General features: G+C 73.6%; 221 protein-coding genes and 2 pseudogenes (2 of these 223 running past the window's edge). 115 read left to right on the top strand and 108 right to left on the bottom strand.

The features are described 5' to 3' along the window. A protein-coding gene (locus tag PSED_RS26915; RefSeq protein ID WP_013677397.1) for a WhiB family transcriptional regulator crosses the window boundary here: on the bottom strand, window positions 1–261 show its 5' portion. 54 nt of this gene lie to the left of the window's left edge; the window shows 261 of its 315 coding nt (coding positions 1–261); its start codon is at window positions 259–261; its stop codon lies beyond the left edge, outside the window. A 141-nt stretch (window positions 262–402) separates the two neighbouring features. Between PSED_RS26915 and PSED_RS26910 the strand changes: the two genes are divergently transcribed. The 5 genes from PSED_RS26910 to PSED_RS26890 all read left to right on the top strand — a co-directional run bounded on the left by PSED_RS26910 (window position 403) and on the right by PSED_RS26890 (window position 6,405). Further along, window positions 403–1,500: a MerR family transcriptional regulator gene (locus PSED_RS26910; protein WP_013677396.1), complete on the top strand. Its 1,098-nt coding sequence runs from the start codon at window positions 403–405 to the stop codon at window positions 1,498–1,500. A gap of 2 nt (window positions 1,501–1,502) precedes the next feature. Further along, on the top strand, window positions 1,503–2,690 hold the full coding sequence (locus tag PSED_RS26905; RefSeq protein ID WP_013677395.1) for a hypothetical protein: 1,188 nt from the start codon (window positions 1,503–1,505) through the stop codon (window positions 2,688–2,690). 166 nt (window positions 2,691–2,856) lie between these two features. Beyond that, window positions 2,857–3,453 carry a response regulator transcription factor gene (locus PSED_RS26900; RefSeq protein WP_013677394.1) on the top strand — a complete coding sequence of 199 codons (597 nt, stop codon included), beginning with the start codon at window positions 2,857–2,859 and terminating at the stop codon, window positions 3,451–3,453. A gap of 1,131 nt (window positions 3,454–4,584) precedes the next feature. After that, window positions 4,585–5,157 (top strand): sigma-70 family RNA polymerase sigma factor, encoded by a 573-nt coding sequence (locus PSED_RS26895; RefSeq protein WP_013677393.1) that lies wholly within the window; start codon window positions 4,585–4,587, stop codon window positions 5,155–5,157. Continuing rightward, window positions 5,158–6,405 carry an anti-sigma-D factor RsdA gene (locus PSED_RS26890; RefSeq protein WP_013677392.1) on the top strand — a complete coding sequence of 416 codons (1,248 nt, stop codon included), beginning with the start codon at window positions 5,158–5,160 and terminating at the stop codon, window positions 6,403–6,405. A 279-nt stretch (window positions 6,406–6,684) separates the two neighbouring features. Here the strand turns inward: PSED_RS26890 and PSED_RS26885 are convergent, their stop codons facing one another. Then, window positions 6,685–7,044, bottom strand: a complete 360-nt coding sequence (locus tag PSED_RS26885) for a DUF5319 domain-containing protein (RefSeq protein ID WP_041762514.1) — start codon at window positions 7,042–7,044, stop codon at window positions 6,685–6,687. Between the two features lie 201 nt (window positions 7,045–7,245). Here PSED_RS26885 and guaB point away from each other — a divergent pair, with 201 nt between their 5' ends. From guaB to PSED_RS26865, 4 genes are all read left to right on the top strand, one after another. Then, window positions 7,246–8,751 carry an IMP dehydrogenase gene (gene guaB, locus PSED_RS26880; RefSeq protein WP_013677390.1) on the top strand — a complete coding sequence of 502 codons (1,506 nt, stop codon included), beginning with the start codon at window positions 7,246–7,248 and terminating at the stop codon, window positions 8,749–8,751. A gap of 106 nt (window positions 8,752–8,857) precedes the next feature. Further along, on the top strand, window positions 8,858–9,982 hold the full coding sequence (locus tag PSED_RS26875) for a GuaB3 family IMP dehydrogenase-related protein (RefSeq protein WP_013677389.1): 1,125 nt from the start codon (window positions 8,858–8,860) through the stop codon (window positions 9,980–9,982). Window positions 9,983–10,023: 41 nt separating this feature from the next. Next, window positions 10,024–10,230, top strand: a complete 207-nt coding sequence (locus PSED_RS26870; protein ID WP_013677388.1) for a ribbon-helix-helix protein, CopG family — start codon at window positions 10,024–10,026, stop codon at window positions 10,228–10,230. A 13-nt stretch (window positions 10,231–10,243) separates the two neighbouring features. After that, window positions 10,244–10,624 (top strand): type II toxin-antitoxin system death-on-curing family toxin, encoded by a 381-nt coding sequence (locus tag PSED_RS26865; protein ID WP_013677387.1) that lies wholly within the window; start codon window positions 10,244–10,246, stop codon window positions 10,622–10,624. Between the two features lie 52 nt (window positions 10,625–10,676). On the opposite strand, the gene PSED_RS26860 is transcribed toward PSED_RS26865, so the two are convergent. Then, on the bottom strand, window positions 10,677–11,135 hold the full coding sequence (locus tag PSED_RS26860) for an SRPBCC domain-containing protein (RefSeq protein ID WP_013677386.1): 459 nt from the start codon (window positions 11,133–11,135) through the stop codon (window positions 10,677–10,679). A 241-nt stretch (window positions 11,136–11,376) separates the two neighbouring features. Between PSED_RS26860 and guaA the strand changes: the two genes are divergently transcribed. Both guaA and PSED_RS26850 read left to right on the top strand, forming a co-directional pair. Then, window positions 11,377–12,927: a glutamine-hydrolyzing GMP synthase gene (guaA, locus tag PSED_RS26855; protein WP_041760028.1), complete on the top strand. Its 1,551-nt coding sequence runs from the start codon at window positions 11,377–11,379 to the stop codon at window positions 12,925–12,927. A 48-nt stretch (window positions 12,928–12,975) separates the two neighbouring features. Then, on the top strand, window positions 12,976–13,899 hold the full coding sequence (locus PSED_RS26850) for a methylenetetrahydrofolate reductase (protein ID WP_233899174.1): 924 nt from the start codon (window positions 12,976–12,978) through the stop codon (window positions 13,897–13,899). 132 nt (window positions 13,900–14,031) lie between these two features. On the opposite strand, the gene PSED_RS26845 is transcribed toward PSED_RS26850, so the two are convergent. Together PSED_RS26845 and PSED_RS26840 are read right to left on the bottom strand one after the other, a co-directional pair. Continuing rightward, window positions 14,032–14,265 carry a hypothetical protein gene (locus PSED_RS26845; protein ID WP_013677383.1) on the bottom strand — a complete coding sequence of 78 codons (234 nt, stop codon included), beginning with the start codon at window positions 14,263–14,265 and terminating at the stop codon, window positions 14,032–14,034. Beyond that, on the bottom strand, window positions 14,258–15,586 hold the full coding sequence (locus tag PSED_RS26840) for a PspC domain-containing protein (protein WP_013677382.1): 1,329 nt from the start codon (window positions 15,584–15,586) through the stop codon (window positions 14,258–14,260). The genes PSED_RS26845 and PSED_RS26840 overlap by 8 nt, the downstream gene beginning before the upstream one ends. A gap of 159 nt (window positions 15,587–15,745) precedes the next feature. Between PSED_RS26840 and PSED_RS26835 the strand changes: the two genes are divergently transcribed. Both PSED_RS26835 and PSED_RS26830 read left to right on the top strand, forming a co-directional pair. After that, window positions 15,746–17,134, top strand: a complete 1,389-nt coding sequence (locus PSED_RS26835) for an ATP-binding protein (RefSeq protein ID WP_013677381.1) — start codon at window positions 15,746–15,748, stop codon at window positions 17,132–17,134. Further along, window positions 17,131–17,814, top strand: coding sequence for a response regulator (locus PSED_RS26830; RefSeq protein ID WP_013677380.1), 684 nt, complete (start codon window positions 17,131–17,133; stop codon window positions 17,812–17,814). The genes PSED_RS26835 and PSED_RS26830 overlap by 4 nt, the downstream gene beginning before the upstream one ends. A gap of 668 nt (window positions 17,815–18,482) precedes the next feature. Here the strand turns inward: PSED_RS26830 and istB are convergent. The 5 genes from istB to PSED_RS26805 form a co-directional block, all read right to left on the bottom strand. Then, window positions 18,483–19,274, bottom strand: a complete 792-nt coding sequence (gene istB, locus PSED_RS26825; RefSeq protein ID WP_013672251.1) for an IS21-like element helper ATPase IstB — start codon at window positions 19,272–19,274, stop codon at window positions 18,483–18,485. Beyond that, window positions 19,271–20,917: an IS21 family transposase gene (gene istA, locus PSED_RS26820; protein WP_013677379.1), complete on the bottom strand. Its 1,647-nt coding sequence runs from the start codon at window positions 20,915–20,917 to the stop codon at window positions 19,271–19,273. Before istA ends, istB begins: the two co-directional genes overlap by 4 nt. 467 nt (window positions 20,918–21,384) lie before the next feature. After that, entirely contained in the window at window positions 21,385–22,440 is a 1,056-nt protein-coding gene (locus PSED_RS26815; RefSeq protein WP_041760027.1) for a hypothetical protein, read from the bottom strand. 735 nt (window positions 22,441–23,175) lie between these two features. Continuing rightward, entirely contained in the window at window positions 23,176–23,499 is a 324-nt protein-coding gene (locus PSED_RS26810; RefSeq protein WP_013677377.1) for a hypothetical protein, read from the bottom strand. A 57-nt stretch (window positions 23,500–23,556) separates the two neighbouring features. Beyond that, the gene (locus PSED_RS26805; protein WP_013677376.1) at window positions 23,557–23,841 is read right to left on the bottom strand and encodes a chorismate mutase; all 285 of its coding nucleotides are present in this window, start codon (window positions 23,839–23,841) and stop codon (window positions 23,557–23,559) included. A 219-nt stretch (window positions 23,842–24,060) separates the two neighbouring features. On the opposite strand from PSED_RS26805, the gene PSED_RS26800 reads away from it, so the two are divergent. Next, window positions 24,061–26,463: a UvrD-helicase domain-containing protein gene (locus tag PSED_RS26800; RefSeq protein WP_013677375.1), complete on the top strand. Its 2,403-nt coding sequence runs from the start codon at window positions 24,061–24,063 to the stop codon at window positions 26,461–26,463. 24 nt (window positions 26,464–26,487) lie between these two features. On the opposite strand, the gene PSED_RS26795 is transcribed toward PSED_RS26800, so the two are convergent. Together PSED_RS26795 and PSED_RS26790 are read right to left on the bottom strand one after the other, a co-directional pair. Next, the gene (locus tag PSED_RS26795) at window positions 26,488–27,240 is read right to left on the bottom strand and encodes a M23 family metallopeptidase (protein ID WP_013677374.1); all 753 of its coding nucleotides are present in this window, start codon (window positions 27,238–27,240) and stop codon (window positions 26,488–26,490) included. Window positions 27,241–27,607: 367 nt separating this feature from the next. Next, a complete protein-coding gene (locus PSED_RS26790) occupies window positions 27,608–28,564 on the bottom strand; it encodes an esterase/lipase family protein (protein WP_013677373.1) in 957 nt (318 codons plus the stop codon). Between the two features lie 246 nt (window positions 28,565–28,810). Here PSED_RS26790 and sucC point away from each other — a divergent pair, with 246 nt between their 5' ends. The 6 genes from sucC (at window position 28,811) to purH (ending at window position 36,309) form a co-directional block, all read left to right on the top strand. Next, entirely contained in the window at window positions 28,811–29,983 is a 1,173-nt protein-coding gene (sucC, locus tag PSED_RS26785; protein ID WP_013677372.1) for an ADP-forming succinate--CoA ligase subunit beta, read from the top strand. 2 nt (window positions 29,984–29,985) lie between these two features. Then, on the top strand, window positions 29,986–30,873 hold the full coding sequence (sucD, locus tag PSED_RS26780) for a succinate--CoA ligase subunit alpha (RefSeq protein ID WP_013677371.1): 888 nt from the start codon (window positions 29,986–29,988) through the stop codon (window positions 30,871–30,873). A gap of 116 nt (window positions 30,874–30,989) precedes the next feature. After that, a complete protein-coding gene (locus PSED_RS26775) occupies window positions 30,990–31,778 on the top strand; it encodes a DUF5336 domain-containing protein (RefSeq protein WP_013677370.1) in 789 nt (262 codons plus the stop codon). Window positions 31,779–31,856: 78 nt separating this feature from the next. After that, complete coding sequence (locus PSED_RS26770) at window positions 31,857–33,989, top strand: cell division protein PerM (RefSeq protein WP_013677369.1); 2,133 nt, start codon at window positions 31,857–31,859, stop codon at window positions 33,987–33,989. A 122-nt stretch (window positions 33,990–34,111) separates the two neighbouring features. Further along, on the top strand, window positions 34,112–34,753 hold the full coding sequence (gene purN / locus PSED_RS26765) for a phosphoribosylglycinamide formyltransferase (protein WP_013677368.1): 642 nt from the start codon (window positions 34,112–34,114) through the stop codon (window positions 34,751–34,753). Further along, window positions 34,750–36,309, top strand: coding sequence for a bifunctional phosphoribosylaminoimidazolecarboxamide formyltransferase/IMP cyclohydrolase (gene purH, locus PSED_RS26760; protein WP_013677367.1), 1,560 nt, complete (start codon window positions 34,750–34,752; stop codon window positions 36,307–36,309). The genes purN and purH overlap by 4 nt, the downstream gene beginning before the upstream one ends. 28 nt (window positions 36,310–36,337) lie before the next feature. On the opposite strand, the gene PSED_RS26755 is transcribed toward purH, so the two are convergent. Both PSED_RS26755 and PSED_RS26750 read right to left on the bottom strand, forming a co-directional pair. Continuing rightward, complete coding sequence (locus tag PSED_RS26755; RefSeq protein ID WP_013677366.1) at window positions 36,338–36,520, bottom strand: hypothetical protein; 183 nt, start codon at window positions 36,518–36,520, stop codon at window positions 36,338–36,340. Window positions 36,521–36,524: 4 nt separating this feature from the next. Further along, complete coding sequence (locus PSED_RS26750) at window positions 36,525–37,688, bottom strand: glycosyltransferase family 2 protein (protein ID WP_013677365.1); 1,164 nt, start codon at window positions 37,686–37,688, stop codon at window positions 36,525–36,527. A 277-nt stretch (window positions 37,689–37,965) separates the two neighbouring features. On the opposite strand from PSED_RS26750, the gene PSED_RS26745 reads away from it, so the two are divergent. From PSED_RS26745 to trxA, 5 genes and pseudogenes are all read left to right on the top strand, one after another. Further along, entirely contained in the window at window positions 37,966–38,655 is a 690-nt protein-coding gene (locus PSED_RS26745; protein ID WP_049803765.1) for a hypothetical protein, read from the top strand. Window positions 38,656–38,723: 68 nt separating this feature from the next. Continuing rightward, window positions 38,724–39,974, top strand: a pseudogene (locus PSED_RS26740) (DNA polymerase Y family protein); the annotation flags it as partial. Between the two features lie 975 nt (window positions 39,975–40,949). After that, complete coding sequence (locus tag PSED_RS26735; RefSeq protein WP_013677362.1) at window positions 40,950–42,197, top strand: alpha-hydroxy acid oxidase; 1,248 nt, start codon at window positions 40,950–40,952, stop codon at window positions 42,195–42,197. Window positions 42,198–42,278: 81 nt separating this feature from the next. After that, window positions 42,279–42,659 (top strand): MerR family transcriptional regulator, encoded by a 381-nt coding sequence (locus PSED_RS26730; RefSeq protein WP_013677361.1) that lies wholly within the window; start codon window positions 42,279–42,281, stop codon window positions 42,657–42,659. An 83-nt stretch (window positions 42,660–42,742) separates the two neighbouring features. Then, entirely contained in the window at window positions 42,743–43,093 is a 351-nt protein-coding gene (gene trxA / locus PSED_RS26725) for a thioredoxin (protein WP_013677360.1), read from the top strand. Window positions 43,094–43,112: 19 nt separating this feature from the next. On the opposite strand, the gene PSED_RS26720 is transcribed toward trxA, so the two are convergent. Then, window positions 43,113–43,694 carry a TetR/AcrR family transcriptional regulator gene (locus PSED_RS26720; RefSeq protein ID WP_013677359.1) on the bottom strand — a complete coding sequence of 194 codons (582 nt, stop codon included), beginning with the start codon at window positions 43,692–43,694 and terminating at the stop codon, window positions 43,113–43,115. Window positions 43,695–43,950: 256 nt separating this feature from the next. Between PSED_RS26720 and PSED_RS26715 the strand changes: the two genes are divergently transcribed. Both PSED_RS26715 and PSED_RS26710 read left to right on the top strand, forming a co-directional pair. Beyond that, the gene (locus PSED_RS26715; RefSeq protein WP_233899170.1) at window positions 43,951–45,333 is read left to right on the top strand and encodes an MFS transporter; all 1,383 of its coding nucleotides are present in this window, start codon (window positions 43,951–43,953) and stop codon (window positions 45,331–45,333) included. A gap of 52 nt (window positions 45,334–45,385) precedes the next feature. After that, the gene (locus tag PSED_RS26710) at window positions 45,386–48,814 is read left to right on the top strand and encodes an error-prone DNA polymerase (RefSeq protein WP_013677357.1); all 3,429 of its coding nucleotides are present in this window, start codon (window positions 45,386–45,388) and stop codon (window positions 48,812–48,814) included. Between the two features lie 86 nt (window positions 48,815–48,900). Here the strand turns inward: PSED_RS26710 and PSED_RS26705 are convergent, their stop codons facing one another. Then, entirely contained in the window at window positions 48,901–49,542 is a 642-nt protein-coding gene (locus tag PSED_RS26705) for an acetate uptake transporter family protein (protein ID WP_013677356.1), read from the bottom strand. A gap of 226 nt (window positions 49,543–49,768) precedes the next feature. Between PSED_RS26705 and PSED_RS26700 the strand changes: the two genes are divergently transcribed. The 10 genes from PSED_RS26700 to PSED_RS26655 all read left to right on the top strand — a co-directional run bounded on the left by PSED_RS26700 (window position 49,769) and on the right by PSED_RS26655 (window position 59,536). Next, window positions 49,769–50,386, top strand: coding sequence for a pentapeptide repeat-containing protein (locus PSED_RS26700; RefSeq protein ID WP_013677355.1), 618 nt, complete (start codon window positions 49,769–49,771; stop codon window positions 50,384–50,386). A 185-nt stretch (window positions 50,387–50,571) separates the two neighbouring features. Further along, window positions 50,572–51,429 carry a bifunctional methylenetetrahydrofolate dehydrogenase/methenyltetrahydrofolate cyclohydrolase gene (locus PSED_RS26695; RefSeq protein ID WP_041762488.1) on the top strand — a complete coding sequence of 286 codons (858 nt, stop codon included), beginning with the start codon at window positions 50,572–50,574 and terminating at the stop codon, window positions 51,427–51,429. 8 nt (window positions 51,430–51,437) lie between these two features. Next, window positions 51,438–51,734 carry a DUF3017 domain-containing protein gene (locus PSED_RS26690; RefSeq protein WP_013677353.1) on the top strand — a complete coding sequence of 99 codons (297 nt, stop codon included), beginning with the start codon at window positions 51,438–51,440 and terminating at the stop codon, window positions 51,732–51,734. Between the two features lie 99 nt (window positions 51,735–51,833). Further along, window positions 51,834–53,048: an NADP-dependent isocitrate dehydrogenase gene (locus tag PSED_RS26685; RefSeq protein ID WP_013677352.1), complete on the top strand. Its 1,215-nt coding sequence runs from the start codon at window positions 51,834–51,836 to the stop codon at window positions 53,046–53,048. Between the two features lie 143 nt (window positions 53,049–53,191). Continuing rightward, entirely contained in the window at window positions 53,192–53,533 is a 342-nt protein-coding gene (locus PSED_RS26680; RefSeq protein ID WP_013677351.1) for a hypothetical protein, read from the top strand. 43 nt (window positions 53,534–53,576) lie between these two features. Further along, the gene (locus PSED_RS26675) at window positions 53,577–54,383 is read left to right on the top strand and encodes an exodeoxyribonuclease III (RefSeq protein ID WP_013677350.1); all 807 of its coding nucleotides are present in this window, start codon (window positions 53,577–53,579) and stop codon (window positions 54,381–54,383) included. Then, window positions 54,380–55,801, top strand: coding sequence for a serine/threonine-protein kinase (locus tag PSED_RS26670; protein WP_013677349.1), 1,422 nt, complete (start codon window positions 54,380–54,382; stop codon window positions 55,799–55,801). Before PSED_RS26675 ends, PSED_RS26670 begins: the two co-directional genes overlap by 4 nt. Window positions 55,802–55,818: 17 nt before the next feature. After that, window positions 55,819–56,322 carry a YbaK/EbsC family protein gene (locus PSED_RS26665; RefSeq protein WP_013677348.1) on the top strand — a complete coding sequence of 168 codons (504 nt, stop codon included), beginning with the start codon at window positions 55,819–55,821 and terminating at the stop codon, window positions 56,320–56,322. 365 nt (window positions 56,323–56,687) lie between these two features. Continuing rightward, window positions 56,688–59,288, top strand: a complete 2,601-nt coding sequence (locus PSED_RS26660) for a bifunctional FO biosynthesis protein CofGH (RefSeq protein WP_013677347.1) — start codon at window positions 56,688–56,690, stop codon at window positions 59,286–59,288. Between the two features lie 53 nt (window positions 59,289–59,341). Then, the gene (locus PSED_RS26655) at window positions 59,342–59,536 is read left to right on the top strand and encodes a hypothetical protein (RefSeq protein WP_013677346.1); all 195 of its coding nucleotides are present in this window, start codon (window positions 59,342–59,344) and stop codon (window positions 59,534–59,536) included. A 73-nt stretch (window positions 59,537–59,609) separates the two neighbouring features. On the opposite strand, the gene PSED_RS26650 is transcribed toward PSED_RS26655, so the two are convergent. From PSED_RS26650 to PSED_RS26640, 3 genes are read right to left on the bottom strand one after another with little or no spacing between them, the layout of a single operon-like run. Then, window positions 59,610–60,572, bottom strand: a complete 963-nt coding sequence (locus PSED_RS26650; protein WP_013677345.1) for an LLM class F420-dependent oxidoreductase — start codon at window positions 60,570–60,572, stop codon at window positions 59,610–59,612. Further along, on the bottom strand, window positions 60,569–62,200 hold the full coding sequence (locus PSED_RS26645; RefSeq protein WP_013677344.1) for a class I adenylate-forming enzyme family protein: 1,632 nt from the start codon (window positions 62,198–62,200) through the stop codon (window positions 60,569–60,571). The genes PSED_RS26650 and PSED_RS26645 overlap by 4 nt, the downstream gene beginning before the upstream one ends. 40 nt (window positions 62,201–62,240) lie before the next feature. Further along, on the bottom strand, window positions 62,241–63,692 hold the full coding sequence (locus tag PSED_RS26640) for a carotenoid oxygenase family protein (RefSeq protein ID WP_013677343.1): 1,452 nt from the start codon (window positions 63,690–63,692) through the stop codon (window positions 62,241–62,243). 102 nt (window positions 63,693–63,794) lie between these two features. On the opposite strand from PSED_RS26640, the gene trpS reads away from it, so the two are divergent. Both trpS and yhjD read left to right on the top strand, forming a co-directional pair. Continuing rightward, a complete protein-coding gene (gene trpS / locus PSED_RS26635) occupies window positions 63,795–64,820 on the top strand; it encodes a tryptophan--tRNA ligase (protein WP_013677342.1) in 1,026 nt (341 codons plus the stop codon). Between the two features lie 10 nt (window positions 64,821–64,830). Continuing rightward, entirely contained in the window at window positions 64,831–65,898 is a 1,068-nt protein-coding gene (gene yhjD / locus PSED_RS26630; protein WP_013677341.1) for an inner membrane protein YhjD, read from the top strand. 6 nt (window positions 65,899–65,904) lie between these two features. On the opposite strand, the gene PSED_RS26625 is transcribed toward yhjD, so the two are convergent. Then, complete coding sequence (locus tag PSED_RS26625) at window positions 65,905–67,173, bottom strand: D-alanyl-D-alanine carboxypeptidase family protein (RefSeq protein WP_193788429.1); 1,269 nt, start codon at window positions 67,171–67,173, stop codon at window positions 65,905–65,907. Between the two features lie 9 nt (window positions 67,174–67,182). Next, on the bottom strand, window positions 67,183–67,668 hold the full coding sequence (locus tag PSED_RS26620) for an SRPBCC family protein (RefSeq protein WP_013677339.1): 486 nt from the start codon (window positions 67,666–67,668) through the stop codon (window positions 67,183–67,185). Between the two features lie 1,366 nt (window positions 67,669–69,034). On the opposite strand from PSED_RS26620, the gene murJ reads away from it, so the two are divergent. Further along, entirely contained in the window at window positions 69,035–71,134 is a 2,100-nt protein-coding gene (gene murJ / locus PSED_RS26615) for a murein biosynthesis integral membrane protein MurJ (protein WP_233899168.1), read from the top strand. A gap of 248 nt (window positions 71,135–71,382) precedes the next feature. Here the strand turns inward: murJ and PSED_RS26610 are convergent, their stop codons facing one another. Further along, window positions 71,383–72,459, bottom strand: coding sequence for a hypothetical protein (locus PSED_RS26610; RefSeq protein ID WP_013677337.1), 1,077 nt, complete (start codon window positions 72,457–72,459; stop codon window positions 71,383–71,385). A 148-nt stretch (window positions 72,460–72,607) separates the two neighbouring features. Between PSED_RS26610 and PSED_RS26605 the strand changes: the two genes are divergently transcribed. Further along, window positions 72,608–73,696, top strand: a complete 1,089-nt coding sequence (locus PSED_RS26605; protein WP_041762478.1) for an adenosine deaminase — start codon at window positions 72,608–72,610, stop codon at window positions 73,694–73,696. A gap of 30 nt (window positions 73,697–73,726) precedes the next feature. On the opposite strand, the gene PSED_RS26600 is transcribed toward PSED_RS26605, so the two are convergent. From PSED_RS26600 to PSED_RS26590, 3 genes are all read right to left on the bottom strand, one after another. Continuing rightward, window positions 73,727–75,049 (bottom strand): hypothetical protein, encoded by a 1,323-nt coding sequence (locus PSED_RS26600; protein WP_013677335.1) that lies wholly within the window; start codon window positions 75,047–75,049, stop codon window positions 73,727–73,729. Between the two features lie 53 nt (window positions 75,050–75,102). Continuing rightward, on the bottom strand, window positions 75,103–76,053 hold the full coding sequence (locus tag PSED_RS26595) for an alpha/beta hydrolase (RefSeq protein ID WP_049803513.1): 951 nt from the start codon (window positions 76,051–76,053) through the stop codon (window positions 75,103–75,105). A 300-nt stretch (window positions 76,054–76,353) separates the two neighbouring features. Then, a complete protein-coding gene (locus tag PSED_RS26590; RefSeq protein ID WP_013677333.1) occupies window positions 76,354–76,590 on the bottom strand; it encodes a hypothetical protein in 237 nt (78 codons plus the stop codon). A gap of 386 nt (window positions 76,591–76,976) precedes the next feature. Here PSED_RS26590 and PSED_RS26585 point away from each other — a divergent pair, with 386 nt between their 5' ends. Both PSED_RS26585 and upp read left to right on the top strand, forming a co-directional pair. Next, window positions 76,977–77,906, top strand: coding sequence for a haloalkane dehalogenase (locus PSED_RS26585; protein WP_013677332.1), 930 nt, complete (start codon window positions 76,977–76,979; stop codon window positions 77,904–77,906). Window positions 77,907–77,917: 11 nt separating this feature from the next. Beyond that, on the top strand, window positions 77,918–78,541 hold the full coding sequence (gene upp, locus PSED_RS26580; protein WP_013677331.1) for a uracil phosphoribosyltransferase: 624 nt from the start codon (window positions 77,918–77,920) through the stop codon (window positions 78,539–78,541). 12 nt (window positions 78,542–78,553) lie between these two features. Here the strand turns inward: upp and PSED_RS26575 are convergent, their stop codons facing one another. After that, a complete protein-coding gene (locus PSED_RS26575) occupies window positions 78,554–79,144 on the bottom strand; it encodes a TetR/AcrR family transcriptional regulator (RefSeq protein ID WP_013677330.1) in 591 nt (196 codons plus the stop codon). 181 nt (window positions 79,145–79,325) lie between these two features. Between PSED_RS26575 and PSED_RS26570 the strand changes: the two genes are divergently transcribed. Beyond that, window positions 79,326–80,057, top strand: coding sequence for an SGNH/GDSL hydrolase family protein (locus PSED_RS26570; protein WP_013677329.1), 732 nt, complete (start codon window positions 79,326–79,328; stop codon window positions 80,055–80,057). A gap of 9 nt (window positions 80,058–80,066) precedes the next feature. Here PSED_RS26570 and PSED_RS26565 read toward each other — a convergent pair whose 3' ends face one another. The 3 genes from PSED_RS26565 to PSED_RS26555 are packed head-to-tail and all read right to left on the bottom strand — an operon-like array spanning window position 80,067 to window position 84,306. After that, window positions 80,067–81,659: a phospho-sugar mutase gene (locus PSED_RS26565; RefSeq protein WP_013677328.1), complete on the bottom strand. Its 1,593-nt coding sequence runs from the start codon at window positions 81,657–81,659 to the stop codon at window positions 80,067–80,069. Continuing rightward, window positions 81,656–82,462, bottom strand: coding sequence for a purine-nucleoside phosphorylase (locus PSED_RS26560; protein ID WP_013677327.1), 807 nt, complete (start codon window positions 82,460–82,462; stop codon window positions 81,656–81,658). The genes PSED_RS26565 and PSED_RS26560 overlap by 4 nt, the downstream gene beginning before the upstream one ends. A 35-nt stretch (window positions 82,463–82,497) precedes the next feature. Further along, a complete protein-coding gene (locus PSED_RS26555) occupies window positions 82,498–84,306 on the bottom strand; it encodes a serine/threonine-protein kinase (protein ID WP_013677326.1) in 1,809 nt (602 codons plus the stop codon). A 419-nt stretch (window positions 84,307–84,725) separates the two neighbouring features. Here PSED_RS26555 and PSED_RS26550 point away from each other — a divergent pair, with 419 nt between their 5' ends. After that, window positions 84,726–85,973, top strand: coding sequence for an amidohydrolase (locus tag PSED_RS26550; RefSeq protein ID WP_013677325.1), 1,248 nt, complete (start codon window positions 84,726–84,728; stop codon window positions 85,971–85,973). 79 nt (window positions 85,974–86,052) lie between these two features. On the opposite strand, the gene PSED_RS26545 is transcribed toward PSED_RS26550, so the two are convergent. Together PSED_RS26545 and PSED_RS26540 are read right to left on the bottom strand one after the other, a co-directional pair. Next, entirely contained in the window at window positions 86,053–86,871 is an 819-nt protein-coding gene (locus PSED_RS26545; protein WP_013677324.1) for an alpha/beta fold hydrolase, read from the bottom strand. 239 nt (window positions 86,872–87,110) lie between these two features. Further along, the gene (locus PSED_RS26540; protein ID WP_013677323.1) at window positions 87,111–87,719 is read right to left on the bottom strand and encodes a TetR/AcrR family transcriptional regulator; all 609 of its coding nucleotides are present in this window, start codon (window positions 87,717–87,719) and stop codon (window positions 87,111–87,113) included. Window positions 87,720–87,924: 205 nt separating this feature from the next. Here PSED_RS26540 and PSED_RS26535 point away from each other — a divergent pair, with 205 nt between their 5' ends. From PSED_RS26535 to PSED_RS26500, 8 genes are read left to right on the top strand one after another with little or no spacing between them, the layout of a single operon-like run. Beyond that, window positions 87,925–89,268: an MFS transporter gene (locus PSED_RS26535; RefSeq protein ID WP_013677322.1), complete on the top strand. Its 1,344-nt coding sequence runs from the start codon at window positions 87,925–87,927 to the stop codon at window positions 89,266–89,268. A 7-nt stretch (window positions 89,269–89,275) separates the two neighbouring features. Continuing rightward, the gene (locus PSED_RS26530; RefSeq protein WP_013677321.1) at window positions 89,276–89,719 is read left to right on the top strand and encodes a MaoC/PaaZ C-terminal domain-containing protein; all 444 of its coding nucleotides are present in this window, start codon (window positions 89,276–89,278) and stop codon (window positions 89,717–89,719) included. A 5-nt stretch (window positions 89,720–89,724) separates the two neighbouring features. Continuing rightward, window positions 89,725–91,335 carry an AMP-binding protein gene (locus tag PSED_RS26525; protein ID WP_013677320.1) on the top strand — a complete coding sequence of 537 codons (1,611 nt, stop codon included), beginning with the start codon at window positions 89,725–89,727 and terminating at the stop codon, window positions 91,333–91,335. After that, on the top strand, window positions 91,332–92,117 hold the full coding sequence (locus PSED_RS26520; RefSeq protein ID WP_013677319.1) for an enoyl-CoA hydratase/isomerase family protein: 786 nt from the start codon (window positions 91,332–91,334) through the stop codon (window positions 92,115–92,117). Before PSED_RS26525 ends, PSED_RS26520 begins: the two co-directional genes overlap by 4 nt. Further along, a complete protein-coding gene (locus PSED_RS26515) occupies window positions 92,118–92,618 on the top strand; it encodes a MaoC family dehydratase (protein WP_233899166.1) in 501 nt (166 codons plus the stop codon). After that, window positions 92,615–94,141, top strand: coding sequence for an acyl-CoA carboxylase subunit beta (locus PSED_RS26510; RefSeq protein ID WP_013677317.1), 1,527 nt, complete (start codon window positions 92,615–92,617; stop codon window positions 94,139–94,141). The genes PSED_RS26515 and PSED_RS26510 overlap by 4 nt, the downstream gene beginning before the upstream one ends. After that, on the top strand, window positions 94,138–94,938 hold the full coding sequence (locus tag PSED_RS26505) for an HpcH/HpaI aldolase/citrate lyase family protein (RefSeq protein ID WP_013677316.1): 801 nt from the start codon (window positions 94,138–94,140) through the stop codon (window positions 94,936–94,938). Before PSED_RS26510 ends, PSED_RS26505 begins: the two co-directional genes overlap by 4 nt. Next, the gene (locus PSED_RS26500) at window positions 94,935–96,686 is read left to right on the top strand and encodes an acetyl/propionyl/methylcrotonyl-CoA carboxylase subunit alpha (protein WP_013677315.1); all 1,752 of its coding nucleotides are present in this window, start codon (window positions 94,935–94,937) and stop codon (window positions 96,684–96,686) included. The genes PSED_RS26505 and PSED_RS26500 overlap by 4 nt, the downstream gene beginning before the upstream one ends. Before the next feature lie 100 nt (window positions 96,687–96,786). Here the strand turns inward: PSED_RS26500 and PSED_RS26495 are convergent, their stop codons facing one another. Then, window positions 96,787–97,236, bottom strand: coding sequence for a gamma-glutamylcyclotransferase family protein (locus PSED_RS26495; protein ID WP_013677314.1), 450 nt, complete (start codon window positions 97,234–97,236; stop codon window positions 96,787–96,789). A 123-nt stretch (window positions 97,237–97,359) separates the two neighbouring features. Between PSED_RS26495 and PSED_RS26490 the strand changes: the two genes are divergently transcribed. Then, window positions 97,360–98,763 (top strand): NAD(P)H-quinone dehydrogenase, encoded by a 1,404-nt coding sequence (locus PSED_RS26490; protein ID WP_013677313.1) that lies wholly within the window; start codon window positions 97,360–97,362, stop codon window positions 98,761–98,763. A 100-nt stretch (window positions 98,764–98,863) separates the two neighbouring features. Then, window positions 98,864–99,220: a hypothetical protein gene (locus PSED_RS26485; protein WP_041760024.1), complete on the top strand. Its 357-nt coding sequence runs from the start codon at window positions 98,864–98,866 to the stop codon at window positions 99,218–99,220. A 59-nt stretch (window positions 99,221–99,279) separates the two neighbouring features. On the opposite strand, the gene PSED_RS26480 is transcribed toward PSED_RS26485, so the two are convergent. From PSED_RS26480 to PSED_RS26430, 11 genes are all read right to left on the bottom strand, one after another. After that, window positions 99,280–99,756 carry a hypothetical protein gene (locus PSED_RS26480; protein ID WP_013677311.1) on the bottom strand — a complete coding sequence of 159 codons (477 nt, stop codon included), beginning with the start codon at window positions 99,754–99,756 and terminating at the stop codon, window positions 99,280–99,282. A gap of 229 nt (window positions 99,757–99,985) precedes the next feature. Next, window positions 99,986–100,237 (bottom strand): hypothetical protein, encoded by a 252-nt coding sequence (locus PSED_RS26475; protein WP_013677310.1) that lies wholly within the window; start codon window positions 100,235–100,237, stop codon window positions 99,986–99,988. A gap of 191 nt (window positions 100,238–100,428) precedes the next feature. Next, on the bottom strand, window positions 100,429–102,198 hold the full coding sequence (locus tag PSED_RS26470) for an acetyl/propionyl/methylcrotonyl-CoA carboxylase subunit alpha (protein ID WP_013677309.1): 1,770 nt from the start codon (window positions 102,196–102,198) through the stop codon (window positions 100,429–100,431). A 171-nt stretch (window positions 102,199–102,369) separates the two neighbouring features. Continuing rightward, window positions 102,370–102,816 carry an SCO6045 C-terminal-like domain-containing protein gene (locus tag PSED_RS26465; RefSeq protein ID WP_013677308.1) on the bottom strand — a complete coding sequence of 149 codons (447 nt, stop codon included), beginning with the start codon at window positions 102,814–102,816 and terminating at the stop codon, window positions 102,370–102,372. Then, complete coding sequence (locus PSED_RS26460; RefSeq protein WP_143770635.1) at window positions 102,813–103,739, bottom strand: MbnB/TglH/ChrH family RiPP precursor modification enzyme; 927 nt, start codon at window positions 103,737–103,739, stop codon at window positions 102,813–102,815. Before PSED_RS26460 ends, PSED_RS26465 begins: the two co-directional genes overlap by 4 nt. Then, window positions 103,732–104,685: a TIGR04222 domain-containing membrane protein gene (locus PSED_RS26455; RefSeq protein WP_013677306.1), complete on the bottom strand. Its 954-nt coding sequence runs from the start codon at window positions 104,683–104,685 to the stop codon at window positions 103,732–103,734. The genes PSED_RS26460 and PSED_RS26455 overlap by 8 nt, the downstream gene beginning before the upstream one ends. A 107-nt stretch (window positions 104,686–104,792) precedes the next feature. Continuing rightward, complete coding sequence (locus PSED_RS26450; RefSeq protein WP_013677305.1) at window positions 104,793–105,239, bottom strand: SufE family protein; 447 nt, start codon at window positions 105,237–105,239, stop codon at window positions 104,793–104,795. Next, window positions 105,232–106,134 carry a sulfurtransferase gene (locus tag PSED_RS26445; protein ID WP_013677304.1) on the bottom strand — a complete coding sequence of 301 codons (903 nt, stop codon included), beginning with the start codon at window positions 106,132–106,134 and terminating at the stop codon, window positions 105,232–105,234. Before PSED_RS26445 ends, PSED_RS26450 begins: the two co-directional genes overlap by 8 nt. Window positions 106,135–106,177: 43 nt before the next feature. Continuing rightward, on the bottom strand, window positions 106,178–106,807 hold the full coding sequence (locus tag PSED_RS26440) for a Maf family protein (protein ID WP_013677303.1): 630 nt from the start codon (window positions 106,805–106,807) through the stop codon (window positions 106,178–106,180). A 235-nt stretch (window positions 106,808–107,042) separates the two neighbouring features. Then, window positions 107,043–107,300: an acyl-CoA carboxylase subunit epsilon gene (locus PSED_RS26435; protein WP_233899164.1), complete on the bottom strand. Its 258-nt coding sequence runs from the start codon at window positions 107,298–107,300 to the stop codon at window positions 107,043–107,045. Then, on the bottom strand, window positions 107,297–108,958 hold the full coding sequence (locus PSED_RS26430; protein WP_013677301.1) for an acyl-CoA carboxylase subunit beta: 1,662 nt from the start codon (window positions 108,956–108,958) through the stop codon (window positions 107,297–107,299). The genes PSED_RS26435 and PSED_RS26430 overlap by 4 nt, the downstream gene beginning before the upstream one ends. 178 nt (window positions 108,959–109,136) lie before the next feature. On the opposite strand from PSED_RS26430, the gene PSED_RS26425 reads away from it, so the two are divergent. The 3 genes from PSED_RS26425 to PSED_RS26415 are packed head-to-tail and all read left to right on the top strand — an operon-like array spanning window position 109,137 to window position 111,495. Continuing rightward, window positions 109,137–109,976: a biotin--[acetyl-CoA-carboxylase] ligase gene (locus PSED_RS26425; protein ID WP_013677300.1), complete on the top strand. Its 840-nt coding sequence runs from the start codon at window positions 109,137–109,139 to the stop codon at window positions 109,974–109,976. A 23-nt stretch (window positions 109,977–109,999) separates the two neighbouring features. Then, window positions 110,000–110,563, top strand: a complete 564-nt coding sequence (locus PSED_RS26420) for a PH domain-containing protein (RefSeq protein ID WP_083845296.1) — start codon at window positions 110,000–110,002, stop codon at window positions 110,561–110,563. Continuing rightward, entirely contained in the window at window positions 110,560–111,495 is a 936-nt protein-coding gene (locus PSED_RS26415; protein WP_013677298.1) for a hydroxymethylglutaryl-CoA lyase, read from the top strand. The genes PSED_RS26420 and PSED_RS26415 overlap by 4 nt, the downstream gene beginning before the upstream one ends. A 92-nt stretch (window positions 111,496–111,587) precedes the next feature. Here PSED_RS26415 and PSED_RS26410 read toward each other — a convergent pair whose 3' ends face one another. The 6 genes and pseudogenes from PSED_RS26410 to PSED_RS26385 form a co-directional block, all read right to left on the bottom strand. Continuing rightward, the gene (locus PSED_RS26410) at window positions 111,588–112,919 is read right to left on the bottom strand and encodes an acyl-CoA dehydrogenase family protein (RefSeq protein WP_013677297.1); all 1,332 of its coding nucleotides are present in this window, start codon (window positions 112,917–112,919) and stop codon (window positions 111,588–111,590) included. A 215-nt stretch (window positions 112,920–113,134) separates the two neighbouring features. After that, entirely contained in the window at window positions 113,135–114,541 is a 1,407-nt protein-coding gene (locus tag PSED_RS26405) for a DNA-binding protein (RefSeq protein WP_013677296.1), read from the bottom strand. 43 nt (window positions 114,542–114,584) lie between these two features. Further along, entirely contained in the window at window positions 114,585–115,922 is a 1,338-nt protein-coding gene (locus PSED_RS26400; protein WP_013677295.1) for an acyl-CoA dehydrogenase family protein, read from the bottom strand. A 71-nt stretch (window positions 115,923–115,993) separates the two neighbouring features. Continuing rightward, window positions 115,994–116,440: an RrF2 family transcriptional regulator gene (locus tag PSED_RS26395; RefSeq protein WP_013677294.1), complete on the bottom strand. Its 447-nt coding sequence runs from the start codon at window positions 116,438–116,440 to the stop codon at window positions 115,994–115,996. 185 nt (window positions 116,441–116,625) lie between these two features. Beyond that, a complete protein-coding gene (locus tag PSED_RS26390) occupies window positions 116,626–116,745 on the bottom strand; it encodes an SDR family oxidoreductase (RefSeq protein WP_267939139.1) in 120 nt (39 codons plus the stop codon). A gap of 115 nt (window positions 116,746–116,860) precedes the next feature. Next, window positions 116,861–117,094, bottom strand: a pseudogene (locus PSED_RS26385) (hypothetical protein); the annotation flags it as partial. Between the two features lie 7 nt (window positions 117,095–117,101). Here PSED_RS26385 and PSED_RS26380 point away from each other — a divergent pair. Beyond that, window positions 117,102–117,722 (top strand): CGNR zinc finger domain-containing protein, encoded by a 621-nt coding sequence (locus tag PSED_RS26380; protein ID WP_041762455.1) that lies wholly within the window; start codon window positions 117,102–117,104, stop codon window positions 117,720–117,722. A 36-nt stretch (window positions 117,723–117,758) separates the two neighbouring features. Here the strand turns inward: PSED_RS26380 and PSED_RS26375 are convergent, their stop codons facing one another. The 5 genes from PSED_RS26375 to PSED_RS26355 form a co-directional block, all read right to left on the bottom strand. Then, window positions 117,759–118,577 carry an MFS transporter gene (locus PSED_RS26375; RefSeq protein WP_013677292.1) on the bottom strand — a complete coding sequence of 273 codons (819 nt, stop codon included), beginning with the start codon at window positions 118,575–118,577 and terminating at the stop codon, window positions 117,759–117,761. Between the two features lie 74 nt (window positions 118,578–118,651). Continuing rightward, window positions 118,652–119,569 carry an NADP-dependent oxidoreductase gene (locus PSED_RS26370; protein ID WP_013677291.1) on the bottom strand — a complete coding sequence of 306 codons (918 nt, stop codon included), beginning with the start codon at window positions 119,567–119,569 and terminating at the stop codon, window positions 118,652–118,654. Window positions 119,570–119,613: 44 nt separating this feature from the next. Further along, window positions 119,614–120,261 (bottom strand): nitroreductase family protein, encoded by a 648-nt coding sequence (locus tag PSED_RS26365; protein WP_013677290.1) that lies wholly within the window; start codon window positions 120,259–120,261, stop codon window positions 119,614–119,616. Between the two features lie 56 nt (window positions 120,262–120,317). Then, window positions 120,318–121,142 carry an isocitrate lyase/PEP mutase family protein gene (locus PSED_RS26360; RefSeq protein ID WP_013677289.1) on the bottom strand — a complete coding sequence of 275 codons (825 nt, stop codon included), beginning with the start codon at window positions 121,140–121,142 and terminating at the stop codon, window positions 120,318–120,320. 96 nt (window positions 121,143–121,238) lie between these two features. After that, a complete protein-coding gene (locus PSED_RS26355) occupies window positions 121,239–121,787 on the bottom strand; it encodes a carboxymuconolactone decarboxylase family protein (RefSeq protein ID WP_013677288.1) in 549 nt (182 codons plus the stop codon). 129 nt (window positions 121,788–121,916) lie between these two features. On the opposite strand from PSED_RS26355, the gene PSED_RS26350 reads away from it, so the two are divergent. After that, the gene (locus PSED_RS26350) at window positions 121,917–122,555 is read left to right on the top strand and encodes a TetR/AcrR family transcriptional regulator (protein ID WP_041760023.1); all 639 of its coding nucleotides are present in this window, start codon (window positions 121,917–121,919) and stop codon (window positions 122,553–122,555) included. A gap of 371 nt (window positions 122,556–122,926) precedes the next feature. Here the strand turns inward: PSED_RS26350 and PSED_RS26345 are convergent, their stop codons facing one another. Both PSED_RS26345 and hisN read right to left on the bottom strand, forming a co-directional pair. Continuing rightward, window positions 122,927–123,373 (bottom strand): MaoC family dehydratase, encoded by a 447-nt coding sequence (locus tag PSED_RS26345; RefSeq protein ID WP_013677286.1) that lies wholly within the window; start codon window positions 123,371–123,373, stop codon window positions 122,927–122,929. A gap of 52 nt (window positions 123,374–123,425) precedes the next feature. After that, window positions 123,426–124,205: a histidinol-phosphatase gene (hisN, locus tag PSED_RS26340; RefSeq protein WP_013677285.1), complete on the bottom strand. Its 780-nt coding sequence runs from the start codon at window positions 124,203–124,205 to the stop codon at window positions 123,426–123,428. Window positions 124,206–124,287: 82 nt separating this feature from the next. Here hisN and PSED_RS26335 point away from each other — a divergent pair, with 82 nt between their 5' ends. Both PSED_RS26335 and PSED_RS26330 read left to right on the top strand, forming a co-directional pair. Next, entirely contained in the window at window positions 124,288–124,944 is a 657-nt protein-coding gene (locus PSED_RS26335) for a response regulator transcription factor (protein WP_013677284.1), read from the top strand. 17 nt (window positions 124,945–124,961) lie between these two features. Further along, on the top strand, window positions 124,962–126,233 hold the full coding sequence (locus PSED_RS26330) for an ATP-binding protein (protein WP_013677283.1): 1,272 nt from the start codon (window positions 124,962–124,964) through the stop codon (window positions 126,231–126,233). Window positions 126,234–126,293: 60 nt separating this feature from the next. On the opposite strand, the gene PSED_RS26325 is transcribed toward PSED_RS26330, so the two are convergent. After that, window positions 126,294–126,815: a GtrA family protein gene (locus tag PSED_RS26325; protein WP_041760021.1), complete on the bottom strand. Its 522-nt coding sequence runs from the start codon at window positions 126,813–126,815 to the stop codon at window positions 126,294–126,296. A gap of 298 nt (window positions 126,816–127,113) precedes the next feature. On the opposite strand from PSED_RS26325, the gene PSED_RS26320 reads away from it, so the two are divergent. Next, complete coding sequence (locus PSED_RS26320) at window positions 127,114–128,319, top strand: 5-(carboxyamino)imidazole ribonucleotide synthase (RefSeq protein ID WP_013677281.1); 1,206 nt, start codon at window positions 127,114–127,116, stop codon at window positions 128,317–128,319. Next, window positions 128,316–128,822, top strand: a complete 507-nt coding sequence (gene purE, locus PSED_RS26315; RefSeq protein WP_013677280.1) for a 5-(carboxyamino)imidazole ribonucleotide mutase — start codon at window positions 128,316–128,318, stop codon at window positions 128,820–128,822. The genes PSED_RS26320 and purE overlap by 4 nt, the downstream gene beginning before the upstream one ends. A 162-nt stretch (window positions 128,823–128,984) precedes the next feature. Here the strand turns inward: purE and PSED_RS26310 are convergent, their stop codons facing one another. Together PSED_RS26310 and PSED_RS26305 are read right to left on the bottom strand one after the other, a co-directional pair. Beyond that, the gene (locus PSED_RS26310) at window positions 128,985–129,536 is read right to left on the bottom strand and encodes a DUF1801 domain-containing protein (protein WP_063821914.1); all 552 of its coding nucleotides are present in this window, start codon (window positions 129,534–129,536) and stop codon (window positions 128,985–128,987) included. Between the two features lie 54 nt (window positions 129,537–129,590). Continuing rightward, window positions 129,591–130,217: a TetR family transcriptional regulator gene (locus tag PSED_RS26305; RefSeq protein WP_233899160.1), complete on the bottom strand. Its 627-nt coding sequence runs from the start codon at window positions 130,215–130,217 to the stop codon at window positions 129,591–129,593. Between the two features lie 186 nt (window positions 130,218–130,403). Here PSED_RS26305 and PSED_RS26300 point away from each other — a divergent pair, with 186 nt between their 5' ends. Then, complete coding sequence (locus PSED_RS26300) at window positions 130,404–131,555, top strand: acyl-CoA dehydrogenase family protein (RefSeq protein ID WP_013677277.1); 1,152 nt, start codon at window positions 130,404–130,406, stop codon at window positions 131,553–131,555. 47 nt (window positions 131,556–131,602) lie between these two features. On the opposite strand, the gene PSED_RS26295 is transcribed toward PSED_RS26300, so the two are convergent. From PSED_RS26295 to PSED_RS26245, 11 genes are all read right to left on the bottom strand, one after another. Continuing rightward, window positions 131,603–132,829: a tyrosine-type recombinase/integrase gene (locus tag PSED_RS26295; RefSeq protein ID WP_013677276.1), complete on the bottom strand. Its 1,227-nt coding sequence runs from the start codon at window positions 132,827–132,829 to the stop codon at window positions 131,603–131,605. 3 nt (window positions 132,830–132,832) lie between these two features. Then, complete coding sequence (locus tag PSED_RS26290) at window positions 132,833–133,012, bottom strand: helix-turn-helix domain-containing protein (RefSeq protein WP_013677275.1); 180 nt, start codon at window positions 133,010–133,012, stop codon at window positions 132,833–132,835. A 28-nt stretch (window positions 133,013–133,040) separates the two neighbouring features. Further along, entirely contained in the window at window positions 133,041–134,555 is a 1,515-nt protein-coding gene (locus PSED_RS26285) for a replication initiator (protein ID WP_143770633.1), read from the bottom strand. Between the two features lie 2 nt (window positions 134,556–134,557). Further along, window positions 134,558–134,902: a hypothetical protein gene (locus tag PSED_RS26280; protein WP_013677273.1), complete on the bottom strand. Its 345-nt coding sequence runs from the start codon at window positions 134,900–134,902 to the stop codon at window positions 134,558–134,560. An 80-nt stretch (window positions 134,903–134,982) separates the two neighbouring features. Continuing rightward, window positions 134,983–135,351, bottom strand: a complete 369-nt coding sequence (locus PSED_RS26275; protein WP_013677272.1) for a hypothetical protein — start codon at window positions 135,349–135,351, stop codon at window positions 134,983–134,985. Next, window positions 135,348–135,689, bottom strand: coding sequence for a hypothetical protein (locus PSED_RS26270; protein WP_013677271.1), 342 nt, complete (start codon window positions 135,687–135,689; stop codon window positions 135,348–135,350). The genes PSED_RS26275 and PSED_RS26270 overlap by 4 nt, the downstream gene beginning before the upstream one ends. After that, the gene (locus PSED_RS26265) at window positions 135,686–135,871 is read right to left on the bottom strand and encodes a hypothetical protein (RefSeq protein ID WP_013677270.1); all 186 of its coding nucleotides are present in this window, start codon (window positions 135,869–135,871) and stop codon (window positions 135,686–135,688) included. Before PSED_RS26265 ends, PSED_RS26270 begins: the two co-directional genes overlap by 4 nt. 68 nt (window positions 135,872–135,939) lie before the next feature. Then, window positions 135,940–136,779, bottom strand: coding sequence for an FtsK/SpoIIIE domain-containing protein (locus PSED_RS26260; RefSeq protein ID WP_013677269.1), 840 nt, complete (start codon window positions 136,777–136,779; stop codon window positions 135,940–135,942). 43 nt (window positions 136,780–136,822) lie between these two features. After that, a complete protein-coding gene (locus tag PSED_RS26255) occupies window positions 136,823–137,566 on the bottom strand; it encodes a hypothetical protein (RefSeq protein WP_013677268.1) in 744 nt (247 codons plus the stop codon). Window positions 137,567–137,743: 177 nt separating this feature from the next. Beyond that, window positions 137,744–138,070 carry a hypothetical protein gene (locus PSED_RS26250; RefSeq protein ID WP_013677267.1) on the bottom strand — a complete coding sequence of 109 codons (327 nt, stop codon included), beginning with the start codon at window positions 138,068–138,070 and terminating at the stop codon, window positions 137,744–137,746. A 15-nt stretch (window positions 138,071–138,085) separates the two neighbouring features. Next, the gene (locus PSED_RS26245) at window positions 138,086–138,412 is read right to left on the bottom strand and encodes a hypothetical protein (RefSeq protein WP_013677266.1); all 327 of its coding nucleotides are present in this window, start codon (window positions 138,410–138,412) and stop codon (window positions 138,086–138,088) included. A 202-nt stretch (window positions 138,413–138,614) separates the two neighbouring features. Between PSED_RS26245 and PSED_RS26240 the strand changes: the two genes are divergently transcribed. Together PSED_RS26240 and PSED_RS26235 are read left to right on the top strand one after the other, a co-directional pair. Continuing rightward, complete coding sequence (locus tag PSED_RS26240) at window positions 138,615–139,772, top strand: helix-turn-helix transcriptional regulator (RefSeq protein WP_013677265.1); 1,158 nt, start codon at window positions 138,615–138,617, stop codon at window positions 139,770–139,772. 20 nt (window positions 139,773–139,792) lie between these two features. Then, window positions 139,793–140,500: a creatininase family protein gene (locus PSED_RS26235; RefSeq protein ID WP_013677264.1), complete on the top strand. Its 708-nt coding sequence runs from the start codon at window positions 139,793–139,795 to the stop codon at window positions 140,498–140,500. A 435-nt stretch (window positions 140,501–140,935) separates the two neighbouring features. On the opposite strand, the gene PSED_RS26230 is transcribed toward PSED_RS26235, so the two are convergent. Continuing rightward, complete coding sequence (locus tag PSED_RS26230) at window positions 140,936–142,411, bottom strand: hypothetical protein (RefSeq protein WP_013677263.1); 1,476 nt, start codon at window positions 142,409–142,411, stop codon at window positions 140,936–140,938. Between the two features lie 514 nt (window positions 142,412–142,925). On the opposite strand from PSED_RS26230, the gene PSED_RS26225 reads away from it, so the two are divergent. Together PSED_RS26225 and PSED_RS26220 are read left to right on the top strand one after the other, a co-directional pair. Beyond that, complete coding sequence (locus tag PSED_RS26225; RefSeq protein WP_083845294.1) at window positions 142,926–144,077, top strand: AI-2E family transporter; 1,152 nt, start codon at window positions 142,926–142,928, stop codon at window positions 144,075–144,077. Continuing rightward, on the top strand, window positions 144,077–144,952 hold the full coding sequence (locus PSED_RS26220; RefSeq protein WP_013677261.1) for a YhjD/YihY/BrkB family envelope integrity protein: 876 nt from the start codon (window positions 144,077–144,079) through the stop codon (window positions 144,950–144,952). The genes PSED_RS26225 and PSED_RS26220 overlap by 1 nt, the downstream gene beginning before the upstream one ends. Before the next feature lie 40 nt (window positions 144,953–144,992). Here the strand turns inward: PSED_RS26220 and ilvA are convergent, their stop codons facing one another. The 3 genes from ilvA to PSED_RS26205 all read right to left on the bottom strand — a co-directional run bounded on the left by ilvA (window position 144,993) and on the right by PSED_RS26205 (window position 148,672). Then, window positions 144,993–146,228 carry a threonine ammonia-lyase IlvA gene (ilvA, locus tag PSED_RS26215; RefSeq protein ID WP_013677260.1) on the bottom strand — a complete coding sequence of 412 codons (1,236 nt, stop codon included), beginning with the start codon at window positions 146,226–146,228 and terminating at the stop codon, window positions 144,993–144,995. 73 nt (window positions 146,229–146,301) lie between these two features. Beyond that, complete coding sequence (locus PSED_RS26210; protein ID WP_013677259.1) at window positions 146,302–147,018, bottom strand: TIGR03089 family protein; 717 nt, start codon at window positions 147,016–147,018, stop codon at window positions 146,302–146,304. A 28-nt stretch (window positions 147,019–147,046) separates the two neighbouring features. Continuing rightward, window positions 147,047–148,672, bottom strand: coding sequence for an LCP family protein (locus PSED_RS26205; protein ID WP_013677258.1), 1,626 nt, complete (start codon window positions 148,670–148,672; stop codon window positions 147,047–147,049). Window positions 148,673–148,868: 196 nt separating this feature from the next. Between PSED_RS26205 and PSED_RS26200 the strand changes: the two genes are divergently transcribed. The 9 genes from PSED_RS26200 (at window position 148,869) to PSED_RS26160 (ending at window position 158,200) form a co-directional block, all read left to right on the top strand. Further along, window positions 148,869–149,708, top strand: coding sequence for a glycosyltransferase (locus PSED_RS26200; RefSeq protein ID WP_041760017.1), 840 nt, complete (start codon window positions 148,869–148,871; stop codon window positions 149,706–149,708). An 83-nt stretch (window positions 149,709–149,791) separates the two neighbouring features. Continuing rightward, window positions 149,792–151,441 (top strand): tetratricopeptide repeat protein, encoded by a 1,650-nt coding sequence (locus PSED_RS26195; RefSeq protein ID WP_013677256.1) that lies wholly within the window; start codon window positions 149,792–149,794, stop codon window positions 151,439–151,441. Between the two features lie 389 nt (window positions 151,442–151,830). Further along, window positions 151,831–152,586 (top strand): glycosyltransferase family 2 protein, encoded by a 756-nt coding sequence (locus tag PSED_RS26190; RefSeq protein WP_013677255.1) that lies wholly within the window; start codon window positions 151,831–151,833, stop codon window positions 152,584–152,586. 44 nt (window positions 152,587–152,630) lie between these two features. Next, on the top strand, window positions 152,631–153,701 hold the full coding sequence (gene manB / locus PSED_RS26185; protein ID WP_233899486.1) for a mannose-1-phosphate guanylyltransferase: 1,071 nt from the start codon (window positions 152,631–152,633) through the stop codon (window positions 153,699–153,701). Between the two features lie 3 nt (window positions 153,702–153,704). Then, on the top strand, window positions 153,705–154,622 hold the full coding sequence (locus PSED_RS26180) for a DNA-3-methyladenine glycosylase family protein (RefSeq protein WP_013677253.1): 918 nt from the start codon (window positions 153,705–153,707) through the stop codon (window positions 154,620–154,622). Between the two features lie 118 nt (window positions 154,623–154,740). Beyond that, window positions 154,741–155,226 carry a glutathione peroxidase gene (locus PSED_RS26175; RefSeq protein WP_041760016.1) on the top strand — a complete coding sequence of 162 codons (486 nt, stop codon included), beginning with the start codon at window positions 154,741–154,743 and terminating at the stop codon, window positions 155,224–155,226. Between the two features lie 55 nt (window positions 155,227–155,281). Next, the gene (gene cofD / locus PSED_RS26170) at window positions 155,282–156,289 is read left to right on the top strand and encodes a 2-phospho-L-lactate transferase (protein WP_013677251.1); all 1,008 of its coding nucleotides are present in this window, start codon (window positions 155,282–155,284) and stop codon (window positions 156,287–156,289) included. Beyond that, window positions 156,282–157,646: a coenzyme F420-0:L-glutamate ligase gene (locus PSED_RS26165; protein ID WP_013677250.1), complete on the top strand. Its 1,365-nt coding sequence runs from the start codon at window positions 156,282–156,284 to the stop codon at window positions 157,644–157,646. The genes cofD and PSED_RS26165 overlap by 8 nt, the downstream gene beginning before the upstream one ends. Continuing rightward, window positions 157,640–158,200 carry an NUDIX hydrolase gene (locus PSED_RS26160; protein ID WP_013677249.1) on the top strand — a complete coding sequence of 187 codons (561 nt, stop codon included), beginning with the start codon at window positions 157,640–157,642 and terminating at the stop codon, window positions 158,198–158,200. The genes PSED_RS26165 and PSED_RS26160 overlap by 7 nt, the downstream gene beginning before the upstream one ends. Here the strand turns inward: PSED_RS26160 and PSED_RS26155 are convergent. Continuing rightward, the gene (locus PSED_RS26155; protein ID WP_013677248.1) at window positions 158,173–158,925 is read right to left on the bottom strand and encodes a site-2 protease family protein; all 753 of its coding nucleotides are present in this window, start codon (window positions 158,923–158,925) and stop codon (window positions 158,173–158,175) included. The genes PSED_RS26160 and PSED_RS26155 overlap by 28 nt on opposite strands. A gap of 241 nt (window positions 158,926–159,166) precedes the next feature. Here PSED_RS26155 and PSED_RS26150 point away from each other — a divergent pair, with 241 nt between their 5' ends. Further along, window positions 159,167–159,418: a WhiB family transcriptional regulator gene (locus PSED_RS26150; protein ID WP_041762434.1), complete on the top strand. Its 252-nt coding sequence runs from the start codon at window positions 159,167–159,169 to the stop codon at window positions 159,416–159,418. A 324-nt stretch (window positions 159,419–159,742) separates the two neighbouring features. Here PSED_RS26150 and PSED_RS26145 read toward each other — a convergent pair whose 3' ends face one another. Continuing rightward, window positions 159,743–160,222, bottom strand: coding sequence for a metallopeptidase family protein (locus PSED_RS26145; RefSeq protein WP_013677246.1), 480 nt, complete (start codon window positions 160,220–160,222; stop codon window positions 159,743–159,745). 88 nt (window positions 160,223–160,310) lie between these two features. Here PSED_RS26145 and PSED_RS26140 point away from each other — a divergent pair, with 88 nt between their 5' ends. The 6 genes from PSED_RS26140 to PSED_RS26115 all read left to right on the top strand — a co-directional run bounded on the left by PSED_RS26140 (window position 160,311) and on the right by PSED_RS26115 (window position 165,880). Then, on the top strand, window positions 160,311–160,673 hold the full coding sequence (locus PSED_RS26140; RefSeq protein WP_013677245.1) for a DUF3499 domain-containing protein: 363 nt from the start codon (window positions 160,311–160,313) through the stop codon (window positions 160,671–160,673). Between the two features lie 83 nt (window positions 160,674–160,756). After that, complete coding sequence (locus PSED_RS26135; protein ID WP_013677244.1) at window positions 160,757–162,112, top strand: phosphomannomutase/phosphoglucomutase; 1,356 nt, start codon at window positions 160,757–160,759, stop codon at window positions 162,110–162,112. Between the two features lie 174 nt (window positions 162,113–162,286). Then, on the top strand, window positions 162,287–162,502 hold the full coding sequence (locus PSED_RS26130; RefSeq protein WP_013677243.1) for a Trm112 family protein: 216 nt from the start codon (window positions 162,287–162,289) through the stop codon (window positions 162,500–162,502). A gap of 4 nt (window positions 162,503–162,506) precedes the next feature. Further along, the gene (locus tag PSED_RS26125) at window positions 162,507–163,595 is read left to right on the top strand and encodes an SIS domain-containing protein (protein WP_041762432.1); all 1,089 of its coding nucleotides are present in this window, start codon (window positions 162,507–162,509) and stop codon (window positions 163,593–163,595) included. Between the two features lie 49 nt (window positions 163,596–163,644). Further along, on the top strand, window positions 163,645–164,862 hold the full coding sequence (gene manA, locus PSED_RS26120; protein WP_013677241.1) for a mannose-6-phosphate isomerase, class I: 1,218 nt from the start codon (window positions 163,645–163,647) through the stop codon (window positions 164,860–164,862). 88 nt (window positions 164,863–164,950) lie between these two features. Then, window positions 164,951–165,880 carry a cation diffusion facilitator family transporter gene (locus PSED_RS26115; RefSeq protein ID WP_013677240.1) on the top strand — a complete coding sequence of 310 codons (930 nt, stop codon included), beginning with the start codon at window positions 164,951–164,953 and terminating at the stop codon, window positions 165,878–165,880. 12 nt (window positions 165,881–165,892) lie between these two features. On the opposite strand, the gene PSED_RS26110 is transcribed toward PSED_RS26115, so the two are convergent. Then, window positions 165,893–166,348 carry an Lrp/AsnC family transcriptional regulator gene (locus tag PSED_RS26110; RefSeq protein ID WP_233899158.1) on the bottom strand — a complete coding sequence of 152 codons (456 nt, stop codon included), beginning with the start codon at window positions 166,346–166,348 and terminating at the stop codon, window positions 165,893–165,895. A 151-nt stretch (window positions 166,349–166,499) separates the two neighbouring features. On the opposite strand from PSED_RS26110, the gene ald reads away from it, so the two are divergent. Next, a complete protein-coding gene (gene ald, locus PSED_RS26105) occupies window positions 166,500–167,615 on the top strand; it encodes an alanine dehydrogenase (RefSeq protein WP_013677238.1) in 1,116 nt (371 codons plus the stop codon). 925 nt (window positions 167,616–168,540) lie between these two features. Then, a complete protein-coding gene (locus PSED_RS26100; protein WP_013677236.1) occupies window positions 168,541–170,070 on the top strand; it encodes an amino acid permease in 1,530 nt (509 codons plus the stop codon). Window positions 170,071–170,079: 9 nt separating this feature from the next. Here the strand turns inward: PSED_RS26100 and PSED_RS26095 are convergent, their stop codons facing one another. From PSED_RS26095 to PSED_RS26080, 4 genes are all read right to left on the bottom strand, one after another. Beyond that, complete coding sequence (locus PSED_RS26095) at window positions 170,080–171,150, bottom strand: YeiH family protein (RefSeq protein ID WP_013677235.1); 1,071 nt, start codon at window positions 171,148–171,150, stop codon at window positions 170,080–170,082. Window positions 171,151–171,300: 150 nt separating this feature from the next. Then, complete coding sequence (locus PSED_RS26090; RefSeq protein WP_013677234.1) at window positions 171,301–172,572, bottom strand: glycosyltransferase; 1,272 nt, start codon at window positions 172,570–172,572, stop codon at window positions 171,301–171,303. Next, a complete protein-coding gene (locus PSED_RS26085; RefSeq protein WP_013677233.1) occupies window positions 172,569–173,183 on the bottom strand; it encodes a TetR/AcrR family transcriptional regulator in 615 nt (204 codons plus the stop codon). The genes PSED_RS26090 and PSED_RS26085 overlap by 4 nt, the downstream gene beginning before the upstream one ends. Window positions 173,184–173,301: 118 nt before the next feature. Continuing rightward, window positions 173,302–174,945, bottom strand: coding sequence for a long-chain fatty acid--CoA ligase (locus tag PSED_RS26080; RefSeq protein ID WP_013677232.1), 1,644 nt, complete (start codon window positions 174,943–174,945; stop codon window positions 173,302–173,304). A 152-nt stretch (window positions 174,946–175,097) separates the two neighbouring features. Here PSED_RS26080 and PSED_RS26075 point away from each other — a divergent pair, with 152 nt between their 5' ends. From PSED_RS26075 to secA, 10 genes are all read left to right on the top strand, one after another. Further along, a complete protein-coding gene (locus PSED_RS26075) occupies window positions 175,098–176,390 on the top strand; it encodes a glutamate mutase L (RefSeq protein WP_013677231.1) in 1,293 nt (430 codons plus the stop codon). 438 nt (window positions 176,391–176,828) lie between these two features. Continuing rightward, on the top strand, window positions 176,829–178,340 hold the full coding sequence (gene ahcY, locus PSED_RS26070; RefSeq protein ID WP_013677230.1) for an adenosylhomocysteinase: 1,512 nt from the start codon (window positions 176,829–176,831) through the stop codon (window positions 178,338–178,340). A 13-nt stretch (window positions 178,341–178,353) separates the two neighbouring features. Beyond that, window positions 178,354–178,839, top strand: a complete 486-nt coding sequence (locus PSED_RS26065; RefSeq protein WP_013677229.1) for an NUDIX domain-containing protein — start codon at window positions 178,354–178,356, stop codon at window positions 178,837–178,839. Window positions 178,840–178,850: 11 nt separating this feature from the next. Next, window positions 178,851–179,495: a dTMP kinase gene (locus PSED_RS26060; RefSeq protein ID WP_013677228.1), complete on the top strand. Its 645-nt coding sequence runs from the start codon at window positions 178,851–178,853 to the stop codon at window positions 179,493–179,495. 49 nt (window positions 179,496–179,544) lie between these two features. Further along, complete coding sequence (gene mtrA / locus PSED_RS26055) at window positions 179,545–180,222, top strand: MtrAB system response regulator MtrA (protein ID WP_013677227.1); 678 nt, start codon at window positions 179,545–179,547, stop codon at window positions 180,220–180,222. Window positions 180,223–180,571: 349 nt separating this feature from the next. Continuing rightward, window positions 180,572–182,362, top strand: coding sequence for an MtrAB system histidine kinase MtrB (gene mtrB / locus PSED_RS26050; protein ID WP_013677226.1), 1,791 nt, complete (start codon window positions 180,572–180,574; stop codon window positions 182,360–182,362). A gap of 350 nt (window positions 182,363–182,712) precedes the next feature. Next, on the top strand, window positions 182,713–184,425 hold the full coding sequence (locus PSED_RS26045) for an LpqB family beta-propeller domain-containing protein (RefSeq protein ID WP_013677225.1): 1,713 nt from the start codon (window positions 182,713–182,715) through the stop codon (window positions 184,423–184,425). Window positions 184,426–184,607: 182 nt separating this feature from the next. Beyond that, window positions 184,608–185,342: a ComF family protein gene (locus tag PSED_RS26040; protein WP_063822005.1), complete on the top strand. Its 735-nt coding sequence runs from the start codon at window positions 184,608–184,610 to the stop codon at window positions 185,340–185,342. A gap of 328 nt (window positions 185,343–185,670) precedes the next feature. Further along, the gene (hpf, locus tag PSED_RS26035; RefSeq protein WP_013677223.1) at window positions 185,671–186,369 is read left to right on the top strand and encodes a ribosome hibernation-promoting factor, HPF/YfiA family; all 699 of its coding nucleotides are present in this window, start codon (window positions 185,671–185,673) and stop codon (window positions 186,367–186,369) included. Window positions 186,370–186,575: 206 nt separating this feature from the next. Further along, entirely contained in the window at window positions 186,576–189,434 is a 2,859-nt protein-coding gene (gene secA / locus PSED_RS26030; RefSeq protein ID WP_013677222.1) for a preprotein translocase subunit SecA, read from the top strand. A 254-nt stretch (window positions 189,435–189,688) separates the two neighbouring features. Here secA and PSED_RS26025 read toward each other — a convergent pair whose 3' ends face one another. Next, on the bottom strand, window positions 189,689–190,483 hold the full coding sequence (locus PSED_RS26025; protein WP_013677221.1) for an Rv3235 family protein: 795 nt from the start codon (window positions 190,481–190,483) through the stop codon (window positions 189,689–189,691). A gap of 115 nt (window positions 190,484–190,598) precedes the next feature. Here PSED_RS26025 and PSED_RS26020 point away from each other — a divergent pair, with 115 nt between their 5' ends. Then, the gene (locus tag PSED_RS26020) at window positions 190,599–191,498 is read left to right on the top strand and encodes an HAD-IA family hydrolase (RefSeq protein ID WP_049803510.1); all 900 of its coding nucleotides are present in this window, start codon (window positions 190,599–190,601) and stop codon (window positions 191,496–191,498) included. 12 nt (window positions 191,499–191,510) lie between these two features. Here PSED_RS26020 and PSED_RS26015 read toward each other — a convergent pair whose 3' ends face one another. The 4 genes from PSED_RS26015 to PSED_RS26000 form a co-directional block, all read right to left on the bottom strand. Then, window positions 191,511–191,726 carry an antitoxin gene (locus PSED_RS26015; protein ID WP_041760013.1) on the bottom strand — a complete coding sequence of 72 codons (216 nt, stop codon included), beginning with the start codon at window positions 191,724–191,726 and terminating at the stop codon, window positions 191,511–191,513. Window positions 191,727–191,770: 44 nt separating this feature from the next. Beyond that, window positions 191,771–192,991 carry an alpha-hydroxy acid oxidase gene (locus PSED_RS26010; protein WP_013677218.1) on the bottom strand — a complete coding sequence of 407 codons (1,221 nt, stop codon included), beginning with the start codon at window positions 192,989–192,991 and terminating at the stop codon, window positions 191,771–191,773. A gap of 9 nt (window positions 192,992–193,000) precedes the next feature. After that, window positions 193,001–194,545: a glycan biosynthesis hexose transferase WsfD gene (gene wsfD / locus PSED_RS26005; protein ID WP_049803509.1), complete on the bottom strand. Its 1,545-nt coding sequence runs from the start codon at window positions 194,543–194,545 to the stop codon at window positions 193,001–193,003. Window positions 194,546–194,627: 82 nt separating this feature from the next. After that, a complete protein-coding gene (locus PSED_RS26000) occupies window positions 194,628–195,398 on the bottom strand; it encodes a TrmH family RNA methyltransferase (protein ID WP_013677216.1) in 771 nt (256 codons plus the stop codon). A 36-nt stretch (window positions 195,399–195,434) separates the two neighbouring features. Here PSED_RS26000 and PSED_RS25995 point away from each other — a divergent pair, with 36 nt between their 5' ends. Together PSED_RS25995 and PSED_RS25990 are read left to right on the top strand one after the other, a co-directional pair. Next, window positions 195,435–196,844, top strand: coding sequence for a WS/DGAT/MGAT family O-acyltransferase (locus tag PSED_RS25995; RefSeq protein ID WP_013677215.1), 1,410 nt, complete (start codon window positions 195,435–195,437; stop codon window positions 196,842–196,844). Window positions 196,845–196,868: 24 nt separating this feature from the next. Continuing rightward, on the top strand, window positions 196,869–197,375 hold the full coding sequence (locus tag PSED_RS25990) for a DUF6912 family protein (protein ID WP_013677214.1): 507 nt from the start codon (window positions 196,869–196,871) through the stop codon (window positions 197,373–197,375). A gap of 31 nt (window positions 197,376–197,406) precedes the next feature. Here PSED_RS25990 and PSED_RS25985 read toward each other — a convergent pair whose 3' ends face one another. Further along, window positions 197,407–198,225: a formate/nitrite transporter family protein gene (locus tag PSED_RS25985; RefSeq protein WP_013677213.1), complete on the bottom strand. Its 819-nt coding sequence runs from the start codon at window positions 198,223–198,225 to the stop codon at window positions 197,407–197,409. 113 nt (window positions 198,226–198,338) lie between these two features. On the opposite strand from PSED_RS25985, the gene PSED_RS25980 reads away from it, so the two are divergent. After that, window positions 198,339–199,211 carry an enoyl-CoA hydratase-related protein gene (locus PSED_RS25980; protein WP_013677212.1) on the top strand — a complete coding sequence of 291 codons (873 nt, stop codon included), beginning with the start codon at window positions 198,339–198,341 and terminating at the stop codon, window positions 199,209–199,211. 6 nt (window positions 199,212–199,217) lie between these two features. On the opposite strand, the gene PSED_RS25975 is transcribed toward PSED_RS25980, so the two are convergent. Continuing rightward, window positions 199,218–199,811 carry a DUF1707 SHOCT-like domain-containing protein gene (locus tag PSED_RS25975; protein ID WP_013677211.1) on the bottom strand — a complete coding sequence of 198 codons (594 nt, stop codon included), beginning with the start codon at window positions 199,809–199,811 and terminating at the stop codon, window positions 199,218–199,220. Between the two features lie 93 nt (window positions 199,812–199,904). Between PSED_RS25975 and pruA the strand changes: the two genes are divergently transcribed. After that, window positions 199,905–201,539, top strand: a complete 1,635-nt coding sequence (gene pruA / locus PSED_RS25970) for an L-glutamate gamma-semialdehyde dehydrogenase (RefSeq protein WP_086002819.1) — start codon at window positions 199,905–199,907, stop codon at window positions 201,537–201,539. Window positions 201,540–201,564: 25 nt separating this feature from the next. Here pruA and PSED_RS25965 read toward each other — a convergent pair whose 3' ends face one another. Next, window positions 201,565–201,942 carry a DUF4267 domain-containing protein gene (locus PSED_RS25965; RefSeq protein ID WP_013677209.1) on the bottom strand — a complete coding sequence of 126 codons (378 nt, stop codon included), beginning with the start codon at window positions 201,940–201,942 and terminating at the stop codon, window positions 201,565–201,567. Window positions 201,943–202,038: 96 nt separating this feature from the next. Here PSED_RS25965 and PSED_RS25960 point away from each other — a divergent pair, with 96 nt between their 5' ends. Further along, the gene (locus PSED_RS25960) at window positions 202,039–202,611 is read left to right on the top strand and encodes a TetR/AcrR family transcriptional regulator (protein ID WP_013677208.1); all 573 of its coding nucleotides are present in this window, start codon (window positions 202,039–202,041) and stop codon (window positions 202,609–202,611) included. Between the two features lie 4 nt (window positions 202,612–202,615). On the opposite strand, the gene PSED_RS25955 is transcribed toward PSED_RS25960, so the two are convergent. The 4 genes from PSED_RS25955 to aroA are packed head-to-tail and all read right to left on the bottom strand — an operon-like array spanning window position 202,616 to window position 207,152. Further along, window positions 202,616–204,046 (bottom strand): serine/threonine-protein kinase, encoded by a 1,431-nt coding sequence (locus PSED_RS25955; RefSeq protein WP_013677207.1) that lies wholly within the window; start codon window positions 204,044–204,046, stop codon window positions 202,616–202,618. Continuing rightward, on the bottom strand, window positions 204,043–204,852 hold the full coding sequence (locus tag PSED_RS25950; RefSeq protein ID WP_013677206.1) for an SCO4651 family lipoprotein: 810 nt from the start codon (window positions 204,850–204,852) through the stop codon (window positions 204,043–204,045). Before PSED_RS25950 ends, PSED_RS25955 begins: the two co-directional genes overlap by 4 nt. A 25-nt stretch (window positions 204,853–204,877) precedes the next feature. Beyond that, a complete protein-coding gene (gene rsgA / locus PSED_RS25945) occupies window positions 204,878–205,879 on the bottom strand; it encodes a ribosome small subunit-dependent GTPase A (protein WP_013677205.1) in 1,002 nt (333 codons plus the stop codon). A 7-nt stretch (window positions 205,880–205,886) separates the two neighbouring features. Next, on the bottom strand, window positions 205,887–207,152 hold the full coding sequence (gene aroA / locus PSED_RS25940) for a 3-phosphoshikimate 1-carboxyvinyltransferase (protein WP_173400068.1): 1,266 nt from the start codon (window positions 207,150–207,152) through the stop codon (window positions 205,887–205,889). A gap of 41 nt (window positions 207,153–207,193) precedes the next feature. On the opposite strand from aroA, the gene PSED_RS25935 reads away from it, so the two are divergent. Genes PSED_RS25935 through PSED_RS25925 form a run of 3 tightly spaced genes read left to right on the top strand, consistent with a single transcriptional unit; the run spans window position 207,194 to window position 208,995 of the window. Further along, window positions 207,194–208,006 carry an SOS response-associated peptidase gene (locus tag PSED_RS25935; protein ID WP_013677203.1) on the top strand — a complete coding sequence of 271 codons (813 nt, stop codon included), beginning with the start codon at window positions 207,194–207,196 and terminating at the stop codon, window positions 208,004–208,006. After that, window positions 208,003–208,638, top strand: a complete 636-nt coding sequence (locus tag PSED_RS25930; protein ID WP_013677202.1) for an alpha/beta hydrolase family protein — start codon at window positions 208,003–208,005, stop codon at window positions 208,636–208,638. Before PSED_RS25935 ends, PSED_RS25930 begins: the two co-directional genes overlap by 4 nt. Before the next feature lie 42 nt (window positions 208,639–208,680). After that, complete coding sequence (locus PSED_RS25925; RefSeq protein ID WP_013677201.1) at window positions 208,681–208,995, top strand: YbjQ family protein; 315 nt, start codon at window positions 208,681–208,683, stop codon at window positions 208,993–208,995. A 38-nt stretch (window positions 208,996–209,033) separates the two neighbouring features. Here PSED_RS25925 and ybaK read toward each other — a convergent pair whose 3' ends face one another. Further along, entirely contained in the window at window positions 209,034–209,510 is a 477-nt protein-coding gene (ybaK, locus tag PSED_RS25920; RefSeq protein WP_041760012.1) for a Cys-tRNA(Pro) deacylase, read from the bottom strand. A gap of 192 nt (window positions 209,511–209,702) precedes the next feature. Between ybaK and PSED_RS25915 the strand changes: the two genes are divergently transcribed. Beyond that, a complete protein-coding gene (locus tag PSED_RS25915; protein ID WP_041762412.1) occupies window positions 209,703–210,383 on the top strand; it encodes a sigma-70 family RNA polymerase sigma factor in 681 nt (226 codons plus the stop codon). Then, on the top strand, window positions 210,380–210,724 hold the full coding sequence (gene rsrA / locus PSED_RS25910; RefSeq protein WP_013677198.1) for a mycothiol system anti-sigma-R factor: 345 nt from the start codon (window positions 210,380–210,382) through the stop codon (window positions 210,722–210,724). The genes PSED_RS25915 and rsrA overlap by 4 nt, the downstream gene beginning before the upstream one ends. A gap of 76 nt (window positions 210,725–210,800) precedes the next feature. Here the strand turns inward: rsrA and PSED_RS35755 are convergent, their stop codons facing one another. After that, window positions 210,801–210,875, bottom strand: coding sequence for a 50S ribosomal protein bL37 (locus tag PSED_RS35755; protein ID WP_103380071.1), 75 nt, complete (start codon window positions 210,873–210,875; stop codon window positions 210,801–210,803). A gap of 105 nt (window positions 210,876–210,980) precedes the next feature. Here PSED_RS35755 and PSED_RS25905 point away from each other — a divergent pair, with 105 nt between their 5' ends. Next, window positions 210,981–212,480, top strand: a complete 1,500-nt coding sequence (locus tag PSED_RS25905; protein WP_013677197.1) for a sensor histidine kinase — start codon at window positions 210,981–210,983, stop codon at window positions 212,478–212,480. A 236-nt stretch (window positions 212,481–212,716) separates the two neighbouring features. On the opposite strand, the gene PSED_RS25900 is transcribed toward PSED_RS25905, so the two are convergent. Further along, entirely contained in the window at window positions 212,717–212,968 is a 252-nt protein-coding gene (locus PSED_RS25900) for a WhiB family transcriptional regulator (protein WP_013677196.1), read from the bottom strand. Between the two features lie 416 nt (window positions 212,969–213,384). Beyond that, the gene (locus tag PSED_RS25895; RefSeq protein WP_013677195.1) at window positions 213,385–214,314 is read right to left on the bottom strand and encodes a diacylglycerol/lipid kinase family protein; all 930 of its coding nucleotides are present in this window, start codon (window positions 214,312–214,314) and stop codon (window positions 213,385–213,387) included. A 33-nt stretch (window positions 214,315–214,347) separates the two neighbouring features. Between PSED_RS25895 and PSED_RS25890 the strand changes: the two genes are divergently transcribed. After that, entirely contained in the window at window positions 214,348–214,788 is a 441-nt protein-coding gene (locus PSED_RS25890; protein WP_013677194.1) for a hypothetical protein, read from the top strand. Here the strand turns inward: PSED_RS25890 and PSED_RS25885 are convergent. Beyond that, window positions 214,733–215,281 (bottom strand): GNAT family N-acetyltransferase, encoded by a 549-nt coding sequence (locus tag PSED_RS25885; RefSeq protein ID WP_013677193.1) that lies wholly within the window; start codon window positions 215,279–215,281, stop codon window positions 214,733–214,735. The genes PSED_RS25890 and PSED_RS25885 overlap by 56 nt on opposite strands. A 121-nt stretch (window positions 215,282–215,402) precedes the next feature. Between PSED_RS25885 and PSED_RS25880 the strand changes: the two genes are divergently transcribed. After that, window positions 215,403–215,933, top strand: a complete 531-nt coding sequence (locus tag PSED_RS25880) for a L,D-transpeptidase (RefSeq protein WP_013677192.1) — start codon at window positions 215,403–215,405, stop codon at window positions 215,931–215,933. Between the two features lie 15 nt (window positions 215,934–215,948). Here PSED_RS25880 and PSED_RS25875 read toward each other — a convergent pair whose 3' ends face one another. The 5 genes from PSED_RS25875 to sodN form a co-directional block, all read right to left on the bottom strand. Beyond that, window positions 215,949–216,557 (bottom strand): acid phosphatase, encoded by a 609-nt coding sequence (locus PSED_RS25875; protein ID WP_013677191.1) that lies wholly within the window; start codon window positions 216,555–216,557, stop codon window positions 215,949–215,951. Window positions 216,558–216,584: 27 nt separating this feature from the next. Next, complete coding sequence (locus PSED_RS25870; protein ID WP_013677190.1) at window positions 216,585–217,259, bottom strand: SAM-dependent methyltransferase; 675 nt, start codon at window positions 217,257–217,259, stop codon at window positions 216,585–216,587. Window positions 217,260–217,318: 59 nt separating this feature from the next. After that, complete coding sequence (locus PSED_RS25865) at window positions 217,319–217,810, bottom strand: pyridoxamine 5'-phosphate oxidase family protein (protein ID WP_013677189.1); 492 nt, start codon at window positions 217,808–217,810, stop codon at window positions 217,319–217,321. Between the two features lie 90 nt (window positions 217,811–217,900). Further along, window positions 217,901–218,659, bottom strand: coding sequence for an RluA family pseudouridine synthase (locus PSED_RS25860; RefSeq protein WP_013677188.1), 759 nt, complete (start codon window positions 218,657–218,659; stop codon window positions 217,901–217,903). 1,021 nt (window positions 218,660–219,680) lie between these two features. Next, a complete protein-coding gene (gene sodN / locus PSED_RS25855; protein WP_013677187.1) occupies window positions 219,681–220,094 on the bottom strand; it encodes a superoxide dismutase, Ni in 414 nt (137 codons plus the stop codon). A 98-nt stretch (window positions 220,095–220,192) separates the two neighbouring features. On the opposite strand from sodN, the gene PSED_RS25850 reads away from it, so the two are divergent. Next, window positions 220,193–220,522, top strand: a complete 330-nt coding sequence (locus tag PSED_RS25850; RefSeq protein ID WP_013677186.1) for a S26 family signal peptidase — start codon at window positions 220,193–220,195, stop codon at window positions 220,520–220,522. Here PSED_RS25850 and PSED_RS25845 read toward each other — a convergent pair. The 4 genes from PSED_RS25845 to PSED_RS25830 all read right to left on the bottom strand — a co-directional run bounded on the left by PSED_RS25845 (window position 220,497) and on the right by PSED_RS25830 (window position 223,513). Further along, a complete protein-coding gene (locus PSED_RS25845; RefSeq protein WP_013677185.1) occupies window positions 220,497–221,975 on the bottom strand; it encodes a HAMP domain-containing sensor histidine kinase in 1,479 nt (492 codons plus the stop codon). The genes PSED_RS25850 and PSED_RS25845 overlap by 26 nt on opposite strands. 221 nt (window positions 221,976–222,196) lie before the next feature. Continuing rightward, on the bottom strand, window positions 222,197–222,871 hold the full coding sequence (locus PSED_RS25840; protein WP_013677184.1) for a response regulator: 675 nt from the start codon (window positions 222,869–222,871) through the stop codon (window positions 222,197–222,199). Window positions 222,872–222,950: 79 nt separating this feature from the next. After that, complete coding sequence (locus tag PSED_RS25835; RefSeq protein WP_013677183.1) at window positions 222,951–223,124, bottom strand: hypothetical protein; 174 nt, start codon at window positions 223,122–223,124, stop codon at window positions 222,951–222,953. Next, window positions 223,121–223,513, bottom strand: a complete 393-nt coding sequence (locus tag PSED_RS25830) for a hypothetical protein (protein WP_013677182.1) — start codon at window positions 223,511–223,513, stop codon at window positions 223,121–223,123. Before PSED_RS25830 ends, PSED_RS25835 begins: the two co-directional genes overlap by 4 nt. A 185-nt stretch (window positions 223,514–223,698) precedes the next feature. On the opposite strand from PSED_RS25830, the gene PSED_RS25825 reads away from it, so the two are divergent. After that, a complete protein-coding gene (locus tag PSED_RS25825; protein WP_013677181.1) occupies window positions 223,699–224,043 on the top strand; it encodes a putative quinol monooxygenase in 345 nt (114 codons plus the stop codon). 4 nt (window positions 224,044–224,047) lie between these two features. Here the strand turns inward: PSED_RS25825 and PSED_RS25820 are convergent, their stop codons facing one another. Then, window positions 224,048–224,422: a VOC family protein gene (locus tag PSED_RS25820; RefSeq protein WP_013677180.1), complete on the bottom strand. Its 375-nt coding sequence runs from the start codon at window positions 224,420–224,422 to the stop codon at window positions 224,048–224,050. Between the two features lie 94 nt (window positions 224,423–224,516). Between PSED_RS25820 and PSED_RS25815 the strand changes: the two genes are divergently transcribed. After that, window positions 224,517–225,305, top strand: coding sequence for an alpha/beta fold hydrolase (locus tag PSED_RS25815; protein WP_013677179.1), 789 nt, complete (start codon window positions 224,517–224,519; stop codon window positions 225,303–225,305). Between the two features lie 240 nt (window positions 225,306–225,545). Beyond that, a protein-coding gene (locus PSED_RS25810) for an NAD(P)-dependent malic enzyme (RefSeq protein WP_013677178.1) crosses the window boundary here: on the top strand, window positions 225,546–226,644 show its 5' portion. It continues 65 nt past the right edge of the window; 1,099 of the gene's 1,164 nt are visible here — the first part of the coding sequence; it begins with the start codon at window positions 225,546–225,548; its stop codon lies off the right edge, out of view.

Genomic DNA, 226,644 nt, shown 5'->3' with positions numbered 1-226,644 from the left:
CACGTCCAGCCGGTCGGCTTCGGACAGCCCGCCCCACACGCCGTAGGGCTCCTGCACCGCGAGCGCGTGCCGGCGGCACTCCTCGACGACGGGGCACGTCCGGCACACCGCCTTCGCCCGCGCCTCCCTGTTGACCTTCGCCGGCCCGCGCTCGCCCTCGGGATGGAAGAAGAACGCGCTGTCCATGCCGCGGCACGCGCCGCGCATCTGCCAGTCCCACGTCTCCGACACGGGGACGGGAAGCCGTCGGATATCCGCCACGACCCTCACCAGCCTGTCTGCTCGAACTTCGCCATCGCAGGCGACATACCCTCAGTCAATCGCGTCAAACCTGGTTCAACAAGAGAATTCGATGAGCGTCTCGGCTTGACCGGCGACCGGTCGCGCGGCGACGATTGCCCGATGTACGGCGACGCGGGGCCCGCGTCCGCCCATCCGGCGGGCCCGTCCCCAGGGGCGGCGACCGACGAGTTGTCCCTGCCCGTGGCCGCCGTCGCCCGCAGGCTCGGCGTCGCGCCGGCCACGCTGCGCACCTGGGCCCGCCGGTACGGGCTGGAACCGTCCGGGCACGTACCCGGGAGCCACCGCCGCTACACGACGACCGACCTCGCCCGCCTGCAGGTCATGCACCGCGCGCTCACCCACGGCAGCGGTCCGGCCGAGGCCGCGAGGCTGGCGCTGACGACACCCCTCGAGGCCCTCCCGACGGTGCCCGCGCCCCGCCCTGCGATGGCGCCCCGTCTCGACCTCGCGCCCGACCCGCACGTCCCGGCGAGGTCGTGGCCCGCCGCGACGGGGCTGCGGGAGGACACCGTCGCCGCCGAGCTCGACGACGACCGGCCGGGTCCGGCGGCGGGCCGGGGTGGCCGGGTGCTGCGGCTGCCGGGCGCGACACCCAGGGCGCGCGGGCTGGCCCGCGCGGCGTCGGCGATGGACGCCGAGGGGATCCGTGCGGTCCTCCTGGACTCCGTGACCGCCGACGGCCTCGTCGTGTCCTGGGACCAGGTCGCCCGCCCGGTGCTCGTCGCGGTCGCGCAGCGCTGGGAGTCGACCGGCCGCGGCGTCGAGATCGAACACCTGGTCAGCGACTGCGTCACGGCGGTGTTCAACGCCCGCGCCGTCCTCGCGCCGGCCCGGGCCGGGCTGCGCCCCGTGCTGCTGGCCGGCATGCCCCGCGAGCAGCACGTCCTGCCGCTGACGGTCCTCGCGGCCGTCCTGGCCGAGCGCGGGATCCCCTGCCGCCCGCTCGGCGCCGACCTCCCCGCCGATGCGCTCGCCGACGCGGTGCGCCGCACCGCCCCTGCGGCCGTCGTGCTGTGGTCGCAGGTCCCGGAGACAGCGGACGCGGACGTCGTGACCGGGCTGCCGCGCACCCGGCCCCGGCACCGCCTGCTCGTCGGCGGCGTCGGCTGGGACGAGACCCTGCTGCCGCCCGCGATCACCCGGCTGTCGACGCTGGTCGACGCGGCCGACCTGCTGACCCGGGTGGCGACGAGCTGACGGTGCCTGCCGCGCCGGCGGACGGTCCGTGGGAGATCGCGTTCGGTCCCCGTCCCGGCGCGACCGTCAGGGTCCCGTCCGACGCCGGTGCCGCCGACCGGTGGGCGGCCGCCGTCGCCCTGGGCGGGCAGGGCCGCTACGCCGCCGCGGCCATGTTGCTCGACGGGCTGCGCCGCGACCCCGCCGTCGCGCCCGTCGTGGCGGCGCACGCCGCGGTGACGCTCGCGTCGCACCGTCGCCAGCTCGGCGGGCACGCCGCGGCCCGGCGGCTCGACGCCGAGGCGCTCGCCCGGGCGGCCGCGGGGCCGCCGTCGGTCGTGGTGCCCGGAGGTCTGCTGACGGCCGCTGCTGCTCACGTCGACGCACTCGTCGGGCTGGCGGCCGACGCGCTGGGCACCGGAGACCTCGCAGGTGCCCGACGGCTCCTCGACCGGGCCGACGCCGAACTGTCCCGACGCCGGTGCCGGGAGGACGCCGCCGCCTGGCGGCTGCCGGTGCGCCTCGGCTGGGTCGCCGCGGAGCTGGCACTGGCGGGCGGCGACCCCGCTGCGGCGGTGCGGGCCGCGGCGGACGCCGATCGGCGGGCGAGCGGAGGCCGCTCGTCGCGTCACCGGGTGAAGTCGGCGATCGTGGCCGGCGTGTCGCGCGCGTCGTGGGAGCCCTCGACGGCGCCGGCGGCGTTGGTCGAGCTGGACGCCCTCGCGGCCGAGGCGACCCGCCTGGGACTGCTCCCGCTGCACTGGCCCGCGGCCCTCGCCGCCGCCGACCTCGCCGACCGCCCGGGGGTCGCGCAGGCCGCGTACGGCGCCCCGGAGGGAGGCCCCGAGGGGCCCCGCATCTGGGCCGATGCGCAGGGACCCGCGAGCCACGGTCGGGTTGCCTCACATCCCCCGGACGGCGGCGAACACCCCTCGACCCGCCGATCGTCGGGCTCTCCGGACGCCACTCGAACGGCCCTGCCGTCCGACCCGCCACGACAACCGCCGGTCGACCGTGACGCGGCCCGGAACGCAAACGATCGACATCGGAATCGTTCCTCCGATGCGCCGAACGGCACGGTGAGCGACGCGGCGCGCCGACGACACGCCGCGGCTCGCACGCTGAGCGTCCTCTACTCCCGATCGGACCCTACCGGCAGGCGCCTGATGGGGGAGTCGGCGTGGATTCCGGGGTGGCACGCGGTAACCTGATTACTCCGTTCGGACGTTCGTCACCCACATGACGAGTGCCACTCGGCGAAACGCGCTCGAATGGAGGGCACAAACTCGCCCTGATCGTGTCAAGGTGAGGCTGTCACCCGCCGATGCGGAGGGTGACACATCACCCGGCTGCAGGAAGCTGCAGGAAGGAATCGTCGTGACGACGGTACTCATCTGCGACGATCGTCGCAGCGTCCGCGAAGGTCTGACCCGCGTGATGTCCGCGGTGCCGGGGGTGCACCGGATCGACTGTGTGGCCCATGGCGACGAGCTGCTGGCCCGGTTCTCCCGGCAGCCCGTGGACGTCGTACTGGTCGGGACCCAGCGTGCGGTTCCCACCGGCGTGGAGGCGACGCGACGGCTCGTCGCGGCCCACCCGCAGGCCAACGTGATCGTCTTCGGCGCCCCCGACGACGCGGGCAGCATCGCTGCCGCCATCGCGGGCGGTGCGCGCGGCTACCTCCGCTGGGACGCATCGCGCCCCGAGCTGGTGGCCGCGCTCGCCCACACGCTCGCCAGCACCGCGGTGCCGACGCCGCGTACCCCGGCCGACCCGGGGGTGCAGCTCACCGAGCGCGAGCTCCAGGTGCTGCGCGGCATGAGCCAGGGCAAGAGCAACGGCCAGATCGGCCGCGAGCTCTACCTGTCGGAGGACACGGTCAAGACGCACGCGCGGCGGCTGTTCCGCAAGCTCGGCGTCCGCGACCGTGCCCAGGCCGTCGCCCACGGCTTCCGCCGCGGTCTGGTGTCCTGAACCCTCGTCGCCCGACGGCGACCGCCCGGCTCCCCCTTGCCGGGCACGGGTCGAGTGCCGCCCCGAACCGGCACCCGGCCTCGCACGCCCCCGTCCCGCACGGGTTGCTCCCCGACGACGTCCCGCGCCCGGCCCGAGCTCCTGCCCCAGAGGGCTCGACCCGGCGCGGCAGGCGTCCCCCGGTTCGTCCTGGCGCCGGCCCGCTCCCCGCTTGCCGGCGCCTCCGGATCTGGCACCCGGCCTCGCACGCCCCCGTCCCGCACGGGTTGCTTCCCGACGACGTCCCGCGCCCGCCCCGAGCTCCCGTCCCAGAGGGCCCGACGCGGTGCGGTAGGCGTCCCGCGGTTCGTGCCGGGCACCGGCCCGCTCCCGCTCCCCGGAGCCGTCGACGACCGTCTCCCGGTGCCGCCGCCCGCTCGGACGTCCGCTGCCCGCTGCGGCCGCCGCCCGCGCGCGACCGGGGCCCGCGCCCGCTCTGTCGGCGACGCGCCGCCGCGGGCCCGGTACCTCGACCGTCGGTCCGTCGGGTCGGCGCGCGCGACCGGTTGCCGAGGTCGCTGCGACGTCACTTCCTCGTTCCGGTCGCGCGCCGCGCACCCGGCCCGTCCGGGCGCCCCGCGCGACCGGGGTCGACGCCGGTGCCGCGCCGCTCGCTCGGCGACGGGCGCGGCATGTGTCCTCGGCGTCCCGAGCGGCTCGCGCGCGAATCGAGGTCACCGCCGGCTCGCTCGGTGACGCGCCGTCGCGGCCCGCGTGCCTCGGCCGCCGGCCCTCCCGCGTCCGACGGGCACGGCGTTCCCGGCTGCGCCGCCCGTCCCGCCGCGTCCGGCCTGCCGCCGCGGTGCCCACTGCTCAGGACCTGCCCCGGCCGTCGACGGGCTCTCACGATGGGTCGTTCGGCCGATCCCGTACCGGCGTCCGGCTCAGCTCGGCCGTCCGGGTCCTTCCCGTTCTGATGCGTGACCTCTACCCGCGGTCACTCGTTCCCACGATCGAGGCCTTGTCCGCGCCCGCGGCCCGGCCTTCGCTACCGTGTTCGGTGTCGAGGACTGATTGCGACACTCTCCGTAGTCGTTCTTGCCGAACGGATGATGTCGACCATGTTGCGTAACACCCGGAGCACGGCCTGCGATGAGTGAACCGACAGACGTTCTCGACGAACTCGTGGCATCTGCGATGGCAGGTGACCGGCGAGCAGTCGAGCGTGTGCTGGCCATCATCCGGCCGCTGGTCGTCCGGTACTGCCGGGCGCGGCTCGGTCGGGTGGACCGATCGTCCGTCTCGGCGGACGACGTCGCGCAGGAGGTGTGTCTGGCCGTGCTGACGGCCTTGCCCGGCTACCGGGTCCAAGGGCGGCCCTTCCTCGCCTTCGTCTACGGCATCGCGTCACACAAGGTGATCGACGCCCACAGAGCCGCCACCCGCAACCGATCCGAACCCGTCGCCGACGTGCCCGACGCGGTCGAGGTCGCCGACGGCCCGGAGCAGCGCGCGCTGCGCGTCGAGCTCTCGGGCGAGATGGGCAGGCTGCTCGAACAGCTGCCCGAGAAACAACGGGAGATCCTCGTGCTGAGGGTCGTCGTCGGGTTGTCCGCGGAGGAGACGGCCGAGGCCGTCGGATCCACACCGGGCGCCGTCCGCGTCGCCCAACACCGTGCACTCGCCAGACTGCGCAAGTCGATGCCCGAGGAGGAGGTGGTCTAGATGAGCGATCGTGAGGAGAACGGTCCCGACGAGGCCCCCCGCCGAGGGCGTCACCGCCGGCCCGAGGGCGCCGGGCCCGACGGCCCCAACCCGTGGTTCGTCCCGCAGGACGCCTGGAACCCGGGCCCGCCCCCGTCCGGCTGGCAGCAGCCGCCGCCCGGCGGACGGCCCGTGAACGGTCGGCCCCAGGGCGTCGGTCCCGTCGACGGGCCACGCGCCGACGGCCGCCCGCCGAACGGCCGCTCGCTCGACGCCCACGCCGGGGACGGCCACCGGGTCAACGGTCACGAGATCAACGGCCAGCACGTCAACGGCCGTGAGTTCGACGACCACCAGCAGGTCAACGGTCAGCAGGTCAACGGCCGGCAGGTCAACGGCACGCCGGGTGAGAGCGGTGCGGCACCCCTGGTGCCGCCGAGGTTGCTGCGGCCGGCCGCGGCGATCCCGACCGGCGCGGCGGGCGAGGACGCCCCGGACCTGCTCGCCGTCCAGTCCGACGACGCCCTGCTCGACGCGCTGGCGCGTGGTCACTCCGGCGGCGGCGGTGGCGGGGACGACGACCGCATCGCGGAGATGCTCGCCGCCTGGAAGGCCGAGGTCGACGCGGAGCCGATCCCCGAGCTCGTCGACGTCGACACCGCGCTCGCGACGATCATGGCTGTCACCGGCGGCCCGGTCGACGTGCCGACGACGCAGTTCGAGGCGGTCCGGCCCGAGCCCGCCGCAGGCACCGACGACGGTGGCGAGGGCGTCGTCACCCCGATGCGGGGCCGCAGGCGCTCCGGCAAGCGTGCACGTCATCTCGCCCCGCTCGCGGGCGCCGCGGCGCTGATCATCGTCGCCGTCACCGGCGTCTCGATCGGGGCGGGCGACGCGCAGCCCGGCGACACGCTCTTCGGGGTCACGCAGGTCCTCTACAAGGAGACCGCGCAGTCGCGGCAGGCGGCCGTCGACGCGCAGGCCGGCCTCGTCCAGGTCAAGCAGGCCCTCGCCCAGGGCGACACGAGCGCCGCCGCGCAGCAGCTGACCCAGGTCGAGCAGCTGATGGCCAAGGTCAAGCCCGAGGACGGCGCACCGTCGCTGGAGGCCAACCAGAAGTTCCTGTCGGCCAAGCTGCAGGAGACCCCCGCCGGCCAGAAGGCCGACCCGGAGGCCCCGCTGCGCGACGGCACCCCGGCCCCGCGCCGCCGACGATCCCGGGGAAGCCCAGCCAGCCGACGGAACCGTCGGCGCCCGCCGGTTCCGTGACGCCGACCCCGACGCCGCCCCCGACCTCGACGACGACCCAGCCGCCCGAGACGACGTCGTCGCCGACCTCGTCATCCGCGCCGACGTCCGGCACTCCCAAGCCGACGTCGGAGGGCAAGCCCGATCCGTCGTCCACCACCTCGGGCATGGGGACGACGACCACCGGCTCCGAGCCGGTGACGCAACCGAGCTGAGCGCGCGGCGCGCACACGACCCGCCGAGAACGCCGCGGGCCCCGTCCGACATCCGGACGGGGCCCGCGGCGCGTCGGGGAACCGCTCAGCCGTCGCCGATCACGGCGTCGGCGTAGCCGCGGCAGTACTCCCAGGTCACGTAGTCGGCCGGGTCGGGGTCGAAGGCGGGCTCGTGCGGGCGCATCTGGCCCTCCTCGAGCAGCTGCTGCAGGCTGGCGCGCAGCAGGCTCCACTCGTGGAAGTGCTGCTCGCCGCAGTCGCCGCAGTCGACGACGATGCCGCGCACCCCGCGACCCTCGAGCAGGGCCTGGTAGACGGCCAGATCGGCCAGGTCCGCCACGACCTCCTCGCGCTCCTCGTCGCTCAGGTCGTCGCGCTCGTCGGCCGGCCCGTCCAACGACAGGGCGGGATCGTGCGGATCGCCCGCGAAGGGATCCGGTGGCATCGCCTCGGCCGACACGCCCACACCGTACCCTTCCGCGACCCGCCGCGTGTCGTCGGTGGAGCAGCGTCACGACGTGCGTGACCTGTGTGGGTGTGGGCCCGGACTCGCCGGCTCGGCCCGGTCGACGGCCACGGATACCATGGGGGAGGGCGGCGCCCGGGCCGTCCGCCGAGCTGACCGGTGAGGGGCTGAAGGCCTGCGATGACCACTGAGACCACCGGACTGCCGCCGAAGTTCGCGATGCTGGGTCTCACGTTCGACGACGTGTTGCTGCTGCCCGCGGAGTCCGACGTGATCCCGAGCTCTGCCGACACGAGCACCCAGGTGACCAGGCGTGTCCGGATCCAGGTGCCCGTCGTGTCGTCGCCGATGGACACCGTGACCGAGTCGCGGATGGCGATCGCGATGGCCCGCGCAGGCGGGCTGGGGGTGCTGCATCGCAACCTGTCGCCCGACGAGCAGGCCGCACAGGTCGAGGTCGTGAAGCGGTCGGAGGCGGGGATGGTCACCGACCCCGTCACCTGCTCGCCCGACGCCACCCTCGCCGAGGTCGACGCCCTCTGCGCGAAGTACCGCATCTCGGGCGTGCCCGTCGCCGACGCCGACGGCAAGCTCGTCGGCATCATCACCAACCGCGACATGCGCTTCGAGGTCGACCACGGCAGGCCCGTCCACGAGGTGATGACGCCGGCCCCGCTGGTCACCGCCCGCGTCGGCGTCACCGCGGAGGCGGCGCTGGGCCTGCTGCGCCGGCACAAGCTGGAGAAGCTGCCGATCATCGACGGCGACGGCATCCTGCGCGGCCTCATCACGATCAAGGACTTCAACAAGACCGAGAAGTACCCGCTCGCGACGAAGGACCCCGACGGCAGGCTCGTCGTCGCGGCGGCCGTCGGCGTGGGTGAGGACGCGTACGCCCGTGCGATGCAGCTGGTCGAGGCGGGTGTCGACGTGCTGATGGTCGACACCGCGCACGGCCATTCGCGGCGAGTGCTCGAGACCGTCGCCAAGCTCCGCGCCGAGGTGGGCGAGGGGGTCGACGTCGTCGGGGGCAACGTCGCGACCCGCGCCGGTGCGCAGGCGCTCGTCGAGGCCGGTGCCGACGCGGTCAAGGTCGGCGTCGGGCCGGGCTCGATCTGCACGACGCGCGTGGTCGCGGGCGTCGGCGCCCCCCAGATCACGGCCATCTACGAGGCCGCGCAGGCCTGCGCCGCCGCGGGCGTCCCCGTGATCGGCGACGGCGGCATCCAGTACTCCGGCGACATCGCCAAGGCGATCGCCGCCGGCGCGTCGAGCGTCATGCTGGGCAGCCTGCTGGCCGGTACCGCGGAGTCCCCCGGCGAGCTGATCCTCGTCGGCGGCAAGCAGTACAAGACCTACCGCGGCATGGGCTCGCTGGGTGCGATGCAGTCGCGCGGCCCGGCCAAGTCGTACTCGAAGGACCGCTACGCGCAGGACGACGTGCTGAGTGAGGACAAGCTCGTCCCCGAGGGCATCGAGGGCCGCATCCCGTTCCGCGGGCCGCTGTCGCTCGTGGTGCACCAGCTCGTCGGCGGACTGCGGTCCGGGATGGGCTACGCGGGTGCGCAGACGATTCCCGAGCTCCAGCAGGCCCAGCTCGTCCGGATCACCGCGGCCGGCCTCAAGGAGAGCCACCCGCACGACATCACGATGACGGTCGAGGCGCCGAACTACGCGTCGAGGTAGCACGAGGGGTCTCCGCCGGCGATCGCGGCTCCGACCGGCCGCGCGCCGGCCCGATCACCGAGCCCATCGACGGCGCCCTCTCGCACACCCCCTACGCTGGTCACCCGTGCGTGACCTCGTGGAGATCGGGATGGGCCGGACGGCCCGTCGCAGCTACGACCTGCAGCAGATCGAGATCGTCCCGTCGCGGCGGACGCGGAGCTCGAAGGAGGTCTCGCTCGGCTGGCAGCTCGACGCGTACCGCTTCGACATCCCGCTCGTGACGCATCCGACCGACGCGGTCGTCTCGCCCGCCAGCGCGGTGCGGATCGGGCAGCTCGGCGGCCTGCCGGTGCTCAACTCCGAGGGCCTGTGGGCCCGGCACGGCGACGCGGAGGCCGCGCTCGCCCGCATCGTCGACGTCGCCGACAGCGGCGACGAGGCCGCCGTGATCCGGTTGCTGCAGGAGCTGCACGCCGCCCCGATCCAGCCCGACCTGCTCACCGACGCGCTCAAGACCATCCGCGAGGCGGGCGTGACGGTCGCCGTCCGGGTGAGCCCGCAGCGCGCCCGGGAGATCACGCCGACGCTCCTGGCCGGCGGGGTGGAGATCCTGGTCGTGCAGGGCACGATCATCTCCGCCGAGCACGTCTCCCAGGGCGAACCGCTCAACCTCGGCGACTTCATCAAGGGCCTCGACGTCCCCGTCGTCGCCGGCGGCGTGGGCGACTACCGCACCGCGATGCACCTGATGCGCACCGGCGCGGCGGGCGTGATCGTCGGGTACGGCGAGTCCGCCGGGACGACCACCGACTCGGTGCTGGGCATCGGCGTCCCCATGGCGACGGCGATCGTCGACGCCGCCGCGGCCCGCCGGGACTACCTCGACGAGACCGGCGGCCGCTACGTCCACGTCATCGCCGACGGCGGGATGGTGGGCTCGGGCGACATGGCGAAGGCCATCGCCTGCGGCGCCGACGCCGTCATGCTCGGCGAGTCGCTCGCGGCCTCGGTCGAGTCGCCCGCGGGCGGGCTGTACTGGACCTCGGCCGCCGCGCACCCCTCCCTGCCGCGCTCGGAGATCACCGCGCAGGACACCGGGGACCGCACGCTCGAGCAGGTGCTGTTCGGCCCGTCCGACAGCCCCTACGGCGACGTCGCGCTGTTCACCGCACTGCGCCGGGCCATGGCCAAGACCGGCTACTCCGACCTCAAGGAGTTCCAGAAGGCGGGCCTGACGGTCCGCGGCTGAATCGGCAGGTCCGTCGGTACTATTCTGGTACCGTTGAGGCTGTGGCGATCAACGTGCGGTTCACGGACGACGAGCTCGCGGCGCTGCGTGCCCAGGCCGAGGTCGAGCAGCGTTCGATGGACGCCGTCGCCCGGGACGCCGTCCGCCAGTACATCGAGCGGCGGGCTCATCACGACTCGGTCGCTGAGGCTCTCGCGGTCCTCGGCCCGCGTCGCCGTGATCTGATGCGTCGGCTCGGCAGCGCGTGACGAGCGTAGATGCATGACGCAGTACCTGACGCTGGAGTCGTTGCTCCAGGTCGCCGCTGAGGCGGTCGAGGGCGGCGTCGAGGTGCGCGACTACGGACTCCTGGAGTCCTCCCTGGCTCGTCCGCGCAGCACCGTGTTCGGCGCGGACGCCTACCCGGACGTGTGGGACAAGGCGGCCGCCCTGCTGCACTCGCTCGGCGGCAACCACGGCCTCGGCGACGGGAACAAGCGCCTGGGCTGGCTTGCGACGGAGACGTTCCTGTGGATCAACGGATGGGCCGTGACGGCCGCCGACGATCCGGTGTTCGACCTCGTGATCGAGATCGCGGACGGCACTGTCGACACGGTCGCCGAGATCGCCGAACGGCTGCGTCGGATGACCGCACCACGCTGACGGCCTGGGATCGGGTGCCTACGGCGACGATCGCGTCGCTGCAGGCACCGGATCAGGAGCCCTCGACCAGGGCGGCGAGGTTGGCCAGGGCCATCCGGGTCCCGGCCTCGTCGTCGGCGGGGGAGACGGCGTCGGGCATGCCCTCGTGGACGATCGTGACCTCGGTGCCGCCGTCGGCGTCGGCGAGCGTCGTCGTCTGCGTCAGCGTGCCGGCCAGGGCCGGGTCGTCGGACTCGAACTCCAGCGTCTCGACGATCTCCTGCTCGGCGCGCAGCGTCGTGAAGACGCCGTGGTAGGTGTCGGTGTGCGCGCTGGTCTTGCCGAGGGCGTCGGGGTCGGAGTAGGTCAGCGAGACCCGGAACCGGCCGCCCTCGCGCGCGTCGAACTCGTGCACCTCGCAGCGCATCCCGTCGGGGACGCGCCACCGCGCGATGGCGTCGGCGTCGACGAGCGCCTGCCACACGACGGCTCGCGGGGCCCGGACCAGCAACGACACGCGCGTCGAGTACATGGGCCCGACTCTAGGGGCCCGACTCTGGGGGCCAGACCCCAGAGGCCGGGGTCGGCGACCCGGCCCCGCGCTCCCGGCCGTGCGGGGACCGGACGGCCCGCAGCCGTCAGCACGTGATCCGGGCCGGGGCGGCGGGCGACGACCTCGTCGAGCGGCACTGCCGCCGGCACCGGTCGTCGGGCACCCCGCGCCGCGGGTCGCCGCCCCCAGGGTGGTCGGGGCCACGAACTATCCTCGAGACGTGCAGCAGCCGACCGTCCTCGTCGTCGACTACGGGGCGCAGTACGCCCAACTCATCGCCCGCCGGGTGCGTGAGGCGCAGGTGTACTCCGAGATCGTGCCCTCCGACACGCCGGTCGCCGAGATCGTCGCCCGCAAGCCCGTCGCGCTGATCCTGTCCGGCGGGCCCGCGAGCGTGTACGCCGACGGTGCGCCGGAGATCGACCCCGCGTTGTTCGCCGCGGGCATCCCGGTGCTCGGGCTCTGCTACGGCTTCCAGGCGATGGCCAAGGCGCTGGGCGGGGAGGTCGCACCCGACGGCACCCGCGAGTACGGCCGCACCGAGCTGTGCCTGACGTCGACGGCCGGTGCGTTGCACGACGGTCTGCCCGCGCGGCACCCGGTGTGGATGAGCCACGGCGACTCGGTGGTGCGTGCGCCGGAGGGCTTCACGGTGACGGCGTCGTCGGACCGGGTCGCGGTCGCGGCGTTCGAGGACACCGAGCGCCGGCTGGCCGGCGTGCAGTACCACCCGGAGGTCGGGCACAGCCCGCACGGCCAGGAGGTGTTGCGGCGCTTCCTGCACCAGGTCGCGGGGCTGACCCCGAGCTGGACGACGTCGTCGATCATCGACGACTCGGTCGCCGCGATCCGCGCCCAGGTGGGCGACGGGCACGCGGTGTGCGGGCTGTCGGGCGGGGTCGACTCCGCGGTCGCGGCGGCGTTGGTGCAGCGCGCGATCGGCGACCGGCTGACGTGTGTGTTCGTCGACCACGGGCTGCTGCGGGCGGGCGAGCGAGAGCAGGTCGAGCGCGACTTCGTGGCGGCCACCGGCGCGAAGCTGCACACCGTCGACGCGGCCGACCGCTTCCTCGGCGCCCTCGCGGGCGTCAGCGAGCCCGAGCAGAAGCGCAAGATCATCGGGCGGGAGTTCATCCGGGTCTTCGAGGCCGCGACGGCGGAGGTCGCCGAGGCCGAGCACGTCGGGTTCCTGGTGCAGGGCACGCTCTACCCGGACGTCGTCGAGTCCGGCGGCGGGACCGGGACGGCGACGATCAAGAGTCACCACAACGTCGGCGGCCTGCCCGACGACATCGAGTTCGCGCTGGTCGAGCCGCTGCGCACGTTGTTCAAGGACGAGGTGCGCAAGGTCGGCGCCGAGCTCGGGCTGCCGGAGACGATCGTCGGCCGCCAGCCGTTCCCGGGGCCGGGGCTGGGCATCCGGATCATCGGGGAGGTCACGGCCGACCGGCTGGCCACGCTGCGCGCCGCCGACGCCATCGCCCGCGAGGAGCTCACCGCCGCCGGGCTCGACAAGGAGATCTGGCAGTGCCCGGTCGTCCTGCTGGCCGACGTGCGCAGCGTCGGCGTCCAGGGCGACGGGCGCACCTACGGCCACCCGATCGTGCTGCGGCCGGTGTCGTCGGAGGACGCCATGACGGCCGACTGGACGCGCCTGCCCTACGACGTGCTCGAACGGATCTCCACCCGCATCACCAACGAGGTGGCCGAGGTCAACCGCGTCGTCCTCGACGTGACGAGCAAGCCGCCGGGCACGATCGAGTGGGAGTGACCCGCGGGGCCCGGCGCGCCCGGCCGGGGCGGACTGCATGATGTGGGCGTGAGCACCCCCACGGCACTCTCGCCGGAGATCCCCGGCCGGCTCGCGGACGCGTTGCGTTCGGGCCGGTTCGCCGTCACCGCGGAGGTCGCACCCCCGCGCGGGGCCGATCTCGGCCCCGTCCGCCGGGCCGCCGACCACCTCCGGGGCTGGGTCGACGCGGTCAACGTCACCGACAACGCCGGCGCCAACGTCCGCGTCTCCAGCCTCGCCGGCAGCCTCGCGTTGCTCGAGGCGGGCGTGGAGCCCGTCATGCAGATGACCTGCCGCGACCGCAACCGGATCGCGCTGCAGTCCGACCTGCTCGCGGCCTCCGCGCTCGGCGTCCCGAACCTCGTGCTGATGACCGGGGATCGCCCGGAGCAGGGCGACCATCCCGACGCGGCCGCGGTGTTCGACCTCGACTCGGGTGGGCTGATGGCCGCGGCCCGGTCGTTGCGCGACGAGGGCGTGCTGCTGTCGGGCCGGTCGGTCGATCCCGCGCCGCGCTGGCTGCTGGGTGCCGTCGACAGCCCGGGGCCGTCGGCCGACCGGTTCGCCCAGAAGGTCGACGGCGGCGCCCAGTTCGTGCAGACGCAGTTCGTGTTCGACGTCGACGCGTTCTCGGGCTGGCTGAGCCAGGTCCGCGACCGCGGCCTCGACGCCCGCTGCGGCGTCCTGGCCGGGGTGGGCCCGATCCGGTCGCTGCGGGCGCTGGAGTTCCTGTCGTCGATCCCCGGGGTGTCGGTGCCGGAGCAGCTCGAGCGTCGGCTGCGCGGCGTGCCGTCGGACAAGGTGGCCGCGGAGGGGGTCGCGGCGTGCGTCGACACGGTGCGCGAGCTGCGCGAGCTGCCCGGGGTCGCGGGGGTGCACGTGATGGTCGTGGGCGACGAGCGCGGGGTCCCGGAGATCCTCGAGGCGGCCGGGATGGCCCGGACGTCGTGAGTGGCGATGGTCGCCATGGCGACCATCGCCACTCACGGGCGGTCGTCCGTCCCCTTGTGATCCCACCGTCCCCCGAGGGCCGGATCACCCGGACGACCGGTCGGCGGCGCTCCCCAGCTCCGCCGTGGTCTCTCAGCTGCGGTTGCGCAGGCTGCCCGCGAGGAGCAGCACCCCGAGCAGGACGGCCGCGCCGGCGAGGAGCCAGCGGGCGTCGAACCCGGTGAACCAGAGGCTGTTCCCGGTCAGCGCGCTCCCCGCGACGCCGAGGCTCAGCAGCCCGACGACCAGGCACAGCAGGTCGGGGAACCGCCGCGCCGGGGTGCGGGTGGGGCGGCCGGTGGTCGTCCCCGTCGTCTCGTCAGCCACGATGCACCTCCACGTTGCCCAGACCCGCGTGCAGGTCGAGGACGATCGGCCGGCCGGACCGGATGCCGTCGGCACCCAGGTCGTCGACGACGTCGATGCGGGCGCTGCTGCCTCCGCTCTCGCGGTTGCCGAACTGCACGTGCCCGACGCCCGCATCGGCGTGGACGGTGACGTCGGCGTTCGCGGGCACCCACACCTCGAGGTTGCCCATGCCCACGTCGACCCGGGTCTCGACGGGCGGGACCGGTGGAGCCGGCGGGGCGGGCGGCGCCGGGACACCCGGGTCCTGCGGCAGCGCGGTGGCGCCGACGCCAGCGGGGACGGACAGGTCCAGCCCCCGCAGGTCGAGCTCGATGTTGCCCGCGGCCCGTTCGTAGGACGGCGCGAGCATGTCGACCGATACCGGTCGCACCTCGGTGTTGCCCACCCCGCCGCGCAGCGAGTCCGTCGGGACCTGCATGGCGCCCCACGTCAGCAGGCACATGATCAGGGCGAACGGGATGATGCCGCGACCGGCGCGGACGAACGCCCCGACGACCAGACCGGCGCCCAGGATGCCCAGGACGATCGCGAGGAGCGTCGGGAGCGACATCAGGTTCGTGCCGCCCAGCAGCAGGGCGCCCAGCACACCGCCGGTGACGAGCGCGACGGCCAGGGTGACGGCCGTGACCGGCGGTCGGCGTCGCGGCGCAGGCGGCTCGGGAGCAGGCTCCGGTGCCGGCTCTGGCAGGTCCCACGCGAACGGCGCGGCGCCCAGCGGGTCCCACGACGGCGGCGTCGGCTTCGGCTCGCCCGTCACCGGGTCGAGCTCGGTGGTCTCCTGCTCGGCGGTCGTGCCCTCCTTGCGGAGGTTCACCGTCTGCGGGTCGTGGGCCGCCGGGGCCGGTGCGTGCGGGCCCGCCACGCCGCGGCCGCCGCGCGAGCGGTGCAGCAGGAACAGCAGGCCGAGCGCGATGATCGCCGGCCAGATGATCCCGCCGTCGTGGCCGAAGATCGCGCCGGTCCCGACGACCGCTGCCACGATCAGGGCGATCAGGAGCCCGGGATGCGGGCGCTTGCCCGGCTTGGTGGCCGCGGCGGCGCCGTCGGTCGGGTCGTTCTCGTCGGCCTCCGGGAGCAGCACCCAGCCCGCGATGTAGAGGGCCGCGCCGATCCCGTACAGGGCCGCCACCACGAACCCGACACGCACGAGCACCGGGTCGATGTCGTAACGCCGGGCGATGGCCGCCGCCACCCCTGCGACCTTGCGGTCGTGGCGAGGCCGCGCAGGGCGCGTCTCCCACATCTCCCGCAGCGTCGACTGCACATCCGTCCCGTTCATCGCTCTCCCTCGCCCCGCGGTCCCGGCGTGTCACGTGGACGCTGCGCCGGTCCGCTCGCAAGCTCGCTCATGGCTTCCCCCTCCATGGGCACCAGCCTCCCGCGTGGCGGGCGCGCGCCCATCCGGGACGACCCTGAGGTCCCCCGGAGGTCGTCCCCGATGCCCCGGGGCCGTCCTGCGTGTGACCATGGTGTCGTGAGTCAGCCAGCTGCGACCAGCGGCGCGCCCGCCGTCCCGGCGCGGGGCCCGTTGGAGCGACGCCGCTCGGGCCGGCTCGTCGCCGGTGTCGCGGGCGGCGTGGCCGACCACCTGGGCATCGACGTCATCTGGGTCCGGGCCGCCTTCGTCGTGCTCGCCGCCATCAACGGTGCGGGCGTCGTGGGTTACGGCCTGCTGTGGGTGTTCGTGCGCCAGGAGAGCGCCGACGTCCAGCGCGTCACGACCAGGCGGGAGCGCCAGCAGGCCATCGGCCTGGCCGCGCTGGGGCTGGGCGTCGGTCTGGTCGCGGCCGCGCTGGGGAACTCGGTGATCGGCTGGATCGTCGGACCCCTGGGCGTGGCCGCGCTGGGTGCGGCCGTCGTCTGGCGCGAGGCCGACGAGGCGCAGCGCCGCCGGTGGGCCGCGGGCGCGCGGTCGGGCGTGACCGGCGCGGCGGGCGGCGGCCGGACCGCCCTGATCCGGGTCGTCTCGGGCGCGCTGTTCGTCGCGCTGGGCATCGCGGTCTTCCTGATCGGCAACATCAACCTCGGCCAGGTGCAGTTCGGGCTGCTGGCCGTCGTCGCGACGATCGTCGGGGTCGCCGTGCTGACCGTCCCGTGGTGGGTGCGGCTGGCCCGCGACCTGGGCGAGGAGCGCCGGCAGCGCATCGTCGAGGCCGAGCGCGCCGAGATCGCCGCCCACCTGCACGACTCGGTGCTCCAGACCCTGGCGCTCATCCAGCGGCAGGCCGAGGAGCCGCGCGAGGTCCTGCGGCTGGCCCGCGGCCAGGAGCGCGAGCTGCGGCACTGGCTCTACGGCCCGCAGGGCTACGGGCGGGGCAGCAGCGGCGGCGGGGTCAAGGCGCCCGCACTCGACGAGGGGCTCGCCGAGGCGCTCACCAAGACGGCGGCCGAGGTCGAGGACACCTACGCCCTCACCGTCAGCCCCGTGCTCGTCGGTGCCGACCGGCCCCTCGACCCGGACCTGCGCGCGCTCGTCCTCGCCGCGCGCGAGGCCATGGTGAACGCCGCCAAGCACGCAGGCGTCGACGAGATCAGCGTCTTCGTCGAGATCGAGCCCGACGAGGTCAACGTCTTCGTCCGCGACCGCGGCAAAGGCTTCGACCCCGACGACGTCCCCGCCGACCGGCACGGCGTCGCCGACTCGATCAAGGCGAGGATGGCCCGGCACGGCGGACGCGTACGGTTGCGCAGCACCCTCGGCGAGGGCACCGAGGTGCACCTCGCGATGGATCTGGCGACCGACCCGGCGACCGGCACGACGACAGGTGACGACGACGCTCCCGCGCCCGACGCGGCGCGGGAGGACGAGCAGGAGGCCCAGCCGTGAGCGACCCGCAGGACGCGGCCACCCCCGACGGCACGATCTCGGTGTTCCTCGTCGACGACCACGGGCTGTTCCGGGCCGGTGTGCGCGCGGAGCTCGACCGGGGCGTCCCCGACGTCGAGGTCGTCGGGGAGGCGGGGTCGGTCGACGAGGCCGTCGCCGCGATCCGGCACCTGCGGCCCGACGTCGTGCTGCTCGACGTGCACATGCCCGACGGCGGTGGCGCCGAGGTCCTGCGCCGGATCCGTCCGGAGTGCCCCGACGTCGTGTTCCTCGCGCTCAGCGTGTCCGACGCGGCGGAGGACGTCATCGCGGTCATCCGCGCAGGTGCGCGCGGGTACGTGACGAAGACGATCTCGGGCCGCGACCTCGCCGACGCCGTCCGCCGGGTCCACGGTGGCGACGCCGTCTTCTCCCCGCGGCTGGCCGGCTTCGTGCTCGACGTCTTCTCCGACCGGCCCGGCGCCGCCCCTCCCGGCGACCCGGAGCTCGACCTGCTCACCCGTCGTGAACGCGACGTCCTGCGGCTGCTGGCGCGCGGGTACGCCTACAAGGAGATCGCGGGCGAGCTGTTCATCTCGGTGAAGACCGTCGAGACCCACGTCTCCAGCGTGCTGCGCAAGACCCAGCTCTCCAACCGCTACGAGCTCTCCCGCTGGGCCTCGGACCGCAGGCTGGTCTGACCGACCCTGGCTGCTCCGGGGCCCGGCCGGCCTCGTGCGGTGCCACTCGCAAGGCGACCCGGGGCCGCCCCGGCTGGCGGTGGGTGATCATCGAAACCGGGACGTGGACGCGGTCGGTGGCGCTCATGTCCCGAGGATGGCGATCACTGCGTGGGCGGGTGTGTGGCAGAGGGTTCGTGCTGTCGTGCTGAGCCAGGTCGCGGTGATCGTCGAAAGCGGGATCAGAGCGCAGTCGGTGGCGTTCATGTCCCGGAGACGGCGATCCCCCTTGGGCGGAGGCAGGCGGGTGCAGGGGATTTGCCGGGTCAGGCCGTCCGGGCGGAGTGATCATCGAATAGGGGCCTGAGCGCGATCGGCGGCGCCCATGTCCCGGAGACGGCGATCATGACATGGGCGGGGCTATTGCGGGGGCAGGCGCTGGCGAGGCCGCCGGATCGCCGTGATCATCGAAGCAGGGACCTGAGCGCAGTCAACGGCGCTCATGTCGGAGATGGCGATCAGTGCATGGGCTTCGTGATCGGCCGGGCAGCCGGGCTGCAGTGATCATTGACGCAGGGTGTCAACGGCCAGCTTGATCTCCCCGCTGGCGGCCAGTAGTTCTCCCCACTGGTGGCCAGATACTTCTCCCCGACGGCGGCCAGATATTTCCCCGCCTCGGTCGTGCGTGGTCAGCTCAACGGGCTCACCCCCTTGCCGGCGGTGGCTTGTGCGAGCCGGTAGCTGTCACCGTCGGTGACGACGATGTGGGCGTGGTGCAGGAGCCGGTCGACCGTGGCGGTGGCCAGGGTCTTGGGCATGATCTCGTCGAATCCTGACGGGTGCAGGTTGCTGGAGATGGCCAGGGAGCGGCGTTCGTAGGCGGCATCGACGAGCCGGTAGAACCCTTCCGCGGCGTCCGGGCTGACCGGCAGGAGCCCGATGTCGTCGACGATGATCAGGTCCGTGCGGATCAGTCTCGCGAGTGCGCGGGTGATCGAGTCGTCGGCGCGGTGACGACGCACGAGGGCGCCGAGGTCTTCGATGGTGAACCAGGCCACGGTCATCCCCGTCTCGACCGCGGCCTGACCGAGGGCTTCGCAGAAGTGGGACTTCCCGGTCCCGGACGGCCCGCAGACGCAGAGGTTCTCCCGCCGGCTGACCCACTCCAGCGAGGTGAGGGCGTCTTGGGTGGGGCGCGGGATGCAGGACGCGCCCGCGTCCCAGTCGTGCAACGTCTTGCCGGCGGGGAACCCAGCTCGTTGGCGGCGGGTGCGCAGGTTCGTCGCGTCGCGGCCGGCGGCTTCCTCGGCCAGCAGCACCCGGACGAGCTCGGCATGGTCCCAGCGTTGTGCTCGCGCGGTGGGCACGAGTTCGACGAGGTGGCGGCGGATGTGGGGCAGCTTCAACCGCCGCGTCAGCGCGACGGCCTCGGCGAGCGGGTCCCCGCCCGATGCCGGCACTGATCCGGTGGCCGCGTTCATGACGGCCCTGCCGGGTCGAGCCCTGCCGGGTCGAGCCCTGCCGGGTCGAGCCCTGCCGGGTCGAGCCCTGCCGGGTCGAGCCCTGCCGGGTCGAGCCCTGACGGGTCGGTTTCGGGTGGTGGGGTGATGCCGAAGCCGGACCAGGCGGAAGTGCCGGGTTGCAAGCTGTGGTCCTCGCTGGCGCGGATGGTGGGCTTGTTGACGTTGCGGCCGGCTTGGTGGGCGAGGATGCGCAGGACGTCGTTCTCGGCGAACCGGCCCGCGACCGCGGCCGTGCCCAGCGCGCGGTCGACCTCGCCGGGTGGGTGCAGCTTCGCCAGCGCGACCGCTTCGGCCATCTTCCGGCGCACCCCGCGCGCACCCGCCCCGGCCGCCTCGACCAGCCAGGACGCTGCGCCCGGGCCGAGCGCCAGGAACTCGGCCTCCGCGGCACTGCCCGCGCGTGGGGTGCGTTCTCCGGCGGCGTTCGCGGCCGTGGTGGGTGGCGGGTAATGCTCGTCGCGGATCGAGGGCGTGCCCGGCGTCGAGCGGGCATGGCGGGCGACCTCTGTGGGGCCGCTGCCGGGTCCGTGCCCCTCCAACGGGGCATCGACGGCGGTGATGACCAGGTCGTCGCCGTGGAACCGGACCCAGACTCGAGTGTCGACCAGCTGATGCGGCACCGAGTAGCGCACCCCGTCGACCGAGACGGTGGCGTCCCAGTTCACCCGCCGGGTCGTGCCGAACGCGACGGTGAACGGCCGATCGGGCAACGGATGCAGCCGGGTGCGTTCCTCGGCCAACGCCTCGACCGGCGGGCGGCGGGTCTCCCGATGCGGCCGCGCGTTGACCTGCTCGCAGAAGCTTCGACACGCCGTCTCAAGCTGAGCGAAGGTGCGGTACTCCTCGAGCAGGTTCGCCGCGGTCGGGACGAGGTCGGCCTTGGAGATCCGCACCGTCGCTTCGGACCCGCCCTTGGACTGCGGGTCCGCCGGCACGCAGGTGCGGATCGTCATCCCGTAGTGCCGCCCGACCGCGACGATCTCCGGGTGGCGCACCGCGATCCCCGCGACATGATCGACCGACACGGTGCGTTCGTTGTCGGTCAGCGCGTAGGTCGGCACCCCGCCCAGCCGGCGCAGCGTGGTGTCGATGCAGGCCACGATCGTGGGCAGGGTGCGGTCGAAGACCGCGAGCACGACCCGGAACCGCGACCAGGCCAGCCACGCGCACCACAGATTCGTGCGGCGCCCGGCAACGCGGGGGCCCTCGCCCCAGTCCCACTGCAGCCACAGCCCCGGCTCGACCACCCACGGCCGAAACACCCGCCGCTGCCCGGCCCGCAGCCGGGCCTTCACCTGCGCGACGGTGCGGCGGGTGGTGCGCTCCCCGCCGGTGAAGCCCATCGCGAGCAGCCGCTCGTGCACCACGTCGGCGCGCACCCGCCCGTCGGAGCGCACCACCAGTTCTTCGATCTTGTCCAGGTACTCATCGATCGGTCGTGCCCGGTGCTCGCGAGCGACCGGGGGTTGACCGGCCTCCCGCAGCGCCACATAGCGGGCGACGGTGTGGTGATCACAACCGGCCAACTCCGCGGCGGCGCGGTAACTGCCCGTGAGGTCGAACGCCTCCAGGATCTCCATGATCTCCTCGTCTCGCTTCACCGGCAGACCCTCACCACCGGCATCGGATGCTTGATCACCGGGGAGATATCTGGCCGCCAGCGGGGAGATCGCTGGCCATCAGTGGGGCGGTAAATGGCCGCCTACGGGGAGTTTGGACTGGCCGCTGTCAACAGGGACCTGGGCGCAGTCTGCTGCGCCCATGTCCCTGGAACCGCGATCACCGCATGTTCGGGCGTCTCGGCAGGGCCACGCGATCAGCCCGGCCGCCCGGCCGCGTGATCATCGAAACCGGGACGTGAGCGCAGCAGGTGGCGCCCATGTCCCGGAGACGGCGATCACCGCACAGGGAGGGCGGGTGGCCGGGCCCCGCGGAACCGGGCCGAGCACCGGGGATCGGCGGAACAGGGATGAGCGCAGTCGGTGCGCTCACTCCCTCCCTCGGCGATCACCGGGCGGGACACCGATCAGGTACAGGTCGCCGAGCAGGCGACCCGAGGTTCAGGGGGTCATCGACGACCGGTCAGGCCGCCGAGAAGCCCGCCGACGGTCTCACCAGCTCCCTCGACGACGCCCTGCGCGCCGCGCCCGACGGTCTCGACGACGGACTGCTGCGTGCCGCCCGCAGGTGCGGGGTTGGACGGCTTGAGCGCCGCGACGACGGGTGCGACCGGCGGCAGGACCTTCGTGACGGTGTCGGTGACCGGGGCGGCGAGCTCGAGGACGGGCTTGGTGACCGGCTCCGCTGCCTTCGTGACCAGGCCGCCCGCCGCGCCGACCGTCTTGCCGAGGCCCTTGCCCGCGCCGTCGACCGCGCCGGCGACGCGGTCGGTGACCGGCTTGAGCGGGGTCTGGCCGCCCACCTGCTCCACCACCTGGGAGACGGGGTGGGTGACGCTGTCGACCGTCTGCTCCAGGACCGGGTTGTTCTGCGGCGTGGTGACGTCGCTGGGTCGCGTCGAGCTGTTCCCGCCCGGGCCGCCCGTACCGCCGCCAACGCCGGGCGTGGTGGCGCCACCGGCACCCGGGGCGACGCCACCCGGGGCGCCCGTGCCGCCGCTGCCGAACAGGAGGCCGCCGGTGCCCCCGGCGCTGCCGCCCGTACCGCCACCGAACGCGGCGGCCTGCGGCGAGCCCGAGGGCAGTGAGGACGGGAACGCCACGTTCATCCATGACGTCGGAGCGCCGACACCCGCGTTCAGCGCGTTGCCTCCGCCGGAGGACGGCAGCGCCGCGGCGGCCCCGTCACCGGGGATGCCGCGGCCGGGGAAGCTGCCGTCGAGCTGGTCCTGAGCGGCCGAGGAGTTGGAGGCCGCGTCGGTGAGGACGGCGGCGCCGAGGACGCCGCCGATCGTGAGCATGGCGGCGGCTGCGGCCGTCGTCTTGCGCCGCCCGGCGGCGCGCTTCGCGGCGAGCTCGTCCGCGGACTTCTCCGCGCGGCTCGCCCGGGGCTTCAGGGGGCGGTCGAAGGAATGCGGGGCGCGGCCTTCGCGGCGGAGCAGGCTGCCGACGGAGACGTATTCGGGCTCGCGCGGTTCGGGAACGGCGGCCGGATCGGTGGTCACGTCGTCGTTGTCGGCGTCAGCCGCAGGAATGTTGCGCCGCAACAGCTCTCCGACAGAGACGAAGCTCGGCTCCTGACGAGAGCCACGACGCTGAGCGAACGCGACCACGATCTGTCGTCCTCCTTCGGGTGAAGTGACCCGACCACAATTACCGGACGCACAGAATGTTCACCAAGTGCTACTCGCCCGCTCATCGACAAGGCGCTGAAAGCGCGATTTCCGCTCACCGACTCCCGGCGACCGTTGAGCCGTTGGTCGCAGTCCGCAGTCGATCACTCACGCGCCCGGCGGTCGCTGCGAACGGCCAGGCAGTGGCGGACTCTGGACCGTTCGTCCCGCCGCCCCCTGGGTCGATCGGCACGATTCGCCGAGCGGTGCCTCCGAACGGCCGCCGTCGAGGGCGCCGAAAGGACCTTCCGCCCGAGGACCACCCGGTCGGGGGAGATCACGCGTCGCGACCGCTCGGACGGCCTGCGTGACCGTCGGTCTACTGCGAACGGCGCAACCGAGCGCGCGTGACGCCGCGCGCCCGATCCTGCGTGGCCGATCCCCTGCGGCCGATCCAGCGCAGCCGATCCCCCGGCCTGGCCGACCAGGGGCGGCCAATCCTGCTGAGTCGATCCCCGTGCGGCCGACCCCGTGCGGCCGCCGAACCCGTGCGGCCGCCGAACCCGTGCGGCCGCCGAACCCGTGCGGCCGCCGAACCCGTGCGGCCGACCCCGTGCGGCGGGCCGGTCAGCGCGGCAACTGGCCGCGGAACTCGCGTCGCGTCGCGTCGAGCGCGCCCTTCGCCGCGACGCCCGCGCCGCCGGCGAGCAGGATGCCGATGATGTCCGGCACGACCCCACCCGTCGTGAAGAGCAGGCCGATCAGCGCGACGAGCGCGGTGCCGCCGGCGACCTTCCACCGGCTGTTGACGTAGTCGCTGGTGGCGCCGCCGGACAGGCCGCGCTCCTTCGCACTCTTGTTGAGCATCGCGAGGTATCCGACGTGGCCGAGCGCCACGAGCGTTCCCACGAGCGCGATGACGAAAGCGACGATGCCGAAGACGGTCCCCATGACTCCACTGTGCCACCGCAGAGGCCGCCGGTGGCGGGATTTCGGGTGGTCCGGGCGTCAGCGTCCGCCGAGGCGTCCGCGGCCGAGGCGCAGCAGGAGCATCGCGAGCTCGCGGCCCTCCTCGCCCAGCTCGCGGAACCGGGCGAGCACGTGGATCTCGCGGCTGTAGACGATGCGCGGGCCGCCGCCCGCCATCCGGACGGCACCGATGCGCCGGGAGACGTCGGTGCGCTCCTTGACCAGGCGCAGGATCTCGGCGTCGAGCCGGTCGATCTCGCGGCGGAGCGCGTCGATGTCGGTGGCGTCGTCGGTGTCGGCGGCGGGCTCGGTGTTCACGGACATGTTCTCCTCCTGGGTGCGCGGTCCACCGGCCCGTGACATGCAAGCGCCCCGGGTCCGATGGACTCCGGGGCGTCGGGGCTCTGTTGCGTCAGGCGGCGACGGGGACCGGAATCCGGTACCCGTAGAAAAATCGCGAGGCGCTGACCGACACGCCGACGAGTTTGCCACACGCACGCCGCGGCACGCACCGTCGTCCCTCGCCGGTACCGTGTTCGAACGATGAGCGCGCTGTTCGAACTGCCGTCCGAGAACCCGGCCCGTCCGACGACGGAGCGGGGTGCCGCGTTGCTCGAGGGCCTCAACCCCCGCCAGGTCGAGGCCGTCACGCACGCGGGCTCACCGCTGTTGATCGTCGCGGGGGCGGGCTCGGGCAAGACGCGGGTGCTCACCCACCGGATCGCCTGGCTGCTGGCCGAACGGCACGTGCACCCCGGCGAGATCATGTCGATCACGTTCACCAACAAGGCCGCGGCCGAGATGAAGGAACGCGTCGACGCGCTGGTGGGCAGGCGGGCCAACGCCATGTGGGTGTCGACGTTCCACTCCATGTGCGTGCGCATCCTGCGCCGGGAGGCCAAGCACCTCGGCGTGCGCAGCGCGTTCTCGGTCTATGACGCCGACGACTCGCGCAGGCTCGTCGGCATCGTCGCGCGCGACCTGGAGCTCGACCCGAAGAAGTTCTCCGCCCGCGGGCTGGCGGCCCAGATCTCCAACCTCAAGAACGAGCTGCTGTCCGCCGACGACGCCACCGAGCGCGCCGGGAACGACTTCGAGCGCCGGGTGGCGGAGGTCTACGTCGGCTACCAGTCGCGGCTGCGGCAGGCCAACGCGTTCGACTTCGACGACCTGATCATGGAGACGGTGTCGCTGCTGGCGCGGCTGCCCGCCGTCGCGGAGTACTACCGGCGCCGGTTCCGGCACGTGCTCGTCGACGAGTACCAGGACACCAACAAGGCGCAGTACGAGCTGGTCCGCCAGCTGGTCGAGCCGGCGAGCCCGGGCGCGGAGCCCGCCGAGCTGTGCGTCGTCGGCGACTCCGACCAGTCGATCTACGCGTTCCGCGGCGCGAGCATCCGCAACATCGTCGAGTTCGAGCAGGACTTCCCGAACGCCCGGACGATCCTGCTGGAGCAGAACTACCGCTCGACGCAGACGATCCTCTCGGCGGCGAACGCCGTCATCGCGCGCAACGCCAACCGTCGCGACAAGAGGCTGTGGTCCGACCAGGGCGACGGGGAGAAGGTCGTCGGCTACGTCGCCGACAACGAGCACGACGAGGCCTCGTTCGTCGCCGGGGAGATCGACCGGCTGGTCGACTCGGGGGAGTTCCGCAACTGCGACGTCGCGGTCTTCTACCGGACCAACGCACAGTCGCGGGTGTTCGAGGACGTGTTCCTGCGGGTCGGGCTGCCGTACAAGGTCGTCGGCGGGGTGCGGTTCTACGAGCGGCGCGAGATCCGCGACGCGCTGGCCTACCTGCGGGTGCTGTCCAACCCGGAGGACACGGTCAGCCTGCGGCGCATCCTCAACGTCCCGAAGCGGGGCATCGGTGACCGCGCCGAGTCGCTGGTCGCCGAGTACGCCGAGCGGCACCGCACGTCGTTCTCGCGGGCGTTGCGGATCGCCGCCGAGCAGCCGGAGGAGCTGCCGGCCTTGGCCACCCGGTCGCAGCGCAACATCGCCGAGTTCCAGCGGATGCTCGACGACCTGCGCGAGCTGGTCGACCGCGGCGACGACACGGCCGAGATCCTGGAGGCCGTCTACGGCCGCACGGGCTACGTCGCGGAGCTCGAGGCGAGCGACGACCCGCAGGACGGCTCCCGGCTGGAGAACCTCGCGGAGCTGGTGACGGTCGCGCGCGAGTTCGCGGGCGACGCCGCGGTCGCCGATCTCCTCGACGGCGGCGCCTCCGACCCCGACGGCACCGTCATCGGGTCGGGCGAGACCGCGCTCGACACCGACGACACCAACGCCGGCGCGCCCGCGCCCGGCTCGCTGGCGGCGTTCCTGGAGCGGGTCGCCCTGGTCGCCGACGCCGACTCCATCCCCGACGACGACTCCGGCATGGTCACGCTGATGACCCTGCACACGGCCAAGGGCCTGGAGTTCCCGGTCGTGTTCCTCACCGGCTGGGAGGACGGGGTGTTCCCGCACATGCGCGCGCTGGGGGACCCGGCGGAGCTGGCGGAGGAGCGGCGGCTGGCCTACGTCGGCATCACCAGGGCCCAGCAGCGGCTGTACCTGTCGCGGGCGATCGTGCGCACGGCGTTCGGGCAGCCGAGCGTCAACCCCGCGTCGCGGTTCCTCGACGAGGTGCCCGCCGAGCTGGTCGACTGGCGTCGCGAGGAGACCCGGCGGCCCGCGGCCCCGGTGGGGCGCTTCGGGTTCGGTCGCCGTCCGGGCGCGACCGACCGCGGCGACTGGCGGGTCCCCGAACGCACGCTGCAGCAGTCGACGATCAGCCTCGACGTCGGCGACCGGGTCAACCACGACAAGTACGGCCTGGGCACGGTCGTGGCGTCCGACGGCGCGGGCGCCCGCGCGACGGTGACGATCGACTTCGGCAGCTCCGGGACGGTGCGGCTGATGCTGATCGGCGGGGTCCCGCTGCAGAAGCTCTGAGCGGCGGCGGGACCGCGCGGACGGTCAGTCGTGCGTCGGCCCGTCGTTGCCCGAGCCGGTGACGCTGATGCCGCGGGCGGCGAGCCACGGCACCGGGTTGATCTTCGTGCCGTTGGGCGCCCAGATCTCGAAGTGCAGGTGCGGGCCGGTCGACTGGCCGCGGTTGCCCATCTCGGCGATCTCCTGGCCGGCGGTGACCTTCTGGCCGACCGTGACCAGGCTGCGGTTGATGTGGCCGTACACGCTGTGCGAGCCGTCCGGGTGCCTGAGCACGACCCACAGGCCGAAGCCGCTGGCCGGTCCGGACTCCTCGACGACGCCGTCGGTGACCGCGTAGATCGGGGTGCCGATGCTGTTGGCGAGGTCGATTCCGTAGTGCGTGACGCCCCAGCGGGCGCCGAAGCCGGACGTGAAGCGGCCGACGGTCGGCAGCACGTAGGCGGCGCCGTTCCACAGCACGCCCTCGGGCGCGCCGGCGGCGAGCGCCCGCTTGAGCAGGTTCGCCTGCTGGGCGATCTTCGCGCCGATGTCGACGGCCTTGGTGAGGTTGGCGACGTCGACGTCCTCGCCGGGGTCGAGCGACTCGCCCGGGGCCACGGACGCGAGCTGGGCGGCACCGATCGCGGGCAGTGCGCGGGGCGCGCCTGCGCTGGTCGCGGGGGCGGCGGGCGTGACGGTCTCCACCGGGATCATCGCGTTGGTCGAGAGGGTCGCGTAGGGCGCGTCGACCGGGTGTGCGGCGCTCCACAGCGACGCCAACGACTGTCCCGCGGCCACGACCGCGCCGGCCGCCGCGAAGGCGACCGTCGCCCGCCCACGGATGGACGGCGACGGAGGCGCCGGTAACCGGTGTCCTCCTGCAACCGCACGAGCGCCCGCGGGCGGGTGTGCGTGGAGGTCCTGGTCGGCGCCGCGTGGGGAGCGGTGGCGCGACAAGAACTGCCCTTCTCGATACCGATGAGGCAGCCCGTTGCACGGTCGGGGCGGGCAGGTCGGGTTGGGGAGACCCTCGGCGGAACCGGTTCGGGGCCGGCTCCGTCACCTGTCGTGACCCGTCCGTGACACGGACGTCGCGAAACTAGCGGGCTCCGCGGTGCCGGGGCAAATCCCCCAGGGGCGTGTGCGCAGGTGCACCCGAACGGGTTCAGGCGGGTGAGGATCGGTCACGCATCGTGGCATTCGTCGCCCGTCGGGAGCGCGACCTGCGAGTGAAGTGATCAGTGCGGGCGTCGCTGCGGGCGAGCGCCGTGGCCACCCAGTGCACCGTTCGCGGGTCGATCGGTAGTGAAAGGTGACCCACGTCACGCAGTTCGAGCTCCTCGACCCACAGGTCCGGGTGGGTCAGCCGCGCGTTGCCCTGCGGGACGACCATCTCGTCGAGGCGGCTCCACACGACGAGGAACCGGGTCCGGCACCGCGAGGCGGGCCCGGCCAGCTCGGTCAGTACCTCCGAGCCCGGACGCAGCTGGCGGGCGAGCGGCGTGGGCATCAGGTAGGCCGTCGCCGTCCCGGTGTGCGGGCTGCCCAGCGTCACCAGCGTGTCGACGGCCTCGTCGCCCCCCATCCGCTGCACGTAGTAGCGCGCGATCATGCCGCCGAGCGAGTGGCCGACGATGTGCACCTTCTCCGCGCCCGTCGACGCACGGACGTCCTCGACGGCCCTGCGCAGCTCGCGCGCCGCGTCGCGCAGGTCTCCGGTGAGAACGCCGTAGTTGACCGCGTGCACACGCCCGAAGCCCCGGCGGCGCAGCGCCCGGCCGAACACGCTGAACACCGAGCGGTTGTCCATGATCCCGTGCACCAGGATGATCGGCGTCCCCGCGGCCGCCACGTCGGACACGACGAGGCTGCGCATGCGGGGCGGGAGCACGTCGGTGCGGTAGTGGTCCGGGTCCTGCATCGTCTCGGCGATGAGGCCCAGCGGGTAGGACGCGACGTGCGCCACGAGCCAGGCGCTCTCGACCGCCATCCCGCGCAGCCCGCCCGGCGAGCCGAAGGTCCGGGCCGCGTAGCCGGCGGCGCGAGCGGCCTCCCGGGCGAGCGTCCGCGCCCCGCCGGCCGCGGTGGCCAGGCGGGCTCGCGCGCTGGGCGCCGACGCCATGGGGAGACGGTAGGTCAGAAACGCCCGTCCTGCCCATCGCGGACACCTCCCCGAACGGCGGCATCACGCGGTGTGAGCAGCCCCACCGGCAAGGTGACTGGTCTCACCGGCCCAGGTCAGGGACGGTGCGCTCCGCATGGCTAGGGTCCTGGGGCGAGAACACGGTCGAGTCCGATGGTCGGCGGCGGCGACGCGTTCGATCACGCGCCGGCCGCCTGCACACCGGAGTGATCAGGAGAGAGCCGAGTGGACCTGTACGAGTACCAGGCGAAGGAACTCTTCGCCGCACACGGAGTCCCGGTGCTGCCGGGCCGGACCGTCGAGACCGCGGACGACGCGGCCGCGGCCGCCGCCGAGCTGGGCACCGCGGTCGTCGTGAAGGCGCAGGTGAAGACGGGCGGCCGTGGCAAGGCGGGCGGTGTCAAGCTCGCCGAGAACGCGGACGAGGCCAAGGAGAAGGCCGGGGCCATCCTCGGCATGGACATCAAGGGCCACACCGTCCACCGCGTCCTGGTGACGACCGCCAGTGACATCGCCGAGGAGTACTACTTCTCGTTCCTGCTCGACCGCTCCAACCGCACCTTCCTGGCCATGTGCTCGGCCGAGGGCGGCATGGAGATCGAGCAGCTGGCCGTCGAGCGCCCCGACGCGCTCGCGCGCATCCCCGTCGACGCCATCGCCGGCGTCGACAAGGCGAAGGCCGACGAGATCGTCGCCGCCGGGAAGATCCCCGCCGCGGTCGCCGAGGAGGCCGCGCAGGTCATCGTCAAGCTGTGGGAGACCTTCGTCTCCGAGGACGCGACGCTGGTCGAGGTCAACCCGCTCGTGCGCGACCCGCAGGACAAGGTCATCGCGCTCGACGGCAAGGTCACCCTGGACGAGAACGCCGACTTCCGCCACCCCGACCACGCCGGTCTGGTCGACGAGCGCACCGAGAACGCGCTCGAGGCCAAGGCGAAGGCCAAGGGCCTCAACTACGTCAAGCTCGACGACGGCCAGGTCGGGATCATCGGCAACGGCGCGGGCCTGGTCATGTCGACCCTCGACGTCGTCGCGTACGCCGGCGAGAAGCACGGCGGGGTCAAGCCGGCCAACTTCCTCGACATCGGCGGCGGCGCGTCGGCCCAGGTCATGGCCGACGGCCTCGACGTCATCCTCGGCGACCCCGACGTCAAGAGCGTGTTCGTCAACGTCTTCGGCGGCATCACCGCGTGCGACGCGGTCGCCACCGGCATCGTCGAGGCCCTGAAGATCCTGGGCGACGCGGCCACCAAGCCGCTGGTCGTGCGGCTCGACGGCAACAACGTCATCGAGGGGCGCCGGATCCTCGACGAGGCCAACCACCCGCTGGTCACGCAGGTGGACACGATGGACAACGCGGCCGACAAGGCCGCCCAGCTCGCGGCTGCGGGGGCCTGATCATGTCGATCTTCCTCAACGAGAACAGCAAGGTCATCGTCCAGGGCATCACCGGCGGCGAGGGCACCAAGCACGCCACCAAGATGCTGGCGGCGGGCACGAACATCGTCGGCGGCGTGAACGCCCGCAAGGCGGGCACCACCGTCACCATCGGCGGCAAGGACCTCACGGTCTTCGGCACCGTCGAGGAGGCCATCAAGGAGACCGGCGCCGACGTCAGCGTCGTCTTCGTGCCGCCGAAGTTCGCCAAGGACGCCGTCATCGAGGCGATCGACGCGGAGATCCCGCTGGCCGTCGTCATCACCGAGGGCATCCCGGTGCACGACTCGGCCTACTTCTGGGCGCACGCCGTCGCGAAGGGCAACAAGACCCGGATCATCGGCCCGAACTGCCCCGGCATCATCAGCCCCGGCAAGTCCAACGCCGGCATCATCCCGGCCGACATCGCGGGCCCCGGCAAGATCGGGCTGGTGTCGAAGTCGGGCACGCTGACCTACCAGATGATGTACGAGCTGCGCGAGATCGGCTTCTCGACGGCCATCGGCATCGGCGGCGACCCGGTCATCGGCACGACCCACATCGACGCCCTCGAGGCGTTCGAGGCCGACCCCGAGACCGCCGCGATCGTCATGATCGGCGAGATCGGCGGCGACGCCGAGGAGCGGGCGGCGGCCTTCATCCAGGCCAACGTCAGCAAGCCGGTCGTCGGCTACGTCGCGGGCTTCACCGCCCCCGAGGGCAAGACGATGGGCCACGCCGGCGCCATCGTCTCCGGCTCGGCCGGCACCGCGCAGGCCAAGAAGGAGGCCCTCGAGGCCGCCGGGGTCAAGGTCGGCAAGACGCCGAGCGAGACCGCCGCGCTGATGCGGGAGATCATCGCGGGGCTCTGAGCGCCACCGCGTCGCGGCGCGGCGGCCCGCCGACGGTGGGTCCGCCGCGCCGGGTACCGTCGAAATCGATGTAGCAACGACGAGCGCGCGCAACGGGTGCGCCGAGGGGGACGTCGATGACTCAGCAGACCGAGCAGCCCGCGAACGCGGGTCTGGCCGGACCGGCCCGGCTCGCCGCGCTGGGCGTCGGCGCTCTCGGGATCGTCGTCTACCTGTGCTCCTTCTCCTCGGCGTTCCTGCTCTACCTCGTGCAGGGCCAGCAGCTGCTGATGATCGGTGGGCTGCTCGTCGCGGCCGCCGCGATCCGCCGCGGGCTGCTCATCCCCGGTGCGGTCGTCACGGTCGTCGGGGCGCTCGCTGTGCTGCAGGCCGTGCTGTTCGGCAACTCCGTCGCGGGCCTGCTCGGGTCGTTCGGCGGGTCGGCCGGTGCCTCGCTGCCCGCGATCATGATCGTCGTGCTCGTGCTGGCGCTCCTTCAGGCGGCGGGCGCCGTCCTGGTCGTGCTGTTCGACCTCGGCATCGTCAAGCCCCCGGCGCCCAGGCCGGCCACACCGCAGGGCTACGGCCCGCCGCCCGGCTACGGCCAGCCGGGGCAGCCCGGACCGCAGCCCTATGGCGGCTACCAGGGCGGATACGTCCAGCAGCAGCCGCCCGGGTACGCGCCGCCGCCGCCCTACGCCCCGCAGCAGCCCGCCGGCGGCTTCGGCCAGCCGCCTGCCCCGTCGACGTACGGGGCGCACGGCTGGGGTGGCAGCCAGCAGCCCACGGGCCCTCAGGCCACCCCGCCGGCCCCGCCGCCCGGCCAGTCCCCGACGGGGTCGCAGCCCGCCGGGTCGCCCCCTGCCGAGGCGACGCAGACCCTCTCCACCGGCGAGAACCGTCCGCAGACACCGCCGCAGCAGTAGGTGACCTGCACCAAGCCCGACGCGCCCGCCCGGCGTGCCTGACCGCCGACGACGCGCCGCGCTGAGAGTCTGGACCGCGTGAGCCGCCGAACCGCCCCGTCCCGAGGCCGGCCGGCCGAGGTCTCCGCCGGTGCTCGCAGGGCTCGGAGTGCCGACGTCGCCGGTGCGCGGACCCGCGGGCCCGACGGCCGCCGCGCCGACCTGCCCGGCGACGACGCTCCCGGGGCGGACGTGCTCGCCGCCGCCGCGGAGTCGCCGTCCGACGGTCTCGATCGGCTCCGGGTCCTGCTCGCCGCCGCGATGGGCACTGTGCTCGTCAGCTACGCCTTGCTCGTCCCGGCCGCCGCACTCGTCGTCCTCACGTCCGGATCAGGGATGTCCGTCGACGGCGCCTTCGCCGCCGCCATCCCGCTGTGGCTCGCCGCGCACCAGATCCCGCTGCAGGTCCAGGGCGCGCCGCTGAGCGTCCTGCCGCTGCTCCCGACGATCGTGCTGGTCCTCGTGATCGCCGGTGGGGCCCGCTGGGCGGTCCGGCGCCTCGGTGGCCGGCTGCGTACCGACGGCGGTGCCGTCCTCGCCGCACACGCCGGTGCCCACGCGGCGGTCGCGGTCCTGGCCAGTGCGCTCCTCCCGGCTGCGGCGGCCGTGTCCGTCGCGCCGTGGGCGGCGATGGTCGGGGCCGGTCTGCTCGCCGCGCTCGCCACCGGCGCGGGACTGCTGCGCGCCTGCGGGCTGCCCGCCGAGTGGCGCGCCCGCATCCCGTCGTGGGGTGGCGCGGCGCTGCACGGCGCCGCCGTCGGACTGGTCGCGCTCGTCGCGGCGGGTGCCGCGGTCCTCACCGTGGACATGGTCGTCCGGGCGGGCGAGATCCAGCGCGCCTTCGTCACGCTCGGGCCGGGATTCGGCGCTGCGCTCGGCACCTTCCTGCTCTCACTGGCCTACCTGCCCAACGCCGTCCTCGCGGGCGCGTCCTGGCTGTTGGGGCCGGGGGTCGTCGTCGGGACGGCGTCGGCGTCGCCGTTCGCGGTCAGCGCCGGCCCGCGGATGCCGTTCCCGCTGCTCGCGGCCATGCCGGACACCGCGCCCCCGGCGTGGGCGATCGTCGTCCTGCTCGTCCCGGTGGCCGTCGGCGTCACGGTCGGCGCGGTCTGCCGACGGGCCCTGGCCGACACCCCCGACGTCCGGACCCGGCTGCGGGCCACCGCCGTCGCCGCGGTCCTGCTCGTGCTGGTCGTCGTGGTCCTCGCGGTGTTCGCGGGCGGACGCCTGGCCGCCGGCCCCTTCGATCCGATCCGGTTGCGTCCCGAGCTGCTGGCGCCCGCGGTGCTGCTGTGGATCGGGGGGCCGGCGCTGCTGATCGCGACGTTCCAGCGGTCGGCCCCCGGAGCCGCCCTCGCCCGGCGGACCGGGAACGTCGACCTCGAGGAGATCGAGGACGACGACGAGCCGGGCGGCGAGGAATACGAGCCCGCCGGGTCCGCGACCGGCGACGGCGACGCGGTCCCGCAGATCGGGTCCGAGGATCTCGATCGCGACTCCGACGACTCCGACGACTTCGAGGACTCCGACGACTTCGAGGACGGCTCGGAAGGCGTCGAGCTCGAGTCCGGGAACGATGAGGTGGGCGAGGGGCAGGGCGCGCGCGGCGTCGACGGTGTCGACGGCGATCCCGGGGACGGCGATCCCGAGGACGACGATCCCGAGGACGACGATCCCGGGGACGACGATCCCGACGGCCGGTCCGACGCGGACGGGTCCGCGGCCGCCGCGGCGGGGGACGAGGACGGTGGCGAGGACGGTGGCGAGGACGGTGGCGAGGACCACGACGAGCCCGGCCGCCGCGCGATCGACGACGATCCGGTGCCGGCGGCCGGCGCCGCCGCCGTTGCCCCGGATTCACCCGTGGCCTCCACTGTCGCCGTTCCCGGTGATGACGCTGCCGGTGATGACGCTGCCGGTGATGACGGGCCCGGTGGCGAGGGGCCGGACGCCGAGGGGCCGGAGGTCGAGGCGCCCGGCAGGGGCCGTCGTGGGGTGATCCGCGGCAGGCTGCTGCGCCGTAGATCCGGCGACGACGACGCCCCCAGGGCGGCCGACCCGGACGTCGATGACGTGGCGGACGGCGAGGATGCCGACGAGCCCGCCGCCGCGCCGCGCACTGTCGCCGAGCTGGTCGCGCTCCGGGAGGCCCAGCGCCGCAACGGGTCCTGAGCGTCGGCCGGGACCTTCGCGCGGTTGCGACACCCGTCCGGGACGGGGCGGCGACGGTGTGACGCCCGCCGCCGCCTACTCTCGACACAGACGTCCGCTTGTCTTTTCTGCCGAGGAGTGGTGTGCCCGCGTCGTCCGGCAGTGCCCTGCGCGGTGCGCGCCCGGTCCGCAGCCGGATCGTGGTCCTCGCGTCGGGGACGGGCACCCTCCTGCAGGCCCTGATCGACGCGACGGCCGATCCCGGCTACCCGGCGGAGATCGTCGCCGTCGGGAGCGACCGGCCCGGCTGCGGTGCCCTCGACCGCGCGGACGCGGCCGGCATCCCGGGGTTCGCCGTCCCGCTCGGCGCGCACCCGGACCGCGCGGCCTGGGACGTCGCGCTCACCGAGGCCGTCGTCGCACACCGCCCGGAGCTCGTCGTCAGCGCCGGTTTCATGCGCATCCTCGGCCCGGCCTTCCTCGCCGGCGTGCCGTGCCCGATGATCAACACCCATCCCGCGCTGCTGCCCGCGTTCCCCGGGGCGCACCCGGTCCGCGACGCGCTGGCTCACGGGGTCAAGGTCAGCGGCGCGACGGTGCACCTGGTCGACAGCGGCGTCGACACCGGACCGATCCTGGCGCAGGAGGCGGTCCCGGTGCTGCCCGGCGACACCGAGGCCGAACTGCACGAACGCATCAAGATCACAGAGCGGCGGTTGCTGGTGGGCACCGTCGCCGCGCTCGTCCGCGACGGGCGCGACCGGACGAGAGGTGACCTTCCGTGAGCGAGCGCAGACCCGTCCGCCGGGCCCTGATCAGCGTGTACGACAAGGCGGGACTGCTCGACCTCGCGACCGGGCTGCACGCGCTGGGCGTCGAGATCGTCTCGACGGGCTCCACCGCGCAGCGCATCGCCGACGCCGGCGTCCCGGTGACCCCGGTCGAGGAGCTGACGGGCTTCCCCGAGTGCCTCGACGGCCGGGTCAAGACGCTGCACCCGCGCGTGCACGCCGGGCTGCTTGCCGACACCCGCAAGCCCGAGCACCTCGCGCAGCTCGAGCAGCTGGGGATCGCGCCGTTCGACATGCTCGTGTCGAACCTGTACCCGTTCACCGAGACCGTCGCGTCGGGAGCCACGCCGGCCGAGTGCGTCGAGCAGATCGACATCGGCGGCCCGGCGATGGTCCGGGCGTCGGCGAAGAACCACGACAGCGTCGCCGTCGTCGTCGATCCCGAGCGGTACGCCTGGGTGCTCGAGCAGGTCAAGGAGGGCGGTTTCGAGCTGTCCGACCGTCGGCGCCTCGCCGCCGACGCGTTCCGGCACACCGCGACCTACGACGTCGCCGTCGCCTCCTGGATGGGCAGCGTCCTCGCGGCCGACCCCGAGGGCGGCCCGTTCCCGGAGTGGGTGGGCGCCACCTGGCAGCGCTCGGCGACGCTGCGCTACGGCGAGAACCCGCACCAGGCCGCCGCGCTCTACGCCGACGGGCGGGGCGGGCTCGCGGGCGCGGAGCAGTTGCACGGCAAGGAGATGTCGTACAACAACTACGTGGACGCCGACGCCGCCTGGCGCGCCGCGCACGACCACGGCGAGCAGCCGACCGTCGCGATCATCAAGCACGCCAACCCCTGCGGCATCGCCGTGGGTGCCGACGTCGCCGAGGCGCACCGCAAGGCCCACGCCACCGACCCGTTGAGCGCGTTCGGCGGGGTCATCGCCGTCAACGCCGAGGTCAGCGCGGAGATGGCCACCCAGGTGGCCGAGATCTTCACCGAGGTCGTGCTCGCCCCGTCGTACGCGCCGGAGGCGCTGGAGATCCTGTCGCGCAAGAAGAACGTCCGGCTGCTGCGCATCGACGGCGTCGTCCGGCGCACCGGCGTCGAGCAGCGCGCGATCTCCGGCGGGCTGCTCCTGCAGCAGCGCGACGCCATCGACGCACCGGGTGACGACCCGTCGTCGTGGACCCTCGCGGCCGGCGAGCCGGTGTCCGAGGACGTGCTCGCCGACCTGCGCTTCGCCTGGCGGGCCTGCCGCTCGGTCAAGTCCAACGCGATCCTGCTGGCGTCGGGCGGCGCGGCCGTCGGCGTCGGGATGGGGCAGGTCAACCGGGTCGACTCGGCGCGGCTCGCCGTGGCCCGGGCAGGCGAGCGCGCCCGTGGGTCCGTCGCCGCGTCCGATGCCTTCTTCCCGTTCCCGGACGGCCTGGAGATCCTGCTCGAGGCGGGTGTTGCGGCCGTCGTGCACCCGGGCGGCTCGATCCGCGACGACGTCGTCACCGCCGCCGCGGCGGCGGCCGGGGTCCCGCTCTACCTGACGGGCACGCGGCACTTCGCGCACTGAGTTGAGCTGAGCTGAGCGCGTGCCGCGCTCACCCGCGGCCCCGCCCTCTCGGGAGCATCCGGCGCAGGGCGAGGGCCGCGGCGAGCAGGGTCGTCACGGCGACGACGTGCCAGAGCAGGGCCAGCGGCCACGGCAGGTCCGGTACCGCGTAGCCGGCCAGCCCGAGTGGCACCGCGATGCCGCCGGTGGCCGCGCAGACCTTGGCGTACAACCCCTCACGCCCCGCTCGGTGCGAGGTGGTGCCAGTCGGCGCGGTCGCCGCGCAGTGCGTCGGCCGCGGCGCGCAGGAAGACGGCCTGCTGGAACAGGTCGTAGCCGAACTCGACGACCATCGGCAGCGCCAGCGCCATCCCGCGCCAGCCGCGGGCCCGCACCGTCCACACCCGTTCGACGACGAACACCGCGGTCACCGCGATCCACAACCCGGTGGGCGGGCCGAGCAGGCCCGCCGTCGCGAACAGGGCCGTGGCCAGCAGGAACAGCCCGACCGCGACGATGCCCGCGTACATCCCGGCCTGCCGGGCGAGGTACGGCGCGGTGACGACGTTGAGGCCGTACCCGCGCAGGTTCTCCAGGGCCCCGCGCTGCCAGCGCAGCCGTTGCCGCCACAGGTCGGCCCAGGTCGGCATGATCTCGGTGAGGACGCCGCAACCCGGCGGGGAGACCGTCCGCCATCCGAGCGTGCGGACGGCGAGGGTGATCTCGTTGTCCTCGGTGAGTGCGGCGGGGTCGTAGACGCGACCGGCGGGCCCTGGTAGCCGGGTGCCACGTGCGGCGGCGACCTCGCGCAGCACGCCGACCCGGAACAGCGTCGCGGTCCCGGTGAGCACCGTGGCGCGATCGGCACGCCGCGCGATCTCGCGGGCGTAACGGGCGTACTCGTTGCGCTGCAACGCCCCCACGAGCCCGGACCCCGCCTCGCCGTGGAACACCCCGCCGACGGCGCCGACGGTGTGGTCGTCGCGCAGCGTGCGCAGCGCCGTCTCGACGAACCCGGTGACGAGCATCGAGTCCGCGTCCGCGACGAGCAGCAGGTCGTCGTCGGCCAGCGCCGGGAGCAGGGCGTCGAGCGCCTGGCCGAGGGCACCCGCCTTGCGGTCGGTGTTGCCGACGGTCTCGAGTACCTCCGCGCCGTGACGGCGCGCCACCGGCACGGTGTCGTCGGTGCAGTTGTCGGCGACGACGACGATCCGGTCGGGCGCGGTCGTCTGGTCGCGCAGCGACGCGAGCGCCTCGGGCAGGGCGCGCTGCTCGTCGTGTGCGGGGATGAGGGCGACGATCCGGGGCCTGGTTCCGGTGGGAGCATCGTCGAGGGGCGCCGGTGGGAGGTCCAGCGTGAGGGCGGCGAGCTGGCTCCGGCGTTTCTGACCCCGCGTCACGTCTGTCGCTCCAACGAGTCGAAGTCGGCCGCCGGGCGGGGTTCGCGCCGGCCGGTTATTCGTACAGTGACCGCGACCTGTGACGGCATTCCTCGATCGAGTGAGTGTCGGTGACGGGTAGTCGGAGTTGTCCACAGGCCGGGTTGAGGCGGCCGGGAGACGCCCCTATTATTCGAACATCAGTTCGAACAGGGGGTGTGTGGTGGCGCCTGGGGCAGTTCCCGCCGGGGTGGACGCGGCGAGCCGGCTGGAGGTCGCACGGGGCCTCTTGCGGCGGATGGAGCGACCGGCCCGGTCGGAGGGGGCGCGCGCGTCGCCCACCCCGGGCGACGACGGGCGGGTCCTGCCCGTCGCGGCCCCGCTGGCGCGGGTCCTGCCCGCCGGCGGGCTGCGCCGGGGGTCGACGGTCGCGGTCGGCGCCGGCCCGGGGTCGACGTCGTTGCTGTTCGCGCTGCTGTCCGCGGCATCCGCGAGCGGGGCGTGGGCCGGGGTGGTCGGCCGTCCCGACCTGGGGCTGCTCGCCGCGGCCGAGGCCGGTGTCCGGCTGGATCGGCTGGCGCTCGTGCCCCGGCCGGGGCGGGATCTCGTCGCCGTGGTCGCCGCGCTGGTCGACGGGCTCGACCTGGTGGCGGTGGCGGGCCACGAGCGGGCCGGGGTCCGTGCGGCCGACCGGCAGCGGCTGGCCGCGCGGGTCCGGCAGCGGGGTGCGGTGCTGGTCGCGCTCGGGGTGTGGCCGGGAGCGGATCTGGAGCTGAGCTGCACGCGCGCCGCGTGGCAGGGGCTGGTGGGTGCGGGCGCGGGACGGCTGCGGGCGCGGCACGTGCAGGTCCGGGTCCGTGGACGCGGGATCGCTCCCGACGGTCGGACCGCGGGGATGCAACTGCCCGGCGGGTCCGGGGCCGTGGAGCCGCCGGCGAACGACGCCGTGTCCGTCCCGCTGCAGGCCGCCGCGAGGGCGGCGGTGTGAGCGCGCCCCGGGGGAGCGCGTCCCTGCCCAGCGGGTCGGAGCCGGTGAGCGGGGAGCGGCCCGTCCGGGTGCTCGCCCTCTGGTCGCCCGACTGGCCGGTCACGGCCGCGGCACTGGCCGAGGGCGTGCCGTCGCACCGGCCGGCCGCGGTGGTCGTGGCCAACCGGGTGCTGGCCTGCTCGGCCACCGCCCGCGCGCAGGGGGTGCGACGGGGGCTGCGGCGCCGGGAGGCCCAGGCCCGCTGCCCGGAGCTCGCGGTGCTGGGACGGGACCCGGAGCGCGACGCCCGGCTGTTCGAACCCGTCGTCGTCGCGGTGGAGGAGCTGGCGCCGGGCGTCGAGGTCGTCCGCCCGGGGCTGGTGGCGCTGCCGGCCCGCGGGCCCGCGGGATTCTTCGGCGGGGAGCTGGCCGCTGCCGAGCGGCTGGTCGACCAGGTGGCGGCCCGGACCGGGGTGGAGTGCCAGATCGGGGTGGCCGACGGGTTGTTCGCCGCGGTGCTCGCCGCCCGTCGTGGGGTCTCGGTCGAGGCCGGTGCCACCCGGGCGTTCCTCGCGCCGATGGGGGTCGAGGAGCTCGACCGGGAGCCGGAGGTCGACCGTTCCGAGCTGGTCGGGCTGCTGCGCCGGCTCGGGCTGCGCAGCCTCGGCGCCTTCGGCTCGCTCGAGGCGGCCGACGTCGCCTCCCGGTTCGGCGCCGACGCGGTGCTGGCCCACCGGCTCGCCCGCGGGCTCGATCCCCGCCCGCCCGTGCGCAGGCACCCGCCAGAGGAGCTGGCCGTCGAGCTGGAGCTCGACCCACCGGTCGACCGGGTCGACGCGGCCGCCTTCGCGGCCCGCGGGCTGGCCGAGTCGCTGCACCGGGTCCTCGCGGGCCACGGCCTGTCCTGCACCCGGCTCGGCGTCGCGGCGACGACGGCGTCGGGGGAGGAGCTGCTGCGCGTCTGGCGGTGTGCCGAGCCGCTCACCCCGGCGGGAACGGTCGACCGGGTGCGCTGGCAGCTCGACGCCTGGCTGACCCGCGGTGGATCGGGCGCGGTCGTGCGGCTGCGGCTGACCCCGGAGGAGACCGTCACGGCGGGGGCACTGCAGCTCGGGCTGTGGGGAGAGGTCGGGGTGGCCGACGAGCGGGCCGGGCGCGCGCTCGTCCGGGCCCAGGCGCTGCTCGGGCCCGCGGGGGTGGTCACCGCCGTGCTCACCGGAGGGCGCGACCCCGCCGAGCGGGTTCGGTTGGTGCCGTGGGGCGACGCACGCGGGACCCTCGACGGAATCTCCGACGACCGCGCCGGTCCGCTCGTCCCGGCACCCGGGCCACCGGTGGTCGACGGGGTGGCCGGTGGGCCGCAGGACCCGGTTCCCGACCTCCCGGAGGACGACCCTGCCGACGCTCTCGCCGACGTCCTGGCCGACGCCCTCGAAGACGGCCCCGACCGCGATCTCGACGGCTACCCGGCAGCGGGGTGTCTCGCAGGGGGCCCGGGTTCGTCGGGCCCGGGTTCGTCGGGTTCGGCTCCGGGTGGTTCTCCAGATGGTTCGGCTCCGGATGGTTCGGCTCGTGATGGTTCGGGCGTGGAGGGCTCGGCTCGTGATGGCAGGGGCGCGGCGCCGGGTGCGGGGGAGGCCGGGGGCCGGGAGGGCGGGGCCTGGGAGCCGCGCCGGGAGCGGCCCGAGATCTCCCGGGACGGGTCGGGACCGCGGCGTGATGGGCGGGGCGCGGGGCGCTCCGGGCGCCCGGGCGGATCGGGACGCGGGCGTTCCCGGGAACCGGGGCCGGGGATCGCGCCGGCACTCTCGCCCAGCGGCCCCCCGCGGCGCAACGCCCGCCGCGGTACCCGCCGTACCCGTCCCGTCCGGTCCGCCCGGCCGGCCCTGCTGGCGCCGCCGCCGGTCTGGCCCGGGCGGCTGCCCGCGCCGTCGCCCGCGACGGTGCCGGTCGACCCGCCCGCCGTCGACCTGCTCGACGCCGCGGGCGATCCCGTCGGGCTGCGGGAGATCGACCTGCTCGCAGGGGTGCCCGTCCGGGTGCGGGTGGCCGACGGCCCGTCGGGGGAGGTCGTGGCGTGGGCCGGGCCCTGGCCGGTGCAGCAGCGCTGGTGGGTGCCCGGGGCGGCCGGCTCGACCCGGCTGCAGGTCGTGCTCGACGACGGCACGGCCCTGCTGCTGACGGCCACCCGCGGGAGGTGGTGGCTCACGGGCGTCTACGACTGACCAGCACGCGCCCGGCGACCCCGAACGGTCGCACGGTACGGCTCGAAGTACGTTGAGCCGCGCACACCGCCCGTCGGGGAAGGAACCGTCATGAGGTCGGGAAGACTTGCGCATGTCCACAACGTCGAGGACATGCGCCGCCTGGCGCGTCGGCGTCTGCCCAGGGCCGTCTTCGACATCGTCGACGGTGGCGCCGGCGACGAGGTGACGTTGCGCCGCAACCGGGAGTCGCTCGACCGCATCGCGCTCAAGCCCCGTGCGCTGGCCGACGTGGCGAAGGTCGACACCTCCACGACGATCCTCGGCGACCCGGTGTCGGTGCCGTTCATGCTCGCACCCTGCAGCTCCGCCCGGATGTGCCACAGCGCGTCCGAGCCCGCGGTCGCCCGTGCGGCGGGCAGGTTGGGAACGGCGTTCGCGGTGGCGGGCGGGGCGAGTGAGAAGCCCGAGGTGATCGCGAGGGCCGCGACGGGCCCGCTCTGGTACCAGCTCTACATGAAGCCCGAGCAGCAGGCGAACGTCGAGCTCGTCGACCGTGTCGAAGCGGCCGGCTACCGGGTGCTGTGCGTGACCGTCGACAGCGCGATCAAGCCGTACCGCGAGAAGGACCTGCGCAACCGGGTCGGGATCCCGCTCAAGATCTCCCCGCAGCTGGTGCTCGCCGGAGCGTCGCGGCCGTTCTGGGCGCGCGACTACCTCCTCGGGCAGTCGGGCGGCGGCCTCGGCCGCATCGCCGCCCGGGCGGCGCGGGTCAACCCGCTGGCCAAGGGCGCCTCCGCGCGGTCCGCGCCCGCCGAGCCCGCGGTCGAGCCCGCCGGCCCCGCGCTCGACGTCATGGCGGCCAAACGGGCCTACGACAACCTCGCCGACGCGATCAGCCACGTGAAGTCCGTGACGGTCGACGACATCCGCTGGCTGCGGGAGCGCTGGGCGGGCCCGCTGGTCGTCAAGGGCATCCTGCGCGGCGACGAGGTTCCGCAGCTCGTCGACCTCGGCGTCGACGGCATCGTCGTGTCCAACCACGGCGGCCGGAACATGGACGGTGCGCCGGCGACGATCGACGTCCTCGGTGAGGTCGTCGACGCCGCCGCCGGGCGGGCCGAGGTGTTCCTCGACAGCGGGGTGCGCCGCGGTGCCGACGTCGTGCGGGCGCTGGCCCTGGGGGCGCAGGCCGTCCTGGTCGGCAGGCCCTACATGTTCGCGCTGGCCGCGGCCGGCGAGGCGGGCGTCGACAGGGTGCTCGAGCTGCTGCGCAACGAGGTCGTCCGGGTCATGTCGCAGCTCGGCGCGGCCACGGTCGACGAGATCGACGCGTCACTGGTCGACCTCGGGCGCTGACGCGTCGGGAGATCCTCACCGCGGGCTGGCGTTGACGTCGGCGTCAAGGTCTAGCGTCGTCATCGAGGGGGAGGGATGGCGATGCGGATCGGTGAGCTGGCCGACCGGGTGGGCGTGAGCACCCGGACGCTGCGGCACTACGAGTCGCTCGGTCTGCTGCCGGGGCGGCGCGGGTCCAACGGCTACCGCGTCTACGACGACGCCGACGTGCGTGCGGTCCGTGAGATCCGCATGCTCGTCGGGCTGGGTTTCGCCCTGGAGGAGACGCGCCCGTTCGTCGACTGTCTGCGCGCGGGGCACGAGCGGGCGGGCAGCTGCCCCGACTCGCTCGCGGTGCTGCGTCGCAAGATCGCCGAGGTCGACGAGTCGGTCGACCGGCTCCGTCGGGTCCGCGCCGAGCTCGGCGACCAGCTCGTCGAGGCCACGCACGCCCGGTGCGAGTTCTCCCTGTTCTCGCCCTGACGGGCCCCTGAGGCCCCGTGACGGGGTGCACGTCGCCGGCCGGATCCGGTCGGTCCACACGTTCGACGTCCCTGGGAGGACGCATGTCCGGAAACGGTTCGCTGCCCGCGGTCACCGATGCGACGTTCGCCGCCGAGGTCCTCGAGTCACCGGTGCCGGTGCTGGTCGACTTCTGGGCGACCTGGTGTCCGCCGTGTCGCATGGTCGCGCCGGTGCTCGCGCAGATCGCCGCCGAGCGGGCGGGCCGGCTTCGCGTCGTGTCGATCGACGCCGACCTGAACCCGCAGGTCAGCCGGGACAGTGAAGTGATGTCGATGCCGACGATCGACCTCTACGTGGGGGGCCGGCGCGTCGCGCGCGTCATCGGCGCACGGGCCAAGTCGGCGCTCGACCGGCTCCTCGACGAGCACCTGCCGGCGCCCGCACCGGCCTGATCACCTGGCCCGAGGCGGGTCAGGCCGCGGCGCGCGCGGCGTCGACGAGCTCCTCCGCGAAGGTCACGGCCGCCGGACCGAGCTCGGCGCGGCGGGGGTCGTGCGCGCTCGCGTAGAGACCCTCGACGAGGAGCGCGAGGCGGTCGGTGAGCACATCGGGCTCGGCCACTCCCAGACGCGCGACGAGCCGCGCGAGGCGCTCGCGCGAGTCGGCGAGGAAGCGCCGGGCGATCGTGTCCCCGTCGCCCCCGACGTCGGGGGACTCGGTGAGGAAGTTGCGCAGCGGGCAGCCCCGGAAGCCCGGACGGGCGACCCGCTCGCCACTCTCCCTGACGAGCGCGAGGAGCTGCGCGCGGGGGTCGTCGCCGGCAGCGGTCACGGCGGCATCCATCGCGGCGTCGCGCTCGCGGCGGAACCGCTCGAGATGCGCCGCGACGAGGTCGCCCTTGCTCGGGAAGTGGGTGTAGAGCAGGTTCTTTCCGCAGCCCGCGTCGTGGACGACCTCGGCCATCCCGACCGCCCCGATCCCACGGGACGCGAACAGCGCGGACGCGACGTCGAGAATCCTGTCGCGTGCGTCGGGATCGGCCCTGCGAGCCACGTCCGCCTCCTCGGTCCACGTGCCGCCGGTCCGGAACGGCGGGCTTCGCCGTCCATTGTGACGGACCGATCAGTCCCTCAACTATTGACGCCGACCGATGCATGGCGCAACCTCGGGCGAGTGAATCGGACCGATCGGTCCGTAATCTCGAGGAGCCGCCGTGAGTCCGGATGTCGACGACCCCGCCGTCCCATCCAGGACGGGGCCCCGGCCGGACGCGCCCGCGCGGAGCCGGCCAGGTCTCACCCTGCTGGTCGTGGGCTCGTCGGCGTTCCTCGCCTCGCTCGACCTGTTCATCGTCAACATCGCGTTCCCGGTGCTGCGGGTCGACTTCGGCGCGAACCTCGTCGGACTGTCCTGGGTGCTGAGCGGCTACACGGTCGTCTTCGCGGCGTGCCTCGCCCCGGCGGGCCGGCTGGCCGACCGCGTGGGGCGCAAGCGGTTGTTCGTCATCGGTGTCGCCCTGTTCGCGGTGGGTTCGGCGGCGTGCGCGGCCGCGCCGTCGGTCGGGATGCTGGTCGCGGCACGTGTGGTGCAGGCGATCGGCGCCGCGCTCGTGACGCCGACGGGCCTGGCCCTGCTGCTGACGGCCTTCCCGGCGCAGCGGCGCGCCTTCGCGGTGGGGGTGTGGGCCGCGCTCGGCGCGGCCGCCGGGGCGCTCGGGCCGCCGCTGGGCGGGCTGCTCGTCGTCGCGTCGTGGCGGTGGGTGTTCCTGGTCAACCTGCCGGTCTGTGTGGTGGTGCTGGTCGTCGCGCCCCGGTTGCTGCGGGAGTCGCGTGACGCGTCCGGCGCGCTGCCCGACCTGCTCGGTGCGCTCGCCCTGCTGGGTGGCGTCGGTGCGCTCGCCTACGCGCTGGTCGAGGCGCCGACCGCCGGCTGGACGGACGGCCCGGTCCTGGCGGCGTTCGTCGTGGCGGCGGCGCTGTTCGTCGTGCTCGCGGCGCGGTCGCGACGGCATCCCGCGGCGATCGTCGACCCGACGATGCTGCGCATCCCCACGCTGTCGCTCTCGAGCGTCGCGATGCTCGTGTTCTCCGCGGCCTTCGCCGCGATGGTGTTCGGCAACGTCATGTTCCTGACGGGGCTGTGGCACGACTCGACGGTCGTCGCCGGGCTGGAGATGGCCCCGGGTCCTGCAATGGTGGTCGTGGTCGCGATGCTCGGGTCGCGGCTGGTGCAGCGGATCGGCCCCGGGCCGACGGCCGTCATGGGCGCGCTGTCCTACGCCACGGGGATCACGGTGTGGGTGCTGCGGATGACCGCGGAACCGGACTTCGCGACGACGATGCTGCCGGGCCAGCTGCTCACCGGCCTCGGCATCGGGCTGGCGATGCCCGCGCTGACCGGCGTCGTCGGCGCCGTCCTGCCGCCCGACCGGTGGGGCGCGGGGTCGTCGATGGTCAACACGACCCGGCAGATCGGGATGGTGCTGGGTACGGCGGTGATCGTGGCGATCTACGACGCGTCCGGCGGTCCGACGACGTTGACCGCGTTCCGGCACGGCTGGACCTTCCTGCTCTGCTGCGCCGGGCTCACGATCGTCTGCGGGCTGGCGGTCGCGCGGCGGGCGGGCCGCGACCACGATGCCGCCGCGCAGCGGTTCACCGGGCCCGTCGCCGCCGCTCCCGGGCGGGCGTGACCCTGTGGACAACCGGACCTGATCGAACGGGTGTTCGAGTAGACTTCGGGGCGTGGGTTTCAACAATCCCGACGTCAGCTGGTCGGAGCTGGAGTCGGTGCTCTCGGGCCGGCCGCGCGACGGCGCGTCCCTCACCGGCGGCCCCCCGGAGGGCGACGGTGGGGACAGCCCCGCGTGGTCGCGCAAGCGCGAGCCCTACCGGGCGCCGACGTTCGACGCCGCGGCGGGCACCCGGGTGCCCTACGCCGAGCTGCACTGCCACTCCAACTTCAGTTTCCTCGACGGGGCGAGCCATCCCGAGGAGCTGGTCGAGCAGGCCGCCCGGCTGGGGCTCGACGCTCTCGCGCTCACCGACCACGACGGGATGTACGGCGTGGTCCGCTTCGCCGAGGCGGCGGCCGAGCTGGGGGTCGCCACGATCTTCGGCGCGGAGCTGAGCCTGGGGCTGTCGGCCCCGCAGAACGGCGTCCCCGATCCCGAGGGCAGCCACCTGCTGTTGCTCGCCCGGGATCCCGACGGCTACCGGGCGCTGTGCCGGGTGATCAGCGCGGCGCAGCTGCGGGGGCGGGAGAAGGGCCGGCCGGTCTACCGCGTCGACGAGATCGTGGAGCAGACGGCCGGGCACGTCGTGGCGCTCACCGGTTGCCGCAAGGGTGCGGTCCGGCAGGCGCTGGCCGCGGGCGGTCCCGTGGCGGCCGAGGAGGCGCTGGGCTGGCTGGTCGAGCGGTTCGGTCGCGAGGGTGTGGCGGTCGAGCTGACCCATCAGGCCCTGCCCGGCGACACCGAGCGCAACGACGCGCTGGCCGCCCTCGCGGCCCGCGCCGGGCTGCCGACGGTGGCGACCACCGGTGCGCACTACGCCGAGCCGGGCCGCTACCCGTTGGCCGCTGCGATGGCCGCGGTCCGGTCCCGGCGCAGCCTCGACGAGGCCGACGGCTGGCTCCCGCCCGCGGGCACGGCCAGGCTGCGGTCCGGGGCCGAGATGGCCGCCCGCTTCGAGGACCGGTACCCGGGGGCGGTGGCCCGGGCCGCGGCGCTCGGCCGGGAGTGTGCCTTCACCATCGACCTCGTCGCGCCCGACCTGCCGCCGTTCGAGGTCCCCGACGGTCGCGACGAGGCGTCGTTGCTGTGGGAGCGGGTGCGCAAGGGGGCGATGTGCCGCTACGGCAGCCAGGCGGAGAACCCCGAGGCGGCCGAGACGATCGAGCGCGAGATGGAGATCATCGTCGCGAAGAAGTTCCCCGGCTACTTCCTGATCGTCCACGACATCGTCGAGTTCTGCCGCCGCAACGACATCCTCTGCCAGGGCCGGGGATCGGCGGCCAACTCGGCGGTCTGCTTCGCGCTCGGCATCACCAACGTCGACGCCGTGGCCTGTGGGCTGCTGTTCGAGCGTTTCCTGTCCCCGGCGCGCGACGGCTACCCCGACATCGACCTCGACATCGAGTCCGGCCGGCGTGAGGAGGTCATCCAGTACGTCTACGGCCGCTACGGCCGGGGCTGTGCGGCGCAGGTCGCCAACGTCATCACCTACCGGCCGCGGTCCGCGGTCCGCGACATGGCAAGGGCGCTGGGCTTCTCGCCCGGCCAGCAGGACGCCTGGAGCAAGCAGATCGAGCGCTGGCACGGCATCGGCGGTTCCGACGGGCCACCCGTGCCCGAGGGGATGCCGCCCGCTGTGCTCGCGCTCGCCGAGCAGCTGCTCGGCTTCCCCCGGCACCTGGGCATCCACTCCGGCGGGATGGTGATCTGCGACCGCCCGGTCTCCGAGGTCGTGCCCGTCGAGTGGGCGCGGATGGAGGAGCGGACCGTCGTGCAGTGGGACAAGGACGACTGCGCGGCCGCGGGACTGGTGAAGTTCGACCTGCTCGGCCTGGGGATGCTCACCGCGCTGCACACGATGATCGACCTCGTCGCCGCGCACCACGGCCTGCGGGTGGAGCTGTACGAGCTGCAGCCGACCGACCCCGAGGTCTACGCGATGCTGCAGCGGGCCGACTCGGTCGGGGTGTTCCAGGTCGAGTCGCGGGCCCAGATGGCCACGCTGCCCCGCCTGAAGCCGGAGCGGTTCTACGACCTCGTCGTCGAGGTGGCGCTGATCCGGCCGGGACCCATCCAGGGCGGCTCGGTGCACCCCTACATCCGGCGCCGCCGGGACCTGGAGGAGTGGCATCACGACCACCCGCTGCTCGCGGGCGCGCTCGACAAGACCCTCGGCGTCCCGCTGTTCCAGGAGCAGCTGATGCAGGTCGCGGTCGACGTCGCCGGGTTCTCCGCAGCCGACGCCGACGAGCTGCGCCGGGCGATGGGTTCCAAGCGCTCGACCGAGAAGATGGAGCGGCTGCGCGGCCGCTTCTACGACGGCATGGCCGCCAACGGGATCACCGGCGAGGTCGCCGAGGGCATCTTCGCCAAGATGCTGGCGTTCGCGAACTTCGGCTTCCCCGAGAGCCACTCGATCAGCTTCGCGTCGCTGGTCTACCAGAGCGCCTGGTTCAAGAGGTACTACCCGGCAGCCTTCTGCGCGGCGCTGCTCAACTCCCAGCCGATGGGGTTCTACTCACCGCAGTCGCTCGTGGCCGACGCCCGCAGGCACGGCGTCCTGGTCCGTGGTCCCGACGTCTGCGAGGGTGGCGCGGAGGCCACGTTGGAGCCCGACCCGCGCAGCGAGGGCGGTGTCGCGATCCGGCTCGGACTCGGTGAGGTGCGCTCCGTCGGGATCGAGAAGGCCGAGGAGATCGAGGCCGAGCGCGTCCGTGGTGGGCGCTACCGCGATCTCGCCGACCTGGCTCGCAGGGTCCGGCTGACGGCACCGCAGGCCGAGGCGCTGGCCACCGCCGGGGCGTTCGGCTGCTTCGGGATCGACCGCCGGTCGGCGCTGTGGGCGGCGGGGGTCGTGGCCGGGGTCCGGCCCGAGCACCTGCCGGGTGCGGCGGTCGGGTTGGAGGCACCCGCGCTGCCGGGGATGACCGATGTCGAGCTGACGGTCTCGGACGTGTGGGCCACGGGCGTCTCGCCCGACAGCCACCCGCTCCAGCACCTGCGTCCGCGGCTCGACGAGCTGGGTGCGGTGCCCGTCGCGAGGCTCGACGAGGTCGGGCGGCGCGCGATGACGGGGACCGCGCACCGGATGGGGCGACGGGGCCCGCAGGAGGTCGACGCGCTGGTCGAGGCGCTCGACCCCTACGACCCCGACGTGCGGCCACCGCGGGTGCTGGTGGGCGGTCTCGTCACGCACCGGCAGCGGCCCGCGACGGCGGGCGGGGTCACCTTCATCAACCTGGAGGACGAGACCGGAATGCTCAACGTGACCTGTTCGGAGGGGCTGTGGGCCCGTTATCGGTCGGTGGCGCTGGGCAGCAGCGCGCTCCTCGTGCGCGGGAGGCTGGAACGCAGTCCGGAGGGAGTGCTCAACCTCGTGGCGGATCGGCTGCAGAAGTTGCCGCTGGCCGTCGCCGTTCCGTCACGCGACTTCCGTTGAACAAGATCGTGAATGGTCGGGTGGTGGTCGGGAGAATGCAGGACGCCCCGCCCGGGAACGGGCGGGGCGTCCGGGAGAAAACGGATCTACTTCACCATCGGACTGCCCATGGGCATCGAACGTCCGCCGAGATCCTGTCCCATTCCGTCCACGAGCACGTAGGCGAAGATCGCGCAGAAGATGAACGTCGTGATTCCGGCGATCGGGAACAAGCTCGTGTTTCCGGCGCTGACGCCGATGAATGCCAGCGCGAACGTCGCGTCGACGAACAGGAGCCCGAGCGTGAACACGATCGGGAGCCGCAGCGTCGCCAGCGTGACGATCACGAAGACGATCAGGAAGGACAGCAGATACGTCCGCTGCACCGACGCGACCTGGGCCGCCTGGGTGATACCCCACCAGCCGCTGGTCAGACCCACCACGAGCAGCGAGAAGCTGAGCCAGAAGGCCGAGAACACGCCGAGCACGGCCGCGACCGTGTTCATCGCGAGGCGCCCTGCCCAGATAGTGGCCACGAGCATGAACAGGCCGGTGCAGAGCGAGAGCGCGGGGATCATCCCGCCGGGAAGCGTCGCGGTGTCGAGATAGCCGACGAACCAGAGTCCGAGGGTGATGCCGCCCGGCAGAAACGTCGTCAAACCAAGCAGGAGGGGATTTCCAACGGGGGTCGGGGCAGCCGTTTCGGCAGCGGCATGCGCCCCGGACTGCACGTCGCTTTCAACGCTCATGACCACACTCCTCGTCGAGACGGTCACCGGCGACGTCCCACGCCGCCGGTGGTCCGATTGTGCGCTCCGACACTGCTTCTGACACCCCTGCGAACGGGCACTGCGGGCGACGGATCAGGTGAACCCGTGGTGACGACAGGGCTCGTCGGTCGAAAGTCGAATCGATCGGGGGATGCGCGCGCCACCTACTGGTCGGACGGTCTGATCGGTATGGCACGGTTCGGGAATGGGTCCACGGACGGTCGACGCCGCCGACGACGAGTTCGAGGACGAAGACTTCTCCGAGATCGTCGCCGCTGGGGCCACATGGGCCCGCCGACGATTCGTGCGGTGCTCGTTCTCCGGATCGGATCTGCGCGGACTGCGTACGGACGTCTGCACCTTCGACGAGTGCGACTTCCGCGGTGCCGACATGGGCGACTCCGAGCACCGCGGCAGTGCGCTGCGTACCTGCTCGTTCCAGGGCGTGACGCTGCTTGGTTCGACCTTCCGGGGCTGCTCGCTGCTCGGCAGCACCCTGCTCGACGCCCGGATGCGCCCGATCAGCTTCGTCGACTGCGACCTGACGCTCGTCTCGCTGGGCCGCGCCGACCTGCGCGGCACCGACCTGTCGGGGCTGCGGCTGCGCGAGGCCAACCTCGTCGAGACCGACCTGCGCAAGGCCGACCTGCACGGCGCCGACCTGTCCGGTGCCCGGCTGCGGGGCGCGCGTCTGGAGGGCGCCGACCTCCGGGGCGCGCGCATCGACGCCGACGGCCTCGTCCAGGCGCGGCTCGAGGGTGCCACGGTCGACGCCGCGACCGCGGTGCGCTTCGCGGTGGCGCACGGCCTGATCATCAGCTGACGCCGGCCGGCCTGCCCGCCCGTCCTCTCCCGCCCCCGCGCAGGGTCCGGGACCCCGTCCGCCCGCTCGGCCGGCCACCCCCGACCCCGCTCCCCGATCAGCGCACGGCGCCGTCGTTCGGACGGCCCGCGCGGCGGCGGGACGGCGCGAACGTCGGCAGATCGTGCGTCGGCACAATGGGCGCCGTGACGGCGACGGTGATGGACGGGAAGGCGGCGCTGGCCGGAATCCTCGGTGAGCTGGCCGAGCGCGTCGAGAAGCTGGCGGCCGCCGGTCGCACCCCCGGCTTGGGCACCGTCCTCGTCGGCGACGATCCCGGCTCCCGCTCCTACGTGCGGGCCAAGCACCGCGACTGCGAGAAGGTCGGCATCCGGTCGATCCGGCGTGAGCTTCCGGCCGACGCGACCCAGGCGCAGGTCGAGCAGGTCGTCGACGAGCTGAACGCCGATCCCGGGTGCACCGGCTACATCGTCCAGCTCCCGCTGCCGGCGAGGCTCGATGCAGGCGCGGTGCTCGAGCGCATCGACCCGGCCAAGGACGCCGACGGTCTGCACCCGGTCAACCTCGGCAGGCTCGTCCTCGGTGAGCCAGGCCCGCTGCCGTGCACCCCGCGCGGGATCGTGGAGCTGTGCCGTCGGTACGGCGTGGACCTGGACGGGGCGCGGGTGACGGTCGTCGGACGTGGCGTGACGGTCGGCAGGCCGCTGGGCCTGCTGCTCACCCGGCGCAGCGAGAACGCGACCGTCACGTTGTGCCACACCGGCACCCGCGACCTCGCCGCGGAGGTCCGGCGGGCCGACGTGGTCGTCGCCGCGGCGGGGGTGCGCGGGCTGGTCTCCGCGGACATGGTCCGGCCGGGGGCGACGGTGCTCGACGTCGGCGTGACCCGCACCGACCTGGGGCTCGTCGGCGACGTCGCGCCGGAGGTCGTCGAGGTCGCGGGCCTGCTGGCTCCGATGCCCGGCGGTGTCGGCCCGATGACCCGCGGCATGTTGCTCACGAACGTCGTCGAGGCGGCCGAGCGGCAGGCGGCGGCCGGATGAGGACGCGGATGCCGAGCCGGGGCTGGCGCGTCCTGCTGGCCGAGCACGGCGCACTGCTGCTCGTCCTGGCGATCGCGCTCGCCGGCATGCTGCGCGTGCTGCAGGCGCACTGGCGGGAGGGCGCCGTCCTGCTCGGGGGGGCGCTGATCGTCGCGGCGGTGTTGCGGGTCGCGCTGCCCCAGGAGCGCGCGGGGCTGCTCGCGATCCGCAGCAAGGTCGTCGACGTACTGCTCTACTCCGGCTTCGGGCTGGTCATGACGGTCCTCGCGGTGACCATCACCCGCGTCAAGCTGTCGGCGCCGTGACCGGGACGCAACGGGGTGGACGTCACCCGGGCACTCCGGGGCTTTAGCAGTACGCTTGTCCGGAGAAGAGACGCGTCCACGAAGGGAGCGCCCGCCGACATGGCGAAGATCAAGGTCGAGGGCACGGTCGTCGAGCTCGACGGCGACGAGATGACCCGGATCATCTGGCAGTTCATCAAGGACAAGCTGATCCACCCGTATCTGGACGTGAATCTCGAGTACTACGACCTCGGGATCGAGACCCGGGACAAGACCGACGACCAGATCACCGTCGACGCCGCGAACGCCATCAAGAAGCACGGCGTCGGCGTCAAGTGCGCGACGATCACCCCCGACGAGGCCCGCGTCGAGGAGTTCGGCCTGAAGAAGATGTGGCGGTCCCCGAACGGGACGATCCGCAACATCCTCGGCGGCGTGATCTTCCGCGAGCCGATCATCATCTCGAACATCCCGCGCCTGGTGCCGGGCTGGACGAAGCCGATCATCGTCGGCCGCCACGCCTTCGGCGACCAGTACCGCGCCACGGACTTCAAGTTCCCGGGCGAGGGCACGCTGACGGTCACCTTCACCCCGGCCGACGGCTCGGAGCCCATCCAGCACGAGGTCTTCCAGGCCCCGGGCTCGGGCGTCGCGATGGCCATGTACAACCTCGACGAGTCGATCCGCGACTTCGCGCGCGCGTCGATGAACTACGGCCTCACCCGGGACTACCCGGTCTACCTCTCGACCAAGAACACGATCCTCAAGGCCTACGACGGTCGCTTCAAGGACCTGTTCGCCGAGGTCTACGAGACGGAGTTCAAGGAGCAGTTCGAGGCCAAGGGCCTGACCTACGAGCACCGCCTGATCGACGACATGGTCGCCGCGGCGCTGAAGTGGGAGGGCGGCTACGTGTGGGCCGCCAAGAACTACGACGGTGACGTGCAGTCCGACACCGTGGCCCAGGGCTTCGGCTCGCTCGGCCTCATGACGTCCGTCCTCATGACGCCCGACGGCAAGACCGTGGAGGCCGAGGCTGCCCACGGCACCGTCACCCGCCACTACCGCCAGCACCAGGCCGGCAAGCCGACGTCGACCAACCCGATCGCGTCGATCTACGCCTGGACCCGGGGCCTGGCCCACCGCGGCAAGCTCGACAACAACCCCGAGCTCATCGCGTTCAGCGAGGCGCTCGAGGACGTCGTGGTGAAGACCGTCGAGAGCGGCAAGATGACCAAGGACCTCGCGCTGCTGATCGACAAGGACGCGCCGTTCCAGACCACCGAGGAGTTCCTCGAGACGCTGGACGCGAACCTGCAGAAGGCCCGCGCCTGACCCGGCGGACCCACCCGCGCGGCGCGCATCCCGTCCGGGGTGCGCGCCGCGCGGCGTTTCGGGGGGTCACCGGGGCGTCGCTCTCGGCTACGGTTGACCCGTCCCCGCGCACGGACCGCGCACCGAGAGGCGACCGGTAGACCATGGCGTCGAAGATCAAGATCCCGAAGCTCGAGTCGTCCAGCTTCAAGGGCTGGGCGTTCGTCCTCGTCGCGGGCTCGATCCTCACGGTGCTGGCGTTGATCGACGCCGGGCAGTTCGGCACGGGGGCCACGGGGTCGACGGGGTGCGTCATGATCGTGACGGCCGACCAGGTCAACGTCCGGCCGAACCCGGGGACCGAGCTCGCTCCGGTCGCCACCCTGAACAAGGGCAAGGAGGTCGACGCGCAGCGCGTCGTCACCAACGGCTTCCGTCAGCTCGCCGGGGAGAACCGCTGGGCGCTCGACTCGAGTCTCGCCCCGAAGGCCGGATCGAGCTGCTGACCCGGCGTCACGCCGCCCGGAGCCGATCTGCCAGGCTCGGCGCGTGCTCACGGTCAGCTCCGTCAACGTCAACGGCATCCGTGCCGCGGCGCCCAAGGGTCTCACCGCCTGGCTGGCCGCCACCGACGCCGACGTCGTGTGCCTGCAGGAGACCCGCGCCCGGCACGAGGACCTGCCCGACGAGCTCCTCGGCGTGCTCGAGCGCGCCGGCTGGCTGCTGACGCTCGCCCCGAGCGACGCTGCACAGGGCCGCGCCGGGGTCGGGGTGCTGACCCGCGTCGCGCCCGAGGCCGTCCGGGTCGGCATCGACGCCGCCGAGGGGGCCGCTGCCGGGCGCTACGTCGAGGTCGACCTGCCCGGGCTGACGGTCGCGTCGCTCTACCTGCCCAACGGGACCGTCGGCACCCCGCGCCAGGACGAGAAGGACCGCTTCCTCGCCGCGTTCGCGCCCTACCTGGCCGAGCGGCGCGAGAAGGCCGCCGCCGAGGACCGCGAGGTCGTCGTGTGCGGGGACTGGAACATCGCCCACACCGAGGCCGACATCCGCAACTGGCGCGGCAACGTCCGCAACTCCGGGTTCCTCCCGCACGAGCGCGCCTGGCTCGGCGAGCTGTACGGCTCGGGCTGGGTCGACGTCGTCCGCAGCCTGCACCCGGGTGTCGACGGGCCGTACTCGTGGTGGTCCTATCGCGGCCGGGCCTTCGACAACGACACGGGCTGGCGGATCGACCTGCACGTCGCCACGGCGGGGCTGGCGGCGCGGGCGAGCAGCGCCGTCGTCGAGCGGGCACCCAGCCACGCCGAGCGCTGGTCCGACCATGCGCCGGTCACCGTCCGGTACGCGCCGTGACCACGGGTCGGGTCGTCGGCGGGCGCTACATCGTGCTCGACGAGCTGGGCCGCGGCGGGATGGGCGTCGTGTGGCGGGCGGAGGACCGCGTGATCGGCCGCCAGGTCGCGGTCAAGGAGCTGCGGCTGCCCGAGGGGCTCTCGGCCGAGGAACACAGCCGCTTCCGCGACCGGCTGCTGCGCGAGGCGCGCACCGCGGGCCGGCTCAACCACCCCGGCATCGTCACGGTGCACGACGTCGTCGCCGACGGGGGCGTCGACCACATCGTGATGGAGCTGCTGGAGGCCGACACACTGAGCGACGTCGTGTCCCGCCGCGGTCCCCTCGACGAGCGGTCGGCCACCGAGGTCGCCCGCCAGGTGCTGGCCGCGCTGCGCCGGGCCCACGCGGGCGGCGTCGTCCACCGCGACGTGAAGCCGAGCAACGTCATGCTCGGTCACGACGGTCGCGTCACCCTCACCGACTTCGGCATCGCGCACGCGGCCGACGACCCCCGCCTGACGACGACGGGCCTGCTCGTCGGCTCGCCCGGATACATGGCGCCCGAACGGCTGGAGGGCGCTCCGGCCGCGCCGCCCGCCGACCTCTGGGCGCTCGGCGCGACGCTGTACTACGCCGTCGAGGGCACCGGCCCGTTCAACCGGGAGACCACCCCGCAGACGATCTACGCCGTCATCCACGAGGACCCGCCGCCGCCGCGGTGCACCGGCCCGCTCGCCGCGGTGATCGCAGGCCTGCTCATCCGCGACCCCGCGGCGCGACTGACCGCCCAGCAGGCCGAGGCCATGCTCGTCGGTCCGTTGACCGTGACGGGCGCGCTCGCGAACCACTCGACGGTCGCCACGACGATGCCCGGCGCTCCCGGTCCCGCGCCGCGGCGGCGGGGAACCGCGGCGCTGGTCGTGACGGGTGTCGTCGCGCTCCTCGTGGGCCTGGCGCTCGGAGTGTGGGGCGGTGCGTCGCTGCTCGGCGGGGACGATTCGACGTCGGTCCGCACCCTCACCTACGGCGAGGGTGGTGACCTCGCGCAGTTCGCCTTCGCCTACCCCACGTGCCTCAACGCGCAACTCGCGCCGGGCCGCGTCGTCACCTCCGACGCGTCGGCGAACTGTACGGGCCCGCACGACTTCGAGCTCTACGAGGCGCTCACGCCCTTCGACACGACCGTGGCCATCCCGTACCCGCCGGCGGAGGACCTCGCGCGCTACGGCGCCGCCGCCTGCATGCTGATCTTCGAGTCCGGCCGGATCAGCGGGCCGGACAAGGGTGAGCTCACCGTGACCGTGCTCGTCCCCACGGAGCAGGCCTTCGACGCCTCGACCGTGAACCGGTCCGAGGGTGCGCGCTCGCTGCTCTGCCTGCTGTCCCGCGGCGACGGCGGCCAGCTGACCGGGACCCGGATAACCGACGGCTCGTGACGGGCCGGCGTGGTCGAATGTCGGTCGTGAGCATCGAGACCCCCGACCACCCCAACGTCGTCCGCGTCCGTGAGCGCCTGCTCGCCGGTGGCGCCGATCCGGCCAGGGTCGGCCGGCTCCGGGTGCTGCCCGACGAGGTCCGCACCGCCGCGGCAGCGGCCGCAGCGCTGGGTGTCGAGGTCGGGCAGATCGCGAACTCCCTGGTCTTCGACGCCGACGGCGAGCCGCTGCTCGTCCTGACCTCCGGTGCGCACCGCGTCGACACCGGCAAGGTGGCGGCGACGATCGGCGCCTCGTCGGTGGGCCGGGCGACACCCGAGTTCGTCCGGGCGGCCACCGGCCAGGTGATCGGGGGTGTCGCGCCCGTCGGTCACCCGGCGCCGCTGCGGACGCTCGTCGACCGCGCGCTCGCCGACTTCCCCGAGATCTGGGCCGCGGGCGGCATCCCGCACGCCGTCTTCCCGACGACCTTCGACGAGCTCGTCGCCGTCACCGGCGGCACCCCGACCGACGTCGCCTGACCCGCAGACCCTGCGCGGCAGCGGCACACTCGAGCGCACCCTGAGGTTCGTCGCGCGGCGGGTCCCGAGGCCCTCTGCGGCGACAGCACACCCCCGAGCGCAACCTGGCGGTCGTCGCGGCGGGCTCGGGGAGCAGCAGGGTTGCGGCCGGCCTGCGGGGCGCAACCTCACGGTCGCGGATCGGCCGCGGCGGAGCAGTGGGGTTGCGCTCGGAGGGGCCGGGCCGAGAGGCCGGGGTCGTGAGCGCCGCGCTTCAACCGCGGGGGAGTGCGGTTCTGTTCCGGGCGGGCCGGAGCGTGTGACGAGATCGGGAACGGGTCGCGGGCCGGTCGACCCCCGCGCGGCGGCGACATAGTGTGGCGGCCATGCCCGATGCCCTGCCCGATCCCACCGTCGTGGAGCCCGAGCCGTCGGAAACGGCGTTGCGACGGGCGTTGCGCCGGGTGCGCGACGGGGCCGTCCTGGACGTGACCGAGGCCGCGGTGCTGCTGGCGGCGCGGGGCGAGCATCTCGACGAGCTGCTCGACGCCGCGTCCCGGGTCCGTGACGCGGGGCTGGTCGATGCGGGCAGGCCGGGGGTGGTCACGTACTCGCGGAAGGTGTTCATCCCGTTGACCCGGCTGTGCCGGGACCGGTGTCACTACTGCACGTTCGCGACGGTGCCGCATCGGCTGCCGGCGGCGTTCCTGGAGCGTGACGAGGTACTGGAGATCGCCCGGGAGGGTGCGGCGGCGGGTTGCAAGGAGGCGCTGTTCACCCTCGGGGACCGCCCGGAGGAGCGGTGGCCCGCGGCCCGCGAGTGGCTCGACGCCCGCGGGTACGACTCCACGTTGGACTACGTGCGGGCGAGCGCGATCGCGGTGCTGGAGGAGACGGGCCTGCTGCCGCACCTCAACCCCGGCGTCATGTCGTGGGAGGAGCTGACGCGGCTCAAGCCGGTCGCGCCGTCGATGGGGATGATGCTGGAGACGACGGCCACCCGGCTGTGGTCGGAGCGCTCCGGTCCGCACTACGGCAGCCCCGACAAGGAGCCCGCGGTGCGGCTGCGGGCGCTGACCGACGCCGGCCGGGTCGGCGTCCCGTTCACGACGGGCATCCTGATCGGGATCGGCGAGACCCGCACCGAACGCGCCGAGTCGATCTTCGCGATCCGCGCGGCGGCCCGGGCGCACGGGCACGTGCAGGAGACGATCGTTCAGAACTTCCGCGCCAAGCCCGACACCGCGATGCGCGACGACCCCGACGCGTCGCTGGAGGACCTGGCCGCCACGATCGCGGTCGCCCGCATCGTGCTGGGCCCGAAGATGCGCGTGCAGGCCCCGCCGAACCTGGTCGGGGAGGAGTTCGCGCTGATGTTGCGCGCGGGTATCGACGACTGGGGCGGCGTGTCTCCGGTGACGGCCGACCACGTCAACCCGGAGCGCCCGTGGCCCGCGATCGACGAGCTGGCGGCGCGCTCGGCGGAGGCCGGGTTCACGCTGCGGGAGCGGCTGACGGTCTACCCGCGCTACGTGCGGGCGGGCTCGCCGTGGATCGACACCCGGCTGCATGCGCACGTCGCCGCCCTGGCCGGGCCGGACGGGCTGGCGAACGAGGACGCGGTCGTGGCGGGGCGGCCGTGGCAGGAGCCCGACGGCGGGTTCGCGTCGTCGGGGCGGACCGACCTCCACGAGTCGATCGACACGACGGGCCGGACCGGCGACCGGCGTGGCGACTTCGACTCGGTCTACGGCGACTGGGACGCGATCCGCGACAGCGTCCCGGCCGGGGCGTCGGGCGCCGGGGCCCCGCAGCGGTTGGAGTCGGACGTCCGGGCGGGTCTGGACCTGGCCGCCGCCGAGCCGGCCGCCCTGCTCGACCCGGCCAACGAGGCCGCGGCGATGGCCGTCCTGACCGCGGACGGCCCGGCGCTGGCGGAGCTGGCCCGCCTCGCCGACGACGTCCGTCGCGACGTGGTGGGCGAGGAGGTCACCTACGTCGTCAACCGGAACATCAACTTCTCCAACGTGTGCTACGTCGGGTGCCGGTTCTGCGCGTTCGCCCAGCGCGAGCGCGACGCGGACGCGTTCCGGCTCTCGCTCGACGAGGTCGCCGCCCGTGCGGCGGAGGCCGCGGCCGACGACGCGACCGAGGTCTGCATGCAGGGCGGCATCGACCCGCAGTTGCCGGTCACGTTCTACGCCGACCTGGTCCGCGCGGTGCACGCCGCGGTCCCCGGGATGCACGTGCACGCGTTCTCGCCGATGGAGATCGTGTCCGCGGCGGCGAAGGCCGGGGTGTCGGTGCGGGAGTGGCTCACCGAGCTGCGCGACGCCGGCCTCGGCTCCATCCCCGGCACGGCGGCCGAGATCCTCGACGACGAGGTCCGCTGGGTCCTCACGAAGGGGAAGCTGCCTGCGGCGCAGTGGGTCGAGGTGGTCTCGACGGCGCACGAGCTGGGCATCCGGTCGAGCTCGACGATGATGTACGGCCATGTCGACCAGCCGCGGCACTGGCTCGGCCACCTGCGCACGCTCGCGACGATGCAGGACCGCGCCCGCGCCAACGGCGTGGCCGGGTTCACCGAGTTCGTCCCGTTGCCCTTCGTGCACCACAACGCCCCGATCTACCTGGCCGGGATCGCCCGCCCGGGCCCCACGGAGCGCGACAACCGGGCGGTGCACGCGTTCGCGCGGCTGGCCCTGCACGGGCGGATCGACCACGTCCAGTGCTCGTGGGTGAAGCTCGGGGACGCCCTGTCCGCGGACATCCTGCGCGGCGGCGCCGATGACATGGGCGGAACCCTGATGGAGGAGACGATCTCCCGGATGGCCGGCTCGGAGAACGGCTCCGCCCGTTCGGTCGCCGAGCTCACCGCCATCGCCGCGGCGGCGGGCCGCCCGGTCCGCCAGCGGACGACGACCTACGACGGCACCCCGCACCCCCTGACCCCGAGCCGCCGTGCCCTGCCGCTGACCCCTGCCTGACCCGCCCTGCTTGGCGTGTGGCCCGCGGGTCGCACGCACGTACCATCGGGCCCATGGGCGTTCTCGGTGAGCTGTTCCCCGGACCGAAGATCCGGAAGGAGAACGAGGAGTCGGGCACCGGCGAGAAGTGGCAGCTGGGCCCGATCGACCTCGACTCCAACACCGTCGTGCTGCACCGCGGCGGCGACGCCACCCAGGGCGGGTTCGAGGCCGTCGAGGGTGTGGACGCCGACGGCGACGCCGACTAGCCGTGCGCGGCGATGGTCGCCATGGCGACCATCGCCACTCACGACGGGGGCGTGAGCACGGGCCCGGCGCGGCTCACGACCGGGGCGCCAGCGCGGTCAGGGTCCGGCGACCCGCGGGGTCGGCGTCGGTCGCGACGGGGACCAGGCACACCTCGTCGACGCCTGCCGCGGCGTACTCGGCGATGCGCGCGGTGACCTCGTCGACCGTCCCGATCGCCCCCACCGCCGCGGTCAGCGAGGACGGGACCGCGGCGAACAGTTCCCGCGGTGACGGCCCGGTTCTCGCGAACCCGACGAGGTCTCCGAACCCGGCCTCGGCGAACACCTCCCCGTATCCCGGCACCGCCAGGTAGCCGACGACCCCGCGCGCCAGCCGGGCCATCGCCTCGGCGTCGGGGTCGACCGCCGCGGTCACCCAGGCGGCGACCCGCGGCGGCTCTCGCCCCGCTTCCCGGGCGGCGGCGCGCACGGCCTCGACCAACCGCGTCGCGACCGAGGGCGGCAACAGGTTCAGCACCATCCGGTCGGCGTAGCGGCCTGCCACCCGGACGGCCTGCGGCCCGAACGCCGCGATCGTCACCGGTCCGCCGGGTGCCGGCGCGCGCAGCCGATACCCGCGGGTGCGCACGACCTTCCCGTCGACGTCGGCGCGCCCGCCGTCGAGCAGCGTCCGCAACGTCTGGGCCGTCTCCGCCAGCGCGAGCGCCGGTGCCGGGGCCGCTCGCCCGTGCCACGCCGACACGACGACCGGGCTCGACGACCCGATCGCCACCTCGACGGTCCGCCCGGTCAGCTCCGCGACCGTCGCCGCGCCGACCGCGATCTGCACCGGTGTCCGGACGGCCACCGCGAACGGGCCCAGGACCAGCGGGATCGTGCCCGGCAGGGCGGCGGCGAGTGCGAAGGCGTCGTACGTCGCCATCTCGCCGATCCACAGCCGCGCATAGCCCAGCTCGTCGGCGGCGCGGGCGGTGTCCACGGCCTCGATCGACGGCCGGTCCTGCCACAACCCGAGCGACACGGACAGCTCCGTCACCGCAGCCGCTCCCGCAGCTCGCGCTTGAGGATCTTGCCGACGGGGTTGCGCGGCAACGCGTCCGCGAGCTCCAGCCGCTCGGGCAGCTTGTAGGAGGCGATCCGCTGCGCGCGCAACGTCTCGACGAGATCGGTCAGGGTCGGCGGCGCCGCCCGGTCGACGGGCACGACGACGGCCGCGACCCGCTCGCCGAGCACGTCGTCGGGGTAACCGACGACCGCCGCCTCCGCCACCGCCGGGTGCGCCACGAGCAGGGCCTCGATCTCGGCGGGGGAGATGTTCATGCCGCCGCGCACGACGAGGTCGCGGGCCCGGTCGACGTAGCGCAGCAGCGTCGGGTCGTGCGGCGCGATCTCGAAGACGTCGCCGCTTCGGTAGTAGCCCTGCTCGTCGAACGGATCGGTCGTCGAGGACCAGTAGCCGGCGAAGATCGTCGGCCCGGCGACGCGCAGTTCACCGGGCCTGCCCGGCTGTGTGACCTCGTCCCCGGACTCGACGTCGACAAGTCTCGTGCGCACCCCGGCGCTCGTCGGGTTCGGCCAGGTCAGCCCCGGCCCGCCGAACCACGGGAAGTAGGCGGCGCGGGCGTCGGGATCGGGGACGGTGTGCTGGTCGGAGATCAGCGGGACGCCCTCGTTGGACCCGAAGAAGTTGGTGACCTCGATGCCGAGGCGGTCGCGCCATTCCCGGATCAGCCAGCCCGACAGCGGCGCCGACCCCGACCCGATGACGCGCAGGCTCGACAGGTCGGCGGAGTCGAGCAGCCCGGGCGCGCGCAGCATGCCGGTGAGCAGCGCCGGCGGGGCGAGCGTGTAGGTGACGCGTTCGCGGGCGATCTGGCCGAGGAACGTCGGCAGATCGAAGGGATGGTGCTGGACGAGCGTCGCGCCGGTCAGCAGCCACGGGACCAGCACGCCGCCGAAGCCGGCCATGTTGACCAGTGGGAACGGGCTGAGGATGACGTCGTCGGCGGTGAGCGCCGGCGCGGCGGCGCAGCCCTCGCCGATGACGTTCCAGCCGTTCGCGCACCGCGGGACGCCCTTGGGGGTGGCCTCGGTACCGGACGTCCAGCACAGCGTCACGACGTCGGAGGGGTGGCGCTTCACCGCCGGCGGTGCCGACGCAGCAGCGGACACCGGCCCGTCCAGCGCGACCACCTCGACACCGCCCACCGACGACGCCTCGTCCGCGAGGGGCCGGTCGCCGAACCGCGACACGGTCACGAACGCGCGCAGGCCGGCGACCGGCGCGAGCGTCGAGAGCTCGTGCTCGCGGTACTGCATCGGGAACGGTGACACGATCGCGCCCAGCCGCACGCACGCCAGGTACGCGACCACCAGCTCGACGGTGTTGGGCAGCTGCGTGCCGACGACGTCGTCGACGCCGACCCCGGCCCCGTGCAGGACGCCCGCGAACCGGTCGACCTCCGCATCGAGCTCGGTCCAGCTCGGCCGCCGTGGCGGGGTGCCGAGCAGTGCCTCGCGGTTGGCGGGATCGACGACGGCCGTCGCGTCCCCGCGTTCGGCCACCCGCGCCCGGAACAGGGCGTCCCACGTCCAGGCGGGGTCGTCACGCCACCATCCGGCGGCGACGTACTCGTCGATCCGTTCCTGCGGATGCAGCCTCACGAGAACCTCCGACGTGCGACGACGAACGGTCGTGGGCGGCTCACCGGAGCTGGTCGGCGCGCACCCATGTCGCGTGGAAGCCCAGCGGGACGCGTTGCGGGAGCAGGACCCTCGCGACCGGGCCCGCCGCCAGGTCCGACGCGTCGAGGATCTGCACCTCGGAGCGGTCGTCGCGCTCGTCGGTCACGAAGGTGACGAGGTAGCCGTCGTCCTCGCCCGTGCTGCCGTCGCGCGGCGCGAACGGGGCCTCGCTGCCGAACCGCCCGGGACCGAACCAGTGGTGCTGCCGTTCGCCGGTGACCCGGTCGTAGCGCAGCAGGCCGTCGAAGCGGACGGTCTCGGCGTCGGCGATGTGGACGTTGTAGGCGTAGCGGGTCGGTCGGCCGCAGGCGCGGGCGTCGATCGACGGGAACTCGGTGTTGGCGTCGTCGAGCTGGGACTCGGTCGTCGTACCGGAGTCGAGGTCGAAGACGTAGCGGTGCAGCCGGGCGTCGAGCCGCAGGTAACCGAGCAGCTTGCCCAGCGGCCCCGGGCGGGTCGGGACGGGCTCGGGGCGGGTCACCCGGCACACGTCCATGACGATCGTCCGGGCGTCCTCCCAGGCGTTGACGACGTGGTAGATGTAGCAGGGCTCGGCCTCGAACCAGCGCACCTCCGACGCGGCCCCACGGCGCGGGACGACCGCGAACCGCGACGGCGTCGAGCGATCGAAGCCGATCTTGTACCGACCTCGGCGGGCGGCGGCCGGGTCCTGGGTCAGCGGCAGGTCCATGAGGATCGAGAAGTTCTCGGTGATCGCCATGTCGTGCGGCAGCCGGGGCCCGGGCAGGTCGATCTCCACCTCGTGGTCGATCGCGCCCTCGGCGTTCACGACGCCGTAGCGCAGCAGCGGGTCGCGCGCCCCGTAGTCGAACCACATCAGCTCGCCGGTGTGCTCGTCGACCTTCGGGTGCGCCATCACGTCGCCGTGCAGCGTCCCGAGGAAGTCCTCGGCGCCGATCGTCTCCAGCGACAGCGGGTCCATGCTCATGGGCTGCCCGCACAGGTACCAGGTGGCGAGCACGCGGCCGCGGTGATGGATCAGGTCGGTGTTGGCGGAGTCCTTGAACGGCAGCCCGCGCGCCGTCCCGACGGGGTTGCCGCGGGGCGACTCCATGACCCCCGACCACAGGGCGTGGCCCGCGGCCTCCTCGGCGGCCAGGGCGCGGGTGCGGACCCAGCGGTTGCGGTAGCGCGCCGTCCCGTTCTCGAAGGCCATCGCGTGGACCATGCCGTCGCCGTCGAACCAGTGGTAGCGGCCCGGCGCGTCGAAACGCCGGTTCGGGCCGTTGCGCAGGTGGACGCCGTTGAGATCGCGCGGGATCTCGCCGATCACCTCGAGGTCGTCGGCGGTGATCTCGTCGCGGACGGGCGCGAAGATCCCGAGCAGGTAGGGGTTGTCCTCCCCGTTCTGCTCGACGGCGACCGCGGACGGCTCCTCGAACGTGGTCATCGTCGACCTCCCTCGGACGTCCGGAGCACCCGGACGTCCCCGACGCTAGGGACCGTGTCGGCCGCTCACAAGCCGATCCGGGGGACTGGAAGAATCCCGGGCATGACCGGCACCGCGCCCACCGCCCGCCCGCGGGTCCTCTCCGGCATCCAGCCGACCTCGGACTCGTTCCACCTCGGCAACTACCTGGGTGCAGTGCGGCAGTGGGTCGCCCTGCAGGACGAGCACGACGCGTTCTACTTCGTGCCCGACCTGCACGCCATCACCGTCGACCACGACCCGAAGACGCTCGCGGCGCGCACCCGGAACGCGGCCGCCCAGCTGCTCGCCCTCGGTCTGGACCCCGACAAGTGCACGCTGTTCGTGCAGTCGCACGTCCCCGAGCACGCGCAGCTCGCCTGGGTGCTCAGCTGCATCACCGGGTTCGGCGAGGCCAGCCGGATGACGCAGTTCAAGGACAAGTCGGCGAAGCAGGGTGCCGACCGCACGACCGTCGGGCTGTTCACCTACCCGATCCTGATGGCCGCCGACGTGCTGCTCTACCAGGCCGACCAGGTCCCCGTCGGCGAGGACCAGCGGCAGCACCTGGAGCTCACCCGCGACCTCGCGCAGCGCTTCAACACCCGCTTCGGCACGACCTTCGTCGTGCCCGAGCCGTACATCCTCACGGGTGCCGCGAAGATCCAGGACCTGCAGGACCCGGCGATCAAGATGAGCAAGTCGGCGTCCACGCCGTCGGGCATCATCGAGCTCCTCGACGACCCCAAGGTGTCGGCCAAGAAGATCCGTTCCGCCGTCACCGACGCCGAGCGCGAGATCCGGTTCGACACCGCCGCCAAGCCCGGCATCTCCAACCTGCTGACGATCTACTCCGCCCTGACCGACCGCAAGGTATCCGAGCTGGAGGCCGACTACGCGGGCAAGGGCTACGGCGACCTGAAGAAGGACCTCGCCGAGGTCGTCGCGGATTTCACTGCTCCGCTGCGGGAACGGGTAGAGGGATACCTGAAGGACCCCGCCGAGCTCGATCGGGTGCTCGCGCGCGGTGCCACCCGAGCGGGTGAGGTCGCCGCCGCGACACTCGCGTCGGTTCACGAGAAGATCGGGTTCCTGCCACCGACGACGTGAGGTGACTGCCGTGGGCGCGGACCGGACGACCGATGGTCGGGCCATCGACGAGGAGGCCGCGCCCGCGGGCCCCGGCAAGCTCGAGCAGCTGCGCTCGAGGTACGCGTGGCTCGACCACGTGGTCCGGGCCGGTGCGCGGTACACGGACCGGCACGGCGATCACTACGCCGCCGCGATCACCTACTTCAGCGTCCTCGCGCTCGTGCCGCTGCTGATGATCGCGTTCGCGATCGCCGGGTTCGCGCTGCGCGCGCAGCCCGAGCTTCTCGAACAGCTGCGCGTCGCCATCACCACCGCCGTGCCCGGCGGCCTCGGCGACACGCTCAACGACATCATCCAGAAGTCGATCGACCAGGCGGGCGCGGTCGGCGTGCTGGGCCTCATCGGCGCGCTCTACTCCGGCATCGGCTGGATGAGCAACCTGCGCGAGGCGCTCTCGGAGCAGTGGGCGCAGCCGCCGGAGACGCCCAACGCCGTGAAGAAGCTGATCTTCGACCTCCTCGCGCTGCTGGGCCTGGGCCTCGCGCTGGTGGTGTCGCTCGCGGTGACGGCCGTCGGTACCGGCGTGGGCCGGCTGCTGCTCGACCTCGTCGGGCTGGGCGACCAGGGGTGGGCGCTGTTCCTGCTGGGCGTCGTCGGGGTGCTGCTGGGCCTGGTCGCGAACTGGCTGGTCTTCGTCTGGGTGATCGCGCGGCTGCCACGGGCACCCGTCGCGACGCGCAGCGCACTGAAGGCGGCCGTGCTCGGCGCCGTCGGTTTCGAGATCCTCAAGCAGGTCATGACCATCTACCTGCGGGCCGTCACCAACTCGCCCGCCGGCGCGGCATTCGGGTCGATCATCGGTCTGCTGATCTTCGTCTTCTTCGTCTCGCGCTTCATCCTCTTCGTGACGGCGTGGGCGGCGACGGCGCGGGAGAACGAGCAGGAGGAGCCGATCGAGGTGCCGGCGCCGGCGATCATCCGGCCGGAGGTGGTCGTGAGGTCGGGCCCGACGCCCGTCGCCGCGGCCGGGCTGGTCGGCGCGGGCGTCGTGACGGGCCTGCTGGGCCTGCGCGCGCTGGCGGGCCGCCGTCGCTGACGCGGCTCAGGAGTCCTTCGCGGAATCCCTGGCACGCGGCGCGGCCGGGTCGCGCGGGAAGCCATCGGGTTCCTGACGCATCCCGCGGGCCTTGCGGACGACGTACCCCACGAGCGCGGCGAGTGCGAACAGCAGGAGGACGGCCGCGACGATCCACCCCACCGGGTTCGACGACGGGACCGCGCCGTCGGAGCCCGGTGCGGCGGGAACCGTCGTCGCCGCGGTCGGGGGAGCGGGAGCCTGCTCGACCAGCGTCCCCACCCCGGGGGTGCCGGCCGGCAGCGCGAACCCGTAGTCCAGCAGCGCACTCGCCTGGGCGACCATGCGCACAGGGTGCTGCTCGCCGCGCACGAGCGCTACCACGAGGCGGTGTCCGTCACGCTGCGCGGCACCGACGAACGTGTGCCGGGCCGCGTCGGTGAACCCGGTCTTGCCGCCGAGCGCGCCGTCGTACGAGCTCAGCAGCGGGTCGTCGTTGGACAGCATGAATCCGGGACGGTCGCCGAACCCGGGGAACGCGACGAGCCGCAGCTGCGTCAGCTCGGCGAAGGTCGGGTTGCGCAGCGCGGCCCGCAGGAACAGCGCGAGATCGTAGGCCGACGTCGACATCCCCGGCCCGTCGAGACCCGACGGGGTGGCGGGTCGGGTGTCGAGCGCGCCCATGGCCGCCGCCCGCTGCTGCATGAGGTCGAGGGTCCGAGGCACGCCGCCGAGCGTGCGGGCCAGTGCGTGCGCGGTGTCGTTGCCGGAGTTGAGCAGTAGCCCCGTCAGCAGCTGCTGGACGGTGTAGCTGCCGCCCGGACCGATCCCCGCCCGGCTGCCGTCGACCTGCACGTCCGAGGTGTCCCCGACGACCGTCTGGTCCAGCGGGAGGCGGTCGAGCACGACGAGCGTCGTCAGGAGCTTCAGGGTCGACGCCGGCCGCTGCCGGCCGTGCGGGTCCCGGGCGGCGAGGACGACGCCGCTGTCGAGGTCGGCGAGCACCCAGCCCGCAGCGTCGATGCCCGCGGGCAGCGCCGGGGCGCCGGGCGGGAGGGCGAGGTCACACGTGCCGAGCGCGGGCCCGCCGACGGGCGGGTCGGGGATCGGGAGCGGCGCGACCGGGTCCGGGCCCTCCTCCACGGCCGGGGGCCCGGGCGGGGCGGCGTGGTCGCGGCAGACCGCCGGCGCCTGGCCGGGGCCGGGGGCGGCGGCCGCCGTCGCCGGGACGGTGAGCGCGACGAGCGCGAGCAGCGCGGACACGCCGAAGATCGCTCCGCGCCGACGTCCCCGCACGTGCCGAGCCTAGTCGCCCGCAGTGGCCGTTCCGTCGCTCCGCGCGGTGTGTCCGACGTGCGACCGCACCGCCGCCAGGGTCGCGTGCATGCCCTCGACCATCAGCCGTTCCCTGTCCCGGCCGAGGATGCCGCTGCCCGTCAATGCCCTGACCAGGACGTTCGGCGTCCGGTAGCGGTCGCGCCACTGGGTGACGCGGCACGTCGCCGACCCGGTCGGCTCGATCCGCCATCCCCAGCGCATGCCGCTCTCGGCGACGCGGAAGGAGAAGGCGGCGGGCCGCTCGCAGGTCTCGACGACGCAGTGCGTCCGCCACCGGATCGGTCCGTGCCGGTTGAACCCGACGAACCGGACGCCGGGTGCCGGGCCCGTCGCGCCGCCGCGCCAACGCGCCCCGGTGGCCTCGGGGCTCCACTCGCCCGCCCGGGTCACGTCGCTGACCAGGTCCCAGACGGTGCCTGCCGGGGCGTCGACGTCGATGCACACCTCGTCCACACGGGGCTCCTCTCGTCGCGTGCAGTCCTACCGGTCCCCGCCCGAGCGGGTGTGACGGACGCGCCACGCCGTCGGGCGACGATGCCGCGGGCCGCGCGGTCCGGCACCATGGCACGTGATGCGTGACGAGCCGAGCCCCGTACCCACCGCCGAGCCCCGATCCGGGGCGCCCGGTGCGGTCGACGACCCGGTGCCCGCCGCGGATCGCGCAGACCAGGAACGACGTGCTGCGGAGCAGGCCGGTCCCGGTGGCTCCGACGACGAGCGGCCGGTGCCCGGGGCGGGGCCCGAGACGACGATCCTCAGCGCCGGCGGGGTGACCGGGCGGCCGGGTGAGGCCGAGGCGCCGCGCCCGGGTCGCGGACCCGGGGCGGAGGGACCGTCGGCGGCCGCCGGGCGTGGCCCGCAGCCGCCGGCCGGGGAGGCCGGCGGAGCGGAACGCCGGCCGCAGAGCCGGGCGAGCGGCGCCTGGCCCCAGGGTGGCCCCGGCGCCGCCGACCAGTGGGCCGGGCGTGCCTCCGACGGCCGCCCACCCGCTCCGCGCCCGCGTGCCGACGGCCGGGGTCCGGCCCCGCAGCCACCGGCTCGACCCCAACCGGGTCCGCAGCAGCCCGGTCCGCAGCAGCCCGGTCCGCAACAGCCCGGCCTGCAACGGCCCGGCCCTCAGCAACCCGGCCCGCAGCAACCCGGCCCCCAGCAAGGTCCGCAGCAGGCGAGCCCGCAGCAGGCGCCGCAGCAGGGTCCGACGCGCCAGGCGGGTCCGCCGCACGGACCCCAGCAACCGGGTCCGGCGCAACGTCCGCCACACGCGGGTCCGCAACAGGCCGGTCCGCAGGTTCCTGCCCGGCCCGGCCCGGGTCCGGACGGGCCCGATCCGGCGGGTGGCGAACCAACGCGACGTGGCCGGCCCGGTGAACCGCCGTCCCCGCACGGCCGCCGGCCGCCCCCGGCCGGTCCCGACTACCTGGGCGGGCGCCCGCACCCGACTCCCGGGAGCCCGGGGACGTCCGGCGCCGGACAGTCCGGCCACCCCACCCAGCCCGCCCGACCGGGCGGTCCGCAGCAGCCGGGTCCGCAGCAGCCGGGCCCGCCCGCACCCGGCGGTGCAGCAGGCAGCGCGGCAGGCGGCAGCGCGGGAGGCGGCAGCGGGGCAGGAGGCAGCGGGGCAGGAGGCAGCGCCGCGCCCGGCGGCAGCGCCGCACCCGCTGGTGGCGTCGCACCGGGCGGCAGCCCCGCGCCGGCGGGTAGCGCCGCACCCGCCGCGAGCCCCGCACCCGGAAGCAGGCCCGCACCCGGTGGGAGTGCCCCACCCGGCGGCACGGCCGCGCACCCCTCCGGCGGTCAGGACGCCGGCCCGCCGACCGTCGTGCACCGTGGTCCCGCCCCGCAGGGCCCGGCCGCGCGCGGTCCCGGGCAGCAGGGCCCCCCGGCCCCGCGCGGGCCGGTGGCGCAGGCCCGCGGCGGCCCGCCGCCCGGGCAGCAGAGCCCCGTGCTGCCGCCGTGGCAGCGGGGTCCCGGCGTGCCGGTCCGCGACGCCGTGCCCACGACCCCGCTCGTCCGCGGCACCGACCTGCCGGCCGTGAGCCGGCAGGGCATCGCGCCCGCCCTCTCGCCCGACCAGGCCCCGACCCAGCTGTTCGCGGGCATCGAGATGCCCCGCCGGACGTCGCCGGACCCGCCGACCCAGCTGGTCGCCGGTGTCGGGGTGCGGGCGGCGTTCCGGGCGGGCGCCGAACCCGGCGTGCAGGCCTACCCGTGGCTCGGCGACTCCCCGACCGAGCTCATCCCCGCGATCAGGGACGACACCGAGCTGCTCGCCGGCCCGGCGGGCGCACCCGCTTCCGCGAAGCCGGGTTCGCTCGGCCGCTCGACGAGCATGATCGCGGTCGCGAGCCTGGTCAGCCGGGTCACCGGCTTCCTGCGCCAGATCCTGCTGGTCGCGGTCCTGTCGCTGGGTATCGTCAACAGCTCCTACACCGTCGCCAACACGCTGCCGAACATCGTCTACGAGCTGCTGCTCGGCGGCGTGCTGAGCAGCGTCATGATCCCCCTGCTCGTCCGTGCCCAACGCGACGACACCGACGGCGGCGAGGCCTACACCCGCAAGCTCCTCACCGTCGCGGGAGTGGCGCTGCTGCTGGCGACGGTCGCCGCCATGCTCGCCGCCGGCCTCCTCACGCAGCTCTACCTCGGCGGGTCCACCACGTCGACGGCCAACCCCGAGCTCGCGACGGCCTTCGCCTGGCTCCTGCTGCCCCAGATCTTCTTCTACGGGATCGGCGCGCTCTTCGGGGCCGTGCTCAACAGCAAGGGCGTGTTCGGGCCGTTCGCGTGGGCGCCGGTGCTCAACAACGTCGTCGTGCTGGTGGTGCTGGGGGTCTACGTCCTGGTGCCGGGCGAGATCAGCGTGAACCCCGTCGAGATGGGCAACGCGAAGCTGCTGGTGCTCGGCCTCGGGACGACGCTGGGCATCGCGGCGCAGGCCCTGGTCCTGCTGCCGGCGCTACGCCGCGTCGGGGTGTCGTTCAAGCCGCTGTGGGGCTGGGATCCGCGGTTGCGCTCGGCCGGCGGCCTCGCGCTCTGGGTCGTGGCGTACGTGCTCATCGGGCAGGCCGGCTACATCGTCACCACCCGGGTGGCCTCCGCGTCCGACGCCGGCGCGGTCGCGATCTACAGCAATGCGTGGCTGCTGCTGCAGGTGCCGTACGGCGTGCTGGGCGTGTCGCTGCTGACGGCCCTCATGCCGCGGATGAGCAAGGCCGCGGCGGAGGGCCGGATCGAGGACGTCGTGGCGGACCTCTCGCTGGGCAGCCGGCTGTCGACGGTGTTCCTCGTCCCCATCTCCGCGCTGCTGACCGTGTTCGGCACCGAGGTGGGCGTCGCGCTGTTCTCGCTGGGCCACGGCAACCGCGACGGCGGCGCGGCGACCCTGGGCGCGGCGCTCGCGGTCTCGGCGTTCGGCCTGCTGCCCTACGCGGTGACGCTGCTGCAGCTGCGCGTCTTCTACGCGCTGACCGACTCCCGGACGCCGACGATCATCCAGTTGGTCATCGTCGGCGCGAAGATCCCGATGCTGCTGCTGTGCCCGGTGCTGTTCGAGCCACAGCACGTCGTGCTCGGACTCGCCGCGGCGAACAGCCTGTCGTTCGTGGTCGGGGCCGTCGTCGGGCAGTGGCTGCTGGCCCGGCGCCTCGGGCACGTCGCGACGGGCGAGGTGCTGCGGACGATCGGGACGACGACGTTGTCGTCGGTGGTCGGGGCGATCGTCGCCTACGGGGTGGTGCTCGGGATCGGTCGGCTGTTCGGTGGCTGGGGCGCGGGTGCGGGCAGCGCATGGGCGCAGCTGGTGCTGGCGCTGGTCGTCGCGGCGCCCGTGATGCTGGCGATGCTCTGGGTGTTCCGCCAGCGCGAGCTCGAACCGGTGTGGCGCAGGCTGGGCGGCTCCCGCGCCCGGTCCCGCGCCTGACCGCCGCCGGAACGACTCCGAGCGCGACCGACTCCGAGCGCAACCGCACTGTCGTCCGGGCGCCGAACGGCAGCGGTGAGGTTGCGGCCGGTCGGTCGCGCGCAACCTCACGGTCGTCGGACACGCCCGGACCAGCGGTGAGGTTGCGCCCGACAGGACCAGCGGTGAGGTTGCGTCCGACGGGACCAGCAGATGCCGACGGCCGGCGCCCCCGAGAGGGCGCCGGCCGTCGTCACGATTTTCCGGGCTCAGTCGTCCGGGTCGTCGGTCACCGTGTCCGCGGCCGAGGCCCCGTTGGGCGACTTCACCGCGGCCTTGGCACGGTGGTTGTTGCGCCGCGCGGTCGGGCGGGGCGGCGGCGGGGGCGTCTGCACGTGCGAGCTGCCGCGGCCGAGGATGAGCTCGGCGAAGGTGGCCATGGCCTCGTCGAGCTGCCCGGCGTTGCGCCGCTCCGACTCGCCGTTGGCCCGCACCACGAGCTCGGTCACGGCGGCGGTGTCGGGCCGGTCGGCCAGCGCCGACTCCAGCGCTCCGAGCTTGCCCTCGACGCCGCTGCTCAGCGACGACAGCGCCCCGGTCAGACCGTCCTCGACGGTGTCGATCCGCGTCGCGACGGCCTCCAAGCGCTCCGCGAGCGACTCCAGGCGTGCGGTCAGACCGTCGAGCGCCGGGGTGTGGTCGACCTGGGGGCGCGAGGCCAGGTCCTCCAGCCGCCGGTGCAGGCCGACGCTGGTGTCGCCCAGCAGGTTGCGGACGCCCTCGTTGTTCTCCTCGACCGAGCGGAGCGCGCCGTCGAGCTGCTCGCGCACCATCCGCTCGACTCCGTCGACCCGCTCCTTGATGGGGGTGGCGACGGCGTTGGGCATCGCGTCGAGGCGCATCTCGTGCCGGTCGAGCCGGTTGTCGAGGTCGTCGAGGCGCTTGTGCAGGCCGCCGAGCCGGTCGTCGAGGCCGTCCATCCGGCCCGAGACGCCCTCGAGCCGGCCCGCCATCCCGTCGAGGCGGCCGTCGAGCTGGGCGAAGGGCTTGGCGAGCTTGTCGGGCAGCGACTCGATCGCCCGCACGAGGGTGGCCAGCGCGGCGTCCTGTGCGTCGAGCTTGGCGACGGTCTCGTCGAGCCGCTCGGCCAGCACGCTGACCTCGGTGCGGTCGGGGAGCTCGGTGAGGCGCTTGCGCACGGTGCCGATCGCGTCGAGGGCGGTCAGCCGGGCGTGGATCTCGTCGAGGGAGTCGAAGATCTGCTGCTGCTCGCTGTCGCGGATCTCGGCAGCACGCATGAGCATGCCGCGCATCCGGTCGAACGACAGGGTGGAGTTATCGCTCATCGATGGTGCTTCCTCTGAGCCGGATGGGGGAGCTGAACAGAGCGTAGCGACTGACCCAATTCGCTCGACGGGGAGTCACCAGTTGGGCCGTTCGGGCGTCTCCTTCGCCCGTTCCGGGTCGCGGACCGCCGGGTATAGCGTGGCCGACGTGCCCGCGCCCCTGAGCCCGGAGAACATCCGCAACGCTCCGAAGGTCCTGCTCCACGATCACCTGGACGGCGGTGTACGGCCATCCTCGATCGTCGAACTGTCCGATGCCGTCGGCTACCGGTCGCTGCCGACGCGCGATCCCGGCGAGCTCGCCGAGTGGTTCCTCGGCGCCGCTCACAGCGGCTCGCTGGAGCGCTACCTGGAGACCTTCGGCCACACCGTCGCGGTGATGCAGACGGCCGAGGCACTGCACCGGGTCGCGGCCGAGTGCGCCGAGGACCTCGCGGCCGACGGCGTCGTCTACGCGGAGGTCCGGTTCGCCCCGGAGCTGCACACCGAGCGGGGCCTCGACCTCGACCAGGTCGTCACCAACGTGCTGGAGGGCTTCGCGGCGGGCACGGCGCGGGCGGCCGCGGCCGGCCGTTCGATCAGGGTCGGCTGCCTGCTCACCGCCATGCGCCACGCCGCGCGGTCGCGGGAGATCGCCGAGCTCGCGGTGCGGCACCGCGACGCGGGGGTCGTCGGGTTCGACATCGCGGGGGCCGAGAAGGGCTTCCCGCCCACCCGCCACCTCGACGCGTTCGAGTACGTCCGCCAGCAGAACGCGCACGTGACGATCCACGCCGGCGAGGCGTTCGGGCTGCCGTCGATCTGGGAGGCCATCCAGTGGTGCGGGGCGCACCGCCTCGGGCACGGGGTGCGCATCGTCGACGACATCACGCTCGGCAACGACGGGCTCCCCGCGCTGGGCAGGCTGGCCGCGTTCGTCCGCGACACCCGCATCCCGCTGGAGATGTGCCCGACGTCGAACATCCAGACGGGGGCCGCCGAGTCGATCGCCGAGCACCCGATCGGCCTGCTCACCAAGCTGCGCTTCCGGGTCACCGTGAACACCGACAACCGGCTGATGTCGGGCTGCACGATGACCTCGGAGCTGGCGACGCTCGTCGACACCTTCGGCTACGACTGGGCCGACGTGTCGTGGTTCACCGTCAACGCCATGAAGTCGGCGTTCATCGGGTTCGACGAGCGCCTCGCCCTGATCAACGACGTCATCAAGCCGGCGTACGCCGAGCTGCAGGCCTGAGCAGCCGGCGGCCCGAGCGGGCCGCCGGGCTCAGGCGGGGCGCAGCCGCGACCGCACCCGCTCGACGAGCGCCGCGAACCGGGCGGATTCCGAGTCGAACGGCGGGCTCGGCGCGAGGCGCGTCGGGTCCGGCCGGATCACGAAGGACACCAGCCAGCCCAGGCTCTCCGACTCGGCGAACTCCTCGCGCGGGACCGGGTCGCCGGCCCAGTCGCCGATGTCGACCATCAGCTCGACGGCGAGGTCCAGCTGCGTCGGGTCGACGGTGAGCGTGCCGTCGGCGATGTCGTCGGCGATCCCGGCGAGGACATAGGTGTTGAGCTCGTCGACGGTGACCTCGAGCTCGCCGACCGCCGCCTTGTCGAGGACCTCGTCCCAGGTCGACGCCGCGGTCAGGTCGTTCTTGGCGCCGTCGTCGTTCCTGCCGACGTCGGCGAGGTGCCGGGCCAGCGCACGCTCGCTGCTGAACACGTCGATGTGGCCCTCGGAACCGAGGAACACCGGGTCGTCGCCGAGATAGCAGCGCAGCGTCACGTACTCGACGTCGGGCAGGACGATCCGGATGGGGTCGATCCCCACGTTCTCCCAGAAGGTCGGCTCGCGCTCGGCCTCCTCCTCGGCCTCGTCCTCGTCGACCTGCTCCTCGATCGCCTCCTCGACGGCCTCGTCCTCGAGCTCCTCCTCGTCGGGGTCGTCGGCGTCGGCGTCGGGGTGCTCCGCGCGCACCGTCGCGACGGCGGCCGCCTCGCGCTGGGCCAGCCGGTCGGCCTCCACCTTCGCCCCCGCGAGCGCGGTCGCGTCGACCTCCGGGGTGGTGACGAGCGCGTCGAGCGCGTCGATCACCTCGTCCCAGTGGTCGGCGACGGTCGAGACGACCTGCCCCCAGAGCCGGTCGCCCTCGCGGCCGGTGAACGGCAACGTGCCCTGGTGCAGCAGGGCCAGGCCGGGGACGGACTCGAGGATCTCGGCGACGCGCTCCAGGCCGCACACGTCGGCGATCGAGGTGACCATGTCGACGGTCTCGGCGAGCTCACCGATCGTCCACGTGTCGGGCTCGCCCGCGACCAGCGCGGGGACGCCGACGACGTCGTAGACGTGGGTGTCCTCGGGCGTGAGCTCGGCGACGCTCAGCTCGGGGACGACCGACCACGCCGGATGGTCGACGAGGTCGTGCTCCTCGGCGGTCCGCACGAAGGCGGCGAGCTGCGCGACCTCGGGGAAGGCGAACAGCGAGTCGTCGTCGCCGAGGAACGCCTCCCACTCCTCACCGTCCTCGCGCCAGCGCGGCGCCCAGAGCGTCACGAGGTCGCCCTCGGTGAGGGAGAGCCGGATCGGGACGATGTCGCTTGCCACGAGGCCGGAGGATAGCCGCGCGCGCCCGGCACCTGCCCGCGCGCGCCCGCGCGTCAGCCCAGCGCGTCGAGCGTGGCCTGCCGGATGGCGGCCTGGGCGGTGGCATGGTCGGTCGTCGGGACGCCGTCGCCGGGCTGGGGGCCGTAGTCGCCGAAGTCGGCGTGCACGGCGCCGGGCACCGCCACGAAACGCGTCCCCGACGGCAGTCTCGCCCGGGAGGCCTCGACGTCGGCGGCGGTCGTGAGGCCGTCGGCCGTGCCGGAGACCGACGTGACGGCGAGCCCGGTGCGGGAGGCGAGGTCGTCGGCCGGGTAGGCGGCCCACAGCACCAGCCCGGAGGCCCTCGACCCGGGTTCCTCGGCGTACTTCGCCGCCGCGACGCCGCCCATCGAGTGCCCGCCGACGACCCAGCGCCCGACCTCGGGATGCGCCGCGACCACGCCGGCCGCCTGCGCGGGCGCGAGCAGCGCCAGGCCCAACGGGGGTTTCACGATGACGACGAGGTGCCCCGCCTCGGCCAGCGGCCGCAGGATCGCGACGTAGGCCCGCGGGTCCACGCGTGCGCCGGGATAGAAGACGAGGCCACTGCCGACGGGCGGGCCCGCCGGGCGCAGCTCGATGCTCGTCGAGAGGTCGACGACGCCCGGCCCCCCGGCGTCGGCGGTGGCCGGGAACGGGCGCAGCCAGCCGGCCGCGACCGCGGCGAGTACCAGTACGACGGCGGGCACCGCGCGGGCGGCGCGGTTCCACCCGCCCCGCTTGCGCCGCCGCCGGACGCGCGTCGACCAGGCCAGCATCACCACACCCGCGACCGCGAGCCCGGCGAGCAGCCAGCCGTACGACGGATGGCCCGCGGCCACGGCGGCCCACCGCGTCACCGCGACCCACGCGGCGACGCCGACGGCGACGACCCCGGCCACGACCGCGCCGAGGCGGCGGGGCACGGGGACGCCGCGCCGCGGCGCCGCGGTCGTCGTGGGGTCCTCGGCGCGCACGGTCGTCACCGCCGTCCGGCGGGAGGTCGCGCGGGGGGAGGGAGCGACGGAGGCACGGCCCGCGGGGCGGGCGCCGGGACCGGGGCCCGTCGTGCGGAGTCCGTGCAGGTCACGCGGCGAGTCTAGGACGAGCGGCCCGTCGGGCCTGCGGTCCGCCGCCCGGCGCGTCCCTGCCGCGCCGAACGGCCTTCGCCGGTGGATCCGGTGATGGTGCGGGTGGTGCGGGGCGAACCTGGCACCACCGCGGTGGTGCCGCCCCGGAACGTGCGGTCGGTCGGACGTGCGTCCCGAGCTGCGTCAGCGCCTGTGTCAGGTCGAGTTGTGCAGCCGGACGACGCCGACCGTCACGTCCTCGAGCCCACCGCGGTCGAAGTCGCGGCGGAGCTGGTCGGCCTTGATCGTGGCGGTCAGCCCGTCGAACGGGCCGTGCGCGTCGACCTCGCCGGTCTGGGGGTCGACGGCCAGCACCACGTATCCGTCGCACTGCGTGAGCTTCTCGGCCGCAGCGACCAGCGTCGCCTCGTCGGAAGTCGTGTTCTCCGGCACCGGATCACCTCCTAGTCATCTAGTACAGCGTCGGCGGAGGCCCGGGCGTGACACCGTTCCCGGCTTACCACCCGTTCGGGTCAGGTGATTTCCGGTGTCGAACACGGATCGTGCAGAAGCGGGGACGCAGTGCTCACGAACCGGAATCGACGGTGGATCCCGATCACATTTCCGGCACCGTCGGTCACCCCACGCGTCCGTGGGCCCGGTCACGTCCGGCCGTGCCACGGATCGCGACGGAGCGTGGCGACGCCGCCGGAGCGCCTGCGGCGCCCGGGTTCCCGCCGTCTCCGACGGGGCCCGCGCCGACCGGGCCGTGGTCACCGCCCGTGGTGCTTGAACCGTGCACGATCGGCGGGGCCGCGGGAGGGGGGCAGGATCACGGCATGCGCGTCCTCCGTACCCCCGACGACCGGTTCGACGACCTGCCCGGTTTCGCCCACCCGCCGCACTACGCCGACGTCCCCGACGGCGACGGCGGCACCCTCCGGATGGCCTGGGTCGAGGACGGCCCGGCCGACGGGCCCGTCGTCCTGTTGCTGCACGGCGAGCCGAGCTGGTCGTTCCTGTACCGCACGATGATCCCGGTGCTGGCCGCCGCGGGCCTGCGCGCCGTGGCGCCGGACCTCGTCGGCTTCGGTCGTTCCGACAAACCCGCCGACGTCGCCGACCACAGCTACGCCCGGCACGTCGAGTGGACCCGCTCGCTCGTCGCCGACGTGCTGGACCTGCGTGACGTCACGCTCGTCGGGCAGGACTGGGGCGGGCTGATCGGGCTGCGGCTCGTCGCGGCCGACCCGGGCCGGTTCGCCGGCGTCGTCGCGGCCAACACCGGCCTGCCCACCGGCGACCGCGACATGCCCGAGGTCTGGTGGCAGTTCCGCCGCGCCGTCGAGAAGGCGGGAGCCGCGGGGACGCTCGACGTCGCGCGGCTCGTGCAGTCCGGCTGCCGCACCCGCTTCACCGACGAGGTGCGCGCCGCCTACGACGCACCCTTCCCGGACCAGTCCTTCGTCGCCGGTCCGCGGGCGATGCCGCTGCTCGTCCCGACCCGGCCCGACGACCCGGAGAGCCCGGCCAACCGTGCTGCCTGGGAGACGCTGCGCGGGCTGGACGTGCCGTTCGTCTGTGCCTTCAGCGACGGCGACCCGATCACCGCGGCGATGGACCCCGTGCTGCGCGCGACGATGCCGGGCGCCGCCGGACGGGTGCACCCGACGATCACCGGGGCCGGGCACTTCCTGCAGGAGGATGCCGGGCCCGAGCTCGCGGCGGTGGTGGTGGACCTCGTACGGCACGTCGTCGATCACCGGTAGCCTCGCCCGCCATGGACGTCCGGGTCGTCGACCATCCCTTGGCCGCGACGCGGTTGACCGTGCTGCGCGACCGGGACACCGGCGATGCCGCGTTCCGCGCGGCGCTGCACGAGCTCAGCCTCATGCTCGTCTACGAGGCGCTGCGCGACCTGCCGTTGCGCACCGGCACCGTGCAGACCCCGCTCGCGCCCACGGTGGGACACACCGTCGCGACGCCGCCGCTGATCGTGCCGGTGCTCCGCGCCGGGCTCGGGATGGCCGACGCCGCGCGGTTGCTGCTGCCGGAGTCGGCCACCGGGTACGTCGGCGTCGCCCGCGACGAGTCGACCTACCGTCCCGTGCCCTACCTGACGTCGCTGCCCGGGTCGCTGGCCGCGACGCCCGTCCTCGTGCTCGACCCGATGCTCGCGACCGGCGGCTCGCTCGCCCACGTCATCGGGCTGCTGGAGGGCCGGGGCGCGGCCGCGGTCACCGTCGTCTGCGTGCTGGCGGCGCCCGAGGGCCTCGCCCGGCTGGAGCAGGCGGCGCCCGGGGCACGGCTGGTCACGGCCTGTGTCGACGAGCGGCTCGACGAGCGGGCGTTCATCGTCCCGGGGCTCGGCGACGCGGGGGACCGCCAGTTCGGCGCGCTCTGACCCGGCGCGCGCTCAGCTGCACCACGCGGCGACGGTCGCCCGCAGCACGGTCTCGAAGACGACCTTGACGTCGTCGGCGCACCCCGGGCCGACCCCGCGCAGCTCGGCCGAGGTCAGGCCGTGCAGCACCGCCCACACCGCGAGCGTGACGGTCTCCGGCCCGGCACCGGGGCGCAACCGGCCCGCGACCGCGGCCCGGTCGGCCGCGCGCCGCAGCGGGACGAAGGCCGGCCGCGCGGCCGCGGGGTCGGTGTCGTCCGGCGACCCGGCCGCCGCGCCGAACATGACGTCGTAGAGGTGCGGGTCGGCGAGCGCGCTCTCGCGGTAGGCCAGCCCGAGCGAGACGAGGTCCTCGCAGGGGTCGTCGGTGGTGCGGACCCGCTCGAGGTGCATGGCCAGCCGTCGGAACGCCTCGTCGACCAGCGCCGACAGCAGCGCCGGCTTCCCGCCGAACAGCGAGTAGACGGCGGTGGTCGAGGTCTCGGCGTCGGCGGCGAGCCTGCGCAGGCTCAGCGCCCCGAGGCCCTGCGTCGACAGCGTCTGACCAGCCTGCTCGAGCAGCCGGGCGCGGAGCGCCTCGTCGTGCACCTTCGGACGGGGCATCCCGGCAGGCTACGCAACGCCGTTTCGGTCCGCTCATCGTGGTCCACCGGCCTGTCGTCGACAAGATTGCTGCGCGCAGCGGTAACACGGGTACCGGTGCCCGGCGAGAATCCCCCGGGGGGCCGTGGTGGCTGCCCGCCGATCGGGGGCGTGCGTGCGGGTCAGGAACAGGATCCGGGTGGTGATCGGGCTGCTCGTCCTGCTGGTCGCGGGCGTGCTGCTCCCCGGCGACCATCCCGGCGAGGATGCCGCGTCCGAGGTGCGGATCGCGACGTCGAAACCCGTCGTCCCGCTGCGGATCATGCCGCTGGGCGCGTCGAGCACCGAGGGCGTCGGCAGTCCGGCGACGGCCGGGTACCGGCTCCCGCTGTACCGCATGCTGCAGCGCGCCGCGGTCGCCGTCGACTACGTGGGCTCCCGGAGCAGCGGCCCGCCCGCGTTGCCCGACCGCGACAACGAGGGCCACTCCGGCTGGACGCTCGCGGATCTCTCCCCGCACGTCGACGGCTGGGTCCGCGCCGCCCAGCCCGACGTCGTCCTGCTGCACGCCGGCACCAACGACCTCGGCCAGGGCACGTCCGGCGAGGTCACCGCGCGCCGGCTCGACGACGTCCTCGGGCGGATCCTCAGGGCCGCACCCAGGGCGCACGTGGTCGTCGCGGGGGTGTGGGCGCCGCTGCCGCGGGCGCGGGCCGCGCGGGCGCAGTTCACGGCGCTGGCGCCGCTCGTCGTCGCCAAGTTCCGCATGCAGGGCTACTCGGTCGACTTCCTCGACACCTCGACCCTGCTCCCGCCCGACCGGCTGGCCGACGGGCTGCACCCCAACACCCAGGGCTACGTCCGGATCGCCGCGCTGTTCGAGACAGAGATCCGGGACTGGCTCGCCACCCGCGCGCCCGCCGACCGGCGGTAGCCGCCGCGGCTACCGCCACGCGCGGACCGTGGCCTCGAGCGCGTCGAGGCGGGCGGCGGCGCGCACCATCGCGGCGGCGACGTCCGGGTCGGGGCGTTCGACGACCTGCAGGTACGTCTTCAGGATCGGCTCCGTGCCCGACGGCCGCACGACGACCCGGTCCCCGGCGCCGGGTTCCCCGCGGTGCAGCACCAGCACGTCCGCGGCGGGTCGGGTGACGGCCCAGCCGTCCGGCGGCGTGCCGAACACCGCGGGCGGCCCGCCGTCGAGCGGGCGGGTCAGCCCGCGGGTGAGGTGCACCCCGTGCGTCGCGTACAGGGAGTCGAGCCGGTCGAGGAGGGTCGAGCCGGCCGCGCGCAGCGTGGCCGCGAGGTCCGCGGCGACGACCGCCGTCGCGATGCCGTCCTTGTCGCGCACCGCGTCCGGGTCGACGCAGTACCCGATCGCCTCCTCGTAGCCGTAGACGAGCCCGGCGCCCGCCCGCACGATCCACTTGAACCCGGTGAGCGTCTCGGCGAACCGCGCGCCGTGCGCCGCCGCGACCGCCCGCAGCATCGACGACGACACGACCGTCGTCGCGACGAGCGGGTCCGGACGGTCGCCGGTGCGCAGCAGGTGGTCGCCGAGCAGGACGCCGGTCTCGTCGCCGGAGAGCATGCGCCACCGGCCGTCGCGGCCGGGTACGCCGAGCGCGCACCGGTCGGCGTCGGGGTCGAGCGCCACCGCGAGGTCGGCGCCGACGTCGGCGGCGAGGGCGAGGAGCGCGTCGGTGGCGCCGGGGTGCTCGGGGTTCGGGGACGGCACCGTCGGGAACTCGGGGTCGGGCACGGCCTGGCTCGCGACGACGCGCACGTCGGTGAAGCCCGCCAGGGCCAGCGCGTGCACCGCGGTGGCCCCGCCGACGCCGTGCAGCGGGGTCAGCGCGATCCGCAGGGTGCGCGCCGTGCCGCGGGGCAGCGCCGCCACGCGCTCCAGGTACGCCGGCGCCGCGTCGGCCTCGCGGACCGGCCCGTCCGCCGGGATCGCGACGGCCGCGCCCGCCGCCGCGGCGAGCTCCTCGATCTCGGCGTCCGCCGGCGGGACCAGCTGCGCACCGTCGGCCAGGTAGACCTTGTAGCCGTTGTCCGCCTTGGGGTTGTGCGAGGCGGTGAGCTGGACGGCTGCCGCCGCGCCCGCCGCCCGGACCGCATGTGCGAGCAGCGGGGTCGGGCTCGTGCCGGGCAGCGCGACGACGTCGAACCCGGCGGCCCCCAGCACCCCGGCCGCGGCCGCCGCGAACGCCGCCGACCCGTACCGCGCATCCCGCCCGACGACGACCGTCGCACCGCCGTGGCCGTTGCGCCGCAACCACTCCGCGAGCCCTGCCGTCGTGCGCCGGACGACCGCGACGTTCATCCCCGCCGGGCCGGCCCGCACCGGCCCGCGCAGCCCGGCGGTCCCGAAACGCAACGGCTCGGCCATCCGGTCGGCGAGCGCGTCGTCGGCCCCGGGGGTACCGGCCATCGCCGCGGCGAGGATCCCCTGCAGCTCGGCGGCCGTCACGGGGTCGGGGTCGTCGGCGATCCAGCGCATCGCCGCGTCGCGGACGGCCCGTGCGGTCATGACCTGGCGATCAGCTCGCGCAGCAGCGGACCGGTGCGGGTCGCGGCGGCGGCACCGGCGGCGAGCACCTCCTCGTGGTCCAGCGGCTGCCCGGACAGCCCGGCGGCGAGGTTGGTCACCAGCGACAGCGCGAACACCTCCGCACCCTCCGCCGCCGCGGCGATCGCCTCCAGCACCGTCGACATGCCGACGAGGTCGGCGCCGACCGCGCGGAGCATCCGGATCTCCGCGGGCGTCTCGAAGTGCGGTCCGGGCAGCCCCGCGTAGACGCCCTCGGTCAGCGTCGGGTCGACGGCCCGCGCGAGGGCCCGCAGCCGCGGCGAGTACAGGTTCGTCAGATCGACGAACCGGGCTCCGACCAGCGGCGACCGCGCGGTGAGGTTGAGGTGGTCGGACACGATCACCGCGTCGCCGACGGCCATGCCCTGCCGGATCCCGCCCGCCGCGTTGGTGAGCAGGACGGTCCGGCATCCCGCGGCGACGGCGGTGCGGACGCCGTGCACGGCGGCGTCGACGCCGTGGCCCTCGTAGAGGTGCGTGCGGCCCAGCACGACCAGCGCCCGCCGGCCGTCGACCTGGACGGAGCGCACCGTGCCCGCGTGCCCCGCCGCGGTGGGCGGGACGAAGCCCGGCAGGTCGGCCATGGCGACCTCGGCGTCGGCGGTGCCGACCTCGTCGGCCGCGGGCCGCCAGCCCGACCCCAGCACGAGCGCGACGTCGTGGCGGGGGTGGCCGGTCGCGTCGGCGAGTGCCTGCGCGGCCCGGGCCGCGACGGCGACGGGGTCGGGGCCCGGTGTTGCCATGCCCGCAGCGTAGATCAACGCGCGTGGCCCGGCGCTCAGGCGCCGGTGGCGGTGAACCCGGCCGCGATCGTCGCGAAGAGGTCGGCCGACGTGCTCTGCGCGCGGTCGCCGGGCACCGTCAACCGCAGCGCCCACACACCGTCGGGCGCCGGGACGATCCGCAGCCACGTCGTGCGCTCCTGGGAGCCCTGCGTCGTGCGGTAGACCGTCTGCTGCACCCCCGCCGTCGTGCCCGCGACCGGGCCCGCGGGATCGGCGCTGACACTGTCGACGCCCAGCCTGTCGGCGGTGAGCCCGCCGAGCACCTCCTCGGGGCCCGGGGCCTTCTGCACCCCGAGCTCCTCGGTGCCGTCGGGGCTGACGAACCGCACGCCCGTCGCGTCGGCGGCCTGGTAGCGGTACTGCGCCCAGCTCTGCGGGACGTCGACGGAGAAGCCCAGCGGGTCGTTGTGCGCGACCATCGGCGCCCGGTCGGTGGTGACGGTGATCGTCGACAGCGGCGACTGCCCGGCGATCGAGCGGACCGCGGCCCAGCCCCCCGCGGCGCCGAGCAGCACGACGAGCGCGCCCGCGACGACCAGCGGCGCCGCCCACCAGCTCGGCATCTCGCGCGTCGCCGTGGCGCGACCCGTCCGGCGCGGAGCCAGGGCGAGCCCGGGCCGCGGCGGGGCGGCCGGGACCTGCCCGGTGCCCTCCGGAGCCGGGGTGAGCCGCGCGCCGGTCGCGTGCACCGGCGCGGCGCCGGTCGCGTGCAGCGGGGTGTTGCCCGTGCCGTCGAGGGGCAGCCGCAGGCCCGGGATCGACCCGGGGGCCAGTGCGAGCGGGGCGGAGCCCGCCGTCGGGACCGGGCCGGACGCCGACACCCGCGGCCGCGGCAGCGGGTTCAGCGCCGACGCCGACACGGCCGACGGGTCGGCCGCCTCGCCGGGCGGGGCCTCCGGCGGGCGTACGGGTGCGGCCATCGCCGCGAGCGTGGGCGAGTCCGGCGACCCCGGGTACAGCGGATCGTCCGGGTCCGGGATCAGCGGACGCAGCCGGTTGCGGACCTCCTCCAGCGGCATGCGCTGCAACGGGTCCTTCACCATCAGCGCCGCGATGACCGCGGACACCGGGCCGGCGTCGCGGGGACGTGGCACGTCGCCGTCGACGACCTCGGTGATCGTCGAGACGGGGTCGCCGCGCACGTCGTAGGGCGGACGGCCCTCGATCGCGGCGAAGAGCGTCGCGCCCAGGCCCCAGAGGTCGGCGGCCGGTGTGACGGGCGCGCCCGCGGCGACCTCCGGCGCGATGTAGGCGGGGGAGCCGAGGACGAGCCCGGCCGTGGTCATCGGCGCGTCCGCGGAGTTGCGCGCGATGCCGAAGTCGGTGAGCTTGACGCGCCCGTCGTCGGCGACGAGCACGTTGCCGGGCTTGACGTCGCGATGGGTGATGCCGGCGCGGTGCGCGGCCCGCAGCGCGCCCGCCGTGGCGTAGCCGACGACCGCGGCCTGCTGCGCGTTCAGCCTGCCCTGGTCGCCGATCATCGTCGCGAGGTTGCGCGACGGCAGCATCTCCAGCACGACGAGCGGGGCGCCGTCGACGTCGACGACGTCGTACACCGTGATCACATGGGGGTTGGACAGCCCGCCGAGAGCGCGCGCCTCGCGGAGCATCCGCTCGCGCATCGCGAGCGCCTCCCGCTCGGGGATGCCCAGCGGGACCTTGAGCTCCTTGATGGCGACCGCGCGCCGCAGGACCTCGTCCCAGCCGCGCCAGACCGTCCCCATCGCGCCGCTGCCCAGCTCGGCGGACAGCGTGTAGCGGCCGCCGACGCGACGCTCGCCGTCCTGTCCGGGGCTCGACACCGGCCCATTGTCGCCACACCGCCGCGACACCGGTCGGGCAACCCCCGAACGCAGTCGCGAGCCGTGACGGACCGTGACGGCCGGTCGACGGTCCGCGCTGGATCCGTCCGGCTCACCGATCGCCGCGCGGGCGGCCGGTACGTCTGGTGCGGCGAGCTGTCGACGCGGCCGCTCCGGCGCGATGAGCGGCGCGAACGTCGTGACGGACGCCGGACGTCACCCGGAATCCGGGTGGCGTGGTCGCCGAACGGCGTCCCCTCGTCCGTCCGCAGCAGCGCGGCGACCCCTCGCCGCGCATATCCGCATTGTGCCGACTTACGGATGGTGAACCGCCGACCGGGTGAGGACCATGGGGAAATGGTTCACACGGCATGCGCCCTCCCCGGGGCGCACACGGATCCGAGGGACGGTGATGAGGCGTGACGCTGCTGGAGGCCGACGCCGGACTCACGGCGCTCGGTGACCTCCCGGTGACCGACCTCGGAGCCGGCACCGGACCGGACTGGCTCGACGCATGGCTGAAGGCCCGGCGCACCGACGTCGTGGCGTGGCGCCGCTCCCTCCACTCGCTCCCCGAGCTCGGCCGCGCCGAGCGCCGCACCACCGAGATGATCGCCCGCAGGCTCATGGCCGCCGGGCTCGAGCCGCGCACGCTCCCCGGTGGCGCGGGCCTGGTGTGCGACGTCGGGTTCGGCGACCGGTGCGTCGCCCTGCGCGCCGACCTCGACGCGCTGCCGCTGGAGGAGGACACGGGTCTGCCCTTCGCCTCGACGGTCCCCGGCGTCATGCACGCCTGCGGGCACGACGCGCACACCGCGATGGTGCTCGGCGCGGGGCTCGCGCTGGCCTCGGCGCCGTCGCTGCCCGGCCGTGTGCGGCTGATCTTCCAGCACGCGGAGGAGGTCCAGCCCGGCGGCGCGCTCGACATGGTCGCCGACGGTGCGATGGAGGGCGTCGAGCGGATCTTCGCCCTGCACTGCGACCCCCGGCTCGAGGTCGGACGTCTGGGCACCCGCGTCGGCCCGATCACCTCGGCGTGCGACCTGATCGAGATCAGGCTGACCTCGCCGGGCGGCCACACGGCCCGTCCCCACCTGACGGCCGACCTGGTGCAGGCCATGGGCCTGCTCATCACCCAGCTCCCCCTTCTGCTGACCCGCCAGGTCGATCCGCGTTCGGGAACGGTGCTCGTCTGGGGCGCCGTCGAGGCCGGGCACGCCGCCAACGCGATCCCGCGCAGCGGCGTGCTGCGCGGCACGCTGCGCACCGCCGACCACGCCACGTGGAACGAGGTCGAGGCCAAGCTGCGGTCGCTGGTCGCCGCGGTGCTCGCGCCGACCGGCGTCGGCTACGTGCTCGACCACGTCCGCGGCGTCCCGCCGGTGGTCAACGAGGCCGTCAGCGCGGGCATCCTGCGCGACGCGGCGATCGCGACGCTGGGCCCCGAGGGCGCGACGGGCACCGAGCAGTCCTCGGGCGGCGAGGACTTCGCCTGGTACCTCGAGGAGGCCGCGGGCTCGATGGCCCGGCTGGGCGTGTGGCCGGGCCACGGCCCGATGCGCGACATCCACCAGCCCACGTTCGACCTCGACGAGCGCGCGCTGCCCGTCGGGGTCCGGATCCTGGTCCGCTCCGTGCTCGCCGCGTTCGAGCAGCCCCTCGCCTGACGGTCCGCTCCCCGGACGGCCACGCCGCCCGGCGCCCCCGCCCCGACGGGTGCGGCGCCGGGCGGTCCAGGGCCGGCCGTCAGAGCTTCTCGGCGAACGCCTCGAGTTCGGCGTTGAACCGGTCGGGCTCCTCCCAGAACGGCGAGTGGCCGCTGTTCTCGAAGATGACGGTGCTGGTGCGGGGGATCGCCGCGGCGAGTGCCTCCCAGACCTTGGTGGGATAGATCTGGCTACGGGCGCCGTGCGCGAGCAGGACGGGCACATCGATCGTCGGCAGCAGGGGGCGCCAGTCCTGGCTGGAGAACGAGACCCACAGGGCCAGCGCGGTGAGGTCGGGGACGGTCGTCGACTCGTCCTTCCACCACTCCAGCGTCGCGGGGTCCACCTCGGCGCCCGCGGCGAACATCGCCGGGATCAGCGTCTCGCACAGCCCGATCCGGTCCTTGACCATCTGACGCTGGACGGCGAGCGAGGCGGCGGGGTCGAGGGTGCCGAAGACGCCGTGCTCCCAGTCGTCGGTGGCGAACAGGTACGGGGTCATGTCGATGTCGACGACGCCCGCCAGCCGGCCGGTCCCGAACAGGTCCAGGTAGTTGTAGACGACGGCCATGCCCATCGACCAGCCGCCGAGCACGACGTCGTGCAGGTCCAGGTGGTCGAGGACGGTCTCGACGTCCTGCCCGAGCTGCTCCATCGTCAGGTGGACGAGATCGCGGCCCGACCGGCCGTGACCGCGCATGTCGATCGTGACGACCCGGTGGGTGCGGGCGAGGTGCTCGACGTTGCGGTCGAAGAACCGCCCGTTCATCGTCCAGCCGTGGATCAGGACGATCGGGCGGCCGGTGCCGACGCTGCGGTAGTGCAGCAGGACACCGTCGTCGGCAGGGACGAACGGCATGAGGGTGCTCCTTCGCGGGGTGGGCCGGCGGCAGGGGCGGCCGACGGCGAGGGTGGGGGCCGGCGACCGGAGCGGGCGGCGTGCCCGAGCGGGCCGGGACCGGGCGCCCGGCACGGGACGCCCGGACGGCAGGGCGCGCATACCTGGACCGGCGGCGCCCTGAACGACCGTTAATTCAGACGACGCACGCTAACAGTGGTGAGCGTCACAGGTCAACGGCAGGTCAAGCGATCGGTGGATCATCGGCCGGCGGGGTGATCGGCCGCGTCCGTGCACCCGACGATCCGCAGCGCGTAGTCGGCGTACTGCTCGGCGACCTGGCGGGCGGTGTAGGTGCCGGCCGGGCGGAACCAGGCCTTGGCGCTGTTGCCCATCTCCAGGATGAGGTAGCTGGCGGTGCGGGGGTCGCGGACGTGGAACCGGCCCTCCGCGCACCCTCGCTCCACGATGGCGCGGATCCGGGCGCCGTAGGCGTCGCGCTTGCCGATGATCGTGGTCCGGTAGGGCTCGACGAGGCTGCGGATCTCGGTGTTGCACGACGTGACCTCGGCCGGGTTCTCCAGGAAGTCCAGCACGGTCGCGACGGTGGCGAGCCGCAGCTGCTCGGCGACGTCGGCGGTTCCGGCCAGTGCGGCCTCGAGCGCGTCGAGCGCCCGGTCCATCGCCACGTCCATGATCGTGTAGAGCAGGACCTGCTTCGACGGCACGTGGTTGTAGAGGTTCGGCGCCGACACCCCGAGCACCTGCGCGATGTCCTTCATGGACGTGCCGCGGTAGCCCTGGCTCGCGAAGAGGTCGCGCGCCGCGTGCTGAACCGTCTGCGGGGAGACGGGCGTTGACCGCGTCACGTGGCCACACTATCGTCACCACGCGCTGAATGAACGTTAATTAAGCCGAACGAACGCACGAGGCCGCCGGCGACGCCGGACCGGTGGCCCCGCGAGCGGCCGCTCCCGCCACGCGGCCCATCTCGCGTCTGTCAGTCACGAACCGTGGACGACGTCCGCGGACCACCCCACCCGGGCCGGGCCTGCGGATCGACGAGGAGACGACATGGCGACGCCTGCAACGACGCAGCAACGACCACCGATGCGCAGGGTCGCGCTCTCGGTGCTCATCGGCACGACGATCGAGTGGTACGACTTCCAGCTCTACGGTGCGGCCGCCGCGCTGGTGTTCGCCCCGCTGTACTTCCCGACGGTCGACCCCGTCGCGGGCACCCTGCTCGCGTTCTCGACCTTCGCGATCGGCTTCGGCGCCCGGCCCCTGGGCGGCATCGTCTTCGGGCACTTCGGCGACCGGATCGGGCGCAAGAAGGTGCTCGTCATGTCGCTGACGATGATGGGCGTCGCGACGTTCCTCATCGGCCTGCTGCCGACGTACGCGAGCATCGGCATCTGGGCGCCGATCCTGCTCGTGGTGCTGCGCCTGTTCCAGGGCTTCGGGGTCGGCGGCGAGTGGGGCGGCGCGGTGCTGACCGCCGTCGAGTACTCGTCGAAGGGCAGACGCGGGCTCTACGGGAGCCTCCCGCAGATCGGCGTGCCGGCCGGCCTCCTGCTCTCGACGCTCGCGTTCCTCGCGGTCAGCGGCCTGCCCGACGACCAGTTCCGGTCGTGGGGCTGGCGCATCCCTTTCCTGATCAGCATCGTGCTCGTCGCGATCGGGCTGTTCATCCGGCTGAAGCTCACCGAGACGCCGGTGTTCGAGAAGGTCCGCGAGACGCGCACCGAGGCCCGTGTCCCGCTGTGGCTCGCGATCAGGACCTACCCGCTGCAGATCCTGCTGGCCATCGGCTCGATCGTCAGCACGGGCTCGTACTTCTACGTCGTCAACACCTACGCGCTGAGCTACGGCCCGTCGGTGAAGTCGTTCTCCCGCAACGAGATGCTCTTCGCGATCCTGCTGTCGGCGGCGGTCGCGGCCGCGGCGCTGCCGGTCTTCGGAGCCCTCTCCGAACGCTTCGGCCGCAAACGGATGATCCTCACCGGGCTCGCCGCGATGGCCGTCTGGATCTTCCCGACGATGCTCGCGGTCGACAGCGGGAACCTGACCCTGATGATCCTCGCCTACCTCGTCGGCGCGGTCTTCTTCAGCATCTCCTACGGCCCGCAGGCGACCTACATCGTCGAGATGTTCGACGCCCGCGTCCGCTTCAGCGCAGCGTCGACCAGCTTCCAGATCGGCGTGCTGCTCGGCGGCGCGCTGGCGCCGATCATCGCGGCCGCGCTCGTGAAGGGCACCGGGACCGTGGTGTCGGTGGCCGTCTACGTGTGCGTGATGTCGCTGATCTCGCTCGTGTGCGTGTGGGCGATCAGCGCCCGGACCATCGCCCGCGGCAGCGCGGACCTCGACGAGACGGCCATCGTCGCTGCCGGCGTGCCGAGCAAGCAGGGATGAGCAGCACGTGATCACGACCTACCTGGACGACATCCGCGTCGGCGACACCTCCGTGTCGCGGAGCCGCACGATCACCGAGACCGACATCGTGCAGTTCGCGATGGTCACCGGCGACTGGCACCCGATCCACACCGACAAGGAGTACGCCGCGGCCGACCCGCGGTTCGGGCAGCGCATCGCGCACGGCGCGCTGGTCATCTCGTTCGGGCTGGGTCTGGTCGAGTTCTGGCCGCCGGCGATGAAGGCCTTCTACGGGCTGGACAAGCTGCGGTTCGTGGCGCCGACCGTCATCGGGGACACGGTGCGCGTCGAGACCGAGGTGCTCGACGTCGCCGAACGCCCCGACGGCGACGGCGTCGTCACATACCGGTTCGTCGTGCTCAACCACCGTGACGAGCCGCGCTGCGTCGCCGACCTGAAGGCGCTCGTGGCCCGGAAGCCCCAGGGGTGACGGCGATGCACGTGTATCCGCGCGAGGAGCGCACGATCGGCCGGGTGCTGGCGGAGAAGGCGGCGCGCGTCGGGGACCGGCCGTTCCTGCGGTTCCGCGGCGCCGACGGCCAGTGGGCCGACACCAGCTACGCCGAGGTCCACCGGATCACCGACGACTACGCGCGCGGGTTCGCCCGCCTCGGCGTCGGCAAGGGGACGACGGTCGCGGTGATGCTGGGCAACTGCCCGGAGTTCCTGTGGGTGTGCTGGGGGCTCGGCAAGATCGGCGCGGTGGCGGTGCCGCTCAACACCGCGGCCAAGGGTGACCAGCTCGAGTACTACCTGCGGCAGTCCGGGTCGGAGTGGATCGTCGCCGAGGCGGACTTCCTGCCCACGCTCGCGCACGCGGTGCGCGCCCCGGAGGCGATGAAGGGCCTGATCGTGCACGGCGGGCCGGGCGGGGACCACGACCTCGCCGACATCGCCGCCGCGCCGGGGGAGGGCTTCACCCCCGACGAGGACATCACGCCGTCGGACCCGATGCTGATCATGTACACGTCGGGCACGACGGGCCCGTCGAAGGGTGTGGTCTCCCCGCACTCGCAGGGCCACGCCGTCGGCGAGCTGATGGCCCGGTACTGCGAGTACGGCCCCGACGACGTCCTCTACACCTGCCTGCCGCTCTTCCACGGCAACGCGATCTGGTACTCGGTGTACGCGGCCCTGTGGGGCGACTCGTGCGTCGCGCTCGCGCCGCGGTTCTCGGCGCGCTCGTTCTGGACCGACATCCGGGAGTCCGGCGCCACGGAGTTCAACGCGCTGGGTGCCATGGCCAACATCATCTGGCAGCTGCCCGAGGGCCCGCAGGACCGCGACCACCGGGTCCGCACGGCAATGGTCGTGCCGACGACGCGCCCACTCGTCGACGGCTTCAAGCAGCGCTACGGCATCACCGTCACGTCGGTGTTCGCGATGACCGAGAACTGCGCGGTCACCGTGCTCGGCCCGGACGACCCGCCCGAGAAGGCCGCGTCGGCGGGGCGGGTGCGCGACCACGTCGACGTCCAGATCGCCGACGACGACGGCAACCCGCTGCCCCCGGGCGAGGTCGGGGAGATCTGCATCCGGCCCAACGGCCCCGGCATGATCATGCTCGGCTACCACGACATGCCGGAGGCCACGCTCGGGGCGATCCGCGACCTGTGGTTCCTCACCGGCGACCGCGGGCGGCTCGACGCCGACGGCTACCTGTACTTCTCCGAGCGCAAGAAGGAGGTCATCCGCCGCCGTGGCGAGAACATCTCCGCCTACGAGCTGGAGACCATCCTCTGCAAGCACCCGGACGTGCACGAGGCCGCCGCCGTCGCGGTGCCGTCGGACCTCTCGGAGGACGACGTGATGGTCTACGTCGTGCCGGCCGAGGGCGCGACGCCCGACTTCGCGGAGCTGGTCGGCTACTGCGTCGACAACATGGCGTACTTCATGGTGCCCCGGTACTGGCAGCTCATCGACGAGCTGCCGAAGACGCCCAGCCAGAAGGTGGAGAAGTTCAAGTTGAAGGCCGCTGCGGTGGACGGCAGGGACGAGTTGTGGGACCGCGAGAAGGCGGGCATCACCGTGCGGAGGCAGCGATGAGCGCCCCGCCGGTGGAGGTCGTGATCGACGGGGGCGCCGCCTCGATCACGCTCACCCGCGAGAAGGCGCACAACGCCATGAGCCCCGACCTGCTCGAGGGGCTGAACTCCGCCGTGCAGGCGGTCACCGACGCAGGCTGCCGGGTGGCGACGGTCCGCGGCCGCGGTAGGGCGCTCTCGGCCGGCGCGGACCTGCCGTACCTGCTCGGGCTGGGCGACGACCGCGACGCCGTCGCCGCGTACATCGCGCAGATCGGCGCCGCGCTCGACGCGATCGAGGCCGCGCCGTTCATCTCGGTCTGCGTCGTCGACGGCTACGGCGTCGCCGGCGGGTGCGAGCTGATGCTGGCGTGCGACCTCGTCGTCGCCTCCACCGAGGCCAGGATCGGCGACCGGCACATGGAGTACGGGATGCTGCCCGGCGCGGGCGGATCGGTCCGGCTGCCGCGCGTGCTCCCCGCCGCACTGGCCCGCCGGCTGCTCTACACCGGCGAGATCGTCGACGGCGCGACCGCCGCGGCGATGGGACTCGTCGGCTGGTGCGTGGAGCCCGACGACCTCGAGCCGACCGTCGGCGGCATCGTCGCCCGGCTGTTGCGGCACAGCCCGAGCGCGCTCGCGGGGATGAAGCGGATGTACTTCGACGGGCTCGCGGTGCCCTACCGGGAGGCGCTCGCGGCCGAGCAGCGCACCGTCGTCGAGCACCTGACCGGCAACCCGGACGCCCGCGAGGGGCTCGCCGCGTTCGCCGGCAAGCGTGCACCGGAATTCCAGGGAGTCTGAGTGGTTCTGCAGCAACGTCGTGACGCCGAGGGCCGGGTCGTGTCCGGGCTCTGGTTCGAGGAGCTCACCGAGGGGCTCGTCGTCGAGCACGCGATCCGGCGGACGGTCACCGAGACCGACAACGTCCTGTTCACGACGATGACGATGAACCCCGCGGCCGCACACCTCGACGCCGACTACTCGAAGGGCACCGAGTTCGGGCAGGTGCTGGTCAACAGCATGTTCACCGTCGCGCTCGTCGTCGGGCTGTCGGTGCCCGAGCTGACCCACGGCACGATCCTCGCCCAGCTCGGCCTCGACGAGGTCGTGTTCCCCAAGCCCGTCTTCGTCGGCGACACGATCCGCGTCGAGTCCGAGGTGGTCTCGGCGCGCGCGTCGAAGAGCAGGCCGACGCAGGGCATCGTGGTCTTCGAGCACCGCGCCCACAACCAGCGCGACGAGCTGGTCTGCAAGGCCCGGCGCACCGGCCTGATCCGCCGCTCCCCGCAGGCGTCGTCGTGACGGCCCAGCTCGGCCGTCGCGACGACGTCGCGGCTGCCCGCGCCGCCGCGCTCGCGGGGCTCGACACGTCCCGCTGGCCCGCGAAGCTCCCCGTCCGCGACCGGCTGACGTTGCTGTTCGACCCGGGCTCGTTCGTCGAGGACGGGCTGCTGGCCAACGCGCGCAGCGAGGGCCTGCCCGCCGACGGTGTCGTCACCGGGGTGGGCCGGATCGAGGGCAGGCTCGTCGCCGTCATCGCGCACGACTTCACGGTGAAGGCCGGCTCGTGGGGCGAGCTGGGTTGCGAGAAGCAGATCCGCATCCTCGAGCGCGCCGACCGCGACCTGCTGCCCGTCGTCTACCTCGTCGACTCGGCGGGCGGGCGGCTCAACGACCAGATGGGCTTCTTCCCGGGCCGCCGGGGCGCGTCGCGCATCTTCCACCTGCAGGTCCGGCTTTCCGGGCGGGTGCCGCAGGTGTGCTGCCTGCTCGGCCCCTCGGCGGCGGGTGGCGCGTACATGCCCGCGTTCACCGACTGGGTCGGGATGGTCGAGGGCAACGCGTCGATGTACCTGGCCTCGCCGCGGGTCGCCGAGAAGGTCACCGGCGAGGTCACGACGTTGGAGGAGATGGGCGGCGCGCGCATGCACGCCACGGTCTCCGGCTGCGGCGACGAGGTCTTCGGCAGCGACGGCGAGGCCATCGCGGCCGCCCGGCTGCTGCTGACCTACCTGCCCGACTCGTTCCGCGACCGGCCCGCCGTCGCCGAGCCGCGGCCGCCCGCCCTGCCGCACTGGCCCGACGACCTCGTCCCGAGCGACCCCAACCAGCCCTACGACGTGAACGACGTCATCGACCGGATCGTCGACGAGGGCTCGTTCTTCGAGATCAAGTCGGGTTGGGCCACCGAGATGGTCTGCGGGCTCGGGCGCATCGAGGGCCGCGTCGTGGGCGTCGTCGCCAACCAGCCGTCGGTGCGCAGCGGGGCGATCTTCGTCGACTCCGCCGACAAGGCCGCCCGGTTCATCTCCCTGTGCGACGCCTTCAACATCCCGATCGTGTTCCTGCAGGACGTGCCGGGCTTCATGGTCGGGGTGGCCGTCGAGCGGCAGGGGATCATCCGGCACGGCGCGAAGATGCTGGTGGCCATGGCCTCGGCGGAGGTGCCGCGCTTCACCGTCGTGCTGCGCAAGGCCTACGCCGCGGGCTACTACGCGATGTGCGCCCCCGGCTTCGAGCCCCGCGCGACGTTGGCCCTGCCGACGGCGACGATCGGCACGATGGCCCCCGAGGCGTCGGCGAACGCCATGTACGCCAACAGGATCGCCCAGATCGAGGATCCCGGGGAGCGGGCGGCGTTCGTCGCGCGCCGGGTCGCCGAGCAGGAGGCCGAGGTGAACCTGCTGCGGATGGGCAGCGACCTGGTCGTCGACGCCGTCGTCGAGCCGGGGGACATGCGCGCCGAGCTCGTCGCGCGGCTCGCGGCCGCCGACGGGTGGGACCGCACGCGCGACCGGCGACACCACGTGGTGAGCCCGGTATGAGCACCTTCCGCAGCCTGCTGTTCGTTCCGGCCGACAAGCTCGACCTGCTCGCCAAGGTCCCGCGCTGGGCGCCCGACGCCGTCGCCGTCGACCTGGAGGACGCCGTCGCGGTGCCGGGCAAGGACGCCGCCAGGGCCGGGGTGGCCGCGGCGTCGCTCGACGCCGGCGAGGCCGTCGTCCTGGTGCGGGTCAACGCTCCCGGCACCCCGTGGTTCGACGCGGACCTCGACGCGGTGCTCGCGAGCCCGGCCGCCGGCGTGATCGTGCCCAAGGCGGAGGACCCCGCGGTGCTCGCCGCGGTGCGTGAGCGCACCCGGGGCCGGATCCTGATGGCGGGCATCGAGTCCGCGCTCGGCGTCGTCAACGCGCGCGAGCTGTTCGCGCACGCCGACACCGGGTTCTTCGGCGCCGAGGACTACATCGCCGACCTGGGCGGCAGGCGCACCGCCGGCAGCCTGGAGGTCCTCTACGCGCGCAGCCAGGTCGTGCTCGCGAGCAGGCTCGCGGGGATCCCGCTGCTCGACCAGGTCGTCACCGCCATCGACGACGCCGAGGCCTTCCGCGCCGACGCCTCCGACGGCCGCGACCTCGGCTACACGGGGAAGATCTGCATCCATCCGAGCCAGGTCGCGCTCGCCCACGAGGTGTTCACCCCGTCGAAGGACGAGGTCGACCGGGCGCGCCGGGTCCTGGCGGCGGAGTCGGCAGGGGTGGCCGTCGTCGACGGGGAGATGGTCGACGCCGTGCACCTGAAACTGGCCCGCCAGGTGCTGGCCCGGGCGGGGGAGACGCAGTGAGGAAGATCGAGACGGTGCTCGTCGCGAACCGCGGGGAGATCGCCGTCCGCATCGTGCGGGCGTGTCACGACGCGGGTCTGCGCGCCGTCGCGGTGTATGCCGACCCCGATGCCGGTGCGCCGCACACGCTGCTCGCCGACGAGGCGATCCGGCTGCCGGGCACGGCGCCGGGGGAGACCTACCTCTGCGCCGCCGCGCTGCTCGACGCCGCCGCCCTGGCCGGTGCCGACGCCGTCCATCCCGGCTACGGCTTCCTGTCCGAGGACGCCGGCTTCGCCCAGCAGGTCGTCGACGCCGGGCTCGTCTGGGTCGGGCCGACGCCCGAGGCCATGCGCGCGTTGGGGGACAAGGTCTCGGCCCGCGAGATCGCGCGCCGGGTCGGGGCGCCGATGGCCCCCGGCACCTCCTCGCCGGTGGCCGGCGCCGACGAGGTCGAGGCGTTCGCCGCCGAGCACGGCTTCCCGATCGCGATCAAGGCGGCGTTCGGCGGGGGTGGCCGGGGGCTGAAGGTCGTGCACGAGGCGGCCGGGATCGCGTCGGCGTTCGAGTCCGCGGTCCGCGAGGCGACGGCCGCGTTCGGGCGCGGCGAGTGCTTCGTCGAACGGTTCCTGCCGCAGGCCCGCCACGTCGAGGTCCAGGTGCTGGCCGACACCCACGGCGCCGTCGCCGTGCTCGGCACGCGCGACTGCACCGTCCAGCGGCGTAACCAGAAGCTGGTCGAGGAGGCGCCCGCGCCCTTCCTGCCCGACGCGCTGCGCGAGACCCTGCACGCGTCGGCGACCGCGATCTGCCGCGAGGCCGGCTACACCAGCGCCGGGACCGTCGAGTTCCTGGTCGGCGCCGACGGCACGACCACGTTCCTCGAGGTCAACACGCGGCTGCAGGTCGAGCACCCGGTCACCGAGGAGGTCACGGGCGTCGACGTCGTCGGCGCGCAGCTGCGGGTCGCCGCGGGCGAGCCGCTCGACCTGCCGGCGGAGGTGCCCGTCCGCGGGCACGCGATCGAGTTCCGGATCAACGCCGAGGACGCCGACCGCGGGTTCGCGCCCGTGCCGGGGACCGTGACCCGCTTCGAGGTGCCCACCGGCCCGGGCGTCCGCGTCGACACGGGCATCGCGGCGGGCGGGCGCGTCGGCGCCGAGTACGACTCGCTGCTGGCCAAGGTGGTCGTCACCGGTCGCGACCGCGCGCAGGCACTGGCCAGGGCGCGCCGGGTGCTCGCCGAGACCCGCGTGGACGGGGTGCCCACGGTCCTCGACGTGCATCGCGACGTCCTCGCCGATCCGGCGTTCGCCGGCCCCGACTCCCTGGGCGTCCACACGCGCTGGATCGAGGAGGAGTACCTGCCGCGCCGGCGGCCGCCGGAGCCGGACCCGACCGTCGGGCTGCTGCGGCTGGGCCGTCGGACGCTGCGGGTGTCGCTGCCCGGGATGGCGGTCCTCACCGGCACCGCGGCCGAGGCCGTCCGGGCGGGCCTGCTCGCGGGCGCCGACCGTGCTGCCGGCGCCGCCGCCGCGCCCGACCGGCTCCTCTCGCCGATGCAGGGCACCGTCGTGCAACTCGCGGTGGAGGAGGGCCAGCAGGTGGCGGCCGGTGAGGTCGTCGCCGTCGTCGAGGCGATGAAGATGGAGAACGCCGTGCGCGCCACCGTCTCCGGGACCGTCGCGGAGGTCGTGGTGAAGGTGGGCGACAGCGTCGCGCAGGACGCGCTGCTGTGCCGGCTGGACCTGGCAGAAGCGCCGGCCTGACCCCCGCTGACGAGGTCCGGTGCGCAACCTGGGTGCTGTCCCGGAGCGGGTCGGCGACGGTTGAGGTTGCGCGCGGGCGGCGTCGTCCGCGGCGGGGGAACTAGAGGGACTTGCGGGAGGGGCGGCTGCGCAGGGCGGCGACGTAGTCGTCCGGGGCGCCGGCCTGCTCGGCTGCGTCGGCGATCACGCCGAGGTAGCGCGCCGAGGGCATGCCGCCCTCGTACGCGTCGAGCACGTAGATCCAGGCGAGGACGTCGCCCTCGAGGGTGTGCACGCGCAGCCGCAGCTTCTTGTGCAGCCCGAGCTCGCCGCCCTCCCAGCGGTCGAGGGTGGCGGCGTCGTGGTCGGGCACGTCGTAGAGCACGACGAACACCTGCGAGCCCGGGTGCTCGACGACCGTGGCGAGGGCGCCCTCCCAGGCGAAGTCCTCACCGCCGAAGGTCAGCCGCCAGCCCTGGAGCCACCCCGTCCCGGCCATCGGGCTGTACGGGGCGCGCTCCTTCATCTGCGCGGGGTCCATGTTCGACCCATAAGCGGCGTAGAGCGGCACCCCGACAGACTAGCGATGCGCTGTACGGACCTGATCGAGGACCTCACCCCGGCGCGATGTCCCGTTCACAGGACGGGCGTACTGTATGCGAGGTCCGGACCGACGCGAGGAGGCCGAAGCGGCGTGACCAGGATCGTGATCATGGGTGGTGGGCCGGCCGGCTACGAGGCGGCCCTGGTCGCCGCGCAGCACGGCAGCGACGTCACCGTCGTCGAACGCGACGGCATGGGCGGCGCCTGCGTTCTCGACGACTGCGTCCCGTCGAAGACCTTCATCTCCAGTGCCGCCGTGCGCGTCGACCTGCACCGGGCCGAGGACCTCGGCGTCCTCGTCGACCGCGACACCGCCGGCATCGACCTGCCCAAGGTGCACGGGCGCGTGCAGAGCCTCGCCCGGGCCCAGTCGGCCGACATCCGCGACCGCGTCGCGGGCGAGGGCGTCCGGATCATCGCCGGGTCCGCCAGCTTCGACGAGCCCGTCCCCGGGCGCGCCCCGCACCTGGTCCACGTCACGACGGCCGACGGTGCCGAGGAGGAGCTGCCGGCCGACGTCGTGCTGGTCGCGACCGGCGCCACGCCCCGCATCCTCGACTCCGCCCGGCCGGACGGCGAGCGCGTCCTGACCTGGCGCCAGCTCTACGACCTGCCGGCCCTGCCCGAGCACCTGGTCGTCGTCGGCTCCGGGGTGACGGGTGCGGAGTTCGTCTCGGCCTACGTCGAGCTCGGGTGCCGGGTGACGCTGGTGTCCAGCCGCGACCGCGTGCTGCCCGGCGAGGACGCCGACGCCGCCGCGGTGCTGGAGGAGGTGTTCGCCGAGCGCGGCGCCGAGATCCTCGCCAACGCCCGCGCCGAGTCCGTCGTGCGCGAGGGCGACGGGGTCGTCGTCACGCTGACCGACGGCCGGCAGGTCCGCGGCTCGCACGCGCTCATGACGGTCGGCTCCGTGCCCAACACGTCCGGCATCGGCCTGGAGAAGATCGGCGTGCGCACCGACGCAGGCGGGTTCGTCACCGTCGACCGGGTGTCGCGGACCTCGGTGCCCGGCATCTACGCCGCGGGCGACTGCACCGGCGTGCTCATGCTCGCCTCCGTCGCCGCGATGCAGGGCCGGATCGCGATGTGGCACGCCCTCGGCGAGGGCGTCGCGCCGATCAAGCTGCGCACCGTCGCCGCCAACGTCTTCACCCGTCCCGAGATCGCGACGGTCGGCATCAGCCAGCGCGTCATCGACTCCGGCGAGGTCCCGGCGCGGACGGTCATGATGCCGCTGGCCACCAACCCGCGCGCCAAGATGCGCGGCATCCGCCGCGGGTTCGTGAAGCTGTTCTGCCGGCCGGCGACGGGCGTCGTCATCGGCGGGGTCGTCGTCGCGCCGGTGGCGAGCGAGCTGATCCTGCCCATCGCGATGGCGGTGCAGAACGGCCTGTCGGTCGACGACCTCGCCCACACCTTCTCGGTCTACCCCTCGCTGTCGGGGACGATCACCGAGGCGGGCCGCCGCCTCATGCAGCACGACGACCTCGACTGAGCCGCCCGGCCGGGTCGCTCACGGGAGCTCACGGGAGCTCGGGGTCGGGTCCGGGGGAACCCCGATTTCCCGGGGCCGCACGGCGGCGATGCTCGATGGCATGACCACACTGCAGAACGCCACGACCCGGGTCCCCGTCGTCCCCGTCGTGGTCGCCGCCGTCGCGTCGCAGTTCGTCGACGACGTCGCCTACTTCGTCTTCCCGCCCGCCGCGCTGATCGCCCCGGCGTCGGCGTTCATCGCCGTGCTGCTGACCGCGCTGGGCGCCCGGCTCGTCACCCGCAGGCTCTCGGGTGTCGCGGTCGCGCGTACGGGGCTCGCCGTCGGTGCGCTGTCGGCAGGGATCGGGCTGGCGGTCAGCGGGTTCGGCTGGCTGTCGATGGTGCTGGCGACGCTGACACTGGTCGCGGGGGTCGCGGGTGCCGTCGTCGGCCGGAGGAACCCGGCCACGGACTGACCGGCAGCGCCGCACCGGCGTGACCCCCGCCGGGTGGGCGGGGGTCACGACCGGGCGGATCAGGCCGCGACCTGCTGGTGCGCCGCCGGACGGCAGCGGCGCAGCGGGCAGACCGCCGCCGCGGGCAGCATGCCCGGGACGGCGGCGCGGGAGCCTGCCGCGACGAACGGCCAGCTGCCCACGAACCGCTGCAGGTACCAGTAGAGGTACACGTGGTCCTGCCCGTCCTGGTCGGCGACGAACACCGCGGGCGCCGCGAGGTCGTCGACCCAGCGGGCGTAGTCGGCGGTCGCCGCCGCGGGTGGGCGGGGTGCCCGGCGGGTGGCGAGCCAGTCCTCCGCTCGGCCGCGCCACGAGCTCAGCGCGACCGGGTGGATCGTGGCACCGGGCAGTTCGGCGACGTTCGTGGTGAACGTCGCGATCAGGGAGCCGTCCGCGCGGTGCGCGGCCGACGCCAGGGTGAGCAGGGAGTGCGGGCCCGGAATCGGCCCTTCGACGTGCATGTGCGTCGTGACGTACACGTACTGCTGGGGCATGACGGATCCTGGTGTCCGATGTGGCGATGGACAGCTCACGACGTGGCTCGGCCGACGTGGTGACGGATCCGCGGCGCGGTCTTTCCGCGTGGCGGAACTACCGGCCCCGTGGTGGAACACACGGGAGTGCGGTGTCGCTGTGCAGTTGTCCGCACGGTGCCGGGCCGCGTCGACGCTGACGCCGGACGGCACGGTGCGCGCCGACGGTAACCAGCAGCGGATCTCGCGGTCAATCCCCGGGAGCGGCGGTGGTGAGCTGCGCGCGCGGGTCGGAGCTGAACCCGCAGGACGCCGCGAGCTCGTCGGTGGCCCCCGGCCAGCGGACCCGCGCCGCGCCCAGGCCCCCGACGGCGAACCGCAGCACGGCCGGCAACGACTCGGCGAGCGCGCCGGCCGCCTGCCCGGCGGGCAGCTCCCAGACCCGCAGCACGGCCTCTCCGCCGTCGCCGAGCACGCCGTCGAGGACGACCTCCGCGACCATCCGGCCCGTCGTCGGCTCGCAGACCGCCCACGTGCAGGTGCGGTCGCCCGCCCAGCCGGCCGTCGCGGTCGCGACGCCCGCGTCGCCGTCGACACCCGCCTCGGCGTAGGCGGGCCGGTCGTCGACGCGGTCGTCGGCGCGCGGCGCCCGCAGGTACCAGGTCCCCGCGTTGATCTCGACGGGCTCCAGCGTCAGTCCTTGATCTCGCAGATCACGGTGCCCTGGGTGACCGACGAGCCCGTGTCGGCGGACAGCCCGGTGATCGTGCCGTCCTTGTGGGCGGTCACCGGGTTCTCCATCTTCATCGCCTCGAGCACGACGACGAGGTCGCCCGCACTGACGGTGTCGCCGTCGGAGACCGCGACCTTGATGATGGTGCCCTGCATGGGCGCGGTCACGGAGTCACCCGACGCCTTGGTGCCACCACCGCCGGACTTCCCGCGCTTGCGGGGCGCCGCCTTCGCGCCGCCGCCGCCGGTGCCGATGGCGAGGTCGCCGGGCAGGGACACCTCGAGCCGGCGCCCGCCGACCTCGACGACGACCGACTGCCGAGGTGCCTCCTCGGATCCGGCCTCGGCGCCGCCCTCGAACGGCGGCACCGTGTTGTCCCACTCCGTCTCGATCCACCGGGTGTGGACGGTGAACCCGTCCTCGGTGTCGGCGGCGAACGCGGGGTCGGACACGACGAGCCGGTGGAACGGCAGCACCGTCGCCATGCCCTCGACCTGCATCTCCGCCAGCGCGCGGCGCGAGCGCTCCAGCGCCTGGGCGCGGTCGGAACCGGTGACGATCAGCTTGGCCAGCAGCGAGTCGAAGTTCCCGCCGACGACCGAGCCCGCCTCCACGCCCGCGTCGACGCGCACACCCGGGCCGGCGGGGTACGCGATCGAGCTGACCGTGCCGGGCGCGGGGAGGAAGTTGCGACCGGCGTCCTCACCGTTGATCCGGAACTCGATGGAGTGCCCGCGCGGCGCCGGATCCTCGAGGACGTTGAGCTCCTTGCCCTCGGCGATGCGGAACATCTCGCGGACCAGGTCGAGCCCGGAGGTCTCCTCCGAGACCGGGTGCTCGACCTGCAGCCGCGTGTTGACCTCGAGGAACGTGATCAGCCCGTCCTGCCCGATGAGGAACTCGACGGTGCCGGCGCCGTAGTAGCCGGCCTCCTTGACGATGGCCTTCGACGCGTCGTAGAGCGTCGTGCGCTGCTCGTCGGTGAGGAACGGCGCCGGGGCCTCCTCGACCAGCTTCTGGAAGCGGCGCTGCAGCGAGCAGTCGCGCGTGCCGACGACGATCGCGTTGCCGTGCTGGTCGGCCAGGACCTGGGTCTCGACGTGCCGCGGCTTGTCGAGGTAACGCTCGACGAAGCACTCGCCGCGGCCGAACGCCGCGGTCGCCTCGCGGACGGCCGACTCGTAGAGCTCGGCGATCTCCTTCTCCTCGCGCGCGACCTTCATGCCGCGCCCGCCGCCGCCGAACGCCGCCTTGATCGCGACGGGCAGGCCGTGCTCCTTCGCGAACGCGATCACCTCGTCGGCGCCCGAGACCGGGTCGGCCGTGCCGGGGACCAGCGGGGCGCCCGCCCGCATCGCGATGTGCCGTGCGGTGACCTTGTCGCCCAGGTCGCGGATCGACTGCGGGGACGGCCCGATCCAGGTGATCCCCGCGTCGATGACGGCCTGCGCGAAGTCGGCGTTCTCCGACAGGAAGCCGTATCCCGGGTGGATGCCGTCGGCGCCCGCCTGCTTCGCCGCGCCGATCACCTTGTCGAAGTCGAGGTAGGACTCGGCGGCGGTGCTGCCGCCCAGCGCGAACGCCTCGTCGGCGAGCCGGACGAACAGGGCGTCGCGATCGGGGTCGGCGTACACGGCGACCGACGCGAGGCCGGCGTCCTTGGCCGCGCGGATCACACGGACCGCGATCTCCCCCCGGTTCGCGACGAGGATCTTGGTCAGCTCGGGCAACGTCCGCTCCTCGGTGAATCGGCCGGCCCGTCGCGCCGGCGCGTTGCAGGGAGTCTAGGAGGACCGGACGAATTTCTCCGGGCCGCGGACCTGTGGCGTTTCCGACGTTCGGAGCGCCCCCTGCGCGGCCTGCGGAACTGGATCGAGCCAGGCAGGTGTGGTCTTCGTCGCTCAGCGGTTGCGGAGCCGGAGCCGAAGGGTCCGGCCGCCCACCTGCACGAACACGGACCCCCGGCCGCGGCGTACCGCGGGCGCCCGGCGGGCGCGGGGCGCGCCGCTGCCGTCGTAGCGGGTGGCGACCTCTCGCGCGGCCAGCTCGTCGACGGCGCCGGCGGGCAGCCGCCCGGCCGCCCGCAGCCACCGGGCGACGTCCCGGCCGTCGCGCAACGAGCCGCCCGGCGGTACCCCGTCGAGGGCCTCGGCGACGGCCGTCGGCCACCCGGGGCCGAGCGCGGCCGCGAGCAGTGGCCAGTGCCGGGCGGCCTCCCCGGCACGCTTGCGCAGCAGGGCGCGGCGCGTCGTCGCGAGGCGGACGGGGTCGAAGCCGTCGGGCACCGGGGCGCCCGCCACCAGTGCGTCGACGAGCGCAGCCTGCCGCGCGGCCAGCCCGGCGCTCACCGGAGCACCCCGGGCGCGACCCCGGCCGCCGCCGGCACGACCTGGCCCGCCGCCGCAGCGCGGGCTGCCGGTGGTGCGAACCGGGCTGCCGCGGAGATCGCGGCCAGCTCCGCCGCCAGCTCGGCGGCGGGCGGGTAGCGACCGTCGCGCTCCAGCATCACCGCGGGCGGCAGCCGCCGGTCGCACAGCTCGCCCAGCAGCGCGAACACCTCCGGCGGAACGGGGTCGGTGTGGCTGTCGTGGTACACGCCGGGGTCGCCGGCGGCCGTGTCGCCGGGGTGCTCGCTGCCGCCCGCGACGTGCACGTAGGCGATCCGGTCCAACGGCAGCCCGTCGAGGACCGCGCACGGGTCGCCGCCCCGGTTCACGGCGTTGGCGTGGACGTTCGCGACGTCGAGCAGCAGCCACGCCTCGGTGCGGTCGAGCAGCCGGGTGAGGAACTCGGCCTCGGTGAACTCGTCGCCCGGCCAGTCGAAGAGCGCCGCGACGGGCTCCAGCGCCAACGGGACGTCGAGCTCGGCCTGCACCCGGGCCACGTTCGCGACCAGCACGTCGAGCGCCTCCCGGGTCCGCGGCACCGGGAGTAGGTGCCCGGCGTCGCGCCCGGCGACCCGGGTGAACGACACGTGCTCGCTGACCAGCGGCGCGTCCAGCGCATCGGCGCACGCCGCGAGGTGGGCGACCCGTTCGGGGTCGAGCCCGTCGGCACTGCCGAGGGACAGCCGCACGCCGTGCGGGATCACCGGGACCCCTCGATCCCGCAGCTCCGCCACCCCTCGAGGCGGAGCCGCGGGATCGATCGCTTCTGCGATGACCTCGCAGAAGCGCAGACCGGGCAGCTCGGCGACGATCCCCGCGATCTCGGGACGCCAGCCGATGCCCGTGCCCAGCCGGGTCGCGGGGCCGGCGCCGGGCTCAGCCACCGCAGCCACCCCCGCCGCCGCAGCCACCCCCTCCGCCACAGCTGCTGCTCCCCCCACCGCAGCTGCTCCCCCCACCGCAGCCGGCGCCCCCGCCGTAGCTGCTGCCCGAGTCGCCGCCCGACCAGCCGCCGCCCGACGACGCGAGCTTCTGCGCGGCGAGCTCGTCGGCGAACGCCGGGTCGGAGGCCCACAGCGCGCTCATCCCGAAGACGCCGACGCCGAGCGCCGCGGCCGTCGCCCCGTTCGCGACCCAGTCCGGCCGGTTCGCCGGTGACAGCCGATGGTGCTGGGCCCGCATCGCGGAGACCGTGGCGTCGCCGAGCGGCGTGCGCCGCGGGACCCGGGCCATCAGCACGACGCCGACGACGGCCGCGCCCAGCGTCGCCAGCACCAGGAACGTGACGGGCTTGCCGTTGGCGACCCCGGCGACGAGCCGGGCCAGGCCCAGCCCGGCGACGAGGAGCATCCACGCGCCCGCCTGCCGGACGCCGCGCCGCTCGATGTCGGTGACGAGCAGGCCCTCGGCGGTGAGCCGCCGCTCGATCGCCGCCAACGCGGCGGCGACGTACTCGTGGTAGCGCAGTCGGCCGCGGCCGACCGGGGACGTGGCCGTCGCGTGGATCGCCCGCTCCAGCTCGTCGGCGCCGGGCAGCAGCGCGCCCACCGCGACGACGTTGCCGCGGCCCGCCGTCTCGATCGTCCCGTCGACGCGCATCGACGACAGTGCGGCGTACACCGCGAGGTCCGCGCCACCGTTGAGGTACGCCGCGTCGTAGGGCGTGCCGGTGAGATCCGCGGGTGGGCGGCCCCCGCCGCGCGCGCCCGCGATCTGCCGCCGCGTCCGGACCGCCCAGATCCAGACGACGACGGCGATGACCAGGTAGAAGAGAATGAACGTCGAGCCGCTGATCCCCCAGGTGTCGCCCGAGGCCGCGAGTGTGCCCATCCGAACCACCCCCTGACTCGTCCTCTTGGGACTGGCCACAGTGTGGTCGGCGTCATCGCATCGGGGGAACGTTCCTCACCAAGACTTGAGGTTCCGAGGTTCGCGGCTCACGCCGTACGGGCGCGCACCTGGTTCTTGATCCGGGCGAGCATCGCCGCCATCCCGCGCAGCCGCAGCGGGCTCACGGCCTGGCCGAGCCCGAGCGCGACGTAGAAGTCGTCGGGCACGGCCAGGACGTCCGCGGCGGACTCGCCGTCGAGACCCGTGTGCATGATCGAGGCGAAGCCGCGCGTCGTCGGGGCCTCGGGCGGCGCGGAGAAGAACAGGTGCACGGGCCGGTCGGGGGCGGCAGCGCCGTCCTCGACCTCCACCGCCAGGAACAGCGGCGACTGGCACTCGTGCACCTGCTCCATCGAGTCCGCGGCGTCGGCGTAGCGCTCCGGCAGGTCCGGCAGCTCCTGCGACAGCTCGAGCAGCAGCTGCAGCCGGTCCTTCGGGCCGACGGCGGAGAAGTCCTCGACCAGCTCCGCCAGCCTGGGTGGGAGATCAGCCACGCTCGGCCCCCTGTGCGATGGGGACCCGCACCGTGTTGCCCCACTCGGTCCAGCTGCCGTCGTAGTTGCGGACCGTGCCGAAGCCCAGCAGGTGGGTGAGCACGAACCAGGTGTGGCTCGACCGCTCGCCGATGCGGCAGTAGGCGACGACGTCGTCGTCGGCCGACAGGCCCTGTTCCTGCAGGTAGATGGCCTCGAGGTCGGCGCGCGGCTTGAACGTCGCGTCCTCGGCGGCGGCGCGGGCCCACGGCACGTTCGCGGCGCCCGGGATGTGCCCGCCGCGGACCGCGCCCTCCTGCGGGTAGTCGGGCATGTGCAGCAGCTCGCCGGAGTACTCGCCGGGGGAGCGGACGTCGACCAGCGCGCCCGTGCCGCCCTTCACCTTCTCCAGGTGCGCGAGCACGTCGTCCTTGAACGCGCGCAGCGTCGTGTCGTCGCGCTCGACGACCGGGTAGTCGACGGTCGCCGGCTTCGGCTGTTCGGTGGTCATCTCCCGGCCCTCGGCGACCCACTTCGCGCGGCCGCCGTCGAGGATGCGCACGTCCTCGTGGCCGAACAGGGCGAACACCCACAGCGCGTAGGTGGCCCACCAGTTGTTGCGGTCGCCGTAGAACACGACGGTGGTGTCGCGGGCGATGCCGCGCTCGCCGCAGATCTCGGCGAAGCGGGCGCCGTCGACGTAGTCGCGGGTCACCGGGTCGTTGAGCTCGGTGTGCCAGTCGACCTTCACCGCGCCCGGGATGTGGCCGGTGTCGTAGAGCAGGACGTCCTCGTCGGACTCGACGACGACCAGGCCGTCGGAGCCGAGGTTGGCCGCGAGCCACTCGGTGGTGACCAGCCGCTCCGGGTGGGCGTAGTCGGCGAGCTTCGGGTCGTTGTCAGCGGGCAGCGCCATGGCCGCGACGATAGTCCGCCGCGGCGCGCGGGGTGGGTGCCGCTCACCCGCTCCGGTGGGCCCACAGGTCGACGGGCGAGACGCCGATCGCGCCGAGCAGCCTGCGCACCAGCGGGAGGCTGATCCCGATGACGTTCGAGGGGTCGCCGTCGATGCCGTCGACGAACCACGCGCCCAGCCCGTCGAGGGTGAACGCCCCCGCCACCGCGAGCGGCTCGCCCGTCGCCAGGTAGGCCTCCAGCTCGGCGTCGGTGGGCTCGGCGAAGCGCACCGTCGTCGTCGCGTGCCCCTCCGCGACACGGTCGATCTCGCCGTCGACGAGGCGCAGCACGGCGTGCCCGGTGACGAGATCGCCGGTGCGCCCGGCCATCGCCTTCCAGCGCCGGCGGGCGGTGTCGACGTCGAGGGGCTTCCCGACGAGCTCACCGTCGATCGACAGCATCGAGTCGCAGCCGACGACGACCGCCCCGGGGCGCGGGCCGGCGACCCGACGGGCCACCGTCGTGGCCTTGGCGCCCGCCAGCGCCGTCACCTTCTCGCCGGGCGAGGCGTCCGGGATCGCGGCGAGGAGGGCGTCCTCGTCGACGTCGGAGACCTCGACGACGGGGTCGAGCCCGGCGGCGCGCAGGACGGAGAGCCGGGCGGGGGAGGCGGAGGCGAGAACGAGACGCACCCCGCGAGCCTACGGACGCCACCTCCGTCGCAACGCCCATCGCACGCCGTGCCCGCGCGGGCCGCTCACCCGGCGCCGCGTCGATGTCGCGAGTGTCCCCGCGCGGGTGCCGCGGCCGGACCCCGGCTGCAGGAACGGCACTTTCCTGCAGCCCGGTTGCGGGAAAGTGCCGTTCCTGCAGAGAGGGTCGGCGGCAGGCGGCAGAAGGGCGGGCGGGGTCAGGGGCAGGCGGGCCTCAGCGGGGCAGGGCGGAGGCGCGCCAGGCGCCGGGGCCCGGGCGCAGGGGGGCGCGCATCCGCCGGACCGGGTCGGACCAGCGGTCGCGCTGCGCCGGGGCGGCGCCCGTGCCCGCCGAGGAGGCCGCCGCGAGCAGGACCGCCGTCAGCGCGGCGACCTCCTCGTCGGACGGCTCGCCGCGCACGACCCGGAACAGGGCCCGCCGCTCCTCCGGCGTCTGCTCTTCCGAGGGGGAGCTCACAGGATCGTCGCTCACAGGGGGATGTTCCCGTGCTTGCGCGTCGGGACCTCTTCGCGCTTGGTGGCGAGCATCCGCAGCGCCCGGCCCACGTACCCGCGGGTGTGCGAGGGCGGGACGACGGCGTCGATGTACCCGCGGTCGGCGGCGATGTAGGGGTTGGCGAGGGTGTCCTCGTACTCGGTCTGCAGCTCCGCCCGCTTGGCGGCGAGCTCGTCGCCCTCCAGGCCCTTGAGCTGCTTGCGGTAGAGGATGCCGACCGCGCCCGACGCGCCCGTGACCGCGATCTGCGCCGTCGGCCACGCGATGTTGACGTCCGCGCCGAGGTGCTTGGAGCCCATGACGTCGTAGGCGCCGCCGTAGGCCTTGCGGGTGATGACCGTGATCTTGGGGACGGTGGCCTCGGCGTAGGCGTAGATCAGTTTCGCGCCGCGGCGGATGATGCCGTTCCACTCCTGTTCGGTGCCCGGCAGGAAGCCGGGGACGTCGACGAACGTCACGACGGGGACGTTGAACGCGTCGCAGGTGCGGACGAAGCGCGCGGCCTTCTCCGAGGCGTGGATGTCGAGGCAGCCGGCGAACTGGGTCGGCTGGTTGGCGACGATGCCGACGCTGTTGCCCTCGACCCGCGCGAAGCCGCAGACGATGTTGGGCGCGAACAGCTCGTGGACCTCGAGGAAGTCGCCCTCGTCGACGACCCGGGAGATGACCTCGCGGATGTCGTAGGGCGTGTTGGGGGAGTCGGGCACGAGCGTGTCGAGCTCGCGGTCGGTGTCGGTGACCGAGTCCTCGATCGAACCGCCGACGGGCTCGGGCGCCGGGTAGCTCGGCGGCTCGGACAGGTTGTTCGACGGCAGGTAGCCCAGCAGGTCCCGCACGTAGGCGAAGGCGTCCTCCTCGTCGGAGGCCAGGTAGTGGGCGACGCCCGAGCGGGTGTTGTGGGCCCGGCCGCCGCCGAGCTCCTCCATGTCGACGCGCTCACCGGTGACGGTCTCGATGACGTCCGGGCCGGTGATGAACATGTGGCTGGTCTCGTCGGCCATGACGACGAAGTCGGTCAGTGCCGGGGAGTACACCGCGCCGCCCGCCGACGGGCCGAGGATCAGTGAGATCTGGGGGATGACCCCGGAGCTGCGGACGTTGCGGATGAAGATCTCGCCGTACAGGCCGAGCGCGACGACGCCCTCCTGGATCCGCGCGCCACCGCCGTCGTTGATGCCGACGACCGGGCACCCGACCTTGGCCGCGAGGTCCATGACCTTGACGATCTTCTCGCCGTAGACCTCGCCGAGCGAGCCGCCGAACACCGTGGCGTCCTGGCTGAACACCGCGACCGGCCGGCCGTCGATCGTGCCCGTGCCGGTGACGACCCCGTCGCCGAACGGTCGCTTCTCCTGCATCCCGAAGTTCGTGGACCGGTGCCGGACGAGCGCGTCGAGCTCCACGAACGAGCCGGGGTCGAGCAGCTGCTCGACGCGTTCGCGCGCGGTCTGACGACCCTTCGCGTGCTGGCGCTCGGCGGCCGCCTCGGCACCCGCGTGCACCGCCTCGTCGTAGCGACGGTGCAGGTCGGCGAGCTTGCCCGCCGTGGTGTGGATGTCGATGTCGGGGGATGCGTCACCGGGGGTGTCCCCGGACTGCGGCGGAACCCCCGTCGGTTCGCTCGCGGCGCTCATGGGCCGGGAGCCTAACCCGGCGATTCCCCCGCCGGGGGGCGTTCGGGGAGCGGTATCTGTCACGCTCGGCGCCCCGCGACCACACCGTCCGGTTCGCCGGGCGACGGTGACGCGCCGCCCGTCGAGCGGGCCGTCCGCCGCGGTCGAGGGCGTCCCGGGACCGGTTAGCGTCCCGTCCATGACCAGGCAGGCCGTGCCGCTCGACATCGATCTGCTGCGCCCCGCGCTGCTGGCGCCGGTCGGGCCCTGGAGCAGGGTCGACCTCGTCGCCGAGACCGGTTCGACCAACGCGGACCTGCTCGCGGCGGCCGCGCGCGGTGCCCCCGACCGGTCGGTGCTGGTCGCCGAGCACCAGAGCTCCGGCCGCGGCCGGCTCACCCGCAGCTGGGAGTCACCGCCCGGCAGCGGCATCACCGTCAGTGTCCTGTGGCGGCCCCAGGAGGTCCCGGCCGACCGGTTCGGCTGGCTGCCCATGCTCGCCGGGCTCGCGCTGCTCGACACCGTCCGCGAGTTCTGCGCCGCGCCGTCGGGCCTGAAGTGGCCCAACGACCTGCTGCTCGGGCCCGAGGGCCGCAAGGCCGCCGGCATCCTCGCGGAGATGACGGCCGTGACCGGCGGCGGGCCCGGGGTCGTGCTGGGCATCGGTCTCAACGTCGGCGCGACGATCCCGCAGCTGCCCGCGGGGGCGACCTCGCTGGCCGAGGAGGGAGCCGTGGGGGTCGACCGGGCCGAGCTGCTGGTCGCCCTGCTGCGCAGGCTCGCCGCGCGTGAGGCCGCGTGGCGCGACGCGCGCGGTGACGCCGAGGCCGTCGGCCTGCGGGCCGACTACCGCGCGGGCTGCTCCAGCCTCGGCTCGCGGGTGCGGGTCGAGCTGCCCGGCGGCGAGTCGCTCACCGGCATGGCCGAGGACGTCGACGTGCACGGGCGGCTGCTGCTGCTCGACGCCGACGGGACGCGCCGTCCGGTCGCGGCGGGCGACGTCGTGCACCTGCGCGCCGCGGGTCCCGCCGACTCCTGAGCCGGGGTGCCATGATGCGCCCCATGGCCTATCCCGACGAGCTCCTGGTCGACGACGAGCGCGTCGTGCTGCACAAGCACCCGCACCCGAAGATGCTCGTGGTGCCGGTGCTCGTGTTCCTGGTGACGGTCGGTCTCGCGGTCTATCTCGCCGCCCTGGCGCGCAACCTGAGCTGGGCGACGATCGCCTGGATCGTGCTGGCGGTCGTCGCGGTGGCGGTCGTCGTGCGGTTCACGCTGGTCCCACTGGTGCGGTGGCGGACGACGCACTTCGTGGTGACGACCCGGCGGGTGCTGGTGCGGGAGGGCGTCGTGTCGCGGCAGGGCATCGACATCCCGATCGGGCGCATCAACAGCGTCCAGTTCCGTCACACGATCGTCGAACGGCTCCTCGGCTGTGGCACGCTCGTCATCGAGTCGGCGTCCGACGAACCGCTGGAGTTCGAGGACGTGCCGGGCGTCGAGAAGGTCCACTCGATGCTCTACAACCAGATGTCCGAGCTCGACGAGCGCCGCGCCGGCCGCCCTGCCCGCGCCGGCTACGGCGACGACGAGGACCGCGACGACCGTTGGGAGAGCCGCCGATGACCGCGTCCGGGCTGCCGATGCGCCTGCCCGTCGAGGGACTGCCCCCGCGGGTCACGATCTACGAGGTCGGGCCGCGCGACGGGCTGCAGAACGAGAGCGCGGTCGTGCCCGTCGAGGTCAAGGCGGAGTTCATCGACCGGCTCGCCGACGCCGGGCTCACCACGCTCGAGGCCACCAGCTTCGTGCACCCGAAGTGGGTGCCGCAGCTCGCCGACGCCGCCGATCTCCTCGACCGGCTCGACCGGCGCGCGGGCGTCGACTACCCGGTGCTGGTCCCGAACGAGCGCGGCCTCGACCGCGCGCTGCAGTCCGGTGTCGAGCACGTCGCGATCTTCGCCAGCGCCACCGAGACGTTCGCGGGCAAGAACCTCAACCGCACGCTCGACGAGCAGTTCGCCATGTTCGAGCCCGTCGTCACCCGGGCGCTCGCCGAGGGGCTGCGGGTGCGCGGCTACGTCAGCATGGCGTTCGGCGACCCGTGGGAGGGGCCGGTCGATCCCGAGCAGGTCGCCGGCGTGGGCAGGCGCCTGGTCGAGATGGGGTGCTGGCAGCTGTCGCTGGGCGACACCATCGGCACCGGCACCGCCGGGCACGTCGACGCGGTGGTCGACGCGTGCGTCGCGGGCGGCGTGCCCGTCGCGGCACTGGCGGTGCACTTCCACGACACCTACGGGCAGGCGCTGGCCAACACGCTCGCGGCGCTGCGCCGTGGCGTCACGACGGTCGACGCCAGCGCGGGCGGCCTCGGCGGCTGCCCGTACGCGGAGTCCGCCACGGGCAACCTCGCCACCGAGGACCTCGTCTGGATGCTCGACGGGCTGGGCGTCGAGCACGGCGCCGACCTGCACAAGCTCGTCGACACCAGCGTGTGGATGGCCGCGCAGCTGGGCCGGCCGTCGCCGTCGCGGGTGGTGCGGGCGCTGGCGGGCTGACCGCCACCGCCCGCCGTCCCGGACGCACCGCTGCGTCCACCGCACGGGACGGGACCGGCCGTGGCGGTGCACCCGCGGCCGGCCCCGTGCTCTCAGACGGCGACCGCCGTCGGTGCCGCGACCGTGTCGATCGTCTCCATCTGCTTGGTGAACTCGACGTACTCGTCGTCCATCAGGGCGCGTGGGTCGAACGTCGGGTCGGCGATGATCCCGTGCACCCGGCGGCGCTGCATGCCGAAGTTGCCGCCGTCGTAGATCGGGAAGATCGCGGCCTCACGCAGGTACTTCTCGAAGTCGTGCTTGCGGTCCGCGCTGTTGACGCCGACGACCTGCAGGCACTTGTAGACGGCGTCGAAGAGCGTCTCGGTGCAGAACACCTTGTTCATCGCCCCGATCAGCTCGCCGTGGTAGTCGTGCTGGTCGATGTAGTGGGCGGCCTTCCAGCAGAAGTACCGGGCGGCCTCGATCTTCCCCGCGACGTCACCGAGCACGTAGCCGACGTACTGGTGGTGGATGATCGGGTGCGGCCCGCCCGCGGTGAAGGTCTTGGCCCACGACAGCGCGGCCTCGTAGGCCGCCCGGGCCACCCCGACGGCCGCGATCCCCGCGACCGGCCCGGACCAGGCGAAGTTGCGGTTGATGAGCAGGTCGCCGTTGCCCTTCGTCCCCTCGACGATGTTCTCCACCGGCACCCGGGCGTTGTCGAAGATGACCTCGGAGTTCGGGGTGAGCCGGTGCCCGAACGAGTCGATGGTGTTGAACGTGACGCCCGGGGTGTCCCGGTCCACGAGCAACGCCGCGAGGCCCTCGGTGCCGCCCTTCTCCGGGTCGGTGCGCACGACGTAGAGGCTGGTGTTCGCGCCGCGGTTGTCCCAGCCGCCGACGTTGCACGGCCAGTACTTGCGGCCGTTGACGACGTAGCAGTCGCCGTCGAACCGCGCCGTGACGCCGATCCCGGCGGGCTGGGGGAGCGGGGTGTCGAAGTTCGCGGTACCCCCGGGGGAGCCCGCGGGCTCGCTCGCGCCGTAGCCGGCGATCCACTCGCCGGTCGGGTCGGACGTGGCCGCACCCAGGACCTCGGACTTCTGCTTCTCGGTGCCCCAGTACCAGACGGGCAGCAGACCGAGCCCGTTGACGAGCACCGTGCAGGCGAAACCGGGGTCGACGGCGCAGATCTCCTCCGCGGCGAGGATCAGCTCGACGTTGGTGAGCCCACCGCCGCCGTACTGCTTGGGCAGCATGCAGAACGCGATACCGGCCTTGTAGGCCTCGACGTACACGGGCTTGGTCCGCTGGAACGCCTTCAACGGGTCCGGTTCGCGATCGGCGTCGCGTACCGCCGGTGCGAGCACTCCCTCGGCGAAGTCCCGGGCGTCGTGCTGGACCTTCTTCTGGGCATCGCTGAGAGTGAAGTCGATCGCCATTCGGACACCTCACAGAATCGGCACTGATTCGATGCGCCTCGCATCGCGCGGCGAGCCGGGGACGCGGTGCGCGGGTGCACCCAGTGTCGCCGTGGGGCGCCCGCCGGCGGCAGTCGTCGTGAACGGACAGCGGCGTTCCGGGCATGAACGACGGTGCCCCCGGCACGAACGGTCGGGCCGCTGCGCCGGCACCGTCCGGTGGTGCCGGCACACCGTCAGATGCCGAGGCGCTGCCTGACCTCGTGGGTGCTGCGCCGCGACACCGGGATGTCCTCGGCGCGATGGTGATCGGTGCTGAGCGCGATCAGCCCGTTGCCCTTTGACACGACGCGGCGGATCCGCGCCGGATTGACGAGGAAGCTTCGGTGCACCCGCAGGAACCCGTACGGGCTCAGCTCGCGCGCGAGGTGGTCCATGCCCCTCGTCGCGGCGCGGAACCGGCCGCAGTCGGTGGTCAGCCAGACGTCGTGCCGGTTCGCCTCCGCGAAGCGGATCTCCTCGGGACCGAGGAGCAGGACCGAGTCACCGGCCAGCGCCGCGATCCGTCCGGAGGCCGGGTTCGCTGTCGTGCCGGGGTCGAGGTCGAGGACGCTGCCCGCGTCCGGCCCGGCCCTGTCGGAGACGATCCAGCCCACGGGGCCGCCCGCGCCGTTCACCGGTGTCACCGTGTAGCTGTGCGGGGCGGGCCCGAGCGGCGGTCCGATCACCACCGTGCCGGTCCACGACGGGTCCGCGACCGCATGTCCCCACGAGCGTCGCGCGATCTCCGCGAGCGGGGGGAAGGTCACCCCGCGCCGCAGCGCGGGGTCCAGCAGGTACCCGGCCGGGATGCCCCCGACGGACCTGCGCGCCTTCTCGCTCGCGGCGACGACGTTCCCCGCGAGGTCGAGCCCGAGCTCGGTGCCCGTCCGGCGGGAGTCCGCCGCCGCGAACCGCTCGGACACCACCCGCGCGTCGTCGACGGCCCGGAACCTCAGGTGGCGGCGGGCCGCCTCCAGCTCGTCGGCGAGCCGGGTCGCCAGACCCGCCACGAGGTCCGCGCTGCGGGCCGCGACGTTGACGGCTCCGACCGGCCGGGCGGTGACCGGGTCGTGCACGGCGAGGCCGACGCAGCACCACTCGTGCATGTCCCGGCGCCAGTGCTCCGGGCCGCGGATGACGACGGGCTGCGACTGCAGCAGGGCGGTCCCCATCCCGTTCGTCCCGCCCACCGACTCCGGCCACCACGTCCCCGGCTCGAAGCGGCTGTCGAGGTCGTCGGCACCCAGGTCGGGGGCGCTCCAGCACGCGAGTATCTCGGCGTCCGCGTCGGTGACGGTCGCGAGACAGCCGCCGATCTCGCGGACCACGGTGGCCGCGACGGCGCCGAGCTGGGCGTAGATCCCGGTGTCGCGCGGCGCGGCCACCGGTGCCGGCCGCTGTGCACGGCCCGTGGGCCGCATCGGGTCGAGCCCGTGCACGTCGCGGCACCGCCGCCAGGACCGCAGGATCGGCGCGGGCACCGTCGCGACGGCGGGCTCGTCGTCACCGGCGACGAAGCGCTCCCACGCGAGCAGCGTCGCCGCGCGCCGGCGCCGGGCGTCGCGGGTGGCCGGTGTCGTGGCGGCGACGTCGGTGGGCATGCATCGCTCCTCTGTGCTGCTCGGCCCTGCGGGGCCGTCCTGGTCAGGTCGTCCGGAACCGAGGTGGGGCGGCGTCGGCGGGCGACCCGCCCAGCACCCCGTAACCCTCCATCGACTTCGTGAAGGCGAACGGGTCGTCGTCGGCGAACAGGTCGGGTGTGAAGGCCGGATCGGCCATCACGCCCCAGCTCTTCCGGCGTTGCATCCCGAGGTTGCCCGCGTCGTAGAGCGGGAAGACGATCGCCTCCCGGTAGAACTTCTCCATCCCGAACTTCCGGTCGAGGGCGTTCACCCCGACGATGCGCATGCAGTCGACGACGACGTCCTTCATGAGGTCCGCGCAGTACACCTTGTTCATCGCGGCGAGCGCGTGGCCCTGCCCGTCGTGCCGGTCCAGGTAGTGGGCCGCCTTCCAGCACATGTAGCGGCCGGCCTCGATCCGCGCCGCGATCTCGGTCAACAGGTGCCCGACGGCCTGGTGGGCGATGATCGGTGACGATCCGCCGCCGGTGTAGGTCTTGGCCCACTTCAGGGCGAACTCGTACGCACCGCGCGCGACCCCGACGGCGGCCGCGCTCGCCATCGGGGCGGACCAGGTGAACGCCCGGTTCACGACCAGGTCGCCGTTGCCCTCGGCGAACAGGTTCTCCTCGGGCACCCGGACGTCGTCGAAACGCATCGTGACGTTCTGGCAGGTGCGCAGCCCGATCTTGTCGATGACCTCGTACTCGAGGCCGGGCGTACCGCGGTCGACCACGACGGCGCTCAGCGCCTGCGTGCCGCCCCGCGTCCGGTCGGTGCGCACGATGCAGACGTTCGTGTCGGCGCCGCGCAGGTCCCAGCCGCCGGCGTTGCACGGCCAGTGCTTCTCCCCGTTGAGCACGTACTCGCTGTTGGCCTTGTCGTGGTGGGCGAACAGCTGGATCCCGGCGGACGGGTGGGGATGGTCGAAGTTGGCGGTCCCGCCGCGTTCGCTGACCACCCAGCCGCCGAGGTGGTCCATCGTCGGGCACCCGGTGGCCGCGGTGATCCACCGCTCGCGCTGCCGCTCGGTGCCGAACCAGACCACGGGCAGCAGGGCCAGGCCGTTGACCAGGATGATCGTCGCGAACCCGGCGTCGACGGCGCACAGCTCCTCGGTGGCGATCACCATGTCGACGTTGCTCGCCCCGCCGCCGCCGTACTCCCGCGGCAGGAACGACGTGGCCAGGCCCATCATGTAGGCCTGCTCGAAGGCCGGCTTCATCGCGACGAACGCCGCCTGCGCGTCGGACATCGCGTCGGCCCGCTCCGCCGCGGGCCGCAGCACCTCGCGGGCGAACTCCCGCACGTCGTACTTGAGCGCGCGCTGGCGACGCGTCAGCTCGAAGTCGATCGACACGGTCCCTCCTCGTCGAGAAGTCGGTGCTGACCCCCGGGTGCCGGGCGGCGGTACGACGGTGGCCCGTTCGCTCAGCCGGGCCCGGGTCCGGTCAGCCCGAGCGCGCCGCGCAGGCCCCCGTCGTTGGCGGCGACGTCGTCGAGGGTGGCGCGGTCGAGGACGGCGAAGTACGAGTCGAGGGCCGCGGCGAAGACGGTGCGCGCGCCGCAGACACCCGCCACCCGGCAGTAGCGGGCGGGGCCGAGGCATTCGACGACGGCGAAGTCGTCCTCCATGGACCGGATCACGTCGCCCACCGTGATGCTGGCGGGATCGCGGACCAGGCGAACCCCGCCGCCGCGTCCCCGGCTGGTCTCGACGAGGCCCGCCGTACTCATCCGGCGGACGACCTTGTCGAGGTGGTTGCGCGAGACCCGGTGCGCGAGGGCGATGTCGCCGATGGACCCCCGGCGTCCGGGGGCGACGCGCAGGAACATGAGGACCCGCAACGCGAAGTCGGCATGCTGGGTGTGTCGCACGGTCAGCTCGTCTCGCTCCGGACGTGCCCGCTCGTTCGCTGTGGTGGATCGTGCGGCGCCGCGGCCCGGACGGGGCCCCGGTGCCCTGAATCGGTATTTCGAATACTACTTTGCGGCGCCGGGTCGGAGCAAGACCGCGTCGCCCGCGCGGCCGGGGGCGCGGGCGACGCGGCGACGTGGCGACGTCAGACGGTGCGCAGGCTGCCGCCGTCGATGACGAGCTCGGCGCCGACGATGCCGGCGGACCGGTCCGAGCACAGGAAGGCGACCAGCTCGGCCACCTCCGGGCGGCTCGGCCGGCCCAGCGGGATGCCGCCGATCGAGTGGACGAGGACGTCGACACCGCCGAGGCGGTCGAGGGCGGCCCGCGCGGGTCAGCCGCAACGCGCGGCCGAGGGCGGCGAGCAGCTGGGTCGAGGGCTGCGACGAGCGGCCCTGCTCCAGCCTCGCGACGTAGTCGGTACTGACCCCGGCCAGCTGCGCGACCTCCTCCCGGCGCAGCCCCGGCGTGCGCCGGCGGCCGTCGGGAAGGGCCGCCGTACGACCCGCGGTTCGCCGCGGGCGGTGGCGCCGCGACCGGCCGGTGGCGGCCGGTGGCGGCAGGCGTCGGCCGCGGTCGAGGTCGTCGGTGCCGTCCGACCCGACCCGTACCATCGGCCGGGTGACGTGGACGGCCGGCGAACGGTACGGGATCGGGCCGGCGCCCGGCGGCCTCGCGCTGGTGCAGGACCTGCTCAACACGGTCGGCGCCGGCCGCCCGCGCGAACGCGACCTCCTCGCCGACCTCGCGTCGGCCGACGAGTGGGCCACCGCGGCGATGGACGCGTGGTCGGCCGGCTCCGGGATCACGGTCGAGCCGCGGGGGTTGGCCGAGGACGACGTGGCCCGGCTGCGTGACCTGCGTGCGGACCTGCGTTCCTGCATGGGCGCGTCGACGGCGTCGAGCCGGGAGGTCCTGCGCACCCTCACGGCGAGTGTGGCGCTGCACCGCGACGGGCGCGTCGTGCTCGCGCCCCGCGGCGAGGGCTGGCGTCCGCTCGCGACGGCGGTGCTCCTGGAGATCGCCGCCGCGCAGCAGGCCGACTCGTGGCGGCGGTTGAAGCTGTGCCGCAACACCCGGTGCGCCGTGGCGTTCTTCGACCGGTCGAAGAACTGCAGCGGCGTCTGGCACGACGTGCGGGTCTGTGGCAACGCGGTCAATCTGCGCGCCTCGCGGGCCCGACGGGGGGCGCTCGCGAACGGTCGCGCCGCGGACGGCGACGGCGCCGTGGTCGAACCGTAGCCGCCCGGCCCGTCCGGGAACGCGCCCGCGCGCCGCTCAGCTCGGCACGTGGCGGCGGTCCTGTCGGACGAGCGAGCTGTCTGTGCGGAGCTGCTCCTCGACGAGTGCCGGCACGAAGGCCTGATAGAACGCCCCGGTCGCCCAGGTGGCCAGCGACACCGCGGCGACGACGGGAACCAGGCTCCTGACCCGGGCCGGTACGCGGACGCTCGGCCGCAGCGACCGCACGGCCCCCGGGGTCCGGGGTGCCGTTTCCGGGCTGATCAGGATCAGCACCAGCGACAGCAGGAGCAGCCCGGCGGCTACGAGATAGCCCAGCTCACGTGGCCAAGGGCCGAACTGGACGAGGGCGCCGGAGGCGACGGCGCCGAGGGCCAGACCGATCATGACCGTCTGGCTGGAGGCGACCGAGGCGAGCCACGTCGGCCTCGCGGGTGCGGTGTCGACGATGTACGCGGTGAGGGCGCTGCTGCCCAGGCCGGCGCCGAGGCCCATGAGCAGCCGCCCGGCGATCAGGACGCCGAGGTGGTGCACGTCCAGCAGCACCACGCATCCCAGCAGGAGCAGCCCGAGACCGGCGACGGCGGTGGGCCGTCGACCCACGTGGCCCGACAGCCGCCCCGCGACGAGCAATGTCCCGATCGTGCCGACGGAGTAGGCGGCGACCGACATGGAGATGCCGGCATTGGTGAACCCGTCCTCGGCCCGGTAGACGTTGAACAGGGGGATCGTCGAACCCACCGCGGCGAACGCAGATGCGAGGGAGACCACCGCGGCGACGAATGCCAGCCGCAGCCGCCCGGGGCGGCGGCCCCGGGCGGTCGTGCGTGGCGGGTGTCGTGTCGAGCCGAGCATTTCCGTTTCTCCTCACCCGTCGGGGCGCGCCTGTGGCGGGCAGCAGCCGGCCCGATGGGGCCGGCCGGACGTGCCTACGGGACCAGGCTGATGATCGTCTTCCCGTTGCGTCGCGTGGTCGGGTTGAGGGCGGCGACGGCGTCGTCGAGGGTCGCGACGGCCCCGATGTTGGTTCGCAGCCGGCCGTCGCGTACCCGCTGCACGATCTCGGCCAGCTCGGCCCGGTCGGCCTCGACGACGAAGTCCACCGCGAGGCCGTCGGTGGGACGCGCCTCGACCGGTCCGACGACGGACACGAGCGTGCCGCCCGGCTTGATCAGCGCGGCGGACTGCCGCTGGACGTCGCCGCCGATGACGTCGAAGACCAGGTCGACGCTCCCGACGTCGGCCAGCGCGTCGTCGGCGAGGTCGACGAACTCGTGGGCCCCGAAGGCGAGGGCCTTGGCGCGGTCGGCGGCGCGCCCGGTGCCGATGACGTGGGCTCCGGCCTCACGGGCGAGCTGGGTCACCATCGTGCCGACGGCCCCGGCCGCGCCGTGCGCGAGGACGGTCTGGCCGGGCTGGAGGCGCCCGTGCCGGAACAGTCCCTGCCACGCGGTCAGCCCCGAGATCGGCAGGGAGGCGGCGACGGTGAAGTCGACGTCGCCGGGCAGGGGTGCGAGGTTGCGGGCCTCGACCGCGACGAGCTCGGCGAGGGTGCCGTCGCGGTGCCAGTCGGTGAGGCCGAACACCCGCTGCCCCACCGAGAGTCCGGTCGCGCCGTAGCCGAGCGCGGTGACCACGCCGGCCAGTTCGTGGCCGGGGATCGACGGGGTCTTGTCGCGGCCGGCGCGGTCGGTCCAGGTCGACGGCCAGTCCATCTCGGTCGGGACGAAGCCCGAGGCATGCACCCGCACGACGACGTCGTTGATGGCCGGGGACGGGTCGGGCCGTTGCGTCAACGTCATTCCGGCTGTTCCCGCGGCCTGGTCGGTGACCACTATCGCCTTCATTTCGAATTCCTGTTCCTCGGGTGTGGGTGTTTCGTGGTGAATGGTCAGATGAAGGTGAACAGCTGGTCGGCGTCGAATCGCGAGATCGGGTTCGTGTACACCTTCTGTGGGTCGGGGTAGCCGAGGGCCAACAGGACCGTCGTGCTGTGTCCGGCCTCGCGAATCGTGAACGCCTTGTCGACGGTTGCGGGGTCGAATCCCTCGAGCGGGGTGGCCTCGACGCCGAGTGCGGCGGCCGCCATCATGGTCAGGCCCACCGCCATGTAGGTCTGCTTCTCCATCCAGTGGTTCAGGTCCTTGTAGCCATATCCGCGCAGGGTGAGGAAGTCGCGGGTCATCGCCTCCCACCGCTGCTGCTTCGACGGGTCCGGGAACCGGCCGTCGGCCCGCTCCTTCGCGAACACCGCCTCGATGTGGCTGTCGGGAACGTCCGCGCGGGTGGTGAGGATGATGGTGTGCGAGGCGTTGAGAATTTTCTCGGCGTTGTCCTGGAAGCGCTCGCCCAGGTTGTCGGCGAGCCGCTGTTTTCCTTCGGGGGTGGCCAGGACGTAGAAGTGGTTGGGCTGCACGTTCACCGACGACGGGGTCGAGCGCAGGAACCGCAGCAGCTGCTGCAGGGTGTCCTCGGGAATGGTCCTGCCGGGATCGAAGTACCGGGTGAGGTGCTTGTTCATGAGCGCGTCGAGATTCACGTCGGGCCGCCTTCCTGCAAGAACGAGTGGGTGGGGAGCGGTACGTCAGGGCTGTGTCAGTGCGGACCGCGGGCGAGGAGGTCGGCGATGCGCCCGATGTCGAGCCCGGTGGTCGCGGTGGCCAGGTCGCCGGCGCGGAGCGCCGTGACGGCCTGGTCGAGGGCGGCCATCGCGTGCCGGTAGAGCGCGGGGCCCACGCTGACGCGCTTGACCCCGGCCTGCTGCAGGTCGGCGACGGTCAGCACCGTGTCCGCCGGTGAGATGAGGACGTTGACCGGTGTCGGGGCGACGGCGGTGACGATCGCGACGAGTGCGTCGAGGTCGGGCGGGTAGGGGGCGTACACCACGTCCGCGCCGGCCTCGGCGAAGGCCATCAGGCGCCGGATGGTGTCGTCGAGATCGGGCCGGCCCTGGATGAAGTTGTCGGTGCGGCCGGTGACCACGATGCGTCGCCCGGCGGCCTCGACGGCGCGCCGCACCCGGGCGACGGCGTCGTCGAAGTCGCGGATCGGGTGCGCGGGATCGCCCGAGGTGTCCTCGATCCCGATGCCGGCCAGCCCGGCGTCCACTGCGGCCTCGACCGTCGCGGCGACGTCGTCGAGTGTGTCGCCGTAGCCGTCCTCGAAGTCGCCGTTGACGGGCAGCTCGGTGAGTCGCGCGAACAGCCGGGCGTGCTCGAGGTGGTCGTCGCGGGTGATCTCGCGACGACCGTCACGGCGGCCGAGCGTGGCCGCGAACGCCAAGGACGACGTCCCGATCGCCTCGAAGCCGGCATCGGCCAGCATCAGCGCGGAGAGGCCGTCCCACGCGTTCGGCATGACGACGCCGCCGTCGCGGGTGTGCAGCGCCATGAACCGCTCGAAGAGTTCAGAACCCGACATCGGAGGGCCTTTCCGGAAACGATCGGTGAGACGGGGATGGACCGGGGACGGGCCGGTCGGCCGGTGGCTGGGCCGCCTCGACCAGGAGGCCGCGGGTCATCCGGGCGTTCCGGCCGGGGTGACGGCCGGGATGTCGACGTCGGTCCGGTTCACGTTGTTGATGAAGTTGGTCAGCAGGGCCTGCACCGCCACGGTGACGATCGCCAGGATCTGCGGGTCGGTGTACCCGGCGCCGCGAACCGCCGCCAGGTCGGCGTCGCTCACCCGGCCGCGGCTCTCCACCACCTGCTGGGCGAACCGGGCGACCGCGGCGCGCCTCGGGTCGACCGAGCTCCCGGCACGGGCGAGGTCGATGTCGTCGCTCGACATGCCGCCGAGCTCGGACGACACGAACGAGTGCGCCGCGACGCAGTAGTCGCACTCGTTGGCCTGCGACACGGCGAGTGCGATGGTGTGCCGCGTCTTCGCGTCCAGGACCCGGCTCAGGCTGGTCTGCAGGCCGACGACGACGTCGAGCACGGTCGGGTTCGACGCGAGGGTCGCGAACATGTTCGGGACGAAGCCGAACTGTGCGCCGACGGCATCGAGGATGCCCTGCGTCGCCTCGGAGACGTCGTCGCGGGCGGGCGTGTGCAGGCGAGACATGGTGGATCAACCTCCGGTGACTGCCCGGCGTGGCCTGGCTTCGGCAAGAACTGGGCTCAGCAGCCCACTTCTGGAGTGAACACCGGTCGGACTGGGCTGTCAAGCCCAGTTTCGAGTATGGTGTGCGACATGACACCCACCGCAGGAGTTCGGGAGCCGCACGCGCTCACCGGTCGCGGGCAGGCGACGCGCGCGCGCATCCTCGAGCACGCCGCGGAGCTCATCTACGTCCACGGGGTGCACGGGACCAACAACGAGTTGCTCCGCCGGGCCGCCGGGGTCAGCGGGTCGCAGCTCAACCACTACTTCCCGACCAAGGAGAGCCTGGTCCTGGCGGTGATCGCCTGGCAGGCCGAGCGCGTGCTCACCTTTCATCGCGGCGAGCGGTTCGCCTGCTTCGACAGTCTCGACGCGTTCCGGGACTGGGCGACGCACTACATCGGCTACGAGCGCGCCTACCGGGAGGGCTGCAGTCTCGGCTCCTTGGCGAGCGAGATCATCAAGACCGATCTCGACGTCCACGACCAACTTGCGAGTGCGTTCGACCAGTGGCGCGACATCTTCCGCGACGGCATCGCGCGCATGCAGCAGGTCGGCCGCCTCCGCGCCGAGGCGGACCCCGAGCAGCTCGCCAACCTGGTCCTCGCCGCCTTCCAGGGCGGCATGCTCCTCGCCCAGGTCGCGCGCGACATCGCCCCGCTCAGGGACGCGCTGACGGCCGCCATCGACCACCTGCAGACCTTCGCGACCTCGCCAGGGGATGTCTGACGGATCGCCGTCGACGGGCTCGGTGATCCGGGCGGTTCGTGGCAAGGCGGAGCCGGGGCGGCATCCGGGCGTACTCGGGCTCGGCGACAACGCGGTCACGGGGCCGTCCGGGCGCCGGGACCGCGGCGGGTGCTCGGTCAGACGCGCCCTGGACGCCTGCGCCGTGCGGCCCCGGTGACCCCGGCCCGTGCCGGAGTACGGCGCTCACCGCGCCCCGGTCGCGACCGGGGCGCGGTGCGAGACCGCTACATCCCGGTGATCGGGATCGAGAACCGCGAGATCGCCTGGCGGCGGGACCACCTCGACCGCTCACCGTCTTCGACGCGATGCCCGGACGGAGGTGGCCGGGCCCGCGGCGCGGCCGCGACGGGTCAGGCCTCGCGAACGCCGAACATGCCGGTGAACCTCGCCGAGAAGACGAGCGTGTCGCCGCGGTGCATCCGGGCACCCAGGGTCACCAGCCCCATCTCGGGCCGGCTGCGCGAGCGCCGCGCGTCGAGGATCTCCAGACTCGCGGTGAGCACGTCGCCCGCGTAGACCGGCGCAGGCCAGCGGATCTCCTCGCCGCCGGGTGAGGCGAGGCTCGTCGCGCGCAGCAGGACGTGGTCGACGTAGGCGCGCATCCAGAGGCCGGTGGTGAACCAGCCGGAGGCGGCGAGGCCCTTGAACAGCGACTGCTGCGCGGCCTCCTCGTCGAGGTGGAACGGCTGCGGGTCGAACTTGCGGGCGAAGTCGACCATCTCGTCACGGTCGACGGTGACGGTCCCCAGGTCGAACACGCGACCGGGCGTGAGGTCCTCGAAGGCGAGCTCCGGCATGGTCGGACCCTACGTGCGGCCGTCGGATCGCCGCGAACCGCAGCCGCGGGGATCACACGGCGAAGCAGGCGAGCGCCGCGTCGTGCAGCGCCCCGTTCGACGCGACGGCGTTGCCCCCGGCGAAGGTCGGCGTGCCGGCGAGGTCGGTGAACCGTCCGCCGGCCTCCTCGACGATGACCTGCAGCGCCGCGAGGTCCCAGACGCTGGCCTCGGGCTCGACGGCGAGGTCGATCGTCCCCTCGGCGACGAGGCAGTGCTGCCAGAAGTCGCCGAAGGCGCGGGTCTCCCAGCAGCGCTCGGTCAGCGCCAGCCACGCGTCGAGGGTGCCGTGCTCGCGGAAGGTGTTGAGGTTCGTCGTGGAGACGGCGCAGTCGGCCAGCTCGGCCACGCCGGAGACGCCGATCCGTCGCGCGGGTCCGCCGGGCGCGTCGGACGTCCAGGCCCCTGCGCCCGCCGCCGCCCACCAGCGCCGGCCCAGCGCGGGCGCGCTCGCGACGCCGACGACCGCCCTTCCGTGCACGGTCAGCGCGATGAGCGATGCCCAGACCGGCATGCCGCGGGAGAAGTTCTTCGTGCCGTCGATCGGGTCGAGCACCCAGCCGCGGCCGCTGTCCGGGACGGCGCCGCCGCGTTCCTCGCCGACCACGGCGTCCCCGGCCGCCGCGGTGGCCAGCTCCGCGCGCAGCGCGTCCTCGGCCGCGGTGTCGGCGTCGGTGACCGGCGTGCGGTCGGGCTTGCGCGTGACCCGCAGGTCGGACGCGCGGAACCGGGGGAGCGTGACGGCGTCGGCGAGGTCGGCGAGGCGCAGGGCCAGTGTCAGGTCGGCGTCCACGTGCGGTGAGCTTGCCAGCCGCGCCGGTCCGCGGACCGCCTGCCCTGGTCACCCCGACGATCGACGGGCATAAGCTGCCTGCGTGACGACAGTCCTGCTGGCCGAGGACGACGCGGCGATCGCCGAGCCGCTCTCCCGCGCCCTGCAACGCGAGGGCTACCACGTCGACGTCGCCGACGACGGTACCGCCGCCCTCGAGCACGTCCGCAGTGGCGGAGTCGACCTCCTCGTCCTCGACCTGGGCCTGCCGGGGATGGACGGCCTCGAGGTGTGCAGGCGGCTGCGCCTGGACTTCCCGGACCTGCCCGTCCTCATGCTCACCGCCCGCACCGACGAGGTCGACTTCGTCGTCGGGCTCGACGCCGGTGCCGACGACTACGTCGGCAAACCGTTCCGGCTCGCGGAGCTGCTCGCCCGGGTCCGCGCGCTGCTGCGCCGGCTCACGCCCGAGATGGTCGAGGTCGGCGGCGTCCGGATGGAGCTGTCGGGCCGCCGGGTGCTCGTCGACGGCGTCGAGGTGGGCCTGGCCAACAAGGAGTTCGAGCTGCTGCGCGTGCTGATGCTGCGCGCGGGCCAGGTCGTCACCCGCGAGGAGATCCTGCGCGAGGTGTGGAACGACCCCGACCTGAAGACGTCGAAGACCCTCGACATGCACATGTCGTGGCTGCGGCGCAAGATCGGCGGCGAGCGGCGGATCGCGACGGTCCGCGGGGTCGGTTTCCGCTTCAACCACGACTGAGCCGGGACGCCTGAGCCGTGCGCCGCCGCATCCTCCAGTCGACGTTGCTCGTCGTGATGATCACGGCGCTGGTGCTGGGCGGGCCGCTGGCGTTCACGACGTGGAAGCTCGTCGAGGACATCACCCGTGCGGAGCTGACGTCGGCGCTGGAACGCATCGTCGCCCGCGTCGACGACGACCAGATCGTCGACCAGGCCGACCGGGCCGCGATCAGCCTCGCCGTGCCGGTCGGCGGCAGGCTGACCATCCAGGTCCCCGGCCGCCCCCCCGAGATGCTCGGTGCCGACGTCGGGGCGGAGGCCGTCACCGAGACGCTGCCGTTCGGCTCCGGCGGTTCGCTCACCCTCGCCGAACCGCTCTCGACGATGCGTGCCCAGCAGATCCAGGTCACCGTCATCGTCCTGCTACTCGTGCTGCTCTCGGTGGGGGTCGGCGCGTTCGTCGCGACGGTGACGGCCCGCCGGCTGGCCCATCCCCTCTCCGACGTCGCCGACCGCGCCGCACGGCTCGGCGCGGGCGACTTCCGGCCGGCACCGCACCGCTACGGGGTCCCCGAGCTCGACCGGGTGTCCGACGTGCTCGACGCGTCGGCGTCCGCCCTCGCCGAGCTGGTGCAGCGCGAGCGTGCGCTGGTCGGCGACGTGTCCCATCAGCTGCGCAGCAGGCTGACGGCGCTGCAACTGCGGCTCGACGAGCTGAGCACCCACCCCGATCCCAGCGCCCGCCGGGAGGCGCTGGCGGCGCTGGAGCAGACCGAGCGGCTCACCCAGGTCCTCGACGACCTGCTCGAGGCCGCCCGGCTGGCCCGTGCCGCCGGGGCCGAGCCGGTCGACCTGCGGGCCGGGCTGCGTTCGGTCGCCGACGAGTGGCGCCCCACGCTGCGCAGCGCAGGACGCCAGCTCAAGCTGCGGGTGCCGGACGGGCTCATGGCCAGGGCGACACCGGCGCGGCTGCGTGAAGCGGTCGGCGCACTCGTCGAGAACGCGATGCGGCACGGCGCCGGACCGGTGACGCTGAGCGCCCGCGCCCGGGACGACCTGCTGATCATCGAGGTCACCGACAGCGGTCAGGGCATCCCCGAGGAGCTCGTGCCGCACGTGTTCGACCGCGGCGTGTCGGTCAACTCCTCGACGGGCCTGGGGCTCGCGTTGGCCCGGGCGCTCGTCGAGGCCGACGGCGGCCGCCTCGAGCTCTCCCGGGCGCGCCCGCCGTTGTTCACGATCTTCCTGCCGGTGGCGCGGGCCGAGGACGTCGTCGGGCCGCCGCGACCGGCGGGCACGCCGCGCTGACGCGGACCGGCCGACCGGGATCCGCCGACCGGGATCCGCTGACCGGGATCGGTCCGCCGGTCAGTCCCCGGAGTGCGCGACGGGCTGCTGGCGGCGGACGTCGGTGTCGGGGAAGACGAACCTGCGGAAGGCCCACCAGCGGAAGATCATGCCGACGATGGTGCCGATGATCTGGCCCGCGACGAAGTCGGAGACCTCCTGGCCGAACATCGAGATGTCGGGGACCCGCAGGTCGAGCAGGTAGCGCGAGATCGCGAGCGGCGCGGTGTAGACGGCGACGCCGATGCCGCTGATGAGGAAGAACAGCGCGGCCTCGTGGTGGCGCTCACGGCCGCCGCGGGTGCGGAACGACCACTCGCGGTTGAGCACGTAGGACACGATCGTGGCCACCAGCACTGCGATGACCTTCGCCGTGATCGGCTTGGGCTCGAGCACGCCGGCCTTGAGCACCAGGAACACCACCGTGTCGATGACCCAGGTGGTGCCGCCGACGACCGCGAACTTGACCAGCTCGCGGTGCTTGATCGCGATGTCGCGATACGGCTGCGGGATGCTCAGCAGAACGGATTCGACCACTGACACCTGATCGATCGTGCCAGACCCGCCGCTGGTGCGGGCGGCCGGGGCAGGCCCGGGGGCCGAACGGACGGAGTGTCCGGACCCGGTGTCCCGCGACGGATCCCCCGCCGCGGCCGGGTCGCCAGGGCGACCCCCGCCCGCGTCCTCCGGGGCCCCGACGTGTCCGCGCGGCCCGGGCACCCCGGTACGACCGTTCGGCCCCGCCTGCCGGGACCCGCCAGAAATCACCCATCCCATCGGCGGCGACCGGCCGGGCACCGCATAGGCTCTGCAGCCCGTGGGCACGGGTGGGAACGCGAGGATGCCGGTCGTCGGGATGGTGGGGGCGGGGCAGCTCGCCCGCATGACGCACCAGGCGGCGATCGCGCTGGGCCAGTCGTTGCGGGTGCTGGCCGTGCGCCCCGACGAGCCTGCCGCGCTCGTCGCGCCCGACGTGCACCTCGGGACCGCCGACGACGCCGCCGCGATGAAGGCCTTCGCCGTGGGCTGCGACGTGGTCACCTTCGACCACGAGCAGGTGCCGCAGGAGCGGTTGCGCGAGCTCGTCGCCGCGGGCGCCGCCGTGCGCCCCGGGCCCGACGCACTGCTGCACGCGCAGGACAAGCTCGTCATGCGTCGCAGGCTGGCCGAGCTGGGTGCTCCGATCCCGGCCTACGCCGAGATCACCGAGCCCGCGCAGGTCGAGGAGTTCGGGGCCGAGCACGGCTGGCCGGTCGTGCTCAAGGCGGTGCGGGGCGGCTACGACGGCCGCGGCGTCTGGATGCTCGACGCGGCCGACCCCGACCTGGTCGCCCAGCTGCTCGCCGCCGGGACGCCGCTGATGGTCGAGCAGGCCGTCGTCATGCGCCGGGAGCTGGCCGTGCAGGTCGCGCGGTCGCCGTTCGGGCAGGCCGCGGGCTGGCCCGTCGTCGAGACGGTGCAGGAGGACGGCCAGTGCGTGCAGGTCCTCGCGCCCGCGCCGGGACTCGCCGAGTCCACGGCCGTGTCCGCGCAGCAGCTCGCGCTACGGCTGGCCCACGAGCTCGACGTCGTCGGGCTGCTCGCGGTGGAGCTGTTCGACACCGCGGACGGGCTCGTCGTCAACGAGCTGGCGATGCGGCCGCACAACTCGGGCCACTGGACGATCGAGGGCGCCCGGACGTCGCAGTTCGAGCAGCACCTGCGCGCGGTGCTCGACTACCCGCTGGGCGACGTGGCGATGACGGCGCCCGTCGTCGTGATGGCGAACGTGCTGGGCGCCGCGGAGCAGCCGGGGATGAGCGTCGACGAGCGGCTGCACCACCTGATGGCGCGGTTCCCCGACGTCAAGGTGCACCTGTACGGGAAGACAGAGCGCCCGCTGCGCAAGGTCGGGCACGTGACGGCGCTCGGCGACGACCCGGCGGCGGTGCGCGAGCGCGCGGCCCTCGCGGCGACCTGGCTGTCCACCGCGACCTGGACCGACGGCTGGTCGGTCCACGACGGCCCCGCGACGGGTGCCCGGACCGGATCGGAGCGTGCATCGTGACGTCGGACGAGGCCCAGGTGGGCGTGATCATGGGGAGCGACTCGGACTGGCCGGTCATGGAGGCCGCCGCCGAGGCGCTCGCGGAGTTCGACGTGCCCTGCGAGGTCGGCGTCTACTCCGCGCACCGCACGCCGCAGCGGATGTTGGACTACGCGGCCGAGGCCGAGTCGCGCGGGCTGCGGGTGATCATCGCGGGCGCCGGCGGTGCGGCGCACCTGCCGGGCATGGTGGCGGCGGCGACCCCGCTGCCGGTGATCGGCGTGCCCGTCCCGCTCGCCCGGCTCGACGGGCTCGACTCCCTGCTCTCGATCGTCCAGATGCCCGCCGGCGTCCCGGTGGCCACCGTCGCGGTGGGCGGGGCGCGCAACGCGGGACTCCTGGCGGTCAGGATCCTCGCCGCGGCCGACGACGCCCTGCGCGCCCGCATGGTCCGGTTCCAGCGGGACCTCGCCGACTCGGTGCTGGCCAAGGACGCCGCCCTGCGCGAAGCGCGGGGCGAGTGAGCGCCGCCCTGCGACGGCACCCCGCGACGGCGCGGGGAGGGTGTGACGGTCCTCCGTGAATTGCCGTTGCCGCGTGGTCGGGTGCGGACGTAGCGTGGCGGTACACAGGAGAGGAGGTGGTCCGACGTTGAATAGCTGCTGGACTTGTGAGGTGGCTGTCCGCTAGTACCACGGGACGATCTCCGACGGCCGATGGAAGCCGGAATGTGGTACCGGCGAATTCCAGGCAGTCACCCGCGATCCCCGGGTTCGGGCCCGTCCAGCCCGATCACGCGCCGTCAGGTGCGGCCCGGGGATCACGCATGTCCGGCGGTCGTGGCATCGGCCGGGCCGAGCCGGGCCGCCTCCCCACGAGCTCCCGCAGGACCGCGGTGTCGACGGCGGCGGGGCGTGGGAGCCGCACGCACGACTTCCCGACCGACGCCCCGTCAGCCGCGGCGCGTACCGCTCGGCGAGGTAGGCACCCTCGGTGGAGCACAGCACGTACACCGAGATGTAGCGCTTCCGGGACGCCAGCGCGATGAGGGTGGCGTCGCCCTCCCGGCCGCTGGCATAACGGTAGTGGAACGGCCCGTAGCCCAGCATCCGTCCGGCGAGCACGGGTTCGAGGTCCGGCGCGGCCTCGCGGATCAGCGCGTCGAGCGCGGCGATGTCGCCACGGCGGGGTTCGGCCAGGGTGTCGATGTACTCCTGCGGCGTGCCCGGTTCCGACATATCGGGCAGGGTACGGGCGCGCACCGACACTGCACACGCGTCGAGCGCGGCAGATCAGTGCGCCGGGCCCGCGCGGTCGAGGCGGTCGGCGGCACGCTCGAGGCGGCGGGCGATCTCGGCGAGGTCGTCGGGACGGTCGGGGGCGACCGGCAGCATCGTCTCGACCCGGCGGAACGCGGCGCGGCAGGCGTCGGCCTCCTCGGGGCGGGCGCCGTCGACGAGCCAGGTCCGCAGCGCATGGTTGTGCGCGGCGACGACCGCGGCGGCCGTGACGGCCGCGACGAGCTCACCGTCCGGCCGGCCGACGAGCCGCTCGCGCAGCCGCCTGCCGAACAGCCGCCGGTAGCGGTCGACGCTCGCGGCCTCGCGGTCGCGCAGCGCGGGGACGTTGCGGGTCAGCGCGAAGCGCGCGCTGGCCTCGGCGGGGTTGTCGAGGTAGAGGTCGAAGACCCGGTCGCCGGCGCGCAGCACGAGGGGCGTCAGCGGCTCGCTGTCGTGGGCCGTCGCGAAGACCTCGTCGACGCGCGCGAGGCAGGTCTCGTGGTCGGGGGAGACCGCGTCCTCCTTACCGCGGAAGTAGCGGAAGAACGTGCGGCGTCCGACGCCCGCGGCGGCCGCGACGTCGTCGACGGTCGTCTCGTCGTACCCCTTCTCGGTGAACAGGGTGAGCGCCGCGCGCACCAATTCACCCCGCACCTCGGCACGGCCGGCGGCGGACCGTCCACGTCGGACCGGGGCTCCCATGGGTTGTGAGCTTAACAGCACTCCGTCCCGTCGACGCATTGATTGGTGGCACTGCGTGCCGTTACGATCGAGGCACATCACTGCGACCTCCACAGGAACTGCGACCTCCACAGGAACGGGACGATGAACGCCGACTTCGACACCTACCGGCTCAGCGACGAGCACGAGGCCCTCCGCGAGGCGGTGCGGGCCCTGGCCGAGAAGGAGATCGCCCCGTTCGCCGCGGAGGTCGACGAGCAGGCGCGCTACCCCGTCGAGGCCCGCGACGCGCTGGTCAAGGCCGGGTTCCACGCGGTCCACATCCCCGAGGAGTACGGCGGGGAGGGGGCCGACGAGCTGGCCGCCTGCATCGTCATCGAGGAGGTCGCGCGGGTCTGCGCGTCGTCGTCGCTGATCCCGGCGGTCAACGGGCTGGGCTCGATCCCGATCCTGCTGTCGGGCTCGGAGGAGCTCAAGCAGCTGGTGCTGTCCGACATCGCACGCGGCGCGGGCATCAGCTACGCGCTGTCGGAGCGCGAGGCGGGGTCGGATGCGGCGTCGATGCGCACCCGCGCCCGCCGCGACGGCGACGACTGGATCCTCGACGGCACCAAGTGCTGGATCACCAACGCGGGCGAGTCGACCTGGTACACGGTCATGGCCGTCACCGACCCGGAGAAGCGTGCCAACGGGATCTCCGCGTTCGCCGTGCACCGCGACGACCCCGGTTTCGAGGTCGGGCCCAAGGAGCGCAAGCTCGGCATCGCGGGCTCCCCGACCCGCGAGATCTACTTCCAGGGCTGCCGCATCCCGGGTGACCGGATCATCGGCGCGGAGGGCACCGGCTTCAAGACGGCGCTGCGCACCCTCGACCACACCCGTCCGACGATCGGGGCGCAGGCCGTCGGCATCGCCCAGGGCGCGCTCGACGTCGCGATCGCCTACGCCAAGGACCGCAGGCAGTTCGGCAAGGCCATCGCCGAGTTCCAGGGCCTGCAGTTCATGCTCGCCGACATGGCGATGAAGGTGGAGGCCGCGCGCCAGCTCGTGTACGTCGCCGCGTCGCGGGCCGAGCGTGGCGAGCCGAACCTGGGCTTCATCTCCAGCGCCGCCAAGTGCATGGCGTCCGACGTCGCGATGTCCGTGACCACGGACGCCGTCCAGGTCCTCGGTGGTGCCGGCTACACCCGGGACTTCCCCGTCGAGCGCATGATGCGCGACGCGAAGATCACCCAGATCTACGAGGGCACCAACCAGGTGCAGCGCATGGTCATGGCCCGCGCCCTGCTCAAGTGAGGTGTCGGTAGCTCTCGCCGACGACCCGGCCGCCCGAGGCGGCAAGATCAGGCCGTGTGCAGGCCGTGCGGTGCGGGGTCGGTGGGGGAGAAGACGCCGTCGACGGCGGCCCGGGCGCGTTCGAAGCTCGACGGCACGAGGTGGGTGTAGGTCCGCAGCGTGAAGCCCGGATCGTTGTGGCCGAGGTAGGCCGCGAGTTCCTTGATGGAGACGCCCTGCGAGAGCAGCACCGAGGCGTAGAAGTGGCGCAGTGCGTGCATGCCGTCGGCGCGCTTGCGGTACTCGATGCCGGCGCTGCGAAATGCGCCCTGCCAGATGACCTTGGTGAACAGGTCACCGCTGTAGAGCCGGCCGTTCTCGCCGGTCATCAGCATCGGCACGGGGGTGGGCTCGCCGGCCGGGTCCTGCCACGGCAGCGTGATCGGCGTCGGCGGGTGCTCCTCGATGTGGCTCGTGATCCGTTCGAGAACCCCGCGCGAGAGCGGAACGACTCGTGTCTTGCCGCCCTTCGGCAGCGCGAACACCAGCGTGCGATCCACAATGCGGAGCTGGCGACGAACCTGGAGCACCATGCGTTCGCGATCAACGTCGTCGGGCGAGAGCCCGAGAATTTCGCCTTGGCGAAGACCACAGCCGGCCCCGACGACGACGGCGAGCTGGAACCGGCCCTCGATCCTTTGCTCGATGGTGTCGACCCGCTTCCGGGACCAGACGACGACGTTGGACGGCGGCGAGCTGGGCCGCTTGATCGCCTGCGACTTGCACGGGTTTCGGTGGATCAGCCGTTCTTCCACGGCAGCATCGAGCACCGACGAGACGATCGTGAACAGGACCGTGCGGTAGTTCTGGCTCAGATGCGCGTCGTCGAGCTGGCCGAGCCATTCGCGGACGGTCGTGGCTGTGATGGCGTTGACGGATCGCGTCGCGAAGAACGGGAGAATGCGCGAGTCGAGCCGGCTCCGCAGGGCTTCTCGGGTGGCGCGGTCCGGTGACTGCCCCTTGAGCCAGTTTTCGGCGTGCGCCTTGAAGCTGATCTTCCCGGCGTGGACGTTGACGTACTTGCCCTCGCGCTTCGATGCTTCGACCTCGACCAGGTAGCCCTCGGCCTCGGCCTTGCAGCGGTCCGGAAACGTGCGTGAGCGCTCGACACCATCCGGGTCGACGTAGCGAACCTTGTAGCGCTGGCCGACACCGTGGAGCGTGGTCTTGACCCGTCGGACCTTCCCGCTCGGGTCGACCTCCTTGCGATACCAGCGGTCCTGGACATGGCCCATTGGCTACGCCGCGTTCGAGGCGAACCACTCGCGCACGGTTGCCGGGTCGTAGCGCAGGTGCTTGCCCATCTTGCAGGCCGGCGGGCCCTGCTTCTTGCGGCGCCACTGGTACAGCGTCTCCACCGGAATGCGGAGGTAGCGCGAGACGTCGTCGACGGTCCAGAGCTGGTCGCGATCTTCCATGCTGGTCACCTCGGTTTCGGTTGGGGGGTCAGGCGGTCGTGCGTTCCTCGCGGGCCAGGGCGCGGTGCTCGCGGGCGCGGGTGGCGGCTTGGGTGGCGAGCTGGGCGTCGGCGGTGGTGTGCCAGCCGATGCCGGCGAGGACGAGATCGGTGACGACGAGGGTCGTGTCGTCGTCGTGGGCGTCGAGGCCGTGGTCACGGCGCCATTGGCAGACCTGTCGGCGCTGCCAGGTGCGGCGGGCGGCCCGGAGCTGCTTGTGGGTGGTGGAGTAGCGGCGGCTCTTGGTGGAGAAGTGGCCGCCGAAGCCGAGCATGTGGGTCCAGCGGCGTAGCCGGCCGTAGGTCTCGTGCCAGCGCTGGCGCCGCTCGTCGTCGGTCCAGGTGGCCGGGCGGGCGCCCAGGTGCCAGGCGTAGGCAACGAGCCGGCCGACGTGGGTGGAGGAGGTGTTCGCGTAGTAGGCGGCTGTCTCGGCGTTCATCCGCTTGGTGACCGGCAGGCCCGTGGTCTCCGTGGCCTTGGTGGCGTACTTGGCGAGGTAGGCGGCGACGGCTTCGCTGGTGATCTGTCCGCCGCGCATTCCGGCGACGGGGCGGATGTCGAGCTGGCGGCCCCATTCGACGAGCCACGTGTGGTCGGTGTCGGCGTAGCCGGGGGTGTGGAAGGCGGTTTCGGCGAAGACGGGTGCGGCGAGCTCGGCGAGCTCGGCGGCGGTGATCGCGGCCGGGGGCGGCAGGACAGTGTCGGGCTGCTCGGGGTCGACGGCGTCGAGGCGGAGCAGGGCGTGGAAGTGCACGACGCCACGCCGTTGGTACTCGGCGACCTTGCCGTAGGAGATGCGCAGCCGTACGCCGTGCGTGCGTTCCCAGGGTTTGAGTGCCCGGTTGAGGCCGATCATGGTGCGCCGCCAGAGTTCGCCGGCCCAGCCGTTCCAGACGACGTGTCCGGCGTGGTCGTAGCAGTCCAGGCAGATCGGCCGGCCGAGGCTGGGGTCGTCGGCGTGGTGGCGGGCGGTGCAGTGCAGGGCCTTGCCGTGTGGGCAGCGGGTGAGGGTGCGGCGCATCCGGCAGGGGGCGACCTTGCCGGTGGTCGGGTGGACGCGGCGGGTGTGGACGGGCCCGAAGCTGGGTGCGGTGGTGGTGGCGAATACGGCGGGATGGCCGGTGACGGTGGTGGGGACGCCCTTGCCGCCGACGAGGCCGGCCTTGATGAGTTGGAAGGTGTCGGCGCGGTAGGTCTCGGCGCAGGCTGGGCAGACCGAGGCGCGGCGGTCGCCGCACGGGACGTAGAGCACGCCGTCGGGCATCGAGGCGGTGTGGCGGGACTCGAGGAGTCGGCCGGTGGCTTTCTCGACGGTGTGCAGGTGGCCGGTGAGCCGGACCGGTCGGACGCAGCCTCGGGTGGAGGCGATGTGCGCGAGCCACTGGTCGAACTCGTGGCCGGTGCGGATGCCGGTGACCGGGTCGCGTTGTGGCTGCTGGGCGACACGGCGCAGCAGGTCCCCGAGGTGCGACCCCGGCCGCACCGACGCGGGCGTGGGAGCCACGGTCACCAGGTGAGGGCCGGGAAGCCGGCGCCGAAGTAGTCGCGGGCGATGGCTTCGGCGCGGGCGAGAACGGTGGCGACGTCGGCGGGGCTGCGGCCGGCGGTCCAGGCGGTGAGCTGGGCGTGCCGATGTGCGAGGTCGAAGCGCATGACGGCGTCGACGGCGGCGAGCGGGTCGACGACGCGGACGGCGAGGGTGTCGCCGTAGCGGGCGAGGTGGGTGGCGAGAGCGTGCACCAGCTCGCGGGCGGTCAGGGTGTAGCCGGCGGCCCGCAGGAAGGTCGCCTCGCCGCGGGCGTTCACCGGGGACGGGGTCGGGGTGGTGGGGTGGTCGAGGGTTGCGGTCATGACGGTCTCCTTTGTTTGGCGGTCACCAACAACCCCGGAACACGATCGTTCGGTGCGAGTCCCGGGGGTGCCGGTCACCGTCAGCTCTCGGTGACGGGTTCGTCGGTGGTGGGAATGTCGGCGAATGCGGTGTGTTCTCGGCGGTCGCATTGCGCGCAGATGTGGACCATTCCGCAGCCGTGTTCGGCGTGTTCGGGAATGTGGCCCTCGCAGCCGCAGGGAATCCAGTCGCCGTCGTCGTGCCCGATCTGGGCGCAGGTGGTGGCGGCGGTGCAACGGGGGCAGCGGACGTGACCGTCCTCGGTGATGGTCCAGCCGTTGGCGGCGGCGTAGTCGAGCGAGGCGTGGTCAGAGTCGAAATGCAGGATGTAGCCGTCGGTGTCGTCGTCGGCGACGGTGGCGCAGTCGTCGCAGACCAGCGTGTAGCAGTGGGTGCGGTGGATGCTCATGACGCGGCCTCGGTGCTGGTGCCGAAGCGTTGGTGCGCGGCTTGTCGGCTGATTCCGAGCCGGTCGCCGATGTCGGTCCAGGAGAACCCGGCCTGTCGGAGGCCGGCGGCGGCGGTGTGGAGGGCGTGGTCGACGCAGGTGGCCAGGGCGGCGAGGTCGGTCAGGCCCTCGATGTCTCCGCGGGCGATGCGGCGGCCGTGGGCGGCGAGGATGCGGCGGGTGAAGGCGGCGTAGTCGTCGTTCTCGACGATGTTGCGCACCCGGCCCGGGTGGTTGACCCGGCGCGCGGTCGTGGGCCGGTCCGGTGTCAAGGTGAGATTGACGGTCGGCGGGTTCATCGCCAGGCCCCGGTGTGAGGGGCGCGGGCGAAATGGTCGCCGTCTGTGGCGGGCTGTGAGCCGGCGTCCTGGAAGTCCCGGATGCTGATGGTGTGGCTCTCGACCTCGATCTTGTCGAGCAGCACGAACACGAGCGCTGCGGCGGTGACGACGATGAGGGCGATGACGAGCACGGTGAACATGGGCAGTCTTCTCCTGTGGTCGGAATAGCGGTGGCTATTCGGAGAGGGTTCGGAAAACGGTGATCGCGTCAGCTCGACTTGCGATCGCGCATGATCCAGGCGTGCGCGACGATGACGCGGATTTGTTCGTCGGTCAGGAATGCAGCCTTGAACTTGCGGGGGATTCCGCCTTCGGCGAGCAGGAGGCCGATGCCGAGGTCTTCGGGCGCGACGGACTTGGCCGAGTGGCCCTCTTTGGCCCAGCCGACGGACAGGATGATGTCGGAGCTGGAATCGGTGGTGCAGCGGAAGGCCACCCGGTAGCCGAACAGGTCCCGCAGGCTGGTCGGGATGATGTCGGCAGATGGTCGTTGGGTGGCGGCGATGACGATGATCCCGGCGGCTCGTCCACGGGCGACGAGGTCGCGCACGAGGCGGTCGAACTCGTCCTGCTCGGCGTTGGTGCCGACCGTGACCGAGAAGTAGGCGAGTTCGTCGATGACACAGACGATGACGTCGAGGCCGTCCGAGCGGACGATCTTGCGGCGGTTCGCGGCGCCGAGCTGGCGGTAGCGGACGTCCATTTCGGCCTGCAGCGCACGCAGTCGTGCGATCGCCTCCGTGATGTCGTTGCCGACAAACACGTCGGCGACCTGTCGCCACAGCCCCAGCTCGACGAGCTTGCCGTCGAACAGCCACAGCCGGCAGTCGCTCGACAGTGCAGCGTGGGCGATGATCGTGTTCAGCAGGGAGGACTTGCCCGAGCCGGGCTCGCCCCCGCACAGCAGGTTGCGGTAAATCAACGTCACCGAGACGGGCAGGCCGTACTCGTCGGTGCCGAAATGCACCGGGTCGTAGATCGACAGGCACTCACCCGGGATCGGGTGGTGACGACGCGCGCGGCGCCGTGTCCGACGGTTGGGCATCATGATCGGTCATTCCTCACTCACTCATCGCTGCGGAACGGGCTGGTCAGACGTAGTCGGAGACATCGACCCCGCCGAACCCGGTCACGGCCGGTTCGTCGACCTCTTCGCGGTCACGGGGTCGGGCAGTGGCCCGGTTGCCCTTGGTTCGGGTCCTGGGGGTGTCGTCGGCAGCAGGTGCCGGCAGATTCGACCGGGAAGGCAGCGGCACGACCTGGCCCCCTTCCGGGTGGGGGTCGACGTCGGGCACGCCGTGCAGAACGGCCGGTGCGATCACCGACGAGGTCGCCAGCGGGTCACGGCGGACGATCTCGATGACGACGAGGTGGGCGTGTCGCCGGCTCGGCTCGACGCGGGCGCTGCGGGCCCAGCATGCAACGGCCAGCTCAGGGCACACGCCTTCGAGGTCCTTGACCTCCATGCCGGCGGGAAGCCAGACTCGGATGCGTTCTCCCACGGTGGAGGGCCGTGACCAGTACAGGAACGGCATGCGGCCGTCGTAGGTCATAGTGCGGGTCTGCACGAAGGCGGCCCGGGCGCGATGGCGCGAGTAGACACACCACATTCGGCGCGTCAGATACCGCCGTGAGGGCGGGACGACGAACATCACCGCCGTCGTAACGATGACGATGACCGTGGCCGCTTCGGGGCCGACCCCGTTGCGCAGCAACAGGAACACCGCCACCAGAACGGTGGTCACGGCGAGTTCCGCGCGATAGCGGACCGCCCAGCCCAAGATCCTGGTCACAGGATGCTGTTCGGGGCGGGTGAAGACCTCGACGATTCCCATCTGTGAACGCCGGCCACCCCGGACGCCGCGACCGCGGCCACGAGATGCAGTGAACATGACACAGTCCTTCCGCTGAGGTTTCAGAGGCTCGGGAGGCGACAGAAGGTGGACGCGGAACCACACAAGTGGTCCACACAAACCGGTGGTTCCGTGTCCACCCCTGCCGAACGAGCAGGATCAGAACTGCTCGGGCGGGTCGACGTTCTCAACCCGGATGCGATGCGACAGCAATGCCTTCAGCTGTCCCAGGTAGGTCATCGCGATTTCCATGCACTCGCTCGCGTCGACCAGGTGCCCATGCCGTACCGTGATGTCGGCCTGCCGGTCGTACTCGACCAGCGACATGTACTGCGTGGCCTGAGCCGCCGCTTCGAAGAAGATGCCACGCATAGCGCGTTCGATCTCTTCCTGAACCTTCTCTCGACTGGCAGTCGGCCGATACGGCCGGTCAGCCTGAATTCCCTGTGGCGGAACCGCCACCGAGGACCTATTCATCTCACTCATCGCGGATCACTCCGCTCACGCCGGCTTCGGCGGCTGGTGGGGGACCACCGAACCGGCACGAAACGCCACCCGAGAATTGCCGTTCTGCACCCACGGCAACGCCTGCAGACGCTCGACCGACACGTACTGACCCTGGCTCACCTTCGGCGGATCAGCGATCGCCACCGTGACCAGAATCGTCTCCGCATCCGCGTCACTCCAGGCAACGAGCTTCACGGCCCACAGGGGCAGGTTCGTACCGCCACTCTTGTCCCGACGATGCACGCCATCCTTGTCCAGACGCGGCTCGAAACCGCCCGACGCCTGAAACTTCATCGTGCTCGTGTCCAACATCAGGTCCATGACTGCTGTGCTCCCTTGCGGATCAACTTGCAGACTCCCCATCCGGTCGGATGGGCAACTCCACGGAACCAGTCGGGCGCAGCGGCTCGTAAGAGACGGCACGTAACGCGACGTAACGCTCTTTCCGTTACGGCTTCCTTCGTATGGGAGAGTGTGGGATCATGGAAACGCAGCTCATATGTCTACGTCGGGGGACGATTCGATGAGCAACGAGATTCGCGCTGCACGTGAGGCGCGAGGCTGGACGTCGGACCAACTCAATCACGAGCTGTGTCGCGCCGCCGCCGAGTTGAAGATTCGGATTGCTCGCCCGACGAGCCTGCGCATCCTGATTTCCCGCTGGGAGAACGGGGCCAGCTCGCCCGACGAGCGTTACCAGCGCCTGCTCGGTCGCGCATTCGGCCTTCCGTTGCAGGCACTCGGATTCGTCGACGAGGGGCAGGCGAAAGCGGGTGTTGCCCTCCCGTCCGCTGTGCAGGTGCGGGGAACCGACGTCTCCGGGGCGATGCTCGACTACTTCCGCCAGCAGCACGGGCAGCACGCTCGGATGGACAACGTGGCCGGCCCCGGGTTCGTGCTCGGCACCGTGGCCACGCAGGTCGAGCAACTGCGCCGGCTCGCCCAACAGAGCCCGGCCGAGATCGTCCAGGTGACCGCTCGGTTCGCCGAGCTCGCCGGGTGGCTCTGCCAGGACAGCGGTGACCACGCGGGAGCCCTGCGCTACACGGACGAGTCGATCGACCTGGCCGAGAGCGCCGGTGACGTCGCACTGGCTGCCTACAACACGATGCGCAAGAGCAACGTGCTCACGTCGATGCGAGAAGACCAGCGGGCTGCCGTCACGGCTCGACGTGCCGCCACGATGGCCGAGCGCGAGGCGCCGGACCTGCTGCCCGTCTGCCTACGGCAAGTCGCCGTATCGGAGGCACACCTTCGACGGGAAGGACCAGGCCGCGAAGCACTCGACCGGGCTCTGTCGCTGGTCGACGGAGGCGCCGGTGGCCACCCGTACTCCGCGTACTGCACGACCACGTATCTCGAGATGGAGGGTGCGCTGTGCTCGCTGGTCCTCGGCAATCCGGGGGCGGCCGTCGATGCCTGTCAGCGCGCGCTCGATGGATGGCCGGTTGGGCTCAACCGCGACCAGGCGTTGTGCCTGACCCGTCTCGCGGCCGCGCACCTGGAACAGCACGACCTCGACGAGGCGTGCCGGGCAGCGCTGCGGGCCGTCGAGCTGGTCGCTCAGGCGCCGTCGGCTCGGACCCTGCACATGCTGCGGGTGATCGGCCGTCGGGTGATGCCGCTCAAGGACGCCAAGGCGGTACGCGAGCTGCGCGAGGCTCTGGCAACGGTCGCGTAGAGGCGCGAGGATGGGTCACGATGCTGCCCTCGACGACGTCTCACGAAGTTGCCCAGACCAACCCGGATGTTGCGGTGCTCCCGGTCGGGAGCTTCGAGCAACACGGCGGGCACCTTCCCCTGACTACCGACGCGCTCATCGCGACGGCCATCGCCGAGCGGGTTGCTACCGAGCACGGTTTGCTCCTGCTGCCGGCCATCACTTTCGGTTGCTCGCATGAGCACGCCGACTTCGCGGGCACGGTCAGCGTCAGAGCCACCACGCTCTACGCGATCGTGAATGACGTTGCGGAGTCCTTGCGTGCGGCTGGGGTCGGCAAGCTGGTCGTCGTGAACGCCCACGGTGGCAACTACGTCCTCGGCAACGTCGTGCAAGAGGCGAACGCGGGTGAGATCCGGATGGCGCTGTTCCCGCAGAGCGCCGACTGGGCGGACGCTCGCAAGCACGCCGGCCTCACCACGAGCAATCACGAGGACATGCACGGTGGCGAAGCGGAAACCTCGATTCTCCTAGCTCGCTGGCCCGAGGTCGTCCGCGACAGCTACCGGACGGCGGATCACCTCGCTGACGATCGACGTCACCTGAACATGCTCGGTGTTCGCGGGTACTCCGAGGACGGCGTTATCGGCCTCCCATCCCTCGCCACAGCGGACAAGGGCACACTGCTGCTCGACGCGTTCTCCACCTCCGTTGCAGCGGCTCTCGATGTGCTGCGAGGCAAGGGTTGACCCACCGGCCGGGCGCGTGAGAGACCGCCCGCCGGCCGGTCGGTGATGACTTTCGATACGTCTTCAAGCCGCACCCTGCCGGGTGCGGGCCGGACTGCGGCCGGACGGCAAACGACCCGACCCGGCGGCCTGAGGGCCTCTGGGTCGGGTCGTACCTACGGGCCGCCGGCTGCGCGCCGGCGAGGTCGGTGTGAGACGAGTCGGGGTCATCCCCGCTCTGGCCGCGATCGTCTTCACGGGCACGAACGGCGTCAACCCCGCGCTCCGCGCGCCTCGATCCCGCCGGTGGTCAGTCGATGAGTTCGGCGGCTGGCCCGTGGTGGTTCCGGTTGCGGGATCGAGGGTGCCGGGTTGACGCCGTCCGCACCCGCAAAGTGCTGGCCAGGACAGCGGAGATAGGCGTGGTGGCGCGAATCCTTGCGCAGATTTGACCTGCTAGGAATTAAACCCTAGCAGCTCATTGAAAAGCCTGTGGAGATGTCCGAATGACCCAGTAGGCGGGTTTACGGCCTCCTCGACCAGGGCTTTCAGGTCCGCGTCGTCCAAGGCCAAGATCCAGCCTTGGCTATTGTTCGCGGCATCTCGGCAACTGGCGCGCACGTTAGCCTTATCGACATATCCGCGGAACAGTAGGAGTCCGACCTTGCCGCGCGAGGGAGAGAACCGGCCGAGTAGCTGGTCGTACTCTGGGTTTCCAATCGGCTTCGAGTAATTCTTGCACTCGACTACAATATTTGCTGCGGGATAGTTCATTGCAAGCCAGTGGAAGAATCCCGACCTTGCGGCATTCGTGTAAGTAATGTCAATCCGCTTGCGACCATCGTTGATCTTGACTTCACGTCTAGGGTGGATCATATCGGGGTAGAATAGCGCTGAAAGAAGAGCCTCAACTCTCCTATGGTAGAGATCGGCGGCAGGCTTTCCAGTTGGCGTCGAGAGGACGAGATCCAAATGTTCTTGCAGCTCGTCGATGCTCGCACCTGACGTCTCCGAGATTTCCTCGTTCGTCATGGGACGTGCTGGATTTGCAGACTTCTGTTCCTTGAAGTCTGACAACGCCTCTGGGTTTCTCTCGCTGTACCAGGTATTGATACGCTTCTCCACCCCGGGGTTGGTCCGGCCTGAGTCAAACATTCCCCGGTACTTGTCTTCGACTGCCCCCTTGGAGATTGCAGGACGGCGCCGGCCCCTCGCTGTGATTGCCAGGCTACTGACCCTTGCAAGTTCTTCGCGCCACAGGAAGTTTAAGACGTGATGTCGGTAGTACTCGCCAGGATCGAGATGAAGCTTGCGTCGAACAATCTCTTTCGGAACCAAAAGTAACGGAATCCCGGCAGCAATCGGGAGATCGTGGCTTCTGTCAATCCACTGACCGCGGAGCGGCTCCCATTCGGATCCAGCATAAGAACCGGCGCGAGTGGGGATCCCGTAGTACTCGCAGGCTGCTTGCGTGTACTCTATGAGCTGAGTGCGAATCAGGCACGTTGTGACATCCGAAATCCGGTCCTCGCGAACGTTCTCGATCAGCAGCGCCGTGTCCTCAAGATCGGTAATCAGTCCCGACTGCGCGGCCCTACTCCCGCTAAGCTCCTCCCAGAACTTCTCGGCCAGCTTGTCGCCAACGGCGTTTCCCTGAGAGCGACCCTTCGACAATCCTAAGTGTGTCTCGTTGGGTTCGCTTAGATTCTTCAGAATTGCCATACCTTGGACGTTGTCGCCAGAGGTAACTGCGTCGAGGACGCGTTGAAAGAAGCTCTGGATCGACGAAACACATGAGTTTGCCCATGCGCTGTCGATTGATTGGAGTGCTGGCGGGTCGATGAATAGGGGCGTGTCACCATCGACATCTACGTCAATAAAGTCAAGGGAATCTTGCTTCTGGGGCAGGTCAAACAATTCCGAGACTCGCACTGTGGGTCCGCCCGTCGTCAGGAGTGGGGCAAGTAGGGCTGGTGAGCCCGATGATGCTTACCGACAAGATTACGTCGGAGAGTGACGGTTCGTTACCCTCATCCGTTTGGCCGGGCTCGTCGAGCATTCCTGCTGCAGGCCGTCCTCAGGCCGTGCGAGGGGAGCGGTTGACCACTGATGACCACGTTGTGTGCCTGGCATCGCTACTGGTTGGGGCCGTTTCCTCGTGGAACGCGCACGTCGGCAGGTTCGTCCAGCAAGATCACCCAGATCTACGAGGGCACCAACCAGGTCCAGCGCATGGTCATGGCGCGCGCCCTGCTGAAGTAACCCCCTGAAGCAACCCCTGAGGTAACCCCCGCCGTCCCGGCCGGACCGATGGCGCGGTCGCGCGACCCGTTCGCGCGGCTGCACCGTCCGTCCGGCGCGTGGTCGGCGGTTCGTCCGGGCGACACGGGCACCGTCCACACCGGATCGCACCGTCCGGGGCCCGCGGATGGGTCAGAATCCGGCGATGACCGATTCGCCCGGCCCCGTCGTGCCGTCCTCCCCGTTGCCGCGCGGGCTGATCGTCCTGCTGAGCGTCGCCGCGGCCGTGGTCACGGTCGCCGGGCTGAAGGCCTTCTCGTCGATACTCGGACCGGTCTTCCTCGCGCTCATGCTCACCGTCGCGGTGCATCCGCTGATGGGCCGGCTGCGCGGGCGCGGCGTCCCGGTGTGGCTGGCCACCCTGCTGACCCTGCTCGCGACGTTCGCGGTCGTCATCGCGCTGGCGGCCGCGCTGGCACTGTCGGTGGCCCGGCTGGCGACGCTGCTGCCGTCCTATCAGGACCGGTTCGCGGCGCTGCTCGGTGACGTCGACGCCCTGCTGGCGAGCCTCGGGGTCGGGCACGAGCAGGTGCGCGCGGCGCTGTCGCAGATCGACCTCGGCACGATCGCGGGGTTGGTGGGCGACGTCCTCGTCGGCCTGACCGGTGCGTTCTCCGACCTCGTCTTCATCCTCGCCCTGCTCCTGTTCATGGGTATCGACGCGGCCCGGTTCGGCCGCGGTGTGCGGTCCCTGACGGGGGAGCGACCCGGCATCGTCACGGCGCTGGAGACGTTCGCCCGCGGGACCCGCAGCTACCTCGTCGTCACGACGGTGTTCGGGCTGATCGTCGCGGTGGCCGACACGATCGCGGTGTGGGCGCTGGGCATCCCGTTGCCCCTGCTGTGGGGGCTGCTGGCCTTCATCACCAACTACATCCCCAACATCGGGTTCATCATCGGGCTCGCGCCGCCGGCGATCCTCGGGCTGCTCGAGGGCGGGCCGAAGCTGATGGTGATCGTCATCGTCGTCTACTGCGTCATCAACTTCGTGATCCAGTCCGTCATCCAGCCGAAGTACGTCGGCGACGCCGTGGACCTCTCGCTGACGCTGACCTTCCTGTCGCTGGTGTTCTGGGGCTGGGTCGTCGGCCCGCTCGGGGCACTGCTGGCCATCCCGCTCACGCTGTTGACCAAGGCGCTGCTCGTCGACATCGATCCCGGCACGCGGTGGGTGTCCCGCCTGCTGACCAGCAGCGCCGTCGCCGACGTCCCGCCCCGCGCCGAGGCCGAGCCCGGGGAGCCGGCCGACGGGCCCTCCGACGTCGAGCCCCTCACCGAACGGCCGGGCGACGGGTGATGGCGGGGCGGTCGTCGTGGCGCCTGCGCGTCGACGCGTGGGCCGCGTGGGGAGCGGCGTCGTTCCCGGGCCGGGTGCTCGCTCGCTTCACCGCGATCGACGGCTACGACCGGGCGTTGGCCCTGGCCGCACAGGCCTTCGTGACGCTCGTGCCGATGCTGATGGTCGTCGTCGCGACGGTGCCGCCGGCACGCCGCGCGAGCCTCGGCGACCAGCTCGTCGCGAACCTGGGGCTGTCCGGCGACGCGGCCGCGGTGGTGCTCGGTCTCCTGCGGACCGGCGGTGAGGTCACCGCGCCCGCGACCGCGGCGGGGGCCGTCGTGCTCGTCGTCTCGCTGGTCGGGTTCACCCGGACCATGCAGCGCGCCTTCGTCGCGGCCTGGGGGCTCCCCGCGCCCGGACTGGCCGGGCTGTGGCCGGGCCTGCTCGGCGCGACGGCGCTGCTGGCCGAGGTCGTCGCGGTGGTCGTCCTCTCGCCGCTGCTCGGAGTGTTCACCGGGTCGGCGCTGATCGCCGCCGTGGCGCACGCGGTCGGCGCCGCGCTGCTGTGGTGGCCCGTGCAGTACCTGATGCTCGGCAGGCGCATCGGCCCGCGCGCCCTGCTCCCCGGGACGATCGTCACGGGGCTCGGCCAGCTCGCGGTCATCACCGTGTCCGACATCTACCTGCCACCCGTCGCCGCGCACCAGGCCGACCGCTACGGGCTGATCGGCATCGCGTTCGTGCTGCTGTCGTGGCTCGTCGTGCTCGGGGTCCTGCTGGTGTCGGCCGCGGTCGTCGGCGCAGAGCTGGCCGCCCGCGCGGACCGGCCCGGCGCGCCGCGGGGCCCGGCCCACACCGACGACCGCGGCACGACCAGCACGGACCCGCTGTGACGGGCGGCTCCGCTGTGAGGGACGCCCGGCCGGTCGCCGCTCAGAGCAGGAAGCGGAACTGCGGGGAGTCCGGCGGGATGCGCTCGATGTGCGGGGGCGCGCTCTCCATGCGGGCGAGCAGCCCCTCGAGGTCCTCGGGGCGGCCCAGCTCGATCCCGACGAGTGCCGGACCGGTCTCCCTGTTGTTGCGCTTGACGTACTCGAAGAGCGTGATGTCGTCGTCGGGGCCGAGGACGTCGTCGAGGAAGCCGCGCAGCGCGCCCGGCTCCTGGGGGAAGTCGACGAGGAAGTAGTGCTTGCGGCCCTCGTGGATCAGGGCGCGTTCGACGATCTCGGCGTAGCGGCTGACGTCGTTGTTCCCGCCGGAGAGGATGCAGACGGTCACCGAGCCGCGGGGGATCGGCAGTGCGTCGATCGCGGCCGGCGCGAGGGCACCCGCGGGCTCGGCGATGATCCCGTCGGTCTGGTAGAGCGCGAGCATCTCCATGCAGATGCGGCCCTCGGCGACGGGTGTCAAGGGGATGTCGGCGTCGCGGACGATCGGAAAGGTCGTGTCGCCCACGCGCCGGACCGCAGCACCGTCGACGAAGGGGTCGAGGTCGGTGAGCGGCAGCGGACCGCCGGCGGCGAGCGCGGCCGTCATGCTCGCGGCGCCCGCGGGCTCCACGCCGGCGATGCCGACGCCGGGGTGCCGTTCGCGCAGGTACGTCGTCATGCCGGCGAGCAGCCCCCCGCCGCCGACGGGCACCACGACCAGGTCGGGCTCGCTGCCGAGCTGGCTCATGATCTCGCGCGCGACGGTGCCCTGCCCCGCGACGGTGCGGGCGTCGTCGAACGCGGGGACGAGGGTCGCGCCGTTGCGCTCGGCGTCGAGGGCGGCGGCCGCGGCGGCGTCGTCGTAGGCGTTGCCGACGACGATCACGTCGACCACCTTGCCGCCGAGCTTGGCGACCCGGTCGCGCTTCTGGCGCGGCGTGGTGCGCGGCAGGTAGACCCGCGCCTTGACCCCGAGCCTGGCGCAGGCGAACGCCACGCCCTGCGCGTGGTTGCCGGCGCTCGCGCAGACGACGCCGCGCTCGCGCTGCTCCGGCGAGAGCTGCGCGATCAGGTTGTAGGCACCGCGAATCTTGTAGGACCGCACGGGCTGCAGGTCCTCGCGCTTGAGCCAGACCTCGCCGCCGACGGCGTCGGAGAGCCGCGGCGAGATCTGCAGCGGGCTCGGGCCGATCACCGCGCGCAGCCGTTCGGCCGCGAGGTCGACGTCATGAGCGGTCACGGTGTCCACCCGACAACGGTGCCATGCGGCCCGCGCGAGTCCGACGGCGGCCCCGCCGCAGCTCAGGGGCCCGTCACAGCCGCCGCGTGCACTTCTCCGCGGCGGCCCGCGCGATCAGCCGGCCCATGTCCGGATTGCGGCACTGCACGAGCGACGCGCCGACGGCCAGCACCGACAGCAGCCCGTCGACGAGCCCGTCGCTGCTGGACCACTCGGCCATCGACAGCACCCGGTCGGTCGGGGTGATGTCGAGCTCCCCGGCGCGGCGGCGGGCGGTGTCGAGCACCTCGGCGATCGAGCGGCCGTCGAGGGCGGGCGCGGAGTCGTCGACGGGCTCCCAGGGGACGAAGTCGTCGCCGTGGCTGCGGACCTCGGTCGCGTAGTCGATCACGCCGGCCGGCAGGCCGTCGAGGCCGCGGCCGAACGCGTCGAGGGAGAGCGCGACCACCCCGCCCGACGGGGCCGCGGCGAGCGCGAGGTCGACGCGGTCGCCGTCGCAGAGCACCCAGTCGGCCTCGGCGGGCGTCCCGACGACGTGCGCGCCGCACCACCAGGCGCCGAGCAGGACCGCGGCCGTCTGCCAGTGCGCGGGCAGCATCGCGGCGACGGTCGTGCCGGTCTCGACGTCGCACTCGTCGCGCAGCAGGTTGGCCGTCTTGGCCGCCCAGTTCGCCGTCGTCACGCCGGAGAGCTCGATGCGCTCGCCCGTCGCGTCGTCGTAGAAGGTGATCAGCGGGCGGGCCGGGTTCGCCCGCAGGATCGGGTCGAGCAGGGCGGCGGTCAGCGTCACGGGACGGGCCTCACGTACGGGGAGCGGATCAGTCGATGCACGGTACGCCGCCGGCGTTGACGGCGGGGGCGGCCGCGTCGCCGGGAGCGGCGCCGGGCGTCGTCCCGGGGCTCGAGGTGGCGCCACCGGTGCCGCCGGGTCCCGCCCCGTCGGTGCCCAGCACGACCTGCACCCGTCCGGCGGGCGCGTCGGCCGCCTTGACGACGGGCAGCCCGCCCAGCTTCGCCGCGACCGCGCGTGCCCCCGCCTCCGCGGAGTCGGACGAGTAGCGCACGGCCGTCGTCGCGGCCGTCGGCGCGTTGCCCACCGTCCCGCGCACGTAGCCCGCCGCGCTGAGGGTGTCGGCGACCTGACCGGCCAGGCCCGTCCGGCCGGAGGCGTTGCCCACGTCGACGGTGACGGTGTGCGGGGCGACCGCGGGCGCGTCGTCGGCGGCGGGCGGTGTCGTCGCCGCGGACGACGCGACGTCGTCGGTCGCCTCGGTCCGGTCGGTGACGAACTTCTTCACCTGCCCCGGGTCGACGAGCACGACGTCGCCGCGGTCGTTGCTCTGCCCGCCCTGCGTGGGGATCGTCATGAACTCGATGTGCCCCGCGGCGATGTCCGACGCCTGCCGCGCGAAGCCGAGCAGGTCCCACCCCGAGTCGATGACCAGCGACTTCTGGGCGGCGTCGACGAGAGCGCGGAGTGTCGAGGGGTTGGTGAGGGTGCCACTGGAGAGGATCTTGTCGGCCATCGCGGCGAGGAACACCTGCTGACGGCGGATTCGGGACAGGTCGCCCTCCGGCAGCCCGTGGCGCTGCCGGACGAACGACAGCGCCGCCGCGCCGGAGATCGTCTGCGGCCCGGCGGGGAAGTTCGCGCCCGACAGCTCGTCGCTGACCGGGTTCTTCAGGCAGACGTCGACTCCGCCGACGGCCTGGGTCAGGTTGTAGAAGCCCAGCAGGTTGATCTCGGCGTAGTGGTCGACGTGGACCCCGGTGAGGTCCTGGACGGTCTCGATGAGCTTGCTGCGCCCCGCCGCCGACGACTCCGTGTCGACCTCCTTGGCGCTCTTGCGCTGCTTGACGAGGTCCGCGGCCGCCAGCGCCTTCGTCGCCGGGTACGCCGCGTTGATCTTGTCCTTGCGGTAGCCGGGGATGGAGACGTAGGAGTCGCGCGGGATCGAGAAGGCCACCGCCGCGCCGCCGTCGGCGGGCAGGTGCAGCAGGATGATCGTGTCGGAGTTGAGCACGCCGGTGTCGGCGCCGCTGTGCAGCGCGTCGGTGACGGCCTTGGGCAGTGGGTTGCCCTGTGCGTCGGTCCGGCTGTCGATCCCGACGAGCAGGATGTTCAGCCCCTGGCCGTCGTCGCCGCCGAAGATCACGTCGGTCGTCGTCAGGCCGGCGGTGACGTCGCGGTACAGGCCCCACGCCGTGCCGGTGAGCAGCAGCACCAGCACCGATGCGACGACGGTCCCGATCCGGATCCGGCGCGGCCAGTCCGCGGGCGCCCGTGGCGTGGCCGCGCGGCGAGCGGCCCCGTCGGCCCCGTCGGCCCCGTCGGCCCCGTCGGTCGCGGAGGCGGGCCGGCGCGGGCGGGTCCTGCGGGCGGGGTCGGCGTCGTCGGCCGTGCGGGTGCCGGGGCGGCGTGCGGCGTCGGTCCGCTGGTTCACGTGCCCCCTCCCGGTCGCGTGCGCCGGACGGCGGTGCGGACGCACCCCGGGCCTGGCGGGCCCGGCGACGTCGAACGGCGTCACACACTGTGCATCACGCGGCCGCGACACGGGGAGTGATCGAGACGGCGTGTCGCACACCCGGCCCCGGGGCTCCTCGGTCGGGTCCGCTCCCGTCGCACTACCCTCACCGTCCGTGTCCGAGCCGTTCACGTTGCTGCTGCCGGTGTGGGCCGGCGACCGGCCCGACTTCCTTGCGGCGGCGTTCCGGTCCAGCGTGGACGACCAGCACCGCCGGCCCGACGAGGTCGTGATCGTCCGGGACGGGCCCGTCGGGTCCGTGCTCGCCGCGGCGCTCGACGAGCTCGCCGCCTCGTCACCGGTGCCCGTGCGGATCGTCGCACTGGAGCGCAACGGCGGTCTGGGCCCCGCGCTCGACGCCGGGCTCGCCGCGGCCGGTCACGACATCGTGGCCCGGATGGACGCCGACGACGTCTCCGAGCCGCACCGCTTCACCGTCCAGCTGCCGATCGTCGAGGCCGGTGCCGACCTCGTCGGGTCGGGCCTGATCGAGTTCGCCGACGACGCCGCCGTCGAGGTCGGCAGGCGCATCCCGCCGACGAGCCCGGAGGAGATCCGCGCCCGCTCCCGGTTCGCCGATCCCTTCAACCATCCGACGGTCGTCCTCCGCCGGTCGCTGGTGCAGCAGGTCGGCGGGTACGGCGACTTCGCGCTCATGGAGGACTATCTCCTCTGGGCGCGGATGATCATGGCGGGGGCGCGGGTGGCCAACGTGGCCGAGCCGCTGGTGCGCTACCGGATCGGGGCCGGCGCGTACGCCCGGCGCGGTGGGCTCGGCCAGCTGCGCGCGGAGCTGGCGCTGCAGCGCCGGTTCCACGCCATGGGCTTCACGACGCCCGCGCAGGCGTTGCGCAACGTCGTCGTCCGCGGCGGGTACCGGCTCGTCCCGGAGTCGTTGCGCCGGTTGGCCTACCGGCGCGTGGTCGCCGTCCACCGGCCGCGCGCCACCCCCTGAACGCCGGTCCCCGTCCGCCCCGTTCTGCGGGACTATCGGGGGAGTCGAACGGGTAGCCCTCGGGCACCGACCGAGGAGGCGTCATGGTCGACGCGACGACGGACCCGCCCACCGGACTCGAGCGGCCGCAGCCGGACCCGTCGTTCGCGGCGGCCGACGTCGTGGAGCGGGAGCCGGTCGCGCCGCGGGACGAGATCGTGCGCGACGAGGTCCCGCGTCACGAGCCCGACGTCGTCGACCGCGACGGGTTCCGGGCGGGCGACGCCGCCCCGGTCGAGACCTATGGGCGGGACCGGCCCTCGGGAGGTCCGGGCGCACCGCGGCAGGCCGCCGCGCGCGAGCCCGCCGAGCGCCTCGACGAGCCGGCCGGCGGCGGTGTCCGCGGGGGTTCCGACGAGCGCTTCGACCAGCGCTTCGACGAGCGTTTCGACGAGCGTTTCGACGAGCGTTTCGACGAGCGTTTCGGCGACGGGCCCGGCCCGGGACGGCCCGCTCTCGACCTGCCCGATCCCGGTGCCGGTCTCGCCGTGGGAACCGTTCCGGTCGGGGCCGCGCCGGCGCCCACCGAGGTCGTCGCCGACGTCCCGGTCCTGGCCGACGCCCCGGTGCCGGCCGACGCTCCGGTCCTCGCCGACGGCCCGGTCCTCGCCGACGGCCCGGTGCTCACCGCGGACCGCGTGCCGGTCGGCGAACCGCTGCCGGCCGGTGAGCCGTCGGCCGCCGCAGGGCCCGTCGGGGCCGTTCCCGGCGCGCGGGCCGACGGCCCCGTGCCGCCCGTCGGCACGGGCGTCGCCGCGGGTCCGGTTGCGGCGGATCCCGTTGCCGCGCAGCCGCTCGACGCACAACCCCGCGACGGACATCCCGGACGCGCCGGGGCGACGCAGACGCCGGTCGCGCCCCCGGTTGCCGAGCCGCTCACCGCGCAGGGCCGCGACCTGCTCAACCGCGACCTCGCGCTCGACGCCGTCGAGGTGCTGCGCCGCGCCGTCGCGCGCGGCGAGCCGTCCGCACCCGACGTCCTCGCCGACGCCTACCTCGACAGCGGCAGCTTCCACGCCGCGGCCGAATGGCTGGGGCTGCTGGTCGAGCGCGGGTACCTGCGCTTCGCGGGCCGGCTCGGGATCGCGCTCGCCGAGATCGGCGAGCGCGACGCCGCGGAGGAGGCACTGCGGCTGGCGATCGCGACGGGGGAGACCGCCGCGGCCAACGACCTCGCGATCCTGTTGCGCGACATGGGGCGTGACGCCGAGGCCGTCCAGGTGCTCACCCGCGCGGCCGACGACGGGGACGGCCTGGCCGTCGACAATCTCGTCTCGTTCCTCCTCGACGCCGACGAGCTCGCGCCCGCCGTCGAGGCCGCCGAGCGCTACGCCGACCGGGCGCGGCCCGACACCGTCGTCGCGCTGGCCGACGCCCGGACCGCGGCGCGGCGTGACGCGGAGGCCGAGGAGCTCTACCGGCTCGCCGACGAGCTCGGTGCCCTGCGCGCCCACACCGCCTACGCGACGTTCCTGCTCGCCACCCGCGCCGACCGCGTGCACGCCGAGCAGCACCTCCGGGAGGCGCGTCGGCACCGGGAGCCGGGGTCGGCCGCGGCGCTGGGGCTGTTCCTCGTCGAGGACGGGCGGGTGGCCGAGGGGCGCGAGCACCTCGTCGTCGGCGCGACGGCCGGGGACCGCGTCGCCGCGGCCGCACTCGCCGAGCTCGACGGCGAGGACCCCGACGACGACTGACCGCCGCGCCGGACGCTCCCGCGCGCGGTCGAGCGGCTGCCCCGGGCGGGGCCGCGCGGCGGTGTGGCCCTGCCCCGGGCGGTGCGGTGCGGCGCTGCCCCCTCCCGGGCGCAACCTCACGGTCCCCGCGCGCTCGCGGGACGACACCTGGGTTGCGCTCGGTCTGTGTCGTCGCGGCCGCCGGGGCCGCCTGCGGGCGGAGCGGCCGCCGGGGCCGCCTGCGGGCGGAGCGGCCGCCGGGGCCGCCCGCGGGCGGAGCGACCGCCGGGGCCGCTTCCGGGCGGAGCATCAGCCGGTCGCGCGACCCGGGCGCCCTCACCGGGGCCCGCACGTCACGGCTCCGCCGGACGCCGTCGGCGGGGGCCGCACCCGGCCGTTAAGGTGCCGCCGTGGAGGCCGGGAGCGACGAGGCGGCTGGGGCGTGCGCCGTGGTCGTCGCGGGGAACGGGTCGGTCGACGACGTCAAGCGCTGCCTCACGTCACTGGGTCTCGTCGGCGAGGTCGTGCTCGTCGCGGGCGACCCCGCGCCCGCGGAGCTGCCGGGCGCCCGCGTGATCGACCTCGGCGAGCGGTTGGGCCGGCCCGCGGCGGTGAACCGCGCCGTCGTGACGCTGGGGCCCGAGGTCGCGTTCGTCCTCGTCACCGAGGTCGGCCTGACCTGGGACGACGACGCCGTCGCGGCGCTGCGCGCGGCGGCCCGGGACACTCCCCGGGCGGGCGCGCTGGTCCCTCGGCTGGAGGGGTCGTCGCCGGCCCCGGCACTGCCGGGTCGCTGGGTCGGCGACGCGTTGCTCGCGCGGCTGGCACCCGACGTCGTCACCCCGCCCGCCGACCTCCCCGGCCCCGCGGTGCTGCTGCGGCGCGCGGCCCTGGAGTCGGTCGGTGGCTGGGACGCGCGCCTCGCCGCCCCGTTCGCCGACCTGGACCTCGCCCGCCGGTTGGACGAGGCCGGCTGGCTCCGGGTCGCCGTCCCCTCGGCGCGGGCGGTGCGGGACGCTGTGCCGGACGTCCCCGAGTCCCCGGCGGAGCGGCACGCCGCCGCGCGGCGCACGGTCGGGGGCGGGCCGCGTGGCATCGCCGCCCGGGCGCTGCTGGCCGCGCGCGGGGCGGGGGCCGCGGGCCGGGCAGGCCGACCGGCAGGATGAGGTGGGCGTCCGCGGGACGCCACGACGAGGGGGACGGACAGGTGTTGCACGACGTCGAGGCCGTGGTGCTGGTCGGCGGGCAGGGCACGCGGCTGCGGCCGCTGACCCTCTCCGCGCCGAAGCCGATGCTGCCGACCGCCGGCGTCCCCTTCCTCGCCCATCTGCTCTCGCGCATCCGGGCGGCGGGCGTGCGCCGGGTCGTGCTCGGCACGTCGTACCTGGCGGAGACGTTCGAGAAGCACTTCGGCGACGGTGCGGCGCTCGGCCTGGACCTGACCTACGTCGTCGAGGACGAGCCGCTGGGCACGGGCGGCGGCATCCGCAACGTCGCCGGGCACCTCACCGCCGACGACGTGCTCGTGTTCAACGGCGACGTGTTGTGCGGGACCGACCTGCGCGCCGTGGTGGCCACCCACCGCGACACGCAGGCCGACGTCACGCTGCACCTGGTCCGCGTCCCCGATCCGCGGGCCTACGGCTGCGTGCCCACCGACCCCGACGGGCGCGTCCTCGAGTTCCTCGAGAAGACCCCGGACCCGCCCACCGACCAGATCAACGCCGGCTGCTACGTCTTCCGCCGCGCGGTGATCGACGCGATCCCAGCGGGCCGCGCGGTGTCGGTGGAGCGCGAGACGTTCCCCGGGCTGTTGGCGGCCGGATCGCGGATCTCGGGCCACGTCGACGACGCGTACTGGCGCGACATGGGCACCCCCGCCGACCTCGTGCAGGGCTCGGCCGACCTGGTGCGCGGCATCGCACCCTCCGACGCGCTGCCCGGCCCCACCGGCGACGCGCTGCGGCTCGCGGGCGCCGAGGTCGCGGCCGACGCGCACGTCGCGGGCGGCACGGTCGTGGGGGTGGACGCGCAGGTCGGGACGGGGGCCAGGGTCGTGGGGAGCATGCTGTTCGACGGCGCGGTCGTCGGCGCGGGCGCGACCATCGAGAACTCCGTGGTCGGGGCCGGTGCCCGGGTCGGGGCCGGCGCGAGCGTCGTCGACACGGTCGTGGGCGACCGCGCGGTGGTCGGCGAGGCCTGTGAGCTGCGCGGCGGCATGCGGATCTGGCCCGACGTGGTGCTGCCCGCGGGTGGCGTGCGCTTCTCCCCGGACGTGTAGCCGGTGCCGGAACCCCTGGAACGCGAGTGGCGCCCGGCCTTCCGTCTCGATGTCGCGGGAGTCCTCGCGCCCTTGCGGCGCGGCCGGGGCGACCCGACCTGGCACTCGGCCGCCGACGGCGGCGCGATCTGGCGCACCGGCACCACCCCCGACGGCGCGGCGACCCTGCGCGTGCACCGGCGGACCGACGGGACGGTCGTCGCCGCGGCGTGGGGTCCGGGCGCGGCGTGGTCGGTCGAGCACCTGCCCGCCCTGCTGGGCGCCGACGACGACCCGGACTCGTTCGTCGCCCACCACCCGCTGGTCGAGGACGCGGCGCGACGGCTGCCGGGGCTGCGGCTGGGCGCGACGCGGCGGGTCTGGGACGTGCTGTTCCCCGCGATCCTCGAGCAGAAGGTCACCGGCACCGAGGCGCGGCGGTCCTGGCGGGAGCTGTGCCGGCGCTTCGGTGAGCCCGCGCCGGGGCCAGCGCCCGACGGGATGCGGGTGCCGCCGTCGCCGGAGCGCACCCGCGCGATCCCCGACTGGGAGTGGCACCGCGCCGGGGTCGACTCGGCGCGACGGCGGGCGATCCTCGCCTGCGCTGCCGTCGCGCACCGGCTCGAGGCGGCGGCCGACCTCGGCGGTGAGGACGGGCGCATCCTGCTGCGGCGCGTCCCCGGCATCGGCGTCTGGACCGCGGCCGAGACCGCGCAGCGCGCCTGGGGCGACGCCGACGCCGTGAGCTTCGGCGACTTCCACATCCCGACGGTCGTGGGCTGGGCGCTCGTGGGTCGTCCGCTCGACGACGCCGGGATGCTCGCCGTCCTCGAACCCTACGTACCGCAACGGCACCGGGCCGTCCGGTACGTCGAGCTGTCGGGCTTCCGCCGCCCGCGCTTCGGCCCGCGCTACTCGCCGAAGGACTACCGGGCGATGTGACCCCGCCGGGTGGTGGGCCGCCGACTCGTGAGCAGCCGATCGTGGGCCCGCCGGCTCGTGAGTGGCGTTGCTCGCCATGGCCGGTAACGCCGGTCACGGCAGGGGTAGCGTGCGGATCATGGCTGCCGTGCTCGACGCCGACATCGCCGCACTCGACGGCGCGGACCTCCCCGACCTGGCCGGCAAGGCCGTCCTCGTGGTCAACGTGGCCTCGCGCTGCGGGCTGACGCCGCAGTACACGGCGCTGGAGGAGCTCCAGGAGCGCTTCGCCGACCGCGGCTTCACCGTCCTGGGTGTCCCGTGCAACCAGTTCGGCGGCCAGGAGCCCGGGTCGCCCGAGGAGATCGCGACGTTCTGCTCGACGACCTACGGCGTGAGCTTCCCGCTGACCGAGAAGGTCGAGGTCAACGGCCCCGGCCGGCACCCGCTCTACCAGCGGCTCACCGCGCACCCCGACGCCTCGGGCGAGGCGGGCGACGTGCAGTGGAACTTCGAGAAGTTCCTGCTCGCGCCCGACGGGACGGTCGTCGCCCGGTTCCGGCCGCGGACCGAACCGGGGTCCGACGAGGTCGTCGCGGCCGTCACGGCCGTGCTGCCCTCCTGAGCGTCGGACCCGCCACGTAGGGTCGCCGCGTGAGTCCCGCGACGAAGGGTGCCTCGTGAAGGTCGTCGTGCTCGTCGGTGGCGTCGGCGGCGCCCGTTTCCTGCTCGGGGTCAAGGCCGCGCTCGGGCTGCCCGCGGTCGGTCCCGGTCCGGCCGACGCGCCGCACGAGGTCACGGCCGTCGTCAACGTGGGCGACGACATCTGGCTGCACGGCCTGCGCATCTGCCCCGACCTCGACACCTGCATGTACACCCTCGCCGGCGGCATCGACACCGAGCGCGGCTGGGGCCGCAAGGACGAGTCGTGGACCGTGGGTGCGGAGCTGGCCGCCTACGGCGCCGACCCCGACTGGTTCTCCCTGGGCGACCGCGACATCGCGACGCACCTCGTCCGCACCCGGATGCTGCGTGCCGGTTACCCATTGTCGCAGGTCACCGAGGCGTTGTGCCACCGCTGGCAGCCCGGGGTGCGGCTGCTGCCCGGCACCGACGACCGGGTCGAGACCCACGTGGTCATCGACAACCCCGACGCGGCGATCGACGGCGCGCCCCCTCAGGTGGCGGTGCACTTCCAGGAGTGGTGGGTCCGGCACCAGGCCAAGCCGGCCGCGCACCGCTTCGCCTCCGTCGGCGCCGAGGAGGCCCGGGTGCTGCCCGAGGTGCGCGACGCGCTCGAGACCGCGGACGTCGTGCTCGTCGCCCCGTCGAACCCCGTCGTGAGCATCGGGACACTGATCGGGGTGCCCGGGATGGCCCAGTCGCTGGTCGCGACGCCGGCGCGGATCGTCGGGCTCTCGCCGATCGTCGGCGGCGCCCCGCTGCGCGGGATGGCCGACGCGTGCCTCACCGCGATCGGGGTCGGGACCAGCGCGGAGGCGGTCGGCCGGCACTACGGCGGCCGGGCGGAGGGCGGCCTGCTCGACGGCTGGCTCGTGCACACCGGCGACGGGTGCGAGGTGCCCGGCGCCGAGGTCCGCGAGGTCCCGCTGCTGATGACGGACGTCGAGGCCACCGCCGCGATGGCCCACGCGGCGTTCGAGCTCGCCGGGATCGACGGTGTCTGAGCGTCCGGAAGCGCTCCCGGGCGATCACGCGTCGCCCGACGCGGTCACCGTCCTGCCCGTCCGCGGGCTGCCCGAGTTCCGCCCGGGCGACGACGTGGCCGCCGCGATCGCCGCCGCCGCACCGTGGCTGGCCGAGGGCGACGTCGTCGTCGTCACGAGCAAGATCGTCTCCAAGGCCGAGGGCAGGCTCGTCACCGCGCCCGCGGACCCCGAGGAGCGCGACGCGCTGCGCCGCAGCCTGGTCGACGAGGAGACCGAGCGGGTAGTCGCGCGCCGGGGCCGGACGCTGATCGTCGCGAGCAAGCTCGGCCTCGTGCAGGCCGCGGCGGGGATCGACGCGTCCAACGTCCGGCGCGACGAGCTGGCGCTGCTGCCCGTCGACCCCGACGCCAGCGCCCGCCGGATCCGCGCGGGTCTGGCTGCGGCACTGGGCGTTGAGGTCGCGGTCGTCGTCACCGACACGATGGGCCGCACGTGGCGGGTCGGCCAGACCGACGTCGCGATCGGCTCCGCGGGCCTGCGGGTGCTGCACGGCTACGAGGGCGCGGTCGACGCCGAGGGCAACGAGCTGGTCGTCACCGAGGTCGCCGTGGCCGACGAGATCGCCGCCGCGGCCGACCTCGCCAAGGGCAAGCTCGGCGGGCTGCCGGTCGCGGTGGTGCGCGGGCTGCGCGTCGTCGACGACGGCTCCGGCGCCCGCGACCTCGTCCGCGCGCTCGACGAGGACCTGTTCTGGCTGGGCACCGAGGAGGCGCTGGCGCAGGGCCGCCGGGAGGCCGTGCTGCTGCGGCGCAGCTCGCGCAGCTTCGGACCGGACCCCGTCGACGCGGCGGCGCTGCGTCGCGCGGTCGGCGTCGCGCTCACCGCCCCCGCCCCGCACCACTCGGCGCCGTTCCGCTTCGGCTGGGTACGTGATCCGGACCGGCGCACCGCCCTGCTCGACGCGATGCGCGACCGCTGGCGCGCCGATCTCGAGGCCGACGGCAGGCCCGCCGACGAGGTGGAACGCCGCCTCGCCCGCGGCGACCTGCTGCGTCGGGCCCCGGAGCTGGTGCTGGCGTTCCGGACCGGCGACGGGGCGCAGCCCTACCCGGACCCCGTCCGCACCGCCGCCGAGCGCGACATGTTCACCGTCGCCGGGGGCGCGGCCGTGCAGTCCTTGCTGGTCGCGCTCGCGGCGGAGGGGCTGGCGTCGTGCTGGGTGGGGTCGACGATCTTCGCCGGCGACGTCGTGCGCGACGTGCTGGGTCTGCCCGACGACTGGCAGCCGCTCGGTGCCGTCGCCGTCGGGACGCCCGACGTGGCGCTCGTCCCGCGCCCGCCGCGTGATCCGGCCGCCGGACTCGTCGAGTGGTAGCCGCTGCCGTCGCGGCCGCCGAGCTGCGGGACTGGGTGCCGGGCACCGCCGGGCAGGAGGCGTTGCGGCAGGCGCTGCTCGCGTTCCTCGACGCCCGGCCCGACGACGCGTGCGACCGCTCCTGCGTCCCCGGCCATCTCACGGCCTCGGCGCTGGTGCTCGACGCGGCGGGAGAGCACACCCTGCTGACGCTGCACCGCCGGGTCCACCGTTGGGTGCAGCTCGGCGGGCACTGCGAGCCCGGCGACGCGTCGCTGCGGGCGGCGGCGCTGCGCGAGGCCACCGAGGAGTCCGGCATCGAGGGCCTCACGATCTCCGCGCGTCCGTTGCACATCGACGTCCATCCGGTGGCGTGCTCGCTCGGGGTGCCGACGCGCCACCTCGACGTCCGCTACCTCGTCCGGGCACCGGCGGGCGCGCAGCCGCGGATCTCCGACGAGTCGCTCGACCTGCGCTGGTGGCCGGTCGACGCGCTGCCTGCCGACTCCGACACGGTTCCGGAGATGATCACGGCCGCGCGTCCGGTTCAGCGCCAGAACAGCAGCTCGGTGTAGCCGAGGCTCGCCGCGGTCGGGTTGCCGCCGACCGCCCCGAACACCCACGAGGAGATGCCGAAGAACACCTGCTGGGCCACCGGCAGGGAGATCAGCAGGACGAAGATCACGAGCGGGGCCCACGGGCGGACCTTGGCGGCCGTCCGGCGCGCGCCGTCGGACAGGTAGGGCTCGATGACGCCGAAGCCGTCGAGCCCGGGGATGGGCAGGATGTTGAGCACGAACGCCAGCACCTGGATCAGCGCCAGCGCCGAGAGCCCGACGACCAGCCCGTAGGGCATGGAGATCGTGGCGACGGCGATGGTCAGCACCGCGCCGAGGATCAGGTTCGTCGCGGGGCCGGCGAGCGAGACCAGGCTGCGCGCCGCCCGCGACCGGACGAGCCCGTGGTTGATCCACACCGCGCCGCCCGGCAGCGGGATGCCGCCGATGAGCAGGAACAGGATCGGCAGCACGAACGACAGCCCGACGTCGGTGTAGCGGCGGATGTCGAGCGTGAGGTAACCCTTGTCACGCACAGTGAAGTCGCCTGCCCGAAATGCGACGAAAGCGTGACCGAACTCGTGCAGGCACAGTGAGACCGTCCAGCCCCCCAGGACGAGCAGCACGACGCCGACGGTGAGGGCCGTCGACGAGTGCGGTTGCACGAGGAACGGCGCCGCCGAGGCCGCGACCACGCCGCCGACGACCGTCACGACGACCAGCAGCAGGAACCACGGACTCACTCGGCTCGACACACCCGTCACTTGACCAGTCTGCCGAACGGGCGACCGATGGGGTGGAACGCGTCACCCGTACGGCCGCCCCAACTTGCCAAGCGGCGAACCGCAGCGATGTACTTACGTCGGTGTCATTCGCCGGGGCGCGGGGAGAGGTGGGCGAGTGAACGTGATCAGTGACACACTTCGGTTGGTGGGGGACGGCTTCGTCGCGAGCGTGGCGGCGCCGGAACCCGAGGGTGACCTCGTGCACGTCGACGTGCTCGGCGAGGCGGGGGCGGAGCCGGACTGGCAGGAACGGGCGCTGTGCGCCCAGACCGATCCGGAGGCCTTCTTCCCGGAGAAGGGCGGCTCGACCCGGGAGGCGAAGCGGATCTGCGGCGGGTGCGAGGTCCGGGCCGAGTGCCTGGAGTACGCGCTGGCCCAGGACGAGCGCTTCGGCATCTGGGGCGGGTTGTCCGAGCGGGAGCGGCGCCGGTTGCGTCGCGCCGCCGGCTGAGCCCACGGGACGAGCGCGGCACGGGCCGGGGGGTCCGCGCGGCGCGACGAGCGGGTCGTTCCCCGTGGGCCACCGCCCACCGGGTCGACGACGTCTCGTGGGGTCGGCACGGGCCGGTGCGGGTGCAGGCGTCGGCCGGTTCGCGCGACGCCGCGGCTGCCGTCGGCGCGTGCTCTCGTCGGCGTGGCTCTCGTCGGCGGGGCCGCGGACAGTGCTGATGGGTGCGCGTGCGCGGCGTGTCGTCGACGCGTGGGCCGACGGGGCAGGTCGGGCCCGGTTCCCGTCGCCGTGACGAGATCGCCGTGACGAGAACCGGCGCGCGCCCTACTCGGCGCCGCCGTCGACCGCGTCGGGCTCGATGTTGAGGTACTCCGCGACCTGCTCGACGAGCACCTCGTGCAACAGGTCGGCCAGGTCGGCGCCGCCACGCGCCCGCGCCTCGAGCGGGCGCCGGTAGATCACGATGCGGGCCCGCGACGGGAGTCCCGCGTGGTCGACGCCCGCGGGCACCAGCTGCGCGAGCGGGACGCCCACGTCGGCGAGCACACCCGCGCCCCACACGACGTCGTCGGGCGAGGTCTCGTCGACCTCGGGCACCTCGTCGACCGCGAGGTCGAGCTCGGCGAGCTCGGGCCCCCAGCGCAGCTCGATCGGCTCGAGCGCCTCCAGCACGAGCAGGTCGAACTTCTCCGCCCGCGTGCGCGACGCGGGCAGCGACACCGGGTAGAGCAGGCCACGCAGGCCACGGCCCCGGCGGTCGCGCCGTCGGGGCGATCGGCGCAGCGTTCGACGCGCGGTGGTCACCCGGCGAATAGTACGACCGCGGCCCGCACCCGGTCGCGCCGCGCGTCGCAGCCACGTCCCGCACGGCGCAGGCGCTATCGTCGACGACGTGCTGAGTGTGCGGAGGTGTTCGCGGACAGGGTGCACCGAGCTCGCGGTGGCCACACTCACGTACGTGTACGCCGACTCCACGGCCGTCGTCGGGCCGCTCGCCACGCAGGCCGAGCCGCACTCCTACGACCTGTGCACCGCCCACGCGCATCGGCTCACGGCGCCGCGCGGCTGGGAGGTCGTCCGGTTCGAGGGCGAGTTCGCCCCGCCCCAGCCGTCGGCCGACGACCTGACCGCGCTCGCCGAGGCCGTCCGCGAGGCCGGCCGGGCCGACCGCCCCCTCGACCCGCCGCCCTCGGTGCCCGCCCAGGGCACCGGCCGCCGCGGCCACCTGCGCGTTCTCCCCGGCGCCGACGGCTGACCGCCGCCGCCCTGCACGGCCCGACGGCCCGGCCGGGGGTGACCCGGCTCGCAGCGTCGTGCGCCCCCGATAAGGTCGGCGGCGTGCCCGACCTGTCCTCGATCGTGAAGGCCTACGACATCCGCGGCGTCGTCGGCGAGCAGCTCGATGCCGCCACGGTGCGCGCCGTCGGCGGGGCGTTGGCCCGGCTGGTCGGCGCGGAGGGGGCGTGCGGGGTGGTCGTCGGCAGGGACATGCGGGACTCCTCGCCCGGCTTCGCCGCCGCGTTCGCCGAGGGCGTCACCGGCCAGGGGCTCGACGTCGTCGACATCGGGCTGGCCAGCACCGACATGCTCTACTTCGCCGCGGGCACGCTCGACGTGCCGGGCGCCATGTTCACCGCGAGCCACAACCCCGCGCGCTACAACGGCATCAAGCTCTGCCGTGGCGGCGCCACGCCGATCGGCCAGGACACCGGCCTCGCCACGCTCCGCGAGGCCGTCGAGGCGGGCGTCCCGGCGGGTCCGGGCGGCGGCACGGTCGAGCAGCGGGACCTGCTGGGGGCCTACGCCGACCACCTGCGCTCGCTCGTCGACCTGTCGGGCGCACGCCCGCTGCGGGTCGTCGTGGACGCGGGCAACGGGATGGCCGGACACACCGTGCCGGCGGTGTTCGCGCCGCTGCCGTTCGACGTCGTGCCGCTGTACTTCGAGCTCGACGGGAACTTCCCCCACCACGAGGCCAACCCGCTCGACCCGGCGAACCTCGTCGACCTGCAGAAGGCGGTCGTCGCCGAGGGCGCCGACATCGGGCTGGCGTTCGACGGCGACGCCGACCGCTGCTTCGCCGTCGACGAGCGGGGCGAACCGGTGAGCCCGAGTGCCATCACCGCGCTGGTGGCCGCGCGCGAGCTCGCGCGCTCGCCCGGCGACACGGTCATCCACAACCTCATCACCTCGAAGGCCGTGCCCGAGATCGTCACCGAGCTCGGTGGCACCCCGGTCCGGACGCGCGTCGGGCACTCGTTCATCAAGCAGACGATGGCCGAGACCGGCGCGGTGTTCGGCGGCGAGCACTCGGCGCACTACTACTTCCGCGACTTCTGGCGGGCCGACTCGGGGATGCTCGCGGCGCTGCACGTGCTGGCCGCGCTCGCCGGGCACGACGGTCCGCTCTCGGCGCTGATGGCCGGCTACGAGCGCTACGCGGCGTCGGGTGAGATCAACTCGACGGTCGGTGACCAGGCCGACCGGGTCGCCGCCGTCCGCGAGGTATTCGGCGCGCGTCCGGGGACCGCCTTCGACGAGCTCGACGGCCTGACCGTCACGCTGGCCGACGGCGCGTGGTTCAACCTGCGTGCGTCCAACACCGAACCGCTGCTGCGGCTCAACGTCGAGGCCGCCGACGCCGACGCCGTCGCCGTCCTGCGCGACGAGGTGCTGGCCATCGTGCGCGCCTGAGGGCCGCGCGACCCGTCGCGACCCACGCGGGGGCCCCCGCGTCACAGACATCGATCCGCAGGCGGTCGGTCCGGTACCCGGACGGACCCGGCGCGGACCCGCCCGGACTGGCAGCATCGCAGGGGTGGGGCCCGCACCGTCGGCTGCGACCCCGTGCAGGGAAAGAGGAGGACCGTGGCCATCGAGCTCGACCCCCAGCTGCTGGAGATCCTGGCGTGCCCGTCCGACGACCACGCGCCGCTGCGCCCCGGGTCCGTCGCCGGCAAGGACGTGCTGACCTGCACCGAGTGCGGCCGGCGGTTCCCCGTCGTCGACGGGATCCCGGTGCTGCTGCTCGACGAGGCCCTGCCCGGCGACACCACTGGTACCGGTCCCCGTGGCGACGGGTGAGTCCGTGCTCGACGACACCCTGCTGCTCGATGCGGCGGCGCTCGCAGCCGTCGACACCGGCGGTGTGCTGCGCGCCGCGGCGACGGCCGGCGCCCAGGTCCGCTCGGCGGCCCTGAGCACCGACGAGGCCGGCGTCCCCGACCTGTCGGGGCACCGCCCCCGCGGGCTGGTGCTGGTCCGCAGGCCCGGCGTCTCGGCCACGGCGATGCCGCTGGTCGCCGCCGTGCTCGGCCCCGCGTGTCCCGTGCCCGTCGTGCTCGCCGACACGGTCCCGCTCTGGACCGGTCCGCTCGACGTCGTCGTCGTCCACACCGACGACGCGAACGACGCCGAGCTGGCCGACGCCGTCGGTTCCGCGGTCCGCCGCGGCAGCGACGTCGTGCTCTCGGCGCCCGGTGACGGCCCGGTGGCCGCGGCCGGCGCGGGCCGCGTCCGGCTCGTCGAACCCCGGATCCCGGTGCCGCCGGCCCTCGACCTGCCGCGCGCCTACGCGGTCGGCCTCGTCGTCGCGGGCACCCTCGGGCTGCTGGGAGCCGGGTTCGACGTCCGGCTCGACGCGCTCGCCGACGCGCTCGACGGCGAGGCGGAGCGCAACCAGCCCGGCCACGAGCCGTTCATGAACCCCGCCAAGGCGCTCGCGCTGCGGCTGGCCGAGCACACGCCGCTGCTGTGGGGCGTCGACGCCGTCGCGTCGGCCGTCGCCGCGCACGGCGCCGCGGCCCTGGCCACCCACGCCGGGGTCGTCGCCCACGCCGACGACGCCGCGCGCGCCGCGACCGCGACCGGGCTGCGCCGCGCGCTGGAGTCCGGCGCCGCCGAGCGCGACGTCTTCCACGACCCGTTCGACGACCCCGCGCCCGCCGCGCTCGCGCTGCGCCTGGTCCTGCTCGCGACCGGCGAGGACGAGCCCGGCCAGGCCCTGCTGCGGCGCACGGGCCGTGACTGGCCCGTCGCCGACGTGCTGCATCCGGTGGAGGAGATCGTCCGCGGCACCCCGAACGCCGCGGTCCTGCGTGCCGGGGTGCTGGCATCGCGCCTGGACATCGCCGCCGTGTACCTGGGACTGGCGACCCGTACCATCGAGCCGGCCTGACCGTCGGCCCCACCGGGGCCGCGCAGTCCGAACGAGGAGCACGTCGACCGTGGAGTTGCTGGAGAATCCGGTGCGGCCCTACGCCTGGGGCTCCCGCACCGTGATCGCGGAGCTGCTCGGGCGCCCGTCGCCGTCCCCGCACCCGCAGGCGGAGCTGTGGCTCGGCGCGCACCCGGCCGACCCGTCGCACGTGGTCCGCGACGACGTCACCGCGGAGTCGCTGATCGAGCTCATCGACGCCGACCCGGTCCGCGCCCTCGGCCCCGACCGGGTCGACCGCTGGTCGGGGCGGCTGCCGTTCCTGCTGAAGGTGCTCGCCGCCGACGAGCCGCTGAGCCTGCAGGCGCATCCCAGCGCCGAGCAGGCCGCGGCCGGGTTCGAGCGGGAGAACGCCATGGGCCTCCCGGCCGACGCCCCGGATCGCAACTACCGCGACCCCAACCACAAGCCCGAGCTGATCTGCGCGCTCACCGAGTTCCACGCGCTCGTCGGGTTCCGCGAGGCCGACGCGTCGGTGCGGCTGCTGCGGGCGCTCGACGTGCCGGCGCTGGCCGCCTACACCGAGCTGCTCGCCGCGCAGCTGGGTCCTGACGGGCTGCGCGCGCTGTTCACGACGTGGATCACCCTGCCCCAGTCGGTACTCGACGACCTGGTGCCGGCCGTCCAGGAGGGCGCCGTCCGGCTGGCCGCGGTCGGCGGCGAGTGGTGCATGGAGGCCCGCACGATCCTCGAGCTCTCCGAGCGCTACCCCGGCGACGCGGGGGTGCTGGCGTCGATCCTGCTCAACCGGACCGTCCTGCAGCCGGGCGAGGCCCTCCACCTGCCCGCCGGGAACCTGCACGCCTATCTGTCCGGCGCCGGGATGGAGGTGATGGCCAACTCCGACAACGTGCTGCGCGGCGGTCTCACGCCCAAGCACGTCGACGTCCCGGAGCTGCTGCGCGTCCTCGACTTCGCCGCCGCACCCCCGCCGATCTGCACCGGGCACCCCGACCGCGGCTGGATCCGCTATGACACCCCCGCCGTGGAGTTCTGCCTGCGCCGGTTCGTGGCCGAGGGGCCGCAGGCATCGGTGGTCGTGCCCGACGGCGGGCCGCGGATCCTGGCGTGCACCTCCGGTTCGGCGATCATCCGCAGCGACTCGGGCGTGCTCAAGCTCGCCCCCGGAACCTCGGTGTTCCTGCCGGACGCCGACGCCGGTGTCGTCGTCGACTCCGCGGCTCCGGGGACGCAGCTCTTCCTGGCCGGCGACGGCCTCGGGGTCTGACGGGGCGCGACGGGCCCAGACGTCCGTTTCGCTAGGGTTTTCCCCGGCGCCGGACATCCCCGGCGGCGGGGACGGCTGAGGAGTGGACGTGTCGGCGAACGGCGGAACCCGGGCGATCATCGCCGCGCTGCTGGCCAACGCGGGCATCGCGCTCGCGAAGTTCATCGGCTTCCTGGTGACGGGCTCGTCGTCGATGCTCGCGGAGGCCGTGCACTCGGTGGCCGACACCTCCAACCAGGGCCTGCTGCTCATCGGCGGCAAGCGTGCCCAGCGCGCCGCCACCCCCGAGCACCCCTTCGGCTACGGCCGCGACCGCTACTTCTACTCGTTCGTCGTCGCCCTGCTGCTGTTCACCCTCGGCTCGGTCTTCGCGATCTACGAGGGCATCCACAAGCTGCAGCATCCCGAGCCGCTCACCACGCCGATCGTCGCGGTCATCATCCTGCTCGTCGCGGTCGCCCTCGAGGGCTTCTCCTTCCGCACCGCGATCCACGAGTCGCGCCCGCTGAAGGGGTCCGGCAGCTGGTGGGGCTTCATCCGCCAGTCCAAGGTGCCGGAGCTGCCCGTCGTCCTGCTGGAGGACTTCGGCGCGCTGATCGGCCTGGTGCTCGCCCTGTTCGGCGTCGGGCTGACGGTGCTCTCCGGCGACCCGGTGTGGGACTCGATCGGCACGCTGTGCATCGGCACCCTGCTCGGGATCATCGCCATCATCCTGATCATCGAGATGAAGAGCCTGCTCATCGGCGAGGGCGCCACCGCACCGGTGCTGGGCACGATCACCGAGCGGCTCGAGGCGGCCGACGAGGTCGTGCGCGTCATCCACATCCGCACCCAGTACCTGGGCCCCGACGAGCTGCTCGTCGCGGCGAAGCTCGCGCTGCGGCCGGGCATGTCCGTCGAGCAGGTCGCCACGTCGATCGACGCGGCCGAGGCGCGCGTCCGCGACGCCGTCCCCGTCGCGCGGCTCATCTACCTCGAGCCCGACCTCGAGCGGACCGTCGTCGCCGGCTCTCCCTAGTACGTCTGCGGCCTAGTACGTCTGCGGCGGGCGGATGTGGTCGAAGATCAGACTTGTCCGCGTCGCCGCGACGTCGGGGTGGGTGTTGAGCGTCATCACGAAGTCGCGCAGGGCCGAGGAGTCGGCGGTCGCGACGCGGAGCATGTAGTCGTCGTCGCCGGCGAGGAAGTAGACGTCGCGGACCTCCGGCAGCCGTCCGACGCGCTCGACGAACTCGGCCAGGCGGCTGCGGGCGTCGCTCTGCAGCCGTACCGAGATCATCGCCTGCAGCGGATGGCCCGTGGCGGCCGGGTCGACGTCGGCGTGGTACCCGCGGATGACGCCGCGCTCGCGCAGTGCCCGGATCCGCCCCAGGCACGTCGACGGCGCGATGCCCACGGCCTCGGCGAGCGCGTTGTTGGGCATCCGGGCGTCGTGCTCGAGCAGGCGCAGCAGCTCGCGGTCGATCCGGTCGGGCAACGCCCGCACATCGTTCGGCTGAGGGCCCCGCGGAAACACTGATTTGGAATCTTCGTCGGCCATATCGTCTCCTCATGAATCTTCTTCGGAAATATTGGCACGAACACGTATCAAGTTCATCATGGAGAAATAGCGAGCCGCTGAACACTGTGAGGTCACCGTGAGGATCGCCGTTCCGCGCGAGATCAAGGACAACGAGTTCAGGGTCGCGCTCACCCCCGCCGGGGTGCACGAGCTGGTCGGTCGCGGCCACGAGGTCGTCGTCGAGCAGGACGCGGGGGCCGGATCCTCGATCCCCGACGCGGACTACAAGGCCGCGGGCGCGCAGGTCCTGGTGGGCGCACAGGCCGTGTGGGAGAGCGCCGACCTGTTGCTCAAGGTCAAGGAGCCGGTCGCGGCGGAGTACGGGTACCTGCGCAGCGACCTCACGCTGTTCACCTACCTCCACCTGGCGGCGTCGCGCCCGTGCACCGACGCGCTGCTCGCCGCCGGCACGACGTCGATCGCCTACGAGACGGTCACCACCGCCGACGGACGGCTGCCGCTGCTCGCGCCCATGAGCGAGGTCGCGGGCCGGCTCGCCACCCAGGTCGGCGCCTACCACCTGATGCGCCCGGTCGGCGGCCGCGGCGTACTGATGGGCGGCGTGCCCGGCACCCCGCCCGCCCGGGTCCTGGTCATCGGCGCCGGCGTCGCGGGTCGCAACGCGGTCGCGATGGCCGTCGGCCTGCATGCCGACGTCGTCGTCGCGGACGTCGACGTCGAGAAGCTGAAGGCGGTCGACGCCGAGTACCACGGCCGCGTCCGCACGGTGTACTCCACCGCCCACGACCTCGAGCGCGAGCTGCTGGCCGCCGACCTCGTCGTCGGGGCGGTGCTCGTCCCGGGTGCGAAGGCCCCCAAGCTGGTGCGCGACGACGTCGTGGCCGGGATGCGCGCCGGCGCGGTGCTCGTCGACGTCGCCATCGACCAGGGCGGGTGCTTCGAGGGCTCGTGGCCCACGACGCACGCCGACCCCGTCTACCGGGTGCACGACACGGTGTACTACTGCGTCGCCAACATGCCCGGCGCGGTGCCGGAGACCTCGACGCGCGCGCTGACCAACGTCACGCTGCCGTACGTGCTGCGGCTGGCCGAGCTCGGTCCCCTCGCCGCGCTGCGCGCCGACGCCGGTCTCGCCGCGGGCCTCAGCACCTGGGCCGGATCGCTGACCAACGCCGCCGTCGCCGCCGCCCACGACCTGCCCTTCACCGCGCCGGCCGACGTCCTGGCCTAATGAGGGGGTTCCGCGCCGCGGGCCTCGGTGCGCTGGGGTGGCTCGCGCGCGTGGCGCCGCGCGACGTCGCGCGGGTCCTCCGTCGGCCTCCTGCCGTCGCGTGGGCCCCGGTCGCGTGGGGCCCGGTCGTGTGGGTCCCGGTCGCGTGAGTCCCGGTCGTCCGGGCCTGGTCGTCCCGGGCCTGGCTGTGCGGGGCTGGTCCTGCCGCGGCGGCGCCGGTGCGGCCCGGGATGGTCCGGGGCGGTCCGGAGCGATCGTGTTGGGGTGATCACTGATCCCGGGGCATGGACGCGGTCACGTGCGCTCTTGTCCCGCGAACGGCGATCACGGGCGACGCGGCTCCGGTCGGGTTCGCGTCGCGGCCGGACCGTGTGCGGCGGGGGACCGTGGGTACCAGAACCGCGTCGGGTCGGGGGGCACGGGATCGCTCCCCGGGGCTTGCGCGGATGCCGGGCTGCGACGAGGGCGACCGGGGCCGGGCGGCTGTGCCGGTGGCTCGGCTGTGGGCCGGTCGCGGGGTGCGGCGGCGTTGGTGAGCGCTCGGTGGGTGAGTGCGCGGGGTGATCGCTGGATGCGGGACGTGGACCCCGGTCGGCGGCGCTCCAACCCGAGGTGATCGCCGTTCCCGGGACATGGAGGCCGTCAGGTGCGCTCATGTCCCGCGAACGGCGATCACGGGCGAAGCGGCGCCGGTCGGGTCCGCGTCGCGCCTGGACCATGTGCGCCTGGACCGTGTGCGCCTTGGCCGTGCCACTGGACCATCGGCGGCCGGACAGCGTAGGGCGGGCGCGGCGGGTTGGCGCCCCTGACTCGCGCGGAGCGCGGCCCGCGACGGCCGTGAGCGGGGCGGCCGGCTCTGCAGCCGGCGGGCGGGCGCTCGCCAGCGCATGCCGACGAACCCCGACGCGCGTAGCCTCCCCGTCTCATGACGGCAGAGGACCTGCGACCCGCGAAACAGCGTCACGGGGTGTTCCGGACCAAGAGCGTCGAACAGTCCATGAAGGACACCGACGACCCGGACAGCAAGCTGCGCAAGGACCTCGGCACCTGGGACCTGATCGTGTTCGGGGTCGCCGTCGTGGTCGGGGCCGGCATCTTCACGATCACCGCGAGCACCGCGGGCAACGTCGCGGGGCCGTCGGTGTCGGTCGCGTTCGTGATCGCCGCGATCGCCTGCGGGCTCGCCGCCCTCTGCTATGCGGAGTTCGCCTCCACGGTGCCCGTCGCCGGGAGTGCCTATACGTTCTCCTACGCGACGTTCGGGGAGCTCATCGCCTGGATCATCGGATGGGACCTGATCCTGGAGCTCGCGGTCGGCAGCGCCGTCGTCGCCAAGAGCTGGTCGAAGTACCTGAACCAGGTCCTCGGCCAGATCGGCGTCGACCTCCCGACGCAGCTGCCGATGGGGCCGCTCGCGTTCGACTGGGGCGCCCTGCTGCTGGTCGCGGTCCTGACGACGCTGCTCGCACTCGGCACCAAGCTCTCCAGCCGGGTCAGCCTCGTCTTCACCACGATCAAGGTCGCGATCGTGCTGCTGGTGATCGTCGTCGGCATCGGGTACGTCAAGGCCGCGAACTACTCGCCGTTCGTGCCGCCCGCGGCGCCGGCGACCGAGGGGGAGACCGGCCTGACCCAGTCGCTCCTGTCGGTGTTCGGCGGCGCCGGGAGCAGCAACTTCGGCATCTACGGGCTGCTCGCCGCCGCGTCCGTCGTGTTCTTCGCGTTCATCGGTTTCGACGTCGTCGCCACGGCGGCCGAGGAGACCAGGGACCCGCAGAGGTCGTTGCCGCGGGGCATCCTCGGTTCGCTGGCCATCGTCACCGTGTTGTACGTGGCGGTCTCGCTCGTGCTGACCGGCATGGTCAAGTACACCCAGCTCGCCGACCAGCCCGACGGGACCCAGGCCACGCTCGCGACGGCCTTCGCCGATCTCGGCGTCAACTGGGCCGCGACGGTCATCTCGATCGGCGCACTCGCCGGCCTCACGACCGTCGTCATGGTCCTGATGCTCGGCCAGATCCGCGTCATCTACGCGATGGGCCGCGACAACCTGCTGCCCCGGCCGCTGTCGCGCACGGGATCGCGCGGGACGCCGCTGCGGGCCACGCTCATCGTCGGGGCGCTGGTCGCGCTCGGTGCGACGTTCTTCCCGGCGGGCGACCTCGAGCAGATGGTCAACATCGGGACGCTGTTCGCGTTCGTGCTGGTCTCGATCGGCGTCGTCATCCTGCGCCGGACGCGCCCGGACCTGAAGCGCTCGTTCCGCACCCCGCTGGTCCCGCTGGTGCCGATCCTGTCGGTCCTCGCCTGCGTGTGGCTGATGCTCAACCTGTCGGTGGAGACGTGGCTGCGGTTCATCGTCTGGATGATCGTCGGTGGGGCGATCTACGCGTTCTACGGCCGCACGCACTCACGGGTGCGCAACGAGCGGCAGCAGGAGACGTCGGGGCGCTGACGCGGCGCGTCAGAGCGTCCCGGTGAGCGCCTGCAGGCCGAGGCTCGACGCCGCCACCATGATCCACAGGATTCCGCCGAGCAGCAGGGGCCGCGTTCCGGCGCCGCGGATCTCCGACGGGCGCAGCGACAGCCCGACACCGGCGAGCGCGACGGTGATCAGGAACGTCCCGAGCAGCGACAGGGTCGGGTGCCACGCCGGGGGGATGACGCCGAGGGTGTCGAGCGTCGCGGCGGCGAGGAAGCCGAGCAGGAACAGCGGCAGCACCCGGTGCCAGGGGATGCCGCGCAGCCCGCGGTCGGCACCCGCCTGCCGGTGCGCGGTCCACAGCGCCAGCGCGATCACGACGGGGACCAGCAGCAACGTCCGCGTCAGCTTGACGACGATCGCGTACGACGACGCGTCGCCGCCGTACGAGACGGCTGCCGCGACGACCGACGACGTGTCGTTGACCGCGGTGCCCGCCCAGAGGCCGAAGGCGTGGTCGGAGAGGCCGAACAGGTGCCCGAGCGCCGGGAAGGCCAGTACGGCGGCGACGTTGAAGACGAAGATCGTGCCGACGGCGTAGGCGATCTCGTGCTTGCGCGCGTCGATGACGGCGGTCGTCGCCGCGATCGCCGAGGCCCCGCAGATGCCGGTGCCGACGGAGACGAGAATCCGGGTCGCACCACCGACCCCGAGCATCCGCCCGATCAGCCAGCCGCCGCCGAGCGCCACCGCGAGCGTGCCGAGCATGACCGGCAGCGACCCCGCGCCGACGGTGATCACCTGCTGCAGGGACAGCCCCGTCCCGAGCACGACGATCGAGGCCTGGAGCACGGGTTTCGCGGCCACCGCGATACCGGGCGACATCCGCTCGCCGGGCGCGAACAGGGCGGCGACGACCCCGCCGAGCACGATCGCGAACACCGGTCCTCCGACGACCGGCACCCATCGCCCCAGCACCGTCGCGACGACCGCGACGGCGACCGCCAGCACCAGTCCGGGAGCGGTTCGCCGCAGCCGCGCTGCCCCACCGGCGAGCCGGTGGGGCATCGACCACGACCAGCCATGTCCCGGACCGTGTGCCCAGCTGCTCATCGGCGCCCCCTCTGTGCTCGCCGCCGACGTCCGAAATGTAGGAAGCGACACGGCTAATGTCTGGACATTAGCCGATGAGCGGCGGGGGGTCGAGACGGAGCGGCAGACGCAGGCCTCCGTCGGGCGGCCGGGCGCCCTCGGACCGGGGGGTTACGCCGGGCAGGTGCTCGGTGCGGATCGGCCTGCTCGCAGCCCGAGGAGCTCGCCGGCCGCGTCGGCGAACCGTGCGGCCGCGGCGTCGCCGGGCGGGATGGTGGCGGCGACCGCACGAGCCCGGTCCCGCAGCGCGATCGCGCTCCGAACCGCACGGCGCAACCGGGCCGCGTCGAGCCGGCGGGCCGGCAGCACGACTCCCGTTCCGGCCTGCGCGACGCGGCGGGCGACCTCCGGCTGGTCGCGGCCGAACGGCACCGCGACCACCGGTACCCCCGCCGCGACGGCCTTGGTGACGATCCCCATCCCGGACGGGCACACGACGGCCGCGGCCCGGGCCAGCACCGCCGCGTGCGGGACGAACCGCTCGACGCGCACCCTCGGTGCCTGCGGCAGCGTCGCGGAGTCGTAGGCGCCGGCGAGGGTGACGACGACGCGCACGGGCTCGTCGCGTAGTGCCTCGATCGCGGTGGCGGCCAGCGCCTCGTCGCCCTGGTAGTGCGTCGAGCAGGTGACCAGCACCCACGGCTCACCGGGCTCGGCGAGCCACGCGGGCTCGTCGGCGGGCGGGTCCCACGGCTGCCCGCCGACGATGCGGACGTGCGCGGGCAGGTCCGTCCGGGGGTACTCCAGGGGTTCGCCGGTGAGGACGAGGACGCGGTCGGCACCGGGTACGTACTCCAGCGGACTGCGCAGCGCGGGTAGGCCCTCGGCGCGGCGGACGTCGTTGAGCCCCGGCAGCAGCGCCTTCCCGAACGCCTTCTCGACGACCTTCCACAGCACCGCGTCGCGCAGCGCGCCCCACGGCCCGGTGCGGGGGCGCAGCCCCATGCCGTACGGCGGGATCCCCGCCCCCGGGTAGGGGAGCACCGAGGGCACCACGGTGGCCCACGGCAGCCCGGTGGTCTGTGCGGCCGTGGCCGCGCCGTAGGTGTTCGCGTCGACGAGCAGCGCGTCGGGCCGCACCGTCGCCACGGCGGCGTGCAGGTCCTGCGCTTCCCAGGCGGAGCGGGCGAGCAGATCGGACAGCTCGTCGACGTGCCGGCCGCCCGGGTCGTGGGAGGCCGCGACGTGGGCGCTGATCCGCGGGTCGACGGCGCTCGCCTCGAGTCTGCCGCCGATGATCCCGGCGGCGGTGAGCTGGGCGGCGAGCTCCGGCGAGGTCCGCAGGTGTACCCGGTGGCCGCGCGCTGCGAGCGCGCGCAGGCCCGGGACCAGCGGGAACACGTGGCCCGCCGCGGGCGGGGTGTAGACGAGGAACGTGCTCATGGCTCCTGCTTCCGGTCGGCGTCCGGAGCAGCGAGCGCGGCCCGGACGAGCATGGCGATGGTGTCCTCGGCCTGACCGGCGGTCAGGCCCTCGTGTGCGGTGAGTACGAGCCAGAGCTCGACGCCGGTGACGGCGACGAGCCGGGCGCGCAGCGTCGACCGGACGGGCTCGGCCAGCGCCGCGAGTGGCTCCGCGAACGCCTCCTCGATCCACTCGCGGTGGGCCCGACGGCCGCCCTCGGCGTTGGCCGCCAGCGCGGGCGAGCTGTCCTGCTGGGTGAGGTTGCGGTCGAGCACGGCGGCCCACCGCTGGTAGTGGCGACGGAAGGCGGCGGCCACCCGGGTGGGATCGGGGCCGGGCGGGGTGCCGAGGTCCTCGGCCACCTGCGGCGCGATCCACGCGCCGACGGCCTCGGCGAGCCCGTCTTTGGTGCCGACCCGGCGGATCAACGTCTGCAGTCCGACGCCGGCGCGCTGGGCCACCGCCGCGAGCGTGATCTGGTCGTACGGGCGCTCGATGAACAGTTCGAGGGCCGCGCCCAGGATCCGCTCGGTGTTGCGGCTCGCCGCGTCCGCGCGGGCGGCCTGCCGGTACTGCCGCGTCTCTTTCACGGTAATGAGGTTACCGCGAAATTTGGGCCGAAGAAAGCCCGGCCGGAGACCGACCTCGTCGGGAGACGGGCGGCCGATCCGGCCGGGCCGGCGGTGGAGCGCGAGGCGCGCCGGAGGCTCAGCCGCCGGTGACGTCCGGGGCGTCGATCCGGTAGCCGGAGAACTTGTCGCGCAACGTCTTCTTCGAGAACTTGCCCACCGACGTCTTGGGCACCTCGTCGATGAACTCCACCGCGTCGGGCAGCCACCACTTCGCGACGCGCGGCGTCAGGAACTCGAGCAGCTCCTCCTGGGTCACCGACTCGCCGGGCTTGACGACGACGCACGCCAGCGGCCGCTCCACCCACTTCTCGTGGGGGATGCCGATGACCGCGGCCTCGGCGACGGCAGGGTGGGCCATGATCTCGTTCTCGAGCTCGACCGAGGAGATCCACTCACCACCCGACTTCACCAGGTCCTTCGTCCGGTCGACGAGCCGCACGTAGCCGGAGGGGTCGACGGTCGCGACGTCGCCCGTGCGCAGCCACCCGTCCTCGGTGAACTGCGCGCCGCCACCCTCGCCGCGGTAGTACTCCGAGGCGATCCACGGCCCGGCGGCCTGGACCTCGCCGGTCGCCCGGTCGTCCCACGGCTGCTCCTCGCCCGACTCCGGGTCGACGATCCGCAGCTCCACCAGCGGGACCGGCACCCCCTGGCGGGCGCGGATGTCGGCCTTCGCGTCGTCGTCGAGCGCGTCGTGCTCGCTGTGGAGCACGCCCATCGTCGCGATCGGGCTCGTCTCGGTCATGCCCCAGGCCTGCAGCATCGGGACGCCGATGGCCTTGCGGTAGGCCTCCGACAGCGACCGCGGCACGGCCGACCCACCGCAGAGGATCGTCCGCAGCGACGACAGGTCGTGCTCGGCCAGTTTCGGGAGTGCGCCCATCCAGATGGTCGGGACGCCGCCGGTCACCGTCACCTTCTCCGACGAGAGCAGGTCGAGGATGGCGTCCGGCGTCATGTTGGGGCCGGGGAACACGAGGTTCGAGCCCGCCATCAGCGCGCCGTAGGGCAGGCCCCAGGCGTTGGCGTGGAACATCGGCACGACCGGCAGGATCGTGTCGCGCTCGGACAGCGCCGGCCCGTCGGCGGCCATCGTGAAGTAAGAGTGCAGCACCGACGAACGGTGCGAGTACACGACGCCCTTCGGGTTGCCGGTGGTGCCGGACGTGTAGCACATGGCCGCGGCGGAGTTCTCGTCGTCGACCCGGAAACGCCCGCTGAACGGCTCCGACGCCGCGAGCAGCTCCTCGTAGTCGCCGAACCGGTCGTCGTCGGGGACCGGCACGTCGGCACCGTCGTCGATCACGATGTAGCGCCGCACGGTCGGCATCTTGTCGATCAGCGGGACGAGCAGCGGCAGCAGCGACCGGTCGACGAAGACGATCTCGTCCTCGGCGTGCTCGACGATGTACACCAGCTGCTCGGGGAACAGCCGGATGTTGAGCGTGTGCAGCACCCGGCCGGTGCACGGGGCGGCCATGTAGAGCTCGAGATGGCGGTCGGTGTTCCAGCAGAACGTGCCGACGCGCCCGTCCGCGGTGAGCCCGAGTTCGTCGAGCGCGGTGGCCAGCCGGCGGACCCGCCCGGCCCAGTCCGCGATCGTCGTGCGGGTGCGGCCGTTGGCCGTCGCGGTGACGAGCGTCTTGTGGCCGAACAGCTGCTCGGCGCGGTGGAACACGTGGGGCAGGGTGAGCGGCCGATCCTGCATGAGCCCGCGCATGGAACCTCCTGGCGACGCATCCGGTGGCCTCGACGCCACCATCGTGACGCACGTTACCGGGCTCCGACGGATCGGACATGCGTCGCGTGACGCCCGGTCGGGACCGCGTCGTCGGCCGACCGGGGGCGGGATCACCAGTAGGCTCGTCCGCCATGACCACGGACCGCCTCGCGGGCGCCACCGTGTGCCTCGACGTGGGCTCGGCCTGGACGAAGGCCGTCCTCGTGCGGTCGGACGGGACGATCCAGGGCTTCGCCGAACACCCGACGACGACCGCCGACGTCCTCGCCGGGGTCGACGCGGCGGTGGGGGCGGTGACCGCCGCGGCCCGCGCCCACGGGGAGCCGACGGTGCTGGCCTCGTCGTCGGCGGGTGGGGGGCTGCGCCTCGTCGTCATCGGGACCGACGCACTGGCCGCGACCGAGGCGGGGCACCGGGTGGCCCGCTCGGCCGGGGCGCGCGTCGTGCACGTGCACGCGGGCGCGCTCAGCGCGGAGGACGTCCGCGTCGTGCGCGGGCACCGGCCGGGGGCCCTGCTGCTGATCGGCGGCGCCGACGGCGACGACCCCGCGGTACTGCTGCACAACGCCGGACGGCTCGCCAGGGCCCGCGTGCGGTACCCGATCGTCCTGGCGGGCAACGTCGCCGCCCGCGACGACGCGCTCGCGCTGCTGCGCTCGACAGGCCGCACGGTCGTCGTGTGCGACAACGTCGTCCCCAAGGTCGGGACCGTGGTGGCCGAGCCGGCGCGGCAGGTCGTGGCCGAGATGTTCGCGGGCCACGTCGTCGGGGTGCAGGGACCGTCGGCGGCGCCGCGGTTCCGGCGGCTGGTGCGGCTCGCGACGCCCGACGCGGTGGCGCGCGGCGTCGCCGAGCTGGCCCGGGTCACCGGAGGCCGGGTGCTGCTCGTCGACGTCGGGTCCGCGACGACGTCGGTCCACCTCGCCGACCCCGACGGGGAGGCGAGCCGGACCGTCGAGGGCGACCTGGGCATGCGCAGCGCCGCGACGGGAGTCCTGACCGAGGGCCAGGCCGAGGGGCTCGTCGACCCGGTCGAGGCCGACCTGCTGGGGCCGGCCGTCGAACGGATGGCCGCCGAGCCGGGCTGGGTCCCGCGCGACGCCGGTGGGGCGGCCGAGGACCGGCGCATCGCGGCGCTCGCGGCGTCGGTCGCGGTGCGCAGGCACCTGGCCGCGGCCCCGCCCGACGCGGCGCGGCCGCCCGGTCTCGTCGTGCTCTCGGGCGGGGTGTTCCGCCAGCGCGACCACGGTGGGCTGCGCGCGGTCGTCGCCACACTGCGGGCCGACGCCGTGCTCGCCCCGGTGCTCGACGGCGCGCGGGTCGTCGTCGACAACGACATCGTGCTCGCGCCCGCGGGTCTGCTCGCGGCCGACGGCCGGGCCGACGTCGCCGAGGCGCTGCTGCAGGACCACGTGCTCGGCTGACCCCTGCCGTGAGCGGCGACCTCTCCGGTACGGCGTCGGCACGGCCCGGGACCGGGGTCGGCCGCCCCCCGGTGCCGACACGCGCCCACCGTGCGGACCTGCGGTTTCGTGACTGCGGTCACAACCGGAGGCGGCTGTCCGGACGTCCTGGTCCGCCTTCCGGGACGCGAGTTGACACCGGCCGCACCGGGCGACGAAGCTGGAAGGTGCGATCGCTGAGTCGGGGTCGAGGGGCGCTGCGACGGACGGATGTCCGCCACGCTCGACCACCGGGCCATTGCTGAACGAAGGGCGCCTCACTCGTCGGAGGAGGCCGCCTGCATGTCGTCCCCCTCCGTCGCGGCGTCACTGATCGCCGGCGTCGCTCCCGAAGCATCATGACGGAACACCGCCGCGTGCCGAGAGCGCGCGCGGCACACGAGGAGGACTGACCACCCGATGAGCGTGACCGACACGACGACGACCGACCCCGGAGCCCGGCGCCAGGAGCGCAACGGTCTGGAGTTCGCCGTCGCCGATCTGGGGCTTGCCGACTTCGGGCGCAAGGAGATCCGGCTCGCCGAGCACGAGATGCCCGGGCTGATGGCGTTGCGTCGCGAGTACGCCGAGGCCCGCCCGCTGCACGGCGCCCGCATCGCGGGCTCGCTGCACATGACCGTGCAGACCGCGGTGCTGATCGAGACCCTGACCGCGCTGGGCGCCGACGTCCGCTGGGTCAGCTGCAACATCTTCTCCACCCAGGACCACGCCGCGGCCGCGACGGTCGTCGGCCCGACGGGCACCCCCGAGGCGCCTGCCGGTGTCCCGGTGTTCGCCTGGAAGGGCGAGACGCTGGAGGAGTACTGGTGGTGCACCGAGCAGCTGTTCGCGTTCCGCGACGAGAACGGCGCCGTCGTGGGCCCGAACATGATCCTCGACGACGGCGGTGACGCCACGCTGCTCGTGCACAAGGGCGTGGAGTTCGAGAAGACCGGCGTGGTCCCGACCGTCGACGACGAGGACCTCACGGTCTCCGACGAGTACCGGATCATCCTCGACACGCTGCGCCGCAGCCTGGCCGCCGACGGGCAGTACTGGACGCGCGTCGCGTCGGACATCCGTGGTGTCACCGAGGAGACCACCACCGGCGTGCACCGGCTCTACCAGCTCGCCGAGCAGGAGCTGCTGCTCTTCCCGGCGATCAACGTCAACGACTCGGTCACCAAGAGCAAGTTCGACAACAAGTACGGCATCCGGCACTCGCTGATCGACGGCCTCAACCGCGGCACCGACGTGCTGATCGGCGGCAAGGTGGCGGTCGTGGCCGGCTACGGCGACGTCGGCAAGGGGTCCGCCGAGGCGCTCGCCGGGCAGGGCGCCCGGGTCATCGTCTCCGAGGTCGACCCGATCTGCGCCCTGCAGGCGCTGCTCGAGGGCTACCAGGTCGCGCGCCTGGAGGACGTGATCGGCCAGGCCGACATCGTCATCACCACGACGGGCAACAAGGACATCGTCACCGTCGACCTGATGAAGAAGATGAAGCACCAGGCGATCCTGGGCAACGTCGGGCACTTCGACAACGAGATCGACATGGCCGGCCTCGCGCGCATCCCGGGCATCAAGAAGATCAACATCAAGCCGCAGGTCGACGAGTGGATCTTCCCCGACGGCCGCACGATGATCGTGCTGTCCGAGGGCCGGCTGATGAACCTCGGCAACGCGACCGGGCACCCGTCGTTCGTCATGTCCAACTCGTTCGCGAACCAGACGATCGCCCAGATCGAGCTGTTCACCAAGCACGAGGAGTACGAGAAGGACGTGTACCGGCTGCCCAAGATCCTCGACGAGAAGGTCGCGCGCATCCACGTGCAGGCGCTGGGTGGTGAGCTGACCAAGCTCAGCAAGGACCAGGCCGAGTACATCGGCGTCGACGTCGAGGGCCCGTTCAAGCCCGAGCACTACCGCTACTGACGGGCCGCGCACGGTGACCGCCGGGGTCGCGCCCCGCACGTCGGGCGACGGCTGGACGTACTGCGCCCAGGGCCACAAGCACTGGGGGATCCACGGTGCGGCCGGCCTGCTCGCGCGCCATCGCGACCCCGCCGGGGCCGAGTGGGTGCTGCTGCAGCACCGTGCGTCGTGGAGCCACCACGGCGGTACGTGGGGCATCCCCGGCGGCGCCCGCGACCTCGGCGAGTCCGCCGAGGACGCGGCCCGCCGGGAGGTCTCCGAGGAGTCCGACCTCGAGGTCGTGGGCATCGACGCCGCCGGCGAGTTCGTCGACGACCACGGCGGCTGGACCTACACCACCGTCGCGCTCTGGCTGCCCGTGATGCCCCCCGTCGCCGTGCGCGGGGCGGAGAGCGTCGAGTTCGCCTGGACGCCCGTCGCAGGTCTCGGCGACGTACCCCTGCACCCCGGGTTCGCCGCGAGCTGGCCCGCGGTCCGCGGCGTGGGGCTCGCCGGATAGGTTCCGCGTCCGTGGGACGGCTGGTGGTGATCGAGGGCCTCGACGGGGCCGGCAAACGGACGTTGACCGACGGGCTGTGCGCCGCCCTGGACGCGGCCGGGGCTTCGACCGCCCGGCTCGCGTTCCCGCGCTACGACGACGACGTGCACGCCGAGCTCGCCCGCGACGCCCTCTACGGCCGGCTCGGCGACCTGTCCGACTCGGTGCACGGGATGGCCGTGCTCTTCGCACTCGACCGGCGGGCGGCCGTGCCCGTGCTCGCCGACCTGCTCGCCGCCCACGACGTGCTGATCGTCGACCGGTACGTCGCGTCCAACGCGGCCTACAACGCCGCACGCCTGCACCAGGACGCGTCCGGCGAGGTCGTCGCGTGGGTGCGCGAGCTGGAGATCGAGCGGTTCGGGCTGCCCGTGCCCGACCTGCAGCTGCTGCTGCAGGTGCCGCAGTCGGTCGCCGCGGCGCGGGCGGCCGGCCGCGCGCGCACCGAGGCCGGCCGCGACCGCGACGCCTACGAGTCCGACGACGCCCTGCAGGCGCGGACCGCGGCCGTCTACGCGCAGCTCGCCGCCGCGTCGTGGCTGTCGGAGTGGGAGGTCGTCGACGGCGCCGCGCCCGTCGACGCCGCCGCTCTCGCCACCCGCGTCGAGCGGGTGTGAGCCGAGGCCCCCGGCCGCTCGTGTCGCACGGTGGTGGGATGCTGCGCACATGAAGTCGCGCGTTCTGGTGGTCGACGACGACCCGGCACTGGCCGAGATGCTGACCATCGTTCTGCGCGGGGAGGGCTTCGACACCGCCGTCGTCGGCGACGGGACCAAGGCCCTGCCCGCCGTCCGGGAGCTGCGGCCCGACGTCGTCCTGCTCGACCTCATGCTGCCCGGCATGAACGGGATCGACGTGTGTCGGGCGATCCGCTCGGAGTCCGGCGTCCCGATCGTGATGCTGACGGCGAAGAGCGACACCGTCGACATCGTCCTCGGCCTGGAGTCGGGCGCCGACGACTACGTCGTGAAGCCGTTCAAGCCCAAGGAGCTGGTCGCGCGTATCCGCGCCCGGGTGCGGCGGGTGGAGAACGAGCCCGCCGAGCAGCTCTCGATCGGCGACGTCGACATCGACGTCCCCGCCCACCAGGTCACCCGCGGGGGCGTGCCGATCGCGCTGACCCCGCTGGAGTTCGACCTCCTGGTCGCGCTCGCGCGCAAACCGCGGCAGGTGTTCACCCGCGAGGTGCTCCTCGAGCAGGTGTGGGGCTACCGGCACGCCGCCGACACCCGGCTGGTCAACGTGCACGTGCAGCGGCTGCGCTCGAAGGTGGAGCGCGACCCCGAGCACCCCGAGGTCGTGCTGACCGTCCGCGGGGTCGGGTACAAGGCCGGCCCGCCGTGACCGGCGCCGCGCCCTCCGGGAACGCGCGGCGGGGGTACGCGCACCGCAGGAACGCGCCGCGCGGGAACGTGCTCCGCGGGAACGTGCTCCGTGGGCGCGCGATCTGCGGGTATGCGCGGCCTGGGAATGTGCTCCGCGGGTCCGCGCTGCCCGGGTCCGCGCTGCCCGGGTCCGCGCTGCCCGGGTCCGCGCTGCCCGGGTCCGCGCTGCCCGGGTGCGCGCTGCGCGGGTACGCGCCCGGTTGTGCGCGGCCCGGTTGTGCGCGGCCGGGTGCCCGGACGCCGGGTGGCCCGGCGCCGATGGCCGGGTGCGCGCCGTACGGGCGGTGCGTGCCGTCGGGCGGTTGGGGATGATCAGCGCCGGCCGCGGTGTCGGCCGGCTCCTCGGGCGGGTCGGTCGACGGCTGGCCCGCACCGGTGTCGCCCGGCGGCTCGCCACGGTCGGGCACCACACCGTCCTCGGCGTCACCGAGGTCCGCAACGCCTTCGCGGCCGCCTGGCGCAGGTCGTTGCAGCTGCGCGTCGCCGTGTCGACGCTCGCCCTCTCGACGGCAGTGGTCCTCGTGCTGGGCCTGGTGCTGCAGACCCAGATCGCCGACCGCCTCGTGCAGGGCAAGTTCGACGCCGCGGTCACCCAGACCGAGTCGGCCAGGGCAGTGCTCGAACGCGACCTCTCCGGCGTCGACCCCGACCGGGAGGGCGCCCAGGCGACGCTGACCAACGCGCTCGAGCAGCTCACCAACTCCAGCATCGCCGACCAGCCCGGATCGCCGACCGCGGGCGAGTTCCGCGCGGTCCTCACCACCGGCGACACCCCCGGCGGCTCCGGCAGGCCCGTCTCGGCGGGCACGGTCGGCGACATCCCGCCCGACATGGCCGCCGCCGTCGCCGCGGGAGGGCTGGCCCGCAAGTACGTCACCGTCGGCGACACCCCGACGCTGATCATCGGCCAGCCCGTCACCACCGCAGGCCGCGACCTGCAGTTCTACCTGCTGTTCCCGCTCGACGCCGAGCAGCGGACGCTCGGCCTCGTCCAGTCGACGCTGATCGTCTCGGGGCTGGTGCTGATCATCCTCCTCGCGGCGATCACGAGCCTGGTGACGCGGCAGGTCGTCCGGCCCGTGCGGCAGGCCGCGGAGGTGGCCGAGCGGTTCGCCGACGGGCACCTCGACGAGCGCATGCCGGTCCGCGGCGACGACGAGATGGCTCGGCTCGGCGAGTCGTACAACGAGATGGCCTCGAGCATCCAGACCCAGATCCGCCAGCTCGAGGAGTTCGGCGCGCTGCAACGCCGCTTCACCTCCGACGTGTCCCACGAGCTCCGCACTCCTCTCACGACGGTCCGGATGGCCGCCGACGTCCTGTACGCCTCTCGCGAGGAACTGCTGCCCGCGCTGCGCCGCAGCTCGGAACTGCTCGTCACCGAGCTCGATCGGTTCGAGGCCCTGCTCGCCGACCTCCTGGAGATCAGCCGGCTCGACGCGGGTGTCGCCGAGCTCGGCGCCGAACGGCTCGACATGCACGGCGTCGTCTCCCGCGCGGTCGAGGCGGTCCGGGGCCTCGCCGAGGAGAGCGGCACGCCCCTCGTCCTCGACCTGCCGATCGACGTCGTCGCCGAGGTCGACTCCCGGCGCGTCGAGCGGATCATCCGGAACCTGGTGGCGAACGCGATCGACCACGGCGAGGGCCGCCCGGTCGAGGTCACCCTGGCCGGCGACGACGACGCCGTGGCCGTCGCCGTGCGGGACCACGGTGTCGGGCTCCGGCCCGGCGAGGCCGGGCTGGTGTTCAACCGGTTCTGGCGTGCCGAGGAGTCCCGTGCCCGGCGCAGCGGCGGGAGCGGGCTCGGCCTCTCGATCAGCCTGGAGGACGCCCGGTTGCACGGCGGCTGGCTGCAGGCGTGGGGTCGCCCCGGTGAGGGCTCGACCTTCCGGCTGACGCTGCCCCGCACCGTCAACTGCAAGATCACGACGAGCCCCCTCCCGCTCGGGCCGGACGGCACCCGCCCGGCCGAGACCAACTCCGTCCCGACGCCGCCCCTCGGCATCCCACGCGGGCTCCTCGACGGCGACGACGAGTCCGATGACCCGGCCACCGTGCAGGGGGCGCCACCGGTGAGCCGGCCTGGTGGTCGGCGATGACCGCCCGGGAGGAACGGCCGGTCCACCAGGAGCCGGGGCCGACGGCCGCTGCACAGCCCGCGACGCCGCTCGTCGGCGCATCGACCGAGCCTGCACGTGGCGCGCGCGGTCGACCGGCCGCCCCCGCGGACGGCTCGGCTGGTGGGCCATCCGCGTCGGCGCGCCGGCGTTCCTCGTCGATCCGCGGCCGTTCCTCATCAGCGCACCTCCGTTCCCTGTCGACCCTCGGGCGTTCCTCGTCGGCCCGCCGTTCCTCGTCGGCCCCCCGTCCCGTGCCGGCTCGTCGTCCCGTGTCGGCCCGCCGCTGTCCCGGGGACGGCTCGCCGTCCGTGTCCCGGCGCCGTCGGGTCGTGCTGGCTGCACTCCTGGTCGTGCTGGGGCTCGTCGCGGCGGGTTGCGCGACCGTTCCCGGCGACTCGTCGGTGCAGGTGCTGCGCAAGGTCAGCGACGGTGCGGCACCGCCGGCCCCGCCCGGGCCCGCCGACGGCACCAACCCGCTCGACCTCGTCCGCGGTTTCGTCTACGCCTCGGGCAGCAGCGCCGACCGGCACGGCGCCGCCCGCCGGTTCCTCGCGCCAGAGGCGGCCGGCTGGGACGACGCCGCCTCCGTGACCGTCCTCGACGAGCAGTTCGGCACCGTCCCCGTCGCGACCGGCACCGACTCGACGACCGTCCGCATCCGCGGCACCCGCATCGGGATGCTGTCCTCGACCGGTGCGTTCGAGCCCGACGAGGCTCCCGTCGAGGCCGACGTGACCGTCGTGCGTCGCGATGGCCAGTGGCGCATCGCCTCCCTTCCCGAAGGCGTCTTCGTCCGGCTCTCGGACCTGCGGTCGAACTACCGCACGATCAGGGTGTACTTCGTCGACCCCGCTCGCGGGCGTGTCGTGCCCGACCTGCGCTACCTGCCCGCGGTGCCGGCGAAGGCACAGGCGGCTCAAGCCGTGGACATGCTGCTGGGCGGGCCGTCGCCCGCGCTGGCGGGCTCGGTCACCAGCCGGCTGCTCCCGACGACCGGGCTGCACGCGAACGTCGCCACCGCCGCGGACGGCGGGCTGGTCGTCGACCTCACCCGGCTCGGCGACCTCGACGACGCGAGCCGTCGCCAGCTGGCCGCACAGGTCGTGCTGACGCTGTCGGAGATCAACGTCGGCCGGGTCCGGTTGCTCGTCGACGGCGTGCCGCTCCTGCCCGCCACGCCCGACCTCACCCGCAGCGACGTCGCCGCCCTTGCCGCGGACGCCGCTGACGCCGCCGCCCCGCAGCAGCAACCGCTCGTCGTGAGCGGCGGCCGCGTCCGCAAGCTCGGTGGCGACGACTCCGGGACGCCGATCCCGGGGCAGACGGGAAACGGTGCGTTCGACGTCGCGGCGGCCGCGCTCACCCCCGACGGCTCCCATCAGGCCGTCGTCTCCCGTGAGGGCGGCCGCAACCGACTCATCGTGGGGGAGGGCGACAGGCCGCTCGAGGTCACCGACGTCACCGGCTCGACGCTGACCCGGCCGACCTGGACGCCGGGCGGTACCGAGGTCTGGACCGTCGTCGACGGCTCCACCGTCGCCCGCGTGATCACCGAGGCAGGTGCACCTCCGCGGCGCGGCACGGTCGACGCCTCGGCACTCGCTGCACTCGGTGGTCCGATCACCTCCCTTCGGATGTCGCGCGACGGGGTGCGCGTCGCGGCGGTCGTGGGCAGTCGTCTGGTGACGGCGTCGGTCGCCCGGGCGGCCGACGGGTCGGTGACGCTGCGCGGTGCCCGGGTGCTGCGCCCCGGGGATCTCGGTGACGTGGTGGCGGTGGACTGGCGCTCGACCGACACGTTGGTCGTCGCGAGCGCGCGAAACGACCGGGCAGTGTCGCTGGTGTCGGTGGACGGACTGGCACTGGACACCGTGTCGGGCTCGAACCTGACCCCGCCGCTGCGGGCCGTCGCGGCCTCGCCCAACCTGCCGCTGCTCGTGGCCGACCAGGGCGGGGTGTGGAGCTTCTCCGGTGGTGACCTCGACACCTGGCGGCTCGTCGCGGGCGGGATGCCCGACGCGGTTCCGTTCTATCCGGGCTGACCCTCTCGTCCCTCCCTCCGTCGCGGTGTCCTACGGGGGTCGGGAACAGTTCTATCCCGGGCCCGTGCCGGCTGCAGGAGTTGTCCACAGGCAGCGCTGGTGAGCGCACGCTTGTGGACAACTCGGTGTCCGGGGCCCGGAGCGGGGGCGCGCCGTGGGTCGGCCCGGCCATGATCCGTGTCATGCGAACGACCGAGCTGCTTCCTGCCCTGCTCGACCTGCTGCTCCCCGGTGGCTGCGGCGGCTGCGACCTGCCGGGCCCGTCGTGGTGCGCGACGTGCGCGGCGCGGGCCGGGCCGCCGCACTGGACCCGGGGTCGCGGCGGACCCCCCGTGCTCGCCGCAGGTCGCTACGGCGGCCCGCTGCGCCGGGCGCTGATCGCCTACAAGGAGCGAGGCCGGCGCGATCTGGCGGCGGCGCTCGCCGGGCTGCTCGCGACCACGCTCGCCGCGGCGATGCCGCCGGCGACGTGGCCGGGTCCGGCGTGGGCCGGCGGGCACCGCGGGCCGGTGCGCTGGATCGTCCCGGTGCCGTCACGACCGGCCGCCGCCCGCGCCCGCGGCGGCGACCACGTCCTGGTGCTGTGCCACCGGCTCGCGGAACTGCTCGCGGTGTCGGGTGGGCACGTGGCCGTCGCGCCCGCACTGGCGCTCTCGGGCGGGGCGCTCGACTCGGTCGGCCTCGACGCGGGGGAGCGCACCACGAACCTGACGGGCCGGGTCCGCGCCCGCCGGGCCGGGCTGCCGCCACCTGGCGCACGCGTGCTGCTGGTCGATGACGTGGTCACCACCGGAGCGACGCTCCGGGTCTGCCGACGGGTGCTCGAGAGCGCGGCGGTGACGCCGGTGGCCGCTCTCGTGCTGTGCGACGCGAGCGCCGGCCGGCCGGCGGTCGCCGCAGCCGTACAGGGGCGATGACCAGCGGAGAGCCATGAACGGGAGGGAGATCGGCCCGGCTCGACGTCGCTCCCGGGGCTCCGTCGTGCGACATCCGATCGTGATCGCCCGACCACGTGACGTTACCGACGTGGGTGGCCGAAGGGAATGTCATTCGTCGATACCACACGCGTCAGCGACAGTGTTCGCCGCCCCCTGTTGCCGAATCGTGATCCGGGCTACGGTGCTCACCCAACAGTCCCTGTCCCGCTTCGGGAGGTAACCGGCACACCATCCGGTCGTCGGGGGACGAGCCTCCGACACCAGCTGCTGACTCGTCGAATCGACGTCGAAAGCGAGGGATGTCCTAGTGGAGATTGTCGTCACCGGCCGTAACGTCGAGGTGCCGGACCACTTCCGGGTCCATGTCACCGACAAGGTCGGTCGCCTCGAGCGCTACGACCACAAACTGATGGGCATGCACGTCGAGCTCTTCCACGAGCCGAACCGTCGCCAACTCAAGACCTGTCAACGCGTCGAGATCACCGGGCGAGGCGGATGCGGCTCCGTCGCCCGAGCGGAAGCCACCGCGAAGGACTTCTACGCCGCACTCGACCTGGCCATCTCCAAGCTCGAGGGGCGGCTGCGCCGCTCGCACGACCGCCGCCGGCTCGGCAACCGCCGGGTGCGCGCGATGGCCGGCCGCGTGCCAGCCGATGCCGACGAACTCCCCGATGTCCCGGGCGTCGACGAGGCGCTCATCCCCACCCCGCGTGCGCACGACGAGCATCTCGACGACAACGACGGTGACGGCTTCGCCGAGATCGACGCCGAGACCATCGCGGCAGAGCACGGTGGTGACCGCCCGGGCGACCCGGACCCGTGTCCGGGCCGGATCGTGCGGCGCAAGGTGCACACGTCGCAACCGATGAGCGTCGACGACGCGCTGGCCCGGATGGAGCTCGTGGGCCACGACTTCTACCTGTTCTCCGACGCCGAGAGCGGCGAGCCGAGCGTGGTCTACCGGCGTCGCGGCTACGACTACGGACTGATCCGGCTGGGCGGCTGACGCCACCTGCGGCCACCGACGGGGGTGGTCCGGCCGCGCGCCCGCGCGAGCCGGATCACCCCCGTCGGCGCTGCGGGGCCGAGACCCCGCGGGTGCCTCTACCATGGACGGCGCCGGACCTCCGGGTGCGGCGTCCGTAGTGCCGTGGGCCCGCAGTCAGCCCCGTGTCAGAGTGCCCGTGCCGCGATCGTGAATGAGGTCGACCAGTGTCGTTCCTGAACCGTCTGCTCCGCGCCGGCGAGACGAAGCTGGTGAAGCGGCTGGCCCGGATCGCCGACCACGTCGACGAGTTCGAGGCCGACATCCAGGCACTGACCGACGCCGAGCTGCGGGCGAAGACCGACGAGTTCAAGGAGCGCTACGAGGCCGGCGAGGAGCTCGACGACCTGCTGCCCGAGGCGTTCGCCGTCGTCCGCGAGGCGGCCAGCCGCACGCTGGGTCAGCGGCCCTACCCGGTGCAGGTCATGGGTGGGACGGCGTTGCACCTGGGCAACGTCGCCGAGATGCGCACCGGCGAGGGCAAGACCCTGACCTGTGTGCTGCCCTCCTACCTCAACGCGATCTCCGGGCAGGGCGTCCACGTCGTCACGGTCAACGACTACCTCGCCAAGCGCGACGCCGAGAAGATGGGCCGCATCCACCGCTTCCTGGGGCTGACCGTCGGGGTCATCCTCTCGGAGATGACGCCCGCCGAGCGCCGCGAGCAGTACGCCGCCGACGTCACCTACGGCACGAACAACGAGTTCGGCTTCGACTACCTGCGCGACAACATGGCGTGGAAGAAGGACGACCTCGTCCAGCGCGGGCACAACTTCGCGATCGTCGACGAGGCGGACTCGATCCTCATCGACGAGGCGCGCACCCCGCTGATCATCTCCGGCCCGGCCGAGCAGAGCGCCCGCTGGTACCAGGAGTTCGCGCGGATGGCGCCGATGCTCAAGCGCGACGTCCACTACGAGGTCGACGAGCGCAAGCGCACGATCGGCGTCACCGAGGAAGGCGTCGAGCTGGTCGAGGACCAGCTGGGCATCGACAACCTCTACGAGGCCGCGAACACGCCGCTGGTCGGCTACCTGAACAACGCCATCAAGGCCAAGGAGCTGTTCAAGAAGGACAAGGACTACATCGTCCGCGACGGTGCGGTCATGATCGTCGACGAGTTCACCGGTCGTGTGCTCGCCGGTCGGCGGTACAACGAGGGCATGCACCAGGCCCTGGAGGCCAAGGAGGGCGTCGAGGTCCAGGCCGAGAACCAGACGCTGGCCACCATCACCCTGCAGAACTACTTCCGGCTCTACGAGAAGCTCTCCGGCATGACCGGTACCGCCCAGACCGAGGCGGCGGAGCTGCACCAGATCTACAAGCTGGGCGTCGTCACGATCCCGACGAACCGGCCGATGATCCGGCAGGACCTCGGCGACGTCATCTTCAAGACCGAGGAGGCGAAGTTCGCGGCGGTCGCCGAGGACATCGCCGAGAAGTACGCCAAGCGTCAGCCGGTGCTGGTGGGTACGACCAGCGTCGAGAAGTCGGAGTACCTGTCGAAGCTACTGCTGCAGCTCCAGGTCCCGCACGAGGTGCTCAACGCGAAGCACCACGAGCGCGAGGCCACGATCGTGGCGCAGGCGGGTGTCCCCGGTGCGGTCACGGTCGCGACGAACATGGCCGGTCGCGGTACCGACATCATGCTGGGCGGCAACCCCGAGTTCATCGCCGATCTCGAGCTCCGCGCCCGCGGGCTCGACCCGGTGTCCACGCCCGAGGAGTACGAGGCCGCGTGGGACACCGCGCTCGCCGAGGCCGAGGCGCAGGTCGTGGCCGAGGCCGAGGAGGTCCGCGAGGCCGGGGGCCTCTACGTCCTGGGTACCGAGCGGCACGAGTCGCGGCGCATCGACAACCAGCTCCGTGGTCGTTCCGGCCGCCAGGGCGACCCGGGCGAGTCGAGGTTCTACCTCTCGCTCGGCGACGAGCTCATGCGGCGCTTCAACGGCCAGCTCGTCGAGACGATCATGAACCGGCTCAACCTCCCGGACGACGTGCCGATCGAGGCGGGCATGGTCACCAAGGCCATCCGCTCCGCGCAGACCCAGGTCGAGCAGCAGAACTTCGAGATCCGCAAGAACGTCCTGAAGTACGACGAGGTGCTCAACCAGCAGCGCACCGTCATCTACGACGAGCGGCGCCGGGTGCTCAACGGTGAGGACGTCCGCGACGAGATCCGCAACATGCTCGACGACGTCGTGACGGCCTATGTCGAGGGCGAGACCGCGGAGGGCTACGCCGAGGACTGGAACTTCGAGCGGCTCTGGACCGCCCTGCGCACGATCTACCCGGTCTCGGTCGACTGGAGGAGCCTGGCCGACGAGGGCGACCTCGACGACCTCACCAAGGAGTCCCTGCTCGAGGTGCTGCTGCCCGACGCGGCGGCGGCGTACGACCGTCGCGAGGCCGAGATCGACGCGCTGATCGGCGAGCAGGGCGGCATGCGCGAGCTCGAGCGCCAGATTCTGCTGCAGGTCATGGACCGCAAGTGGCGCGAGCACCTCTACGAGATGGACTACCTCAAGGAGGGCATCGGCCTGCGCGCGATGGCGCAGCGCGACCCGCTGATCGAGTACCAGCGCGAGGGCTTCGACATGTTCTCCCGCATGCTCGAGGGCATCAAGGAGGAGACGGTCGGCCACCTGTTCCAGGTTCAGGTGCAGGTCGCCGAGCCGGAGCCGCAGCCCGTCGCCGCCGACGCGGCCGTCACCACCGAGGTGCCGGTGACGCCGCCGGTCACGAACGGCAACGGGCGCAACGGGAACGGGCAGCCGAGCCGGGTGCCGGCGGGTCGGGCGCAGCCCGACGAGGACGCGACCACGGTCCTGCCCGCCATCTTCGGCGGCCCGCGACAGCAGGAGAACCTGCGCTACAGCGGTCCCGACGAGGACGGCGGCGAGGCCGTGCGCGGAGGCGGCGGACGCCGGCCCAACCGGCAGCCCGCCGGCCAGGGACAGGGCAACCGCTCGGAGCGCCGCGCCGCGCAGCGCAAGGCCGAGAAGGCCCGCCGCCGGGGCCGGTGAGCTGAGCACGAGGCCGTAGCCGGGGCTCGCCGTGGGGTGCGGTGTCGACGGGAACCCGGCGCCGCCGCGTGCCGGTGCTCCGGGGTTGCGTCGAGAGCACGCCCGCTGTCCGGGCGCGCTGTCGCCGCGCGGCAGTCCGGTGCGGGCGCCACTGGGGCGTGCACCCGGCGGACCGGGCAGGCAACCTTCGCCGGGTTGTCGTCGACGCGTTGCGACCCCACCCCGGAACCGGCGCACATGTGGCGCTCGCGCGGTCAGCCGAGGCGCACCGCGACGCAGCGCCATCGGGAGCCCGCGGCCCCGTCGGTGCCGCGGGTGTCCTGTCCGGCGCCGACCTGCGGGGTGAGGTGTGTCGGCTCGGTGCGGTGCGGTTCGGCCGCGAGCTCCTCGTCCGCGTCGTCCTCGATCCCGGTGCGCCGACAACGGTCCTGCTCGAAGCGAGCGGCGAGCGCGCGGAACCGGTCGCCGAAGCGGCAGACGGCGGCGACCTCGACGACTCCCGGAGCAGGCTGGTCGAACCTGACTGAGCAGATGCGGTCGCCGACCCGTTGCGGCGCAACAACAGCGGATCGCGTGGGCGATCCCGCCGGGCGCTCCCGCGAACCCGCCCGTGACGCAGTGGGATGCGACCGGACCGGGACGGCACGTCGGAGATCGGGGCGCGCGACGGTGGCCGCCGCGTAGCGCACGACGGACGGCGTCGCGACGCGGCCGAGCCGGCTCGCCGGGAGCCGCCCGCCGATGACCTCGACGAACAACCGCAGCGCGTGGGCGACGGCGGCGCGCATCCCGGGGTCGCCGGCCGGCGCCGCGGCGGGTGTCTCCCGGTCGGGAGCAGGGCGGGGCGGTGCGGCGCGGACCGCCGGGGGAGGCCACGTCGGAACGGTGCTCTCCGGAACGGGGACCGCCGACCCGACCAGCACCCAGCCCCTCGGCGCGGGTGGTGGTAGCGGGATCGGCTCGGCGTCCGGCTCGTGGTGCAGCACGCGCAGCCGGACCCGCCGGACGGGCGCTGCGTCGGGTGTCGTGCGGTCGGAGTCGGCGCTCATGTGGGCAGGGTCGGTTCGCCGCGCGCGGGAGCGCGGGCGTTAGCACCCGTACGCATCCGCATCGTGAGGCGACGAACCGTCCGCCACCGGACGGTCGCGCGGGTACGGTCCGTTCGTGGCGCCGATCGAATCAGGTCTCGACGTGCTGCTCGTGCGGGCGGGGCGCGCGCTGGAGCGGCGTCGGCGCGAGGTGGTCGCGGCGCACGGCCTGACGACGACGGGGCTGGCGGTCCTGGAGGCGCTTGCGGGCGCGGACCGCACGTCGCACCGCGATCTCGCTGCCGCGGTGGGCGTCGCTCCCGCGACGCTGACCCCGGTCCTCGACGCTCTCGACGATCAGGATCTGGTCCGCCGGCACCGGGCGGTCGACGACCGTCGGACGGTCGGGATCACGCTCGGCCCACGTGGTCGCGACGTGCTCGGGGCGGCGACGGCCGATCTCGCGGGGCGGTCGCGGGCCTGGCTGCCGGTCGCGGGCGACGAGATCCGCGGCTACCTCAATGAGTTGCTCGCCCGAGCCGAGGCGGACGACACCCCACGGGCGAGGAAGGACACACCCCCGCAGGCGAGGAGGCCACACGCCTATGAGCGAGCGCGGACGCACGCCGTCGGCGACGGCGCGAGGCCGATGACAGCACCTGCCGCGGCGGCGCTGGTGATGGACTACGGCGGCGTCATGACCGACGGCCCGCCCGTCGCCACGCTCCCGGAACGGGCGCGCCGGGCGGGCGTGCCGACGGCACTGCTCACCGATGCCCGCGCCGTCCCGGCCGAGGTCGCGGCGCTGTTCGACGTGGTGGTGACCGGCGACGACGGCCCACGCAAGCCCGACCCCGCGGCCTTCCGGGCGGCGGCCCGGGCCGTGGGGGTGCCGGTGGAACGTTGCGTCGTCGTCGACGACGACCGGGCCAACCTGCGCGGCGCGCGCGAGGCGGGCGCGATCGTCGTCGGCCACGTCGATGCCGCGACGACAGTGTTCGAGGTGGAGGTCCTGCTGGACCTCCACCTCGAGTGAGTCGTACGGGCGTCAGGCGGGCGGCGGCTGGTCGGCCGGGGGTTCGGCGGGTGCCGCCGTGGTGTCACCCTCGCCGGTCGCCTCCTTCGCCTTCCCTACGGCGCCGTCGATCTGGTCGTCGTGTCCTGCGAAGCGCTCCTTGGCCAGGTCGCCGGCCTTGTCGAGACCCTGGTCGACCTTGTCGTCGTGCTGACCGAGCATCTCCTTGGCCTTGTCCATGAATCCCATGGCGGCCACTGTGGTCCTGTCGGGCTGCGGGCGCCACCCGGGGCTCACCCGTACGGGCGAATGCGGACGTGCTCCGGACGGAGGTCGTCGACGCGCGTGACGCCCATCAGCGCCAGCGTGCGCTCGATCTCGCCGCGCAGGATCTGCACGACCTTCTCCACACCCCGCTTCCCGCCCGCCATGAGCCCGTACAGGTAGGCGCGGCCGACGAGCGCGGCGTTGGCGCCCAACGCGATCGCCGCGACGATGTCGGCGCCGTGGGTGATCCCGGTGTCGACGAGGACCTCGGCCTCGCCGCGCAGCTCGGCCACCGTCGGCTCGATGAGCTCCAGCGGGACGGGGGCGCGGTCGAGCTGGCGGCCGCCGTGGTTGGAGAGCAGGACGGCGTCGGCGCCGGCGTCGACGACGCGGCGGGCGTCGGCGACGCTCTGGATCCCCTTGACGACGAGCGTCCCGGGCCACGCGCCGCGCAGCCACTCGACGTCGGCCATGGTCAGGGCCGGGTCGAACACGCGGTTGATCATCTCGGCGATCGTGCCGTCGGTGCCCTCGAGGTTGCTGAAGGCCAGCGGTTCGGTGGTGAACATGTCGAACCACCAGTGCGGGTGCCGCGCGCCGTCGAGGAAGGTCCGCAGGCTCAGCGCGGGCGGGATCGTGAGGCCGTTGCGCACGTCGCGCAGCCGGGCCCCGCCGACGGGCGTGTCGACGGTCAGCATGAGCGTGTCGTAGCCGGCGTCGGCGGCCCGTTGCACGAGGTCCTTGGCGTAGGCGCGGTCGCGCCACAGGTAGAGCTGGAACCAGCGGCGCACGTCCGGCGCGATGTCGACGATCTGCTCGATCGTCGTGGTGCCCATCGTCGAGAGCGTGAACGGGATGCCGACCTCCTGCGCGACGGCCGCGACCGCGCTCTCGCCCTCGGTGTGCATCATGCGCGTGAAGCCGGTGGGCGCGAACGCGAACGGCAGCGTCGAACGCTTGCCGAGGATGGTGCGGCCGGTCTCGATCTCGGAGACGTCACGCAGGACGCTGGGGGTGAACTCGACGCGCGAGAAGGCCTGCCGGGCGCGGCGCAGGCTCAGCTCACCGTCGGCGGCGCCGTCGGTGTAGTCGAAGACGGCGCGCGGGGTGCGGCGGCGGGCGATCTCCCGCAGGTCGGCGATGTTCGCGGCGCGCGCGAGGCGGCGTTCCGTCGCGTCCCAGCGGATCGGCGCCGGTCGGAGGAGCGGCAGGATCTCGGAGGGTTTCGGCATGCGGCGGTGCACCATTGCCTCACCCTAAGCAGTCGCAGGCCCCGGCTGAACCCCGTGTGAGCGGACCAGGTCGAGCGTCACCGCGACGGCCGTCGCCACGAGGAGTGCCGCCGTGGTGTCGACGAGGTAGGCCGCGAGCCAGACGTGCTTCGCGATCTCGAAATACCCGTCGCCGAGCACCGCGGTCACGGCCAGCGCGAGCGACGTGGCCGCGCTCAGCCCGCCGACCCGCCCGACGGTCGTCGCCGCCGGGAACCGTCTGCGCAGCGGGCCGACCAGCCCGGCGACGCCCGCGAGGACGCCCGCGAGCAGCACCGCCGACGGCCACCACGGCACGGCCATGTCGTCGAGCCAGGCGCGCATCGTCGCGGTGTCCGCGCCGACGGGGCCGGTGGTGCCGCCGAGGGCGGGCGCAGGCGTCGCGGGGGTCCAGGGCGCCGAGGGCAGGTAGTCGATCGCCCGCCCCTGCGTCGCCTGGACGGCCACCCCGACCGACCGCAGCAGTGCCCCGGGACTCGACGCCAGCTCGGTCCAGGCGGCGTCGCGGACCCCGTCGGGGTCGGCGGCGATGGCGGCGGTGCCGGGCAGGCTCTCGTCGGCGCGGGGGAAGTAGGCCTGGCCGGAACGCTGCGCGGCGTCCGCGGGGAGCCCGAGCGGGCCGAGTGCGGTGTGCCCGACCTCGGGCAGCACCGTGGTGAAGACGACGTCGACGGTGTTGACGGTCGCGTAGTGCCGCGCCTGCCAGTCCGCGGTGTCGACGATCGGGCCGACGGCGACGGCGACGAGCGCGACGGCCATGACGGCGCCCGGCACCCGCCCGCGCCGCCCGCGCGGCCCGACCGGGGTCACCAGGCAGACCAGCACCGCGGCCGCGAGGACGGGTACGTAGCCGGTCTTGGCGGTCGCCGCCAGCACGCCGCCGACCGCGACGAGGACGAGCCCGACGGTTCGCTCGGCGCGGTCGTCGCGCCGCGTGACGGCCACCGTCACCACCCCGACGAGCAGGACGAACACGCCGACGAGACCGGCGGGCTCGCTGAACGTCGAGATCAGGAACCGCCCGAACGCCGGCTCGGCCGCCGGCAGCAGGGGCGCGGCCAGCAGGGTGGCCCGCCATGGCCCGCGCGCCGACGCCGCCCATCCGGCGACGGCCGCCGCGACGACGGCGACGCCGAGGTAGGTCCAGCCGAGCGTGGTCAACGACCAGGTGCCCGGACCCGCCGGGGTGACGGCGCGCAGCACGTCGAGGGCCGACGACGGCAGCGGGTCGGCGCAGGCGGGGGCGCCGGTGCTGAAGTCGAGGACGACACCGCCCTTCCAGCTCGACGAACCGTCCGGCGTCCCGGGGACCAGCCCTGCGCCGCACCACAGGCGGGCGCCGTCGCCGTTGTCGCCCGCGCCGACCGGGCTCCCGAGCAGCAGGCCCGTCGACAGGCCGAGGGCCAGCAGTGCCAGCAGGCCGGCCACCGCGGCAGGGACGACGCGCCCGGCCGGCAGCCGTCGCCGGCCGGCGGCCCCGGGAGCGGGGACCGCGGCGGCGGGCTCGGCGTCGCGCGTCACGGGCTCCATCGGCTCCATTGAACCCGGCCCGGCGCTGCCGGCCGGACTCCGTCACCCACGGGGTGTGTCACGGTGCGCGCCGTGCCGCCGATCAGCGCCGTCTGCGGAGCAGCTCGTACGCGGCGACGGCCCCGGCGCTCGCGACGTTGAGCGACTCCACGCCGCCGAACATGGGGATGGCCAACGTCCCGTCGAGCTCCTCGCGCACGTCGGCGGACAGGCCCTCGGACTCGTTGCCCAGCACCAGTGCCACGCGCTCGGGCAGCTCGGCCTCGAGCAGCGAGTCCCCGCCCGCGGCAAGCCCGTGCACGGCGAACCCGGCCGCCCTGAGCACGGCGCACCCCTGCGCCGCGGTCGCGGAGCGCAGCACCGGTGCCGAGAACGCCACGCCGGCCGACGCCTTGATCACCAGCGGGTCGATGGCCGGGACGCCGCGGCGCGGCAGCAGCACCCCGTCGAGCCCGGCGGCGGTGGCGCTGCGCAGGATCATGCCGACGTTGGCGGGGTTGGTGACCGCGTCGAGCACCAGCACCGAGGCGCCGCGGCGGGTGCCCAGGTCGGACACGAACTCCTCGACGGGCGCCATCCGCGGCGCGACGACGTCGGCGAGCACGCCCTGGTCGTGCCGGCCGTTGCCCGCCAACACCTTCACCCGGTGCGCCGACGCCGTCTCGACGCGCACGCCGCGGGCGCGGGCGGCGTCGCGGATCGCCCGGACGGGTTCGCCGCGGCTGCCCTCGGCGAGCAGGACCTTGTCGACGACCAGCGACTCGTCGGCCAGCGCCTCCAGTACCGGCTTGCGCCCGTACACCGTGATGAACGTGTCCTTGGGCGAACGGGTCGATGAACGCGGCTCGGGCACGCCGCCAGGGTCCCACGCGACCGTAGGATCATCGGCATGCCGCCCCGGCTCTCCGCGCTCGACGCGTCCTTCCTCTACCTGGAGGAGGCGACGACGCCCATGCACGTCGGCGGCGTCGCGATCTTCGAGCGCCCGCCCGCCGGCTTCGACTACGACGGGCTGGTCGACCTGGTCGAGCAGCGCATCGCGCTGGTGCCGCGGTACCGGCAGAAGGTGCGCCACGTCCCCGGGAACATCGCCCGGCCCGTGTGGGTCGACGACCAGGACTTCGACATCGCCTACCACGTGCGCCGCAGCGCGTTGCCCCGGCCGGGCAGCGACGAGGCGCTCGCCGAGCTGGTCGCGCGGCTGATGTCGCGCCCGCTCGACCACACGCGGCCGCTCTGGGAGATGTACCTCGTCGAGGGGCTGGCCGACAACCGGGCGGCGGTCGTCACCAAGACCCACCAGGCGATGGTCGACGGGATCAGCGCCATCGACATCGCGCAGGTGATCCTCGACGTCTCGCCCGAGCCGCGGGTCCTGCCCGAGGACCTGTGGATGCCCCACCCCGAGCCGGGCAGCGCCACCCTGATGCTGGAGGCGTTGGGGGACATGGTGTCGCGGCCGAGCGAGCTGGTCGACAACGTGCGCACCGCCGCGGGCGACGCGCTGGCGACGGCCGGCAAGGTCGCGGGGGTGGCGACGAAGCTGTTCACGGTGGCGCGCACCGCGTCGCGGCGCGCTCCGGGGACCCCGCTCAACGTCGACATCTCGACGCAGCGCCGGTTCGCGGTGGCGCGGACCGAGCTGCAGGCCTACCGGCGGATCCGGGCGGCGCACGGCTGCACGGTCAACGACGCGGTGCTGAGCGTGATCTCCGGTGCGCTGCGGAACTGGCTGCTCTCCCGCGGGGAGCCGGTCACGGCGTCGGCCGCGGTGCGCGCCATGGTCCCGTTGTCGGTGCGCGGCGAGGCCGACGTGCCCAGCTCGGCGACGGCGGGCTCGCTGGGCAACCGCGTGTCGTCGTTCCTGGTCGACCTGCCGGTGGGGGAGGCGAGCCCGCTGGTGCGGCTGCGGCACGTGTCGCACGCGATGGCCGAGCACACCGCGGGCGGCCAGTCCGTCGGCGCGGACACCCTGGTGCGGATCGGCGGGTTCGCCCCGCCGACGTTGCACGCGCTGGGCGCCCGCGCGGCGAGCGGGTTCTCGAAGCGGATCTTCAACCTCGTCGTGACGAACGTCCCGGGCCCGCAGTTCCCCCTCTACGCCGCGGGTGCGCGCATGCTGGAGATGTTCCCGGTCGTTCCGCTGGCCAAGGGGCAGGCCCTCGCGATCGGCCTGACCAGCTACGACGGGGGCGTGTACTACGGCTTCAACGGCGACCGGGACGCGATGCACGACGTCGACGTCCTCGCCGGCCTCGTCGACGAGGCGCTCGATGAGCTGCTGGCCACGGCCGGCTGACGAACAGGTGCGGGAGAGGCGAACGTGCGGATCTACCTGCCAGGGACGTGGCCGATGCTGGCGCGGCTGGTCAAGACGGGGAACTTCGAGCCCATCGGCGGCACCGCGTTCGCGCTGACACCGCGGCTGCGCGAGTCCTACGTGTCCGGCGACGACGAGGAGCTGGAGTACGCCGCGATGCTGGAGGCGGCGCGCGCGTCGCTGCGGCTGCTCGGCGTCGAGCTCGGACTCGGTGAGGAGGGGACGCCCGCGCGACGGGTCGTCGTGGCCGCCGACGTCGACGACGTGACCCTGCGTCCCGACCTCGACGACGGTGCCGTGCGCATCTCGGGGCCGGTGCCGGCGTCGGCGATCGCCGCGGTCCACGTCGACAACGAGGAGGCCGAGTACGCGGTCCGCCAGGCCGCGGGCGCCGTCGACGCGGCCGACCTCGGTGATCTCGACGCGGAGTTCCTCGTCGGCGAGGCCGAGGACCACGAGCTGGCCTGGTACGCCCCGTCGGAGATCGCGTTCGTCGTGGAGCTGGGCTGAGTCCGGCCGGCCGGGGGTCGGGGCCGCCCCGTCACGACTCCGCGGTGACCTCGGGGACGTTCTGGCGGCGCTCCTGCGCGACCTTGTGCGGTACCTGCAGCAGCCGCAGCATCGTCACCAGCAGCAGGCCGCCGACCATGTTGCCGAGCGCGGCGAACGACGCGAGGCCGAGCCAGTCGGCGTAGCCGAACGGCGCGCCGGCGTGCAGCGCGGCGAAGCACAGCAGCGAGGCGACCACGGCGTGGTCGACGGAGCCAGCGCCGAGCAGGAACCCCATGCCGACGGCCGGGACCAGCCGCACGCCGTCGGAGTCCGTCGAGTGCTGCATGTGCGTCATGAGCGTGATGAGGAACCCGCCGACGAGCGCCAGCGCGAAGGCGTGCCAGCCGATCCCGAGCCGTACGTAGCCCTGCGCCGACTCGATCGCGGTCTCGCGCAGCGACGGGAACGCCGCGACGACGACGAAGGTGATGACCCAGCCGCCCGCCAGGTTCGTCAGCAGGGTGACGCCCCACAGCCGGGCCAGCGCGAGTGGCGTGCTCGCGCGGGCGACGACCGCGGCGACCGGCACGAGGAAGTCCTCGGTGAACAGCTCGCTGCGGGCGAGGGTGAGCGCGACGAAACCGAGCGAGAACGCCAGCCCGCCGAGCAGCTTGTCGCCGGTCGCGTGCTCGACCAGCAGCAGCGCGAGCACGCCGACGCCGATGTCGAGGCCGCCGAGCGTGCCCGTCGACAGCAGGCCGGACCAGGAGCGGCCGAGCCGCTGCGTGCCCTCGTCGACGAGGCGGTCGAACGTGCGCTCCGTGTCGGCCTGTGCGACGTCCGGTTCGCCGGGATCCTGGGCGCTCATCGCCGGAGGGTAGGTGCCCGGCGGCCGTCCCGCCGCGCGAGCGGGCCCGTGATCGCGGACGGCGACGTCGTCGGCTAGAACGGAGGCGCAGCCGCTCGCCGAGGAGGAACCGCGTGGAGTTCACCGAGATCGCGTACGAGGTCGTCGACGGCATCGCGACGCTGACGCTCGACCGCCCCGCCAAGCTCAACGCCTTCACCTCGACGATGGCCGACGAGCTCGTCGAGGCGTTCGACGCGGCCGACGCCGACGGCGACGTCCGGGTCGTCATCGTGACCGGGCGCGGCCGGGGGTTCTGCGCGGGCGCCGATCTCTCCCGCGGCGCGTCGACGTTCGACGCGTCCGACGGTGCGCGGGCCGCCGACCAGCGTCACGGCGAGGTCGACGGCGTTCCCCGCGACCGGGGCGGTGTGGTGTCGTTGCGGGTCGCGGCCTCGCGCAAGCCGGTCATCGGCGCGATCAACGGGCCCGCGGTCGGCATCGGCGCGACGATGACCCTGCCGATGGACGTGCGGATCGCGGCGGAGTCCGCCCGGTTCGGGTTCGTCTTCGCCCGCCGGGGGCTGGTGCCGGAGGCCGCGTCGAGCTGGTTCCTGCCGCGGGTCGTCGGCATCTCGCAGGCGATGGAGTGGGTCGCGACCGGCCGGGTGTTCGACGCCGCGGAGGCGCTCGCGGGACGGCTCGTGTCCCGGGTCGTTCCCGACGACGCCCTGCTCGGTACCGCGCACGCGCTGGCCCGCGAGATCGCGGACAACACGTCGGCGGTGTCGGTGTCGGTGTCGCGGCAGCTGCTGTGGTCGATGCTCGGCGCGCCGGGACCGTGGGAGGCGCACCGGCTGGACTCGCGCGCGATCGACCTCCTCGGCCGGGGCCCCGACGCGGCGGAGGGCGTGGCGTCGTTCCTGGAGAAGCGCCCGGCCGTCTATCCCGGACGCGTCCCGGGCGACTACCCCGACGTCGTCCCTCCCTGGCCACCGATCCCGTGAGCGACCTCAGGGGCGGTCCCCGTCGCCGCGGTCGAGCCGGCGGCGGTCGTCGCGCAGCAGCCGGCGCTGCTCCCGGTCCCGATCCCGGTCGTCGCCCCGCTCGCGGCCGTAGACGAGCCCGCCGACGGCGGGGATCAGCAGGAAGAAGATCCAGGCCTGCGCGAAGACGCCGTTGAGCGCCAGGAACAGCGCGAGCGCGACGATCGGCGTGATCGCCACGATCCGCGGCCCCCAGCTCGACAGCGGCGACCGCTCGGCGGGCGGCTGCGCGCCCGTCGGCGCGGGCACCGAGGCCGCGGGGGCGACCGGCGTCACGGCGGTGCCGGGCAGCGTCGGGTGCGGCTCGGGGAGGTCGACGAACAGCGCCTGCAGCTCGCTCGCGACGGTCGCCACCGCGGCCGCCGCCGAGCGGTCGGCGTACTCCTCGACGCCGAGCCGTCCCGCCTCCAGATGGGCGTCGAGCGCCTTGGCCGCCGACTCGCGCTCCGCGGTGCCGATCCGCAGCGGCGGCGGCCCCGGCGAGGATGCGGGCGCCGTCCGGTCGGGAACCGGTTCGGGTCGCTCGGGTGGTCCGGCGCCTTCCTTGCCCCCCGTTGTCATGCCCGGAAGCTTGCCACCCGCAACCGGGCGACGCGTAGCCCGGCAGGGCATGACACGGCCGCGTGACGGGTCCACGCTGGAGGAATGTCCGCGCTGACCGGTGTCACCGACGTCCCCGTACCGCGCAACGAGCCCGTACTCGGGCACGCCCCGGGCAGCCCCGAGCGGGCCGCGTTGCGGTCCCGGATCGCCGAGCTCGACGGCACCCCCCACGAGCTCACCGGCACCGTCGGCGGGGTACGCCGGATGGGCGGCGGGGAGCGGATCGACGTCGTCTCCCCGCACCGTCGGCACCGGGTACTCGGGGTGTCGGCACAGGCGACGGCCGCCGACGTCGAGGCCGCCGTCGCCGCCGCCCGCGACGCGGCCCCCGGGTGGCAGGCGCTGCCGTTCGACGAGCGCGCGGCGGTGTTCCTGCGGGCCGCCGACCTGCTCGCCGGGCCGTGGCGGGCGACGTTGAACGCCGCGACGGTCATGGGCCAGTCCAAGTCGGTCCAGCAGGCCGAGATCGACGCCGCCTGCGAGCTGATCGACTTCTGGCGCTGGAACGTGCACTACGCCCGCCGGATCCTGGCCGAGCAGCCGGTGTCGAGCCCTGGCGTCTGGAACCGGTTCGACCACCGGCCGCTGGAGGGCTTCGTCCTCGCGATCACGCCGTTCAACTTCACCGCGATCGCCGGAAACCTGCCGACGGCCCCCGCGCTGATGGGCAACACCGTCGTGTGGAAGCCGAGCCCGACCCAGACCCTCGCGGCCTGGTACACGATGCGGCTGCTGGAGGAGGCGGGGCTGCCGCCCGGGGTGGTCAACATGGTCACCGGCGACGGCGCCGCGGTCTCGGAGGTGGCGCTCGCGTCGCCGGAGCTGGCCGGCGTGCACTTCACCGGGTCGACGGCGACGTTCCGGCACCTGTGGCGCTCGGTCGCCGACAACCTGCCGCGCTACCGGTCCTACCCGCGGCTGGTCGGGGAGACCGGCGGCAAGGACTTCGTCGTCGCGCACCCGTCGGCCGACCCGGCCGCCCTGGTGACGGCGCTGGTCAGGGGCGCGTTCGAGTACCAGGGCCAGAAGTGCTCGGCGGCCTCGCGGGCGTTCGTCCCGGCGTCGCTGTGGAAGTCGGGGCTGCGGGAGGCGCTGGCCGACACGACGCGCACGGTCGGCTTCGGCGACGTCGAGGACCTGTCGACGTTCGGCGGCGCCGTCATCGACGGCCGCGCCTTCGCCCGGCTCTCCGGTGTGCTCGCCCGCGTGCGCGGCGACCTGGAGGTGCTGGCGGGCGGTGGCTGCGACGACGCCGAGGGCTGGTTCGTCGAGCCGACGGTGCTGGTCGGCGACGACCCGGGCCACGACGTCTTCACCACGGAGCTGTTCGGACCGGTGCTCGCCGTCCACGTCTGGGACGACGCGGCGCCCGGCAGCTGGGACGAGGTGCTGCGGACCGTCGACACCGCGACCCCCTACGCGTTGACCGGCTCGGTGTTCGCGACCGACCGCACCGCGATCGACGCGGCCCACGGGGCGTTGCGCTTCGCGGCCGGGAACTTCTACGTCAACGACAAGCCGACGGGTGCGGTCGTCGGGCAGCAGCCGTTCGGCGGGGCGCGGGCGTCGGGCACCAACGACAAGGCCGGCTCGGTCTACAACCTGCAGCGGTGGACGAGTCCGCGCGCGGTGAAGGAGACCCTCGTCCCGCCGACCGACCACACGTACCCGCACCAGGCCCGGTGAGCGGCACGGGTCGTTCGGCCCGGGGTCACGACAGCAGCAGCAGGACGCTGATCACGACCATCACCGCGGCCGTGCCCCAGTGGACGCCGAAGGCGACGGCTTTCGCGCCCTTGCTGCGCAGCACGATCAGCCCGTCGCCCACGGGGATGGCGGCGGCGGCGAGCATGAACCAGCCCAGCACGTGCGGCGTCGCGGTGAGCATCAGCACGACGACGAAGAGCCCGCACGCCATGTCGCGCACGCCCTTGACGGTCAGCCAGGCCTGGACGGTGCGGTCCTCGGTCGGCGTGTGCGGGATGCCGAAGCCGGCGGCGGCGCGTGGGGCCCAGAAGACCCGCGCGCCGATGACGACGATGCCGGCGGCGACGAGCCCGGCGAGCACGTTCGCGACGGTGACGAGCATGAGAGGTCCTTCCGGAGACGAGATCTAGCGTTGCTAGAAACTAGGTCAACGCTAACCTGCCGTCGGCAGAATGTCTAGCACTGCTAGGATGGGTGCATGTCCGCCGTCACCGGGCGCCGCGAACGCGAACGCGCCCAGCGCCACCAGCTGATCGTCACGGCCGCGCGGGAGCTCGCCGAGACGGAGGGCTGGGACGCGGTGACCACCCGGCGGCTGGCCGAGCGCGTCGAGTACAGCCAGCCGGTCCTCTACAGCCACTTCGCGGGCAAGGACGCCATCGTCAGCGCGGTCGCGCTGGACGGGTTCGGTGAGCTCGCGGAGCAACTGGGTCGCGCCCGGGCGGCCGTGGCCGCGCCGGGGCCGGTGGCGCTGCGGGCGGTCTGCCGCGCCTACCTGCGCTTCGCCGCCGAACGCCCCGCGCTCTACCAGGCGATGTTCGTCATGCCCACCGATCTCGCGTTCGCGACGGACGAGACGCCGGCCCCCATGCGGGCGTGCTTCGACGAGTTCGTCGGCTGCTTCCCCGCGGGCGACGAGCAGCGCGAGCCGCTCGCCGAGGTCGTCTGGAGCGCCGTGCACGGGATGGCCGTCCTCGCCGACAGCGGCCGGATCCCCCCGGACGGTCAGGAGGGCAGGCTGGACCTGCTGATCGGCCGGTTCACGGGCTGACCCCTCAGAACCACTGGTAGCCGCTCTTGGACATCGAGAAGCCGTGCCCGCTGGCCCCCACCCGGCACTCGACGCCCGTCGTCCGGCTGGTGCACGTGACGTCGCCGACCCGCAGGGACCTGCCGTAGTCGAGGACGGGCCCGGTGCCGAAGACGGTGTCGCCGTGGCAGGTGAACGTCGGGCGGTCCCCGCCGCTGACCGTCAGCGAGTCGCCCCAGACGCCCTGGCAGTCGGCAGGCCGCGCCGGGATCGTCGACGGGTCCCAGGACTGCTCGGAGATGTCGCAGCGCACCGAGTTGGGCGAGACATAGCAGGCGATGTTGTTCGACGGTGTGCTGAACCCCGTGGCCGACGGCGAGACCGTGAGGTCGGCGGGGGCCGTCGAGGTCTGGGTCGAGGTCTGGGTCGAGGTCTGAGGTGCGCCCGACGTGGGCGGGGCGATGCCGGTGGCCGTCGCGGCCGGCGGGGGCGGCGGGTTCTGCGGCGTCGAGCCGGGGCGCAGCGCCAGCACGATCCCACCCACCACCGCGATGACCGCCGCGACGGCCCCGATCGCGAGCACGGGCGAGAACCGCGTGCGCGCCACCGGTTTCGGCGGTGCCGGCTCCAGCCGGCCCGGCAGCCATCCCGCCGTCGGACGGTCACGGTCGCCGCCGAGCGCGTCGCGGATCTGCGCCGGTGTGGGTCGCTGCGCGGGGTCGCGGTGCAGGCAGGCGGCGACCGTCGGCACCAGCGCGGGCGGCACCCCGGACAGGTCCGGGTCGACGTTGGCCGCCCGGTAGAGCAGCGCCGCGGCGTCGCCCTCACCGAACGGTGCCCGGCCCGTCGCGGCGTGCAGCAGGACCCCGCCCAGCGCGAACACGTCGGCGGCAGGGCCCGCGCGGCCGTGCGCAAGGACCTCCGGCGCGATGAACCCCGGGGTGCCGATGACCGCGCCCGTGCGGGTGAGCGTCGTCGCGTCGGTGGCGCGGGCGATGCCGAAGTCGATGACCTTCGGGCCGTCGTGTGCAAGCAGGACGTTGCCGGGTTTGAGATCGCGGTGCACGACGCCGGCCGTGTGGATCGCGGCCAGCGCGTCGGCGAGCCCGATGCCCAGCCGGCGCACCGACTCCGCGGGCATGGGGCCGTGCTCGGAGACCGCCTCGCGCAACGACGGCGCCGGGACGTACTCCGTGGCCATCCACGGCGCGGGCGCGTCGGGATCGGCCCCGAGCAGCGCCGCGGTGTAGACGCCGTGCACCCGCGTCGCGGCCGCGACCTCCTGGCGGAAGCGGGCGCGGAACTCCGGGTCGTCGGCCAGCGCGGAGCGCACCACCTTGACCGCCGCCTGCCGCCCGTCGCGGGACCGGCCGAGGTACACCTTGCCCATGCCGCCCTCGCCGAGGACGCGGTGGATCGTGAACGGGCCGACCGACCGTGGGTCCGTCGTCGTCATCGCACCTCGGCGGGCGGGGGCGGGCTGATCGTGACGGACGTGCCCCACGACCGGTAGTCGGCCGTGGTGGCGAGCGTGCCCATGTCGGCGAGCCCCTGACGCTGCTGGGTGCGGACCGGACGGGTGTCGGCGTCAACCCACAACGTCGAGGTGATGCGGGTGAGCCCGTCGCGGATCTGCTGGTCGAGCTGCGCCTTGAGCTCGGGGTCGGGCTCGATCGTCGAGGCCCTGGTCAGGTCGACGACCAGGGTGTACCGGACGGTGGGCACGCCGTCGACGACCTCGTCGGCGGCGTCGGAGACCAGGGTGGCGTCGGCGTAGCGGGACAGGTTGGCGGTGGGGTCGGTGGCGTCGCCGAGCGCGTCGGCGATCGCGACGCGCATCCGGTCGGCCTGCGTCGTCGCCGACCCGGCCCGCAGCCACGGCGTCCCGCCGTCGGCCGTGCGCAGCCACACCTCGCCGTCGCGCAGCACGAAGCCGGTCTGCTGCGGCGCGGCTCCCGGCCAGGTCATCGTCTGGTCCAGGGCGAGCGCGGGCGTCGGACCCACGAGGCTCAGCCCGCCCTGCGCGGTGAAGGTGACCGGTACCGAGCCGGTGACGTCGCCGACGACCGACAGCTGGGCGGTCGGGTCGGCCGTGCGGCGCTGGGTGAGGACGTCGAGCAGCTGGGTGGCGTCGTAGAACTTGGGGAGGCCGGATGGCGCGGCGTCGGACGGCTGCCCCGGCCCGCACGCCGTGACCAAACCGGCGAGCACGGCGAGCAGCAGGACGGGCCACGCGGGCCCGCGCGCCACCCTCACCGCCATGGCGCCAGACGCTAGCGAACACCGGTCAGCGCAGGGCGACCAGGACCCGGCGCAGCGCCGCGAGCCGTGCCGGGCGCAGTGCACCGCTCGCGACCAGGGCGTCCAGCGCACACTCCGGGTCGGCGGGCGGTCCGAGGTGTCCACAGCCGCGCGGGCAGTCCTCGACGGCGGCGGCCATGTCGTCGAACGCGGCGATGACCTCGCCGGGCGTCACGTGGGCGAGCCCGAACGACCGCACCCCCGGCGTGTCGACGACCCAGCCCCGCCCGTCGGGCAGCGGCAGGGCCAGCGCCGCCGTCGTCGTGTGCCGGCCCTTGCCGACGCCCGACACCGCCCCGACCGCGCGCTCGGCATCCGGCACCAGCGCGTTGACCAGCGTCGACTTGCCGACGCCCGAATGGCCCACGAGCGCCGAGACCTGGCCGTCGAGCAGCGCGGCCAGCTCGTCGGGCGGCTGGTCGCGCCGGGTCACGACGACCGGGAACTCCAGCTCTGCGTAGTGCGCGGAGAACGGCCCGGGATCGGCCAGGTCCGACTTGGTGAGGCACAGAACGGGCGACAGCCCGCCGGCGTAGGCGGCGACGAGGCAGCGGTCGACGAACCCGGTCCGTGGCTCGGGGTCGGCCAGCGCGGTGACGATCACCAGCTGCGCGGCGTTCGCGACCACGATCCGCTCGTAGGGGTCGGTGTCGTCGGCGGTGCGCCGCAGGACGGTGGCACGCTCCTCGACGCGGACGATGCGGGCCAGCGTGTCGACGTCGCCGGACACGTCACCCGACAGCCCGACGCGGTCGCCGACGACGATCGGCGTGCGGCCCAGCTCGCGGGCCCGCATCGCCGTCACGGGCCGCCGGGTCGCGTCGCCGTCCGGGGCGCAGGTCCAGCGGCCGCGGTCGACGCCGATGACCATCGCCTCGGTCGCGTCGGCGTGGTCGGGGCGGCGCTTGCTTCGGGGGCGTGACCCGCGCCTCCCCGGGCGCACCCGGACGTCGGACTCGTCGTACTCGCGGGGCCGGGCCGGAGTCATCGCCTCGTCATCCGACCAGCGCCGCCCAGCTGCCCGGGAAGTCGGGGAAGGTCTTGCCGGTCGCGCCGATGTCGTCGACCTCGATCCCCGGGACGACGAGCCCGACGAGCGCGCCCGCGGTCGCCATCCGGTGGTCGGCGTAGGCCCCCCACGGCCGTCCCGCGGGTGCGGTCAGCGCGGCGGGCCGGATCTCCAGGCCGTCGGGGGTCTCCTCGACGTCGCCCCCGAGCGCGGCGATCTCCGCGGCCAGCGCGGCGATGCGGTCGGTCTCGTGGCCGCGCAGGTGCGCGACGCCGCGCAGCCGCGAGGGGGTGGCGGCCAGCGCCGCGACGGCAGCGACCGTCGGGGTGAGCTCGCCGACGTCGTGCAGGTCGACGTCGACGCCGCGCAGGACGGGCGGGCCGGTGACGGTCATCCCGTCGCCCTCGGGCTCGACGATGCAGCCGAACGCGGCCAGCACGGGGAGGATCCCCACGCCGGGCTGGGTGGAGCGGTGTGGCCACCCCGCGACGGTGACCCGGCCCCCGGTGACCGCGGCCGCCGCGAGGAACACCGACGCGTTCGACAGGTCGGGCTCCACCGTCCAGTCGCGGGCCGCGATCGGGCCCGGGGAGACCCGCCAGGTGTTCGCCTCGGAGTCGTCGACGTCGACCCCCGCCTCGCGCAGCATCGCGACCGTCATGTCGATGTGCGGCAGCGACGGCACGGGCCTGCCGTCGTGGTGGACGGTGACCCCCTTGTCGAACCGGGCCGCCGAGAGCAGCAGCCCCGACACGAACTGCGACGACGCCGACGCGTCGATCGTCACCACCCCGCCGGGCAGTGACCCGGAGCCCCGCAACGTGAACGGCAGCGCGTCGCCGTCGATCTCGGCGCCGAGGGCACGCAACGCGTCGAGCACCGTCCCCATCGGACGTTCCCGGGCCCGCGGGTCGCCGTCGAAGCGGACCTCGCCGTCGGCCAGCGCCGCCGCGGGCGGGACGAACCGCATCACGGTCCCCGCGAGCCCGCAGTCGACGTCGCCACCCGTGAGCCCCGCGTGTCGCTCGACGACCACGCGCTCGCCCTCGACCGAGACGGGCACCCCCATGGCGCGCAACGCATCCACCATCAACGCGGTGTCGCGCGTCGCGGGCGCACCCGACACCGACGCCGGGCCGCCGGACAGCGCGGCGAGCAGGATCGCGCGGTTGGTCACGGACTTCGAACCGGGCACCGTGACGCGCCCGCGGACGGGACGGGTGGCGTGCGGGGCGGACCAGGGGCTGCTCACGCGCCCCATGGTTTCACGCGCGCCGTGGAACGATGGGCACCATGTGCGGCCGCTACTCCTCCACCAAGGCTCCCGCCGACCTCGCCGACGAGTTCCGGGCCGTCGACGCGACCGAGGACGACGTCGCGCCCGACTTCAACGTGGCCCCGACCAAGCAGGTCACCACCGTCGTCGAGCGGCACCCGCGCGACGACGACGGCGAGCCGGTCCGCGACGAGACGCAGCGGACCCTGCGCCGGGTGCGCTGGGGGCTCGTCCCGTCGTGGTCCAAGGACGCGTCGGGCGGGGCGCGCATGATCAACGCCCGGTCGGAGACCGCCGCGGACAAGCCCGCGTTCCGCAGGGCCCTGTCGTCGCGCCGCTGCCTGCTGCCCGCCGACGGCTGGTACGAGTGGCAGCGCCGCGACACCGACACCGGGAAGACGAAGCAGCCCTACTTCACCAGCTACCGCGACGGCTCCTCGATCGCGATGGCCGGCATCTGGGAGTACTGGAAGCCCAAGGACGCCGCGCTGCTCGAGGAGTACCCGGACGGTCTGGTCACCGTGGCCGTGCTGACGACGGAGGCCGTCGGCCCGCTCGCCGACATCCACGATCGGATGCCGCTCGTCCTCGCCCCCGACGCCTGGGACGCCTGGCTGAACCCGGACACCGACGCGAAGGACGAGTCCGTCGCCCGGCTGCTCGCCCCGCCGTCGGCCGCGCTCGTCGACCGCATGGAGCTGCGGCCCGTCTCGAACCGGGTGAACAACGTGCGCAACAACGGCCCCGAGCTGCTCGAGGCGCTGCGTCCGGACGAGGTCGACGAGGCCCTGCAGCTCGACCTGCTCAACTCCGGCCGGAACCCGGAATGACCGCACTCGCGGAGGCGACCGAGATCCGCGAGGTCGCGACGCCGCACGGGCCCGCCCGCGTCCACCTGCATCCCGCGCCGGGCGACGTCCGCGGAGTGCTGCTGGTCGGGCACGGCGCGGGCGGTGGCGTCGGGGCGCCCGACATCGTCGCGGCGGCCGGCGTCGCCAACGCGGCGGGCCTGCACGTCGGGCTCGTCGAGCAGCCCTACCGGGTCGCGGGCCGGCGCGCACCCGCCCCCGCGGCGCAGCTCGACACGGCCTGGACCGCCGTCTGCGCGGCCGTCAGCGGCTTCGGGGCCGGCTGGGACGCGGCACCGTTGCTCGTCGGCGGTCGCAGCTCGGGGGCGCGCGTCGCCTGCCGGACGGCCGCCGCCACCGGTGCCGCCGGGGTCCTCTGCCTGGCGTTCCCGCTGCACCCGCCGGGCAGGCCGGAGAAGACACGGGCCGGGGAGATCGACGCGGTCACCGTCCCGGTGCTCGTCGTCCAGGGCGAGCGCGACCCGTTCGGCCGGCCGGGGCCGGCGCCGGGCCGCGAGGTCGTCGTCATCAGGGGCGACCACTCGCTGAAGTCCGACGTGAGCGGCCTGCGGACCGCCGTCGGGACCTGGCTCGACGCGCGGCTGCGCCGCTAGGGTCGCTGCACTGCGACGAGGCGGCCGGGGCGAGGGGGAGCCATGCTGATCACGACGATGAACGACGTCCCGGGGCGGACGGTCCAGCAGGTGCACGGCGAGGTGTTCGGCCTGACGGTCCGGTCGCGCCACGTCGGCTCGCAGCTCGGTGCGGCGCTCAAGTCGCTGGCCGGGGGCGAGCTGAAGGGCATGACGAAGAACCTCGAGGAGAGCCGGCAGGAGGCCATCGCGCGGCTCACCGCCGCGGCCGAGGCGCTGGGCGCCAACGCCGTCGTCGCGATGCGGTTCGACACCACCGAGATGGGCGACACCTGGACCGAGGTCTGCGCCTACGGGACGGCCTGCACCGTCGGCTGAGGCCGGTCGGCTCGGGACGCGCCCGGGCGGCGGTCGGCTCAGGACGCCGCGATCGGGGCGACGGTCGCGCCGGCGGCGCGGGCGAGGTCGGCAGGAGCCAGCTCGATCTCCAGCCCGCGCCTGCCGCCGCTGCAGAAGACCGTCTCGAACCGGTCGGCCGACGCGTCGAGCACGGTGCGCAACCGCTTGCGCTGGCCCAGCGGGGAGATGCCGCCCGCGACATAGCCGGTCGCGCGCTCGGCGTCGGCGACCTCGGCCATCTTCGCCCGCTTGCCACCGACCGCCGCCGCGAGTGCCTTCAGGTCCAGGCTCCCGGCCACCGGGACGATGCCGACGGTGAGGACGCCGTCGACCTCGGCGACCAGCGTCTTGAACACCCGCGCCGGCTCGACGCCCATCGCCTCCGCGGCCTCGGTGCCGTACGCCTGCCCGTCGCTGTGGACGTAGGTGTGCACGGTGTGTGCGATCCGCTGCCTGCCCAGCAGCGCCGTCGCTGGTGTTCCCTTTCCGGCCACGCGCGGAAGCGTAAGCGGCGTCGCAGTGGGAATCCGAAGGACCCGGGCCGCGTTCGCACAGGCGTGACGCACGCAGTGATGGATCCTCCGGCCCGGGGGAGGGGCGTACCCTTCCCGGCAGACCTGGTCGCGGCAGACGTGACCGGGCCCGACGTGTTGACGGGGGTGCTGAGCCCCCTCGAGAGGAGCGCGGTGCCCGCCACCCCGGCGTCATCGGAACCGTCTGCGGCGACGGAGCCGGTCACGGACGACGCGAGCACCTCGGCAGAGCGTGCCCCGGTCGACGAGACCACCGAGGAGCGCGCGGCGCGCTTCGAACGCGACGCGATGCCGCTGCTCGACCAGCTCTACGGCGCGGCGCTGCGGATGACGCGCAACCCGGCCGACGCCGAGGACCTGGTGCAGGAGACGTTCCTGAAGGCCTACTCGGCCTTCCACACGTTCCGCCAGGGCACGAACCTCAAGGCGTGGCTCTACCGGATCCTCACCAACACCTACATCAACGGCTACCGCAAGCGGCAGCGCCAGCCGCAGCAGTCGCCCACCGAGGAGATCACCGACTGGCAGCTCGCGCAGGCGGGCGAGCACAGCTCGACGGGTCTGCGGTCGGCCGAGGTCGAGGCCATGGACAATCTGCCCGACGACGACGTCAAGGCGGCCCTGCAGGCACTCCCGGAGGACTTCCGGATGGCCGTCTACCTCGCCGACGTCGAGGGCTTCGCGTACAAGGAGATCGCGGAGATCATGGGGACTCCGATCGGCACGGTGATGTCGCGGCTGCACCGCGGCCGCCGGCAGCTGCGTGACATGTTGACCGACACCGCGCGCGAGCGTGGTTTCGTCCGCGGCGAGCAGCAGGAGGCGAGCCGATGAACTGCGGTGGTTCCCACGAGACCGACTGCTCGGAGGTACTCGCGGAGGTCTGGCTGTTCCTCGACCACGAGTGCGACGCGCAGCGGCGGGCGCTGCTGGCCCAGCACCTGGACGAGTGCGCGCCCTGCCTCGCGGAGTACGGCATCGACGAGAAGCTGAAGGCGCTGCTGGCCAGCAAGTGCGGCGGCGAGCACGCGCCCGACGGGCTGCGCGAGCGGCTGCGCACGCAGATCCGGCACGCGGTACTCGAGCAGGCCCAGGTGACCGTCGAGAAGGGTCCGTCGGGCACGACGGTCGAGGTCCGCGCGACCCGGTTCGAGCGGGTCGAACGCCGGGGCTGATCGCCGCACCCCGCACACGACGCGAGAGCCGGTCCCCCGCAGTGGGGGACCGGCTCTCCGCGTTCGGGCCGGCGCGTCAGGTGTTGGGACGCTTGCCGTGGTTGGCGCCGCTCTTCTTGCGGTCGCGCTTCTTGCGAGCACGCTTCGACATGGATCCTCCTCACACCATCTCGTCGTGAACTGGGCCCAGTCTTTCACGTGGTTGGATGGGCCTTGCCCGGGTGGGGGCTGGTCGGACGAGACGGGACGGTGACGGGTGTCGACGCTGAGTGAGCTGCTCGCGGCGCACACGCAGCTGCCCGGTGAGGCGGTCGATCACCTGCAGCGCGTCGTCGCCGAGTGGCAGCTGCTCGCCGACATGTCGTTCGCCGACTTCCTGCTCTGGATCCCGCTGCCCGACGGCGACCACGCGCTGGCCGGCGGCGCGACCGAGTTCCTGTGCGTCGCGCAGGCCCGCCCCGACACCGCGCCCACGGCGCATCCCGAGGACATGGTCGGCGCCCGGGTGACCGCGGCCGACAACCCGCAGCTGCGCCGCGCGGTCGTCGAGGGCCGGATCTGCCGCGAGGAGGATCCGCGCTGGCACCTCGAGGTGCCCGTCCGTCGGGAGACGATCCCCGTGCGGCACAACGGACGCGTCCTTGCCGTGCTCTCCCGCGACACGAACCTGGCGATGCCGCGGGTGCCCAGCCCGCTGGAGATCGCCTATCTGGGCAGCGCGTCGGACCTCTGCCAGATGATCGCCGACGGCACGTTCCCGCCCGCGGCGAGCGTCGCGGGGGCCGACACCAGCCCGCGCGCGGGCGACGGGCTCATCCGCCTCGACTCGCGCGGCCTCGTCGCCTACGCCAGCCCCAACGCGCTGTCGGCCTACCACCGCATGGGTCACGCCAGCGACCTCATCGGGCTGCCCCTCGCCGACGCCACCCGCAAGCTCGTCCGGGACCCGTTCGACGCGGCGGAGGTGGCGGCGCGCATCGAGTCCGCGCTGTCGGGCCGTTCGTCGTTGCGGCTGGAGATCCGGGCCCGGGGTGCGGTCATGCTGGTCCGCGCACTGCCGCTGCGCCCCCGTGGCGACGCGGCCGGCGCGCTGGTGCTGGTGCGCGACGTGACCGACCTGCGCCGGCGGGACCTCGCGCTGCTCAGCAAGGACGCGACGATCAGGGAGATCCACCACCGCGTCAAGAACAACCTGCAGACGGTCGCGGCCCTGCTGCGCCTGCAGGCGCGCCGGACGTCGATCCCCGAGGCCAAGCTCGCGCTGGCCGAGAGCGTGCGGCGGGTCAGCTCGATCGCGCTCGTGCACGAGGCGCTGGCCTACTCGGTGGCCGAGCAGGTCGACCTCGACCAGCTGATCGACACCGTGCTGCCGATGATCGGCGACGGCGCGACGGCCGACGTGCGGGCCAAGGTCCGCCGTGAGGGCAGTTTCGGGACCCACCCCGCCGCGATGGCCACGCCGCTGGTGCTCGTCGTGACCGAGCTGGTGCACAACGCGCTGCGGCACGCGTTCGCGTCGGACCAGGCCGGTGAGGTGGTCGTGTCGGCCCGGCGGTCAGCCGGCCGGCTCGTCGTCGCCATCGCCGACGACGGGCGCGGCCTGCCCGACGGTTTCGACCCCGACGGTGCCAACGGTCTCGGCCTGCAGATCGTGCGCACGCTGCTGCACTCGGAGCTGGACTCGTCGTTGCAGCTCAGGCCGCGTGCGGGCGGCGGTACGGAGGCCGTCATCGAGCTCCCGTTGGTGGGGAGATAGCCTGACGGTGTGATCCCAGGTACCGGTGCCGTGGTCGCGCTGGTTCCGTTGCCCGGGATCGCCCCGCACCTGGAGCGCTCCCGTGAGGTGAGCGCCCGGTGAACGAACCGCGGGCCCGAAGCCGGTGGCGTCCGGCGTTCGGGCCCGCGGTCAGGGAGCGCGATGCTCGATCTACTTCTCGTTCGTGCTTCTCGGTGCCTCGAAGACTCGCTCCGAGGACGCCGGGCCTGGGACTGTCAGGCCGTACGAGCGCGGGTGCGAGCGTTGCGGCGCTTGAGCGCACGACGCTCGTCCTCGCTCATGCCGCCCCACACGCCCGCGTCCTGCCCGCTCTCGAGGGCCCACTCGAGGCACTCGGTGACGGCGGGGCAGCGACGGCAGACGGTCTTGGCCTCGGCGATCTGCAGCAGCGCGGGCCCGCTGGTCCCCACAGGGAAGAACAGCTCCGGGTCCTCGTCGCGGCATACAGCGCGGTGACGCCAATCCATGGTTCTTCTGCTCCTCGTAATGCGCGATCGGGGTCGCGCCGATCGTCTGTCACGGTGTTTCCGCGCTTGTGAAGGATTTCACGAGCGCGGCGGGTCTTCAAGGGCTCAGGTCCGCCCGGGTGAGCATCCTCACCCACTCATCCCAACGATGACCACCGGTTTCGGTTACCGGCTGCCGTTCCGTCACGAAGAGCGACAAACCCTTGCCCGGTTCGCTGCTTCCGGGTACCCCGTCCGCAACGATCCATGTCCGCGGGGGGTTCCCGCGTTGGTGCCGTGGTGCTCATCTAGATTGAAGGACTGTTTCCCCTGGTGCGAGACCCGTGCGGCTCGACGGTCCACGCCGAGCGGTGAATGGCCCCGCATGGTCACTCTGTCGCGTGACGGCGCCGTTCGGCTACGACGAGCAGCGCTTCTCACACGACGACGCGCAACGCCCGGGGTACCGCCCGGAATTCCATCTCGGTGCGGGCGCCGATGTGATCCCCGTCGATCTGCAGCGCCAACGGCCGGTCCGACCGCACGCGCACCCAGGCCACGGCGTCCTGACGGGCGACGTGCCGGCCCCGCGGGTCGCCGTCGGGGCGCAGCGCCTGGCGCAGCACGCCCGCGATCGTCGGCACGCCGAGGTCCTTGAGCGCGAACAGGGCGAGCCCGTCGGTGAACGACGCGCCCGGGTTGAGCCGCACGGCGCGGCCGTCGAGGTAGGTCCACGGGTCGGTGTTGCTGACGAACGCCAGGCGCACGCCCTCCAGCGGTGCCGCGTCGGGTATCTCGACCGTCATGGCCGGCGGGCGCCTGCGCTGGCGCACGTACTCCCGCAGGGCCGTGCGCGCGTAGCGCATCGGTGTGGCCTCCAGGCCCTGCGCGCGGGCGCGCTCGACGGCCGCCACGACCTCCGCGTCGAGCCCGAGGCCGGCGTTGAAGGTGAACCAGCGGTCGGCGGCCCGCCCGAGCCCGACGAGCCGGCTGCGCTGTTCCTCCAGCGCCTGCAGGATGTGGCCGGTGGCCTCGACCGCGTCGCGCGGCATCCCGAGGGAGCGGGCGAAGACGTTGGCCGACCCGCCCGGCACGACGGCCAGCGCCGGCACCGAGTCGGGATCGCGCGTGGGCCCGCGGCCCAGCAGCCCGTTGACGACCTCGTTGACCGTGCCGTCACCGCCCAGCGCCACGACCAGATCCACCCCGTCCTCCACGGCCTGGGCGGTGGCCTCGGCGGCGTGGCCGCGGTAGTCGGTGAGCAGGACGTCGAGCTTGAGCTCGCTCGCGAGCGCGTGGAACAGCACGTCACGTCCGGCCGGAGTGGTCGACGTGGCCTGCGGGTTCACCACGAGCAGCGCGCGCACCGCCCCGAGGATAGTCGGGCCTATCCTGCTCCGGTGACGTCCGAGCCCGACCCCACCCGCGCGCCCGACGAGCGCCCGCGGCCACGGACCCCGCCGCAGATCCGGGTGGCGGGCGTGGTCGTGGCGCTGCAGGGCCTGGTCGGGATCGTGTTCGGGATCGTGCTGCTCGTGCGCGGGCTCGGCATCGGCGACGGCATCCGCTACGTCCTGGGTGAGACGGGTTACTTCGTCCTGATCGGGGCGGCGCTCGTCGTCGTCGGGATCGGGCTGCTGCGGGGGAAGCGCTGGTCGCGCTCCCCGGCGATCGTGGCCGAGCTGCTGCTGATCCCCGTCGTCTACTCGCTGCTGGGCCCGTCCAGGCAGATCGTGTGGGGGATCATCGTCGGGGTCGTGGTCATCGCGACGTTCCTGCTGCTGATCAGCGAGCGGTCCCGGCTGTGGGCGCTGGACCTGCACGACCGCTCGACCCGCTGAGCGCGCTCAGCGCGGCCAGCGCGCTGCCGTCGAGCCGGAAGTTCGTCCACTCGTCGAGCCCGACGGCGCCCAGCGCCTCGTAGAACCCGATCGACGGGGTGTTCCAGTCGAGCACCGACCACTCCAGCCGGGCGAACCCTCGTGCGGTGCACTCGGCGGCCAGCGCGGCCAGCAGTGCGGTGCCCAGACCGGCGCCGCGGTGGGCGGGGCGGACGTAGAGGTCCTCGAGATGGATGCCGTGCACGCCCTCCCACGTCGAGAACGTGAGGAACCACAGCGCGCACCCGACGACCTCGCCGTCGACCTCGGCCACGTGCCCGAAGACCGCGGGCTCCGGGCAGAACAATGCGTCCGTCAGCAGGCCCGGGGTCAGGTGGCAGGACTCGGGTGCGCGCTCGTAGTCGGCCAGCTCGTGGACGAGCCCGACGACGGCGTCGACGTCGCCCGGCTCGATGCGGCGGACCCGGGGATCGGTGGTCGTCACCCCGGGCACGGTAGTCCGGCGGCAGATGGGTGATCACCGCAGAGCAAGATGGGCGAAACCTGTGAGCCGTACGGCGCAACCCCGGGGGCTCGCGGCTCGTCTACAGGACGGGCGAAGCGAAAGGGGTCTCGTGTTGGGACGGCACTCGAAGGCGACCGGACGGCGGTCGCGCCGGATCACGGCGCTCACCGTCGGTGCGGGTGTCGGGCTCGGGACGCTGCTGCTCGGCCCGGCGGCGCAGGCCGCGCCGGCGCCGGCCGGCCCCGGCGCGGGCACGAGCGCCGCTCCCGCGGGCGGCGACCCGGCGCTGGTCGCCGGCACGCCCTGCACGGTCACCGCAAAGGCCTGTGTCGACCTCGCGACGCGCCAGTCCTGGCTGATCGCCGACGGCAAGATCCTCGGCGGCCCGGTGCCGATCATGCCCGGCGCGCCCGACCAGCCGACGCCCGTCGGGACGTTCACGGTCCAGTGGAAGGACCCGCACCACGTCAACGCGCAGGGCCAGCCGATGCCGTACTCGACGTTCTTCGCCGACGGCGGCGTCGCCTTCCACGAGGGCAGCCTGCAGCGCTACTCCGAGGGCTGCGTGCACCTCTCGCACGACGACGCCGTGCACTACTACGACGTCCTGCAGGTCGGCGACGAGGTCCAGGTCCACTGACGCGGGCGCGGACACTCAGCCCGCGACGGCAGGCGTCACGTTGACCGCCGCGAGCTGGGCGGCCTCGCGCTCGAAGCCGAGGACCGACCACGCGGCCGGATCCATCGCGATGTTCTGGCCGCCCGCGGCGGGCAGACCGATCCAGCGGGCCATCAGTACCCGGCTGAACTGGCCGTGGCCGACCAGGACGACGTCGCCCGCGTCCAGGTGGTCGCGCGCCTCGGCGAGTATCGAGTCGGCACGTGAGGTGACCTGCTCGGCCGTCTCGCCCCCGGGCGTCGGATGCGTCCACACCGTCCAGCCGGGGACGGTCTCGCGGATCGTCGGCGTCGTGACGCCCTCGTAGTCGCCGTAGTCCCACTCGGCGAGCCGCTCGTCGATCCGGTCGATCCGCAGCCCGGCCAGCTCGGCGGTGTCGCGGGCACGCACCCGCGGGCTCGCGATCACCAGCGCGGGCGGGTCGGTCGTCCCGCGCAGCCGGGGCAGCACGCTGCCCGCTGCCGCCGCCCGTTCCCGGCCGCGCGTGGTCAGCTCGATGTCGGTGCGCCCGGTGTGCCGGCCCGACTGCGACCATTCCGTCTCCCCGTGGCGCAGCAGGTAGACCCGGCCGGTGCTCGTCCCCACGCGCGGCAGCGTATGCGGTGCGGGTGCTCAGCCGCGACGTCGCGCGCGCAGGATCGTGTCGTGCAGCGTCCACTCGCGACCGTCGGCGTCGGTCCATCGGCGCGGTCGTGCCGCCGACGTGACGATCGTCCACTCGCGAGGGTCGAGGACCGCCGCGACGTCGTCGGCGGTGAAGAACAGCTCCCGCACGGGCGGGCGGGGGACACCGTTGTCGAGGTCGAGCGGATGGTGCGCGACGACGAGCAACGTCCCGCCGGGTGCCGTCGCGGCCGCGAGCCGGCGGTGCAGGTCGTCGCGCATCCCGGGCGGCAGGTGCACGAAATGGGCACTGACGAGGTCGAACGTGCCGGGCACCGGCTCCCGGGTCGCGTCGAGGTGCAGCCACCTCGTGCGGCCGGTGAGGCCGGCCTCGCGGGCGTGAGCCTCGGCCCGCTCCAGCGCGACCCGGGAGATCTCGACGCCCGTCACCGTCCAGCCGCGTCCGGCCAGCCAGGCGACGTCGGCGCCCTCACCGCAGCCGACGTCGAGCGCGGTGCCGGGGGTGAGCCCGCTCGTCTCGTCGACGAGCTGGGGGTTGGGCCGTCCGCTCCAGACCGACGGCGCGGCCCGGTACCGGCCGTCCCAGAACGTCTCGTCGAAGACGACGTCGGCGAGGTCGGGGACCTCGCGGATGTCGCGGTGGTCGGCGTGCGTCTCGTTCACGACCCGACCGTCGCGCGAGCCGGGTGCGGACGGCAAGCGTCCGTGCCGGAACGGCAAACTCAGTGCTTGCGGACGACGCGCTCCGCCCCGCCGGCCCGCCACGTCGTGATGTCGAGATGACCCTCGCCGACCCACACCGATGCGGCCCCGACGACGTCGGCACGGAAGAAGTAGGGGAACGCCCTGCCCCGCAGGTCGAGGCCGGTACGGGCGTAGAGGTCGGCGGCATACCGTTGGTGCAGGTCCGGGTCGGTGACGTCCTCGACGGTGCCCCAGATCTTCGCGTCGCCGTCGGACACCTGCGTGTCGACCGTCGCGGTGTGCAGGGAGTACCGCGGATCCGCGAGCAGGTCGCGGAACTTGGCCGTCCCCGGCATCCCGCCGATCCACAGCTCGCCCTCGAAGAACTGCGGCTCCATCGGGCTGATCCGGGGGAAGCCGTCGGGCCGCAGCGTGGCGAGCATGCAGAGCGCGCCCGTGGCGGCGTGACGTCGGCCGAACACCTCGGCGATGCGCGGCGCCACGGCCGCCAACTCGGTCCAGGAGGCCATGCGGGCACGGTAGTGGCGTACGTCATAGCGGGAGGTCGATGCCGGTCCCGGTCGTGCCGGTCGGCGCGCCCCGCCGCCCGGCGAGGTGGGTCAGTGCACCTGCGCCCGCGCACGGTCCAGGACGTCCTCGGGGACCACGCCGCCGGCCAGCGGCGCCCAGAAGTCGTCGGCAGGGCGTGCCTCGACGGTGACCTCCTCGTCGCTCGGGGCCCGGAACCCGACGCGGAACGAATGCAGGTACGTCCGCGCCTCGGGCGGATCGGTCTTCCGCAGGAACAGCGGATCGCCGACGATCGCGTGCCCCACCCAGGCCAGGTGCACGCGGATCTGGTGCTTGCGGCCCGTCACCGGGTCGGCCCGGACGACGACCGTGTCGCCGTCGTCGTGGATCGCACTGCACTCCGTGCGCGACGGGAAGTGCTTGCGCGCGTGCTCGTCCTCGGGCCGGACGTGCCAGCGGGAGTCGTCGAGCCGGATGTGCTCGCGGTCGGCCGCCACCCGGATCCGGCCGCTGCCGGCGGTCATCAGGGGCAGGTCGATCGTCGCGCGCGTGGGGAAGCCGCCGGGGCGGCAGATCGCCAGGTACGACTTCGCGACGGTCCGTTGCTGGAACTGCCGCGTCAGCGCGCCGTGGGCCTCCTTCGACTTCGCCAGCAGCACCGCGCCGGAGGTCACCTTGTCGATCCGGTTGACCCAGCGCAGGTCCTCGCCGGCGTCGGCCGCGATCGTCACGAGATCGGTGTCGTGCCGCTCGCCCATGACCGAAAGCCCGGGCGGCTTGTCGACGACCAGGCACGACTCGTCCTCCCACAGGACGATCGCGCTCCGCAGCTCGGACCACGACGGCACCGGAGGACGGTAGCCGACGCCGGGACCCCGCCGGGACGCGCGTGAGCGTCGCCGGTTCCTGCGCCCCGGGGTCGATGCGCCCGGGCGAGGCGGGTCTGCGTCGGCGTGATGATGGCTCGTGGCTCGCTCGTCTCCCCGGTCGCGGCCGACGAGCCGCTCCCGGAGGCTGCTCGCCGCCGATATCCCGGGCGACCGTGCCCGACCGGGGCGCCGTCACCGGGTGCTGCCCGCCCTACGGGCCGATCGGCAGCCGGCGGGCCCGGGGAGGGCTTTCCGAGCGGAGGCGGAGCGGCCCGCCGCCGCCGGGGCCGTGATCGTGGTTCTCGGGACATGGGCGCCGTGTGGCGCGTTGATGTCCCTTTGTCCGCGATCACGCGGCGAGGGCGGGGTCGATGGCGGCCTGGGCGGCTCGTGATCACGGTCTGAGGGACACGGGCGCTCTGGGGCGCGGCCATGTCCCGCAGTCGGTGATCACCGCGGAGCGACACGGGATGGGCGGGCGACGACCGAGGGCGCGGGCCTCGAGGGTCTGGCGCGCCGCGGCGGACGGACTGGACGTCAGATCGCGATTCGGGGGACATGGCCGCGCCGTGCGACGTTCATGTCCCGAAATCGATGATCACTGGGCAGAACGCCCGGCGCCGAGGGGACGCGGGGACCGGGGGCGAGAGGCAGGCCCGAGGCCCGTGATCGCGGTTCCGGGGACGCGGCGTCGTGAGAGGCAGTCATGGCCGATCGTCGATGATCACCACGTCGGCGAGCCGCGGCGCGGAGCGAAGACCTCAAGCCGTGATCGCCATGTGAGGGACATGGGCCTCGTGAGAGGCGCTCCTGTCCCTCGATCCGCGATCACCCGAGGGGGACACGCCCAGCGAGCGAACTCGACCGACAGCCGCTACGTCCGGGGCGCCGCCCCAGGGCCGAGGCGTTGGCGGACCGCGAGGAGTCGCCCGACAACGAAAAACGACGCTGACCCACGGGAAGCGATCCCCGCTGGTCAGCGCCGCTTTCAGCGCCTGGATCAGGCAGCCTGCTTGGTCTCCCAGAAGATCTTGTCGATCTGGGCGATGTAGTCGAGCAGCTCCTGGCCGTCCTTCGGGTCGACCGAGGACTTGGTGCCACCGGGGCCGCCGCCGGCCTTCTTGGTGGCCTTGTTGAACAGCTCGTGCAGCTCCGGGTACTTCTCGAAGTGCGGCGGCTTGAAGTAGTCGGTCCACAGCACCCACAGGTGGTGCTTGACGAGGTCGGAGCGCTGCTCCTTGATCTCGATGGCCCGCTCCCGGAAGACCGGGTCGTCGTTGCCCTGGTACTTCTCCTGGATCGCCTTGACCGACTCGGCCTCGATGCGGGCCTGGGCGGGGTCGTAGACGCCGCAGGGGAGGTCGCAGTGCGCGGTGGCCTCGAGCTGCGGTCGGAAGATGCGGGACAGCCGCATAGGTCCTCCCAAGATTGGGTCCATGGTGATCGTTCTGGCGTCGCCAACCCTACCCTCGGCGCCTGCGGGCTTCAGCGTGACGGCGGGAGGTGGTGCGCGTGCGGCGACGACCGGCGAGATGGCGCAGGGTGGCGGTGCGCGGTCCGTCCATGTCACCGGCGCTGACCGACGGCGACGTCGTCATCGTCCGGTTCGGCGCGCCGGTGCGGGCGGGCGACGTCGTGCTGGTGCGGTGGGCGTCTCGGCCGGGGCAGCTGTCGGTGAAGCGGGCCCGGCGGCCCGAAGGCGAGGGCTGGTGGGTGGAGGGCGACAACCCCTTCGGTTCGACGGACTCGCGCACGCTCGGGCCGGCCGAGGTGGACGCGGTGGTCGTCGCGCGGATGTGGCCCAGGCCGGGACGGCTCAGGCCGAAGGCACCGTCACCGTGAAGCACGCCCCGCCCTCGGGTGCGGGCGCCGCGGTGATCGTGCCGCCCATCCGCGTCACCAGGCCGTGGACCAGCGCCAACCCGACGCCCCCCGCGCCGACGGGCCGGTGCCCGCGGTACCGCGCGTGCAGGGCGCCGCGTCGGAAGACCAGCGGGTAGTCCTCGGCCGCGAGCCCGGGGCCGCCGTCGCGCACCTGCAGGACGCCGGCACCGCGACCGGGACGGACGGCCAGCACGAGCGGCGCGCCCGGCGGGAGGACGCGCAGCGCGTTCTCCGCCAGCCCGTCGACGACCTGGCGGAGCCTGCGCGGATCGGCGCGCACCGGGACCGGGTGCGCCGGCGCGTCCACCCGGAAGTCGACGCCCTGCTCCGCGCAGCGCGCCCGCCACACCGCCGAGGCCTCGCTCAGCAGGGCGCCGAGGTCGACGGTGCCGACGTCGAGCCGGAAGTCGTCGGCCTCCAGCCGGGCGAGCTCCATGAGGTCGCCGACGAGCCGGTCGAGCCGCTGGGCCTCGCGCAGGATCGTCGTGCCGGCGGCGCGGGCGTCGTCGCCGGTGACGACGCCGTCGGCCAACGACTCGGCGAACCCGCGCACGGCGGTGAGAGGGGTGCGCAGCTCGTGCGACACGGACAGCAGGAACTCCCGCTGCCGCTGCTCACTGCGCGACAGGGCGTCGGCCAGCTCGTTGACGGCTGCCGCGACCTCCGCGACCTCCCCGGGCCCGGCGACGGGGACCCGCACGTCGCGCCGTCCGGTCCGCAGGGCGTGCGCGGCGGAGGCGGTGCGGCGCAACGGTCGCGCCAGCAGTGTCCCGACGACCCCGCCGACCAGCACCGCCACCCCCGCCCCCGCCAGGAGCGCGAAGACGATGTTGCGACGGACCAGCCCGGTGCCCAGCGGTCCGGTGTCGGTGGTGCGGGCCAGCGCGAACGCGCCGGCAGGCGTCGGCCGGGCCTCGACGATCCAGGTCCGGCCACCCGAGCTGACGACGGCGGACACCGGGGTGCCGGTGAGCGCACGGTCGGCGTCGGCCCGGCGCAGTGCCGCGGCGACCGCGGGGTCCGGTGTGGACAGCCGGTCGCCGCGGATGCCCGCACCCAGCCCGACGACGGCGACGTCCTGCCCCTGCAGCACCTGGACGACGGTGCGCAGCCCGGCCAGGGTCCGGACCGGGGCCGCCGCGGCGTCGGCGTCCGCGAGCTGGGCCGCGACGACGTCGGCCTGCTGCGCGAGGACGTCACGGGTGACCTGCCGGGCCGTGGCCCCGACGAGCCGCAGCCCGACCAGTGCCGCGACGACGACGGCCACGATCGCGACCAGCAGGCAGCTCGCCGTGACGCGGAACGCCAGCGACGTGCGGCGCCGCCGTCCCGCGGCCGCCGGCGCGGTCGGCCCGCCGGACCCGCCCGCGGTGGATGCCGCAGCTCCGGCGGCAGGCCCGGCACCCGCCACGCCGGCTGCGCCCGCCTGCGGATCGCCCGCCGGCGGATCGCCCGCCCGTGGATCGCTCGCTCCGGGACCGCGCGCCCCGGGACCGCCCGGCCCGGGGCCGCCGGCACCTGGTCCGCCATCAGCCGGACCGCCCGCCCGCGGACCGCCGGCTCCCGGACCGCCCGCCCGCGGACCGCCGGCGGCCGGACCACCGGCTCCCGAACCGCCGGGGACCTGAGGAGTCACTGGGCGTCCGCCGCGTACCCGACGCCGCGCACCGTCCGGATCGGGCTGGCGTCCCCGAGCTTCGCCCGCAGCTGCGCGACGTGGACGTCGACGGTCCGCGCCCCCGACGACGCCGTGTAGCCCCAGACCGCCGAGAGCAGCTGGTCGCGCGAGTACACCCGGCCCGGCGCGCGCATGAGGTGGGCGAGCAGGGCGAACTCCGTCGCCGTCAGCGCCACCTCCGTCGTGCCGGCCCGCACCCGCCGGCGGTCGACCTGCACCTCGACCTCGCCCACCCGCAGCACCTCCTCGCGCGGGGCGCCGGTGCCGGAGCGGCGCAGCACCGTCCGCACCCTGGCGACGAGCTCGCGCGGGCTGAACGGCTTGGTGACGTAGTCGTCGGCGCCCATCTCCAGGCCCAGGATGCGGTCGACCTCGTCGTCGCGGGCGGTGACGAACAGGACGGGGGTCCAGTCGTCGGCGGCGCGCAGCCGCCGGCAGACCTCGACGCCGTCGAGGCCGGGCAGCCCGACGTCGAGGACGACCGCGACGGGGGCGAGCCGCCGGACCGCGTCGAGGCCCGCGGCGCCGTCGTGCTCGACGTGCACACCGAATCCGTCCTTGCGCAGGTAGAGGCGGATGAGGTCGGCGATCGCCGGCTCGTCCTCGACGACCAGCACCAGTCCTGCCACCTGCGATGCACCTCCGGGCGCGGACACGACGAGCCGGGGACGGCCGGTGGCGTGGATCGTGCCACCGACCGTCCCGGGCTCACCCGCCACCGTCGCTCGCGACCTGGGACTCGACGGCCCCCACCGTCGCCTCCACCGACGAGAGCGTGGCCCGGTCGGCGGCGGACACCTGGTCGGACGCGCCGGACCCGCCGCGGTCGCAGCCCGCGAGCAGCACGGCACCGACGGCGGCGAGCGCGAGCAGGGACCTCACGACGAGCAGTCCTTCTGCTGGATGTCCTGCACGGTCCGCTTCGCCGCCGCCAGCTGGTCGAGCCGCTCCTGGCGGTGCGCGACGCGGGCGTCGAGGAGATCGGCGAGTGCGTCGTCACCGGCGGCGCGGGCCTTCGACTCCTTGTCCTTCAGCCACGCCGTCGACCCCCGGGTGGCCGCGTCGCCGGTGATCCGCGCGGTGACCTTGTCGATGCGCGCCAGCAGCGCCGGGATCCGGTCCGTGCACGTCCGCTGGGTCGCGGGTCCGGCGGAGGCCGCGGCGGTCGAGGGCGGCGGGGCGTCGGCGAACGCCGTTCCCGTGCCGACGACCAGTGCTCCGGTGGCGACGCCCGCCGCGACCAGGCCACCGACCCATCGGTTGACTCGCATCCGTTCCTCCTGCGTCCGGGTCCGGCGCGATGTGAGGAGTGCCGGACGCCGCCGACGATGCCGAGCGCGGATGAACCGGCGGTGCGGGCGATGTTCGGATCGTGTCAGGACGTGTCTCGGATTTGAGACGTCGGGAACGCCGGGAGTGCGGTATGTCTGTGGCCCGTCCCGACGCAGGAGGCACCGTGATCTTCATCGTGATCAGGATCGACGTCCGCCCGGAGAAGCGGGAGGACTTCCTGGAGGGGATCGTCCGCTACTCCGGGCAGGTGCGCGAGGAGCCCGGGAACCTCGTGTTCAGCTGCTACGAGAGCGTCGAGCGGGCCAACGAGTTCACCGTCCTCGCCAACTACGTCGACCAGGCGGCCGGCGAGGCGCACGTGACGTCCGGGCACGCCAAGTGGTTCTTCGGCTGGCTGCCGTCGGTGGTGACGGAACAGCCGAAGATCGTCTTCCAGGAGCTCCCCGGCGAGGGCTGGGGGCCGATGGGCGAGGTCGTGATGGAGCCGCGCGAGTCCGAACCCGCGTAGCCGGTCAGCCAGGGGAGTCCTGGCGCGGCCCGTAGACGACGACGGTGTTGCCCCACGGGTCCCGGGCCACGGCGCGCACCTCGTGCGGGCCCTGCTCCGCCTCCCGCACGACGGTGCCGCCCGCCTCGACCAGCGCGGCGAGCGCGGCGGCGACGTCGGCGACCTTGATCGACGCCGCCGGGACCCCGCCGGTGACGTCCTCCTCCGGAGCGGCCAGCGCCAGCGTCGTGCCGCCGGCGTCGAGCGCGGCGTAGCGGCCGCCGTCGACGAACTTCGTCGCGAAGCCGAAGACCGAGCCGTAGAACTCGACGGCCGCGGCGACGTCGGGGACGGGGTGCAGGACGTTGCCGATGCGGGCGGGGTTCTCCGGAGTCGTCATCGGTCGATCCTGTCCTGCCGACGACCTCCGGTGGCAGCGGGGTGTGGCGCACGCCTCCCGCGGCCGGCCCGACCCGGGGTGACAGGGTGGGTGCATGCCGACCGCCCACGCCGCCGACGGGACCGCTCTCGACGTCGAGGAGACCGGATCGGGCGATCCGCTGATCCTGTTGCAGGGCCAGGGTTCCAGCAGGCTCATGTGGGGCCGGGTGCCCGGGCTGCTCGCGGCGCGGCACCGCGTCGTCACGTTCGACTACCGCGGCACCGGCGGGAGCGAGACCCCGGAGGGCGGCTGGACGACGCGGGACTTCGCCGCCGACGCGGTCGCCGTCCTCGACGCGCTCGGCATCGACCGGGCGCACGTCTACGGGTTCTCGATGGGCGGGCGCGTCGCGCAGTGGGTCGCGATCGACCATCCGGACCGGGTCGGGGCGCTCGTCCTCGGCGGGACGACGCCCGGCGACGCACACGGCGTCCCGCGGCCCGCGCACGTCGACGAGCGGCTGGCGGCGAACGGCGACCTGACCGAGTTCCTGCACAGCCCGGAGTGGGCGCGCCGGCGGCTGCGGATCGACGTGTGCCACGACTGGCGCGTCGGCACCCCGCCGGCCGTCGCGGCGAAGCACTACCGCGCGAGCCAGGGCCACGACTCGTGGGACGGTCTGCCGTCGATCACCGCGCCGACGCTGTGCCTGCACGGCACGGACGACCTGCTCAACGTCGTCGAGAACGCGGACCTGCTCGCCTCGCGGATCCCGGACGCGAGGGTGCACCGCATCCCGGGCGCCCGGCACGGGTACTTCGAGGAGCAGGAGGCGGAGGCGACGGCCGTCGTCCTCGACTTCCTCGCCGCGCACCCGATCGGCCCGTCCGTGACGGCCTGACCCTCCGGACGGCGTGACGCAGCCGACCGTGCCGGTCGCCGCCCGGCGTGGGTAGCATTCTCGGCCGTACCCGACTGCCCGACCGCACGGCTGTGACCGCGACATCCGCGGTGACCGGCGCGGCGGGGCCGTCCGGCACCGCGAACGGGCCGACACCCGCGACCTCCGGTGCACGGAACGCGTCGACGATCCCTGCGATCGCGCGCACATCATCCGCACCCCGAGGACGAAGGACCCGTCATGACCACCGCTCCCGAGCGGCCCCTGTCCACGCCCACCCGCGACGAGATCTTCGACGCCCACCGCGGCGGCAAGCTCGCCACGGGCCTCACCGCGTCGCTGCGCGACCAGCGCGACCTGGCGATCGCCTACAGCCCCGGCGTCGCCGAGGTCAGCCGCGCGATCGCGGCCGACGCCGCCGTCGCCCGCACCCACACGTGGGCCGACCGCCTCGTCGCCGTCGTGAGCGACGGCACCGCCGTGCTGGGGCTGGGCGACATCGGCCCGCGGGCGGCGCTGCCGGTCATGGAGGGCAAGTCGGCGCTGTTCAAGACGTTCGCCGAGCTGGACTCGATCCCGCTGGTGCTCGACACCACCGACGTCGACGAGATCGTCGAGACGCTGGTGCGGCTGCGCCCGAGCTTCGGCGCGGTCAACCTGGAGGACGTGGCGGCGCCGCGGTGCTTCGAGCTCGAGCGACGGCTGGTCGAGGCGCTCGACTGCCCGGTCATGCACGACGACCAGCACGGCACCGCGATCGTGCTGCTCGCCGCGCTGCGCGGGGCGTGCGTGGTCACCGACCGCGACCTCGGATCGCTGCGCGTCGTCGTCTCCGGCGCGGGCGCGGCGGGGGTGGCGTGCGCCCGGATCCTGCTGGCGGCGGGGGTGCGCGACATCGTCCTGCTCGACTCGCGCGGTGTCGTCGACGCGGCGCGCGGCGGCGAGAAGGCCGCGCTCGCGGCGATCACCAACCCGCGGGGGATCACGGGCGGGATCGCCGAGGCGATGGCGGGCGCGGACGTGTTCGTCGGACTGTCGGGCGCGCTGCTCGACGAGTCCCTGCTGGCCGCGATGTCCCCGGGCGGCATGGTCTTCGCACTGTCCAACCCGGACCCCGAGGTGCACCCGGACGTCGCCGCGCGGTACGCCTCGATCGTCGCGACCGGCCGCAGCGACTTCCCGAACCAGATCAACAACGTGCTCGCGTTCCCGGGTGTCTTCCGGGGGGCCCTCGACGCGGGCGCGCGCCGGATCACCGAGGCGATGAAGCTGGCGGCGGCCGACGCGATCCATGCCGTCGCCCGTGACGAGCTCGCGGCCGACCGGATCGTGCCCAGCC

It is taken from the genome of Pseudonocardia benzenivorans CB1190 (genome assembly GCF_000196675.2).
GTDB lineage: Bacteria > Actinomycetota > Actinomycetes > Mycobacteriales > Pseudonocardiaceae > Pseudonocardia > Pseudonocardia benzenivorans.
The sequence above is the reverse complement of the archived record's forward strand: the minus strand, read 5'-3'. Positions and strand labels throughout refer to the sequence as shown.

Bases quoted from the DNA above. Each gene is read 5' to 3' on its own strand.
- PSED_RS26910 (WP_013677396.1), top strand. From the start codon at position 403: ATGTACGGCGACGCGGGGCCCGCGTCCGCCCATCCGGCGGGCCCGTCC.
- PSED_RS26895 (WP_013677393.1), top strand. From the start codon at position 4,585: ATGAGTGAACCGACAGACGTTCTCGACGAACTCGTGGCATCTGCGATG.
- PSED_RS26890 (WP_013677392.1), top strand. From the start codon at position 5,158: ATGAGCGATCGTGAGGAGAACGGTCCCGACGAGGCCCCCCGCCGAGGG.
- PSED_RS26885 (WP_041762514.1), bottom strand. From the start codon at position 7,044: ATGCCACCGGATCCCTTCGCGGGCGATCCGCACGATCCCGCCCTGTCG.
- guaB (WP_013677390.1), top strand. From the start codon at position 7,246: ATGACCACTGAGACCACCGGACTGCCGCCGAAGTTCGCGATGCTGGGT.
- PSED_RS26865 (WP_013677387.1), top strand. From the start codon at position 10,244: ATGACGCAGTACCTGACGCTGGAGTCGTTGCTCCAGGTCGCCGCTGAG.
- PSED_RS26860 (WP_013677386.1), bottom strand. From the start codon at position 11,135: ATGTACTCGACGCGCGTGTCGTTGCTGGTCCGGGCCCCGCGAGCCGTC.
- PSED_RS26840 (WP_013677382.1), bottom strand. From the start codon at position 15,586: ATGAACGGGACGGATGTGCAGTCGACGCTGCGGGAGATGTGGGAGACG.
- PSED_RS26835 (WP_013677381.1), top strand. From the start codon at position 15,746: ATGCCCCGGGGCCGTCCTGCGTGTGACCATGGTGTCGTGAGTCAGCCA.
- istB (WP_013672251.1), bottom strand. From the start codon at position 19,274: ATGAACGCGGCCACCGGATCAGTGCCGGCATCGGGCGGGGACCCGCTC.
- PSED_RS26810 (WP_013677377.1), bottom strand. From the start codon at position 23,499: ATGGGGACCGTCTTCGGCATCGTCGCTTTCGTCATCGCGCTCGTGGGA.
- PSED_RS26805 (WP_013677376.1), bottom strand. From the start codon at position 23,841: ATGTCCGTGAACACCGAGCCCGCCGCCGACACCGACGACGCCACCGAC.
- PSED_RS26800 (WP_013677375.1), top strand. From the start codon at position 24,061: ATGAGCGCGCTGTTCGAACTGCCGTCCGAGAACCCGGCCCGTCCGACG.
- PSED_RS26790 (WP_013677373.1), bottom strand. From the start codon at position 28,564: ATGGCGTCGGCGCCCAGCGCGCGAGCCCGCCTGGCCACCGCGGCCGGC.
- sucD (WP_013677371.1), top strand. From the start codon at position 29,986: ATGTCGATCTTCCTCAACGAGAACAGCAAGGTCATCGTCCAGGGCATC.
- PSED_RS26775 (WP_013677370.1), top strand. From the start codon at position 30,990: ATGACTCAGCAGACCGAGCAGCCCGCGAACGCGGGTCTGGCCGGACCG.
- PSED_RS26745 (WP_049803765.1), top strand. From the start codon at position 37,966: ATGGAGCGACCGGCCCGGTCGGAGGGGGCGCGCGCGTCGCCCACCCCG.
- PSED_RS26735 (WP_013677362.1), top strand. From the start codon at position 40,950: ATGAGGTCGGGAAGACTTGCGCATGTCCACAACGTCGAGGACATGCGC.
- PSED_RS26730 (WP_013677361.1), top strand. From the start codon at position 42,279: ATGCGGATCGGTGAGCTGGCCGACCGGGTGGGCGTGAGCACCCGGACG.
- trxA (WP_013677360.1), top strand. From the start codon at position 42,743: ATGTCCGGAAACGGTTCGCTGCCCGCGGTCACCGATGCGACGTTCGCC.
- PSED_RS26705 (WP_013677356.1), bottom strand. From the start codon at position 49,542: ATGAGCGTTGAAAGCGACGTGCAGTCCGGGGCGCATGCCGCTGCCGAA.
- PSED_RS26700 (WP_013677355.1), top strand. From the start codon at position 49,769: ATGGGTCCACGGACGGTCGACGCCGCCGACGACGAGTTCGAGGACGAA.
- PSED_RS26690 (WP_013677353.1), top strand. From the start codon at position 51,438: ATGCCGAGCCGGGGCTGGCGCGTCCTGCTGGCCGAGCACGGCGCACTG.
- PSED_RS26685 (WP_013677352.1), top strand. From the start codon at position 51,834: ATGGCGAAGATCAAGGTCGAGGGCACGGTCGTCGAGCTCGACGGCGAC.
- PSED_RS26680 (WP_013677351.1), top strand. From the start codon at position 53,192: ATGGCGTCGAAGATCAAGATCCCGAAGCTCGAGTCGTCCAGCTTCAAG.
- PSED_RS26665 (WP_013677348.1), top strand. From the start codon at position 55,819: ATGTCGGTCGTGAGCATCGAGACCCCCGACCACCCCAACGTCGTCCGC.
- PSED_RS26660 (WP_013677347.1), top strand. From the start codon at position 56,688: ATGCCCGATGCCCTGCCCGATCCCACCGTCGTGGAGCCCGAGCCGTCG.
- PSED_RS26655 (WP_013677346.1), top strand. From the start codon at position 59,342: ATGGGCGTTCTCGGTGAGCTGTTCCCCGGACCGAAGATCCGGAAGGAG.
- PSED_RS26640 (WP_013677343.1), bottom strand. From the start codon at position 63,692: ATGACCACGTTCGAGGAGCCGTCCGCGGTCGCCGTCGAGCAGAACGGG.
- trpS (WP_013677342.1), top strand. From the start codon at position 63,795: ATGACCGGCACCGCGCCCACCGCCCGCCCGCGGGTCCTCTCCGGCATC.
- PSED_RS26610 (WP_013677337.1), bottom strand. From the start codon at position 72,459: ATGAGCGATAACTCCACCCTGTCGTTCGACCGGATGCGCGGCATGCTC.
- PSED_RS26585 (WP_013677332.1), top strand. From the start codon at position 76,977: ATGCGCGTCCTCCGTACCCCCGACGACCGGTTCGACGACCTGCCCGGT.
- upp (WP_013677331.1), top strand. From the start codon at position 77,918: ATGGACGTCCGGGTCGTCGACCATCCCTTGGCCGCGACGCGGTTGACC.
- PSED_RS26575 (WP_013677330.1), bottom strand. From the start codon at position 79,144: ATGCCCCGTCCGAAGGTGCACGACGAGGCGCTCCGCGCCCGGCTGCTC.
- PSED_RS26565 (WP_013677328.1), bottom strand. From the start codon at position 81,659: ATGACCGCACGGGCCGTCCGCGACGCGGCGATGCGCTGGATCGCCGAC.
- PSED_RS26560 (WP_013677327.1), bottom strand. From the start codon at position 82,462: ATGGCAACACCGGGCCCCGACCCCGTCGCCGTCGCGGCCCGGGCCGCG.
- PSED_RS26545 (WP_013677324.1), bottom strand. From the start codon at position 86,871: ATGCCGTTCGTCCCTGCCGACGACGGTGTCCTGCTGCACTACCGCAGC.
- PSED_RS26535 (WP_013677322.1), top strand. From the start codon at position 87,925: ATGGCGACGCCTGCAACGACGCAGCAACGACCACCGATGCGCAGGGTC.
- PSED_RS26525 (WP_013677320.1), top strand. From the start codon at position 89,725: ATGCACGTGTATCCGCGCGAGGAGCGCACGATCGGCCGGGTGCTGGCG.
- PSED_RS26520 (WP_013677319.1), top strand. From the start codon at position 91,332: ATGAGCGCCCCGCCGGTGGAGGTCGTGATCGACGGGGGCGCCGCCTCG.
- PSED_RS26505 (WP_013677316.1), top strand. From the start codon at position 94,138: ATGAGCACCTTCCGCAGCCTGCTGTTCGTTCCGGCCGACAAGCTCGAC.
- PSED_RS26485 (WP_041760024.1), top strand. From the start codon at position 98,864: ATGACCACACTGCAGAACGCCACGACCCGGGTCCCCGTCGTCCCCGTC.
- PSED_RS26480 (WP_013677311.1), bottom strand. From the start codon at position 99,756: ATGCCCCAGCAGTACGTGTACGTCACGACGCACATGCACGTCGAAGGG.
- PSED_RS26475 (WP_013677310.1), bottom strand. From the start codon at position 100,237: ATGGTCGCGGAGGTCGTCCTCGACGGCGTGCTCGGCGACGGCGGAGAG.
- PSED_RS26455 (WP_013677306.1), bottom strand. From the start codon at position 104,685: ATGGGCACACTCGCGGCCTCGGGCGACACCTGGGGGATCAGCGGCTCG.
- PSED_RS26445 (WP_013677304.1), bottom strand. From the start codon at position 106,134: ATGGCGCTGCCCGCTGACAACGACCCGAAGCTCGCCGACTACGCCCAC.
- PSED_RS26430 (WP_013677301.1), bottom strand. From the start codon at position 108,958: ATGAGCGCCGCGAGCGAACCGACGGGGGTTCCGCCGCAGTCCGGGGAC.
- PSED_RS26425 (WP_013677300.1), top strand. From the start codon at position 109,137: ATGACCAGGCAGGCCGTGCCGCTCGACATCGATCTGCTGCGCCCCGCG.
- PSED_RS26420 (WP_083845296.1), top strand. From the start codon at position 110,000: ATGGCCTATCCCGACGAGCTCCTGGTCGACGACGAGCGCGTCGTGCTG.
- PSED_RS26415 (WP_013677298.1), top strand. From the start codon at position 110,560: ATGACCGCGTCCGGGCTGCCGATGCGCCTGCCCGTCGAGGGACTGCCC.
- PSED_RS26410 (WP_013677297.1), bottom strand. From the start codon at position 112,919: ATGGCGATCGACTTCACTCTCAGCGATGCCCAGAAGAAGGTCCAGCAC.
- PSED_RS26405 (WP_013677296.1), bottom strand. From the start codon at position 114,541: ATGCCCACCGACGTCGCCGCCACGACACCGGCCACCCGCGACGCCCGG.
- PSED_RS26375 (WP_013677292.1), bottom strand. From the start codon at position 118,577: ATGCTCGGCTCGACACGACACCCGCCACGCACGACCGCCCGGGGCCGC.
- PSED_RS26370 (WP_013677291.1), bottom strand. From the start codon at position 119,569: ATGAAGGCGATAGTGGTCACCGACCAGGCCGCGGGAACAGCCGGAATG.
- PSED_RS26360 (WP_013677289.1), bottom strand. From the start codon at position 121,142: ATGTCGGGTTCTGAACTCTTCGAGCGGTTCATGGCGCTGCACACCCGC.
- PSED_RS26355 (WP_013677288.1), bottom strand. From the start codon at position 121,787: ATGTCTCGCCTGCACACGCCCGCCCGCGACGACGTCTCCGAGGCGACG.
- PSED_RS26350 (WP_041760023.1), top strand. From the start codon at position 121,917: ATGACACCCACCGCAGGAGTTCGGGAGCCGCACGCGCTCACCGGTCGC.
- PSED_RS26345 (WP_013677286.1), bottom strand. From the start codon at position 123,373: ATGCCGGAGCTCGCCTTCGAGGACCTCACGCCCGGTCGCGTGTTCGAC.
- PSED_RS26320 (WP_013677281.1), top strand. From the start codon at position 127,114: ATGCCGGTCGTCGGGATGGTGGGGGCGGGGCAGCTCGCCCGCATGACG.
- PSED_RS26310 (WP_063821914.1), bottom strand. From the start codon at position 129,536: ATGTCGGAACCGGGCACGCCGCAGGAGTACATCGACACCCTGGCCGAA.
- PSED_RS26300 (WP_013677277.1), top strand. From the start codon at position 130,404: ATGAACGCCGACTTCGACACCTACCGGCTCAGCGACGAGCACGAGGCC.
- PSED_RS26295 (WP_013677276.1), bottom strand. From the start codon at position 132,829: ATGGGCCATGTCCAGGACCGCTGGTATCGCAAGGAGGTCGACCCGAGC.
- PSED_RS26290 (WP_013677275.1), bottom strand. From the start codon at position 133,012: ATGGAAGATCGCGACCAGCTCTGGACCGTCGACGACGTCTCGCGCTAC.
- PSED_RS26280 (WP_013677273.1), bottom strand. From the start codon at position 134,902: ATGACCGCAACCCTCGACCACCCCACCACCCCGACCCCGTCCCCGGTG.
- PSED_RS26275 (WP_013677272.1), bottom strand. From the start codon at position 135,351: ATGAGCATCCACCGCACCCACTGCTACACGCTGGTCTGCGACGACTGC.
- PSED_RS26270 (WP_013677271.1), bottom strand. From the start codon at position 135,689: ATGAACCCGCCGACCGTCAATCTCACCTTGACACCGGACCGGCCCACG.
- PSED_RS26265 (WP_013677270.1), bottom strand. From the start codon at position 135,871: ATGTTCACCGTGCTCGTCATCGCCCTCATCGTCGTCACCGCCGCAGCG.
- PSED_RS26260 (WP_013677269.1), bottom strand. From the start codon at position 136,779: ATGATGCCCAACCGTCGGACACGGCGCCGCGCGCGTCGTCACCACCCG.
- PSED_RS26255 (WP_013677268.1), bottom strand. From the start codon at position 137,566: ATGGGAATCGTCGAGGTCTTCACCCGCCCCGAACAGCATCCTGTGACC.
- PSED_RS26250 (WP_013677267.1), bottom strand. From the start codon at position 138,070: ATGAGTGAGATGAATAGGTCCTCGGTGGCGGTTCCGCCACAGGGAATT.
- PSED_RS26245 (WP_013677266.1), bottom strand. From the start codon at position 138,412: ATGGACCTGATGTTGGACACGAGCACGATGAAGTTTCAGGCGTCGGGC.
- PSED_RS26240 (WP_013677265.1), top strand. From the start codon at position 138,615: ATGAGCAACGAGATTCGCGCTGCACGTGAGGCGCGAGGCTGGACGTCG.
- PSED_RS26235 (WP_013677264.1), top strand. From the start codon at position 139,793: ATGCTGCCCTCGACGACGTCTCACGAAGTTGCCCAGACCAACCCGGAT.
- PSED_RS26225 (WP_083845294.1), top strand. From the start codon at position 142,926: ATGACCGATTCGCCCGGCCCCGTCGTGCCGTCCTCCCCGTTGCCGCGC.
- PSED_RS26220 (WP_013677261.1), top strand. From the start codon at position 144,077: ATGGCGGGGCGGTCGTCGTGGCGCCTGCGCGTCGACGCGTGGGCCGCG.
- PSED_RS26195 (WP_013677256.1), top strand. From the start codon at position 149,792: ATGGTCGACGCGACGACGGACCCGCCCACCGGACTCGAGCGGCCGCAG.
- PSED_RS26175 (WP_041760016.1), top strand. From the start codon at position 154,741: ATGGCTGCCGTGCTCGACGCCGACATCGCCGCACTCGACGGCGCGGAC.
- PSED_RS26100 (WP_013677236.1), top strand. From the start codon at position 168,541: ATGACGGCAGAGGACCTGCGACCCGCGAAACAGCGTCACGGGGTGTTC.
- PSED_RS26095 (WP_013677235.1), bottom strand. From the start codon at position 171,150: ATGAGCAGCTGGGCACACGGTCCGGGACATGGCTGGTCGTGGTCGATG.
- PSED_RS26090 (WP_013677234.1), bottom strand. From the start codon at position 172,572: ATGAGCACGTTCCTCGTCTACACCCCGCCCGCGGCGGGCCACGTGTTC.
- PSED_RS26080 (WP_013677232.1), bottom strand. From the start codon at position 174,945: ATGCGCGGGCTCATGCAGGATCGGCCGCTCACCCTGCCCCACGTGTTC.
- PSED_RS26075 (WP_013677231.1), top strand. From the start codon at position 175,098: ATGACCACGGACCGCCTCGCGGGCGCCACCGTGTGCCTCGACGTGGGC.
- ahcY (WP_013677230.1), top strand. From the start codon at position 176,829: ATGAGCGTGACCGACACGACGACGACCGACCCCGGAGCCCGGCGCCAG.
- mtrA (WP_013677227.1), top strand. From the start codon at position 179,545: ATGAAGTCGCGCGTTCTGGTGGTCGACGACGACCCGGCACTGGCCGAG.
- mtrB (WP_013677226.1), top strand. From the start codon at position 180,572: ATGATCAGCGCCGGCCGCGGTGTCGGCCGGCTCCTCGGGCGGGTCGGT.
- PSED_RS26040 (WP_063822005.1), top strand. From the start codon at position 184,608: ATGCGAACGACCGAGCTGCTTCCTGCCCTGCTCGACCTGCTGCTCCCC.
- PSED_RS26025 (WP_013677221.1), bottom strand. From the start codon at position 190,483: ATGAGCGCCGACTCCGACCGCACGACACCCGACGCAGCGCCCGTCCGG.
- PSED_RS26015 (WP_041760013.1), bottom strand. From the start codon at position 191,726: ATGGGATTCATGGACAAGGCCAAGGAGATGCTCGGTCAGCACGACGAC.
- PSED_RS26010 (WP_013677218.1), bottom strand. From the start codon at position 192,991: ATGGTGCACCGCCGCATGCCGAAACCCTCCGAGATCCTGCCGCTCCTC.
- wsfD (WP_049803509.1), bottom strand. From the start codon at position 194,545: ATGGAGCCCGTGACGCGCGACGCCGAGCCCGCCGCCGCGGTCCCCGCT.
- PSED_RS25995 (WP_013677215.1), top strand. From the start codon at position 195,435: ATGCCGCCCCGGCTCTCCGCGCTCGACGCGTCCTTCCTCTACCTGGAG.
- PSED_RS25985 (WP_013677213.1), bottom strand. From the start codon at position 198,225: ATGAGCGCCCAGGATCCCGGCGAACCGGACGTCGCACAGGCCGACACG.
- PSED_RS25975 (WP_013677211.1), bottom strand. From the start codon at position 199,811: ATGACAACGGGGGGCAAGGAAGGCGCCGGACCACCCGAGCGACCCGAA.
- PSED_RS25965 (WP_013677209.1), bottom strand. From the start codon at position 201,942: ATGCTCGTCACCGTCGCGAACGTGCTCGCCGGGCTCGTCGCCGCCGGC.
- PSED_RS25960 (WP_013677208.1), top strand. From the start codon at position 202,039: ATGTCCGCCGTCACCGGGCGCCGCGAACGCGAACGCGCCCAGCGCCAC.
- PSED_RS25955 (WP_013677207.1), bottom strand. From the start codon at position 204,046: ATGACGACGACGGACCCACGGTCGGTCGGCCCGTTCACGATCCACCGC.
- PSED_RS25950 (WP_013677206.1), bottom strand. From the start codon at position 204,852: ATGGCGGTGAGGGTGGCGCGCGGGCCCGCGTGGCCCGTCCTGCTGCTC.
- rsgA (WP_013677205.1), bottom strand. From the start codon at position 205,879: ATGACTCCGGCCCGGCCCCGCGAGTACGACGAGTCCGACGTCCGGGTG.
- PSED_RS25935 (WP_013677203.1), top strand. From the start codon at position 207,194: ATGTGCGGCCGCTACTCCTCCACCAAGGCTCCCGCCGACCTCGCCGAC.
- PSED_RS25930 (WP_013677202.1), top strand. From the start codon at position 208,003: ATGACCGCACTCGCGGAGGCGACCGAGATCCGCGAGGTCGCGACGCCG.
- PSED_RS25925 (WP_013677201.1), top strand. From the start codon at position 208,681: ATGCTGATCACGACGATGAACGACGTCCCGGGGCGGACGGTCCAGCAG.
- rsrA (WP_013677198.1), top strand. From the start codon at position 210,380: ATGAACTGCGGTGGTTCCCACGAGACCGACTGCTCGGAGGTACTCGCG.
- PSED_RS25900 (WP_013677196.1), bottom strand. From the start codon at position 212,968: ATGGATTGGCGTCACCGCGCTGTATGCCGCGACGAGGACCCGGAGCTG.
- PSED_RS25865 (WP_013677189.1), bottom strand. From the start codon at position 217,810: ATGGCCTCCTGGACCGAGTTGGCGGCCGTGGCGCCGCGCATCGCCGAG.
- sodN (WP_013677187.1), bottom strand. From the start codon at position 220,094: ATGCGGCTGTCCCGCATCTTCCGACCGCAGCTCGAGGCCACCGCGCAC.
- PSED_RS25830 (WP_013677182.1), bottom strand. From the start codon at position 223,513: ATGCGAGTCAACCGATGGGTCGGTGGCCTGGTCGCGGCGGGCGTCGCC.
- PSED_RS25820 (WP_013677180.1), bottom strand. From the start codon at position 224,422: ATGACGACTCCGGAGAACCCCGCCCGCATCGGCAACGTCCTGCACCCC.
- PSED_RS25815 (WP_013677179.1), top strand. From the start codon at position 224,517: ATGCCGACCGCCCACGCCGCCGACGGGACCGCTCTCGACGTCGAGGAG.